A 173227-nucleotide genomic window follows, 5' to 3' on the forward strand; every position below is an offset into this window, starting at 1 on the left:
CAGGCCAGCTCACAGCGCGCATTGCGCAAGGCACTTACCGGCACCACACGGGCAAAGCGCCCATCCAGTACCAGTTCCGTGCGCTCACGGATCTCTGCTGCGGAGAACACTCGTCCTGCTCGAGACATCGAGAACGTCAGCGTCGCCTCGGCGATGAACACCACATCATACCCAAGATCAGACCCCACTCGAGCCGTCGTCTCGCAGCACTGCTCGGTACGGATGCCACTGATCCAGAGCGTCGTGATTCCCTTCCCACGAAGCCAGCGGTCCAGTCCGGTATCGGTGAACGCGTTGTGCGCGGTCTTGTAAAACGTGGCGTCCGCAGGATCCTCAAAGCCCGGCAAAGGTTTGACGAACCCCTGATCTGGATCGAAGGCTCCACCGCTCCCGGGTGCGAGATGGAAGATTCTTACGAGGGGTATGCCTGATGCCTTGGCCAGGTCGATCAATTCGCGCTGGGCGTCAGGCCAGCGCCCCAGTTCTTGCGGATTCCAGTAAGGACGCTGGGGAAAAGACGCTTGAACATCAATAAGCAGTAGTGCAGATGACATGGAAAGACTCCCGGTCCGCAGAATGGGAGAAAGCAATGGGTGTACAGCTACGATAAGTGGCCCCATCGACGGACCGAAGTGCCAAAGCGGTCACACCGGTGGCAAATTCGGACATGATCTTCAACGCCCACCACCACTACGGCCACCCGCCCCTACGCACCAACCTATAAAGCGCTAACCTATGCGGCACTCACCAACAAAAAAAGGCCCACCCAAAAAGGTGAGCCTTTGTCATCACGTCATGCCACCAACCGCTGGCACTGTGACGATGTTACATATTGGCTTCCTGGAAAGCCTCGACGGTCTCTTGCAGCAGTGCCTTCAGATCGGCAACTTCCTGCTCCAATGCGGCAATTTTTTGCTCCTGCTGCGTGGCTTCCGATTGCTGCTGAATCGCCTGCATGCGCTGCTGCAGCGTATCGGAATCCATCGCTTGCGCTGTACCCACTGCCATCATGGAGGCCAGGAGTGCAGCTGCCATCATTTTGATCTTCATGTCTTTCTCCTCGTCTTTGTCGAACGTCCTTCGACCTGGTTCCCTGTCCATTACCCATGAAGGCCGGTAGGCACTGCTGCAAGGCAATGGTAGGACATCGTCTTGATGATTAGCGGAGCAACGTGACCTGCAGGGCGTTTCACTAGAGCAAGACAGGAAGGGAATGCCAACCACCCCGTCACGTCCAAGACACGCACCCTCCACGAAGCCCAATGAAAAACAGTGTTCAAAAACTCGTTGAATCAATCTAATAGGGGGGTATTACCGTTAGCAACCTGTGTTTATTCGAAAGACTAAACAAGCACAATTTTTAAACTTTATAGGACATTTCCACGTCGACACCATCCCGTCCTACGTATGAAAAGACCTAATACCTATCTGACGCCTGGTGCGGGCCGGCGCCGGTAAACCCATGGCTTACCAGCGCCGTAGGCCGCAGCTTATCTCGTTCTGAAAAACTGCGGCGCTAACCATCATGCTGGATTACTGGGACTCATTGAGACTGTCTACGGTCATCTGAAGAAGGTCCTTCAGCTCTGCCACTTCTTGTTCGAGGGCTTCGACTTTCTGCTCGTCGGAGGCCGCCTCACTGCGCTGTTCAATTTCCTGCATGCGCTTCTGCAGGGTCGCTGAGTCCATGGCAAAGGCGCTACCCGCGGCCAGCACAGATACCATCATGACAGCAAAGATCATCTTGGTTTTCATGTCACTCTCCTCGACTTTCCTATTGTGGCCGACCGCAGAAGTCTGGCCTTTTGAGGGATCCACCTCTGTGGGGGATCCTATGCTTGCCTATCGTTGACTTGTCTTCCCCTGCAAATTCAGCAAAGAAGAGACAAGTTACTGGTGCAATATGCTGCTTCAGCGCATTTGAAAACTGGGTGTCTACATCCATCCGCGCCCACCTCAGTTCACTTGTCGCTCATATCCTTTCATCCCGATCCGCTTTCGCCCCGGTCCGCTTTCATCCAGGTCCACTTTCACCCCAGTCGGCGGATGCTCGATATACGTTCTTATGATTTTCCAGCGAACAAAGCGCGAATCTACGACTCAAGAAAACAAACAAAAACATCACGTTATGAGCAGGAAGACCAGAAAAACTGACCGCATCTAAACGTAACATTTTGTTAACTGGTAACAGAAAATCTAATTCGCATCTCACATATTGGCAATTGCAGATATGTTCATAAAATCATTTCGGCACAATTTTTCTGTAAGATATTGAACATAGCGGCGTAAAAACATCTCACATTACGTCGACAGCTATGGGCTTTCCTTTCACGCATGGTGGACCCGCATGAAAGTCACACGCCAGCAGCACTGCTCGTTGCTGCTGGCGCATCATTGGCCTTTATGCTGATTCGGCAATCAGGTGATCGTGTTTGGCGATCGCCTCTTCACTTACCGCTTTCCAGGCAGCCCCGGTGATGGCAAGGGAAGCCCCGAGAAGAACCAGGTCCTTCGCCAGGAATCCACCGAACAGCGATGGGAAGGCCAAGGTATCACCCGACAGACTGCTGACATGCAAGACACCAGGGGTGGTCAGCAAGAAGGTGCTGGTTGTCAGGAAGATGACGCTTGCAAGCGCTCCCCCCACCAGTCCCGCTTTCTTGGAGATGGGATATGCCGCAACAAGCAAGCCAACGACAATTTCTGCCGTACCAATAGCCGCCGACACCTGATTGACACTCGCAATGCTGTACAACCAGGACATCAACGGAGAGCTGGCAACGATGCCCTGGATAGCGGCCGCTTCATCTGGGTGATACTTGAAGAAACCGATCCATAGAAGGATCGCGACCACACCGTACAACGCAATATAGAAGCCAGCACGAGAAAGGGTATTGTGATTCATGTCTCACTCTCCATCTTTACTTTTTCCGTCATTTTTTATGAATAGATGGCAGACGCATCCTCATCTTTCCTCTATTCATCTTCCGATCTACTGCTACCACCTTCTTCCGAAACAGCCACCATCGCTTTCCATACACCGCATGATGTCCGGAGACACTCTCTGATTGAACGTCATCCTTTTGCTCAGCTTCTACTCAGCTATGGCTCCGGCACCTTGCTGTCTTTCCTCTCTGTGTACGATACATTCGATTTACTTACACTACTGTTGATAACTACGCTCATTCGATTTTTCTGATCTGCATGAAGACGTGGCTTGTCGCTACCGGCATCCATCACCTGACACAGCTTCTACGTACTCTCCGCACTCTCTATAGCCATATCATCACGCCTCATGGTGAGGTCGCTTCTGTCGACTACATCACCGTTTCCTTACGTCACTTCACCCAAAGAACTTTGCCAAAACGAGCATGCAACATGTCTTCACCGTCCTTTCCCATCGATGCTGAACCTCGAGCAGCCAACACAAACAACGAGGACGTGGCGACCTCAACCTCAACGTTGAGCTGACATGCTGTGGAAGCTGATGGTGGGGAGAAAGGCAATGACACGACAGGGAAGGAGGGAGGAAGCGAGGCAGGGAGGCACAGAGCCAGGGAAAAACGAAGAGAGGAAGCGCAGGTGCGCCTACGGGACGTAGACTGTCGCGCCCGGCTCACGTGAGCAGCCGGGGTAATCCGTGCTACCGAAACATGCCACCACACATCGATTCCGCTCGATGTCGGCAACGCATTCAGGCCGAACCCATACGGGTCGAACCCATGCAGGTCGACCCCAGCAACGGTGAGCGATGCAGGTCAAAAGGGGGGACGTTCAGGGGAACGGTCAGGGAACGTTCAGGGAGCTATGCAGATACAGGGAAGGTGCGGTTACCCGATAAACCGTATCGGGCCAGTGACTAGCCCAGTCGCTCTTCCCTGGGGGTCATACCGAAGTGGTTGCGATACGCCGTCGAGAAATGCGCCGCCGATGAGAAGCCGGTCTGAAGCGCGATTTCACCGGCAGGCTGATCACTCTCGCGCAGCATGCGGCGAGCCTTCTGCAGACGCAGGTCGAGGTAATAGCGACTCGGTACCGACTTCAGGTACTTCTTGAAGAGTCGCTCCAGCTGACGCCTGGAGATGCCCAGATGTTCGGCAAGTTCGTGAGTCGACAGCGGCTCTTCGATGTTAGCTTCCATCAGCTGCACGGCCTCGACCAGGCTGGCCGGCGCATGGGCGAGACGCGAGCGCAGGGGAATCTGCTGGGGTTCATCACCCATGCGGATCCGCTCCATCACGAAATATTCCGAAATTCGTGATGCTAGAGCGGCACCATGATGACTTTCGACCAGAGTGATCATCATGTCCATGGCCGCCGTGCCGCCACCACAGGTCATCCGGTCACGATCAATCTCGAACAGCTGTTGTGACAGCCGCACCCGGGGGTGAGCCGCCGCGAAGGCCTCGAACCGTTGCCACGGCAGCGTGGCCTGGTAGCCATCCAGAAGCCCCAGCCGCGCCAGCGCTTCGGTGCCCCCGCCGATGCCGCCGAGTAACACGCCAGAAGCCGCCAGGCGTTTGAGCCAGGCCGCCAGATCGTCGGGGATCCCCCCAGGCAGCTTGGCAGGCCCGCACACCAACACCATGTCGGGGTGAGTCTCCACCTCTGCTAGCGCTTCCCGGGGCAGCACGGTCTGCTGCGACGCACTCGTCACCGCATCGCCGCCACTGGAGTAACTGGTCAGTCGATAGAGGGTTCGGCCGTGAAGCAGGTTCGCCACATGCAGCGGCTCGGTGGCACAGGCATGCGCCAGCAGAGAAAATCCAGGCATCACCACGATCCCTACTTGGCGCAGCAATTCGGATGAGCGTGGTGGGTGGGAAGACGGCGGCATGAACCTTCTCGACGAGAATATGCGAGCCATAGTCTACGCCACTCACGCCATGGATTCAGCGCCCATGTCCGTTGTGCATGGGCCACGCCTGCAGCGAAGACGCATCAGTGACACGACGACAACGGGCCGCGACCTCTCGGTCACGGCCCGTTGGCAAAGGCGAGTCTGTCAGCCGCCGGCTCGCTCAGTGCTGGAGCGACGGGGCCGACATTCAGGGCCTTTTGGGCGGATTAGAGCTGAACGACGTCGAAGCTGACGTCCGGATTGACGTCGGCGTCGTAGTCCACATCGCTACGCTCGAAGCCGAACAGCTTGAGGAACTCGTGCTTGTAGCCAGCGTAGTCCGTGATATCGAACAGATTGTCACTGGTCACCTTCGGCCACAGATCCTTGCATGCCTGCTGGACGTCATCACGCAGTTCCCAGTCATCCAGACGCAGGCGGCCGACGTCATCCGTGGTGGCTTCACCCCCGTAGAGGCGCTCCCCGAACAGGCGGTTGAGCTGGTCGATGGTGCCTTCGTGGAGGCCCTGCTCCTTCATCACCCGATAGACCATCGCAATGTACAACGGCATGACCGGGATGGCGGCACTCGCCTGGGTCACTACCGACTTGAGCACAGCGACGTTGGCACCACCTCCAGACTGTTTCAACTCGCCATCGATGGCGGTGGCTGCACGATCCAGGTCTTCCTTGGCCTTGCCCAACGCACCATGCCAGTAGATCGGCCAGGTGATCTCGGTACCGATATAACTGAAGGCAACACTGCGGGCACCAGGAGCCAGTACATCGGCCTCACTCAATGCCTGCATCCACAGTTCCCAGTCCTGACCGCCCATGACATCGATGGTATCGGCGATTTCCTGCTCGCTGGCAGGCTCGACCTCGGCTTCGATGATGGTGTCCTTATTGGTGTCGATAGCGGTGGCGCGGTAGGTCTCGCCAATGGGCTTGAGGCTGGAACGCTTCAGCTCACCGGAGTCCGGCATCTTGCGCACGGGAGACGCCAGCGAGTAGACCACCAGGTCCACCTGCCCCATGTCCTGCTTGATCAATTCGATCGCCTTGGCGCGGGCTTCGTGGGAGAAGGCATCACCATTGATCGACTTGCTGTAGAGGCCTTCCTGCTTGGCGAACTTGTCGAAGGCCGCGGCATTGTACCAACCCGCCGTACCGGGCTTCTTCTCGGTGCCGGGCTTCTCGAAGAACACACCGAGGGTATCGGCGCCATAACCAAAGGCAGCAGTGACGCGTGCCGCCAGGCCGTAACCGCTGGAGGCACCGATCACCAGCACTTTCTTGGGCCCCTTGGATGACGCCAGGCCACGTGCGCGGGTTGCCTCGATCTGCTCGAGTACGTTTTTCTCGCAACCGACAGGATGGGTGGTGGTGCAGATGAATCCGCGTACCTTGGGCTTGATGATCACGACAGACCTCTTTATTGCTCGTGGCTCCCGTAGGAGAGCCATCCAATGTATAATGCGTGGTGGCGATATTCTAGCGGCACACGGCGATCCTGTCCGCCTTTGCAGACAAAGGGCCTCACGGGCGGGGCTACTGAGCGGGGCTACTGAGCGATACTTGCTCGACGGCGGCGGCTCGGGCAGGATGCAGTCCATCGCTTGAGGAGACCACCGATGGATGCCCAGACTCTGGTCGATGAACGCGGCGAGCTATGGCTCGCATTGGCCCCGATGTGGCTGGAACGGGAACCGCGAGAATCCGACTACGCGAGAATGGTAGAGGTGATAGAACGTGACGGCATCGCGCTCAAGGACCTGGAGTGGGTCTTTCGCCTTGAACTCGCCCCCGTACTTTCTCGACAGCAAATGTCGGTCGCTGGTGAGTGGCGCAAGTTCGACGACTACCAGTTGATGCGCCGCCTGGTCGCCCACAACCTCCGACTGACCGGCTGGCGCCGAAAGTTCTGGGCCCTGTTCTCAGGCTTGACCACCATGATGGTGCGTCACCGCTACAACGCCCTGGTGGAGCATCTGGTGGTCAGCCGAGGAGAAGCGCGCTAGGGCCAGCGGCCGATAGCAGGCGACAAAGCCCAACCCTCACGTCTCGTCGAGGGCTCGTTCCAGATCCGTCAGCATCGCCGCGGCACCATCCCGAGGCCCGAACCTCTTCAACACGCGCCCGTCTCGCGCCACCAGAAACTTGGTGAAATTCCATTTGATGGCGCGCGTTCCCAGCCAGCCCGGAGCTTCGGCTTTCAGGCGCTGAAACAGAGGATGGGCACCGCGTCCATTCACCTCCACCTTTTCCATCAGGGGAAAGGTGACACCAAACTGACGCTCACCAAAGGCACAGAATTGCTCGGCAGACTCTGGCGACTGCTTGGCAAACTGGTTGCAAGGAAACCCCAGCACCGTGAAGCCCCGTTCGCGATGCTCGCGATACAGCGCCTCCAGTTCGCCCAACTGAGAGGTAAAACCGCACTGGCTTGCCACATTGACGACAAGCAGCACCTGCCCCCTCAATGCACGCAGATTGAAAGGCTCACCTTGATGGGTATGACACTCGACGTCATGCAGGCTCATGGGCTGAACTCGCGCTCCTTGTCTTCACGATGACACGCCTTCACGGCTCTCGCCAGAGACGCAGGCCCACCGGCGAAGTCGCCTTCATCATTGCGCTTCCTGCTTCAACAGCAGGGCCAGCGCGAGGTGCGTGTCCGGTGTGGCCTCAGCCAGTTCGATGGCCTCTCCAGGCGGCATCCAGGTGACGCTGGCGACCTCTTCCGGCTGCAGCGCCAGAGGACCGTCCCAGGTCACGCAAAAGACACTGCCAAAGATGCGATACCCCTGGTCATCGTAGCGAAAGCTCAGGCAGGGCGTCAGCGGGGCATGACAGATACCAAGCTCCTCTGCCAGTTCACGACGGGCAGACACGTGGACCGCCTCACCGGCCGCCACCACGCCACCAGCAGCGAGGTCAAGACCACCGGGAAAGGCTTCCTTGGTCAGTGTCCGTCGCTGAACGCACAGCTCTCCCGCGCCGTTGCGCACCACAATGTAGGTCGCGCGATGCCAGAAGCGATAGCGGCGCATGTCGGATCGCCAGGCGCTTCCACAGGGGCGATCGCGGGCATCCACGATCTGCACTCTCTCGCGCGCGATGACCGGCGCCGGAACGTCGCCCGCCGGAGCCTTCAGCGATGACGCCACCGGCAGCGACAGCTCAGGTGAGGCAACCTCACTCATCACAGGACTCCGCCATTAAAGCGTCAAGCCTAACGATCCGCGCCCGCGACGTCACCCTTCGCCCAGTCTTCGATACCTGCCAAGGCGTTTGATATCTGGCTGTGCGCTTGATACCTGGCAGGGCCTTAGCCCAGCAGCACGCGAACCGCCAGTCCCAGCAAGAGCACGCCCGTCACCCGATTGATCCAGTGAGAGCGAGCCTGCAGCCAAGGCAGCACACTGGAGTGAGACAGGCCAAGCGCTACCAGCACGTACCAGCCGCCGTCGATCACCATGGCCGTCACGACCACGATGCTCCGCTCAAGCACGGACATGTCAGGACTGACGAACTGACTGAGCAAGGCAACAAAGAACAGGATCAGCTTGGGATTGCCCAGGGCCACCAGCAAACCTTCCCGGGCGGCGGTCAGGTGGCTGGCCGTGCTGGGCTGTGGTCGCAGTGCCCCCGCCTGGCCCGCGCGCAGCGCCTTGATGCCAAGCCAGGCCAGATATACGGCCCCCGCCAGCATCACCACGCGGAACCCCTGTGGATGTCGTTCGATGACTTCGCCCAGGCCCCAGACGGTCAGCAGTGCGTAGAGGCCTACACCCAGAGCGTGTGTGATCGCCGCCACGACACCGGCGGCCCTGCCACTGCCCAGGGTATGGCGGAGTACAAGTGCCAGGCTGGGGCCGGGGGACATGGCTCCCATGGCACAGATGGCTGCCAAAGAGAGCCAAAGCGATAACGGCATACTTTCTCCTCAATTACTTCGACGCATGGCTCACACAATCTATGCAGAATTACGCATTCAAATGCTTTTTCTTACAAAACCAAGCATACAATCACGAAAAACCTCACTCTAGGGATGGTGAAGTTCAGGATATATCGTTATTTACAAACGTATGAGCTTCGATAACGATACTCATGCACGTCCTACAAAAAAAATGATCATCATCCATCATTGCAAGGGAACAGGGAGGGGACGATGTCTGCCTCGCAACAAGCCTCAATCGTCAGATTGATCACGCACCCCAACGTGCAGTCCCAGCTATTTACCCACCACCTGAGTCAGGTGCTGGATTGCGAGGTCAGCACATTGGCACCCGAAGCGGTGCCCTCTCTGCAGGCCGAGCTCGCCCGCACACCTGATCAAGCACAACTCTGGCTGCTGGATGCTGACCAGCTATCGCTCAGCGATATGCACCACTGTCACGAACTAAAGGCACAGTACCCAGAGATCCTGCTGGCTGCGTTCAACCTGGCCGACCAGGAACAGGCCGCTGAACTGCTGGCGTCACTGCATTTGCAAGGTATCTTCTATCGCCGTGACGAACTCGACAACATCTGCAAAGGCATCATCCAACTACTGGATGGCGCGCTGTGGATGTCTCGCCCGCTGCTCCAGCAGATGTTCGAATACTTCCGTCGCCAACAGTTCAACACCTACCGCCCGGTCGCTGGCCTGACACAACGGGAGCTGGAAATCCTTGGCTTCATTGGCAATGGCGCGTCCAACCAGGATATCGCCAGCCAGCTGTTTCTCAGCGAACATACCGTCAAGTCACATCTTTACAATATCTTCAAGAAGATCAAGGTGCACCACAGAACCGAGGCCGCCCAGTGGGCACGCAAGCACCTCGGTATTCCACCGCCGATGAGCAAGGGCAGCCAACGCGATCGCCAGGCCCAGCCTTGATGCCATTCCCTAGCCCTTTCCTGTCACGCCTGGGCTAGCGGAAAAAGGGCGCCGGGAAAAGGGCAATCGGTGACAGATAGCGGGCAAAGGTGCAGCACTCCCCCACGGGGAAGCCGCGGCATCGGCATCATCGATGAAACTGACGCTCACGCTCTGGCTGCCACAGAATCTGCTCCAGTTGCCAGCGCTTGGTACGCCCCGTTAGTGGGGTAACCTGCCATTGCTCTCCCACTCGGCGGGTCAGCAGTTCAGCTCCCAGCGGCGCCATCACGGACAGTCCGTCGGTGGTTGCCGACAAGGCATGGGGATATACCAGGGTCCGCACCAGCTGACGGTCTTCATCGAGATCGCGCAGTACCACTTGGCTATTCATGCTGACGACATCATCGGGCATCTCGTCAGGGTCGAGAATCTCGGCGCGCTCCAGCAGCGCCTCAAGCAGATCGGCTACCGCACGATCCTTGTCATCTGCATCATCGATCAGACGCTGAAGTCGCTCTGCGTCAAGACGATTGGCTAGCCTCAACGACATCCTTGTCACCTCACTGGTCTCTTACAGGCCTTTAGGGGCGTCACCCCGTCGGGGTGACCGCCACGCAACAAAAAAGCCCTCCCCGATAGTGGGAAGGACTCGATCACCTGAAGCATACGACACTGGCAGTAAACAAGAAACTGCTTATATGAAAAAGACAGGCCGGTTGGACATCCCCCTTGCAGGGTCCGCATACTGCTGGCCTCGACGCCTTTTCTTCATTCCTACATCAGAGCCACGATGCCCTCCACGCCTGACGCCTTCGACACGCCTCCAGAAAACTTGAACCAACTGCTCGACCAACTCAGCCAAGCCAGTGCCGAACGCGATCAGCTGTCCCTCGCCGAAGTGATGGACGCCGTCGGTCGCCGCAGCTTTGCTCCCTTCCTGCTGGTCGCAGGCCTGGTCACCCTCACCCCGTTGATCGGCGATGTTCCCGGGGTGCCGACGCTGATGTCGCTGCTCGTGGTGCTGGCGGCGGTACAGCTGTTGGCAGGCAAGCAGAGCGTGTGGCTCCCAGCGTGGCTCGCCAGGCGCAAGGTCGCCACTACCAAGGTCGAGCGCACCATCACCCTGCTGCGCAAACCTGCTCGCTGGGTTGACCGGCTGATCAAGCCCAGACTGAGGCTGCTGACAGGCCGCGTGGCGCGCTATCCCATCGGTCTAGCCTGTCTGGCCATCGCCCTGGTGACGCCGCCGATGGAGCTGATTCCCTTCAGCGCGACCTTGGCTGGCGCTGCCCAAAGCATGTTCGGCCTGGCGCTGCTCGCCCGGGATGGGCTGATGGCGCTGGCAGGCTACGCCTTTACCCTATCCACCGCCTGGGTCATTGTGCTGGCCATCTAGCCCGCTGGACGTGCCGGTAGTGGGACGCCGACGGTGATCGAGCGGGTCCTGCGAGGCTTCCTACTTCGCGTTGCCGCCCTTCCTGTGCTGAGCTTCTTGTGCCGCCCTTCCTGTACTGAGCTTCCTGTGCTGCCCCTCCTGCGCTGACCGCGCTGCGGACAGGGCTGAGCTGACCAGGATCAACTCCGCCATCAGCAGGGTGCGATACGCTGGCGAAGCCGGCCAGGGACGTGCGGCATTGTGCTTAGCGATGGCAGGGATGCCATCCACCCATCTCTTGACGCTTCCTCCTCCTGCCCCTGGCTCATCTGCAAGCAGGTCTCTGCTTCATAGCTCTGCTGCAAGGTTCTGCTGCAAGGCTCTGGTGCATGTATCCACTGCACGGATGGCTACCGCGCTGCTGCTACGAGTTTCCAACAGGCGTGATCATCCTGCCCTGATTGCGTTCTTAGTAAAGCCTGCGTTCTGCCATTAGGCCGCGCTGCTGCCGTTATTGCGGCCCAGCAGCGGTCCCTGATTCACTGCGCACCAGAGCGCCGAGTCAGCACATGTGAGGATTGATATACTTGGCCATCATCACAAGGCGGCGCCATGGATATCCCACATCAGCGGCTGGTCTACTTTCAGGTCACGATCGAAGCAGGGTCGGTGCGACAGGCCGCTGCGCGCCTGGATATTGCCCCGTCGGCGGTCAGCCGCCAGCTGTCACTGATCGAGGATGCATTGGGCGCTCCGCTGCTGGAGCGCTCGCGACAAGGAGTGGTGCCGACAGCGGTCGGGGAAATGCTGCTGGATTACTGTCGCCGGCGCTCAGCTCTGGACGACACCTTCAGCGAACAGCTCGACGCCTATCAGCGTCTCGAGACCGGCCACCTGTCGTTGACCGTGGGCGAGGGGTTTGTCGGCGACCTGCTCGACACGCCCCTGCGAACTTTTACCGAGCGCTACCGTGGCGTGCGCCTGGACGTGAATACGGGTAGCACCAGCGAGATCATCGAGGCTGTGATTCAGGACGAGGCTCACCTTGGGCTGATGTATCACGAGCGCGTTCATCCACAGCTGCGCTTCTGGCACTCCAGCCAGCAGCCCCTGGTGGCGCTGGTGTCGCCGTCCCACCCGCTCGCTGGCGCTCGTGAGGCGCTGACCATTGCCACCCTCAGTGATCACCCCATGGCCCTGTGGCGTACCGGCCACGGGGTACGCCAACTGGTGGATGAAGGCTTCAGAGAAGCCGGGCTGCGGCCTCAGGTCAACATGCAGACCAACTCGCTTTCGGTGCTGCTGCACGCCGCACGCTCAGACCTGACGCTGACACTGCTCCCCGCCTTTGCCGCTGCGCGAGAGCTGGAGGACAGCAGGCTGGTGGCGCTGGAGGTGGATAGTGAACGCTTTCGCCAGGCCCGAGCCCATATCGTCACACGAGTAGGACGACGGATGCCTCGGGCCGGACTTCAGCTACTTCGCCATCTGGAGCGCTGGATGCGAGCCTTTTCCTCACGCGTCCCGTAGAGCTAGTAACAGCAGGGCCTCGGCATCAGCCAACCCCATTGCCATACCCCATGGCAACACTCGCGGCATCGGCCGTTTCCACCCAGACGCTTTGAGCGACCGTGTATTCCTTGAGACCTTCGACGCCGCTGGAACGCCCGAAGCCGCTGTCATCGAAACCGCCAAACGGCGACATGACATTGATCGCCTTGTAGCTATTGATCCAGACCGTACCCGCACGCAGGCGGCCCGCCACCCGATGAGCGCGGGCGGGGTCCTGGGTCCACACAGCTCCAGCCAGGCCGAAGCGAGTGGCATTGGCCAGACGCACCGCCTGCTCCTCGTCATCGAAGGGCATGACCACCACCACGGGGCCGAACACCTCCTCCTGGGCAATCGTCATGTCATCGCTGACATCGGCCAATACGGTAGGTGCCAGGAAATAGCCCTGAGCCTCCTCCGGAAGTCCCGCCGGTCGCGTGCCACCACACAGGACTCTGGCCCCCTGACGACAGGCATCGTCAATCATGCTGGTGACGTGACGGTATTGCCTGGCATTCTGGACCGGGCCCATCTGAGTCGACGGCTCAACCGGCAACCCGACCGTTATCTGCGCTGCGGCTCGCGCCAGCCGGGTGCAGACGGCATCGAACACCTCGCGCTGCACCAGCAGCCGCGATCCCGCCACGCAGCTCTGCCCCGCCGCGGCAAAGATGGCCGCCTGAGCGCCAGCCACCGCATCATCGAGCCTGGCATCGGCGAAGACGATATTGGCGGACTTGCCGCCCAGCTCCAGCACGCTGGGCACCAGGCGCTCGGCACCGGCCTGGGCGATCCGACGCCCGCTGTCAGGAGAGCCCACGAACACCAGCTTGCTGATGCCACGATGCCCGGTCAGTGCTGCTCCGGTCGTCGGGCCGATGCCATTGACGATATTGATCAGTCCCTTGGGCAGTCCGCTGCTCTCCAGCAGTTTGGCGATCACCACTGAGGTGAACGGCGTCATCTCGGACGGTTTCAAGACAACGCCATTACCCGCCGCGATGGCCGGCGCCACCTGCCAGGCGCAGGTGAACATGGGCGCATTCCAGGGCGTAATCTGGCCCACCACCCCGTACGGCACGTGCCGAACATAGTTGAGATGGGAGGTCGGCACGGGAATCACTTCTCCATGCTGCTTGTCACACCAGCCTGCGTAGTACTCGAACATCTCGCGGACCTTGACCACCTCTCCGCGACAGTCCCGGATGGGTTTGCCCGCCACCACGCTTTCGAGCTGTGCCAGCGTCTCGTCGTAGCCACGCAGCGCCCAGGCAGCCTCGGTCATTCTGCGGCCTCGCTCACTGGCACTCAGCGACATCCACTGCTGTTGGCCACGTGCTGCCGCTGTCACGGCCTGTGACACCAGCTCACTGCCGGCATCCCGGTAAGACAGCAGCGCTTGCCCCGTTACCGGGTCGATCAATTCGATGGCCTCGCCCTGCCCCGCCAGCAGCTCGCCGCCCACCCAGTTGCTCAGCGGCGTGTCGGCTTGCATGTCGAAGGCCTTGAGCAGGGAGTTCAGGCGCTCGATCGCCTCCATGGTCAAACGATTCATTGCGCGTCCTCCTGGGAGCCGTCAGCGTCCTGAGCCGAGGCAAGCCCCAGCACGCTCTCGGTAATGCGGTTGAAATCAGCGTGGTCGGGTAGCCCGTCCGGGTCGGCATGCCAGCGCGCGACAACCTGCTCCAGCAGGGTAAGCGGCAGCCCGAGATCAGCGGCCGCATCGCGGGCCAAGCGCAGGTCCTTGCGCATCAGCCCAGTGGTGAAGCCTGAATCGAAGGAATCGGACTGGATCCACTTAGGAAAATTGACCTCGCTGACGGCACTGCGTCCTGACCCGCTATTGAGCCCTGCCAGGCAGGCAGCCGGGTCGACACCCGCCTTGGCCGCCAGGGCAACCGCCTCGGCGGTGGTCAGCAGGTGCGCGGCACACAGATAGTTGTTGGCCAGTTTGACCACATGGCCGCTAGCTGCAGGGCCAACGTGGGTATAGCGGGCCGACATGGCATCCAGCATTGGCGTTAGCCGCTCGATGGTCGATGACTCTCCCCCCAGCAGCATGCCCAGACTGCCCGATGCCGCTCCCGCTGGCCCACCGCTGACCGGAGCATCAAGCCACTCCAGTCCCGCCTCTACCACCCGTGGTGCCAGCTCCCGCGTCACCGCCGGGTCGCTGGTAGAGGTGTCGACGATGACGCTGCCCTTGGGCGCCAGCGACAGCAGTCCCGGCGACGCCATGAGCACCTGACGCACGTGGTCTGACGTGGGCAGCGACAGCAAATAGACGTCTGCCGCCGGCAGGCTGTCTGGAGCGGCCACCGCCAGCCCGCGGGATGCCAGACGTGCCCGTGCGTCGTCGCTGACATCAGTACCCGTCACATGAAAGCCCGCGGCATGCAGGGTCATGGCCATATTGCCACCCATCTGGCCGAGGCCGATCACGATAATGTTCATGCGTTCTCCTTGTTATGTTGTCGAACAAAGCCCCTTGCGCCAGATCTCGGGCACGCCGGGGGTGGGCCATGCCGTATACGGCATGGCAACATCACGCTATTGCAGGGAGACGAGCGCAGTTATGTATCCAGTATTGCCTTAAGACTGGCCCAGCAGGGTGCGTACCAGCGCACACCAGTAGGCCACCCCCAAGGGGGACAGCTCGTCGTTGAAATCGTAGTGAGGGTTATGCAGTGCCGCGCTGTTCTCGCCATTGCCGAGCCAGATGTATGCCCCGGGGCGCTGCTGCAGCATGAAGGCGAAGTCTTCCGACGCCATCGAGGGCGGCAGGTCCCGATGCACCTGGCGAATGTCCGGCAAGGCAGTCAGCACGTCGGCACAGCGCTGCGCATGGTCGGGGCTGTTGAAGGTGGCGGGATAGCGCGACTGGTAGTCGATGTCTGCGCTGAGACCATGAAAGGTCGCGGTGGCCTCGATGGCCTGCTTGAAGCGGGCCTCGAGCCGCTGGCGCAGTTCAGGATCAAAGCAGCGCACGGTACCGCACAGTTCCACCGCCTCAGGCATGACGTTGTAGGCATCTCCCGCGTGGAACTGGGTCACGCTCATCACCGCCGTCTGATGCGCCGGCGTCTCGCGACTGACAATACCCTGCAGCTGGTTGACCAGCTGACAGGCAGCCAGCACGACATCCTTGCCCAGGTGCGGCATGGCGGCGTGACAGCCATGCCCTGTCAGGGTAAGACGAAACACATCGAAGGCGGCCATGACCGCCGTGTCGTGCACCGCGGCTTCGCCGACCGGCAATCCTGGCCAGTTGTGCACGCCGTAGACGGCCTGCATCGGGAAACGCTCGAACAGCCCTTCCTCTACCATGACGCGCCCACCGCCCTCATTCTCTTCCGCGGGCTGGAAGATAAAGTAGACCCGGCCTGCAAAGTCGGGAGACTGCGCCAGGCAACAGGCCGCCCCCAGCAGCATGGTGGTGTGGCCATCATGACCGCAGGCATGCATCTTGCCGGGAATACGTGAGGCATGGGGGGCATCACTGGCCTCGGTGACATCCAGAGCATCGATGTCAGCCCGCAGGCCAATCGCGCCATCACCGTCATGACGGCCGTCTACCCAGGCCACTACCCCGGTCCCGCCCCCCAGCCCCGTCACCATCTCGATACCTGCTTCTGACAGGATCTGGATGATGCGAGCGCTGGTGCGATGCTCCTCGAAGGCGGTTTCCGGTTGGCGATGGAAGGCATGACGCCATTCACGCAACAGGTCTGGGGTCACTGTGGTCATGCTGGGTCTCCTCGTTTGCGTTACAGAAGCGCCTGGGCCACCAGCGCAGAGCCGACAAAGGTGCCGGTAAAGACCAGCAGCGACACGATGATCAGCTTCCACCCCACCTGACGGAACATGGTGAATTCACGGGGGGACAGGGCCAGACCGGCATATGCCAGCACCGGCGTCACGATCGCCAGGAAGCTGACCGCGGAAAGCTGCTCGACGATCCAGCCGCTGCCGGGGAACCAGGGCAGCGTCATGGCAATACTGACTAGCGAAACCCAGGCCACACCGGGCAGGTAGAACGGCGCAAACCGCGTGATGAGCAGTCCCAGCATGGTCATGGCGTACAAGATCAGCATGCCCGGCAGCGCCTCGAGCAGTGGCGCACCATTGATGGTGTTGCTGATCCAGCCCACCGCGCAGACCACCGCCATGACGATCGCTGTCTGGCCCAGGCGGCGTTCGGGACGTTCATCGTCGCTGACGCTGGGTGCCGGCTCGGCTTCCACGGTGGCCCTTGCGCCAACCGAGGTCGCCGCCCGAGAGCCCGAGCACCACTTGAAGATGCGCTCGGCCATGGGCAGGGCGATGAACAGTGAGATATACAGGCCGGTGGCATAGGTCAGCAGATTGCTGGCGCCAGCGAAGGCCAGCAGTTCATCCTTGAGCTCAGGCAAGGCACCGGCAATCGCCCCGGAACAGGCGGCGACCATACTGCCACTGCCGACGCCGCAGGCCATGGCCAGTGCACGGGGGTCGAAAATGTCGAGAGTGGTCAGATAGCCGGCCATCAACGCAAACCACAGGGTGCCGAACATGGTGCCAACGACGTAGACCCCCATGACACCGATGCCCTCAGGGCCTTTCAGACCGTACTTGTCCGAGATGATGGCGATGTTGGGCTCGCGCGCGATGGAATAGGTCGCGCCAATGGCCTCGCGGCCCATCTTCAGCACCAGCACCGCAAACGGCATGGCGATCAGCATGGTCCCGAGGTTGCCAAGCTCTTGAAGGACCAAGGCTGGCCCTGCGCTGAGAATCTGCTCGATAGCCGGCCCGATGGTGGAACCAAAGCGCGCAATGAACGGCATGATCGAGAGCAGAATGATCGGCGCGGCGGCCTCGCTCAGCGTGACCGGCACCAGGCGGGACGTGGCAGAAAACAGATGAGGGTTCAGCAGCAGACCGATGATGAACGCGTAGAACAGAGGCAGCAGCAGCAGGGTACCGGGCCCAAGCGGGATCTTGATGATACCGACCGCTTCTGAAATCAGCGCGGCAACTGCCACGATGGCATGCAGACGCCAATCGACAAGGAGCGAAAGCTTCATGGAGATGTCCTGTTGTTGTAATTACCGTTGTCATTGCTGATGTCAGCGCTATCGCCACGCACAACGATCACGAGAGCACTGAACCGGGCCGGCAGCCGCCAACCCCAGTCAGTCCGAGTATTGAAGCAGGTCACGATCTAATAAAAGGAGATTTGTGTGCTGTTTTTTAGCTCACGTGAGAGCACCCCACTGTCACAACACTCGCACAGCACTCCCACGGCACTCGCACAGTACTCTCACAGCACCCTGCTGGCGCCACTAAATAGCTTTTAATGATCCAAAAGACAAAATAACTATATTTTCGCTATTCACTCGCAGCTCTTAGGGTAAATGCCATCGGATGGCAAACCGCGGCAGCTCACGTGGCTCCCTCGATACCTGACCGCAATGACTGACAAGGGCTCGAACGATGACAACAAGAACGAGTGACAATACCGACACCCTGGTAGTGGGTGGTGGACAAGCCGGTATCGCGATGAGCGAGCACCTCAGCCAACTTGGTGTACCGCACCTGGTGCTCGAGCGCTCGCGGATCGCCGAAGCCTGGCGCACCCGACGCTGGGACTCCCTGGTCGCCAATGGCCCTGCCTGGCATGACCGTTTTCCTGGCAAAGCCTTTGATGGCATCGAGCCAGATGACTTCGCCAGCAAGGACGACGTGGCCGCCTATTTTGAAGCCTACGCGCGCATGATCAACGCACCTCTGCGGACTGGCGTCGAGGTTCAGCGGGTCACTCGCCACCAGGGACGCCCCGGCTTCAGCGTCGAAACCTCCCAGGGCACCATCGACGCCAAGCGCGTTGTCGCCGCCACGGGCCCCTTCCAGTGCCCGGTCATTCCGTCCATTGCGCCGAATGACGAGGACCTTTATCAGATTCACTCTGCCGACTATCGACGTCCAGAGCAGTTGCCTGCCGGCGCTGTGCTGGTCGTGGGCGCCGGATCCTCCGGCGTCCAGATCGCAGAAGAGCTTCACCAGCAAGGAAGGAAGGTGTATCTCTCGGTGGGCCCCCATGATCGCCCTCCTCGGCGCTATCGCGGACGCGATTTCTGTTGGTGGCTGGGGGTACTGGGGGAGTGGGATGCCGAGGCCATGAAGCCAGGCACCGAACACGTCACCATCGCCGTGAGTGGCGCCGGCGGCGGCAAGACCATCGACTTTCGCTCGCTGGCCCACCAGGGCATCACCCTGGTGGGGCGAACGCGAGACATCACCCATGGGGTTGTCAGCTTCGAACAGGACCTGGCCGATAACCTGGCCCGCGGCGATGCCAATTACCTGGCCATGCTGGATGCTGCGGATGCCTATCTGACACGCAACGGCATGGACCTGCCGGAAGACCCGGACGCCAGACAGATACCGGCCACGCCAGCATGCGTCAGCACTCCGCTGGCATCGCTCGATCTGGGCGCTGAAGGGGTCACCTCGATCATCTGGGCGACAGGCTTTAGCGTCGACTATCGCTGGCTTGAGGTGGACACCTTCGATGCCCAGGGGCGCCCCCTGCATCAGCGCGGCGTCTCCCGCGAGCCCGGCGTCTATTTTGTGGGACTGCCGTGGCAATCTCGGCGCGGCTCAAGCTTTATCTGGGGCGTATGGCACGACGCCAGACACATCGCCGAGCATATCGCCACGCAACGCAAGTACCTGGCCTACGACGAAGACCGCCGTCAGCATGAACAGGCGTCGTCAGCGCTCCCGGCATCTCCCTGCGCCTCCCGTGACCTGAGGATCAGCTGATGCCGACACACACGCGTATTCGCATGTTCAATACCAAGGACACCTATCCCAACCAGACGCTGGACAACGATCTGTGTCAGGCAGTGAAGGCGGGAAACACGGTCTATGTGCGCGGACAGGTAGGCACCGATTTCGAGGGCCAGCTGGTGGGGCTCGGGGACCCCGGCGCCCAGGCACAGCAGGCCATGCGCAACGTCAAGCAGCTGCTGGAAGAAGCCGGCTCCAGTCTTGACCATATCGTCAAGACCACCACCTATATTACCGACCCTCGCTATCGCGAGCCGGTGTATCGCGAGGTGGGCCGCTGGTTGAAGGGGGTGTTTCCCATTTCCACGGGGCTGGTCGTGGCCGGTCTCGCCCAACCGGAATGGTTGATGGAAATCGACGTGATTGCGGTCATCCCTGACACGCAGGAGTCTCAGCCATGACGTTTTCCATTGCCGGCTACTGCAGCGACACCGGCCAGTTCGGCACCGCGATCAGCTCATCCAGTATCTGTGTCGCCAGCCGCTGCCCCTTTGTCGCGCCTGGCAAGGGCGCGGTGCTGTCGCAGAATGTCACCAATCCTGCCCTGGGCCAGCTCGGCGTGGCATTGCTGGAAGAGCGCCTGGACGCTCAGACTGTGCTGCAGCGACTGCTTGAACAGGAAGCGTTTCCCGAGTGGCGCCAGCTGCTGGTCCTTGATGCCAACGGCCATAGCGCCGTGCACAGCGGGGCCGAAACCCTGGGCATCCATGCCTCGCGGCAAGGACACCACTGCGTTGCCGGTGGCAATATGCTGGCAACTACTGAGGTCGTGAGCGCCATGGTGGAGGCCTTTGAAGCGCACCGCGGAGAGCTGGCCGAGCGTTTGCTGGCGGCGATGGAGGCGGGGCAGGCCTCTGGGGGAGAGATGGGGCCAGTACACTCTGCAGGACTGACCGTGACCGACAAGGCTAACTGGCCTAGCGTGGACCTTCGCGTGGATTGGCACATTGCCCCGCTCACCGAACTACGCATGATCTGGGAGAACTACCGACCACAGCGCGATGCCTATCTGCAGAGAGCGGCGGCACCACAGGAGTCACCCTCCTACGGCGTGCCCGGTGACCAACGCTGATAAAGCGGACCATGACAGCAAACCAAGACAGCAAACCATGACAGATCAGGGGGGGCACATCTGGCGCCCCCCTTTCTTCCACTCACCTGTCTTTTTATGAGCCGCCTTTTCGATCCATCAACCGCCTTTCTGGCAATGATCCCATCCTGCTGTTGGCGAACCTGCGAGGTCTAGCATGGCTCAAGATGCTGTTGTCGAGTTGCTCGCCGAGCTGGTGGCCATCGATACCACCAGCCACCTCTCCAACCTGCCCTTGATCGCCTTTGTCGAGGACTACCTCTCTCACCACGGGGTGGACTCAAGGCGGATCACCGATCACAGCGGTCACAAGGCCAACCTGTACGCCACCATCGGACCGCCTGGCCTGCCGGGATTGATGCTGTCCGGGCATACCGATACGGTCCCCGTCGCCGGTCAGGCATGGACCCTTGACCCCTTCGTGCTGACCGAGCAGGACGGGCGCCTGTACGGCCGCGGGACCACCGATATGAAGGGCTTTCTCGCCGCCGTATTGGCGGCGGTCCCTGCCATGGTCAATGCCGACCTGGCGATGCCCTTTCACCTGGCGTTTTCCCACGACGAAGAGGTCGGCTGCCTGGGGGTGCGAACCCTGCTCGCCGACCTCGCCCAGCAGCCGATACGGCCTGCCGCATGCCTGGTGGGCGAACCCACCTCCATGCGCCTGGCCACCGCGCACAAGGGCAAGCTGGCGCTGCGCGTGCACCTGCACGGCAAGGCATGCCACTCGGGGCTCGCTCCACAAGGGGTCAACGCCATCCACGCCGCCGCCCACCTGGTCACCTGGCTGGAGGCGAAGGCCGCCACCAAGGCCTCGGAGGGACCTTTCGACGCACGCTTTGCAATTCCCTATACCACCCTCCAGGTAGGCACCATACAAGGGGGAACGGCCCTGAACATCGTGCCCCAGGACTGCCAGCTGGATCTCGAATTTCGCAACGTACCGGCGGACTCCACGGAAACCTTGCTCGGGGAACTCATGGAGGTGGTCAGCTCGCTGGAAGCCAGAATGCAGCAGGGCCACCCCCAGGCCAGCATCCGCGTGGAGCCACTGAGTGACTATCCGGGCCTGTCCATGACCGATGACGACGCCCTGGTCGGCTTCATTCTCGATGTACTGGAAGACCGCCGCCTGGAGCCCATTGGCTACGGCACTGAGGGTGGCCTGTTTCAGCAGGAGCTGGGCATCCCGACCATCGTCTGCGGCCCAGGCAGCATGGCCCAGGGCCACCAACCCGATGAGTTTGTCACCCGTGAGCAGCTGGCTCACTGTGAAGCCTTCCTGGCGCGACTGATCCGCGCGATGCAAGACCCCCAGGTCCACGCCCGGCTGGCCACCTCCGGCTGAGCCGGCTCTTCTCTTCACACAGCCCCAGCACCCGCGCGAACGCAGGCGTCGATCCCGAGGCCGGCGCTGTGGGAAGATGGGGTTTTCTCAGCCATGACAACAGACCATGCGCCCCTTCACCCTCAAGCAATTGCGCTACTTCGTGGTGGCCGGCGAGCTATCGAGCGTCACCCAGGCGGCCAGGAAACTGCATGTATCCCAGCCGTCCATCTCCGCTGCCATCCATCAGATCGAAGAAGCCACCGGACTGCAGCTGTTTGTTCGGCACCACGCCCAGGGGCTGTCGTTGACCCCCACCGGCAGACAACTGCTGACTCGGGCGCGCCAACTCCTGCGTGACGCCGAGGGACTGGAAAAATTCGCCGCATCGCTAGGGGAAGAGGTCGGTGGCGAGCTTCGTCTGGTCGCATTCCCCACCTTTGCCCCGCTGTTCTTGCCACAGCTGCTGCGCCAGTTTGCGGACAGGCACCCTGCCGTCAGTCTCTATTGTGATGAGATGACTCAGGTCGACATCGTCAATGGTCTGCAGCAAGGCGACTATGAGTTGGCGTTCACCTACGACCTGGAGATTCCCGACGACATCGCCTTCATTCCCCTCTACCGCTTCCCTGCCTACGCGGTAGTGGCTGAGGATCACCCCTTGAGCGAGAAGGATCGTATCGGGCTGGCCGAACTGGCCACCTACCCGATGGTGCTGCTGGACTGGCCGCTGAGTCGCGAGTACTTCCTGTCGATATTTTCCCACCACCAGCTGCTGCCCCATGTCGCTCACCGTGCCAAATCCATGGACATGCTTCGTGGCCTGCTCGCCAATGGCTTCGGCTTTTCCCTGTTCAACACCCCCATGAGTGCCTTCAGCGCCGCCGACAACGCTCGCCTCAAGGCGTTGGCGCTGGAGGACGATGCCCAACCTCTGACCATGGGCCTGGCCTGTCTGCGTGGCCTGAGACTCTCTCCTGCGGCAGACGCCATGCGGCAACTGGCGCAGGAGATCGACACTATCACTGATGTGTTCGGAGCAAGCAGCGCTGTCACGTCGCGCACCTGAGGGCATTAAGGGCTAGCGCCTACGTCCGCTGCCTGCGTCCGCTTCCAGGCCCCTTTCTCTGACGCTCTTTTGGATAGGAAAAACTGAAGCTGTCGTTAATTTAATAGTATTTTAATTGATCAACAGCCTGGGGATATGGTGCTTGTACAGCCGGGTAGCGGAGTTGCACGGCCAAGATAACAACACTCCGACCGAGGTACCTTCCCCATGACGGAACATGATCTTTCCTATTGGCGTGACCTGAGCGCAAAGCTTGTCCTGCCCCACGATGCGTTCATCGACGGCGCGGCCACTGCTGCCAGTGATGGCGCGACGCTGGTCACCTCCAACCCTGCCACCGGCCAACCCCTGACGGCGGTTGCGGCCTGCAGCGTCGACGATGTGGATCGGGCGGTCGCAGCCGCTCGCACAAGTTTCGAGTCAGGGATCTGGTCACGCCTCGCCCCGGCACAGCGCAAGGCCACGCTGCAACGCCTGGCGGCGCTGATTCGGCAACACCGAGAGGAGTTGGCGCTGCTCGAAACGCTGGATACCGGCAAGCCCATCCGTGACGCCTATGAACTGGATATTCCAGGTGCGGCCGGGTGTTTCGAGTGGTACGCCGAAGCGACCGACAAGCTCTACGGTGAAGTCGCCCCGACCGACGGCGACAACCTGGCGACCATTACTCGAGAGCCCATCGGTGTGGTGGCGGCGGTAATTCCCTGGAATTTTCCCCTCGATATCACCGCCTGGAAGCTGGCCCCAGCGCTGGCGGCGGGGAATAGCGTGATTCTCAAGCCAGCGGAGCAGTCTCCGTTGACCGCACTGCGCCTGGCGCAACTGGCCAAGGAGGCAGGCTTTCCTGACGGCGTCATCAACGTGCTGCCCGGTCATGGTCATGTCACCGGACAGGCCCTTGGACTTCACCCTGACGTGGACTGCCTGACCTTTACCGGATCCACCGCTACCGGCAAACGCTTTCTCGACTACGCCTCCCGCTCCAACATGAAGCAGGTCTGGCTGGAGTGTGGCGGCAAGAGCCCCAACCTGATCTTTGCCGACAGCGATATCGGCGCTGCGGCGAGAGCCGCCGTGCAAGGCATCTACTTCAATCAAGGGGAAGTCTGCTCTGCCAACTCGAGGATTCTCGTCCAACGTGATATCAGGCCAGCCTTCGTCGACGCCTTCGTGGCCGCCGCCTCGCGGTTGGTGGTGGGGGATCCCCTGGACCCTGCGACAGATGTAGGAGCGCTGATCGACAGCGAGCACGCCGCCAAGGTCCGTGGCTACATTGCTCGCGGTATCGAAGAAGGTGCATACCTCGCCATGGGCACCGCGCCCAGCGGAGACGAACAAGGCGCCTTCGTCGCCCCTACGCTGTTCGTCGATGTGGCGCCCAAGATGACCATCGCCCATGAGGAGATCTTCGGGCCCGTGGCTGCGCTGATCGACTTCACTGACGAAGACGAGGCCGTGGCCATCGCCAACGATTCCATCTACGGTCTGGCCGCCTCCGTCTGGACGACCGATCTATCCCGCGCCCACCGCGTCTCGCGCCGCCTGCGAGCAGGCACCGTCTCGGTCAACACCGTGGATGCCATCGACTTCACCACCCCCTTCGGCGGCTACAAGCAATCAGGGTTCGGGCGAGACCTGTCGCTGCATGCCCTGGACAAGTTCACCCAGCTGAAAACGACCTGGATTCGCCTGTAGCGAGTGTCTTGAGCAAAGGTCTTAAGCAAAGGCCTTGAGCCAGGGTCTTCGCTCCTTCCCATCCACCGCGGGAGGGCCCTGCGGCTTGCTGGGTGCTCGTCTCGGGCGAGCGCCTGCCGAACCATCCACGCTGCGCTCGCCAGCACTCGAATATCTATTCCAAACAAAGGCTTGAAGAACCCTTCTGAAAAACAGCTCCGAATCACAATGTCGAACAACAACAAGAGGATGTAGTGATGCAAACACACTCCCCCACCTCCCACCAGGCAGCGCCGTCTGCCTCGGGCTCCTGCCGCAAGGCGCTGGGCCTGAAGTCGTTGATGGCCATCGCGGTGGGCCTGGTCGTCTCCCAGGGCGTCATGGTGATCATGCTCCAGGGCGTCGGCATCGCCGGGGCAGCGTTCCTGCTGCCCCTGGCCATCGCCTGGATACTGGCCATGTGCTACGCCGCCTCGTTCTCGGAACTGTCGCTGATGATTCCCCGAGCCGGTAGCCTCAGTACCTATACCGAGGTCGCGCTCGGTCACTTTCCCGCCATTCTCTCGGTGTTCTCGGGCTACGTGGTCGTCGCCATGTTCGCCCTATCTGCAGAGCTATTACTGGTCGACTACCTGCTCGGTGTGCTCTACCCCGCCCTGGACAGCACTCACTTCATTGCCTTCGGCATTCTTGGCGCCTTTACCCTGCTCAACCTGATGGGTATCGATGTCTTTGCCAAGCTGCAGAACGTGCTGGCCTTCGCCATGGTGGTGGCGCTCACGCTGCTGGGCCTCAGTGCGCTGTCCGGCGGCGTCGCACCCCATGCCTTCAATGCCAGCCACATCTTCGCCGATCTTGACCTGGGCAGCGGCGCCTTCAGCCTCATGGCACTGGCAATCTGGGGCTACGTGGGGGTCGAATTTGTCTGTCCGCTCGTGTCTGAAACGCGTGATCCGGTTCGTCATATTCCCCGCTCCATGTACCTGGGGTTGACGGTTATCTTTGCGGTCTTCTCCCTCTACTGTCTCGGCGTCCTGTTCTACTTGCCGCAGGAAGCCCTGCTGGCGGCCGAACTTCCCCACTTGGAATATGCACGCGCTGTCTTCGGTGACGCCGGGCATCTTGTGCTTGCCGTCGCTGCTGTCACCGCCACCTGCAGCACCGTCAACACGTCCTTGGCGTCCATACCCCGTATGCTGCAAGGCATGGCGGAACAGGGCCAGGCCTTTCCCGCCCTTGGCTGGCTGACGAACTCCACCAGGGTTCCCTGGGTCGCGGTCCTGTTCATTGCAGCCGTCACGGGGCTACCGCTGCTGGTCTGGGGAAATGACCCTGGCACCGTCGGGCTACTGCTGACGGCGGCGGCGATTGCCTGGCTGATCGCCTACATCATCGCCCACGTCAATGTCATCGCCCTGCGCCGCCGCCACCCCGATGCACAGCGCCCCTACCGCACGCCCTTCTACCCCTTGCCTCAGCTCGTCGGCATTGCGGGCATGGTCTACGCGATCGTCTATGCATCCCCTTCCCCCGACATGACCCAGCAGATCTTCACCAGCGCAGGGGTGGTACTCGGACTGGTCAGCCTTGTGGCTTTGGTCTGGATCAAGGTCGTGATGAAAAAAACCCTCTTCACGCCGGAACCGCTTGACCGAGTCATCAGCCGCTAGAAATAACACCAGAACAGGCCAGGAATGGGGCCAACACCCTGCCCGGATAGCATCATAAAGGAGAACGACAATGAACAGTTTTCAAGGCTCACCCTCCCTCGACAAGCAGGACATCTGGGAGAAGGATCGCGATCATTTCACCCACCCATGGACCGACTTTTCCACCTTCAAGGAAAACGGCTCCATGGTCTTTACCAAGGCCGATGGCGTCAGCATCGAAGATGCCGATGGGCGGCGCTATCTGGATGGCATTGGAGGACTCTGGTGCGTCAACATTGGCTACGGCCGGGATGAGATCGCCGACGCGGTGGCGGATCAGATCCGCGCCATTCCTTACTTCTCGACCTTTGGCCACCACACCACGGCACCCGCCGCTCAGCTGGCGGCCAAGCTTGCCGAGCTCGCCCCCGGGGACCTCAACCACGTCTTCTATGGCTGCGGCGGATCGGTGGCCAACGATACCGCGGTAAGGATGATCCACTTCTATTTCAATCAGCTTGGCAAGACCAGCAAGAAGCAGATCATCTCTCGAATCGATGGCTACCATGGCAGCACCTACATGGCGATGTCGATTACCGGCGTCAAGTTCGACCATATCGGCTTTGATATCGACGACACTCTGGTACATCACATCAGCTGTCCGAATCCTTACCGGCGCCCGGCGGGCCAAAGCCTGGAGGACTTTTGCGACGACAAGGTCGCGGAACTGGAACGCAAGATTCTCGAATTAGGGCCGGACAATGTCGCCGCCTTCTTCGCTGAGCCCATCATGGGCGCGGGCGGTGTCATTGTCCCCCCTGAGGGCTATCACCGCAGAACCCTGGAGGTGTGCCGCAAGTATGACGTCCTGTACGTCTCGGACGAAGTGGTCACCGCCTTCGGCCGTCTTGGCCACATGTTCGCCTCGGAGGACGAATTCGGTATCGTCCCGGACATCATTACCTGCGCCAAAGGACTGACCTCGGGCTACCTGCCGCTAGGGGCCACGATCTTCTCCGACCGCATCTATGAGGTGATCAGCAAGCCCCAGGCGGACGGCGCCCTGTTCACCCACGGTTTCACCTATTCAGGCCACCCGGTGAGCTGTGCGGCAGGCCTCAAGAACCTGGAGATCATGGAGCGCGAAGGGCTGTGCGAGCACGTACAGGACGTGGGGGCCTACTTTGAACGGCGTATCCGCGAATTGTCAGACCTCCAGATTGTTGGCGATATCAGAGGCCGCAAGTTCATGATGTGTCTGGAAAACGTCGCGGACAAACAGACCAAGGCACTGATCGACCCCGAGGCCAAGATCGGTAATCGCATCGCCGATGAATGTCAGCAGCGAGGCCTGATTGTTCGGCCCTTGGCGCATATGAACATCCTGTCACCGACGTTGATCCTGACCCGAGAGCACGTCGACTTTGTCGCCACCACCCTGCGCGACAGCATCGAAGCCGCCACCGAGTCCCTCAAGGCCGACGGCTACCTGCCCCGCTAGTCCCGGCACCGGCAGATAGGCCCAGCATCGCCCCTCTCCGACGTTGATAGCGGCGCCATCACAGGCAGCGCTATCGATAACCGAGAGGGGCGATGCTGGTCTAAACGAGTAGTGAGCCCGGTATAAGGACAGAGAAACGTGCCTTGTCCCTTTAACATCAGCTAATGAGCGCGACTTAGCTCACCGTTGAATCCAGCAATTGCTACAGGATGAAAGCTCATTCTCCGATCTCGACGAGAGGTGGCCTTTCTCGCATCTACGTACATCGCTAGCTCTATCAAGCTCATATAGCAGAGTAGAATTCGATACACTTAGCCATACTTCAGCAAATTGCGGACACCGCCTAGCTGCTTATACGCCGACAATACTAAGGGACTGACCTGTGCCGACATATGGAAACATTCTTCTTAGACAACATAGTGGCGAGGCATTTACGACGGCGACACGGGCCCCGCTAGGTTTTACCAATAGCCGTAATGAAGCATGGCTGCGCGACCTACTGGCTGCTCACCCGGACCTGTTACCGATTGAGGAAGTGGATCCTTCCTTCGGCCCACTGGTGTCGCTGTGCACCGAGCTCTCCACTGAAGCGGGCCCCGTGGATGCCGCATTTATTAGCCCTTCTGGCCGGCTGACACTAGTCGAGTGCAAGCTATGGCGCAATCCAGAAGCACGGCGCAAGGTGATCGCTCAGATCCTCGACTACGCCAGGGCCGTGTCCCAGTGGAGCTACGCGGACCTGCAACGCCAAGTTGCAGCCGCCACAGGCCTTAAAGGCAATGTACCTTTCGAGGCCGCCCGGCGGCTCAAGCCGGACCTGGACGAGGCCGCCTTCGTCGACGCCGCCGCCCGCGCTCTGCGTGAGGGACGCTTCCTGCTGCTGATCGCCGGCGATGGAATCCGTGAGGGAGTCACCAGCATGGCCGAGCTGATCACTCGCAATGCTACACTCGGCTTCAGCTTCGGCCTGGTGGAAGTTGCTCTTTACGAGTTCGGCGACCAGGGCCTGGCGGTGCAGCCTCGTGTCGTTGCAAAGACAGAGACCATCGAGCGAACATTCATTTATGTCCAGAAAAATGACAGCGGCGAGCTCCGTGATGCCATCGACGACAGCGAAACCGCTGCAAGCGGTAATTCAGTTACGGTAACTGAAGAGCGCGCTTGGTGGGACCCGCTAACACACACTCTCTTCGATGATCCCGAGCAGACGCCCCCTACCTACCGATACCCAAATCACGTCAAGGCGTCACTCCCCGTACAAGGCATCTGGCTCACCGCCTATCGCTCTATGGGAGACGGCATCTGCGGTGTGTTTTTGTCCGGCAAGAAAACGGAGCTTCCGCGGGTACTCGACCAACTAAACGAAGAACGCGAGCAGATCTTAGCTGAACTACCCGGTGGCACCATGGATCGCCTACAGGGGGATCCCGAACGGCTTGGTTTTGCCAGCTATGCTCAGCTTGAAGATTTCACCAATGATGACGAATGCCGTACCTGGCTAGCACAGCAGCTCAACCACTTCGCAAACACCTTCCGACCTCGACTGAAAGTCATACTTCGATAATCAGGAGCAGGGTTTAGCAACAGCAAGGCTCAAAATTGGGCGGCAGTTATCGCCACCCCAGTATCTGATAGCCGTTTCTTACCATGGAAAAAACGGCTCGAACTACACATGACAAGGCGACTTCGAGATGTAAGTTCGATCGAGCTCAGCCTGCCTAGATGCGCCATATTTTCCGCTAAGTAACCACTGAACGTCGGCAGACTACCTATACTGGGCTGGACGGGTCTGGGCAGGGCTAACCGAACTACTGGCAGCTAGCCCTAAACAACATTCAGCTTGATCGCGCCCGTTGATGCCAGACAGAAGGAGCGAAAATGACCGTATGGGCAGGATAGCGGCGGATGTTCGTGCCGGACTAGAGGACCTGTCGTTTGTGACGACCTATCATCTGCTACAGATAGTGTGGGGAAAAGCAAGGGTGGCGGTAAGGTGCCAGGATCTAAGCCTTCACGACCTACGCCACAGCTTTGCCGGCAGACTGGCCCAGCCCGGAGAGAGCATGACCACGGTGAGGGATCTGCTGGGGCATCCCAGCCTGATCATTACCAGCCGCTACTTGCACATGTTCGATGTAGGTCTAAACGATATTGGCGCGCGCCTGCCGAGCTTAAGCGGGGCCTTCTGCGAGCACACACTAGAAAAAAGGAGGGTAAAAACGCAAACAGCCGCTCGTAAGCGACTGTTTTCTAAATGGTGCCGGTGGTCGGACTCGAACCGACACACTGTTTCCAGCGGCGGATTTTGAATCCGCTGCGTCTACCAATTCCGCCACACCGGCAACGGGCGCTGATTATACGTGGGTGACAGCGAACGTCAATTGCTTCAGCTACCTATGCGCGATTCAAGCGCGCATTTGTTGCCCTCTGCGGGTGGTCCTGGTCCCTTGCAGCGCGTCCTGGCCTGTTTTTTTTCGCCCGTGCCGCCTGCTGGACAGCGAGTGCACCGGGCCGCGCGTCTGGGCGGTGGGTGGGCGCACGCATACAGGCCCAACGGCTTCACCCAGGGTGACCATCCACGTGAACGGCTGCAACGAAGCCGCCTTGCTATTGGACAAGCCCTGAGTGGACAAGCCCTAAGTGGACCAGCCCTGAGCTTGTCCAACAGCGACGTCTTGGCCAAAGATGGCTCGCCCCGGCGGCTTCGACCTTGGTAGACTGCCGCCGCCCTGCGTCAGGTTAACAATGCGTAAGTCTCCATCAACAACAGAACCGGCGCCGCTTGACCGCGCTGCTGATCCGTACCCCTGATCAGCCCCCTAGGCAGCGCTTCGCGAAGCATCTGTCGCGTCCTGCCGAGCGTATTTGAGGAGAAAGGAATCTGCCATGGCCGATACCCGCAACGATGCTGTTCCCCATCCGTCCGTCGCCAGCCGTATAGGCCTGGTGCTGGGCCCGCTGCTTCTGCTGCTCACGTTGATTCTGCCGCCTCCGGGCGATATGTCCCACGCTGCCTGGGGCTGTGTCGGCATGGCATTGCTCATGGCCAGCTGGTGGTCGACCGAGGCGATCCCCATTCCGGTGACATCACTGATTCCGCTGGTACTGGCACCGGCGCTGGGCATTGGTGGCATCAAGGATATCGCGGCTAGCTATGCCAATCCGATCATCTACCTCTTCTTGGGCGGCTTCCTGCTGGGCATCGCAATGCAGACCTGGAACCTGCACAAGCGCATCGCCCTGCATGTGCTCAAGGTGGTCGGCAGCGAGCCACGCCGCCAGATTGCCGGCTTCATGATCGCCACCGGCTTTCTCAGCATGTGGGTCTCCAATACCGCTACGGCCATCATGATGCTGCCGATCGGCATCTCGGTGCTCAGCCTGATGGAAGATTCCGACCCCAGGGAACTGCGGCGCTTTGCTACTGCGCTGCTGCTGGGCATCGCCTACTCCGCCAGCATCGGTGGCGTTGCAACGCTCATCGGAACGCCGCCCAACGCCCTGCTGGCCGGCTATCTGGCAGAAGACCGCGGCATCGACCTGGGCTTTGCACAGTGGATGCTGGTCGGCGTGCCGATCAGTGTGGTGATGATGGCTCTGGCCTGGTGGTGGCTGTCCCGCAAGGGCTTCGCGCTGAATATCGGCCAGGGAGACAGCGACAGTCTGATTCGTGATCAGCTCGCCGACATGGGCCCCATGAGCTCGGCCGAGCGCCGGGTGGGCCTGCTGTTTCTGGCCGCTGCTGCGCTGTGGATCGTTCGCCCGCTGCTCAATGACATGGGTGCGGACTGGCTGTCGGACACCACCATCGCCATAGTCGCCGGCATGGCCCTATTCCTGATCCCGTCCAAGCGCCAGCCCGGCGAAACGCTGATGGTATGGGAAGATGCGGTGAAGCTCCCCTGGGGCATTCTGCTGCTGTTCGGCGGCGGCCTGGCGCTGGCCGGTGCCATCAGCAAGTCAGGACTTGCGGAGTGGATCGCCAACCAGCTGGCCATCCTCGGCGCCCTGCCCACGCTGGCGATCATCGGTGGCGTCGTACTGGTCATCATCTTCCTGACCGAGGTCACCTCCAATACCGCCACCGCAGCGGCGTTCCTGCCGCTTCTAGGCGCATTGGCCATGTCGCTGGACATTCCCGTCATGCTGATCACCGTGCCGGCCGCCATCGCCGCCAGCTGTGCCTTCATGATGCCTGTGGCGACGCCTCCCAATGCCATCGTGTTCGGTACCGGCCACATGCAGATTCAGTCAATGATTCGCGCCGGTTTTGCACTGAACCTGATCAGCACCGTACTGGTGACGCTGATGGCCTACGGCTTGATCCTGCTGCTCTGGTAACACAGAGATGATCACCGTTTCCTGACGTGGCGGTCAGGAAACGGTATCCTTGTGCGCCTTTGGCATTCGATCTTCCTGCCTGACGACTTGCGAACCTCCATCTTGTGAATCCCCATGCAGCGCGCTGACTTTCACTTCGAGCTCCCCGAGGAGCTGATCGCCCGTTACCCCTCCGACATCCGCAGCGACTGTCGGCTGCTTTGCGTCGATGGCGCCAGTGGCCAGCTTGACCATCGTCGCTTCCCCGACCTTGAGCAGTTGCTCGAGCCAGGGGACCTGCTGGTGTTCAACGATACCCGCGTCATCCCCGCGCGGCTGCACGGCCACAAGGCCAGCGGCGGCAAGGTCGAGATGCTGCTCGAACGCCCGCTGGATGCCCATCGCGGGCTGGTGCACCTGCGCTCCAGCAAGTCGCCGAAGCCGGGCACGGAATTGATCTTCGAAGGTGACATCAAGGCCGTGGTAGAGGGACGCCACGACGCTCTGTTTGAGCTGCGCTTCCTCGGTGATACGCCGATGATCGCGCTGCTGGAGCAGCATGGACACATGCCGCTGCCACCCTACATCACTCGCGAGGATGAGCTGTCCGACCGGGAGCGCTATCAGACCGTCTACGCACGTCGCGACGGCGCTGTCGCGGCGCCGACCGCAGGCCTGCACTTCGACGAGCCACTGCTCGAGCGTCTCGCAAGCCGTGGCATCGAGTCGGCCTACGTGACCTTGCACGTCGGTGCCGGCACCTTCCAGCCGGTGCGCGTCGACAACATTCACGAACACCACATGCACAGCGAATGGATCGACGTCGGTGACGAGACCTGTGCCAAGGTGCGCGCAGCCAAGGCAAGAGGCAACAAGGTGGTGGCGGTGGGCACCACCAGCGTTCGTTGCCTGGAAACCGCCAGCGCCTCGGGCGAGATCGCGCCGCTGTCAGGCGACACGGATATCTTCATCTACCCGGGTTATCAATGGCGTTGCGTCGATGCCCTGATCACCAACTTCCACCTGCCTGAATCGACCCTGCTGATGCTGGTGTCTTCCTTCGCTGGCTACGATACCGTCATGGCGGCCTATCGAGAGGCGGTCAAGCAAGGCTACGCCTTTTTCAGCTACGGCGACGCCATGCTGCTGACGCCGACACCCGCGGCACTGAAAGCGCAAGACTGATACAGCACAACGGATACGGCAGAACCGCGTTACGCCCCACAGGGGCACGGAGAGACCCATGCGAGAGCAATGTTTCATGCACTTCGACCACCTGGCCAGCGATGGCCGGGCACGCCGAGGCCGCATCACCTTTCCCCGTGGCACCATCGAGACACCGGCCTTCATGCCGGTAGGCACGTATGGCACGGTCAAAGGCATGACCCCCTCTTCGGTGGAAGAGATCGGCGCCGAGATCATCCTTGGCAATACCTTTCACCTGTGGCTGCGCCCGGGTACCGAGGTCATCGAAGCCCACGGCGACCTGCATGACTTTGCCCAGTGGGACAAGCCGATCCTGACGGACTCCGGCGGCTTTCAGGTCTTCTCCCTGGGAGAAATGCGCAAGATCACCGAGCAAGGCGTGCACTTTCGCTCGCCGGTAGACGGTGCCAAGGTCTTCATGGGACCTGAGGAGTCGATGGCAGTGCAGCGCTCGCTAGGCTCTGACATCGTGATGATCTTCGATGAGTGCACGCCCTACCCGGCCACCCATGCCGAAGCCAAGGCCTCCATGGAGATGTCGCTGCGCTGGGCCCAGCGCTCCAAGGATGCTCACGGCGAGTCACCGTCGGCGCTGTTCGGCATCATCCAGGGCGGCATGTACCCGGACCTGCGCGAGGCGTCACTGAAAGGCCTCAACGACATTGGTTTCGACGGCTATGCCATCGGCGGCCTGTCAGTGGGTGAGCCCAAGGAAGAGATGATCGAGGTCCTCGATTATCTGCCCGACTGGATGCCGGCAGACAAGCCGCGCTATCTGATGGGCGTCGGCAAGCCCGAAGACCTTGTCGAAGGCGTTCGCCGCGGGGTCGACATGTTCGACTGCGTGATGCCAACCCGCAATGCGCGCAATGGTCACCTGTTCACCAGCGAAGGCACAGTGAAGATCCGCAACGCCAAGCATCGCCATGACACTCGTCCGCTGGAAGACGACTGCGACTGCTACACCTGCCAGAACTTCTCACGGGCCTACCTGCATCACCTGGACCGTTGTGGAGAGATGCTCGGTTCGATGCTCAACACCATCCATAATCTGCGTCACTATCAGCGCCTCATGGCTGGTTTGCGCGGTGCTATCGAAGCGGGTACATTGGCTGACTTCGTGGAAGGGTTCTACGCCAGGCGTGGCCTGCCGGTTCCCCCCGCCCCGAATTGATACATCGGTCGGCAGTTGCCGGCCGCTTGCTCCTGCTTTTCCCACGACTTACGGAGACCGTCGTACATGTTGGACTTCTTCATCTCCCCGGCCCAGGCCCAGGATGCCGGCGCCGCTGCCGGTGGCGGCATCGCCCAGATTGTGATGCTGGTCGGCTTCGTGCTGATCTTCTACTTCCTGCTGTGGCGTCCCCAGGCCAAGCGGGCAAAGCAGCACAAGCAGCTGATCGGCGGCCTCTCCAAGGGTGACGAGATCGTCATCGGCGGCGGCCTGATGGGCCGCATCACCCGGGTCAGCGAAGACAGCGAATTCCTGGCCATGGAAATCAGCGAAGGCACCGAGGTCAGCGTTCAGAAGAATGCCGTGGCCGCCGTGCTGCCCAAGGGCACGCTCAAGTCCATCTGATTGGTGCTCGTCCCCACCCCGGATCCCATCCGGTCGGTGGGGATGCCCCATGCTGACGCGGGGCGAGCCGATCGGTCGGCTGTCGCGCGTTGGCGAGGCAGCCGCACCCGTCGCCTCGGAACCTTGCAGTCCCATCTTGTTTGATCCTGCGATGTTCCCTCATTTGTCAGCAACCTGAGGGCAGAGCCCCGATGCTCAATCGTTACCCTTTGTGGAAGTACCTGCTGATTCTAGTGGTGCTTCTCGTCGGCCTGGTCTACTCCCTTCCCAATCTGTTTCCTGAAGATCCCGCGGTACAGATCAGCAGTGATCGCGGTGACCTGAGTCTTTCCGAGTCTCAGCAGCGAAGCCTGGAGCAGGCGCTTGCCGACGCCGATATCGAGATCAAGCAGGTCGAGCAGGAGCCCAACAGCCTGCTGATTCGCCTGCGTGATGCCGAAGACCAGATTCCCGCCCGCGACCTGATCAGCCAAGAGCTCGGCGAAGATTTTGTGGTCGCCCTGAACCTGGCAGAGTCCACCCCGGATTGGCTCGCCTCGCTGGCAGCCTCCCCGATGACCCTGGGCCTCGACCTGCGAGGCGGCGTGCACTTCCTGCTCGAAGTCGACATGGATGCCGCGGTCAGCCAGCGGCTGGAAGTGAATGCCAGCGCGATGCGCGAAACCCTGCGTGACGAGCGCATTCGCTATCGCAATACCGAGATCGACGGTCGCACCATTTCGCTGGACTTCATGAACGCCGAAGACCGCGATGCTGCCGAGACGCTGATTCGTCAGGAATTCCCCAACCTGCAGTATCAGGATGTCGATCGCGAGCGCGGCGCCGCCCTGGCCATGACCCTGACCGATGCCGCCGTCGATGAAATCCAGGACTATGCGATCAATCAGAACCTGACCACGCTACGCAACCGCGTCAATGAGCTGGGCGTGGCGGAGCCCCTGGTCCAGCGCCAGGGCCCGGATCGCATCGTGGTTGAGCTGCCCGGCGTCCAGGATACCGCCGCGGCCAAGCGCATCGTCGGCGCCACCGCCAACCTCGAGTTCCGTCTGGAGGCACGTACCGACACCCCCTCCAACGAAACCGAGGCACTGCCCTTCCGCAACGAACCGGCCCGCAGTGCAGACCTGATGCGTGACGTCATCATCACCGGCGACAGCGTCTCCAGCGCCAGCCGTGGTTTTGATGAAAACGGTCGCCCCCAGGTCAATATCAACCTGGACGGCACCGGCGGCACACTGATGAACCGCGCCACTCGCACCAATATCGGGCGCAACATGGCGGTGGTGTTCATCGAGCACAAGACCCGCGACCGCACGGTGATGGAAGACGGCGAGCGGGTCACCGTCCGCGACCCGTACACCGAGCGCGGCATCATCAGCCTGGCCACCATCCAGAGCGCCCTGGGCAACAGCTTCCGCATCACCGGGCTGGACAGCCCCACGGAAGCCGGGGAACTGGCCCTGCTGCTGCGCTCCGGCTCGCTGGCCGCGCCGATCTACTTCGCCCAGGAACGCACCATCGGGCCGAGCCTCGGCGCCGACAACATCGAACGCGGCATGCTGTCGGTCCAGATCGGCCTGTTGCTGGTCGTGCTGTTCATGCTGATTCGCTACAAGGTGTTCGGCATCATTGCCAACATCGCCCTGGCGCTCAACCTGACCATGCTGGTGGCCGCCATGTCGATGCTCGGCGCCACTCTGACGCTCCCGGGTATCGCCGGTATCGTGTTGACCCTGGGTATGGCCGTCGATGCCAACGTGCTGATCTTCGAACGTATTCGCGAGGAATTGCGTAACGGACTGTCGGTCCAGCAAGCCATCCACGCCGGCTACGAGCGCGCGTTCAGCTCCATCGTCGACGCCAACATCACGACGCTGCTGGTGGCACTGATCCTGTTCTCCATTGGCACCGGGCCGGTCAAGGGCTTTGCCGTGACCCTGTCACTCGGCATCCTGACCTCGATGTTCACCGCACTGCTGGTCACCCGCGCCATGGTCAACCTGATCTACGGCGGCAAGGCGGTGAAGAAGCTATGGATCTAAGCCCATGTCCACTCGCACACAACGGGGAGAGGGTATGAATCGCCTCACCAACCTCCAACTCGACTTCATGGGTCAGCGCAAGATCGCCTTCAGCCTGTCGGCGATCCTGATCCTGGTGTCACTGGTATCACTGGTGGTTCAGGGCCTTGCCCTGGGCCTCGACTTTACCGGCGGCACCCTGGTCGAAGTCCGCTATGTCAGCGCCCCGGCCCTGGACAGCGTGCGCGCAGCGCTGGAAGGCGCTGGTTTCAACGACGTCTCGGTGCAGACCTTCGGCGCCGCCAATGAAGTGCTGATCCGTCTGCAGCAGACCTTTGAAGCCAATGTGGGTGAGCAGGTCGTTGGCCTGCTCGCCCAGGGCGGTACCCAGGTGGATCTGGTGCGCGCGGAATTTGTCGGCGCCCAGGTGGGCGACCAGCTGCGTGACCAGAGCGGCCTTGGCATGCTCGTCGCTCTTGGCGTGGTCATGCTCTACGTGGCCTTTCGCTTCCAGTACAAGTTTGCGATCGGCGCGCTGCTGGCCCTGGTCCACGATGTCATCATCGTGATTGGCGCCTTCTCGCTGTTCCAGCTGGAATTTGACCTGACCGTGCTGGCCGCCGTGCTGGCCGTCATCGGCTACTCGCTGAACGACACCATCGTGGTCTACGACCGCATTCGCGAAAACATTCGCAAATCGCGGATCGACGACATGCCGGCGATCTTCAACGAAGCCATCAACCAGACCCTGGCGCGCACCCTGGCCACGTCCGGCACGACCCTGCTGGTGCTGATCGCCCTGGCCTGGCTGGGCGGCGACATGATCCACAACTTCTCCGTTGCCCTGCTGATCGGCATCGGTGTCGGTACCTTCTCATCGATCTACGTGGCAGCAGCACTGTTGCTCAAGCTGAAGCTCCAGCGTCGCGATCTGATCCCCGAGAAGAAAGAAGACGCCGAGGAAGAGCAGCTGCCCTGACTGTGGCTTCCTGGCAGCCTCTATCAGGCAACCCTGCCAGATAGCTCTTTCACGCAGTTCTTTCACGCAGTTCTGGCTGGCCCCGCCGTGTTTCACGGCGGGGCTTTTTCATGTCTGCGGTGTTTCCGCAACAGCTCCCCTACAGGGCTGCGATACGTCAGGAAACATGAAAATATGCGGTATCGCTTGCCCTGCAGACGACCACCTTTCATGCTTAGCCCCTACCCTTTCGCCTTGATGAGGCCGCATGTTCCTGCTGATCGCCTTTGCCGTACTCTCCATTGGTGCGTCTTTCCTGTGCTCCGTGCTGGAGGCAGCACTGCTGTCACTGACACCGAGCTACATTGCACGGGTGCAGGAAACCAATGAACGGCTGCACCTGAAGCTGAATGCCCTGAAGCGCGACATTGACCGCCCCTTGGCTGCCATCCTGACCCTCAACACCATCGCTCACACCGTCGGCGCTACCGGCGTCGGCGCTCAGGTGACCGTGGTCTTCGGTGAAGCCTGGCTGGGTATCGCTTCGGCCCTCATGACGCTGGCCATCCTGATCCTCTCGGAAATTATTCCAAAGACGATTGGCGCCAACTACTGGCGCCAGCTGTCCCCCTGGCTGCCTCCTATCCTCAACACCATGATCCTGGTGCTGAAGCCCTTCATCTGGCTATCCGAGCAGATTACCCAACGCATTGGCGGCAACGCTGCCGATACCGATATGCGCGGTGAAATCAAGGCGCTGGCCCGCATCGGCCTGGATGAAAAGGCCCTCGATCCGGATGAAGCCCGCACCATCACCAACATCCTTAACCTGCACGAAATTGCGGTCAGCAAGGTCATGACGCCACGCACCGTGTGCGTGACGGTTCGTCCAGGGCTTACTGTGGCGGAGTTCGAGGAAGAGCTGGTGCGCTCTCCGTTCACTCGCTTCCCGGTGATGGATGGCGGCGAACAGGCCATCGGCTATGTGCACAAGGCTGACGCCTACCGCGCAGACGAAGACCACAGCATGAAGGACATCATGCAGGATGCCCCTTCGGTACAGGCAGATGACAGTGTCGAAACCGTCTTCACGATGATGCTGAAAGACCGTCAGCACCTGGCGGTGGTCTACGATGACCATGGTACCTGGGTGGGACTGATCACCATGGAAGACGTGCTCGAGACAGTGCTTGGACAGGACATCGTCGATGAAACCGATGATGTCACCAATATGCGCAAGTACGCCAAGCAGCGCTGGACCCAACGACGTCAGGCGGACTCTGAGAGACACCGGCAGGTCGACCCCAACCCCTCCTGATGCCACCAGGGGTGTTCATCGTTGCGCAACATGCCGTGCCATCGATGCCACCCCACTTCGGTCACTATTTGCGATAACATCTCCATTGAAAATGATTATCAATGGAGATTTCATGTACAAGCCCCTCGCCATCGCCGCCCTGCTCAGCGTGACCGCCCAAGCCTGGGCGCACGACGCCCCGAAACGGGTCGCCGCGCTGGACTACGCTACTCTCGATATTCTCGACAACCTCGACCAGGACGAGCACATCGCCGGCGTCGCACAGTCGACCCTGCCTGAACACCTGTCTGCCTTTGCCAGTGAGGAATATGCCGACATCGGGACCCTCAAGGAGGCCGACATGGCAGCCCTTGGCGCCATTGAGCCGGACGAGATTCTGATCAGCGGCCGCCTGGAAGCACAGCGCGATGCCCTTGAGCAAATCGCTCCGGTCTACAGCTCGGCCAATGCCGGCGACACCACCTGGGACCAGCTGGAAACTCGCGTCGACCAGCTGGCGGAACGTTTTCATATCAGTGATGAGGGCGACCAGGCGCTGGAGGATCTGCGCCACTTCCTGGATCAGCGCCTGGCCACTATCGACGGCTCCCCCAGCGTGCTGGTAGTGACCCATAACGACGGCCACTTCTCAGCGCAGAACAATGCCATCGTGCACGACCTCATGGGACTTGCTGCCCCCAGCCTGCCAGACGATGTCATCCCGGTCACTCGCGGTGAGCGCACCTTTCTGCCCATGACACCGGCCCAGATACAGGCCACTGGCGCCGACCTGGTATGGATCGTGGATCGCAGCGCCGCCATTGGGGAAGCGGGTCTCGACCTCGCCACGCTGCAGCAGGACATCGGCGCTGACACGCGTCTGGCAGTGGGCTCACCGCGACTGTGGTACCTCGCCGGCCAAGGCCTGGCCAGTACTCGTCTGCAGGTTGAGGAAGTGATGACCGCCTTGGCGCGCTGATCCTCCGCGGCGGGTTCGTCACCCCCGGTGATCTTCGCCTTATTGGCTTCACGTCACTGACATATCGGCAACCCGCCCTATAACGACAATGCCCCCGCAGCATGGCTGCGGGGGCATTGCGTTACAGGCCCTGAGGCAGAGACGTCAAACGCCGTTGGCGCTGACTCTTACTGCCGTCCACACGACTCAGTCTTGATCTTCCAAGCTCGGCGCCGTCTGCACATGGGGGGCCAGCTGCTTGATCAGCGCCTTGAACAGGCGAGGATTGGCGGCCATCAGTGCGCCTTCCACCGCTACCGACGGCTTACCGTCAGGGGTTCCGATCAGCGCACCAGACTCCTTGAGCAACAGCGAGCCGATATCGAGATCCTGCTCTTCAACGCCAAGCACAAAGGCTGCGTCGGCGCGACCGGCCGCCAGCCGGGCCATGTCCAGAAGGCCACAGGCGCTGGACTGAAGCTGCTCAGCCTGCGGGCCAAGCTGCTGTACCAGAGTCAGGTAGGTCGGCAGGAAACGCGACCGCAGGTAGGTGTCCGGAAGACTCAGGGACAGACGTGCACCACCGGCTCCCTTGATCTTGGAGACACGCAGACGCTTGCCATTCAGCTGGGCGCCACGCCCACGGCTTGCCAGGTACTCATCATCGCTGAACGGACAGATCACCACCGCATGCTCCGCTCGGCCCTTGATCAGGCAGACCACGGACAGCGCAAACTCGGGAGAAGCGACGCTCAGGTTGGAATACCCGTGGAAAGGCTCGATGCGCCACAGTACATCAGCGCCTTCGCCCTCACCCGCGCGATGCGGAGTGTAGCGACCCACCACGCCGTGCTGCGGGTAGCCGCGGGTCAGCTGACGGGTGATCAGGGATTCGGCGTTGCGTGCCGTGTCCTCGAGCAAGCGATCGAGGTTGTGCTCTTCGTGGGCATTCTCGATACGTTCGCGAATGCGCAAAAACTGTTCGCCGGCGCTGCGGGCAGCGCGCAGGGCGTACTGGACCATCGGATGCATGATCAGGCCTTGGGAGTCGGTGGTGTTAAAGAACGGAGTCGACGAAGGGAACGGACTCGGCGCGAATCCTAGCAGAAGGCACGCATGAATGCCACGGACTTTGCCGTGTCTAGCATGCTAAACTGGTCGACCGGCTGGTCTCCAGCGGCACGTCGGCAGCGTCAACGTGCACCCTCGATGGCTTGCTCGACCAGTACACCGCACCCGCCCACTCTCGAACCCACTCGCCGCGTCGCAACAGGATCTTTCATGCTCGAGCGTATTCGCATCGTTCTCATCGGCACCAGCCATCCCGGCAATATTGGCGCTACCGCCCGCGCCATGCACAACATGGGGCTGGCCGATCTGGCCTTGGTAGCACCTCGCTGCGAGGTCATCACCGCCGACAGTGTGTCTCGGGCATCCGGCGCTGACCGTCTGATCCAACAGGCCCAGGTGGTCGATACCATCGAACAGGCGGTGGCAGATTGCAGCCTGGTGGTTGGCGCCAGCGCTCGTTCACGCACCTTGCCCTGGCCGATGATCACGCCTCGGGAGCTTGGCGAGCGCCTGCCGACAGAGCTCGCCAGCGGCGACGCCCGCGTGGCACTGGTGTTCGGCCGTGAGGACAGCGGCCTGTCCAATGCTGAGCTACAGCGTTGCCATGCCCACGTGCATATCCCGACCAATCCCGATTTCAGCTCGCTCAACCTTGCGGCGGCCGTTCAGGTACTGGCCTACGAGTGCCGGCTCAGCTGGCTGGCCCAGGACGCTACCCCTGCACAGCCCGACGAGGATCTTCAGCCCCTCGCCACCCACGACGAGCTGGAGCACTACTTCGCGCACCTCGAGCGCACCCTGATTGCCATCGGCTTCCACGATCCAGCCAAGCCAAGACAGCTGATGGCTCGACTGCGTCGCGTCACCCTGCGTTCGCGGCCAGAGCGTATGGAGCTCAATATACTGCGGGGCATTCTTAGTGCCACCGAGAAAGCCGCAGGAGCGCCGGCGCTAGGCGGTAGAATGACGATGAGTGAGGCTGACAGAACGACGACTGAAACGGCTGCACGTCATGCTGACATGATGACGGACGCCAGCACTGACCAGGACACCCAAGAGGCCGGACCAGAGGATCACCAGACGCCCTCCCGTTAACCCCGGGTACGCCTCTGCCACAGCCTGGCACCCAGCTGCGTCGCCTGGGCTTGAATGGCGTCACGTCTGTCCCCACTATGACCTTCTTAGCCGACCAAGGACCGCCGCATGTTTCAACGCCTACGCGAAGATATCAACAGCGTATTTGCCAGGGATCCGGCGGCGCGCAACTTTCTTGAGGTCCTGACCAACTACCCTGGACTTCACGCGCTGCTGCTCCACCGTATCTCCCACGCACTATGGAAGCGCAACCTGAAGTGGATCGCGCGTACGCTGTCGACGCTAGGACGCTGGTTCACAGGCATCGAGATTCATCCCGGTGCCACCATCGGTCGTCGCTTTTTCATCGACCATGGCATGGGCGTGGTGATCGGCGAAACCACGGTGGTGGGCGATGATGTCACGTTGTATCAGGGGGTCACCCTGGGTGGCACCAGCTGGAACAAGGGTAAGCGCCACCCGACGCTGGAGGATGGCGTCATCGTCGGGGCGGGGGCCAAGATTCTCGGACCCTTCACCGTCGGGGCCGGTGCCAAGGTGGGCTCCAACGCGGTCGTGACCAAGGCCGTCCCCGCAGGGGCCACGGTGGTCGGGATCCCCGGCAAGATCGTTCAGCGTGCCGACCCGGACAGTGACCCTGCGCTGGAGGTCGACCCCGCTCGGCGCGAGGCGATGTGCCAGAAGTTTGGCTTTGATGCCTACGGCATGAGCCAGGACATGCCGGACCCCGTGGCCAAGTCGATGCAAGCCATGCTCGACCACATGCACGCGGTGGATGAGCGTATCGGCAACATGTGCCAGACGCTACGTCGCCTCGACCATAGCTATCGTGCTGGGCAGATGCCTGGCATCAAGGACGAGGACTTCGCCGGGATTCTGGAGGACGTCGACAAGGCCTGCGAGCCGGTGGTCGGCAGCCGCCACACTGCCACTCCCCCGCGCGACACCGCAGCAGACGATTCCGGCAGCCCAGACTCCGATGAACACTCTGCTGACAGTCAGCTGTCGACGACCGCCCCCGATGACGCCAGCGCTCACCGTGAGAGCACCCGCCACCGGCAGGAAGGTTGATGTACCGCAACAGCCGAACGTTCGAGCGTTGGCACACTGGCCCGGACACGCAAGCGCAGCACGCGCCAAATAGTTGACCGTGATGGTCGGTCTTTCTCATAATGACGGATTGCCAGTGGCGTCCCCCTCAGTGGTGGCGCCATAACGTCAAGATTGCCGGCACCACTTGGCATCGAGGGTCCACCCCATGCGCCTGACCACCAAGGGACGCTACGCCGTCACCGCCATGCTCGACATGGCCGTCAATGCCGAACGAGGCCCCATTTGCCTCGCCGACATCGCCCAGCGTCAACAAATATCACTGTCCTACCTTGAGCAGCTCTTCGCGCGACTGCGGCGCGCCGGGCTGGTGGAGAGTGTGCGTGGCCCGGGGGGCGGTTACCTGCTGGCAGCGCCAGCTGAGGCGATTACGGTGGCCCGAGTGATCGACGCGGTCAAGGAGTCCGTGGACACCACTCGCTGTGGCGGCCTGTCGGATTGCCAGAAGGGCGATACGTGCCTGACCCATCACCTGTGGTTCGAACTGTCCGAGCAGATCCAGACGTTTCTCGACGGCGTGACGCTCGGGGAACTGGCCCAACGCCAGGAAGTGGCAGAAATCGCCGGTCGCCAACGCCGCCGCCAGCACAGCGACAGCATTGTGACGTCAGCCCCCTAAACTAGACTGTCGCCCTCGACGCTCGCCAACGATGACATTGCCCATGACTGCTCCCGTCTACCTTGATTACGCCGCCACCACCCCCGTCGACCCCCGTGTCGCCGAGGTCATGAGCCGGCACCTGACGCTCGAAGGCACCTACGCCAACCCCGCGTCGCGCAGCCACATGCCCGGCTGGCTGGCCGAGCAGGCCGTGGAGAACGCCCGCCGCCAGGTCGCTGACCTGATCAAGGCCGACCCTCGCGAGATCGTCTGGACCAGCGGCGCCACCGAGGCCGACAACCTGGCCATTACCGGCTATCTGCGGGCCAATCGCGACAAGGGCCGCCACCTGGTGACCTCAATCATCGAGCACAAGGCGGTCATCGACACCGCCAAGGCGGCGGAGCGTGAAGGCTTCGACGTGACCTGGCTGACGCCAACCCCCGATGGCCGCATCACCCCGGAACAACTGGCCGATGCCATGCGTCCCGATACCGTGCTGGTGTCACTGATGGCGGTCAACAACGAGCTGGGCAGCATCAATGACGTTGCGGCGCTCGCCGAGGTGGCCCACGCACACGGCGCCATGCTGCACGTCGATGCCGCCCAGGCCGTCGGGCGCATCGATCTGGACGTGACCGCCAGTACCGTGGACATGTTGTCTCTGTCTGCCCACAAGGCCTACGGCCCCAAGGGGATTGGCGCCCTCTTCGTGCGCCGCAGCCCAGATCTCAAGGTGGAAGCGCTGATTCACGGCGGCGGCCACGAAAGAGGCATGCGCTCAGGCACCCTGGCAACCCACCAGATTGCCGGCATGGGTGAAGCCTTCGCCCTGGCAGCAGCACAAGGTGACAGCGACCAAGCGCGTATCACCACGCTTCGTGATCGACTGTTGGCAGGAATCGACGACCTGGATGGGGTTCATCTGAACACCCAGCTGGAAACCGCAGTCCCCAATATTCTCAATCTCGGTTTCGACGGCGTCGATGGCGAGTCCCTGTTGATGGCGCTGCGTGACATCGCCTTGTCCACGGGCTCCGCCTGTAACTCGGCCAGCGTCGAGCCCTCCTATGTGCTGAAAGGGATCGGCGTGCCGAGACGTCTGGCGCTGTCTTCCCTGCGCCTGAGCATTGGACGCTTCACCAGTAACGACGACATCGACCGCGCTGGCCAGGCACTGCGCACTGCGCTGATTGCTCTGCGCCAGCGCGCCATGACCTGACCGCCGCCACGCGAGTTCGCGGCATGGTCATCAAGACCACGCAGGCTGCTGCCTCTTCAGGCGGCGCCCGACCCAGGAGTAAACAGATGGCACACCTGACGATCACCCCTGCTGCAGCCAACCAGATCCGGCGCGTTCTGGAGGAGCGAGGCCAAGGCCTCGGACTGCGGGTAGCGGTCAAGCCAAGTGGCTGTTCCGGCTACAGCTACGTGCTGGACTTCGCCGACGAAGCCCAGGCCGAGGACGCCCTGTTCGAGGAGCATGACGCACGGGTCTACGTCGCCCCCGACGCTCTCGAGATGCTGGACGGCAGCGAAGTCGACTACGTCAACGAAGGCTTGAACCGGTTCTTCCGCTTCAACAATCCGAACGTCAAGGACCAGTGTGGCTGCGGCGAAAGCTTTACTGTCTAGCCGCCGAGCCGATCCCTCCAAGGGCTCGCGTACCCGCTGACGAACACTGTGTTCAAGACGCCATGAGAACGCTATAATCGGCGCTCTTCGGCGCAAGGCGCCACATCGCTTCGTTTTCCGCGTCGCGGCGCCCCGGTCTCCGGGGCGGCGCGACGCCATCTACCTGGCACCATGCCCATGTCCTGGGCTCAACCACTGGAGAGTTTCATGGCTACAGAGCGCACTCTGTCTATCATCAAGCCCGACGCCGTCGCCAAGAATGTCATCGGCGAGATCATCACGCGTTTTGAAAAGGCTGACCTGAAGGTCGTTGCCGCCAAGATGATCCACCTGTCCCAGGAACAGGCGGAAGGCTTCTACGCCGAGCACAAGGAACGCCCCTTCTTCGGCGACCTGGTGTCCTTCATGACCTCTGGCCCGGTCGTGGTTCAAGTACTGGAAGGTGATAACGCCATCCTGAAGAACCGTGAACTGATGGGTGCCACCAACCCGAAGGAAGCAGACGCTGGCACCATCCGTGCCGACTTCGCTTCTTCCATCGACGCCAACGCCGTCCACGGCTCTGACTCTGCCGAGTCTGCCGAGCGCGAAGTGACCTACTTCTTCAGCGCTGACGAGATCTGCCCGCGCTAAGGGCGTCGGGGGCTGTCACTATCGACGCCCCACCGGCGAGCGGATGCCCCGGGCATCCGCTCCCTCATATTCTGCCCACCGACTCGCTGATCCGATCATGACCACCACCGCCTCCCCCGAACGCACCAATCTCCTTGGCATGGCCCGAGAGGACATGGAAGCCTTCTTTCTCTCCATTGGTGAGAAGAAGTTTCGTGCCGCCCAGGTAATGAAGTGGATCCACCACGAAGGTGTCAGCAACTTTGCCGACATGACCAACCTGTCCAAGTCGCTGCGCGCTCGCCTCGAGGAAACCGCAGAAATACGCGGACCCAAGGTCGTCTACGAAGGCACCTCCAATGACGGAACGCGTAAGTGGGTGGTCGAGGTCGAAGACGGCAGCTATGTCGAAACCGTCTTGATTCCTGCTGACAACGGCAAGCGTCGCACTCTGTGCGTCTCTTCCCAGGTCGGCTGCTCACTGGACTGCAGCTTTTGCTCCACCGGCAAGCAAGGCTTCCAGCGCAATCTGACCAGCGCCGAGATCATCGGTCAGGTCTGGGTAGCCGCCAACAGCGACGGCGCCCGCAAGGACAGCAGCCAACGCCCTGTCACCAATGTGGTGATGATGGGCATGGGCGAACCGCTACTGAATTACGATAACGTCGTGCCGGCGATGAAGCTGATGCTCGACGATCAAGGCTATGGTCTGTCGAAGCGCAGGGTCACCCTGTCCACCTCTGGCGTGGTGCCCATGCTCGATCGTCTCGGCGATGAGCTCGACGTCAGCCTGGCCATCTCGCTGCACGCCGCCAACGATGAGCTGCGCAACGAGCTGGTACCGCTTAACCGCAAGTACAACATCCGCACCCTGCTGGATGCCTGTCACCGCTATCTGGCCAAGTGCGACGATACGCGTCAGGTGACCATCGAATACACGGTCATCAAGGATATCAACGATCAGCAGGAGCACGCTCGGGAACTGGCCGAGCTGTTGAAGGAGCTGCCCTGCAAGATCAACCTGATCCCGTTCAATCCGTTCCCGCACTCTGGGTACGAGAAGCCCTCGCGCAATCAGGTCGTTCGTTTCCAGCGCTGGTTATATGAACTGGGCCACACCGCTCCGATTCGCTCGACCCGTGGCGATGACATTGACGCTGCCTGTGGTCAGCTGGTGGGCCGAGTCAAGGACCGTACACGCCGTCACGAACGTTATATCCAGTCGATCCAGATCGACGCCGACTGATCCCGTCATCTTGACTTCGTTGAGGCACGGCGCTTTGATATTCGGGCCTTTTCCAGCCCTCAAGAGGGTGTCGACGACACCCCTCTGGCGGGGCCATGCAGCGGGAGAACGATAACGCCATGATGAGCCATGCAGACCGCCTGCCCCACTGCCTGCGCATTGTCGTCATGAGCCTGGCCATCGTGCTACCCGCCGCCTCCCTGTCAGGATGTGCCGTACCAGTCACTGATACCGAACACACTCCCGCCACCGCCTATCGCGACCTGGGAGAGGCCTATCTGCGCCAGGACAACCTGCCTCGGGCCCTGGCGGCGCTGGACAAGGCCTATCAGCTCGACGCCGCGGATCCGGTGACCCTGCAGGCCCTTGCCCTGGCTCATCAACGCCAGGGGGAGACCCACCTCGCCGCACAGTTTTTCCAAGATGCCCTTGAAAAGGACCCCAACTTTACCCGGGCACGCAACAATTACGCTGCCTTCCTGTATGATCGGGGGCAAACACGTGAGGCTTGCGATCAACTCGACCAAGCCAGTCACGACATACACTACGCTCACCGGGCCCAGCTGTTTGCCAACCTGGGACGCTGCCGGTGGGATCTCGGCCAGATCGAGGAGGCAAGAGCAGCGCTACAGCGGTCACAGCAGATCGATGACCAGCTGGCTGCGAGCCACCTGATTCTGGCCGACCTGGAATACGCACAGGGCAACCTTATGCGCGCCCGTTCACAGCTGGATCGCTTCGTCAGTCTGGCGGGATGGAACTCCGCCGCCCGACGGCTTGCCGCGGACCTGGGGAACGCCGAGGGCTATCGTTCTCCGGCAGTCCAGGGCGAAGCCCTCCAGCCTTCACGCGCGCTTTGACCACTGTTTTCACGATGAAGGATGCTCAGCCATGAGCGACAGTCAGTACACCGACTCAGAGGTTTTCTCGTCTCAACCGTCTGCCGGAGATGACTCACCCGGCGCCCTGCTGTTGCGTGAGCGGGAGCGCCAGGGCCTGACCCGAGAGGAAGTCGGGGCAGCCCTGAACCTCCGACCCGCCGTCATCGAAGGGTTGGAGAACGACAATTACGACGAAGTCCCGGTCGTTACCTATCGACGCGGCTATCTGCGCAGCTATGCCCAGCTGCTGGGCGTCGACGTAGGCCGTGTGATGACGCTGTACAGCACGCGCATGGGCAACGAAGAAGTCGAACGCAAGGTGACCCCGGTCTACATCAACAAGCCCCCTTCGCGCCTTGGGGCCTGGCTGTTCCGCCTGATGACGCTGATCGTCATCGCCGGCTTGATCGGTCTGACCCTGATGTGGTGGCAGAGCCGTGGCGGCAGCCAACCGCCGGAAGTCAGCGACAATGGCCCGGTATCGGTGGATACCATCGACGGCAACGCTGCGGTCAGCGAAGACAGTGCCAGTAGTGACGAGAACCTGCCGCCGCTGCCTTCGGAAGACAGCGAGATGGGGCTGGTCGACGAGCAGGCGGAAGAAGCCAGCGCCGAAGTGGCCGAGAGCAGTGCCGACGCCACTCCGAGCACCGTGGCCGCCACCGAGGCAGCTGCCGCCAATGACGCAGCAAGCTCCGACAGTGACGACGCCGCACAGGACCTGGCCAGCGCGGATGAAGCCTCCGAGCAAGACGCCGAGACTGACAGTGCCAGCGCTGCCGACGAGCAGAGCGCCAGCGAGGCGACGACCAGTCGGCGTATCCTCAAGCTGACCTTCAACGAGCAGTCCTGGACGGAAATCTTCGACAGCACCAACACCCGTGTCTTCGTCGGCCTGCAGTCACCGGGCACCGAAGCCACCGTGGAGGGCGAGCCGCCCTTCCGCATGACTGTCGGCAACGCCACCGGTGTCGAGCTCACGTGGGGCGGCGAACCCGTCGACCTGCAGCAACGCGCCGGCAGAAACAATGTCGCCCGCTTTACCCTGGGAGAGTGATTGATCGCCATGCATTCGCACTCACCGATCATCAGACGCAAGTCACGCCAGATTCATGTCGGCTCCGTGCCGGTTGGGGGCGACGCCCCCATCTCGGTCCAGAGCATGACCAACACCGATACGCTGGACGTCGAGGCCACCCTCGCGCAGATTCGCGCGCTGGAGCAGGCCGGTGCCGATATCGTGCGCGTATCCGTGCCGACCATGGAGGCCGCCGAGGCCTTCGGTCGCATCAAGAAAGGCACCCAGGTACCCCTGGTCGCAGACATCCACTTCGACTATCGCATCGCGCTGAGGGTGGCTGAGCTTGGGGTCGATTGCCTGCGTATCAACCCAGGCAATATCGGCCGCGAGGATCGCGTCCAGGCGGTGGTATCGGCAGCTCGTGACAACGGCATCCCGATTCGCATCGGCGTCAACGCCGGCTCGCTGGAAAAGGATCTGCAGAAGAAGTACGGGGAACCGACACCGGCCGCTCTGGTCGAATCGGCGATGCGTCACATTGATCACCTGGACCGTCTCGACTTCCCTGACTTCAAGGTCAGCGTGAAGGCTTCAGACGTGTTCATGGCGGTGGCGGCCTATCGCGATCTGGCCGCTCGCATCGAGCAGCCGCTGCACCTGGGCATCACCGAAGCGGGCGGTTTGAGGTCTGGCACCGTCAAGTCGTCGATCGGCCTTGGCATGCTCCTGATGGACGGCATCGGCGATACGATCAGGGTCTCCCTGGCCGCCGACCCGGTCGAGGAAATCAAGGTCGGCTTCGACATGCTGAAGAGCCTGCGCCTGCGCGCCAAGGGCATCAACTTCATCGCCTGTCCCAGCTGCTCGCGGCAGAACTTCGACGTCATCAGCACCATGAACGCCCTCGAGGAACGCCTTGAAGACGTCATGACACCGCTGGATGTGGCGGTCATCGGGTGTGTGGTCAATGGCCCCGGCGAAGCCAAGGAAGTCGACCTGGGCCTGACTGGCGGCTCCCCCGCCAACCTGGTCTACATCGATGGCAAGCCTGCCAGCAAGCTGCGCAACGACCACCTGGTCGACGATCTCGAGGCGCTGATTCGCCAGAAGGTCGCCGAGAAGGAAGCTACCGAACAGAACGTCATCGCTCGCCAGCTGTGACCCCGTCCCGGCGAACAGGCGCCGGCTAAACGTCACAGTCAGCCTACGAGAAGCAAGAGCGGCGAGACCAAGGAGCAAGTTTTGAGCAAGAAGATCCAGGCCATCCGTGGCATGAACGACCTGCTGCCGGATGCATCGCCCGTGTGGCAGTACTTCGAGGCCCAGGTACAGGCGCTGATGAAGCGCTACGGCTACAACGAGATTCGTACCCCGATCGTCGAGCAGACCGCACTGTTTGCCCGCTCCATCGGCGAGGTCACCGACATCGTCGAGAAGGAGATGTACACCTTCGACGATCGCAATGGGGACAGCCTGACCTTGCGTCCAGAGGGCACCGCCAGCGCCGTTCGCGCGGCCATGGAGCACGGTCTGCTCTACAACCAGACGCAGCGCCTCTGGTACACCGGCCCGATGTTTCGCCACGAGCGCCCTCAGAAGGGCCGCTATCGCCAGTTCCATCAGGTCGGCGTCGAGACCTATGGGCTGGAAGGTCCTGATATCGACGCAGAAGTCATCCTGCTGTCGGCGCGGCTGTGGAAGCAGCTCGGACTGTTCGAGCACGTCACCCTGGAGCTCAACTCGCTTGGCTCCAATGAAGCCCGCGCCGCCTATCGTGACACGCTGGTGGCCTACTTCGACGCTCACCGAGAGGTGCTGGACGAGGACTCTGTCCGCCGCCTGACCAGCAACCCGCTGCGGATTCTCGATTCGAAGAATCCGGCCATGGCCGAGATGCTCAGCGGTGCGCCGCAGCTGATGGATCATCTCGACCAGGAATCTCGCGATCACTTCAACGCGCTCACCGCGCGTCTTGATGCCGCAGGTATCGACTACGTGATCAACCCGCGCCTGGTGCGTGGGCTCGACTACTACTGTCGCACCGTGTTCGAGTGGACGACCGATGCACTGGGCAGCCAGGGCACCGTGTGCGCTGGAGGCCGCTATGATGGCCTGGTCGAGCAGCTTGGTGGCAAGCCGACCCCGGCGGTCGGCTTCGCCATGGGAATCGAGCGCCTGATCCTGTTGCTGGAGACGCTGGATATTGTCCCTGAAGAGGCCCGCGCGCCGCTGGACGTCTACGTCCTTGGCATGGACAGCGCCACCGATGGCGATGCCATGGCGCTCGCTGAAACACTGCGCGACCAGCTGCCGGAGCTTGGCGTGCAGCTGCATTGTGGCGGCGGCAGCTTCAAGAGCCGGATCAAGAAAGCGGATCGCAGCGGCGCCAGACTGGCCCTGCTGATCGGCGAAAACGAACGTGACACGGGCCAGGTGGCCATCAAGTTCCTGCGCGACGACCGCGAGCAGCAGCTGGTCGAGCAGGCCTCGCTCGAGACGACGCTAGAGCGCCTGCTGTCCGAGTGATAGCCCCATTTCAGAAGGAGACCGCCCGTGGCGGAGCTGAGAACGGAAGAAGAGCAGCTTGAGGCGATCAAGCGCTGGTGGAAAGAAAACGGCACCTCGCTGATCGCGGGCGCCGTGCTGGCTGCCGCCGGCGTGTTCGGCTGGAATGCCTGGCAGGACTATCAGGAGGGCCAGTCCGTGGCCGCTTCCAGCAGCTATCAGCAGCTGCTGGACCTGGCCAGCCGTGATGAGCTGAGCGACAACGCTCTGACCCAGGCCGAGTCGCTGGTCGCATCGCTGCGGGAAGACCACGGTGACACGCTCTACAGCGAGCTTGCACTGCTGATGGAGGCGCGCCTGGAGGTCGACGGCGGCGATCTGGAAGCGGCCAGGGAAGCGCTCGAGTCGCTGATCGAAAGCAGTGACGACGGTTATCTGGTCGGTATCGCGCGTCTGCGCCTGGCTCGCCTGCAGAACGCCGAGGGCCAGCACGACACGGCGCTGGCTACGCTGGATGGCGATATTCCTGCTGCGCTTGCAGCACAGCGCGACAACATCCGCGGCGACATCTACCACGCGACAGGTCAACGCGACCAGGCCGCCAAGGCCTGGCAAAGCGCCCAGACCCTGGCCGACGAGAACGGCCAACCGCTCTACGGCATTTCGCTCAAGCTCGATGACCTTGGCGACCAGGAGGCCACACTATGAAGCAGCGCACCAACAAGACCCGGATCGCCATCGCCACCGCCGTGACCATGGCCGCTTTGCTGGCGGGTTGCGCGAGCAAGTCCGAGCCACAATATCCGCCGAAGGAACTCAAGGACTTCGCTGAATCGACCCAGGTGGACACGCGCTGGAGCGAAGGCGTTGGCGCCGGCCTGGGCGAGGCGACGTATCCCATCGAGCCCGCGCTGTCCGGGTCGACGCTGTTCGCCGCCGATGAGGAAGGCCTGGTCGAGGCGTTCAACACCGCCAATGGCGACACCCGCTGGGAAGTGGAGCTGGAATCTCCGATTTCCAGCGGCATCACCGCTGTAGACGGCGACGTCTTCCTGGCTACCCGCAATGGTGAAGTGGTGGCACTCGACCAGGACAATGGACGCGTCAAGTGGCGCACCAAGGTCCCCAGCGAAGTGCTGGCAGCACCGCAACCGACGTCGCAACTGCTGATCGTCCAGGCGGTGGATGGCACGGTGACGGCTCTGGACCGCCTGTCAGGTGACCGTCAGTGGGTCTTCACCGCCAATATGCCGTCCTTGACCCTGCGCAGTACCGGCACTCCGACCGCCATTGACCAGGTCACCTTTGCTGGCTTCGCCAATGGCCGCCTGTCGATCATCGACAATCGCTCCGGCCAGCAGATCTCAGAACGGACCATCGCCGTCGCGACCGGCATGAACGACATCGATCGCCTGGTGGACCTGGCCGGTCAACCGGTGCTGACGCCGGACGGTCGACTGTATGTCACCAGCTTCAACGGCCGCGTGGTAGCGCTCAACGCCCAGAGCGGTGAGACCCTGTGGTCAACGCCACTGTCCAGTTACCACACCCCGGTGCTGGTGGGCGACACCCTGTACGTCGTCGATGAAGCCAGCCGCCTGGTGGCCTTCGACGCCAACAACGGCAATGAGCTGTGGCGCCAGGAAGACCTCTACGGTCGCTCTGTCACTGCCCCGGCCTTCGCCGATGGCCGCATCGTGCTCGGTGATGCCGAGGGCTATGTGCACTTTATCGACGCCAGCAGTGGCCGCATGGTTGGCCGCACCCACATCGACGGCTCCGGCGTCAGCGTGCGCCCGCTCACCGATGGCAAGCGCGTCTACGCCCTGGCCAATGACGGAAGCCTGGAGGCTCTGGACATCCGCCCATGACCCCCGTTATCGCTCTAGTCGGCCGCCCCAACGTGGGCAAGTCGACCCTGTTCAATCGCCTCACCCGCTCGCGTGATGCGCTGGTCGCCGACTTCCCGGGACTGACCCGGGATCGCAAGTACGGCAACGGCATGCTCGGCAACAAGGCCTACACCGTCATCGACACCGGTGGTATCAGCGGTGACGAGGAAGGTATCGATGCCGCGATGGCCGAGCAGTCGCTGCAAGCCATCGACGAAGCCGATATCGTACTGTTCCTGGTGGACGCACGGGCCGGCCTCAACGTCGCTGACGAGGCCATTGCCAACCACCTGCGGGTCAACCAGAAGAAGACCTGGCTGGTGGTCAACAAGACCGACGGCCTGGAAGAGCATTCGGCCATGGCCGACTTCTGGCAGCTCGGTCTGGGCGATCCACGCCCGATCGCGGCTGCCCATGGTCGCAATGTCACGGCCCTGATCGACGAGGTGCTGTCGCCGTTCCCTGAGCGCGACATGGACATTCCCGCCGACACCGGCAGCAAGGGCATTCGTATCGGCGTGATCGGTCGTCCCAACGTCGGCAAGTCGACGCTGGTCAATCGCCTGCTCGGCGAGGATCGTGTCGTCGTCTTCGATGAAGCGGGCACCACCCGAGACGCGATCGAGATCCCCTTCGAGCGCCGGGGCAAGCCCTACGTGCTGGTCGACACCGCCGGTGTACGCCGGCGCAAGAACGTGACCGAAATCGCCGAGAAGTTCTCGATCATCAAGACCCTCGACGCGATCAAGGAATGTCACGTCGCGATCATGGTGCTGGATGCCCGTAGCGGCCTGGTGGAGCAGGACCTGCACCTTCTCGACTATGTGCTGACCTCGGGTCGCGCCCTGGTGCTGGCGGTCAACAAGTGGGATGGCCTGGAAAGTGAAGCCAAGGACAAGATGCGCGCCGAAATCAAGCGTCGCCTAGGCTTTGCCGATTATGCAGAGCTGCATTTCATTTCGGCGTTGCATGGCACCGCGGTGGGTGACCTCTATCCTTCGTTGGAGCGCGCCTTCGCTTCGGCCAATAGCCACTGGTCAACCAACCGCTTGACGACCCTGCTGCAGGACGCGGTGGAGCAGCACCAGCCGCCGATGATCCACGGCCGCCGCATCAAGCTGCGGATGGCCCACCAGGGTGGCAGCAATCCGCCCATCATCGTGGTGCACGGCAACCAGACCGACAAGTTGCCCGACGCCTACAAGCGCTACCTGACCAACACCTTCCGCAAGGTGCTCAAGGTCCGGGGCACCCCCATGCGTTTCGAGTTTCGCTCCGGCAAGAACCCGTACGACCGCATGGCCGACGCCTCGGATAAGGTCAAGGCCAAGCAGCGCGAGCTGGGACGTACCAAGGAAGCGCGCAAGAACCGCAGGTAATCCGGCTCAAGCCGCACGCCAACGCCCGGCCACCGTGAGGTGACCGGGCGTTTTGCTTCTATGGCTGTTCCGCCAGACGGTGTCGACCCACCCAGTCCACCGCAAACTGATAGGCACAGCGTCCACTGCGCCCGCCGCGAAGTGTCGCGAAGCGAACTGCTGCCGTGTCGGCCTCATCGGTCCAGTCGCCCGCCTGCCCTAGCCGCGAGACCCAGTGGCGGCAGGTCTCCAGGTAGGTGTCACGATTGAAGGGATGAAAGGCCAGCCACAGGCCGAAGCGGTCGGACAGCGAGATCTTTTCCTCCACCGCATCACCGTGATGCAGCTCCTCCCCGTCCGCGGTCAGCCGGCTCTCCAGATTGTCGCTCATATGCTCGGGCATCAGATGCCTGCGATTGGAGGTCGCATAAATCAGCACGTTGTCGGGAGGCCCTGTCAGGGTGCCATCCAGCACGCTCTTCAGCGCCTTGTAGGCGTCATCCGAACCTTCGAAGGACAGATCATCGCAGTACACCACAAAGCGCTCGGGCTGGTACCGTAGCTGCTCCACCAGTATCGGCAGCCCGGACAGATCGTGCCGGTCTACCTGGATCAAGCGCAGTCCCTCGTCGGACAAGGTATTCAGCAAGGCGCGGACCATGGAAGACTTGCCGCTGCCACGGGAACCCCACAGCAACGCGTGATTGGCCGGTAGCCCCTGCAGAAACGCTCGTGTGTTGGCCACCAGTTCGCCTTTCTGTCGCTCGACGCCCACCAGGTCATCGAGCCCGAGGGCGTCCCTGGGGGGCACTGGCACCAGCTGGCCGCCGAGGGCATGACGCTGCCATAGCGCCGCCACATCACGGCGCCAGTCGACAGGCGTAGGTGGCTCAGGCAGCCAGGGGTCGACACGCTCGATAAGGTTGAGCAAGCGCTGCGCTAGTTGGGTATCCATGGGGTGAGTGTCCTTGTCGCGTGTTAAAGCCGCCGGTCAGGGTCAGTGTCGCCTCGCGGAGACCCAGGTTGCACCACCTTTGCGGTTGACCCTTCCAGCAGTCCGGGTATCTTTGGCCAAACGCTTCTGATTCTACACGGGCAAGCGATGCCCGCTGTACCACGACAAGGAGACTCACCATGCGCTGGATGAAGGCTGTTGGCGCCTGCGCCATCATGGCGACCGTAGCTGCCTGTGCGACCTCACCGACGGGCCGCTCCCAGATGCTGTTGCTGGACGAGCAGCAGCTTAATCAGATGGGAGCTCAGGCCTTTGCCCAGTACCAGCAGCAGCTGCCTACCGTAGGCGGCAGCACCCTGGAGTACGTGCAGTGCGTGACGCGCAATGTGGTGCAGGCGCTGCCGGATGACCAGCGCAACCAGAACTGGCAGGTCAAGGTGTTCGAGTCGGAAGACGCCAATGCCTTCGCCTTGCCGGGCGGCTATGTAGGGGTCAACACCGGCCTGCTCGACGTCGCCACCAACCAGGACCAGCTGGCCACCGTGATCGGCCATGAAATTGGCCATGTGCTGGCTCATCATGCCAACGAGCGCGCCTCCACCGAGAGCGCGACGCAGCTGGGTCTATCCGTGGTCAGCTCGGCGCTGGGCACCCAGGGAGTCACCGGCAGCGATCAGCTGATGGCCGCCATGGGCATGGGCGCCCAGTACGGCATCCTGCTGCCGTTCTCGCGCAGCCACGAAAGTGAGGCCGATACCATTGGCCTCGAGCTGATGGCCCAGGCCGGGTTCGACCCACGCGCCAGCGTCCAGCTGTGGCAGAACATGAGCGCTGCAGGGGGTGGCCAGCCGCCGGAATGGATGTCGACTCACCCGGCACATGGCAACCGCATCGCGGGTCTGGAAGCCGCCATGGGTGATGCCATGGCCCGCTACGAGCAGGCCCAGGCGAATGGCCTCAGGCCTAACTGCAAAGCACCCTGAGCCGTTCATCAAGGAGCGCCGTCGTCATGACCCTCAATCGCCTCGGACTGCTGTTGCTGGTCCTGCCCATCCTGCTACTGCTGGGGTTCTACTTCGCGGAATGGGGCGATATTCGCCAATGTGAGATGATCGACCAAGAACATTGGAACTATCTGACGGGTCAATGCAGCGAGAGCCCATCACCCTTTGTACCGTGGATCGTCCGCAGCCCGTGGTTGGTCAACGGGGGTCTGTTGGTGTCGGTCATCGGCCTGGGATGCTGCATGGTGGGGCTCTATCGGCGACGCCGCTAAGGCGCCAGTGCTGGCCTCTCAATACCGGGGCTCTATATCGGACGCGAAAGCCGGGCTGTATATCGGACGCGAATGCCGGGCGCCATGCCAGCCCCGTTGCCGGACCCGCTGCCCTGACCCTTTCCCTGTCCCCCCCGTACACCGCCCCAGTCCAACACGCAGCAGGCGCCCTGGTGGCGCCTGCTGTGTGTTGTGGATAGCGGCCATGACCACGGTGGTCAGGCACCCGCCGATAACGCCTGTCGCAACGTCGACAGCACCGGCGCCGTCTCCGGAACGACGCCTCGCCAACGGGCGAAGGACGCGGCGGCCTGCTCGACCAGCATGCCCAATCCATCGACACTGCGTGCACCACGCTCTGCTGCCCACGCCATGAACACGGTTGGCTCGGCGCCATACATCATGTCGTAGGCCAGCGCGCCCTCGGCGAAGAGATCGTCCGGCAGGGGTGGCAGCTCTCCCGAGAGGCTTGCGCTGGTGCCATTGATGACCAGATCGAAGGGTCCCGCCACACTGTCGAAGCCGCCCCCCCGGATAGTGCCAAGATCGGCAAAATCCTGCGCCAGGGCGCTCGCCTTGGCCGCGGTGCGGTTGGCCACGGTCAAGCCAGCAGGGTCATGGGCCAGCAACGGCGCCAATACCCCACGTACCGCGCCTCCAGCCCCCAGGACCAGGATATTGGCGCCCTGCAAGCGTGCGCCCTGACGCTTCAGATCCGCGACCAGGCCCACACCGTCCGTGGTATCCCCTTCCAGATTGCCGTCAGGCAGCAGACGAAGGGTGTTGACGGCTCCTGCGCGCCGGGCCTGCTCGGTCAGCTGAGTGCACAGTCGATACGCTTCCTCCTTGAAGGGGACAGTGACATTGGCCCCCTGTCCCCCGGATGCCACGAACGCCTGCCAAGCGCCGGCAAAGTCATCCCGCGGCGCCTCGATGGCCACGTATTCGATGTTCTCACCTGTCTGGGCTGCAAAGGCCGCATGAATGGCCGGTGATTTGGAGTGACCGATGGGGTGGCCGAACACACAATAGCGAGTCATTTCTGCTCCTGAGCAAACACTGCATCAATATCGCGACGGGGGGGGCACCGTCCTGCCCACGGCGGGCGCCGGAAGCCGCTCACGGGGAAGCGCTGGTGGCCTGCTCTTGCTCTTCGGCCAGCCAGTCACGAGGGCGCAGGTAATCCTGCAAGGCCGCCTCGGCGCTTCCCTCTGCGGGTCGATAGTCGTATTCCCAGCGCGCCAGCGGCGGCATCGACATCAGAATCGACTCGGTGCGACCTCCGCTTTGCAAGCCAAACAGCGTGCCCCGATCCCATACCAGATTGAACTCCACATAGCGTCCGCGCCGATACAGCTGAAAGTCTCGCTGTTGCTGGCCCCAGGGCGTGTCGCGACGGCGTTCGACGATCGGCAGATAGGCCTCGAGAAAGCCATCTCCCACGGCTTGTTGAAACGCAAAACAGCGATCAAAGCCACCTTCATTGAGGTCATCGAAAAACAGACCGCCCACCCCTCGCGTTTCATCCCGATGCTTGAGGAAGAAGTAGTCGTCACACCAGCGCTTGTAGCGCGGATAGACATCCTCACCGAAAGGCTCGCAAAGGTCTCTGGCAACCCGGTGCCAATGGCAGGCGTCTTCGTGTTGGGGGTAGAACGGGGTCAGATCGAAGCCACCACCGAACCACCACACCGGCGCTTCGCCCTCGGCGGTGGCAATGAAGAAGCGCACGTTACCGTGGCTGGTCGGCACATGGGGGTTATGCGGGTGCAACACCCAGGATACGCCGATGGCCTGAAAGCCCCTACCCGCAAGTTCCGGCCTGGCGGCGGTGGCTGAGGGAGGCAGGGTTGTGCCGTGCACATGGGAAAAGTTGACGCCGCCCTTCTCGAATAGCGCACCGTCTTCGATGACCCTCGAGCGACCGCCGCCGCCTGCCTCGCGAACCCAGTCGTCCTCACGAAAGTGCGCTTGCCCATCGGCATGCTCCAGCGCCTCGCACAGGCGATCCTGAAGCTCCAGCAGATAGCGTTTGACCACGTCGAGATTTGGCTGTGTCACATCGACTCCGTCGTTGCTTGTCGAATGGGCGTTGTCGCGTCACGCCCCACCCCGGTCTTGTGCAAATACAAGGCTGCCGCGCCATCATCAGTGGCGCAGCACCTCACCACTGACCAGGTCGCGAATGATACTGGGGCGCGGATTTCCCCCCAGGTCACCGGGCACCACTGCGTCGAGTTCATCGCCGAAGATCCGATGGATATCGGCTTCGCTCATGGCCGGAGGCTCTCCAGCGCGATTGGCAGAGGTCGATACCAGCGGCCCCCCGAAGGCGCGACACAGTGCCTGAACCCCAGGATGATCGCTGACCCGTAGCGCCACCTTGTCATGGCTTCCGCGCACCAGCGCCGGGGTGCGCCCGTTGTCGGGCACGAGCCAGGTGTTGGGCCCAGGCCAGGTGCCCAGTAACAGGGCTCGCTGTTCTGCGGATACGGCGGTCAGCCAGGCATCGAACTGAGCAATATCTGCCGCTACCAGGATGACCCCCTTGGCGGGGTCCCGCTGCTTGAGCGCGAGCAAACGCTTCAGCGCCTCGTCGTTGTCAGGATCGCATCCCAGCCCCCACACGGCCTCGGTGGGGTAGGCAATCACACCACCACGGCGAAGCACGGCGGTGGCTGAGGTCAGAATGGAATCAGGGTCACTCATGGCATCGAAGTCCGAATCGGCACATCGTGATAAACGGGTTGGAGCCGCATACTAGCATGAGGCACCGGACGCGTCGCACTGCGCCCTGCTTCGCGAGCGGGCGAGACTTGGCCTTAACTACCTCCGCCCAGCCTGACCCACCCACCGGCCACCAAGCCGGCGTGTCCCTCTATCTCGAGCAAGGTCAACTCGCGCTGACAGGTGGCGACATCACATCCCGCCAGCCCCATCAGCACGTCCACCGGCAATGGCCTGGCACTCAGCAGATCGAGCAGCGAGCGGGCAGCGGCGCCGGATGGCGCCTCACTCCCAGTCGAGGACACTGCCCCCTGACGCGGCCCCCAACTGGCCAGCTCCTCGAACAGGTCATCGGGGTGACGTATCAGGGCGGCTCCCTCACGAATCAGTCGCAGGCAGCCTCTTGCCTGTGGGGAGTGGATAGAGCCAGGTACCGCCAGCACTTCCCGCCCCTGCTCCCCGGCCAGGCGGGCACTGACCAGAGAGCCACTGTGCTCTGCGGCCTCGACCACCAGCACGCCACAGGACACCCCCGTCACAATCCGATTGCGCCGGGGAAAATCCCCGGAATGAGGCCTGCGTCCAGGGGCAGACTCGGCCAGCAACAGGCCACCGTCATCACGCAGGCGCCGGTACAGTGAGCCATGTTGGCCGGGATAGACGACATCGACACCACCGGCCAGCACGGCAACGCTGCGCCCACCCACATCCAGAGCCGCGGCCTGAGCCGCGCCATCAATTCCCAGCGCCATACCACTGACCAGGCACCATCCCGCTTCCGCCAGGCTGATGGCGAAACTGCGTGCATTGACCAGGCCTTCCCGGGTAGGACGCCGCGACCCCACCAGGGCCAGCCGCGGTGGGGTCAGCGCATCCAGATCCCCCAGCGCCCAGAGCACCACAGGGGGATCGGCAATCTGATCGAGCAAGGCCGGCCAGCGTGGATGCCCCGGATGCAGTAAATGACGCTGTTGCCCATGTGCCGCCCCCTGGGCCTGCCATTCCAGGGCCTCTTCGACAGGCGCCGTCAGCGGGCTGCGGCGTGGGTGCTCCAGCCACAGTCGCAGTGCCGCAGCAGCCATGGGCGGCAAGCCGGGCAACCAGCCCTCGGGCCAGGCAGGATTCAGGGAGCGTAACCGCGCCAGACGCTTCGGTCCTACCTGAGGAAGCGCTTGCAATACCATCCAACGCTCGAAGTCGGAGTCCATGTCTACCCTCCCTGGGAAACATCGACGCATAGTCAGTGACGCTGTCGCGCCGGTTATTGTTATCGCTGTCGTTCTTGTTGATGTGCTTGCTGATGTTCTTGCTTTGCCGTTGTCGCCCACGCCGCCACTTCCGTCATGGCCGAAGGTGTGGCTGTCAGCGTGGACGTCGCTGGCGCTAACGGCGCTACTTTCGTCATTGCTTATGTTTGGCCAGTGTAGAAGGCCCGCCACGCCGCAAAACGATGGGCTTCGCCGCAACGCCACGCGGTATCAGGCGATGACGTTTTGAGCATGGTATAGTGGTCGCCTATCAAGCCCATAGACGACAGCGGCTACTGCAACTTGCAGCGCCCCCCTAAAATGGGCATCACGAACTGTACGAACAACGGTGGAACCACAGCATGGCCAGACTCCCCATTCTCGAGTTTCCAGACGAGCGGCTGCGCACCAAGGCGGTTGTCGTGGAGCACGTCGATGACGAAGTCCGCCAGCTGGTCGATGACATGCTGGAAACCATGTACGCAGCCCCTGGCATTGGTCTTGCCGCCACGCAGGTGGATGTGCACCGCAGGGTCATCGTGATCGATGTCAGCGAAGACCAGTCAACGCCGGTCGTGCTGATCAATCCCGAGGTCACGCCGCTGGGCGACGAGCGCGAGCCGATGCAGGAAGGTTGCCTGTCCATCCCTGAGTACTACGCTGAAGTCCCGCGCGCCCTGCGCGTGCACCTGAAGGCGCTGGACCGTGATGGCAATCCCTACGAGCTCGAAGCCGACGGACTGCTGGCCCACTGCATCCAGCACGAACTCGACCATCTCGAGGGCGTACTCTTCGTTGATTACCTGTCGCCGCTCAAGCGCGACCGCGTGATGAAGAAGATGCAGAAGCGCCACCGTCAAATGCAAGGCGCCTGACCCCTACCTCTCCATCGCCATCAAGATGCAAGGCCGATAGCACTCCAAGTGCTATCGGCCTTCGTCGTTGCTCGCGTCTCCGTTACTATTGACTCCGCATTCTTCGGCCAAGGCCCTGAACATGACCCAAGCGCTGCGCGTGATCTTCGCTGGCACGCCTGACTTCGCTGCCGAGAGCCTCTCGGCGGTACTCGACAGTCACCATCAGGTGATTGCCGTCTACACTCAACCAGATCGACCTGCAGGACGCGGTCGCAAACTGACACCTAGCCCGGTGAAGTCACTGGCGTTGTCTCATGACATACCGGTATACCAGCCGAAGCGGCTCAAGGATGCTGAGGAGCAGCAAGCGCTGGCAGCCTTGGAGGCAGATGTCATGGTGGTGGTGGCCTACGGCTTGATCCTGCCGCTTCCCGTGCTCGAAGCCCCCCGCCTTGGGTGCCTCAACGTGCATGCCTCACTACTGCCACGTTGGCGCGGCGCTGCACCGATCCAGCGAGCCATTGAAGCCGGCGACAGCGAAAGCGGTGTGACCATCATGCAGATGGACGAAGGCCTGGATACCGGCGACATGCTGATGATCCGCCGCACCGAGATCAGCAAAACCACGACGGGTGGCGAGCTTCACGACCGTCTGGCCAGCCTGGGGGGCAAAGCCATTGTCGATGCCCTTGATCAGCTTGCCGCAGGCGAGCTGACGCCGACGCCCCAGCCGGATAGCGGCGTGACCTACGCCGCCAAGCTGAGCAAGGCCGAGGCGGAACTGGACTTTCGCCAGGATGCACAAACGCTCGCCGCGCGAGTGCGGGCATTCAATCCGTGGCCTGTCACCTGGTGCGCCCTGGGCGATGACCGCCTGCGCATTCATCTGGCAGACGCCGTGGACAGCGCTGACGCGGCTACACCAGGCACCATCGTCAAGGCGGAAGGAGAGCTGCTGGTCGCCTGTGGTCAAGATGGCCGCGAGCGCCTGCGCATCACCCATGCCCAGCTGCCCGGTGGCAAGGCGCTGCCGATCAATGAGCTGCTACGTGCCCGAGCCGAGCGTTTCGCCGTAGGCGCCTGCCTGGGCCAGCCGCAAACGGAGGCCAGCGAATGAGCGATTCACGCCCACGCCAGCACGGCCAGCGCAACGCTCGCCAGCGCAAGCCCGATCAGCAAAGCCGTGCCCACACCAATGCACGCAGAGACATGGGTGACTGTGTTCGAGCTGCAGCAGCGAAGGCGCTGGTTCCGGTCATTACCGGCAAGGGCTCGCTGTCTTCTCTGGATGATCATCAGGTCGTGGCTCGCGACAGGGCGTTGTTCAAGGCGATGTGCTTTGGTGTCTGCCGGACGCTGCCCAGACTGGAAGCGCTGGCGGACCAGTTACTGGAAAAGCCCTTCAAGACTCGCGACGCCGACATTCAGGCGCTGCTGCTGCTCGGCATCTTCCAACTGCTGTACCTGCGCATTCCCGCCCATGCGGCGGTAGGCGAGACCGCTGGGGCCGCTCGCCTGCAGGGCAAGGCCTGGGCAACCCGCGTTCTTAACGGCTGCCTGCGCCGTCTGCAGCGCGAATCCTCAACACTGGAAGCAGAAGTCGACCGTGACCCTGCAGTGGCCTTGCTGCATCCGCGCTGGTGGCTCAAGGCGCTGCGCCAGGCGTGGCCTGACGACTGGCGCGATATCTGTGAGGCCAATAACCAGCCAGGCCCAATGACTCTGCGCGTCAACCGTCGCCACAACGACCGAGAGCAGTATCTGGACATCCTCGACGGTGCCGGGATCAGCGCACGTCTGTGTTCACACGCGCCTGACGGCTTGATCCTGGATGCCCCTCGCGATGTGGACAGCCTGCCAGGCTTCGCCGAGGGCCATGTCAGCGTTCAGGATGAAGCCGCCCAGTTGGCCGCTGTGCTGCTGGGCCCTGTCATCGCCCCTCGCCCCGGCGCGAGAGTCCTGGATGCCTGCTGTGCACCTGGCGGCAAGACCGCTCACCTGCTTGAGCTGTTCGACATCGATCTGCATGCCATCGACTCCGACGCTGCACGTCTTGCCCGTGTGGAAGACACCCTGACTCGCCTCGGACTCTCGGCCACCCTGGCCCAGGGCGATGGTACCCAGCGGGACTGGTGGGATGGCACGCTGTTCGATGCCATCTTGCTTGACGCTCCCTGCTCGGGCAGCGGAGTCATCCGCCGTCATCCCGACATCAAGCGCTTGCGCCGTGCCAGCGACATCCGCCAGTTGGCCGAGTTGCAGCAGGCCTTGCTCGATAACCTGTGGCCGCTGCTCAAGCCCGGCGGCACCTTGTTGTACGCCACCTGCTCGGTCCTGCCGGAAGAGAATCGCGACCAGATTCGCGCCTTTCTTGAGCGCACTGAGGATGCCAGCGCCAACATGCCTGCCGACATTGCCTGGGGCCAGACATCAGGAGCCGGACGCCAACTGTTACCGAAGATCGACAGTCACGACGGTTTCTTCTATGCCAGACTGGTCAAGGCAACCCACTGAGCCACACGGCAGCAGGGTTGCTTGCCCGCCACCAGGCCGTAGTTGCCTGGGCGGGCGGTCCCACGACGTCTACCGCTACAGGGAGTATGTATGAGCCAACACGTGTACAAGCAGATCGAGTTGACCGGTTCGTCCGAGACAAGCATCGAAGACGCGGTCCAGCGCGCCATCACCAAGGCGTCTGAGACGGTGCATGACCTGCGCTGGTTCGAGGTGACCGAAACACGCGGGCACATCGAAAACGGCCGGGTCGCCCACTGGCAGGTGACGTTGAAGGTCGGCTTTACCCTGGACTGATCCAGCGATCAGCTCTCCCCGGAGATACCTAGGCTTGCATACTGACAGGCCTTCGGTGTTTCCTTTCGGCACAGGGCGGGAGACATCCCGCCCTGTTGGTCTGTTCAGGGCTCAGGTATGCTGGCCCTATGTTGCAGCGCACCATGCGCTCTCGACCTCTCTTCGGACACGACGATGAAGATCATCATTCTCGGCGCCGGCCAGGTTGGCGGCACCCTGGCGGAGCATCTGGCCCGCGAGGAGAACGACATCACGGTGGTAGACACCGACGGTGAGCGTCTGCGCGAGCTGCATACGCGGCTGGATATTCGCACGGTTTCCGGGGCGGCCTCCTACCCCATGGTGCTGCGTCAGGCAGGCTGTGAAGATGCCGACATGCTGATCGCCGTGACCAACTCCGATGAAGTCAACATGATCGCCTGTCAGGTGGCCCATACCCTGTTTCGCACACCGACCAAGATCGCCCGTGTGCGCGCCACGGCCTACCTCGCCCGCAAGGGCCTGTTTGCCCATGAGGCCGTCCCTATCGACGTGCTGATCAGTCCCGAGCAAGTCGTCACCGATCACATCCGGCGCCTGATCGAGCATCCTGGTGCCTTGCAGGTGCTGGAATTCGCCGGGGGCCTGGTCCAGCTGGTGGCGGTCAAGGCCTTCTACGGTGGCCCGCTGGTCGGCCAGGAGCTTGGCTTCCTGCGACGTCACATGCCCAGCGTCGACACACGCGTTGCCGCCATCTATCGCCGCAATCGCCCGATCATTCCCCGCGGCGACACGGTCATCGAAGCCGACGACGAGGTCTTCTTCATCGCCGCACGCCGCGATATCCGTGCCGTGATGAGTGAGTTGCGACGGCTCGACCGGGATTTCCGCCGCGTCGTGATCGCCGGTGGCGGCAACATCGGCGAGCGCCTGGCCGAACATCTCGAGCACAGCCACCAGGTCAAGATGATTGAACACAGCCTGGACCGCTGCACCCAGCTGTCAGAACGCCTTGACCGCACCGTGGTGCTGCATGGCAGTGCCACCAGCAAGCGGCTGCTGGAAGAAGAGAACATCGAAGACTGCGATATCTTCTGTGCGCTGACCAACGACGACGAGGTCAACATCATGTCGTCGATGCTGGCCAAGCGGATGGGGGCCAAGAAGGTTCTCACCCTGATCAACAACGCGGCCTACGTCGACCTGGTCCAGGGTGGCGAAATCGATATCGCCATCTCGCCTCAGCAGGCCACGATTGGCAGCCTCCTCACCCACGTTCGCCGCGGCGACATCGTCAACGTGCACTCGCTGCGCCGGGGTGCCGCGGAGGCCATCGAGGCGATTGCCCATGGCGACAGCCAGTCATCGCGAGTGGTGGGACGCGCCATCGGCGACATCGATCTCCCCGGGGGCTCGACCATCGGCGCCATCGTGCGCGGCAAGGAGGTCTTGATCGCCCATGACGACGTGGTAGTGGAAAGCGGCGACCATGTCATCCTGTTCGTGGTCGATAAACGCAAGATTCGTGACGTCGAGCGCCTGTTCCAGGTCGGGCTGACGTTCTTCTGATGCGCATGGCGTTACCTCGAGAGACGACCATCGAGTTACCACAAGGAGAGCCGCCGCATGAGTCCGTTCCCGACCGGGCTTGAGACGACGACCCGTTCACTGACATCTTCCCCTTGCGCTACTTTGCACAGGAGCCGGATGGCATGAGCCTGAGAATGATTCTGCGTATTCTCGGGCTGCTGCTGATGATGTTCAGCCTGACCATGGTGCCGCCCATCGCCATTTCGCTGCTGTTCGGCGATGGCACCTGGGACGCCTTTCTGATCGCCATTGCCATCACCGTGTTCACCGGTGCTGCGATGTTTCTGCCGAATCGACATGCTCGGCGGGAGCTGCGGACCCGTGACGGCTTCCTGATCGCCGCCATGTTCTGGACGGTACTGGGGCTGTTCGGTTCCCTGCCACTGATGCTGACGGGAAGCACGGCGCTGTCTTTTACCGATGCCGTTTTCGAATCCTTCTCTGGGCTGACGACCACGGGTGCGACGGTCATTACCGGCATCGACTTCCTGCCGGAGGCCATCCTCTACTATCGTCAGCAGCTGCAGTGGCTAGGCGGCATGGGCATCGTGGTCCTGGCGGTCGCCATTCTGCCGACCCTCGGCGTCGGCGGCATGGCGCTGTATCGCACGGAGATTCCGGGACCGCTCAAGGACTCCAAGCTGACCCCTCGGATCACCGAGACCGCCAAGGCACTGTGGTACATCTATGCCACCCTGACGCTAGCCTGCATGCTCGCCTACATGGCGGCGGGCATGGATTGGTTCGATGCACTGGGCCATAGTTTTTCCACGGTCGCCATCGGTGGCTTCTCGACCCATGACGCCAGCATTGGCTACTTCGACAGCGCCTTGATCGAAGCGATCTGTGTGGTATTCATGCTGATCTCGGCGCTCAGCTTCAGCCTGCACTTCCTGGCCTGGCGCGAGCGCCGCATCAGCCACTACTGGGAAGACTCCGAGGCACGGTTTTTGCTGCTGTACCTGACCGGCCTGGCGGCTATCACCGTCATCGTGCTGTGGCTGACCGGCACCGAGGAGACCACGGTCGGCCTGCGCCACGGCATCTTTGAGGTGGTCTCGGTCGCGACCACGGCCGGATTCTCGGTGGCCGACTTTTCTGCCTGGCCAGGCGCCTTGCCGCTACTCCTGTTCATCGCCGCCTTTGTCGGCGCAAGCTCAGGCTCTACCGGTGGCGGCATGAAGGTCATTCGCATCATCCTGATCATCAAGCAGGGAATGCGCGAGATCATGCGCTTGATTCACCCCAACGCCGTGATCGCCGTCAAGATTGGCAAGGTCAGCGTGCCTGACGGCATCGCACAGGCGGTCTGGGGTTTCTTCTCGGCCTACGTCCTGCTGTTCTTCCTGATGCTGGTCGGGGTCATGGCCACCGGCGTTGACCAGGTAACGGCCTGGTCCACCGTAGGCTCCGCGCTCAACAACCTGGGCCCGGCGCTGGGTGAAGCCAGCCTGCACTACGGCGATATGCCGGCGATGGCCAAATGGATCCTGGTCATGGCCATGCTGATGGGACGCCTGGAGATCTTTACCGTACTGGTACTGTTCACACCCGCTTTCTGGCGCAAATAGTGCGGACTCCTGGGCCGCGTCGACGCTCAAGCGTGTCCGCCTGCCGCCGACCTGCCCGCTTCAGCGTCGGCAGCCGTCCCCATCACCAGCAGGGCACGCTCGGCTCTGGACGATAGCGGCCATTCAGCCCGATGTATCAGGTAGAGGGTATCCGCCACCTCGGGCTGCCCCGTCACCACCCGAAGGGAGCCCTGCTGCTCAAACGCCTGACGGGCGAAGCGTGGCAGCACGGTAAAGCCCAGCCCCTCCGCTACCGGTGCCAGAATCAAGCCGATCTGATTGGTAAAGCCGCTGATTGGCCAGTGGGCATAGCCGGGGGACCCCGGAAAGCGTCGGCTCAACAGGCGAGACGCCAGCGCCTTGCCATCCGGATGGTCGATGAACCCCAGCGACATCAGGTCATCCCAGCGCTCTACCTTTGCGGCGGCAGGCACGATCAGCTCCAGCGGTTCTGTCGCAAACTCGCTGACGGTCAGCCTCGGGTCATCGGGACACTCGATGACCAGTCCCATTTCTACCCGCGCCGCCAGCACCGCGTCGATGATGTCCTGGGTCGGCCCGAAGCGATGTCGAATGCACAGGCCAGGCGAGCGCTTCTGCAGCTCCAGCAGCCGGGGATACAGCGCCAGGCCGATGCTGCCCGGCGTCATCAGACTTATCTCGCCATGATCATCGCGATCCCCGGCCAGACGCAGCTTAAGCCGCTGATCCACCTCCGCACGCTCCCCCAGATAGTCGACCAGGGCGTGCCCCGCCGGGGTCAGTTCGAGCTGCCGCGGCCGTCGGATGAACAGCGCCCCTAGCTCGGCTTCAAGTTTCTGAACATGCTGACTGACCGCCGCCTGGGTGAGCTCCAGTTGATCGGCAGCCCTGGTGAAGCTTCCCTGTTCGACCAGGGCATGAAAAGAACGTAGCCAGAGCGGATTAAGCATAAGCATCTATTATCACTACCATAAGCGGCACACTATTTTCATTATAGTCATCACCGCCCAGACTGTGTGCATTCACTCCACAGCAAGAGGCAACGAGACATGAGCTCATCCCATCAGGACCGCCCCAACTATCCACGCAGCTTCTCCCATATCGGCATCTCGGTACCGGACGTCGAGGCGGCCGTGGCGTTCTACACCGAGGTCCTGGGCTGGTACCAGATCATGGCCCCCACCACCATCGAGGAAGACGACTCTGCCATTGGCGAGATGTGCACCGATGTCTTCGGGCCTGGCTGGGGCAGCTTCCGCATCGCGCACCTATCCACGGGGGATCGCGTCGGTGTCGAACTCTTCGAGTTTGCCAACCATGAAGATCCCGAGAACAATTTCGAATACTGGAAAACCGGCGTCTTCCATTTCTGCGTGCAAGATCCGGACGTGGAAGGGCTGGCGGAACGCATCGTCGCCGCCGGCGGCAAGAAGCGCATGCCCAAGGTCCGTGAATACTATCCCGGGGAAAAGCCCTACCGGATGATCTACATGGAAGACCCCTTCGGCAACATCCTCGAGATCTACTCCCACAGCTATGAATTGACCTACTCGGCTGGCGCCTATCAGGACGAGAGCAACGCGTGACATGGTGATCGACAGGCCTGGGATGGGCACCCTCAAGCCCCTCCTTGCGTCACGAATCATGACAATAGCGTGATTTGCCGACGGACAGGGCAGGCCATGTTTGGCCTGCCCTGCTGGTTCATGGATAATCGATCCTTCACATTCTTCAGGCCTCGAGGCCCATGAGCGAGATCGACGACACCGTACTGGCCGAGCGGCCGGAGACCCAAGGCGGCCCACGCCGCGATATCACCGTTGGCGAGACCACCTTCACCTTGCTCGGTACCGCCCACGTCAGCGCCGAAAGCGCCGACGAGGTTCGCTCGCTGATCGATTCAGGCGACTTCGATGCCGTGGCTATCGAACTCTGCGATGCCAGACACAGCAACCTGGCCAACCCTGACGCCCTGGCGGAACAGGATCTGTTCCAGATCTTTCGCCAGGGCAAGGCCGGCATGGTAGCGGCGAACCTGGCGCTCGGGGCATTCCAGCAACGTATCGCAGAACAGTCAGGCATCGAGCCGGGGGCCGAGATGCGTGCCGCCCTGGAGGCCAGCCAGCGCCACCAGCTCCCGCTGTTGCTGATCGATCGCGACGTGGGCCTGACCCTGAAAAGGATCTACCAGAATGTTCCCTGGTGGCAGCGTTTTAGCTTGATGTCCGGGCTACTGGGCAGCGTGCTGTCCCGCCAGGAAGTGTCGGCGGAGGAAGTGGAGCGCCTCAAACAGGGTGACGTGCTGGAGTCGACCTTCAGTGAGTTTGCCGCTGAATCCGAAACCCTGTTCACCCCGCTGATCAGCGAGCGTGATCGTTACATGGTCATGCGCCTGGCCCAGCAATGCCCGCCAGGCAAGTTCCGGCGAGTTCTGGTGGTGATAGGCGCGGGCCACCTCAAGGGCATGGCGGAGCACCTCGAGGGCCCTCCCTCTCAGGCTCCGGACGAGGAAATCGCCGCGCTGGAGGCCACGCGTCCCACCTCCAAAGTGTGGAAGATGGTGCCCTGGATCATCACCGCACTGGTCCTCACGGGCTTCGCCATCGGCTTCTCGCGCAACACCGAGCTTGGCTGGCAGCTGGTGGCAGAGTGGTTCATCATCAACGGTGCGCTGTCGGGCATCGCCACCCTGTTCGCCCTGGCGCATCCCGTCACGGTCGTCGCCACCGTCTTTGCCGCGCCGCTGACCTCGCTTAACCCGACCATCGGCGCAGGCTTCGTCGCTGCAGGCGTGGAGCTGGCCATGCGCAAGCCCAAGGTGCGTGATTTCTCCACGCTGCGCCACGATGTGACCGAGGTGAAGGGCTGGTGGAGGAACCGTGTGTCCCGCACGCTACTGGTCTTCCTGACCGCCACGCTCGGGTCCGCTGCGGGCACCTGGATCGCCGGTTTCCGGATCGCCGGCAGCCTGTTCGGCTAAGCGGACCATCGATCGCATCCACCTCGCCGTCGCTGACGCGGCGGGGTGGAAGGCGCCTGTCACCCGCTAAGCGTTCCTCTGAACCATCCTGCGTTCCCGCCCCCTCCACTGCCCCACCGCGGCAAACGTCAGCTCTGCTGCCGCCCGCTCACTCGTAATCTCATGTTTTCCTCCAGCGCCGATGTCTCGGTGCGGCTGCAGATCCAGTCATGCACCAAACGACCTCGATGGTAGGTTTCCTGCACCGCGCCACTCATGCCTTCTTCAGGAGCCGAGATCGCCTGGCGATAGGCTCTGACGACGCCTGCAGGCAAGCCAGCCGCCCATGCACCAAGTACTGGCGACGACGCCTCCTGGCGATCCAGCAACTGATGAAACTCCTGCACAGGCAGACGCAATGCCGGCAGGGCAGCGTCCAGCAGGCCGCATATCGTCCGAAAGCCATCTAGCTCCTGGCGCTCCCTGTCGGGGTCAAGGTATTCCAGCCGAGTCGCCAGATCCTCGAGAGACTCCATCAAGATGCGACACCCGGGGTCCACGGCCAGCAAATTGACCCGGGGCGCCCCCTCTCTGACCTCCGCCAACCGCTGCAAGAACGCATCGGCGCCGTGGTTGACCAGGATCCTGCCCAGGGCCAGGCGCAGGTAGTGGAAGAACTGGCCCGGCCCCTCAGAGCGGTCCCGCTGATAGCGCGCCAGAGCCCAGTCCAGCATGCCGCCAAGACTCCAGCGTCGCACTACCCCGTGGCGGCAGAAGCAGCGCTCGTTGAGCGCAGTGGGTCGCTGGCCTTGGCGCCGCTGAAAGGTATCTTTCAGTTGGGTCATCAAACCTGCGGGATCTATCAGTCCTCGTTCCACGATGGCCTCGAGCCGGGCCAGGGTCTGCGCGATGGCATCGGCGGCATCGACCAGGTAGGCGGCCGGGTGACGGCTTCGATGGGTCAGTCCCAGCGCCCCACGCATGGCCGTTTCGATAGCGGCCTCACTACGGTAGCTGTTGCCCGTAAAAGGCCCAGACAGGGCCTGCTCGGGCCATGGTTCATGCCGTCCTAGCAATGTTGCGCTCTGCGCATGGGTCAGGCTGATACCTTCCAGGGTCACAATGCTGCGCAAGGCCTGGGCACGTGCATCAAAGCGGCATAGCTCCGCCAGCACCGCGTGCCCCTCCTTCTTGTCGACGGACAGCCCCCCTGCCGTCATTCCTCCAAACTCCGGCAGGTGGCTGTCGAACCAGCCACACACGGCAAGCTCTCCCGCCTGACCGAAGGGAGGACGACCGACATCGCAAAGCAGGCAGCCAACGTCGACCAGACAGCCGAGCGCAGTGTCGAGTCCTGTCAGTTCGTGCCTGGCGGGCTCCTGCTCAGTCAGCTCTTTTTCTGCCAGTTCGTGCCTGGCCAGTTCGTGCTTAGCCAGGTTGCCGTGGAGCTTGCGATAAATCAGGTGGACGATACGGCGACCCACTTGCTGACGTTCAAGCGCCAGCGACAGCAACCGTCGATCGCTGTCCTGGGCCAGGATTCCCCCCTGCTGCGGGAGCAACTGCAGTCGACGAACGCTGGCGCTATGAATGACCCGAGAACGATCCTTGTCGAGACGACGCTCGAGCAAAGGAAGCGACAGGTCGACCTCCTGTGCATCATACGGCCAGCCACCTAGCCGTTGATCCTCGGGCTGTGGCCGGCAGGAAAGGAAACGCTGGTGTAGGTGCATGGGGCTCCCCGCGCGTCATCGCGCTCATTATCGTAGTTGTGTCAAAAAGAGAGCCTGTCGCAGAAAAAGTGCAGGCGAACTAAGACATTTACGACAATGAGTGCCCGATTTGCGGGAATAATGATGTAGCTGATCAGCGATTCATCTGCCTAAAACTTCGCATCAGCACATAACGACCGAGTGCTAGCGCCCCTCAGTTGATGAGGATGGTGCCTGCTGAGCTCTCCTCAGCGCTGCCAGCCTTGTCATCGAGGGGGTGGGCGTCTCGATCTTGGTGTAGTGGCGACTGGCCGCATAGCTTTCATTGAACACATCAAAGTAGTCGTCGAGCACCTGAGCCGCCGCCACTTCACCGCTTTGCCGCAGCAACTCGGCTGCCACTTCTGCCGTGCACAGGTGTGCCTGGGAGGCCGGCTTGCGCAGCTGATAGCGGGTCAGGCGATCGGTGCGAAGGGGTAACACGGGAAGGTGTTCCAGGTAGGGGCTCTTGCGAAAGATCCGACGTGCCTGGCGCCAGGTGCCGTCCAGTAGAATCAGTACGGGAATGCGTGCGTCTTCCACCTGGGTGACGGCCTCTACCTCTACCACGCGATCCGCGTAGTCAGGCTGGTCGTCAGGAAAGACCACGAAGGGCGCGTAGCGCGGATCAGCGAGCAGGGCCAGCAGGGTGTCATCTGGCGCCGTGCGATACCAGGTAAAGACGCGAGTCGTGGCCAGCACGTCTGCGATCAGCCGTCCGGTGTTGGTGGGCTTGTGATGTTCCAGCGGATGCGTCATCAACCACACCTGCACCCGGCTGTCGGCCTTGGCTTGATAGGGACAGAGGCAGTTGAGTTCCGGCAGATTGCAGCCTTCACAGCGGGTCACGAAGCTGCCGCGCGCCTTGAATTCCCGACGCGGTGGGCGGGGGTGGCCAGTGGCAGGATCGACCGCGGCAGACTCGGCGCCATCGCTCATGGGCGCAGCATCACGTTCGGCGTCGAGCGAGGCGGCAGGGAAAGCATCACAACGGGAATCACACATGGCAAGGAGGGTGCTGAGGCAAAGGGCGCCCAATCTACCACGCCAGACGGAACACGTCAGTCACGCTGCCAGCACCGCGTACCCGCCACGACCGTCGACGTCGCTGTCAGGCGTTACCTGACGGCGGCACGAACAGGCGCCCCTCACGCTGCCAGTGGCGAGTAAGCGCCGGCACCCCTTCCCCGGCAGGCATCACCCAGCGGGTCACCCCGGCGGGCACCTGCAGTCCAGGGTCTGGGTCCACCAGCACGCACTGTGCGTCCAGCGGCAGCTCATGGATCAGGGCAGCGGCAGGCATCACCGCCAACGAGGTCCCTACCACCAGCAGCAGATCCGCGTCGGCCACTAGCTCGCAAGCCTCCTGATAGGCGGGAACCGCCTCACCAAACCAGACCACATCCGGTCGCAGCTGGCTGCCTCGATCGCAGACGTCCCCCATGGCGATGTTGCGCCGTCCAAGGGGGTAGCGCATGCGCTCATCGACGGAGGAACGTGCGACCATGATCTCACCGTGCAAGTGCAGCACCTGGCGCGAACCGGCCCGCTCATGCAGATCATCGATGTTCTGGGTCACGATGCTGACATCGAATCCCAGGGCCTCAAGATTGGCCAACGCACGATGGGCCGCGTTGGGGCGTGCATCCCGCACCTGCTCACGCCGAGCATCGTAGAAGCTGAGCACCCGCTGAGGATTTTTCGCCCATCCTTCAGGCGTCGCCACGTCCTCGATCGGATGATTGGCCCACAGGCCATCTGCTGCCCGAAAGGTCTCGATGCCGCTCTCGGCACTGATGCCAGCGCCGGTCAGCACTACCAGGTGAGGAGATTTGGCCATGCAGGCGCTCCGTGACAGATTGCAGTGATCTTCGCGCCGCCGTTCGCGATCAGTAGGTCAAGCCCCCGGGGTCCGAGGCGAAGCGCTGCTTGTTGCGATAGGGATAGACATCGATCACGTGTCCATCGGTGATCGCACGCTGCAGGCTTTTCCAATAATCGGCGTCGAACAACTCCGGGTGCAGCTCGTAGAACAGCTTGCGCAAGTGAACGTTGGCGAACAGGAAGGGCCCGAATTCCTCGGGGAAAATATCATTGGGGCCAACCGAGTACCAGGGTTCATCAGCCAGCTCCTGCTCAGGGTACAAGGGCTCCGGAATATGCCGGAAGTTGCACTCGGTGAGGTAGCTCACCTCATCGTAGTCATAGAAGATGACCCGACCATGCCGGGTGACGCCGAAGTTCTTGAGCAGCATATCGCCTGGAAAGATGTTGGCCGCCGCCATCTGCTTGATGGCATTGCCGTAATCTTTCAGTACCGCGCGGGTTTCCGCCTCATCACACTGCTCCAGATAGAGATTGAGCGGGGTCATCATGCGCTCGGTGTAACAGTGCTTGATGATGACCTTGTCATCCTTGAGATACACCGTGGAGGGTGCCACTTCCAGCAGGTGTTCCAGGCACTCCGGGTCAAAGTGATCCTTGCGCGACACCAGATAGGAAAATTCCTGGGTATCGGCCATGCGCCCTACCCGATCATGGCGTTTGACCAGCCCATACTTGTCGCGCACGTTGTCCCGACTCATCGCCTTGGACGGGTCGAAGCGGTCCTTGATGATCTTGAACACGGTGCGATGGGAAGGCAGCACGAACACCGCCATGACCATGCCACGCACCCCTGGCGCGATGATGAACTTGTCCTCGCGGCGGGCAATCTGCTGATTCAGCGCGCGGAAGAACTCCGTCTTGCCATGCTTGAAGAAGCCAATCGCAGCGTACAGTTCACTGATGGGCTTGTCCGGCATCAGCATGTGCAAATAAGCGACGAACTCTCTGGGTACCGTCGCATCGACCTGAAAATAGACGCGGGTGAAGGAAAAGATGATCGAGACCTCGTCCGGCTCGATCAACACCGTGTCCAGATGCAGCCCCTTGCCCTCTTCATGCAACACGGGCAACACCAGCGGCACCTGCTGATCTCCGCGATGCAGGCGTCCAACCAGATACGCCCCCTTGTTGCGGTAGAACACGCTCTTGAGCAGTTCGATCTCGACTCCGTGGCCGTCACGCAACCCCTCGGGCAGGTGATCGACCAGGAAATCCCGGGCCAGATGCCCGCAATGATCGAGGTCGATAAACGGAAGTCCCAACTGCGCGCCCTCCAACGCCTGGTGGATGGCCTGCGCCCAGTTGCCGTCGACGGCGATGCGTCGACACAGATCGATGCCTGAGTGATGACTGGCGGCGTCCCGGGAGGAATTCACGAACATCCAGTCGTCGCGAATATGACGATGATGGAAGATCGAGCAGAACTGGGAATTGAAGTAGGTTTCCGCCAGCTCGTAGTCGAGGCGCTGGCTGATCAGCTCGATGTAGTGCCCCTTGGCTTCTCGCCAGCACTCGCAGTGGCTCAGGGTATCTTCATCAAAGGTCCGCCTCAGACGCTCCAGGGTCTCGTCGACCTTGGCCTGATACAGGTTGATCCGCTCGGCGGAGGCTTGCTGCGCCTCGCGCCAGGCAGCGTCGCAAAAGCGCCGATTGGCGTCCAGGGTGATCTGCTTGAAGCGCGAACGGTACTCATCGAAGCCATGCAGGATGGTGGCAGCGATGCGATAGGCAGGGGACAGTTTCATCTCGGCACTCCCGGCGGACGTCGACTCAGAATGACGGTCCCCGCCGGTCTCGGCGAGACGACCAATGTCGACTGTCATGTTGCCCCGCAACATGACCAGCGCCAACCCCACTGTCCTAACCAGCACATTGATGACGTCAACGCTTGGCGCGGGCGTCCCACATCGCCTATTTGCGCCAGAACATCGGAGTCAACAACACCAGCACCGTCAGAATTTCCAGGCGCCCCATCAGCATGCCCACACATAACAGCCACTTGGCCGCATCGGGCAAAGTCGAGAAATTTCCGGCAGGGCCAATGATGTCGCCAAGCCCCGGCCCCACATTGGTGACAGCCGTGGCTGCCCCGGTCAGCGCCGTCACCAGGTCCAGCCCCAAAAGGCCCAGCGCCAGTGCCAGACCGGCAATGGTCAGGAAGAAGAAGAACGAGAAGGCGACGACGCCTCGACTGATCTCGTCCGATAGCGGGACGCCGTTATAGCGCGATACGAACACGCCATGGGTATGGATCAGAAAACGCAGCTGGCTCAGCAACATCTTGATAGCCACCTGAAAGCGGAAGATCTTCATGCCACCGCTGGTAGACCCACTGCAGCCGCCCACGAAGGTCAGATAGAAGAACGCCATCGCCGCAAAGGGGCCCCACTGACTGTAATCATCGCTGGCATAGCCCGTGGTGGTCACCACTGACACCACATTGAAAGCAGTGTGCGTCAGCGCCATGAATCCCGGCTCGCCACGCCATACCCGGTAGAGGGTGAGCGCCACAATGACGACCACTAACAGCCACAGCAGACCGCGTACCTGCTCGTCACGCCACAGCGCCAACGGTGCGCCTCTCAGGCAGCGGATATACAGCACAAACGGCAAGGCGCCGAGCAACATGAACAGCGTAGCCAGCCACAATAGATGAGGCTGATCGGCATAGGCCCCGAAAGAAGCATCCGAGTTGGCAAAACCGCCGGTCGACGCTGAGGTCATGGCATGGACCACCGCGTCCAGTGGGGTCATGCCACCGAGGGCATAGGCCAGCGTTGCCGCCAGGGTACCGAACACGTAGATGCCAAGGGTGGCCTTGGCGATTCCGCCGGTACGCGGCATCACCTTGTCCGACCAGTCAGACGACTCCGTCTGGAACAGGCGCATCCCCCCGACCTTGAGGAATGGAAGGATGGCGATACCCATGACGATGATGCCGATGCCCCCGAGCCACTGCATCAGGCCACGCCATAGCTTGAGGCCATCGGATAGCCCATCGATATCCGTGAGGATGGTCGAGCCGGTGGTCGTGATCGCGGACACCGACTCGAACACCGCATTGGTCAGCGTCAGGTGGGGCGCCCCCAGCACCAGAGGAAGACTGGCGAAGCCACTGATACTGAGCCAGCTCAGGGTGGTCAGCACGAACATCTGCCGGGTCTTGAGCTCCACCGGGATGCGCCAGGTCAACCACCAGCACACCAGCACCGTTGCCAGTACCGTCAACAGCGAGCGGGCGAAGGCAGGAGCATCACTGTCGCCCTCCCATAGCAGTACCCCCCATGGCAGCAGCATGAACAGCGCCAATACCAGCCACAGCACCGACAGCACCTTGAGCACAGGAGCCCAATCCAGCCACCAGCGCAGCATCCCAGTCCCTCGGGCCATAGTGGTTCTCTCACTGATTGTCGGCGCTCATCATAGACCAACGGCGCACCCGGAAAAGCCCCTTCTGCTCACACCCTGATGTGATCACGGATGACAGAACGGCACGACATGGCGACAATAGCGCGCCTTGAGTTCGCATTCACGCCATAGGTACCCCCACGATGTCTCTGCCCCTGCCCATTCTTTACCAGGACAACGACCTTGTGGCGGTGCACAAGCCTTCAGGGCTGCTGGTTCATCGAAGCCCCCTGGCCCGAGGAGAAACCGAGTTCCTGCTGCAACGGCTGCGCGATCAGCTGGGGCAACGGGTCTACCCGGTGCATCGACTCGACAGACCGACCTCAGGGGTGATGGTGTTTGCCCTGTCACCTGAGATGGCCGCGCCGTTGAGCCAAGCCTTCAGCGAGCGCCACGTCGACAAGCGTTATCTGGCAGTGGTGAGGGGCATCGGGCCCGATCATGAGCGCATTGATCGAGCGCTGCGGGAAGAAGATGGAACACGCCCAAAGGCCGACATGCCAGCCATGCCCGCCATCACCGAGGTGCGACGGCTCGACAGCGTGGAGCTGCCGGTGCGTATCGATCGCTACCCCCAGGCCCGCTATTCATTGATGGAAGCCACACCAATGAGCGGCCGACGCCACCAGATCCGCCGACACCTCTCTGGCATCGGTTACCCCATCATTGGCGACGCCAAGCACGGCAAGGGCAACCATAACCGCTTCTTTCGTGACCAACTGGACTGCGATCGCCTGCTGCTGGCCGCCGTGAACCTGGCATTCGAGCACCCCCGTGAACGCCACCGGCTTCAGCTCTGCTGCCCACTGGATGACACCATGACTCGTCTATTCGATCGCTTTGGCTGGCGCGCTCACCTTCCTCGGCCCGGCGCTGACCTGACGCCGCCAACGACCCACCGAGATCGCCCATGAGTAACGATATATCCCACCAGGACAACGACTACGACTTGCGCTTCGGGGGCATTCGCCGCCTATATGGAGCGACCGCCGCCCAACGCCTCGCCCGCGCCCACGTGGTGGTGGTCGGAGTGGGTGGCGTCGGCAGCTGGGCGGTGGAGGCGCTGGCGCGAAGTGGTATCGGCAAGTTGACCTTGATCGACCTCGATGACGTCTGCGTGTCCAACATCAATCGTCAACTGCACGCACTGGACGGCACCATCGGTCGTCCCAAGGTGGAGGTACTGGCCGAGCGCTGCCGAGCCATTCACCCCTGTATCGAGGTAGTGACCGATGTGGCCTTCGCCACGCCCACCAATCTCGCCGAGCGCATTCCTGCCGATGCCGATCACCTGATCGACGCCATCGACAGCGTGGTGGCCAAGGCCGCGTTGATCGCATGGTGCAAGCGCCGCAAGCTGCCCCTGACGGTGACCGGCGCCGCCGGTGGCCAGACCGACCCTACGCGAATCAAGGTCGCCGACCTGACCCGCACGGAACACGACCCGCTGCTGGCCAAGGTTCGCTCACGCTTGCGCCGAGACCATGGCTTCTCGCGCAACCCCAAGCGACGCTTCAGCGTCGAGTGCGTCTACTCCGACGAACAGCTGGTCTATCCCGGACAGGATGGCGAGGTCTGTCACACCAAACCTGGTGCCGGTGAGGCCACTCGATTGGATTGTGAAGGCGGTTTCGGCGCCGCCACCTTTGTCACCGGCAGCTTCGGCTTTGTCGCCGCTTCCCGTGCGCTGGCCAGACTCACCCGGGTCAACTGAGCAAGCGCCTTGCCACACCGCCAGACACCTTACGGGCCAGCCACGCCACGGGCCTCACGAAAAAGCCCAGCCCGAAGGAAGTCCGGCGTCCATCATGTCAGGAGACGAGCATGACACCCCTTTCCCATCCTCCGGTACCCGGCATCTATCGCCACTACAAGGGCGCGCTTTACGAGGTCTGCGGCGTCGCCCAGCACAGCGAGAACGAGGAGGCGCTGGTGGTCTACCGCGCGCTGTATGGCGACTACGGCCTGTGGGTACGTCCGCTGGCAATGTTCTGCGAAACCGTTCAGGTCGACGGGGAGAACCGACCGCGCTTTGCCCTCGAGAAGGCATTTTGAACGACAACAAGGCGATTTTTAACGCCGTATCACCAAGCGCAGGCACTTTTCGTGCAAGCCCTAGGCAGTAAAGCCGCCATCGACGGTATATTGTGATCCCGTCACAAAGGCGGCCTCATCGGAAAGCAGGAACGCCACGACATTGGCCACTTCCTCCGACGTTCCGATACGCCCGATGGGATGCAGCGCAGCAAGCGATTGATATTCTTCACGGCTCAACGCATCAAGCAGCGGCGTGTCGATGTAGCCGGGATGCACGGAGTTGATGCGAACGCCCTGGGCGGAATACTGAAGTGCTGCACTTTTGGTCAACCCCGATACCGCGTGCTTTGCCGCGGCATACGGCACATAGTTAGGCGTACCCAAGAGGCCCAGGACGGACGCTGTATTCACGATGGCCCCACCGCCACCCGCAACAATGGCGGGAATCTGGAATTTCAGGCCATAGAAAACCGCATCAAGGTTGATATCGATGAGCTGCTTGTACGCCTCGATATCGACGTCGTGCAATGGCCCTTGCGGGCCGATGATGCCGGCATTGTTGAACGCTAGCTGCAAAGCCCCGAATTCTTCGACGGCAAACGCCACCGCGGCCTCATTCACGGCGGGTAACGTGAAGTCTCCGCCGAATGCGACCGCCTTGCCACCCGCTGCAGCGATCTCGTCCACTACCGCCAAGGCAGCCTGTTCGTGCAGGTCTGCGACGATCACCGCCGCGCCTTCGGCGGCTAACTTGACGGCTGTCGCCTTCCCGATCCCGGAGGCCGCGCCAGTGAGCAGTGCTGTCTTTCCCTCGAACCGAATCGACATGAGTCTTCTCCCTTCTGCAGGGGACATGCGTGCGTACGCAGCAGGCGTACATCGCACAGCGTCGTAGCCTCTCAGTGCTCAGGTTGCTGCGCATCAAGCAGATTAGCAGACGGCCAGCCGCGCGCTGGCCTCAAGGTATCGCTCCGGCAGGCCGATAGCCGGCTTGATCATGGCCAAACGCGGGACGCGGCTCACCGCATGGGCCCTCGCGAAGTGGCATCGCGCTTCACCGCCACCTTGACGGCCTCCCGATAGAGCACAGTTATCTCCATCAGGCGCACGTGTGCGGCAGTGCCTTCGAAGAGTAGGACTGCGAGTTCCCGCGTCCACTGGCTCACCAGAAAAGGCCGACCCCAGTGCGCGCCAAGCGCGATCTAGGTGCTACGCCCAGGACTCACCGCTGTGTGGGTGGCCTGTCCTACTCGTGATCAGGGATCTTCTGATCAGCCTGATCGAGGGGGAGCAATTGCTCCCATTTCCGGGTCGGCGTCACAAGCAAAAGGGGAGGCCAATGGCCTCCCCTTTTTTGACATTCTGGATTTAGACATTCTGCGCTTAAACATCCAATGCCTCATCCAACGCCTGGACATCCAGCACCGCATCAGGCGCTGGATAATGTCACAGGTTACTCTTCGCCGCCGGCTTCCTGCATTTGCTTGTGCAAATAGTTCTGCAGGCCGACCTTGTCGATCAGGCCAAGCTCGGTCTCGATGATGTCGATGTGCTCTTCCTCGTCGTCGAGGATCTTCTGGAACAGATCACGGCTGACGTAGTCCCTCACCTGCTCGCAGTAGGTGATGGCTTCGATCAGATCATTGCGACCCGTGTGCTCTGCCGCCAGGTCAGCCTCGAGCATTTCGCGAGTGTCTTCGCCAATGTGCAGCTTGCCCAGGTCCTGCAGGTTGGGAATCCCTTCGAGGAACAGAATGCGCTCGATCAGGGTATCAGCGTGGCGCATTTCCTCGATGGACTCGTCGTACTCCCACTTCGCCAGGCGCGCCAGGCCCCAGTCCTTGTACATCTTGGCATGGAGAAAGTACTGGTTGATGGCCACCAGCTCGTTGCCCAGCACGGTGTTCAAATGCTGAATGACCTTGGGATCGCCTTTCATGGGAAGCTCCTCATTGCTTGTCGGTGGTGACCGACCATGCGTTGCCAGTCGACTTGCTATCAATGAACGAGGCTCTGCTACCGCCCCGTTTGCGTATCGTTATTGGACTGCCATCCGCCGGGGGCATTGCCTCCCGCCTCAAGCATGACCAACACACTGGCACGACAAAAGTAGCCCTACCAGCTCCTGTTAAGAAGCAGTATAGGCTACGAATGAGAAAATTCAATCAAATCAATAACTTGATAAAAAGAACTACAACGATATTGATTGCCAATTCAGGCGAGAGAGACCCTCGACAAGACTGCTGGCGGCTGCCATAACCGTCTCAGGATCAACCGCTTACACCGCCACTTACACCGCATAGGCGAGCGATTCCAGCTCGACGCTCGTGGCTTCCTGGATGGCATCACGGGTGATTTGTTTGCCTACACAGGCACACTTGCCGCACTGAGTGCCACAACCAGTCTCGCGTTGCACCTGGCGCCAGCTGCGCGCACCGTCGTCGACGCTCTGACGAATCTGGCGGTCACTGACCCCTTTGCACAGGCATACGTACATTGCCATCTCTCCTGAATCACTATAGGCAATGTAAATGATTCCCATAGAGGTACGCAACCTTTTCGAGAGTTATTCGTATTCGCTTTCGCTAAAGATATGAATTTCCATGATTCCGCTCAACTTCTGACGCCGCCGTTCAGGCAAGACGTCAGCGTGCGAGGCCCATAACGGACGTAAAAAGAAGAAAGGCCAGACAGGAGAAAGCAGGTGAAGGACTCACCAGGAAGAGGATGGGCCGTGCACAAGGCAGGCCTGGACCACGAACGCTGCGACGCCCGCGCGAGCCATCACGCGTCCATCAAGACCGTTTAGGCAGCACCACGACTTGGGTACCGGAGGCCAGGTCCGCCCAGCTGCGTCGCTCGCCGTCAAATACTACCCAGATGTGCCCAAGCCCCAAAGGCAGAAAGGACACCGCCCCTACCGCAAACCGCACCATGGTCTGACGCAAGCTGATAGGCGCCCCGTCACTCGTCTGCACCCGCAAGCGCCACGCCTGCATGCCCAGAGTCATGCCGCCGCGGCGCCAGAAGAAAGCGAAGAAGGCAAACGCCGCGGCTACCAGCAGCAGCCTGAGACTGAACACTTGCCACACACCAGCGCCTACCTCTGCCGGTGCCAGCCCCAGTACCTTGCGCACCACCAGCACGTGCAGCGTGGTAATGGCGATCCAGATGGCGAGCAGCAGAAAACCGTCGTAAAGCATGGCACCGAGGCGGCGCCCGAGCCCCGCCGGCCAGACATCATCAAGATCGGTAAAGCGTCGATTCATGGCAATTGCTCGACCACATCAGCGCACGCCGGCAGAGTGCCCGCGCGCATAGCCTAACCACAGACACCGGCCCAGCCGGTATCCTCCACGCATCAACCGGATCGTCTCAGCAGGTGCAGGCCCAGCAGGGCGCACACCAATGTAGGTGCAAGCACCGCCCAGGCAGGAGAGAAACCGAACACGGTAGACGCAGGCGCCAGCAGGTCCTGCAGGTACTTGAACACCAGTCCGGTAATCACGCCGTAGAACACCCGTGTGCCAGCGGCTACTGTCCGCAATGGACCAAACACAAAGGACGCTGCCACCAGGACCAGTGACGCCATGGTCAAGGGCATCAGCATCTTCTGCCAGAAGTACAAAAGCGGCTGGGTAGCATCCAGGCCCTGGTCATCCAGGTAACTGGCATACGCCCACAGCTCACTGGGCGCCTGGGTTTCCACATCCCGCAGCAGCCGCGAAAGCTGGGTCGGCGACAGACTGGTTTCCCAGCGCTGGTCCGGCACCTTGATGACCTCGGTGCGATCATCAGTGAAGCGAGTGACTTCTACCTGTTGCAGCTGCCAGTGCTGCCCCTGCCAGACCGCTCGATGGGCCGTCGTCACCGACTCCAGGCGATGGCCATCAAACTCATAGCGAGTCAGATCCAGCACGGTATCGTCGGCGCGTATGGCACCAAATCGATAGAAATCGTCGCCTTCGCGCTGCCAGCCGCCACGCTCGGTGACCACGGCGCCCTCGCCTTGCATCTGCTGTACCTTCCAGGCGTGGGCAAACTGCTCCGTGCGTGGGCTGACGAACTCGGCCACCGTCAATACGATCACCACCACCAGAATGATGGGCTTCATGACGCCCCAGACGATCCGCGCCAACGAACGGCCCGCTGCGCGCATGACGGTCAGCTCGTTGTTGGAGGCCATGCTGCCAAGTCCGATCAACGCACCGATCAGTACGCCTACCGGCGCATATTGGTAGAAGCGCCAGGGCAGCCTCAAACACAGAAACAGGAACACCTCGAAGGCGCCATAGCCTCCCTCGATGTCTCCCAGATCGTCGATGTAGGTGATGATGAGGTCGAGACCCAGCAACACCACCTGTACCACCAGAATGGCACCCAGCACATTGCGGGCGATGTAGCCGTCCAGCCGATCGAGAATCATCCGCTCATTCCCTTGCGTTGGGCGTTGAATGCCAGGCCCAGGCCAAGCAACAGAAAGCCTGCGTGAATAGGCCACATGCCGATGATGGCCGGCAGCGTCCCACCACCGATGGCATCCATGGCGGCCAGCAGCATGCTGAGATAGGCCACATAGAGAAAGATCGCCGGCAACAGCTTGGCGAAGCGCCCCTGACGTGGATTGACCCGCGACAGGGGTTGGGCAAGTAACGTCAGCACAAACACCATCAACGGCGCCCCCAGGCGCCACTGCAGCTGCGCCTTGGCTTCCGGGGTGGGGTCCGCGAGCAGCGCTGGGGTAGTGGCAAACTCGGCCGAGTCCGTTTCTACGGCCTCGACTGCCCGGGCCAGGCGGACGGCATAGGTGCCGAACTCCAGCCGCTCGGCATCGGCACGCCCTGCTTCCGCGCTGTAGCGCTCACCATCTTCCAGCACCAGATAGCGGCTACCGGTATCCGGGTCCACCGTCTGGTATCCCTGGGTCGCCCGGGTCACCACGCTTTCGGGAGACCCGTCGCTGCGTTTCTGGCGCTCGCTGATAAACACCTCCTGCATGCGCTCGCCGTCTGCCGAGACGTCGCTGGCATAGGCAATGCGGCCACTGCCGAACTCCTGGAAGCGTCCGGGCGCCAGCGCCGAGAAATCAAGCTTGCTGCGCTGCTCTTCCAGTACCAGCTCGTTGTGCAGCGCACCGGCCGGCGTCAACCACAGACTGAACATCCCCACCAGCACCGCCACCAGAGTGGCCGGGACCAGGCTGACCGTCAGCAGCCGATTGGGACTGGTGCCGCAGGCCACCAGTACCGTGATTTCGCTGTTCAAGTAGAGCTGGCCATAGGCCAACAGGATGCCCAGGAAAAATGCCAGTGGAAGAATCAGCTCAAGAAAGCCGGGCATGTGGTAGAGCATCAGAGAGCCAAGAATGCTCGCGGGTATCTCGCCCTCAGCCGCATTGGCAAAGTAACGGATGAAACGGCTACCCATGATGACCAGCAACAGCACGCCAGCCACTGCCGACATGGTCAGCAGGATTTCACGGGTAAGATAACGAAAAATGATCAATGCACACTCCTGGCCATGGGCATTCCCAGCTGTCTTCCTTGCTCCAGTGTAACCCCGGGGCGAGTCGCCTTGCCTGAGGCGTTGCCTGATCCCGCCAACGCTAACGGCGGCCATGCAATCCACAGGGTGCTTGGGTACACTGGGTGGACTCGGCATCGTGCCGGCATTATCCAGAATCCCCCTACGCTTGTCTTGTGGAGTCAGCATGGAATTCCCTGTAAAGACGGCCAATCCGGTCAAGATCGAGACTGCCTGCCTGGTTATCCCGGTGTTCAAGGACGGCCAGCTCACCCCTGCCGCAGCCAAGCTCGATGACGCCAGCGAGCGCCTGATTGGACAGCTGATCGAGCGCGGCGACTTCAACGCCAAGCTGGGCAACGTTCAGCTGGTGCCCTTCGCACCGGGTCTGTCTGCCGACCGCCTGCTGCTGGTCGGCTTCGGCGATCGCGCAAAATGTCAGGAAGGTGCCTTCTGCAAGGCCGTCGATGCCGCCTTCGCGGCGCTGTCCCAGCTCACCATCGATGAAGTCTCGGTCGCTCTCACCGATGTGCCGGTCGATGACCGCGACGTCGACTGGAAGGCCCACAAGATTGCCGAAAGCGCACTCCGCGCCAGCTACCGCTTCACCGACTTCAAGAAGGACGCCGGTCCTGCCCCGAGCCTCAAGAGCGTGTCGATTCTGCTCAGCGAGGGCGATGACCGCGCCTCTGCCGAAGAAGGCGCTCGTCAAGGCGCCGCTGTCGGCACCGGCATCAACCTGGCGCGTCAACTCGGCAATCTGCCCGGCAATGTGTGCACGCCGCGTTATCTGGCCAGCGAGGCCGAGCGCCTGGCGGCAGAGTCCGCGGGTGCCCTGACCACCGAGATCCTCGATGAAGAGGCATTGGAAGCGCTTGGCGCTCACTCGCTGTTGTCGGTTGGCCATGGCAGCGATGAACCCTCGCGGTTGATCGTAATGCGCTACCAGGGGGCTGACGACGAGAACGAAGCCCCCCACGTCCTGGTCGGCAAGGGCATCACTTTCGACACTGGTGGTATCTCGTTGAAGCCTGGCGCGGGCATGGACGAGATGAAGTTCGACATGTGCGGTGCCGCCAGCGTGTTCGGCACCGTGGCCTCCGTGCTGGCCATCAAGCCGAAGATCAATCTGGTGGCCATCGTCGCAGCGGCAGAAAACATGCCCAGCGGTCGTGCAACCAAGCCTGGCGACATCATCAAGACGCTGAAGGGGCTGTCGGTGGAGGTGCTCAACACCGACGCCGAAGGCCGCCTGGTCCTGTGCGACGCCCTGACCTATGCCGAGCGCTTTGAACCCGCCAGTGTCGTCGATATCGCCACCCTGACAGGCGCCGCCATCATCGCCCTGGGTCATCACGCCACCGGCCTGATGTCCAACGATGACGATCTGGCCCTGGACCTGCTCGATGCCGGCGAGACCGCCTGGGATCGCGCCTGGCACCTGCCGCTGTGGGACGAGTACCAGGAGCAGCTGGACTCCAACTTCGCCGACCTCGCCAACATTGGCGGGCGTCCGGCGGGGACCATCACCGCCGGCTGCTTCCTGTCACGCTTTGCCACCGACTTCCCCTGGGCACACCTGGATATCGCCGGCACCGCCTGGAACAGCGGCGCCGCCAAGGGTGCCACCGGTCGGCCGGTAGGCCTGTTGACCCGCTACCTGCTCGACCGCGAGTCAGAGGTCGTCGCCAGCGACGACTGAAACAGCGTCTGTCAGGCCAGGCGGTCTGCACTGACAACCCAGGCAGCGCCAGCCCCACGACAGTGATGCTGCCTTGTGACCATGACCAGGCTTCCCCGACAGGGGGAGCCTGTGTCATTCTGGCTCTATCGGCAGGAGCGCATTCTGCCCGCCCCATCCTGGTCGAGCCCCTGACTCGACCCCGATCCGCTGTCGCCGCTTGCCATTGCGGCGCGATACGATTCTGGAGAACGACCCGTGTCCATCCAAGGCTTCTCGCTCGAGCCCAACGCCAACGCTACCGATGCGAGCATCCGCAACACTATTCTCGAGAACCCGGGCTTCGGTCGTCACTTTACCGACCACATGGCTCACATCCGTTGGACCGAAGACGCCGGCTTCCACGGTCATCAGGTACGCCCTTACGGCCCGCTATCGCTGGACCCGGCGGCATCCGTGCTGCATTACGCCCAGGAAATCTTCGAGGGCATGAAGGCCTACCGCCATGCCGATGGCAGCGTCTGGACCTTCCGCCCCGAGAAAAATGCCGCACGCTTCCGTGCCAGCGCTCGTCGCCTGGCCTTGCCGGAACTCTCCGACGAGGACTTTATCGGAGCCATCAAGGCGCTGGTTGCCCAGGACGTCGAGTGGGTACCGACGCCGGCAAGCGAGGCTGAAGAGTCCAGCCTTTATCTGCGTCCCTTCATGATTGCCTCCGAGGCCTTCCTGGGTGTGCGTCCCTCCAAGGAAGTGGATTTCTACGTTATCGCTGCACCGGCCTCGGCGTACTTCAAGGGCGGCATCAAGCCGGTGTCCATCTGGCTGTCCTCCAACTACAACCGTGCGGCCCCCGGCGGCACCGGTTCTGCCAAGTGCGGCGGCAACTACGCGGCGTCACTGCTGGCTCAAAAAGAAGCCTTCGACCACGGCTGCGACCAGGTTGCTTTCCTCGACGCTGTCGAGAACACCTGGGTCGAGGAACTCGGTGGCATGAACCTGTTCTTTGTCACCCGTGACGGGCGCCTGGTCACGCCCCGCCTGACGGGCACCATTCTCGAGGGCGTCACCCGAGACTCCATGCTGCAGCTGGCCCGTGACGAAGGCCTGACCCCGGAAGAGCGTCCCATCAGCATTGATGAATGGCGCGACGGCGTCGCGTCCGGCGAGATCACCGAGGTGTTCGCCTGCGGTACCGCGGCGGTGATCACGTCCATTGGTCGACTGGTCAGTGAAGACGGCGTCATCGAGCACTCAGGCAGCAATGAAGTGGCCAGTCGTCTGCGCAAACGCCTGCTGGACATCCAGTATGGTCGCGTCGAGGACACCCACGGCTGGTTGACGCGACTGGTCTAGCACCCGCCGTTCCCCCAACCGCCTCAAGCCACTTCAGACAACAGGCCGCCTGCGGGCGGCCTTTGCCGAGTTTTCAGGTCAGATTGCATGACCAAGATCGACTTCTACATCCTTCCCGACACCACGCTGGAGGCGCGTATCGCCTTCGCCTGCCGGCTGACCGAAACCATCGCACGCAAGGGCTACCGTCTTTACCTTTACGCCGAGGACGAAGCCATGGCCCGCGAGCTGGATGAACGCCTGTGGGACTTCCGCCCAGACGCCTTCGTCCCCCACGTCCTTGAAGGCAGCGACGACGCCAGCATCGAAGCGGCCAAGCGTGTGGCTGTGACCATCGGCTGGGAAGGCCCGCCGGCAAGCCTGGACCCGCCTCCCCAGGCCATGCTCAACCTGTCGCCGGAGATTCCCGAGTGGTTCTCCCGCTTCGAGCGGGTGGCAGAAATCATCAACCAGCATCAGGACGTGCTGACGGCCAAGCGCGAGTGCTGGAAGACCTACAAGCAGCGCGGCTATCCCGTCACCCCGCACCAGCTAAAGGGTCAGGGGTAAGTACCGTCTTATTCGCCAGCCGATACCCTGACGCCCTGCTTCAGTTCAGGGTATAATCGACGCCATTTTTCGCAGGCCTCGCTCTCGCCAGCGCTCCGTCGGGACGCGTCACGCACGCTCTTGTCAGGCGCGCTGACTCGAGCAGAAGGCCAGCCATCGAACGTCCCGCCCACCCTCGCCATGGCAAGGCCATGATGTCGTCAGGGCGCCGCCAGCAAGAGCATTCCATGGAAAAGACCTACCAACCCGAAAGCATCGAAACCCGCTGGTACCAACGCTGGGAAGAAGACGGCCGCTTTACCCCGTCGGGCGAGGGTGACCCCTTCGCCATCATGATTCCGCCGCCCAACGTGACCGGTAGCCTGCACATGGGCCACGCTTTCCAGGACACCATCATGGATACCCTGATCCGCTGGCGGCGGATGCAGGGCCGCAACACCCTGTGGCAGGTGGGTACCGACCATGCAGGCATCGCCACGCAGATGCTGGTAGAGCGCAAGATCGCCGCAGAGGAAGGCAAGACCCGCCACGATCTGGGCCGCGACGCCTTCATCGACAAGGTATGGGAGTGGAAACACGAATCCGGCGGGCATATCACTCGTCAGCTCCGCCGCATGGGCGCCAGCCTCGACTGGAGCCGCGAGCGCTTCACCATGGACGACGGCTTCTACAAGGCCGTACAGGAAGTCTTCGTGCGCCTCTACGAAGAGGACCTGGTCTACCGTGGCAAGCGCCTGGTCAACTGGGACCCGACCCTGAACACCGCGATCTCGGACCTTGAGGTAGAGAACCGCGACCAGCAGGGCCAGTTCTGGCACTTCCGTTACCCTCTGGCCGATGGCGTCACCACCGATGCGGGCCTCGACCACTTGGTGGTCGCCACCACTCGTCCCGAGACGCTGCTCGGCGATAGCGCCGTCGCCGTCAATCCCAAGGATGAGCGCTACGCCTCGCTGGTCGGCAAGTTTGTCGAACTGCCGCTGGTCGGTCGCCGCATTCCCATCGTCGCCGATGAACATGCCGACATGGACAAGGGCTCTGGCTGCGTCAAGATCACCCCGGCCCACGACTTCAATGACTATGAGGTCGGCAAGCGTGCTGGCCTGCCGCTGATCAACGTCTTCTCCAAGACCGCCCATATTCTCGAGTCTGCAGAAGCCTTTGATATTCAGGGCCGCCCCCTTGGCGATATCGACACCGCGCTGCCCGCGGCCTACGCCGGACTCGACCGCTTCGCCGCACGCAAGGCGGTGGTGGCCGACATGGATGCCCAGGGCCTGCTGGAGAAGACCGAAACCGTCAACAATACCCTGCCCTACGGCGATCGTTCCGGTGACGTGATCGAACCGCTGTTGACCGATCAATGGTTCGTGGCGGTGGAGACCCTGGCCAAGCCCGCCATCGAGGCGGTCGAGAACGGCGACATCCAGTTCGTGCCCAAGAACTACGAGAACATGTACTTCTCGTGGATGCGCGACCTGCAGGACTGGTGCATCTCACGCCAGCTGTGGTGGGGCCACCGCATTCCCGCCTGGTACGACGACGAAGGCAACGTCTATGTAGCGCGCACCGAGGCCGAGGCCCGCGACAAGCATGGCATCGCAAGCGACGTCGCCCTGACCCAAGACGAGGACGTGCTCGACACCTGGTTCAGCTCCGGCTTGTGGACCTTCGGCACCCTGGGCTGGCCCGAACAGACCGACGAGCTCAAGACCTTCCATCCCAGCAGCGTGCTGGTGACCGGTTTCGATATCATCTTCTTCTGGGTCGCGCGGATGATCATGCTGACCCTCAAGTTCACTGACGAAGTGCCGTTCAAGACGGTCTATGTCCATGGTCTGGTGCGTGATGGCCAGGGCCAGAAGATGTCCAAGTCCAAGGGTAACGTGCTGGACCCGATCGACCTGATCGACGGCATCGACCTGGAAGCGCTGGTGGAAAAGCGCACCGGCAACATGATGCAACCGCAGAAGGCCAAGGCCATCGCCAAGGCGACGCGCTCGGAATTCCCCGATGGCATTGAAGCCCATGGCACCGATGCCTTGCGCTACACCTTCCTGTCCCAGGCCACTACCGGTCGTGATATCAAGTTCGACATGGGCCGGCTGGACGGTTATCGCAACTTCTGCAACAAGTTGTGGAACGCCTCACGCTACGTGTTGATGAATACCGAAGGCGAAGACTGTGGCCGCCATGGGGAAGACGTCGAACTGTCCCTGGCCGACCGCTGGATCGAGGCCCGCCTGACCCAGACCATCACCCAGGTGACCCGGGCGATGGAAGAGTTTCGCTTTGACCATGCGTCGCAGGCGCTCTACGACTTCGTCTGGAACGAGTACTGCGACTGGTACGTCGAGCTCTCCAAGCCGGTGCTGTGGGACGAAAGTGCCAGCGAAGCCGCCAAGCGCGGCACTCGCCGCACCCTGGTGCGGGTGCTGGAGTCCATCCTGCGTCTGGCGCATCCCATGATGCCGTACATCTCCGAGGAGATCTGGCAGCGCGTGGCGCCGTTGGCCGGCACTCTCGAGGGCGACAACGACTCGCTGATGGCCAAGGCCTGGCCGCTGGCCGACGACGCCCTGATCGACCAGGACGCCATTCGCGATATCGAATGGCTGAAGGGCGTGATCGTGGCGGTACGTAACATTCGCGCCGAGATGAACATCGCCCCAGGCAAACCGCTTGATGCGGTACTGACCAAGGGCAGCGAGGCCGATCGTACACGCTTGTCCGACAACCGTCTGTTCCTGTCGAAGCTGGCCAAGCTCGCGTCCATCGAATGGCTGGAGGACGCAAGCCAAGCCCCGCTGTCCGCCACTCAGCTGGTGGGTGAGATGGAAGTGCTGGTGCCGATGGCCGACCTGATCGACAAGGACGCCGAACTGGCACGTCTGGGCAAGGAGATCGACAAACAGGACAAGCTGATCATGGGCGTCGAGAAGAAACTCGCCAACGAAGGCTTCGTGGCCAAGGCGCCGGCGGCGGTCATCGACAAGGAGCGCGGCAAGCTCGAGGAGTATCAGGCCGCTCGTCGTGTGCTGGTCGAGCAGCGCGAGAAAATCGCCGCGCTGTAGCCTTCATCAGCGCCCGCCCCCGCGCCATCATCAGCGCCCGCCCAAGCGCCGTAAGCAACACCCGCCCATCGGCCTGACATCGACCCCGCCCCTCGCACTGGCGGGGTCGATGCCTTGGGGCCGGCGCTCAGCCGGCAGCCTGGCTGGCCAGCGAGCGTCGTGCCAACTCCACGGCCGACGCCACCGCCGTCCTGGCCTGGGGGCTGTTCTTCCAACAGGTACTGCCAAGCATCGACGCCACCTGTTCAACGATGTCTGGCATCTCGTACTCGGCCAACGCCTCGAAAGAGTCGATGCCGATCTCCTCGAAGCGCTGCACGACGCTCGGTCCTACCCCGCGCAGCTCAAGCAGCGCCGCCCGTTCCTGGTCAGTGAATGCCATGCTGTCTCTCCGTGTGTTGTCGGCTTCCCCGTCGACACCATCAGCATAGGCATTGCGCGCTAGTGGCCCGCTGCCACATACCACTGACGCACAGGCGCGGCGTCTTGCCCCCTCATGCATCAGCTGGCGTCGCGGAACCCACCCAGCACCAGCGAGTTGGGGCCAAAGAACACCAGGCGGTCATGGTCGATCAGATAGCGGTAGGCGTTGTCGAGCATATCGCGAACCTGCTGGGCCCCCTGGGGGTTGGCACAGGCCATGCGGGTAGCCGTCAGCTCGCTGAAGTCGATCCGCTGACTGTCGCCAAAGCGCACGCTACCGGTAAATCGATTGCAGCCGTCACTGCCACTGACGCTGCCGTCACGGGCGACTTCAAAATAGGGCTTGTTGGGCATGCTGAGCCGATCACTGGTACCGACCAGCAGCAGGTTCCAGCGCTTGCCGACCACCGGGCTGGATACGCTACCTGGTGCTGCGGTGCCGCCGCCGTCGACAGTGGACGAAGGCTGACTGGAACAGGCTCCCAGGGCCAGGGCGCAAACGCTGAGAGCGGTGATACGACGAAGTCGTGGCAGAACCATTCGTAGCAGAACCATGCTATCTTCCTTGCAGCTTTATCATCAGGATGCCGCCTAATATGCCAGAAAACCGCGCCATCTCGCCCGGTTTTGTCCAAATCTCTTGGGCACTGCGCTATCGGCACGGTGTTCTGTCATGGCCACTCAAGCCCATCGTGAAAAGGACCTCACCATGCTCAAAGCCCTCGACAACGACGACCTGGGAAAGCTGATCCTGCGCCTGGCGCTGGGCATCATGATCCTGCTCCACGGCATCAACAAACTGATCAATCCAGGCAGCCTTTCCTGGATCGGCGACACTCTGGCCTCCCATGGATTACCGACGGTGCTGGCCTACGGCGTTCTGCTGGGCGAGGTCGTCGCTCCGTTGATGGCGATTCTGGGCTGGAACACCCGCATCGCGGGCCTTTTGATCGCAGGCAACATGGTCGTGGCCATCTACCTGGCTCATATGAGCGAATTGTTCAGTCTGGCCAGCAGCGGCGGCTGGGCCCTGGAGCTGCAGGGCATGTTCCTGTTTGGCGCCTTGGCCATGATGTTCCTCGGTAGCGGCCGCACCGCGCTCAAGCCCGACTGAGCGCTACAGCGCCTTCTCGCTTTCAAGCAACGCCACATCCTCGCCATCCCGCGTTCCCCGACACCGCCCACCTCCCAGGCGGTGTCCTGTTGCCGTCGCCCGTCCAGCACCAGCACGTCCGGGCCGAGTTCAACTAACGTCGAACGTCTCCTTGATGAGTGTCATCTAGCCCTTGGCTTAACTGTGCGTAAATAAGCAGGACACGTTCAGGTTTGCTCTCTCGCGAGAGAAGACGTTTTGCCCTAGCCGACACACGGAGCCCATCATGCTCGCGTTCAAGCCCATCCCCGCCCTGGTCGCCATTGCCCTGGGCCTGGCGATCTGGTTTGCCGTCCCTATTCCAGACGGCGTCACCCCCGAAGCCTGGCACCTGCTGGCGATCTTTGTCGCCACCATCGCTGCCATCATTGGCAAGACCATGCGCATCGGCGCCCTGGCCATCATCGCCATCACCCTGGTGGCTCTGACCGGCGTCACCAATCCGGACAACTCCAAGGCCGCGGTAGCGGATGCCCTGTCGGGGTTTTCCAACCCGCTGATCTGGCTGATCGGCCTGGCCATCATGATCTCGCGGGGGCTGGCCAAGACAGGGCTTGGCAACCGCATTGGCTACGCCTTTATCGCCGCCTTCGGCAAGCGCACACTGGGCATCGGCTACGCTCTTTCCCTGGCCGAGCTGACCATCGCGCCGATTACCCCCAGCAACACGGCAAGGGGCGGGGGCATCATGCACCCGATCATGCGTTCCATTGCTGACAGCTTCGGCTCGTCACCTGACGCCGGTACCAGCAAGAAGATCGGTGAGTATCTGGCGCTGGTGAACTATCACGCCAACCCGATCACCTCGGCCATGTTCATCACCGCCACTGCCCCCAACCCCTTGATCGTCGACCTGATCGCCAAGGCCACAGGCTCCGCCATCTCGATCACCTGGACCCAATGGGCACTGGCGGCACTCCTTCCTGGCCTGGTCGCTATCGCCCTGATGCCAGCGGTGCTCTACGTACTGTATCCCCCGGAGCTCAAGCGTACTCCCGACGCTACCTCCTTCGCCCGCAAGCAGCTGGATGACATGGGCGCCCTGACTCGCGCCGAGAAAATCATGATTGGTGTGTTCGGTCTGCTGCTGACGCTTTGGGCAGGCATCCCGGCCATGCTGTTTGGCCCCGAGTTCAAGGTCAACTCGACCACCGTGGCGCTGCTCGGTCTGTCTATCCTGCTGGTAACGGACGTGCTGACCTGGGATGACATCCTTGGCGAAAAATCCGCCTGGGACACCATCGTGTGGTTCGCCGCCCTGGTCATGATGGCAAGTTTCCTGGGCAAGCTGGGACTGATTGGATGGTTCTCTGGCGTCATCGAAGAAGGCATCGGTAGCCTCCAGATGGGCTGGTTCGGCATGGCGCTGGCGCTGACCGCTGTGTACTTCTATGCCCACTACTTCTTTGCCAGTACCACCGCCCATATCACCGCCATGTACGCCGCCTTCCTGGCTGCCGGCATGGCGCTCGGCATCCCTACCCTTTACATCGCCCTGCTGCTGGCCGGCGCATCATCCTTGATGATGTCGCTGACCCACTACGCCACCGGCACCGCGCCGATCATCTTCGGCTCAGGCTATGTGGAACTCGGCACCTGGTGGAAGGCCGGCTTCATCATGAGTATCGTCAACCTCACCATCTGGATCGGGGTCGGCAGCCTGTGGTGGAAGGTGCTCGGCTACTGGTAAGCCCACCTTGCGATCCGTGATCCGACCTCGAGACGCCACCGCCTTGCGGTGGCGTCGCCGTCTGGCCTGTCGGGTGGCTTGCCTGGCGTCTCTTCCCGGCGCAGAATCGACAGCGACAGGATGTCGTTTCTGTATCGTCTGGAGGTTGGCCATGGATTTCCTCTCCCCCGCGCTATGGTGGCTGCTCGCAGGGCTCGCGGCCCTGATCCTCGAGCTGCTCAGTGGCTCCTACGTATTGCTTGCCTTGGCGGCGGCATTGATCGCGGGATCCCTGGTCGCCTGGTCGGGTGGCGACATCATCATGCAGCTGATCGCCTTTGCGGTGGCCTGCGGTGTGCTCGTTCCCCTGGCTATCTGGCGCCTGCGCAAGCGTCGCTACGGCCCCCACCCAACGTTTGGCGTGGCCGGTGGCGGCACCCGCCAGGGTGAGCGCTTCGTGCTGGTCAGCCGGGATTTTGACGACGCTCCTTGCATCAAGCTGGACGGAGACCTGTTTCGTGCCTGTTTGGCACAAACCGATGCCGAGGCCCCTGCCCTGCGTCCGGGTGACGAGGTCATCCTGTTACGGTTTGAAGGAACTCAGGCCATCGTGCGCCCAGCCGGAGAAGGCTCCTGAGAGATCCGCTTGCCGTTACTCCTGTTCACGCATCCGGTCAGCGCTGTCGTCTCCTTCTATCGCATTCCCTAGCGCCAGCTCTAGCGCTTACCTATACGCTTCCCTATCCGCTTCCCTATCCGTTTCCCTATCCGTTTCCCTATCCGCTTCCCTATCCCGTGCAACCAACGAGCACGGATTCCCACGGCGGCACATCGCCGCTCCCGACGGGCAGCCAGGCCGGCTTGACGGATGATGCCCTTGCTACCAAGGAGGTGTTTGCATGTTGTTGAATGTCGTTAGCCCCGGCCTGTTGCTGGCCATCGTGGTGGTCGTCATTGCTCTGATCATGCTGATCAAGGGACTGGTGATCGTGCAGGAGTCCGAAGTGATCGTTATCGAGCGCCTCGGGGCTTACAACCGCACGTTGCAGAAAGGGGTGAATTTCATCATTCCCTTCTTCGACAAGCCCAGGCCCATGAAGATGGTGCGCTACATTCGTCAGGGCCAGGAATTCACCCCGGTACTGAGTCAGGAAACCCGCATCGATCTGCGCGAATCGGTCATGGACTTTCCGTCCCAGCCGGTGGTGACAACCGATAACGTGACGGTGCGTATCGATGGCGCCATCTATTTCCAGATCATCGATCCCGCCAATGCGGTCTACAAGATCGAGAACATGAGTCAGGCGGTCGAGGTGCTGGCCAAGACCACCTTGCGTTCCGTGGTGGGCCAAATGGAGCTGGACAAGATCTTCGAGTCCCGTGCCGAGGTCAACGCCAAGATCAAGGAACAGATGGAAGAACCGGCCTCCAAGTGGGGGGTGGCGATCAACCGTATAGAGGTGCAGGACATCGAGATGCCAGCAGAAGTGAAGGAGGCCATGCATCTGCAGATGTCAGCCGAGCGTCGCCGTAGGGCCACCGTAACCGAGGCCGAAGGCGACAAGGCAGCGGCGATTGCCAAGGCTCAGGGCCAGAAGGAATCCGCCATCCTCAATGCCCAGGGCGACAAGGAGTCCGCCATTCTTCGCGCCCAGGGAGAAAGTCGCTCGATCGAGCTGGTACTGAATGCCATGGGCGAGGGCGAAAAAAGCTCCAAGGCCGTCATCGGCTATCTGCTGGGTCAGTCTTACATCGCCATGCTGCCAGAGATGGCCAAGCAGGGTGAGCGGGTCTTCGTTCCCTACGAAAGCTCGGCCCTGCTAGGCGCCATGGGGGCCTTCCGTGATCTCAACGCCACCGACGAGGCACTGGGCGACATCGCACGCCGGGCAGCATCTGCCGGCGGACTGACCGGCGCGGCCAGCGCCCACGGCTGATGCCTTTCCCTCGCCGACAGCCCTTGCCGACAGCAACCGCTGAACAACGCCAACCCTACCGCCACGCGGCAGGGTTGGCGGCAAGGATGAGCGCTGCGCAGTTGGCACGCCCTGCCGCCACGCTTTGCCCCTACCAGCTCCCCGTGTTCTCCATGGATGCCCACGGCTCCTGGGGCGCAAGGGCATCGCCTTTTTGCAGCAGTTCCACCGAAATACCATCGGGGCTTCGCACAAAGGCCATATGACCGTCACGGGGAGGACGGTTGATGGTCACACCGTTGTCCTGGAGCTTCTGGCAAAGCCCATAGATATCATCGACACGGTAGGCCAGGTGGCCAAAATTCCGTCCGCCCTGATACTCCTCCGGATCCCAGTTCCAGGTCAGCTCAAGCTCAGGTGCCTGCAGCTCGCTGGAGCGCGACTCATCTTCTGGCGCCGCCAGAAAGACCAGGGTAAAGCGCCCCTTGTCGTTCTCCTTGCGCCGGACCTCCTTGAGGCCCAGCAGGTCGCAGTAGAAATGCAGCGACGCGTCGAGGTCGCTGACACGCACCATGGTGTGTAGAAATTGCATGGCCTGTATCTCCAAGTCAGGGGCTCTTCCTCACCGGCAGCGCAGACACCACTGCCGTTACGGATAGCGGGCCACTACCTTGGCGCGATCCTCCCCCGCTGTAAAGCTCAGCACGGCATAGTCATCCACGCGTCCGGTTTCCATGCCTGGGGAACCATGGGGCATACCGGGAACCGCCAACCCATCGATGTCTGGCGACGCTTGCTGGAGCCAGGTGAGCTGTTCGGCAGGTACGTGCCCTTCGATCAGGTACCGTTTGCCGGCGTCCGTGGTCAGCACAGCGGTATGACAGGATGCTAGAGCCATGGGAACGCCAAGTTCGCGTTTCACGGCCCCCATGTCGGCTTCTTCGAGCACCGACACCTCAAACCCCGCCGCTCTGACATGGTCGGCCCAGGCGCTACAGCAGCCGCAGTGGGGATCCTTGTGCATATCGATTCCAGCCGCCATGACCAGCGGACTGACAACGCCGAGCAACGCCGCGCCCAAGGCGCGCAAAGAGTGAGCCATCGCGTATGATCTCCTGAACAACGTAACGTCTGTGAGTCGACACAGCATCGCAGAAGGTCGTCAGAAGGGAAATGCCAGAACTCAACCATGAGGCACAGGCCCACCACACCTCCATCAAGACAATGCCGGCCAGAACGACAGTAGAAGATGGCATATACCGAGCCCCTTTACATCGCCTCCTTTAAGACGAACTCTCTGACGGTGGCCGCTTACCGAGGAATCCAGCGAATGAGTGAGTACTGCAACGTGGCACCGGGGCACCCCCTGCATGGGCCCTACCACGATACGGAATACGGGTTCCCCATCACCAGCGAGGCCGACTTGTTCGAACGACTGGTGCTGGAGATCAACCAGGCTGGGCTCTCCTGGCTGACGGTACTGAAGAAACGCGACGCCTTCCGCCATGCCTTCGACCACTTCGAGGTTGACCGGGTGGCCGCCTATGGCGATGAGGAGCGGGCGCGACTGCTCAATGATGCGGGCATCATCCGACATCGGCAGAAGATCGACGCGGTGATTCACAACGCCCAGGTGATCCAGCAACTACGCGTGTCTCACGGCGGTTTCGAGGCCTGGCTGAATGCCCATCACCCTCTTCCCCACGCACAGTGGGTCAAACTCTTCAGGCGACACTTCCGCTTCACCGGCCCCGAGATCGTCAAGGAATTTCTGATGAGTACCGGCTATCTCCCTGGGGCCCATCATGATCAGTGCCCGGTGCAGCAGCAGGTCTTGGCCGCCTCCCCGGCATGGACGCAAACCGCCTCCGACACCAACCCGCCCGGCTAAGCGGCGCCAGGAAGAGATAGTGGATTCACTGACACAAGCGACACTGGGCGCAGCCCTCGGCGGCGCGACACTAGGACGTCAACTCGGGCGAAAATCGCTGTTGGCCGGTGCCGTGGTCGGCAGCCTGCCGGACCTGGATGTGCTGATCGACTATGGCGACGCGGTCGCCAACGTCACCTACCATCGCGGCTTCAGCCACTCGCTGTTTGTGCTTACCGCTGTGTCACTGGCGCTCGCTTTTGCCGCCACGCGGCTTGGCAAGCGATGGGCGGTCACCGCGACGATACCCGCGTTGCGCTGGTGGCTGTTCTTCTGGCTATGTCTCATCACCCACCCCTTGCTGGATTCGCTGACCACCTACGGCACCCAGCTATGGTGGCCGCTTGAGGTGGTGGCACCCAGCGCCACGCCGCTGGTGTTCATCATTGATCCCGTGTACACCCTGGTACTGCTGGGTGCGCTAGGCGTGACCCTGTGGCCAGGCACCACGCGCTCTGCACTCCAGCGTGCCGCCAGCGCGGGGCTGATCATCTCGAGCCTGTATCTGCTGGCTGCGATGGGCGCCAAGAGCTGGGTAGAGCTGCGGGCACAAGCCGCGCTGGAGCGAATCGACATGGCCTCGGCGCAGGTGCTGGTCCAGCCGGCACCGTTCTCGACCCTGCTATGGCGAGTAACGGCCATCAAAGGTGATCGTCATGCCGAGATGCTGATCGGCCTGCTGGATGGTGACACCCAGCCTCAGGTAGAACTGTTCCAGCGCGGTGCAGCCCTGGAGAAAGCCGCCAAATCACTGGCCAGCGGCCAACGCCTGGAATGGTTTGCCGGGCCCTTTCTCCGCTACGAGACGCTGACCACCGAGGATGACACCCTGCTGATCGCCACTGACTTGCGTCTAGGCTTTCCCGGATTTCACCCTTTTCGCTTTGCGCTCGCCCGATGGCAGGGGGATCGCTGGGTCGCCCTGTCGCCCAGCCGGCAGTTGCCGATGTCTGCTCAGCAGCGTCCTCTCGGGCGTTTACTGGCACGCATCATCTCGCCACAGCCCAGACTTTGCATGGGTGACTACGTGGCACCACGTTGGCACCTGGCGACCGATACGGGTGTCTGTGCTGTCCATCACTCAGGGCAATGACGCAACAATGCCGCGACGAAAGCATCCGTCGCGGCATTGCCTCTAGCCTGGGGGAATGGCTGGAGGGGTATAGCTAAAGGGATGTTGCCAGGGGGACATTGCCAGGCAACCTGGCGGGTTATTGCCAGCCGGCCTGGCATCGGCCGGCGTTACAGCGCCTCGACAAGCGCCGCGATCTCTGCGTGGGCCTGGGTGAGCGCGGCTTCCTTGATCTCATCGCCCATGTTCAGGCCCTCGGCATAGACCGCCTCGAACTCGCTGATGCCGATCAGCCCCAACAGGTGACGAATATGCGGCGTCTGGGTGTCCAGCTCGCTACCTGCATACTGCCCGCCACGGGCTCCCAGCAATATCGCACGCTTGCCTTCGATCAAGCCCACCGGACCATTTTCCGTGTACTTGAAGCTCTTGCCGGCGCGCAAGATGCGGTCAAACCAGGCCTTCAGCTGGGACGGCATGCCCAGGTTGTACATTGGCACCGCGAGCACCACCACGTCATGGGCCAGCAGTTCGTCGAGCCGCTCGTCGGAGCGCAATGCCAGCTCACGCTGCTGCTCGCTGCGCTCCTCTGGTGCCACCTGCCAACTGGACAGCTCTGGCAGGGTCAAGTGCGGCAGATCGTCGGCAACGACATCGCGGTGTGTCAGCTGAATGTCGCTGCGCTGACGCACCTGGCGCTCAAACTGTCGGGCCAGGTCGTTGGACTGACCATGCTCACCCAGAATCGAAGACGTCACTAGCAATACGCGGGTCATGGCAAACTCCCTAAGAAGAGGTATCTGCCGATCAGTTTACCGCCTAAAAAGTTGACGAAAAGCGAAAAAAATACGGGCCTATCTTTCTATAAAAGCGAAAGAACACGCCTGCTACATCACGACAGGAGCGCCCTGTCGGGCGCTCCTGACATCGTCCTCGACGCCGGGAAACGGCTGGCTCAGGGCGCGATGCCCTGGCCACATCCCTGCAACTGCTGGCCATTGACCGTCAGCGTCACCTGAGCAGGCCAGGGCGTGCCGGCCATATCATCGAAACAGGCACCGGATTCGATACGCAGCTCAAAGGGGGCGTCCGCACGCCCACTCTGCAAGATTACTCGGCCCGCCTCATTATCCAGCGTGGTGACCCGATACGGCAGGCTCGCCTCGCGCTCGCCGTAGTCCAGCGACATGTCGATGCGCGGCACGTCGTTGGCCAAGGAAAGATGCCACCCGGGCTCATTGCCACGGGCATAGAACATGACACCCGGTTTATCCGTGCGCCGAAGCGAATCGCGCCGGGCAGTCGCCTCACACTGCAGCCGTCCACGGCCGCTCTTGATCACCGCACGATCACCGATCACGTGGGCACTGAGCTCGCCCTGCTGATAGCGCTCGCCCTGGTCCACTACCGCCTGGGGCAGCTGCTCGGCGCCATGGGTCGTCCAAAGCCGCAGGGAGTCTCCCTGAGTGGCGGTGACCACATCCTGGCGTGGTGTGCAGTGCCAGCCCACAAAGGTGGTGCCGTCGCCAACGAAGTACGCCGATGGCAATAGCGGTGCCTGCTGCTCGACAGGAGCGTCAGTGAAGGATCCGCGCCTCTCCACCGCGGGAGCCTGATCCGATCCGGCGTCCTGACCTGACTGGGAGGCACATCCCGCCAGGCCAGCCAGCGCGGCGGCAAAAAGAGTCGAAGCGATAACGGATCGGCGCATGGAAAGCTCCTTCGATAACAGCGGCAAAACGGTCCTTTGACGCCACACGATACCACCGCCAGGCCCATCGTGACCCGTTTTCCCCGGACAATCCCTCCCGATTCAGCACGCTATGTAAGCATAGGTGTTGCCACCCAAGCCCTCGCCACGGTCTGTGATCGACGCAGGTAGAGAGCTATCCACGTTCCACCGCCAAGCGTCAGTCCTGAATGCCCCTTTCAAGACCCCGAACCGCGCCTTTTATCACGCCATCAGAATGAACCAGACTCATGCTCTATCTTACGGAACATGAGCGATTCCACAGATTTGGACTAGCCCCGCAAGGGTGAGTCAAACTAAACTTCTTAATCTTTATTATGAACAAAGCTCACGATAATGCTTGAACTCCGTCATCTGCGTACATTGATCGCCCTGCGCGACGCTGGTTCTCTGGTGGAAGCCGCCGAGCGAGTGCACCTGACACAATCGGCCCTTTCTCATCAGCTCAAGGACCTGGAGGAGCGACTGGGGAGTCCGCTGTTCCTGCGCAAGACGCGACCGGTCGAGTTCACCCGCGCGGGGCTTCGTCTGCTCGGGCTGGCTGAGCAGATTCTGCCCCAGGTGCGCATGGCGGAGCGGGACCTGGCGAGACTGGCCGGCAACGAGCACGGCCGCCTGCACATGGCCATCGAGTGCCACAGCTGCTTCCAGTGGCTGATGCCCACCGTGGACCATTTCCGCGACCATTGGCCCGAGGTCGAGATCGACATCCCCGGGGGACATCATTTCGATCCCTTGCCCGCGCTGGCCCGGGAACAGCTCGACCTGGTCATCACCGCCGACCCCCAACCTCTCCCGGGGGTGCACTACGAGCCACTGTTCCGCTACGAAGGCCTGCTGGCCGTCGCTCGTCAGCATGCCCTGGCAGGCAACAGCCACGTCACCCCGGCAGATCTCGCCGACCAGGTGCTGATCACCTATCCGGTAGAGCGCTCGCGCCTGGATATCTTCACGCAGTTCCTTGACCCAGCGGGAGTCACGCCGCGTGAGGTACGCACTGCCGAGCTGACCATCATGATGATGCAGCTGGTCGCCAGCGGCCGTGGGGTCTGCTCACTGCCTAACTGGGCCATGACAGAGTACCTGGAGCGGGACTATGTGAAGGCCGTGACGCTGGGCGAGACCGGCGTCTGGAGCACGCTCTTTGCGGCAATTCGTGAAGACACCAGGGAGGCCCCCTGGATGGTGGACTTTCTGCGCACGGCTCGTGAAACCTCGTTCGCGGTGCTCGAAGGTATCAAGCCCGCCTGACGCAGCGCGACGTTCAAGGGTCAGAAACGCCGGGGAATGATCAGGGTAAAGCGGGCGCCCTGCAGGGTCGGGCTTTCATCGACGGTGACACTGCCCCCGTGCCAGGCCATGACCTTCTGCACGATGGACAGACCCAGGCCATATCCCCCCGAACGGCGGGTGCGGCTATCGTCGAGACGCGCAAAGGGCTTGAAGATATCCTGGCGGGCCTCGGGGGGAACCCCCTCGCCGTCATCTTCCACGTCGACACGCACCAGACGGCTTTCATCGTACAGGCTGACCTTGACGCGGGAGCGGGCATGGCGACAGGCGTTGGCCACCAGGTTCTGGATGGCACGCTGCAGATAGCGCAAATCCGCGTGTATCTCCACTTCCGGTCCCGCCGCCAGCTGCACGTCGAGATTGCCGTGCAACGGCATCAAGGCATCGATCACTCGCTCGCAGGTATCGCGCAGCTCCACCGGTTCCGGTGTGGCATCCACCCCGTGGATGGTCTCGCTGTCCAGGCGAGCGTAGGTCAGAATCTCGTCGATCAGATCATCAAGCTCATCGATATCACTATCGACCCCCTGCAGCTGACGCCGAACCAGGGCGTCCTCGGACATGTCCTCGACCATCTGCACCGCAAAACGTATCCGCGCCACCGGCGTCCTGAGCTCATGCGACACCGCACGAATCATGTCCTGCTGGGCGCGTAACAGCGATTGCACCTGGGACGCCATACCGTTGAAGGCCATGCCGACACGTCCAAGGAAGTCGCCACTCTCGACCTTAACTCGGGTATCTAGACGACCACTGGCGAGTCGTGTCGCAGCCATTTCCAGACGCGCCATGCGCGCCTCGATGCCGCGTACGATCAAGTAGATGACGATGGCCAGAGCGCCCATCAGCAAGACCAGCATGGAAGCCAGCAACGCAGGCGGCAGCGCCTCGTAACTTGCCATGGGGCCGACGGTCAGCCAGAACGGCGCCTCTCCCGGTGGCGAGACCTGCATGAACAGCACCACCGACCAGTGCTCGGGCAGCAGCTGCATCATCACTTCGCCCCCGGCCAGACGCGACAGGTGACGCTCATCCAGCATGGTCGGCGGCGACTGACTGATCGACACCGCCAGATCCCCTGAACTCAAACCATCGAGGCTGGACTGACGATCCTTGGCCGGGAGACTCGCCAGCCACTCACCGCTGAGCTGGGTCAGGCCCCGCAGCTGGCGTTCCGACAGCCCTGACAGCGCCACCTGCAGCACCGCCCCGCCTCCCGGCATCAACCGCCAGAAGCGCCAGTCATGGGGACTGTCGCGATCCACCAATACGCCGCCGCGCTGTAACCGCAGGCGAGTAAAGTAGCTCGGCGACAAGGACGAAAGGGACACGATCGACATCGATATATCGAGCGCCTCGGAGCGCTCTTCCATCCACTGGCGACGCTCCGATCGAGGCAAACGATCGATCATCGTCGCCATCAGATTCATCGGAGCCTCGGCCAGCGTCTCGCGATAGTGCTCGATACGGATCTTGTCGATCAACGTCATGCCCGACATCGCCACGCCAAGCGCCAGCACCAGAGTCGCCGCCAGCATGACGTAGACCCGCAGGAAGGTACTGTCGGCAAGGGCGCGACGCATGCGCTCAGCTATCCTTCACAAACAGATAGCCCTTGCTTCTGACGGTCTTGATGCGATGCGGATGGTGGGGGTCATCACCGATCTTGGGGCGGATCCGCGATACCCGCACATCGATAGACCGATCCTGTCCGTCGTAACGAATACCGCGAAGCTGAGAAAAGATCTCTTCCCGGGTCAACACGCGTCCGGCATGGCTTGCCAACAGCCACAGCAGATCGAATTCTGCACTGGTCAGGTCGATACGCTCACCCTTCAACCAGGCTTCCCGGGTCGCATTGTCGATGTCCAGATCCTGGAACGACAGCCGGCTTTCGCCCCCGGCCTCTGCGCCGTCGAGTCGGCGCAGCAACGCGCGCATGCGTGCCAGCAGCACACGCGGCTGCACCGGCTTGGGCACGTAGTCGTCGGCGCCCATCTCGAGTCCCAGCACCTGATCCATGTCATCCGTGCGGGCGGTGAGCATCAGGATCGGACCTGAATAGTCGCTGCGCACACGGCGACAGATGGACAGGCCATCTTCCCCCGGCAGCATCAGGTCAAGGATCACCAGATCCGGCTGCAGCGACAGGATGCGATCGACTCCCTTACCGCCGTCCTCTTCCAGGCTCACGCGAAAGCCGTTGGCTTCCAGGTAGTCCCGTGTCAGACCAGCGAGACGCTCATCATCCTCGATGATGAGTACGTGATCCTGTTCTCGTTGCTCTGAGCGATCTTCCATAGGGTTTCTCATTCCTTGTGGCGAGTACCGGGCATGAAGCATGCCGGACAGACGACTGATACTAAGCAATGTCACACGCGATAACACAAGGATACCCGAAATTTTCGCCGTCGCCTGCCCTCTCTTCGGTCCCGTCCTGACGCTGCCTTACGCCTGCCAGCGGCACCAACACTGGCCTTGCTGGACTGCCCGGGAAGCCCCTCTCCCAAGCGCTGCGACCGGCGTGACATTACCCACTTGATGAAGGCAAAAATGCACACTATCTTGTGTTCGGGGCCAGGATAGGCACTACATAGTGTGCCTTTACCAAGCCCACAGAAGGCTGTCAATCAGCACGGAACGACGCCTTCTCACGCCCATTTCCACGACTCTTCTAGCCTTACAGGGAGCCTCGGCGCCATGGAAACCATCGCAAGCCCGGATCGACCGTCTGTCTCTGTCACTGCGCCCAACACATTGCGCGTGATCAAGCGCACCGGTGATGTGGTGCCCTTCGATGCCGGCAAGATCGCGGTGGCCATCAGCAAGGCCTTCATCGCCGTCGAGGGAGACAACGCCGCCACCTCGAGTCGGGTACGCGACTTCGTCAAGCACTCCGCAGAGGCCATCGAACACACCTTTGCCCGGCGCCTGGCGGATGGAGGCACCGTACATATCGAGGATATTCAGGATCAGGTCGAGCTAGTGCTGATGCGCAGTGGCGAGCAAAAGGTCGCCCGCGCTTACGTGCTCTATCGTGAAGAGCATGCCCGAGCCCGCCAGGACAGCGGCATCGCCAAGCCTCACCCCACGCTCAACGTTACCGCCGCCGACGGCAGCCGCCGCCCCCTCGACCTGGGACGCATAGAAACCCTGGTCTTCGACGCCTGCGAAGGGCTCGAGAACGTCGACCCGAACAAGATTGTTCAAGACTCGCTGAAGAACCTTTACGACGGCGTGACCATCGACGGCGTGTCGCAAGCGCTGATGATGACCGCCCGCACCCTGGTCGAGAAAGACCCCAACTACACCTACGTCACTGCTCGCCTGCTGCAGGACAACCTGCGGCGCGAGGCACTGTCGTTCCTCGAGGTGGCAGAAGACGCCACCTACGGTGACATGGCCAGGCTCTACACGCCGGCCTTCGTGCGCTATGTCGAGCGCGGGATCGAGTTCGAACAGCTCGACCCGGAGCTTGCCAACTTCGATCTGGAGCGTCTCGGCGAAGCCCTGGATCACCGCCGCGACAATCAGTTCACCTACCTCGGCCTGCAGACCCTCTACGATCGCTACTTCCTGCATCGTGACAACGTGCGCTACGAGCTGCCCCAGGTGATGTTCATGCGTGTCGCCATGGGCCTGGCATTGAAGGAAACTGAGCGTGAGGCCCGCGCGATTGAGTTCTACGAGCTGCTGTCGAGCTTTGACTACATGGCGTCGACGCCCACCCTGTTCAATGCAGGCACCGTGCGCAGCCAACTCTCCAGCTGCTACCTCACTACCGTGTCCGACGACCTCGAGAGCATCTACGGCGCTATCCGTGACAACGCCATGCTGTCCAAGTGGGCCGGTGGTCTCGGCAATGACTGGACTCCTGTGCGCGCCCTGGGCTCCTACATCAAGGGCACCAACGGCAAGTCCCAGGGAGTAGTGCCGTTTCTCAAGGTCGTCAACGACACCGCCGTGGCGGTCAATCAGGGCGGCAAGCGCAAGGGCGCGGTCTGCGCCTACCTGGAGACCTGGCATCTGGATGTCGAGGAGTTTCTCGAACTGCGCAAGAACACCGGCGACGACCGGCGCCGCACCCACGACATGAATACCGCCAACTGGGTGCCGGACCTGTTCATGAAGCGGGTGTTCGACGACGAGCAGTGGACCCTGTTCTCGCCGTCCAGCTGCCCGGACCTGCATGACCTGTACGGCGTTGCCTTCGAGAAGCGCTACACCGAGTACGAGGAAATGACCCGCAACGGTCAGATCACCCTGTACAAGCGGGTCAAGGCCAAGGACCTGTGGCGCAAGATGCTGTCGATGCTGTTCGAGACCGGCCATCCCTGGATCACCTTCAAGGATGCCTGCAATCTCCGCAGCCCGCAGAGCCATGCTGGCGTTGTGCACAGCTCCAACCTGTGTACCGAGATCACCCTCAATACCTCCGCTGACGAAATTGCGGTGTGCAATCTGGGGTCGATAAACCTGGCCAATCACATCGTCGACGGCCAGCTGGAGGCCAGCAAGCTGAGAAAGACCGTGCGTACCGCCGTGCGCATGCTCGACAACGTTATCGACATCAACTACTACGCGGTGCCCCAGGCGCGACAGTCAAACCTCAAGCACCGTCCCGTGGGTCTTGGCCTGATGGGCTTCCAGGATGCGCTGTATGCCCAGGGCATCGCCTACGCCAGCGAGCAGGCAATCACCTTTGCTGATCGCTCCATGGAGCTGATCAGCTATCACGCCATCGAAGCGTCCAGTGACCTGGCTGCCGAGCGCGGGCGCTATGCCAGCTTCGAGGGGTCGCTGTGGAGTCAGGGGATTCTGCCGATCGACTCGATCGACAGGCTCAAGGCCGAGCGAGGCGAGCGCTTCATTGAGGTCGACACCAGCCAGACCCAGGACTGGGAACGCCTGCGCAGCAAGGTGCAGCAGCAGGGCATGCGCAACTCCAACGTCATGGCCATCGCCCCCACCGCCACCATCTCGAACATCTGCGGCGTCACCCAGTCCATCGAGCCGACTTACCAGAACCTGTTCGTCAAATCGAACCTGTCCGGCGAATTCACCGTGGTCAACGCCTACATGGTCAGCGACCTCAAGCAGCGCGGCCTGTGGGACGAGGTGATGATCAACGACCTCAAGTACTACGACGGCAGCGTCCAGCCTATCGATCGTATCCCGGACGACCTCAAGGCCAAGTACGCCACTGCCTTCGAAGTCGAGCCAAAGTGGCTGGTCGAGGCGGCCGCGCGACGTCAGAAATGGATCGATCAGGCCCAGTCGCTGAACCTCTACATCCAAGGGGTATCCGGCAAGAAACTGGACGTGACCTATCGCATGGCCTGGTTTCGAGGACTCAAGACCACCTACTACCTGCGGGCGCTGGGCGCCACCTCGGTGGAGAAATCCACGGTCAACCGCGGCAAGTTGAATGCCGTCGCCAACGGCGCTTCCACTGGCGCGCCCACCGCAGCTCCCTCGCCCAGTGTCGACACCGCGGTCGAAGGAGAGCCCCGGGGCATCGATGATTTCCTCAAGGGCAAGGGCGGCCAACGTCCTCCCTCCGCCGGCGATATCGATGAACTAGGCTGCGAGGCCTGCCAGTAATCCGGACCACCACGCTCGGTCCTGTGGGCAAGCCCCCGCAGGCCAGGCCGAGGCGACCAGACACCCCTGCCGACGCCCTGCGCGTCGGCCGATCAGACGATCGGGAGAGAGCCACAATGCTGAACTGGGACGAGTTTCACGAGGACGACACCGCCACCGCCGAAGTTCCGGAACCGCAAAAGGTACCGGAACCGCAAAAGGCACCACAGCCGGCAACGGCCCCGGTCACCGAACCAGCGGTCGAGGCGAAGGAGGCGGTGCGCGAAAGCACTGGCCACTATGGCGTCGCCGATCAGAATCGCCTGGCCCGCGCACGCCAGGCCCTTGAGGAGCTCGACGTGGCGGCAGGTCTCGAAGAGCTCGAGATGGGCGCGGCGCGTATCCAGGTCGATGACAAGCAGATGATCAACGCCCGCGCCGACCTCAATCAGCTGGTGCCGTTCAAGTACGAGTGGGCCTGGCAGAAGTACCTGGACGGCAGCGCCAACCACTGGATGCCCCAGGAAGTGAACATGAACGCGGACATCGCGCTATGGAAGAGCAACGACGGCTTGACCGCCGACGAGCGCCGTATTGTCGAACGTTCGCTGGGCTACTTCTCCACCGCCGACTCCCTGGTCGCCAACAATCTGGTGCTGGCCCTGTATCGCCTGATCACCAACCCGGAATGCCGCCAGTACCTGCTGCGCCAGGCTTTTGAGGAAGCGATCCACACCCACGCCTACCAGTACTGCGTGGAGTCGCTTGGCATGGACGAAGGCGAAGTCTTCAACATGTATCGCGAAGTGCCTTCCGTGGCCGCCAAGTCCGCCTGGAGCCTGAAACATACCCAGTCCCTGGCGCGCCCGGACTTCCACACCGGCACCGTAGAGACCGATCAGGAACTGCTGCGCAACCTGATCGCCTTCTACTGCGTCACCGAAGGGATCTTCTTCTACTGCGGCTTCAGCCAGATCCTGTCCATGGGTCGTCGCAACAAGATGACCGGCGTGGCCGAGCAGTTTCAGTACATCCTGCGTGACGAGTCGATGCACCTGAACTTCGGCGTCGACATGATCAACCAGATCAAGATCGAAAACCCGCATCTGTGGACGCCCGAGTTTCAGGATGAGGTCACGCAGATGATCCTCGAGGGCACCGAGCTCGAGATCAGCTACGCGCGTGACACCATGCCTCGAGGGGTGCTGGGCATGAACGCAGCCATCATGGAAGAGTACCTGCACTTCATCTGCAACCGCCGCCTGGCCCAGATCGGCCTGAAAGAGCAGTTCCCGGGCGCCCAGAACCCCTTCCCGTGGATGAGCGAGATCATCGACCTGCGCAAGGAAAAGAACTTCTTCGAGACCCGCGTCACCGAGTATCAGGTCGGCGGCGCACTGAGCTGGGATTGACACCGTGGGACGCCCAGGCCGCATGCCACGGGCGTCTTCATCTTGAGCTGTGAACGGCATCCGCTTGCGAGCGGGTGATGGCGAGACCCCAAGATCTAGCCACCTAGTGAGAGGGCAATACCATGACAGTGTCCAACGCAACACCACAGCAGCACCAGCACGACACTCGCGCCTGGCAGACCGCACTGGACCAGGCCCTGGCTGCCCATGGCGGCGAGCGCGCCCTGGCTCGCTACGACCACCTGGCCCATGCCTTCCCCGCCCCTGAGTATGACCCCCACGATGATCACCACCCCCACCTGAACCTGGACGCCTTGAAGCGCTGGGCGCTGTATCGTGGCTGGCGCGCTCAGCCGGACACCGATCGCGTGGGGCTGGCCAGCACGCCACCGATTCGCTTTACCCGGCTGTCGCGACATCGCATTACCAGCCATTAAGGCCTCGAGAGACGTGACAGCGCTCACTGACGGTCATCACCGCGAGGGAGCGCTGTCGCATGGCGTTTCATCCAGCCTGTGACACGCCAACCTCAGCGGCTGCGCCGACGCCCGATCCAGCCGCTACCGACCAGCATGCCCAGGGTAATCAGCCCCGCGGCACCGGCCAGCCACAGACTGGGGGCGGCATAGCCAGTGACCACCAGCACCAGCGTCGACAGCAGCGGCGTAAAGTAGGCGAGGAAGCCCAGCAGGCGTAGATCGCCCTGCTTGACCCCGATATCCCAGGTAAAGAACGCGCTGCCTACCGGGCCCAGACCCAGGGCAATGACACCGAGCCAAGCGCTGCCCTCGGGCCAACGAGTCGTCTCGAAGGCCAGGTGACAGATCGCTGCCAGTATCGCCGTGGCCAGACAGAAGCCGCCCACGGCGGCGGTCGGCACCTTGCTGGTGGCCCGGGACAGTACCGAGTAACCGCTCCACACAAAGGCACTGGCAAAGGCGGCAACGTAGCCAAGCAGGCTGCCACCGGCATTGACATCACCGCCGATCAACAACACCGCACCACAGAAGCCCAGCACACTGCCGATGACGTGATAGCCGCGCAGGCGCTCGCCGGGTAACAGCGCTACCATCAGCACGATCAGCAGCGGCCACAGGTAGCTGATCAAGCCAGCGTTGGCAGGCGGCGCATTCTGCTGAGCAACGAAATACAGGGCGTGATAGCCAAACAGCCCACCGACACCCAGTGCCCAGATCAGCGCTGGCTGGCGCATGGGCGCGATGACGGCCTCTCCCCGCAGGCGCTGATAGACCACGAAGCAGACGAAGGCCACCGCAAACGCCAAGGCGGTCAATAGAAATGGCGGCACCGGACCGGCCAGTTGGGTAAACAGCGACAGCATGGCCCAATTGAGCACGGTGGTAGCGCCAATCAAGGTGGCCCGGCGCCGCAGATCAGGTCGCGCTGCGATGTCACCGCTGGATGAGGATGAAGAAACAGACATGAGGACCTCCACACAGACGAGGACTCGAGTGTGTGCGGCCCACGACATCATGTCTTGTACGATTCTGACCTTTGCAAGACCTGCTGGGCGGTCTGTTGTCGCCAGCGCCCCGGCGGCATCCCGTGGGCCTCACCAAAGACCCGGGTAAAATGTGCTGCATCGTGAAAACCACAGGCCAGGGCAATCTCGCTGAGGGAGACGGGCATGGCCCCCCCTTGGGCGCCAGTGCCCATCAGCAGCTGACGGGCCAGGATCAGACGCTCGCGGCGTAGCCAGGCCGCCGGTGCCATGCCCATCAGGACGCGAAATTGACGCGCAAAGACGGCCTCCGACAGGTGACAGAGGCTGGCCATGTCGCTGACCCGCCATGGCTGCTCCAGACGACGACGGACCTCTGGCAACAGTCTGAGCAGACTTAGCCGCTGGGACGGCAACGGCTTGCCTCCACCTGAGTCAAGCGCTGTCGCCAAGGTCAGCAGCCACTGAGCCAGCCGAGGTACATCCGCAGGGCCCGTAGGCGCGGCGGTCGCCAGTGCTGTGGGGACCTTGACCCCCGACAGGCGGCGGCTCGCCCCTCGACCGGATTCAAACAAGGATTCGATACCCAGGGCATGGCACCACTCCACCGGGAGATCGAGCACCAGGACATCGTTGTCCGCGGGGGCGAGATAATGATGCAGGTCACCGCTGGGGACCGGTGCCAGCACGCCTTCGCTTACCCGCAGACACCGACCGGCCACCTCCAGCTCGACCATGCCACCTTGCCCCAGCAGCAGTTGCTGGTAGTCATGCCGGTCACTGAGCACCCTATCCGGGTAGCTACGCCGTTCGATTACTGGAGCGTCAAGCATCATTGCAAGGTCATGTCCCAAAGCCAGACCTTCAGTCTAGCCCTCGCGCCGTCGCCCTGGAAACCTGGGCGCCAGCTGATCCAGGTCAAACGCACTTCCTTGGCAGAAGCGATACCCTCTCATTTACAACCCCGCCAGGCTCTGATAGAGATGTCTGTCGGAGGTCCTCTCCATGGAACATGCAGGAGGTCCGTCATGGCGACATCCAAGAGTGTCATCAAGCGCGTTTACGTTCCCACCCACGTCAAGACCCTGCCCAACGGTGAACGGGTAAAGGTCCCGGGCCACTACAAGAAGGTCCCGACGGCACACTAGTTCGCGTTTGCCACGCCCTGGAGCCGTCGATCGCTGACCGATGTCACGCGTTGCTGATTCTGTCACTCAAGATCCAGCCACCCTCGACCCCGTCACACTGATCCAGTCACCCAGACTCCGTCATCCAAGGATCAGGCGGAAGACGGCTCCCGACACACCCGCCACCAGCCAAGTCCTGCCGGCACGCCGAAGAGTAGCGCATGCACCAGCAGCTCCTCCCCCAGGGCATAGCCGTGTGACAACCCGACGCTTAAGTTCCAGGCACAGACTCCCAGCCATGCCAGGCTAAAGACCCACATCGCGGTATGCTGACGAGGCTTTGGACAGGTCCAGAGCAACAGCAAGACCAGTGCCACGCCAATGATGATCATGATCAGCAGACGCATCTCCCCCTCCTCCTGCCAGTCGAGCGAAGCGCACCGACGGCGCTTTGCCATGGATGTTGACGCCGCCAGTCATCGCCATGACCACGCGAGACACGGCGACTCGCTACTCAGGCATCGCATCCGGCGCCATCACGATCAGCCGTGACGCCTCTTGCCGATGCTTCAGCGCCACGACGAGATACGACGTCCCGGGCGCTTCGGTGAACGTCCACAGCCCCTCTACGGCACCGCCAGCAAGGGACTGTGTGCCCAAGGCTTGGCCAGTGTCGGGCTGCAGGAAAAACAGCCTCGAGGCACTGCTGGCACCGACGACAACGGTGTTGTCGATCGTGACAGGCGCGGTCAAGCCAGTCGCCCCCGTCAAACGTCGCGGTGAGAACCGCGACGGCTTCAGGTGGTGAACGTCCAGGCCCGCCACCGTGGACACCCACTCCCCCGTTGTCGAAGGCCCGAGGCTGACACGCGCCACCGCCCCCCAAGGGGGCGTTTGGCACCATGGCCACGCAAGCCTGCCCCCGTCGCGGCTGACCAGGCCAGTGCTGGCAAGCAGGTAGGCGCCTTCGTCCGGCGAGCCGAAGATCGTTTGTCGTGACCAGGGCGGTGCCATGGGCGGATGCACGAGCAGGTCCGCGAGCAGGTCTGTCAGCGGAGCCGGCAGCGCACTGGGAAGGCCGTGATCCCGAGTGCGCTGGCGCAGTCGACACCAGAGTTGATCAACGGGGGTGAGCCCCCAGGCATCTCGCTCAGCCGCGCCAGCCGTTGTCAGCGATGTGTTGCGCCAGGGCTCCTCGGCCAAGGGCGGTGAAGCGGCCAACACCTCGTGGGACAGTATCTCCCCGGTCAACCGGTCGAATAGCGTCAACCCGGCGGCGGTGTCAGCCACCATCACCAGCGCTGTCGCGTCAGGCTGTTCCTCTCTGCCGCCGGCATCTTCCCCAGCGTCGGCGAGATCTGCCTCTTCTGCCGTCAGTGTCCTCAAGGCAGCCGTGCCAGACGCGGTGATACCGCCCAGCATCTCGGTCTGCCACAGGACGGTGCCATCGCTGATATCCACTGCCTGTATCAGGCTTCCTGTGTCGCCGGTGGGCACCCTGGCGGCGGACGACACGATCAGGCGATTCAGTGCCTGATCGACCGCCAGCAGTCTGTCGCCACCTGCCGCGTCTCCCCAGCTCCACAGGCTCTCTCCCGAGCCGCTGTCGAGCAGTTGGAGGGCGGGGCCATCCTCCATGGCAGATGCCACTATCGCGCCATCGGTCACCTGCAACGCCGCCAGCGACGTCGCTTCGACGGTGGTCATCCCGGCCGCGGCAAAGCTCTCGCAGAGCCTGCCGGTGTCGGCGTCCAGCGCCAGCAAAGTGCCGGATGAGGAGGCGACAAACAGCCGCTGCGGACACATCAAGTCGGTCTCGCTGATACCGCTCTCACCGGCGCCTTCATGGGTGGATGCCAATTCCAGGGGATCCCCTTCTTGCTCTCCTGGGATGGGTACAAATACCCCCGCCGCGCCCTCGACGGGGCCTTGCCAGGCATCATGAAAGGCCAGATACGCGCAGCGTTCCCCGGCAACATCGCCTTGCCACTGGTAGGCCCATAGCGGCTCTCCCGTGGTGGCTCGGCGTGCCATCACTCCCTGCTGGGTGCAGACAAACAGCTGCTGCTGATCATCCGACAGTGCCAGGGACGACACCCCTGCCGTCAGCTCGGTGTGCCAGACGTCGGTCAGTGCGAACGGCGCAAGAGCACGATCACCTTGCTGCCACACCTCGACGATTTGCGGTGCCGCCGCCAGCAGCGGTAGCGCCAGACCAACGACCGACGTCAGCCCGATTCCCTGGCGACCGAGGCCAGTGGCGCCGCGAGACCACCATGGCAGGAGCAACACCAGTCCCAGCAAGGCCGGGGCCCAGAGCCGAGGTATCAAGCGCCAGGCATCTAGCCCCACCTCCCACAGCGCCCAACCAAGCGTGCCGGCGAGCAACGCCGCATACACCGTCAAGGTGCCGCGCCAGCGCCCCATCAACCCTGCGGCCACGGCCATCAGCCCCGCGGCAGATACCACGTAATAGGCACTGCCGCCCTGCGCCAGCAGCAGCGCTCCCGCCAGTAGCTGCACCAATGCCACTACAGCCAGCACCAGTCCCAGCATGATGGAAGGCCCCTTGGCAGCCCGACGGTTATCCATTGAGTGCATCTCCTTTCGTCCCTGACGGCCACGAGGCAAGTCGTCGCCCCAGCTCTCGCGACGTGCAGCTTCAGAATAGAAGCTGCCGGTGATCACTGCGACCCATGTGGCGTACCGTGCAGCGCCACGCCAAATGCCTGGCGTGAGGCGACGAACATGGCATGATGTGCCATCCATCCGTTGCTCCAGAGGAACACGCCGATGAATCTGTACGGCGATACCCGTTCGGGAAACTGCTACAAGATCAAGCTGCTGGCCTCGCTGCTCGACATCCGAATGGTGTGGATCGGCATCGATATCCTGGCCGGTGACACCCGTGAAGAGGATTTTCTCGGGCGTAATCCCAACGGCAAGATTCCCCTTCTTGAGCTGGATGACGGACGCTTCCTGGCAGAGTCCAACGCGATTCTCCACTACCTGGCCGGCGGCAGTGATTGGCTACCGCAGGACCGCTTTGAACATGCCAAGGTGCTGCAGTGGCAATACTTCGAACAGTACAGCCATGAACCCTATATCGCCGTTGCCCGCTTCATCTCGCTGTATCTTGGCCTGCCTGATGAACGCAAGGCCGAGTACGAAGCCAAGAAAGAGGGCGGCTACAAGGCGCTGAAGGTCATGGAGCGTCAGCTGGAAGCGACGCCTTATCTGGTCGGCGACCGCCCGACCATTGCGGATATTTCGCTGTATGCCTATACCCACGTTGCCCATGAAGGCGGCTTCTCGCTGTCGACGTTTCCCGGCATACGGGCCTGGCTCGAGCGCATTCAAGCGCTGCCAGGCTATGTCTCCCTCGGTGACGAGGCGCTCCCTGCCTGAGCCGTTGAGGTGGCCATGATCAATGACCGACCGGCCCGGTCGGTCACCTCTCATTGGCGGATATCAGGTATGCTGGTGGCTTCTTGCAACGCCGTAACGGAGTCACGACTTGGCCACCGCCCTCCTTTTTAACGTCTTGATTTTTCTTGCTGCAGCCGTGGTGGTGGTACCCGTCATCAAGCGCCTGGGGCTGGGAGAGGTGCTGGGCTACCTGATCGCCGGGGTACTGATTGGCCCGTCTGCCCTCGGCCTGGTGCCTGACGCGGAAGGCGTGCTGCAGTTTTCCCAGGTCGGCATCGTCTTCCTGCTGTTTGTCATCGGCCTGGAACTCAAGCCGGCGCGTCTCAAGCTGATGCGTAAACCGGTCTTCGGCTTCGGTTCGCTGCAGGTCGCCATCACCACCCTCGTGCTCGGCGTCACGGCTCTCGCGCTAGGCCTGTCTCCGGTCGCGGCGGCCGTCGTCGGCTTCAGCCTCGGACTCTGCTCCACCCCGCTGGTCCTGCATCTGCTCGGGGAGCGCCAGGAGCTCAACAGTCGCCACGGGCGCAATGCGTTCTCCCTGTTGCTGTTTCAGGACATGGCCGCCATCCCAGTGCTGGCCGTGATCCCGATCCTCGGTGCGGATAGCCTGGCCGCCGGGGGAGTGATGTCAGCGCTCAAGGAGGTGGCGATTGCGGTCGCCGCCTTCGCCGGCCTTATCTTCGGGGGACGCAAGCTGTTGCCGCCGCTGTTTCGCAGGGCGGCCGCCACCGAAAGCCGCGAGGTGTTTGCCGGCATGTCGCTGCTGGTCTTGATTGGTGCCGCCTTGCTGATGGAGCTGGCAGGCCTGTCGATGGCCCTGGGGGCCTTTATTGCCGGCATTCTGCTGGCCGACTCTGAATACCGCCACAGTATCGAGGCAGATATCGAGCCCTTCAGAGGCCTCTTGCTGGGTCTGTTTTTCATGGCCGTGGGCATGACCGCCCAGATCGGGCTGCTGGCCGAGACCCCGGGGCTGGTCCTGGGGCTGACCGCACTGCTGCTGGTGGCCAAGGGCGCCAGTCTGATGCTGGCGGCACGCGCCTATGGCTGTGGCTGGCGCGAGACCACCACCCTGGGGGTGCTGCTATCTCAAGGTGGCGAGTTTGCTTTCGTGGTCCTGACCGCGGCCGGCAGCGCAGCGCTGCTGGAGACCAGTCTCGTCAGCCTGCTGGTGCTGGTCGTGTCGCTGTCCATGGCCACCACGCCGGTACTGTTTCTCGGCTATGAGCGGTGGATCCGTCCGCTGTTCAAGAAACCTCGTCCGAAGCGCCAGTTCGACGCCATGGACGACGACTCCCCCAGGATCATCCTGGCGGGATTCGGTCGCTTTGGTCAGGTGATGGGACGCGCGCTCCAGGGACTCGAGATTCCCTACACGATTCTCGATATCAACGCAGACCACGTGGATTTCGTGCGACGCTACGGCAACAAGGTCTACTTTGGCGACGCCACCCGTCTCGACCTGCTGGAGGCCGCAGGGGCTCGCCAGGCCCAGGTACTGGTGGTGGCGGTAGGTGATCCCGAGATTTCCATGCGTATCATCCAGCGTGCCAGCAAGCGCTTTCCCCACCTCAAGATCTACGCTCGCGCGCGGGATCGTCAGCATGCCCAGCGGCTGATGCGAGCCAAGGTGGATTACGTGCTGCGCGAGCTGCTGCCAGCCAGTCTCGAGATGACCCGAGAAGTGCTGGTCGGGCTGGGCATTCCGCGGGACAAGGCCCAACAGACCATCGATACCTTCCGCCCCCATGATGAAGATACCCTGCGGCGACAGCTCGAAGTCTTCGGCAATGAGAAGAAGCAGATGCAGACCATCCGACAGGCGGCCAAGGAACTCGAGACGTTGTACGAAGCGGACGAAGACATCCTGCGCAGGGTCGATGAAATTCCTTCGAGGGCCAGCACCGAGCCCCCCGCCTCCCATCCCCCTGAACGCTAAGGGTCGGGCGAACTCACCTGACGCGGCTGCCACCAGGACGGCAGCCTTTCGCGCACCTCCGGCCAGGCGAAGCGGTCATCCAGCAACACCAGCGTGCCGCTGTCCTCTGGCCCGCGGATCACACGTCCGGCGGCCTGAATCACCTTGATCAGCCCAGGAATTCGATAGGCGTAGTTGTCCCCCTGGCCAAAGCGCGCCTCGAGGCGTGACTTCAAGGCCTCCTGGCGAGCGTCGCTGGGAGGCAAGCCCAGGGTCGCCACGAAGGCACCGATCAGCCGATCTCCCGGCAGGTCCACGCCCTCCGAGAAGACACTGCCCAACACCGCAAACGCAATACCAAAGCCTCCCGGTGCAAAGTCGGCCAGAAACGCTTCACGCTCGGCTTCGTCCATACCGCGACGCTGCACCCGCCGGGGAATCTCCGGGTAGGCATCGGCCATGGCGGCGACCACTCTATCCAGATAGGCAAAGCTCGAGAAAAACGCCAGGTAGTGGCCGGGTCGCCGCTGATACTGGGCTGCCATCATCTCGATGATCCCCGGCAGCGACTGTTCCCGGTGGCGGTAGCGGGTCGACAGATGGGTGCAGATCCTGACGTCGAGCTGCTCGGCAGTGAAGGGAGATTCGACCTCGGCCCACACGCTGTGGGCCGGTAGTCCCAACAAGTCTTGCTGGTAGCGTGGCGGAGCCAGCGTCGCCGAGAACAACACGCTGGCATGGGCGGCTGCAAAGCGCGGAGCGAGAAAGTCGCCTGGCACCTGATTGACGATGGCAAGTCGGGCGCGACCTCGCCCCCGGCGGGTCAACTCGCACATGGAGTGGTCGCCGAATCGCTCGGCCAGGCGAGAGAATGCCAACGCCTCGAACAACGCATCGGTCAGGGCGGGCCGGGTATCTTCAGGATGCTCTCCCAGGTGATCACCGATGGCACCGCTCAACCCTTGCAGGGCCTGCAGAAACTCTGCCGGAATCGTCCCCAGGGTCATCCAGCGCGGTGCATCCCGAGAGCCGGGCTGGTCGCCGCCATGTTCCCGCACCACCGCCTGCCACTGCCGCACAACCCGCGCCAGAGGCTGTTTCAGCGCGGCGGGCGCCTCCTTGCTCAGGCGTGCCAGACGGCGCTGATCGATACTGGCCGAATACATGCCCCGCGCTCTATCGATCAGATTGTGCGCCTCGTCCACCAGCAGCGCCAGGCGCCATTGGCGCGCCTGAGCCAAGCCATGCAGCAGAGCGCTAGAGTCGAAGTAGTGATTGACGTCCCCCACCACCAGGTCGCACCAGCGTGCCATTTCCTGGCCCAGATAGTAGGGGCACAGACGATGCGCCAGCGCCACCTCTCGCAGCCCGGCGCGATCCAGCCTGGCGTGGGCTACGGCGGCCTGGCGCGCTTGGGGCAGTCGATCATAGAAGCCCTGCGCCAACGGACAGCTATCACCGTGACAGGCCAGATCAGGATGTTCGCAGGCCTTGTCTCGCGCGACCAGCTCCAGCACACGAAGCCGCCGCTCGGGGCCTGGATCCAGCTGATTGACGGCTGACAGCGCCAGCTGCCGCCCGGTGGTCTTCATGGTCAGGAAAGCCACGCGATCGAGGCCATGCCGTGGCATCGCCTTCAACACCGGAAACAGGCTGCCCAGGGTCTTGCCGATCCCGGTCGGCGCCTCGACCAGCAAGGCCTTGCCGGTGGCCACCGCCTTGTAGGTGGCTTCCGCCATCTGGCGTTGCCCGGGACGAAAGTCGAGATACGGAAAGCGCAGGCCCTGCAGGGCACTGTCGCGGCGGCGTCGATGGCGCGCCTCGCTCTTGGCCCAGTGCAGATAGTCGTGACAGGCCGCAGCGAGCTCCTGCCACAGCTCCGAGGCGGATGCCTCACAGCTAAGAAGAGTTTCACGACCTGTCACCAGATCGAGGTAGACCAAGGCCAGGGTGATGCGCTCACGCCGCTGCTGGCGACACCACAGCGCGCCGTAGGCGCGCACCTGCGCCCAGTGCAGCGCCCGCTGGTTGTCGGCCATGCGATCCAGGCGCCCGCGGTGGGTCTTGATTTCCTCGAGCCGTGAACCGTCGTCGGCCACACCATCGATGCGACCTCTCAGGTGTAGCCCTGCCAGCGTTCCTTCGACGGCCACTTCACTGCGGTAGCCCTCACCGCGGCGGGCCACCACCTGGGCATGACCGTCGATGCCCTCGCGGGAGCTGGGGGCTGGCGTAAAGCGATGATCAAGGCCTCCTCGACGTGCCGTGAAGTCGCACAGCTCACGCACCGCCACCGACATCACCAGGCTATCGTCAGCGACACTGCCGGATAGCCCTTCTCGTTCTACCTCAGGCAAAGCGTCTGGGTCGTCCGAGCAGCACGAGTCGTCACTCATCATGCCACCGCACATGACACACCGACACCGCAATCCCGTGGCGATGAAAATGCTCAAGCCAGCGTTTCTGGTTGTCCTGCAGACGGTCTCCTGGGGCCTTGATCTCGATCAGGCGATAGCGGGGCTCGCCCTCAGCTGCCGCTGGAAAGAACTGAATCAGGTCTGGCCAGCCGGCCCGATTGGCCTTTACATCCTCCAGCATGCGGGTGAAAAAGACCCGAAGATCTGCGCCATCGATGCACTCGAGCGCCACATCCAGCAGCGTGGCATCCAGCACCTCCCAGTGTACAAACGGATTGGCGATGCCCCGCTTCTGTTCCCAGCGCCGACGTATCTGGGGGACGTGGGCCTGGTCGTCCAGCGCAGACAGGCAGGCATCGAACCGCTCTCGGCGACGGCTCACGAAGTCCGCGCGATAAAGGTCTGCAGGCCCACGATGAAACGGATGAAAGAAGGCCCCCGGCAAGGGGGTGAAAATGACATCCCAGCACAACAGGCCAAACAGTCCGGCGATCAAGTGATTCTCGACGTAGAACACCGGCGCGCCATCCTCGCTGAGATGGTCTCGCACAGCGCGCTCGACGCAACCGCTGTCATTCAGCGCACGGGACGGCAGCGATAGCTGCCACAGCGTGATATCCGCGAGCGCTGCGCGCTCCTGCCGAGGCAGCCCGAGCCGGCGTCTCAGCCGCGGCATGAGGCGCTCCAGCGCCTGGTGCTCTGCCTCATCCTGCGGCGACTCGAGCGCCTGTTCCGCCAGTTCCATGGCCTGCTGGTCATGACCAAGACGCTCCAGCAGGCGCAGCCGCTTGACCCTGGCCTCACCGGGACCCGCCAGGGCATACGCCTCCAAGGCCAGGGCGTCGTGGCCAGCACGCTGGGCCTGCTGCCCCAGTCTCAGCAGCAGGCGTGCCCGTCGCGATCTCAGCCACGTATTGTCATCAGGCAGCTCAGGCACATCGGCCCATACCGACGCCACGTCCTCGCCTTGCTCGAGGCGCTCGCGCAGATGGTGCAGCTGCAGATAGGTGTCGACCTCCTGTCGCTGTTGAAAGCCGCGAGAAGCGGGATCGAGTGCCACCTGTTCGTAGCGCATGTGCCCGAGCTCCGCCATGACGAAGTCCGACCAGCTTTGCCGCAGGTTGCCGAAGAACATCAGGCGCAGACGATCGCAGACCTCCATCACGGTCAGTCTCCACAGGCCATCGTCGCTGTTCGGCCACCACTGACTCCAGCGCTGGGGACCCAGCAAGGACGTCTCCTCATCCGCCGACCTATCCGAGGCATCCGCCGACCTATCCAAGGCATCCGCCGACCTATCCAAGGCATCCGCAGACCTATCCTGGGCATCCGCCGATTGATCCTGGGCATCCGCCAGCGCCTGAGCCAAGCGGGTCTTCGATACCGAGGCCGGGAGCTGATGATCCGGCAAACGTGGCACCAGGACCCGTCGCGCCTCAGCAAGACGCAGTTGCGTCATCAGCTCGACATGGCTCACTACCGGATCCGCCGCGATCAGTTCGGCGGCGGCCAGTTCTTCCAGGGCGAGGCCAAGATTCCCCACTTCCACGTAATCGAGCCGGGACGTACGAAACAGCTCTCCCTTGCGCGACACCATGCGCACCAACAGGGCTTGAGCAGGTTCGGGGAGACCACCGAACTGCGCGATGAAATCACGTTCAGGAGCGGCCAGCAGATCGCCGTGTCGGCTACTCACCCACGCCAGCACATACTGGAAATGGCGCAGGTAATAGAAGGGGTCGTCGCGCAGGTCTGAAGGTAGCTGCGGCAGGTCAGGAGTCATGGCGGCATCTTATCAAGGATGCCCTATCACGCCCAAGCGCCCTCCAACGGGCAATGTCCTTGCCGCCTAGCTTACCACCTGGAGAGGGGGCGGGCGACGACCACTACCGCCATGGACATTTCCTTTTGCTGCTAAGCATTGATGAGCAAATGCTACAGAAAGCCATTTCAGCAAAAGCCGAGTCTGTAATGCCAGTCTATGCTGGTGACACTGAAAACGGCGGAACATGCGGCAGGTAGCGCAAGCGGCTTAGATAGCGGCAGGTAGCGCAAGCGACTTAGATAGATAGTAGATAGATACCCAAGCGCCGATACCCCGTACTGATGAAACACATCGACAACCACGTACTGATCGAGAGACAGAGGAAGCGACTCATGCCCCAACAGAAGACCGCCATCATCACCGGATCGACCAGCGGTATCGGACTTGGCATCGCCGAGGGGTTCGCCAAGGCAGGCATCAACCTGGTCATCAACGGTATCGAAGCGGCGTCAGACGTGGAGGCCACCCGGTTGGAGCTTGAGAAACACGGCGTCAAGGTGGTCTATGACAACGCCAACATGATGGAGCCGAGCGAGATCAGCGCCATGCACAAGCGCGCCGAAGCCACGTTCGGCGCCGTCGACATCATCGTCAACAACGCTGGCATACAGCATGTGGCACCGGTGGACGAATTTCCTGAAGACAAGTGGAACGCCATCATCGCCATCAATATGAATTCGGCCTTTCACCTCACCAAGGCCGCTCTGCCGGGCATGAAGGCCCGCGGCTGGGGGCGAGTGATCAACATTGCCTCGGCTCATGCACTCGTTGCCTCTCCCTACAAGTCGGCCTACGTGGCCGCCAAGCATGGGGTATTGGGTCTGACCAAGACGGTGGCGCTGGAAGTTGCCGAACAGGGCATTACCGTCAACGCCATCTGTCCTGGCTATGTGCTAACGCCGCTGGTCGAGAAGCAGATCCCGGATACCGCCAAGGCACGCGGCATCTCCGAGGATTCGGTCATTCGTGACGTGCTGCTGGCCAACCAGCCCACCCGTGAATTCGTCACCACAGAGCAATTGGCGGCCACCGCCCTGTTCCTGTGTTCTGACGGCGCCGCCTCCATGACCGGCATCGCCTTGCCGGTGGATGGCGGTTGGACAGCACATTGACCCTCCCTGTGCTGGGCTGATGATGCGTAGACAGCACATCGACCGTCACGGCAGCGCTAAGCGGTCAGCTGAAAGGGCCTTACGAAAGTCCTTATAGGAAGGTCTTACAAGAAGGTCTGATAAGAAGGTCTGATAAGAAGGTCTCAAGGACGGTCTTGTGCAAGACCGCTGCACCACAGGAGAAGGTGATGGCCAAGCCACCCAAGAAGATCAATCTGGCATTACAAGGCGGAGGCGCCCATGGCGCCTTCACCTGGGGGGTTCTGGACGCCCTGCTCGACGACCCCTGCATCGAGATCGAAGCCATTTCAGGCACCTCCGCTGGTGCCATGAACGCCGTTGTTCTAGCCGATGGCCTGGTTCAGGGCGGGCGCGAAGCCGCCAGGGAAAAGCTGGAAACCTTCTGGAGAGCGGTCTCCAAGGCAGCACGATTCAGCATTCTGCAGCGCACCCCTTGGGACCGACTCAGTGGCAACTGGAGTCTCGACTACTCACCGGGCCACGTCTACTTCGACCTGATGACGCGCTTTTTCTCGCCGAGTCAGTTCAACCCGATGAAGTACAACCCCCTTCGGGACATCATCATCGAGCAGGTGGACTTCGATAACGTCTGCGGCTGTGACCAGATGAAGGTCTTCGTCGCCGCCACCAATGCCGAAACAGGACGGGTCAAGATCTTCAACCGCCAGGAACTGACACCGGACATGGTGATGGCGTCTGCCTGTTTGCCGTTTCTGTTCGAGGCCGTAGAGGTTGATGGCGTGCCTTACTGGGATGGCGGGTATTCAGGTAACCCTCCGCTGTTCCCGTTCTACCAGACAACAGAGTCTCGCGACATTCTGATCGTGCAGATCAATCCGGTAGAGCGCGAAGGATCACCCATTAGCGCGCAGGAGATCCTCAATCGCACCAACGAGATCACCTTCAATGCCAGCCTGCTGAAAGAGCTGCGAGCCCTGGCCTTCGTCAAGCGCTTGATCCACGAAGGCCATCTTGATCCGGACACCTATCGCGACATGCTGGTCCACATCATCGACAGCCAGGACCTGCTGAAGCCGCTGGGCGCTTCATCCAAGCTCAATGCGGAGTGGGAGTTCCTGTGTCTGCTTCGTGACAGAGGTCGCCAACGTGCCCAGGCCTGGATCGAGCAACACTACGACGATATCGGCAAGCGAGATAGCGTCGACCTGAGAGAGATGTTTGACGGTATCCACTGATCCAAGGCAACGGGAACGACACGCCTGTTGGCGCGGGGCGAGCGAGCAGAGCGCGCCCTCTCTCGGAAAAGCGAAAGAGCATAGCAGCGCCAGTAAGGCATGGCCTCTGGCGCTGACAAAGCCGGGCCATTGTGGAGCGCTGCCTCAACCAGCCAATGGCCATCGAGAGTCCTGATATCACGCTTGCCGAGGTGGACCCAAGACAAGAAGAGTGCGGCGCAAAACAGCAAAGAAAGACACGAAGATTAATTGAAGTGTGCCGGATGAAAGATAGGCCATCACTGGCACGACAGATGCAACGACATAAAACGGTCGTATGTTTTAAACAAACCTCAACTACCGATAGATGTGGATGCGCGTCATCCCATGCACACATGCACAACGAGGACGCAGGAATCATGAGCTCACACCCAACATCACCCAATATGGAAAAAGGCCTCGCCTTCTTCAGGCAACACAATCCTGCCGCCGCCCAGGCGCTGGAAGAAAAGCTCGGTGACTTTGCGCCGGACCTGATGCGCCTGGTGGCCGAGTTTCCGTTTGGCGAAATGTACGGTCGTGACGGGCTGGAGCCCAAGGTGCGCCAAGCCGCCACGCTATCGGCCCTGGCCTGCGGCGGCCATGACACCCAGTTGCGCATTCATATCGGTATTGCGCGTTCCCTGGGATTCAGCCGTGACGAATTGGTCGAGCTCTTCATGCAGCTGGCGCCTTACGCCGGTTTCCCCGTGACGATCAATGCCGTATTGGCCGTCAAAGACATCTATCCCGAGTCATGACATCACCCCGGTGATACACGACCCACCCCAACGTAGCGTAAAAAGGAGTCACGCCATGTTTGACCATCAGCAAAATCCGCCCATGGAACCGGTTGACGAAACCGATACTACCCTGGCATTCATCGACCTGGCCGACGTCAAGCTGCCCGCTGGCGCCGCACCGCTGGAGCAGCGTCATCTGCGCTTCCGTCGTGTCGACGTTGGACCCGGCGGCATCGTGCCCTACCACTCTCACGAAAACCGCCCGGCCATTCTGTTCGTGTTCCAGGGTGAAATCGTCGAGTACAACTCAAAGCACGAGGAGCCGCGTGTGCACAAGGCTCCGTCCATCATCGCCGAGTTCAACGAGATCTGGCACTGGTGGAAGAACGAGTCCGATGGCGACGTCATCATCTATGCCGCCGACCTGGCCGAAACCGAGAAGTGCGCCGAAGGCGAGTGTTAAGACTCGCGGGTGGTGCTAGCTGACACAGCCCCCATCCACAAAGCCGCAGCGATGTGCTGCGGCTTTGTCGTATTCCCACTATCGGTCGTTGGCGCTCGCCTGTTGGGATTCACCTATTCCCCCTCGCCACGGCGACAGACGTCCAGGCGTCACTGACCTGGCCGAGTCGGAAAGCCCAGCTCAGTCTGCCAGGCCTCCGGCCAACCACTCTAGCTGTTCCGCGACAGGAATCTCACGGCAGTGCTGACGATTTTCTCCTGCCCAGAGCGGTGAGAAATCGCCGCTGCAGCGGGATTCATGGGCCGCGCGCAGTTCGCAGAGTGCGCTGGCCGCCAGGGGGAAGTCCGGTACCTCTCGGGAAATGGGGCCCAGCTCTCGCATGGCCCGGTTGACGATTCCCCGGGCCGGTCGGCCAGAAAAGACGTTGGTGATCTCGGTCGTTGAAGCAGGATCCAGCAGCGCCTTGCGATGAACGGCACGCACAGCGGCCTCCGGACAGCACAGTAGCGCTGTGCCAATCTGTACGGCGGCAGCCCCCTGATCAAGCGCCCATCGAACCCCCTGAGGGTCGGCGATTCCCCCTGCCGCCACCACCGGCACCGCCACCGCTTCCACGATACTCGGCAACAGCTTGGCCAAGGGTTGCTGCAGGCTGAGATCATCGCTCAGGAAATGCCCTCGATGGCCGCCGGCCTCGGTGCCCTGCGCAATAATGACGTCGGCGCCATTGGCCTCGAGCCAGCGGGCCTCGTCCAGGGTGGTGGCACTGGACATGACCAGGGCACCACAGCGCTTGACCCGCTCGACGAGCTCGGCGCTCGGCAAGCCGAAGTGAAAGCTGACCACTGCGGGCTTGTGCTTTTCGACAATGGCACAGGAGGCCTCATCGAAAGGACGTCGGGTCGGGCTGTCGCTAGGAGGGGGAGGAGCAATACCGAGCTCCTGATGATAGGGTTCCAGACGTTCTCGCCAACGCTCCAGGCGCTCTGGTTGCGCCTCGGGAGTGGTGTGGCAGAAGAAGTTGACGTTGACGGGGCCATGCCCCTCGATCGCCGCCAGCGCGTGCTCCAGCGCCTCCGGTGACAGCATGCCTGCGGGCAGTCCGCCCAGGCCACCTGCAGCCGTCACCGCGATCGCCAGCGTCTCGTCCTGAGCCCCTGCCATGGGCGCCTGAAAAATGGGGCGCTTCAAGCGAAGTCGCGCAAGGCTGGTCATGGTTGAATCTCCTTATGTGGAGCGGCGGCCTCGTTGTTCAACGACGCCTCACGGGGTCGCAGCTCCAGAATATCGCCACGAATGGCCAAATCGAAACGGCCAAGAAAGCTCATGCCCAGCAATACCGTCTCACCCTCCATGCCAGGACTGATGGAACCATCGACGCGAGACGCGGACAAGCCCCCCAACGTCACAGATTCCAGCGTGGTCAGGGTGCCGCGGGCACGCCCGTTGGCGGTGTGAAACCAAGCGCTGCCATGATCCGGCAACGACAGTTGTCGAGCAAGACTCCCGGGAAGAGCGACCCGCGTCGCACCAGTATCCACCAGGAACGTCACAGGTATGCCATTGATGCTGCCCGGCGCTACAAAGTGTCCACCAGGGCCTCTTTTGAGCTGCAGCGGCTGTCCTTCTGCCACCGCTTCAAGCTGGGCATTGGGGTGCATTTTCTGCGTCAGCCAGACAGACATCCACCAGCCACCCAGTGCCATGAACACCACCCAGAATAACAGCATCATGGCGAGACCTGGGCCACGGGTCCCATGTCGACGGGTCATGCCATTCTCCTTGCTGACGAACACACCACGTCGCCAGAAGCGACGAAGGCAGCATGGCGCAGCCGAGCGGCGACCGCTGTACTGATGCCAGTCGCTACGCGACAAGCGGCAGATCACGGCACAAGTGCCAGGCGTAGCCTCTTATACGGCAGGCGCATCCCATCGGAATGACACCAAGGAGGGTTCATGATGACAGCTTCTACTGACGTACTCCACGACCGCCCCTCTCAACACTTTCATCACTCTCATCCCTTCCGGCAGGTTCTGGGCACTACCCTGGCCGTGCTGCTCACGGCGATGTTCAGCCCAGGTAGCAGCGCAGACGCTAGCCTTCCGCCCACGACCTCCATGGATGCGGTCGACAAGCATGTCTTCGAGATGTCCCACTACACCACGCAGGGAGGCGACACTATCGCGCCGGTCAGAGTGGGTTGGGAAGCCTATGGCGAGCTCAATGACGCCGCTGACAATGCCATCTTGATCACGCACTTCTTCTCGGGCACTAGCCATGCCGCAGGTCGCTATTCCGGAGAAGACGTTGCCGGCTATTGGGACGCCATCATTGGTCCGGGGAAGCCACTCGATACCAACCGTTACTTCGTGGTGTCCTCGGACACCCTGGTCAACCTCAATGCTGGCGACCCCAGGGTCACCACCACCGGCCCCGCCAGCCTCAACCCCGCCACCGGCGAGCCCTGGGGTACGACATTCCCCCTGGTCGGTATTGGTGACTTCGTGAACGTACAGAAGGCGCTGATGGATGAGTTGGGCATCCAACGACTGCACGCCGTGATGGGGGCCTCGATGGGGGCTTTGCAAGCGTATGAGTGGGCCAGCGCGTACCCTGATCGGGTCGACCGTCTCATCGCCGTGATTGGCGCTGGCGTTGCCGATCCCTGGCTGATCGCCAGCCTCGACGCCTGGGCCGCTCCGATTCGCCTCGATCCCAACTGGCGCGACGGTGACTACTACGATGATGACCGCCCGCCCATCGACGGCCTGAGAGAATCGCTCAAGCTGATCACCCTGCAGGCTAACCACTGGCGTTGGGCTGATGCCACCTTCGATCGCGACTGGGCGGACCCACTGGCGTCGCCTGAAGACGATCTCGCTGCCGACTTTGAGGTGGTGGCCACACTCGATGAGATTGCCGCCGCCCGCGCCAGCAAGGCAGACGCCAACCACCTGCTGTATCTGGTTCGGGCCAACCAGAACTTCGTGACCGGAACCGAGGGTGACGCCGAGTCTGGCCTGGCCGCCATAGAGGCCCCCACCCTGCTGCTCTACAGCGAAGATGACCTGGTGTTTCCAGCAGAGAACGTGCTCGACACGGCCCGCATGATTCAGGCTGACGGCACCCCGGTTACCTTGCACACGCTGAAGGGAGATCGTGGGCACCTTGATGGTGTGGTCAGTATCGAGCAAGCCGCCGATCAACTGCGCGGTTTTCTCGAAGCGCCAGTGCGCTGATGGTCGCGCCGACGGCTGCAGCGCCATCGACGCCCCACCCCGTCAGCGTCAGCCCAGGCACCCTCGCGAATGGCCATGGCATCAGCGGGCAAGGTGTCCATCACTGGACCTCAGCAGACAGCCATGCTGGGATGGTCGGGTGTCTGAGGTTACTGACCCTGGGAGCACCGTTTCAGGGTGCTCCCAGGCTTATCGACAAGGAGTTCACCGTGAGTCATGACGCTACTCTCCAGGTTGCCGACCTGGATGCAGGTCTGATCTATCGTCTGTTTTCCGGCGCTATCGCACCGCGCCCGATTGCGTGGGTATCAACGCTGAGCAGCGAAGGGCATGCCAACCTGGCGCCTTTCTCGTTTTTCAATGTGGCCAGTGTTGCCCCTCCCATACTGGCGTTCTCACCGCTGCTCAATGGCGAGGGCGGCACCAAGGACACCGTTGCCAATTTGCGAGAGGTGGGCGAATGCATCGTGCACATCGGCGGGGAAGCCCTGGCGGAGGCGCTCAATACCACCAGCGCCAGCCTGCCGCGGAACGGCGATGAGTTCGAACACGCGGGGCTCACCAAGGCGCCCCTTGGCGATCTTCGGGTTCCCCGGATCAGCGAAGCGCCGATCGCCTTCGGCTGTCGTCTCCACGACATCCTTACCTTTGGCGACCAGCCGCTTTCAGGCAACCTGGTGCTGGCGGAAGTGACCGTGATTCACGCCGATCCCAAGGTGTGGGACGGACGCCACGTAGGCCGCGAGGCGCTTGCCCCCATCGGCCGCATGGCCGGCAGTGACTATATTCGCTGCACGGATCTGTTCGCGCTGGAACGTCCCAAGTAACCAGCATTCGGCGCCGGCTCGATTGTCCAGGGGGAACCCGGCAGTGCATCAGCCCCCAAGCAGGGAGCGAATCACCAGGTATCCGCCCATGGCCAGCAATCCCATCAGGAACACCTGACGAAAACGTGCCTCGGAGAGTCGTCGCCGGAGCTCGGCACCCAGCCACATCCCAAGCCCTGCCGGCAGCAAGGCCAGGCAGGAGGCCTGCAACTGATCAACGGACAAGAGCTCTCGCTCCCCCAGCGCCAGCGCCAGACTGAGCGTGGACAGGCTGAACAGCAAGCCCATGGCCTGCACCAGAGCGTCTCTAGGCAGGCCGATGGACTGCAGGAAAGGGACGCCAGGAAAGACACTGGAGCCGGTCAGCCCGGTCAACAGACCGTTACACGCACCCAGCCACCCCGCCTGGGTATGACTGCCGCGAAAGCGCAGCTGCCGGCCGCTCAAGTTCAGCGCGGCGTAAAGGATCAGCAGACCGCCCAGCAGCAGCGATAGCCAGCGCGCATCGACACGGGAAAGGACCCATACCCCGGGCCAGACGCCAACGCAGGCCATCAGCAGGAACCCCCACAGGCGACGACACAGCGACAGCAGCTGCCCTCCTACCAATGCCTGCCACACATTGGTGATCACTGTTGGCACCAGCATCAGCGCCATGGCGTCAGGCAGCCCCAGCGTTACCGTCAGCAGCGCCAGCAACACCGTCGGCATGCCCATGCCGAGCACTCCCTTCACCAGCCCTGCCAGCACAAAGATCAGCGCCAGCAGGGCCAGCGACATGACGCCGCTGCTCAGCATGAGGGCGTCATGCTTCAGCTTCCCGCTTGGCTTCCCACTCACCGGCCACTTGCTGCCCACGGCGCTGGTTGACCCCGGCACACAGTATGATCGCGATGATAAAGAAGGCGGCACACAGCAGGATCGAGGCCTTGAGACCGACTGCAGCTTGCAGCAAGCCCAGGCCAACGATACCGACGATGCCCGCCAACTTGTTGGCCAGGCCCCAGAAACCGAAGAACTCCGCCGCCTTCTGACGTGGCGAGAACAATCCCACCATCACACGACTGGCCGACTGGCTTGAGCCCAGGCTGAGCCCGGCCAGGCAGCCGACGAACAGAAACAGCTGCTCCGCCTGCCAGTCGAGCCCCCAGGTGGCGTTCAGCCAGGCGGTCACCTCCGGGGTCGCCCAGATGGCCAGAATGGCCAGGACCCACAGCACCAGCGTCAGCAGGTACGTCACCAAGGTGCCGATGCGGTCTTGGATGAAGCCAAACCCCAGCGCTCCGGCGGCAGCCGTGATCTGCACAATGATGAACATCAGATTACGCGTGCTTTCCTGCCAACCGATCACCTGGGCGCCATAGATGAAGGCAAAGGCAATGATGATGTAGACCCCGGCCATGGAAAACAGTACCGATATCAGGAACAGTCCCAGGTCGCGAAAACTCTTGAGCTCATGAAAGGTCAGTGAGATGCGCTGCCAGGCAATCTGGCTGAACCGCTGACGCAGCGGTTGCGGCTCGGCCCGCTCCTTTAGCCACAGGAAAGTGGGAATGGCTGCCACCAGGAAGAACCCGGCGGCAAACGGGCCCACCCAGCGAATCCGCTCGAAGTTGTCCGCCGTCGCCTCGCCCAGTACCGCCAGGGTAAAGCCGGCCGCTACCAGTCCGCCGACATAGCCCAGTGCCCAGCCAAACCCTGAAATCGCCCCTAGCTTGTCCGGCGGTCCAAGCCCGGGCAAGAACGCGGCGATAAAGGACTCCCCCATGGAATAGGCATAGTTGGACAGGATGATCAGCACGAAGCCCATCACCACATAGCCCGGTTCGACAAAGTAGAGCATCGCCGTCGTCGCTATGGTGGCCACGTAGCTGGCAAACAGAAAACGCTTTTTCTCGGCCCGGTAGTCCATCACCGCGCCACATAACGGCCCGGTCACGACGACCAGCACAAAGCTGAGCGCCAGTGCCAGGCTCCACAGCAGGTTGGCCAGTCGATAGCCATCCCCCCGATCACCGACGATCACCGTGGTAAAAAGCTCGCCGAAGACCACCGTGATGATCAGCAGGGTGTAAGCCTGGTTGGCGAAATCGAACATCGCCCAGCCGAAGATCTCTCGCCGACGCACTCGGTCAGTGGCGGCAGGAATAATGCTGCTCACGCTCATCGCGCCTTCCTGTTGGCAAAGGGGTTCAAGATAGCAGTCGGACACTGCCCGGTGCCACGGCGTTCATGCGCCTTGGGCAGCATGGCCTTCCACGGGAGCAAGCACCTGGCGCGACGCCGGTCAGCCCTCGGCCTGTCAACGATCACTGAGCAGAGGGTTGACAACGACCGAGGGTGACAGAGCCTGAGAATGGTAGAGTATGGCGCACGACGTTGACACTCATGTGAGCTGAATGACTTCCATCGATCATCTGGCCAGTGCCGCCGCCCAGGGCTGGCATCAGCGGCTGGCTGGCCTGATTCAAGGCGCCGATCGCAGCGACCTGCCCCAGCAGCTGGATGCCACTCTGACCGAACTGGTGGCCATGGACGCACTCATTCTGCATGCCTACCAGGGACGTGGCAGGCCACAGGTAATTCACGACAACTACCCGCCAGAGCGGCGCGAGCGGGACATCGAGCCCTACTTGAGCCGCATCTATCTGCTAGACCCGATGTTTCAGGCGATCGAGGCTGGCGTGGAAAGTGGCGCTCATCGACTGCGCGACCTGGCACCGGATCGTTTCGAAAGCAGCGAGTACTACCATCACTACTATCGCGGCCTGGGGCTGAGGGATGAAGTTGGCCTGTTTGCCCGGGTCAGTGACGACACCGTCATGGTACTGTCGCTCGGTTTTCGCCTTCAGGCCCCGACACTGACACGCCGCATGCTCCAGGCACTGCGCCACCTCACCCCGGTCATTGAAGCGCTGCTGCGCCACTACTGGACCTGGCAGCGCTCCGCCGTCGAATCGACCGCACCGGACGACGAGCCGGTCGACCTGGCGTTCTCGAGCTTTGGTCAGGGCGTACTCACCAGGCGCGAGCAGGATATCGTGCGACTGCTGCTGGCGGGACACTCGGCCAAGTCTGCTGCGCGTCAACTCGGCATCAGTGACGGTACCGTCAAGGTCCACCGCAAGCACATCTATCAGCGACTGTCGGTAACCAGCCAGGCAGAGCTGTTCCGCGCCTTTCTCGATCACGTTGCCCTGATCTCCCGACGCCAGCGGGAATGAGGAGGATTCCTCAGCATCGGCAGCCCCAAGCCAGCGGCCGCTTTCGCGACCGCACCATGGAAAGGAGCCATGATCGTCACGCCCTCTGTTCATCCCATCTACCCTCATGGGGATATGTCACCGACAGGGCGAGACTGGAGAGACTGATGGCCTGAACAAGGAGGCCACCAATGACAACAGCCCACTCCCCCCTTTCCGCGCCAACGACTGCCCCTCTGGATGCAGCAACACTATGGCAACAGGACAAGGATCACTTCATCCATCCGTTCACCGACTTCAGCGTCTTCCACGAGAAGGGCTGTGAGCTGATCACGGACGCCGAGGGTATCTACGTCCAGGATGTCCATGGCAATCGTTTCATCGACGGCATCGCCGGACTGTGGTGCGTCAACGTTGGCCATGGACGTGCCGAGATCGGCCAGGCGATGGCGGACCAGGCCACCCGCATGGCCTATTTTTCGACCTTCAACAATCTGTCCAACGCGCCGGCTGCGCAACTGGCGGCGAAGCTGGCCGACCTGGCCCCCGACCATCTCAACCATGTGTTCTATACCTGCGGTGGGTCTACCGCCAATGACGCGACCATTCGCTTGGTTCACTACTATTTCAACCGTCTGGGCAAACCCACCAAGAAGCGCATTCTTTCGCGGCGCAATGCCTACCATGGCACCACCTACCTGGCCGCAAGCCTGACCGGCATCGAGAGCAACAACTGGGAGTTCGACACCCTCGATCAGCTTGTCACCCACCTCAGCGAAGCCAACATGTATCGCCGTCCCGAAGGGATGGGTGAAGAAGCCTACTGCGATCACCTGGTGAACGAGCTGACCGCCACCATCGATGAGATCGGTGCCGACCAGATTGCCGCCTTCATCGCCGAGCCGATCATGGGGGCAGGCGGCGTGCTGGTCGCTCCTCGCGGCTACCACGCGCGAATGCAGCAGGTCTGTCGCGACCATGACATCCTCTACATCGCCGATGAGGTAGTGACGGGGTTTGGACGCCTCGGCCACGTCTTCGCCTCCGGCGAGGTCTTCGCTACCCAGCCCGATATCATCAACCTGGCCAAGGGACTGTCGTCGGGCTACGCGCCACTCGGCGCCACCTTGATCTCCGACCGCCTCTACGAAGTGCTCGGCACTCCTCAGGGCAAGGGCGGCGTCCTGAGCACAGGTTTCACCTATTCCGGTCACCCGGTGAGCTGTGCCGCAGCACTGAAGAACATCGAGATTCTCGAGCGCGAAGATCTCTGCGCCAACGTGCGTGAAGTCGGCCCCTACCTGGAACAGGCCCTGGCCTCGCTGGCCCACCACGATACCGTCGGCGATGTACGCGGCAGTCACTTCATGATGTGCATCGAAAACGTCGCCGACAAAGCCACCAAGGCCCTGTTCCCCGTCGAGGCGCGAGTGGGCGATCGCGTGGCCCACGAGGCCCAGAAGCGTGGCCTGATCATTCGCCCCGTGGGCCATCTGAACGTCATCTCCCCCCCCTTGATCTGGACCCGCGACACCGTCGACACCGCCGTGGAGATACTCGATCAAGCGCTGGCAGCCACCAGCGCATCGCTCAGGCAAGACGGCTACCTGTAGCCGAGGTGTTCCCTGCCAATGACTGGCAGGGAACAGCACATCACCTGAGTAGGCCGCCTCAGCGACGCACCCTGTCGAGAACTCCCTTTGGTGGCGGCCACCGCTCCCTTCAATAACAACGCTCGCCTAAAGCGAAACAAGGAGCTTGCATGGACACCTACGGCGCATGGAGCCTGGTTCCGACCCTGGTGGTGCTGGTGACCGCCATCATCACCCGACGTACCATCGAATCCCTGCTGACTGGCTGCCTCGTCGGCCTGTTGATGATCGCCCCCAGCGAAGTCATTACGCGGGGCTCCGATATTCTGCTCGACGTGCTCGGTAACGACACCGTCACCTGGATCATTCTGGTCTGCGGGCTGTTTGGCAGCTTGATCGCCCTGCTGGTCAAGACCGGCGGCGTGCTCAGCTTCGGCGACGCCATGACCCGCCGCCTGCATAGCCGCCGGCAAAGTCTCCTCACCACCTGGGTGCTGGGCCTGGTGATCTTCGTCGACGACTACCTCAACGCACTGACCATCAGCGCCTCGATGAAGAAGATCACCGATCGCTTCGGCGTATCCCGTGAGAAGCTGGCCTACATCGTCGACTCCACCGCGGCGCCGGTGTGCATCCTGGTGCCTTTCTCGACCTGGGCGGTGTTCTTCGCGGGACTGCTGGAGGACAACGACGTGGCCAGCAACGGCATGTCGCTGTACATCTCTTCCATTCCGTACATGGCCTATGCCTGGGTCGCCGCCGCTATCGTGCCGCTGGTAGCACTTGGCTGGCTGCCCGATATTGGTCCCATGAAGAAGGCCGAAGCGCGTGCCCGGGGCGGACAGCCCGTCCCCGATGGCGGGGAAGAGCATGCTCTGCAGATCGACACCAAGTACGATGGCAAGAGCCCTCACCTGCTTAACTTCCTGCTGCCGATCGCCAGCCTGATCGTCGCCACCTGGTACTTCGATATCGACATCCTGCGCGGCGTCATCGTGGCCCTGGCGGTCACCCTGGTGCTGATCGCCGTGCAGCGACTGCTGAGCTTCAACGACACCTTCGATACGGCGCTGGAGGGTTTCAAGGCGATGATCATGCCGCTGGGCACCCTGGTGGCAGGCTTTGCCTTGAAGGAAGTCAACGATGTGCTCGGCCTGACCGAGGTTGTCATCGCTGCCGTCGAACCGCTGATGACCGCCGGTCTGCTGCCTGCCGTGGTGTTCGTCACCATGGCCTTCCTGGCCTTTGCCACCGGCTCGTTCTGGGGACTGTTTGCAGTCGCGATGCCCATCGTCCTGCCGCTCGCCATGAGCATGGACGCCAACATGCCGCTGGTGGTGGGCGCACTGATCTCGGCCAGCGCCTTCGGCAGCCACGCCTGCTTCTATGGCGATTCCACCGTCCTCTCGGCCCAGGGTAGCGGCTGCAGCCCGATGGCCCACGCCCTGACCCAAATTCCCTATGTCCTGATCGCGGCGGCACTCGCCACCGGCGTCTTTCTGATCCTTGGTCTGCTGTGAGTCCTGCCATGCACCCTACACACTGCCCTTCATCTGTCGCACCGTCCGCCGCTACGCCCGCCGCACAGGGCTATGTCATGCCGGCGGAATTCGCCCCCCACGATGCGTGCTGGATGCTCTGGCCCCAGCGTCCCGACACCTGGCGCCTCGGCGCGAAACCCGCCCAGCAAGCCTTCGTCGCTGTCGCCAGTGCCATTGCCGAAAGCGAGACCGTCTACGTCGGGGTCAACGACGATCAGTATGAAAATGCCAGGCACCAGTTGCCGGCCCAGGTCCGTGTTGTCGAACTTTCCAGCAACGACGCCTGGATGCGAGACGTCGGTCCGACCTTCCTGGTGCATCCGGACAAGGGCCTAGCTCTGGTCGACTGGGAATTCAACGCCTGGGGCGGCCTCAAGGATGGGCTCTACTTCCCCTGGGACAAGGACCGCAGGATTCGGCCCAAGATCGCGGAGATGCTGGGCATTCCCTGCTTTGATGTGGAGGTGGTGCTGGAAGGCGGCGCCATTCATGTCGACGGCGAAGGCACCCTGATCACCACCGAAGAGTGCCTGCTGAACCCCAATCGCAACCCCGGCATGGATCGCGCCACCATGGAGCGCCGGCTCCAGGATAGCCTGGGTATCCAGAAGGTCATCTGGCTGCCCAGGGGCTGCTATCTCGATGAAACCGATGGCCACGTCGACAACCTGTGCTGCTTTGTTGGCCCGGCCGAAGTTGCCTTGACCTGGTGTGACGACGACACCGATCCCGAGTACGCCATCTGCCGGGAAGCCCGAGCGGTGCTCGAGGCCAGTACCGATGCCAAGGGCAGAACCATCACGGTGCATCCCTTGCCACAGCCTGGCCCGCTGACCATCGCAGAGGATGAGGCCAGCGGTATTGATCGACTGGCCAGCTCCCACCCACGTCGCCCCGGCGACAGGATGGCGGCGTCCTACGTCAACTTCTACATTGGCAACCGTGTCGTGGTCATGCCCCAGCTCGACCCGCGCCATGACGCCACCGTCATGGACATCCTGGCGCGCCTGTTCCCGGACCGCCGTGTGGTTGGCGTGCCCGCTCGCGAGATATTGCTGGGCGGTGGGAACATTCACTGCATCACCCAGCAACAGCCACGGCCCTGAGTGTCTCGCTCACCACGGAAAGCGTCTCCTTTAAGAGACAGCCAGCGCTGAATCAAGGGCTTGTGCTCCAACGCCAAGATCCATAGGCTCGAAAAGGCACATAACAGCAAAGGAGAAACATCATGAGGAAGGGTTCCATCAAGACACTCTCCAGCCTGCTGCTGGCTGCTTTCATGACCCTGGGCCTGGCCGCCTGCGGCACCGGCACTGGCGAGCGTGCCGCTAGCGGTGCCGGTGTTGGCGCTGCCGTGGGCGCTGGCGCTGCCGCCGCCACCGGCGGAGACGTGGCCGAGGGCGCTGTCATTGGCGGCGGCGTTGGCGCTGCTGCGGGTGCTGCCACCGACGAGGACGATATCGACCTCGACAACTGATCCCGATGGATCAGACAGCGTCCGAGCCATTGTCGGACGCCAGCACCAAGACGCCGTCGCGCTTAACCGCCGACGGCGTCTTGCTGTGCCTGGCATGTGGATCCGTCGTGTCGCCGGGGCATATCAACCTGACCCGTTAGACACGACGCTCCCGTCTCGCCGATCACTTTGGCGCAATTTGGAGACATTTCGTTCAAATTTGTTCCACTTGCGCACAGTTAACCCACCGGCCTAAGGTATGAGCAACTCCGATACCAATGAGGAACTCGGCATGAAACGACTGACACTGAGCTGTCTGATGGCTGCCACACTGGCGCTGGGTCTAGCGGCGTGCGGAACCGGCACGGGTGAGCGAGCCCTGAGCGGCGCTGGCGTTGGCGCCGCGGTCGGCGCAGGTGCTGCCGCCATCACCGGTGGCGATGTCGGCAAGGGCGCGGTTATCGGGGGCGGCGTTGGCGCTGCTACCGGAGCGGCGACCGACTCGAACGACATCGACCTGAGCCGCTAATCAGACCGCCGCCGCAACACCGGCGGATGCTCTGAAACGCCACTAGCGACACACCCTGCCGCCCACGCCGAGATGAAAATGATCGGCGTGGGCGGCATTGTAATCGGGCCCCAGAACGGTACCGAACACTGAGCAAGCGTGATCCCCCGCGTCCTTGAGGAATCGCCCCGGCGCCCCCTCACCCCAGTCATTGAGCAGACTGATCCTGCGACCATCCGTGGTGATGAAGGCTCCGACATCCAACGCCTCTGCGGTAGCGTGCTGGCTACGCCGGCCGGTCGCCCGTCCGTAGATATTGCGGCAGGCGAAGCTGCCCATATGCTCGATGCGGGCGATGCCGGTGCCCAACTGGCGGCTCGCTGCCTCGCTTAGCCCACGTTCATACATCGCCCACGCAACCGCCAGCGGGCAACGGGTCATGACCGGCGGCTGAACGGCGACTTCACCGCCTTGCATGCGCACCAGGTTGGTAAGCGAACAGTCGCCGACGGTGGCATCTTCCATCGCAGAGAAGCGCTGAGCGGGGTCACTGGCCAACACGCTGCGACACGCCTCGGGATCATCGCCCAGGCGGGACAGCTTGTAGCGAAACCAGGGGCCAGGAGAAGCGTCCAAGGAAATGGGAGCCCAGGGATTGTAGCGGTCAGGGATGACGATAATGCCCTTGTCCAGCGCAATGCCAAGCACCAGCAGCATCACCAGCAGCCATTGGATCATTCCCCCTCCCTGGCGCTTGAGCTCATTGGCGGCGGTCTGAAGTGCCGCCTACGGCTCCACCAACAACGACATTGCCAACGCCACGAGTCCCACAGCCACTGCCGTCAGCACCGCTACGGTGACGACACGATCCAGCCAGCGATCAAAACTGGTCCAGGTGAACGACAGGCGTCTGCGACGAGACGATGCCCTGCGGCGGGTGGCACCGCGGGCAGGTGGAGAATTCATGGCCGAGATCCTTCCGACGATACCTTGAGCTTACGTGCTGGCGGCCTCCCTGACCACCAAAGCATCCAGAATACCGCAATTGCCTAATAAAAGGAGGCGGCTGGCGCTAGGCGCCGCCGCCATGGCGCCGTCGGATGATGGCCTGTGGACAGTCGGGGGCGCATCAAAGTGGCCCCCGCTGCCGGCGGGTCTAGGCTAGTGATTGATGCGCCGGTTGACGACGTTGGGGGCCCGGCGCAAGCGCTCCTCTTCCGCCATGTTGCCGGCTTCGAAGGGATCGGCGCCGACGGGTGTCTCGCCATGCTGGCGATAGAGTTGGGACAGCATATTGCGACGATCCGTCTGCAATTCCTTGACCAGCACGAACATCATGCCGAAGAGAATGAACGAAAACGGCAGCGCCGCCAGTACCGAGGCGGACTGCAGCCCTTTGAGGCCCCCCGCCACAATCAGGGTAAGGCATATGGCAGCGATCAGCAGCCCCCAGCACACTCGCTTGTAGAGCGGAGGGGCGATGGAACCGTTATCGGTCATCTGAGCCACGATGAATGACGCAGAATCTGCAGAGGTGACGAGAAAGATAAAGATCAGCAGCATCGCCACCACCGACAGCAGCGTCGAGAAGGGCATCAGGTCGAACATCTCGAACAGGGCCACGGTGATATTGCTCTGTGTCGCCGCTGCCAGTCCGGCATCTCCCCCCAGCTCCATATGCAGGGCGGCGCCACCGAAGACGCCGATCCACAGACAGGCCAGCAACGGCGGAACGACGAGCACGCCAAGCACATACTCGCGAATGGTTCGTCCGCGCGAGACACGAGCGACAAAGGTGCCGACAAAGGGCGACCAGGCAATGACCCAGGCCCAGTAGAAGATGGTCCACTGCGACGCCCAGGGATCGTCATTGTAGGGCGACATGGTCAGGCTCATGCCAATGAAGTTCTGAAGATAGTCGCCCAGCCCAAGCGTAATGGTCTCGAGAATCTTCACCGTCGGGCCGGTGAAGAGCACGTACAGCATCATGGCGATGCACAAGGCCATGTTGAGATTGGACAAGCGCTTGATGCCCTTGTCGAGGCCGGACCAGGTCGATGCCATGTACGCCAGGAACATGACCGACAAAATGATCGCCTGCCACCAACCGTTCTCCGGCAGACCGAACACAGCGTTGAGACCGCCATTCATCTGCAGCACGCCCAGGCCCAGCGACGTCGCGACCCCCATCACGGTGGCCACGACCGCAAAGATATCCAGCCAGTCGGTGTAGGGGCGGATGGCAGGTCGCTTGGCCGTCATCGAGGACAGCACCGACGACACCAGTCCGGCCTGATCCTTGCGGAACTGGAAGTAGGCGATGATCAAGCCCACCAGCGAAAAGGCCGCCCACTGGTGAACTCCCCAGTTGAAGTAGCTCATCTGGATGGCATAGCGCGCGGCCTCCACGCTTTCCGCCTCGACCGCACCATAGGGGGGTACGGCAAAGTGGGTCATGGGCTCGGCCATGCCATAGAACACCAGCCCGACACCAAAGCCCGCCGCCAGCAGCATGCTGATCCACGAGAAGGTGTCATAGGTCGGCGTACTGTCCTGAGGACCCAGGCGTACCTTGCCGTACTTGCTCACCGCCAGGCCGATCAGAAAGATCACAAAGGCGAACACTGCCAGCAGATAGAACCAGCCAAAGTAGTGGGTCACCTTGCCAAGCGCGGCACTGGCGGCGTCGCCAAAGGCCTCGGGGAAGCTGGCGCCAACGGCCACCAGGGCGATGATGATGAGGGCAGACAGACGGAAGACGCGATCCTTGCCAGCGAGCGGTAGACGCTCCTGTATCGTTCGACCGTTCATGGACACTCCTTGCCAAACGGCGGTCATGAGAATCAGGGCGTAGCACCCTAACAAAAGTCGGACTGTCCATCACGGTAGGTGAATATTCGTTTGAGCACAAAAAAGCCGGTGCTCCAAGGCACCGGCATGGCTATCGATAGCGGCATCAATAGCGAACGTCACCGCGGCTACCCGCTCGCAGGCATAATGCCTTCACGGTTGAGGCTTCGGCGCCACCAGCGTTGCGGTGTCGTTCTCGGCCGTTTCATCATCTTCCTTGAGGGCCTCCTCGGGAGGCGGCATGCCATCACTCTTGGCCTGGTCACGTGCCTCGAAGGCATCTGCCCCCACCGGCATCTCACGGTAGTGCTGCCGCAGGCCCTCGAGCATCAGCTTACGATCCTTGCGCAACTCGCGGACCATGACGACCACCATCATGTACAGAATAAAGGTGAAGGGCAGCGCCGCCAGCACCGAGGCTGATTGCAGCCCCTTGAGGCCGCCGGCGGCAATCAGCGTCAGACAGATGGCGGCGATCAGCACCCCCCACAACACCCGCTTGTACAGCGGCGGATCGATGGAGCCGTTGTCCGTCATCTGGGCCACGATATACGAGGCCGAATCTGCCGAAGTGACCAGGAAGATAAAGATCAACAGCATGGCCATGACGGACAGCAGTCCCGAGAACGGCATCAGGTCGAACATTTTGAACAGCGCCACGGTGATGTTCTGCTGTGTCGCCTGGGCCAGCCCCAGCCCTTCCGTCGCCAATTCCATATGGATGGCGGTGCCGCCAAACACGCCCAGCCACAGGCATGCCAGCAGCGGTGGCACGAACAGCACCCCAAAGACATATTCCTTGATGGTACGCCCCCGCGAAATCCGCGCGACGAAAGTGCCGACAAAGGGTGCCCAGGCGATGACCCAGGCCCAGTAGAAGATGGTCCAGTTCTGCGCCCAGGGATCATTGTTGTAAGGCGACATGCGCAGACTCATGACGAAAAAGTTCTGCACGTAGTCGCCAAGGCCCAGGGTGATGGTTTCCAGGATCTTGATGGTCGGCCCGGTGAACAGCACATACAGCATCATGGCGATGCACATGATCATGTTGAGATTCGACAGGCGCTTGATGCCCTTGTCCAGTCCGGACCAGGTCGAGGCCATGTACGCCAGAAACATGCAGAACAGGATAAGGAACTGCCACAGCCCGCTCTCAGGCACCCCGAACACCGCGTGCAATCCACCATTGGTCTGCAGTACCCCCAGTCCCAACGAGGTCGCCACCCCCATCACCGTGGCCACGACCGCAAACACATCCAGCGCGCCATTGAAACGGCGCAACCCCGGACGCTTGGCCGTCAGTGGTCGCAGCACCACCGAGACGAGTCCGGCCTGATCCTTGCGAAACTGGTAGTACGCAATGATCAACCCCACCAGCGCGAAGGACGCCCACTGATGGATGCCCCAGTTGAAGAAGCTGTACTGAATGGCATAGCGGGCTGACGCCGCGGATTCCGGTGCGACGTCACCATAAGGCGGTGCGATGTAATGCGTCATGGGTTCCGCCATGCCGTAAAACACCAACCCGACGCCGAAACCGGCGGCCAGCAGCATGCTGATCCAGGAGAAGAAGCCATACTCCGGCTTGCTGTCCTGGGGCCCTAGCCGAATCTTGCCGTACCGCCCCATGGCCAGCGCCAGCAGAAACACCACAATGCCGGTCACCGACAGCAGATAGAACCAGCCAAAATAGTGGGACACCCCGCCGAGGGCACGACTGGCGACTTCTCCAAAGCCCTCGGGGAACAGCGCTCCCAGCGCCACCAGTATCAGTATGATGACGGCGGAGGCATAAAAGACCCGCTGTCCTTCATCACGTTGCATATCGCCTTCCTTTTGTTCGACTGCTTGTTGGAAGGCCTGTGCAGCGCCGCTCCGGCGAGAACTTCGCGCGGACGCTCACGAGAGAACGTTTCTGCCCGGAGACTCACCGAGCAGCCTTTGCAGACCTATGCTTTGATAACAGTTAGTTTGTTATCTATCATCCCCACCTAGCCATCGCCGTCTCGAAGGTGCTGACGTCATGGCAAGGCGTTTGCTCACACCGCGCCGTGGATGCCACGGTGAAGGACGACAAGGCGCGCTTCACGCACCCCAGTGTCATCATAATGAACTGGGTGCGATTGCCAGCATCTTCTCCTAGACATAAGCCGAGACGGCAAAAAATCAGCCGGTATCGACATTCAGAATGTCTCTTTATCCTGACGAAACATGCCGGATCGCGGAGGAACGCTTCATGACTCGCCTCAGCACTACCCCTCTTTCTGTTCTCGACCTGGCCCCCATCCGTGACGGCGGCACCATCGCCGATAGCTTCAGCGATAGCGTGGCGCTGGCCCGCTTGACCGAGTCGCTGGGTTTCACTCGCTACTGGCTGGCGGAGCACCACAGCCTGGAAGGCATTGCCAGTGCCGCCACCTCGGTACTGATGGGCCACATTGCCGGGAAAACGTCGCGCATTCGTATCGGCAGCGGCGGCATCATGCTGCCCAATCACCCTCCTCTGGTGATTGCCGAGCAGTTCGGGACACTGGAGACGCTATATCCTGGGCGAATTGATCTCGGCCTGGGCCGCGCCCCCGGCTCGGATGCTGCCACCATGGCAGCCATGCGTCGCGACCCCCACGCGGGGGTGGACGACTTTCCGCAGCGTCTGGAAGAACTGGAAGGTTATCTGGATGAGGCGCGTCCGGGACAGCGAGTTCAGGCCGTGCCGGGCCAGGGAACCCGGGTACCGATCTGGCTGCTGGGCTCAAGCCTCTACAGCGCCCAGCTTGCCGCTCACAAGGGTCTGCCGTTTGCCTTTGCCGCTCAATTCGCCCCGGCGCAGCTGGATGATGCCCTGGCGGTCTATCGGCGCAACTTCCAGCCCTCTGCCGTGCTGAAGGCGCCTTACGCCATGGTCGGACTGCCGGTACTGGCGGCGGACAGCGACGAACATGCGCACTTTCTCTCCACCACCGCACAGCAGAAGTTTCTTGGCCTGATTCGCGGCCAGCGGGGACGCGCCAAGCCACCGGTCCGCTCGCTCGACTGGAACCCCATGGAGCGCGCCCAGGTCGAGAGCTTTCTCGGCGCGGCGGTCATCGGCAGCCCAAGCACGGTGCGCGACGGCCTGGAGCGCATGCTCGAGCGCACCCAGGCCGACGAGTTGATGCTCAACACGGATACCTATGCCCTGGAGGATCGCCTCAACAGCTACCAGCTGGTGAGTGACGTATGGCGGCAGGCATGAGAATCCCTCGCTGAGCCCCCTGTCTCAGTTAGCCAGGTGACGCCAGTCGGGCTCACGCGTCAGCCAGTCGGGCCCGGCCTGTTCAAAGGCATGGGCCCAACGCAGCAGCGCCAGATCCTGGCGATGCGGGGCGATCACCTGGATGCCCATGGCTCGTCCTCGAGCATCAAAACCTGCAGGCAGGTTGATCACCGGACAACCCGACAGTGACCCAGCGATGACCACTTCCATCCAGCGGTGATAGGTGTCCATGGTGCGTCCTGCGATTTGGGGTGGCCATGGGGTCTCCACATCAAACGCAAAGACCTGAGCGCTTGGCAGGACCAGGGCGTCATACTGCTGGAAGAGTTCAAGCAGACGAGCGTGCCAGGCGCTTCGCGCCACATTGGCACGATGAACATCCAGCGCCGACCGCTGCATACCCTGTTCGATTTCCCACTGCGCCTCTGGCTTCAATGCGTCTCGGCGCGACACGTCCTGCCACACTTCGGAAAGGCTTCCAGCGATGGCCCATTGGCGCAATACCAGCCAGCTTTGCCACAGTCGCGCAGGGTCGAAACCCGGGTCCAGGGCCTCGACCCGGGCACCCAGATCCTCGAATACCGCCAATGCCCCCTGGCACACCTCCAGCACCCCCTGTTCCATCGCCAGATGTCCCTGCCAGTCGCCCAGCCAGCCGATTCTCAGGCCCTTGATCGCATCTTCTTGGGCGAGTGGGCCTGCCAGTGACGCCGGATCATCTTGCAATGACAAAGGCGCGCTGGGGTGTGCTCCCGCCTGGGTCGCCAGCAAGCGGGCCACATCCTCGACAGTTCTCCCCATCGGGCCCTCGGTCGCCAACTGGTGGCCGAATATCTCTGGACCCGGTCCATGGGGCACCCGCCCAAAGGAAGGGCGCAAGCCAAACAGGTTGTGATAGGCCGCAGGGTTGCGCAGCGAACCCATCATGTCGCTGCCATCCGCCACCGGCAGCATTCGCATGGCCAGCGCCGCCGCGGCACCGCCACTGGATCCCCCCGCACACAAGCGAGGATCATAGGCGTTTCGCGTGGCGCCAAAGACCTGGTTGTAGGTGTGGGAGCCAAGGCCGAATTCCGGCGTATTGGTCTTGCCGATAAAGATGGCCCCGGCTCGACGCATGCGCTCGACCATGATGCCGTCCTGTTCGGGCACCTGACCGGCAAACAAGGGGGACCCCATCGAGGTCGGCATATCCCGGGTGGCCGAGAGGTCCTTGATCGCCTGGGGGATGCCATGCAACCAACCGCGAGAACGCCCTGCCGCCAGCTCACGATCGCACTCGCCGGCTTCGTCCATCAGCAGGTCATGATCGCGCCGGGACACGATGGCATTGACCACCGGATTGGCGGCATCTATGTGCGCCAGATATGCGGTCATGACGTCTTTACAGCTCAGCTCCTTGGCGTGCAGTTGCCTCGAAAGCTCGCTGGCGGACAGTGACAGCAGTGCATCCTGGTGCATGGACCCTTGATCGCTTGGCATGCCTTCATCCTTGTCTTGTTGGACCTTGTGCAGGACCTTGTATTGGACGTCTGGTGGAAAGCCATGGGACTGTGACATGGCTTTCCGAGCCTACCCGAACCGGCCCTACACCAGCCATAGCAAACACGCCGCGTTGATGATGAAGACCACGAACATCAGCAGAATGGTATAGCCCATCACCTGACCGGCCTTGAGCCCTGTCACCCCCAGAATGGGCAGCAGCCAGAAGGGCTGTGCAAGATTGGTCAGCTGATCCCCCATCATCACCGACATGACGGCGAGATGAGCCGGCAGGCCAAGTTGCAGCGCCGCCGCTGTGGCGATCGGTCCCTGAACGGCCCACTGCCCGCCACCGGAGGGCACGGCAAAGTTGACCAGTGCAGCGCTGATCATGCTGTACAGCGGAAAGGTGTCTGGCGTCGAGATGCTGACAAACCAGTCTGCAATCATGCTGAACAGGCCACTACCGGCCATCAGCCCCAGGATGCCGGCGTAGAAGGGGAACTGCAGGATGATGCCACCTGCGGCAGACGACGCCCGCATGATGGCTCGGGAGTAGTTGCCCAGCGAGCCGTGCATCAGCAGGCCCAGCATCAGAAAGCCAAAGTTCAGCACATTGAGATCCAGCCCCAGCAGGCCTTCCGCCAGGATGTAGCGCACCACGAAGAACAGACCGGCCAAGGCGATGGCCCAGCACAGTACGCGGCTGCGGTTTACCCGGTTGGCGGGCAGGCGCCGCTCCTCGTCGGAGAGCGGCTCTTCCACGCTGTCTTCATCGTCCTGGCCCGCGTAGACCACGGTCGTGGTGGGCGATGGATGCAGCAGTGCCAGCAGCAGCGGCGTGACCACCACCGTCAGCAGCACAAAGATCAGGTTGTAGGGCTGGAAGATCGTCTCGGAGAGGGGGATCAGGCCGATGCTGGATTCCAGAAAGTGCCCTGGGGTATTGACCAGCAGGGCGCCCGAACTTGTCAGCCCAGTCTGGGAAATGACCCCACCTCCGTAGGCCGCTGCTGCCAGCAGAGGAAAGTGCACCGCCAGGCCATTGTCGCGGGCGTAGCGCGCCACCTCTCTGGCAAGAAAGGCACTGACGATCAGACCGACCCCCCAGTGCAGGAAAGACAGGATGCTGCCCGCCAGGGCGGTCACCACAATTGCGCCCGTGCGAGAGCGGGGCAGCGAGGCCACCCAGCGTAGCGCTCGCTGCATTGACGGTGCGGTGGCCAGGCCAAAGCCGGTGACCACGATCAAGACCATTTGCATGGCAAAGGTCAGCAGGCGCCAGAAACCGCCGTACCACTGGTCGATCAGCTCCACAGGACCATGCGGAGTGAACGCCAGCGCAGCGCCGAACACCATCAGCGTGAGGATTACCGCCAGGGCGAAGGGATCGGGAATCCAGCGGATACCGAAGGAAGCAGCGCCATCACCCAGGCGCTGCATGAATGACGAGAAGGATCGGCCAGAGCCAGAGGGTTTTGCCACGGACCGCTGTGGAGTCGACATGTTGGTAGCCTCTTGAATGCCACACTTGTTGTTGTGACGGCGACCAGCATGGCCCGGAGCCCGGGCCCGACCTACCAGGCCAGGAAACGTGATGACACACAGGGCCATGCCGACGCCGAGGAAAGATCCGTCAGCGCCTTCCGACCCGTGAAATACCAGAAGCCCCTGCGTTATATACATCAGTAGGGCAGCGCGTGATTCCAGGTCAACGTGTCATGACCGATAGCGCAGATAACGTAAGCCTTAGATTAGAATTCTCCCATACAACGCCAGACACGGCACAGCCCCTGCGCCTCAGTGTCCTCCGTGCAGGGTGGCTAGCGCCTGTCGCCAATTGGGGTACACGTCACGATAGCGCCTCACACCCTCCGGGTCCGGCACGCAGCGCGTGGTCTCATCCAACTGAATCAGCGACTGGCAGAGGCTGTCGAGTTCGCCCTCGCCGTTGCACCAGGCCGCCTGTATGGCACCACCCAGCGCCGCGGCGTCAGTGACGCTTGGACACACCACTTCTGCCTGGGTGACATCCGCTACCATCTGACGCCAGGCGGGGCTGTGGGCGCCGCCCCCGATCAGGCGAATCTGACTGGCCTGATCGGCCAACGGGCCCAGCAGGTCAAGCCCGTAGCGCAAACAGAAGGTCGCGCCCTCGACCACCGCACGACATAGGTGTGCAGGCGAAGTATTGCGGCTGTTCAACCCCAGAAAGGAAGCGCTCGCCTCTGGCAGCGCGGGTACCCGCTCGCCGTTGAAGAACGGCAACACCGTCACACCGTCGGCGCCTATCGGTGCCGACTGGATCGCCTGATTGAAGCCGGCGAGGTCGAGGCCGAACAGCTCCCGCACACGATTGGTCGCCGAGGTGGTATTCATGGTGCACACCAGCGGCAGCCAACCATCGTGGCTGGCGCAGAAGTTGGCGACCATGGCGGATTCGGCCTTTACCGGCTGCGCAGAATGGGCACATACCGTGCCCGAGGTGCCGAGACTCATGGTGACCATGCCGGGCGCAATGTTGCCGGTACCGATGGCCCCCAGCATGTTGTCCCCGCCACCGCTGGCAACGATGACGCCTTCGCGTAAGCCCAGCTCTCGCGCCAGGGCGGGCCGCACCTGCCCGGCGACCTCGCGGGAGTCGATCAACCGCGGCAGCACCCGCTCAGGATCGAGCTCCGGTGCGATCAGCGACCATACATCGGGGCGCCAGTGTCGCGCGCGAGTATCGAAGTAGCCGGTGCCCGAGGCGTCCCCTGCCTCGGCCACCCGCTCTCCGGTCAGCCAATAGTTGAGATAGTCGTGGGGCAACAGCACGCTGGCGACCCGAGCATACACCTCGGGATGCTGGCGGCGCAGCCAGGCGACCTTGGAGGCGGTATAACCGGTCTGCAGCACCAGTCCCAGACGCTCGAGACAGCCTTGTTCCCCCCCCAGGGCATGGATCAGCGCGTCATTTTCCCTGTGGGTTTCGGTATCACACCAGAGCTTGGCGGGATACAGCACCTGGCCCCTTTCATCCAGCGCCACCATGCCATGCTGCTGACCGGAAATCCCGATCGCCTGCACCGAGGCAGCCGTCACGCCAGCGCGATCAAGCGCCTGGTGAAACGCCCCTCGAAACGCTTCCGTCCAATCTTCTGGCCACTGCTCACGCCGCCCATTGGCCCCTTCGTCGAGTCGGTGAGGTCGGCTGGCTTCACCAAGGCATGCTCCCCTTTCCAGGTCCACCACCACCACTTTGGTGCTCTGCGTGCCGCAATCCACACCGAGATACATGGGCTGTCTCCTTATCTCGTCGCTTATCTCGTCGCTTGTCTCATACCTGGCTCCGGGTCTCGTCAGCGACCAATGCCTCAAGGGTGGCGCGTGCCCCCTGCTGCTGCAAGCGCTTGAGCGCTTCGACATAGGCGTCGACGAAGCGTGGGGCCTCCGCCAGACTGCCAAACAGCTCTCTGTTCTCGATAAAGGCCGTGGGCCGCGCGTGTTGAGAGACGGCAATCGGTGTCAGCTGGTCCTTGAGACGATCGACAACGGCGATAGGCTGTCCCTGCTCATCCACACCCTCGGCATAGCGCGCCCAGCTTGCCACCACCGTGGCCGAGCGCTTCAGCGCGCCACCCTGTTCCAACTGGCGGCGTATCACCGGCACCAGCCACTTGGGAATGCGGTCAGAGCTTTCGGCACACAGCCGTGCCAAGGTGTCCTTGATCTCGGGATTGGCAAAGCGCTCGATCAAGGTATGTCGGTACTGGTCCAGGTCGACGCCGGGCACTTCCGGCAGCGTCGGGCTGCCTTCGTCTTTCATATAGCCCAGCAGGAACTCGACGAACAGCGGGTCCTGGCACACCTCGTGGGCATACCGATAACCCGCCAGGTAGCCCAGATAGCACATGGCCTGATGACTGGCGTTGAGCAGCCGTAGTTTCATCAGCTCATAAGGCTCCACATCCTCGACCACCTGCACCCCCACGTCATCCAGGGCCGGGCGCCCCATCGCGAAATGATCTTCCAGCACCCACTGGGTGAACGGCTCGCAGATGACGGGCCAGGCATCCTCGAGATCAAAGCGCTGATGCAGTTCCTCTATATCCGCCGGGGTGGTCACAGGCGTAATCCGGTCCACCATCGAGTTGGGAAACGGTACCTGCGCTTCAAGGTACTGTCCCAGCTGCGGATCCCGCGCGTGGGCGAAGGCGCCGAACATCCGCCTGGCCACATCGCCATTGCCGGGAATATTGTCACAGGACATCACCGTAAAGGGGGCAAGGCCGCGATCCCGGCGACGCTCGATCGCTGCGACCACCAGGCCAAAGCTGCTGCGAGGCGCCATCGGATGTTCCAGGTCATGGAGCACATCGGCCGTTTCCAGATCAAACTCTCCGGTGATCGGATGAACGTTGTAGCCTCCCTCTGTGACCGTCAGCGACACAATGCGGATAGCAGGGTCTGCCAGCATCTCGATAACGCCTTCCGGGTCATCCGGCGCGTATCGGTAGTCGATGATCGAGCCAATGACACGCGGTTCGAGCATCCCGTTCGGGTGCTTTACCACCAGGGTGTACAGGTAGTCCTGGCTGGCCAGCGCCTCCTGCATGCGACGGTCACCCGGCATCACGCCAATGCCGACAATGCCCCAGTCGTGGGCCTGCCCTGCTTCCATCAAGCGATCCAGATACATGGCCTGGTGGGCGCGATGAAAGCCCCCTACCCCGATGTGCGCCATCCCGGGAGTCAGCGCCGTGCGCCGGTACGATGGCACCGACACGTGCGGATCGAGTTGAGCCAGTGTCGCATTGGCAAGTCGTGTCATGATGGCTCTCCGCCAGTGTTGCAGTAAGAAAACGTTGCGCCACGCCAATCTGATCAGACGTGCAGGCGATGGATGCAGATATGCCCCGGGAAAGCGGCCACGCCGCCGTCGACGACGGGGGTCAGTGCCAGTAAAGATCGGCGCGCCGCGATCGGGTCTTGATCAAACGCGCGTTGAGCATGTCCTTGTCTCGCGCCTTGGCAATGGCGCCGGAGGGATCCTGGCCCATGCCGATCCAGCGTTCGATCAGGCGCCTCTCCAGCTCGCTGTCATCGACTTCAAGAAACAGGCTGAAGTCGAAGAAGTCCTGCAACGCCTGCCATGGACCATGATCCAGCAGCAGATAGTTGCCTTCGACAATCAGTAGACGGTGATGGGGCGTGATGACCCTTGCGCCGGCTCGCGCCAGATCGAGAGGACGATCGAACACGGGCACCGCCACCGGGCGGTCGGCTCGCTTCAGCCGCGTCAGGTCATGACGCAATCCCTCCACGTCAAAGGTCTCTGGTGCTCCCTTCAACGCCAGCAACCCCATGGGCTCGAGCACGGCGTTGTCGTAGTGGTAGCCATCCATGGGCACCACCTCGGCGATGCCCGGCAGACGCTCATTGAGCTGTCGGGCGAGCCAAGCGGATCGAAACGACTTGCCCGCGCCGGGAGGGCCTGCCAACGCCACGATGAAACGGTCCTTGCCGTCACTGCGCGCCAGCAGCTCGTCCGCGATGGACGCTATGGTAGGGGTCATCGTTTACCTCCCGAGAGCCAGCGGCTCAACTCATCCAATTGCCGCCGTCGACATTGAGTGTCTGGGCGACGATGTAGTCACTCTCACGACTGGCGAGGAACACCGCCGCGCCCACGTGATCCTCCGGGCGTCCCATCCTGCCGTAGGGTACCGACTCCCCCACCAGTCGCTTCTTCTCTCCTTGAGGCCGTCCTTCGTAGCGCGCAAACAGCGCGTCTACCTCATCCCACATGGGGGTATCCACCACTCCCGGCGCGATGCCATTGACGCGAATCCCGTGACGGATCAGGTCGAGCGCGCAGGACTGGGTCAGACTGATGACGGCTGCCTTGGTCGCGCAATAGGTGCTCACCAGCGGCTCACCGCGACGGCCCGCCTGGGACGCCATATTGATGATGGCACCTCGGCGTTCGTCCTCCACCATCGCTCGCGCCACCGCCTGCAGGGTGAAGAAGAGCCCTTTCACGTTGACGGCAAATTGACGGTCAAAGTCAGCCTCGGTGACATCCAACACCGGCGCCATGCCAAACACCGCCGCGTTATTGACCAGCACATCAATGCCGCCGAAGCGCTGCCGCACACCCTGCACCATGGCGTCGATCGAAGCCCGGTCACGCACATCCAGCACCACCCCCATTCCCCGCTCGGGGGCAACGCCTTCCAGCGCCTGGTCGATCGCCCGCTGGTCGATATCGGCAATGACCACTGTGGCGCCTTCCTCAGCGTAGCGCTGTGCGATCGCCAGACCGATGCCACGTGCACCGCCGGTGATGACCGCTACCTTGTCCTTGAGCTGGCCGTTCATCATGCTCGTTGCTCCTGCTGTTGGCGCCAGATGCCCCACAAGCCAGGCAGCTGGTCCATGTGGGTCATCACCTTCCAGACTCCCAGGTGCTGCAGGCGCTCGGCATGGCCGGGCGCGAGGTGGCTGGCGCCGACGAAACCAATGACCGTCATCCCCGCCGCGCGTGCGGCGGTCGCCCCCGCCAGGGAGTCCTCGACCACCAGGCAGGCCTCAGGGGCCACGCCCAGGGTCGCCGCGGCGAGCTGATAAACGGCAGGATCTGGCTTGGGCCGTGCGACCTGTTCCGCACAGAAGATCGGGGCCTGAGCCAACAGCTGATCCAGCCCGGTGTGGGCCAGCGAGGCTTCCACCCGCTGGCGCCGACTGTTGGAGACCACGGCCTTGGCCTGTGGGATGACCGCCAGGGCCTGGGCTACGCCATCCACCGCCTGAAGCTGCTCGGCCAGCCGCGCTTCGATCTCATCATCCAGCCGCTCGAGCGCCCTTGAGGGCAATTGGTGAGTGCTGAGTGACTCCAGGGACGCCAATATCGCCTCGGTGGTCTGCCCCAAGGCCGCGTTCAGGGCGGCCTCGATATCCAGATCCGGCAGCCAGCTGCTCAGCCGCTCGGCCAGGGTCGCCTCGGCGATGACTTCGCTATCCACCAGCACTCCATCACAATCGAATATCAGCATCATGCAGCGGCTCCTCACGCGTCAGCGGTACTGGCAGCGCGGTTATCCTGACGGGTCAGCGAGGCCAGCGGGTGGCGTTCCAGGCCGGCAAGCGCCAGCCCCTGCTCATCGAACAGGTGGGCTCGGGACGGTGCGAAACCGAAGCGAATCCGATCACCCACGCGGTGGCCGACATCGCCGTCCACCATCAGCGTCAGCAGTTCGCCATCCATCTCCACGTAAAGCGACGTCTGCCCCCCCAGGCGTTCGATGACGCTGACCCTGGCCGCCAGCGGACCCTGGTCATCCAGCATCAGGTGCTCAGGGCGGATGCCCAGCTCGAGTGCCTGCCCCGCGGTGATGGCGTCGCCTTCCACGGGTACCTTGACGCTCTCGCCCCCCGGTACTGTGACCGTCACTCCCTGGGCGTCCGAGGAGCGAGCCTCGACCTTGAGGAAGTTCATCTTGGGCGAACCGATGAAACCCGCCACAAAGCGATTGCGCGGATGGTGATACAGCTCCATCGGGGATCCCACTTGTTCGACCTCGCCGCCTTGCAGGACCACAATCTTGTCGGCCATGGTCATGGCCTCGATCTGGTCATGGGTCACGTAGATCATGGTCGCCTTGAGCTCTTCGTGAAGGCGCGCCAGCTCAATGCGCATCTGCACACGCAGCGCCGCATCCAGATTGGACAGCGGCTCGTCGAACAGAAAGATGCTGGGATTGCGGACGATGGCGCGGCCGATGGCGACCCGCTGGCGCTGGCCACCGGACAGTGCCTTGGGCTTGCGCTCCAGTAGCGGCTCAAGCTGCAGAATCTTTGCCGCCTCAAGGACTTTCTGGCGACGCTCCTGCTGAGAAACGCCAGCCAGCTTGAGGCTGAAGCCCATATTGTCTTCCACCGTCATATGGGGGTAGAGCGCATAACTCTGGAACACCATGGCCAGCCCACGCTCTGCCGGGCCAAGCTCGTTGACTCGCTGGTCATCGATCACGATGTCGCCGCCACTGGTGCTCTCGAGTCCCGCGATCATGCGCAACAGCGTCGACTTGCCACAGCCCGAAGGGCCGACAAAAACCACAAATTCCTGATCCTTGACCACCAGGTCGACGCCCTTGATGACGTGGGTATCGCCGAAGCTCTTGGTGACCTGATGGAGGTTGAGTGTCGCCATCTTGTTATCCTCGTTGTTCCGTTCAGGGCGTCACGACGCCACCGCAAAAAACTGATATCGCATCGAGTCGTTGCCACCGCGACTACTTGACCGCACCAAAGGTGAGGCCGCGCACCATCTGCTTTTGCGTCAACCACCCAAAGATCAGAATCGGCGCGATGGCCATGGTCGAGGCCGCCGACAGCTTGGCCCAGAACAGGCCCTCGGGACTGGAGAACGACGCGATGTAGGCGGTCAGCGGCGCCGCCTGGGAGGTGGTGAGATTGAGGCTCCAGAACGCTTCATTCCAGCTCAGGATGACCGACAGCAGGCCGGTGGAAGCGATTCCCGGCAGCGTCAGCGGCAGCAGCAGATACCAGACCTCCTGAAGGGTGCCTGCGCCGTCCATGCGGCCTGCCTCGAGAATGTCCTTGGGCAGATCCTTGAAGAAGGTGTAAAGCATCCACACCACGATCGGCAGATTCATCAAGGTGTAGACGATGGTCAGGCCAAGGCGGGTATCCAGCAGGCCGATATCACGAAACAGCAGGTAGATAGGCACCAGCACACCGACCGACGGCAGCATCTTGGTCGACAGCATCCAGAGCAGCGTGCCCTTGGTTCGCTTGGTCGGCAGAAACGCCATGGCGTAGGCAGAAGGAATCGCGATCAGCAGTGCCAGCAAGGTCGAACCGAACGACACCACCACGCTGTTCCAGGCAAACTTGATGTAGTCGGCACGCTCCTGAACCTCGACGTAGCTGTCCAGGGTCGGCGTGAAGATCAGACTGGGGTCGGCAATTGCCTCGGCCTCGGTCTTGAAGCCGGTAAGGATCATCCAGAAGATCGGAAAGAAGATCGTCAGGGCCACACCCCAGCCCAGCAGGGTAATACCCAGCTTGCGCCAGCGCTGGGCGCGTTGCGCGGCGGCGCCCCGCTCGGCAGCGGCCGGGGCCGAGCGAATGGCCGAGGCAGTGGAGGGAGACGTGGTCATGGCAGGCACCTCATGAACGTAGGGTGGTCGGACAGGCGCAGAAGGCGCTACTGTTCGAGATTCTTGGCGACCATTCGCACCAGAAAGATGGCAACGATATTGGCCAGAATGATGGCGATAACCCCACCGGCTGACGCGGTCCCCACATCGAAGTCGAGCAGCGCCCGGATATAGATGAGATACGCCAGGTTGGTGGTCGCCAGCCCCGGTCCCCCGGACGTGGTCACAAAGATCTCGGCGAAGATGGTCAGCAGGAAGATCATCTCGATCATCACGACCACGCTGATCGCGCGCTTCAGGTGAGGCAGGGTGATGTAGAAGAAGATGGCCAGGGGCCCCGCGCCGTCCATGCGCGCCGCCTCGACCTGATCGTCATCCAGTGATTGCATGGCGGTCAGCAGTATCAGCAGGGCGAAGGGCAGCCACTGCCACGACACAATGATGATGATGGAGGTCAGCGGCAGGCTGGAAAACCAGTCCAGGGCCGGCAGTCCCAGGCTTTCCGCCAACCAGGCCAGCACGCCGTTGGCGGGGTGCATCATCATGTTCTTCCACACCAGCGCGCTGACCGTCGGCATGACGAAGAACGGCGAGATGGCCAGCACCCGGGCAATGCCTCGTCCTAAAAACTCCTGCTGGAACAGCACTGCCAGCAAGGTGCCGCCGACCACGGTGATGACCAGCACCCATCCCACCAGCAGCAGCGTCGTTCCCATCGCCGACCACAGCGCCGGATCTGTCAGCAGGTATTCGTAGTTTTCGACGCCGGCAAAGCCGGTCATGCCGGGCATCAGCAGGTTATAGCGCTGAAACGAGAACCAGATGGTCATCGCCAGCGGCACTATCATCCATAGCAACAGCAGAGTGACAGCCGGGGCCTGCAGCGACAGGGTTCTCAAGCCCCCGACGGTACGTCCGGAAGTTCGATTCTTGTTCATAAGGGTCATGCCTGCTCGAGCCCCGGGACGGCGTCCCGGGTGGAAAGGCCAAGGGCCAGCCGAACGGCCGGCCCGCGTGCATGTATCAGTCGGTGTAACCCGCTCGTGCCATGGTGCGCTCCGTTGCACGCTGCGCTGCCGCCAGCGCCTGTTCGACGCTGGTATCGCCGGTCAACGCAGAGGCCACCATCTGGCCGACCTGCGTGCCAATGGCCTGGAACTCAGGGATGCCGACAAACTGGACCCCGACATAGGGATTGGGCTCGAGGCTCGAGTCCAGGGGGTCGGCATTGCGGATCGCGTCGACCACGAAGCTGGCGAAAGGCGCGGCCTCGACATAGCTGGGATGGTCGTAGGTAGACTGGCGGGTACCAGGAGGCACGCTGGTCCAGCCTTCACGCTCGCCAACCAGTGCCACGTACTCCTGGGAGGTCGCCCAGGTCACGAAGGTGCGTGCCGCTTCCTTGGCATCGGAGGAGGTAGGAATCGCCAGCGCCCAGGACCACAGCCAGTGGGATCCCTTGGGCGTTTCGGCCACTGGCGCCGGGGCGAAGCCGAGCTCACCGGCCACCTCGGACTCCTCAGGGTTGAACAGCTTGCCCGCGGCCGACGTGGCATCGACCCACATGGCGCAGTTGCCGCGCGAAAACAGGGCCAGATTCTCGTTGAATCCATTCGAGCTGGCACCAGCAGGGCCGTAGTTGTCGAGCAGATCCACGTAGAACGACACGGCCTCCTGCCAGGCCGGGCTATCGATCTGTGCCTGCCAGTCCATATCGAACCAGCGACCGCCAAAGGTATTGATCATGGTCGAGACGAACGCCATGTTCTCACCCCAGCCAGGCTTGCCACGCAGGCAGATGCCCGCGACATCGTTGTCTGGGTCGTGGAGCTGCTCGGCCCAGTCCCGCACTTGCGTCCAGGTGGGCTGCTCGACCATGTCGATGCCTGCCTCGGCAAACAGATCCTTGCGGAAGTACAGCATCGAGCTCTCTGCATAGAACGGCACCGCGTACAGCGTGCCGTCATGGCTCAGGCCATCACGCACCGGTCCCAGCAGGTCATCGACCTGGTAGTCGGCGGGCAGGTCGTTCAGTGGCTCGAGCCAGCCACGCTCGGCCCATATCGGGGCTTCATAACTGCCAATGGTCATGACATCGAACTGACCACCCTGGGTCGCAATATCCGTTGTCATGCGCTGGCGTAGCACGTTCTCTTCCAGCACCACCCAATCGAGGGTGATATCAGGATGTGCCTTTTCAAATTCTTCGGTCAGGCTCTGCATGATCACCATGTCGTTATTGTTGACGGTGGCAACGGTGATGGTATCGGCCTGGGCGGCACCGGCGCTGACGGCGAGGACGCTGCCCGACAGGCATGCCAGCGCGGACAGATAGCGGATGGGAGAGTGAAGGGGATAACGGATGGGATAGCGGCTAGCGTAGGGCTGAGAATGACGCTGCTTCATGACGTACTCCTGTTATTGGCCCCTGCGGGGCTTGTTGTTGTGTGACCAGAGCCACCAGGGGTTAGCGGCGGAAGCGCGGCAGCCATTGGGTCAGTACCGCAGGTAACGCGCATCGGGTTCGCTGTTGCGCCGCACGTGCCCGTTCTGATGAAACACATCCACTTCTGACCAACTCACCTGCTTCCGATCAACCAATAGGCTTGTGATCAACCCTTCAGCGTGTGGTCCATGGAACCCGCGTGGAATCCTTACGCTGAATTCTGATCAATCAAATCAAGCAATGATCAAATGATCGAACAGGACACCAGAAAACGCAAAGCGCAGACCCTTAGACTTTAGCGGTAGGCCTGATCGCTTTGCGCTGTTTGCCGGGCAAACCCCGTGGCAGCGTCCACAGAATAATGCGCCCTACTCAAAGGTTTACGGTGCAACGGCGGGAAGCCCCATCAGGGCGATGACAGCGGGGACATGACTGGGGTGACCAAGAGAGGGTCAGGAGGCTAACCGATCCACGATATAGCGAGCGGCCTGGTCGTCGGTAATCAGACTCGACAACCAGCCTCCTCGCAGAGCCGCCAGGATGGCCGCCCCCTTGTCGCGTCCGCCAGCCACCGCCACCAGTGACTGATGCTGCAATGTCTGCAGGGGCAGGCTGGTGACCCGCCTGCTGGTGGAGCAGTCGATCAGGACACCATTGGCGTCCATCGGCCAGCCAACCAGCTCACCCACCGCATCGAGCGCCAACAGCTCCTCGAGCTCGATTTCGCTGATGAAGTGGTCCTGAAACAGCGTGGCCTGGCGGTCAATGCGCCCTACCCCGACAAACGCCACACAGGCTTGGCTTGCCACCTCACCGATGGCGCGAAACAGCGGCTGAGCGGCCAGAGCACGCTTTTCTTCGACGCTGCTGGCCACCACCGGGGTCGGTAGCAGAAAACGTTCGCCGCCGGTCTTGTCCGCCGCCACCATCACGCCGTCATAGCGGTTGGAGGAACCATCGCGAGCCACGTTGCCGACCAGCGAGACAAAGCGATGCTGAGGACGCTCGATGCGGCTCAATGCTTCCACCATGGCGCGAATCGAGCGCCCTGAGCCTAGTGACAGCGTCTGCGGCTCGCTTCGCTCGATAATGCGGGACAGACGCTCGGCGCCGGCCACCGCGAGATAGGGGGCACTGTCAGTCGTGCCTGCGGCCACCGGCACGACGTCACAGTAGGCGAGCGCAAAGCGCTCGCGGATCGCCTGGGACAGGGCTGTGCAGTGGGCGACCGGATGATCGATGTGGACCTTGACCAGGCCTTCCTGCCGGGCCAACGCCAGCAGACGCTGAACCCCAGGACGAGATACGCCAAGCTGCGCCGCAATTTCATCTTGGGTCTGACCACCGACATACGACAACCAGGCGGCCCTGGCAGCCTGATCCAGCTTGACCTCGAACTTGTCCACACGCCATCTCTCTCACTGATCCACTAGCGCATCATCGCAAGCCAACCGCACTGGCACAATGGACGCGCCTAGCGCTGCGACGACGAAGCGCCAGCCGGCAGCTTGACCGTCACGCGCAAGCCCCCCAGCGGCGCGGCTTCAAGCGCGAGTTCACCGCCATACAGTTCTACCAGCTCTTCCACGATGGCCAGTCCCAACCCATTGCCAGGCCGCTGCTCGTCCAGGCGCACGCCGCGACGCAGGACCGCGGCGCGCTCATCCTCGCTCATGCCAGGACCGTCATCATCGAGGCACAAGCATAGCGCTCGCGACTCACGCTGAATGCTGAGCGTCACTCGCGATGCTGCCCAGTCGATCGCGTTCTCCAGCAAGTTGCCGACCAGCTCCTGCAGGTCGTTGGGATCGATACGCAGTGCCAGCTCGTCGGCCAGCAAGATACTGACCCGAACGCCCCGCCGATCCGCCAGGCGGGTCAGTCCCTCCAGCACGGGCGCCAGCACCTGACCAACGTGTACCTCGGCGGCGAGCGCGCTGCTGCCCGCAGCACTGGCCCGCGCCAGGTGATGGCGAACCGCGGCATTGATGCGCTCAAGCTCTTGTCGCATCTTGTCCCGCTCTGCCGCAGGCAGCTTCTCGACACGCGTCATCAGCACGCTGACCGGGGTTTTCAAGGCATGCGCCAGATTGCCGGCGGTTGCCCTTCCTCGCTCGATCAAGCGACGATCATGATCGAGCACGTCATTCATGGTGGCCGCAAGTTCGGCAAGTTCCGTTGGCAGTTGGGTGTCCAGGCGCTCACGCTGCCCCGCCTTGACCGCGGCCAGGTCCGCGTACAGTGAGCGAAGTGGCGCCAGCCCCCAACGAATCTGTGCTGCCAGGCCAGCCAGCAGCAGCGTTCCCAGCGCCAGCAAGGACAACCACAGCAGCCACTCGAAGCGAGCGACCTCGGTATCCAGTTCCTGTCGGCTGACCGCCAGGCTGATCACCACCGGATGGGGGTGGTGGGACAGCGTGAGGGTACGCTCCACCAGCCGCAGCGGCTGGCCTCGCGGGCCTTCGATGTTGCGCCAGTGGGTACCCGCACGGCCGTCCGTCGGCAGGCGCTGATCCCAGAGGGAACGAGAGCCCCGGGACAGGCCCTGGCCATCGCTGATCTGCCAGTACCAGCCGGAAAACACCTGACCAAAGCGCGAGTCGCCGAGGCTGTCAGTGACGATCAATTCACCACTGACCGGATCCCGCTCCAGGGCGGCCAGCAGCACTCGGTGCATGGATGACAGCCGTTCGTCGAAGGACGCCGAGGCCGATTCACGGAAGCTGTAGGAGAGTCCTGCTCCCACCAGCGGCACGATCACCAGCACCAGCACCAACGAGGCGACAATCAGGCGCCGCGCCAGCGAGCCTGTGGTGGCCTTCACGACGTAGACTCGTTATCTGGCGTGACCAGCCGATAACCCTCACCGCGACGGGTCACGATGCGCTCACTTCCCAGCTTTCGCCGCAACCGACTGATCTGCACGTCGATAACGTTGGAGTCAGGCTCGTGATCGCGATCGTAGACGTGCTCAGCCAGCTCCGTGCGACTGACCACACGGTCCCTGGCGTGCATCAGGTAAGACAGCAGGCGCGATTCGTGGGCCGTCAAGGATACCGGCCGTCCGGCCACGGACACGGCTCCGGTGTGGGTATCCAGACTCAAGGCACCGGCATTCAGTACCGGATGAGAGTGACCGTGGCTACGCCGTACCAAGGCGCGCAATCGGAACAGCACCTCGGCGGTCTCGAAGGGTTTGGTGACGTAATCGTCTGCCCCGGCTGAAAAGCCTGCCGCCTTGTCCGACCAGCGTTCGCGGGCGGTCAACACCAGGACGGGCAAGTCGATGCTATCGTCGCGCCACTGCGCCAGCCAGCGGGTGCCGTCTCCGTCCGGCAGTCCCAGGTCCAGGATCACCGCGTCATAGCGTTCGGTTCGCAGCAGGAAGTCCGCATCACTGCCATTGGTTGCCGCTTCCACCAATAGCCCACCCTCGCCGAGAGACTCCGCAAGCGCCTCACTCAACGCCTGGTCGTCCTCGACCAGTAGAATTTTCATGACTACGTCTCCTGACATCCGTTTCGCTAGGGGCTTGTTAGAAAGGGGCTCACTTGAGAGGGGATTGCTCGACAGGGTCTCACTAGAAAAGTGATTGCTCGATAAAGGCGAGCGCTAAGGTGCCGAAGGCTGACGTCTCATAGCGTCGATGCCCACCCCTTCAATCGCCTTCAGCTCACCGTTGCGACCGTCGAATTCAAACTCGACCACCTGTCCCTGGGCGCCGACCATCTCGATCTCGTAGATCGCTACGCCATCTTCCCGCTCCAGCTCGACTTCCAGCACCTGTCCGTCGTAGCGCTCATCCAGCCAGTCCAGCAGTGTGGGCAGTGCGACCAGACGTCCCTCACGAACTTCCTGGTGCAGGTTACGCCAGTCGTCATCAGCCATGGCGTCGCCCACGCCGAGCGACTGGCGTGCAAGATGCTGGAGGCCGTCGACCTGGGCCAGGTAAGGCAGCTGCAGGGCGCTGGCCACTAGCAGCGCGACGACTAAAGAGTGTTTTACATATTTCATGACAGACAGTCTGAAGTAGCTGAGATGAACGAAACATGAACGACAACGTCAGGCTGGTGACAGGTTGCCCGTGACAGGATGGCCTCACTCACCGGACAGCAGCATGTGGTGAGCATACCTTCAACAGCGCAAGGAGTCCGCACATGAACAGAACAGTTACCCTCAGCCTGGCCGCCCTGACCCTCACCGGCGCTTTCGCCACCTCGGCGCTGGCCGATGACGGAGGCATCAGCCGCGAAGAGCTCGATCGGCTGCTGACCAGTACCGGCGAATACGGCTTCGCCAGCTACGACGAACTCGGCGTCGACGATGGCCATCGCTTTGAGGCAGAAGGCTGGCGTGACGACGGCTGGCGGCTTGATGTCGATATGTCGCTGGACGACGCCAGCATCCTGCGAGAGCAGCAGCGAGAGGGTCAGCTCCCAGAGTGGAGCCTGAGTGGCGACGAGGTCTCCCAAGCCCTGGACGCCGCACAGCAGGCGGGCCTGGAACTGTTCGGCTCCTTGGATGTCGACCGTATGGGCGATATCGAGATCGAAGGCTACGACGCCCAACATCAGGAGATCGAGATTCGTCTTGATCGAGATACCTTCGATGTCACTGGAGTTCAGCATGACGACTGATCAATCGCGCTTTACCCACGAATACCAGCAGAACGCCGCCTGGAGGGCGGCGTCCCAATGGCAGCAGCGCGCTCGCCAAGCCCGAACCGCGCAGCGCCCCAGCGGCCTGCGACTCGTAATGGTCAGTCTGATCGGCATGGTCACACTGGTCTTCGCGACGCTGATGGCTCTGACCTTGAGTCTCGTCGGTCTGGCGCTGATGCCCTTCGTCCGCCACCGCATGAAAAAACGCATGGAAACCTACCGCGCAGACCATGCAGATGACATCACCCCCGGAATGACCAGCCGTGCCACGCATCACGACTCAGCGCGAGTCTGGGAGGGGCAATGCGAGGTCAAGTCATCCTGATAGACGGCGCCCCTGGATGGACCGTCAGCGACTGACGTCATCCCGGGGCGTATCGCGCTGGTCGTCTCGTTGTGCCAGCTCTTGGCGCAACGCCACGACTTCCGTCTTAAGTTCGCGTACTTCTCGAGCGAGCTCTCGCAACATGTCCCGCTGCGCCCGATGCAATCGGCTGGTTTCGTCTTCCTGGTCGCCGATGAACAGAGAACCGACATACGCCGCGAAACTACCGAACAGACTGACCCCCGCGACCATCAACAGGGCAGCCACCACACGGCCCAGGGTCGTAACCGGATAGAAGTCGCCGTACCCTACCGTGGTCACCGTCACGAACGCCCACCACAGTGCTTCTTCAGCGGTATTGATCTGGCTATCGGGATTTGGTCCCTCGACGACCAGGATGACTACCGAGCCGAAGATCAGCAGCAGCACCGTCGCGGATGCCACCGAGGCAAAGATCCCCTTGGCCTTGTTGCGGAACAGCAAATTCCAGATCAGGCTAAGCGACTTGATCGCACGCAGCATCCGGATCACCTGCACCACCCGCACCAGTCGCCCTGCCATAAAGAAGCTGGCGGGTATGCTGGCGAGCAGGTCAATCCATCCCCAGCGCATGAAACGCCATTTGCTGTCTGCCTGGCTGAAACGGATCACAAAGTCCGCGAGAAAGAAGCCACAGACAACAAAGTCCAGCTTGGAAATCAGATCATCGACTTCCGGCGGCAGGTCATGCAGCTCCTGCACAGCCATGGCGCCAATAACATAAAAGGACAGGATCAGGATCAGGATCTGAAACGGAGATAGACGCTCTTGATTCATGGTGTTCGGGTCGATGGACGGGTCATCCTTGACCTTACGCGAAGCATGTCGGGCTGCCTAGCAGCAAGGCCGCCGGCAACACCTCGGCGTCAACGACAACTCACTCCAGCGCTTCGTAGGGCAACCCCACATAGTTTTCAGCCAGCGTGGTCAAGCCTGCCCGTGACCCTGTCAGGTAATCGAGTTCGGCCAGCTGCATGCGCTCCTCGAAAGTCTCTTCATCACTAAAGCGGTGCAGCATCGACGTCATCCACCAGGAAAAACGCTCGGCTTTCCAGATACGCCTGAGGCAAACCTCCGAGTAGCGCTCCAGCAGGTCTGTGCGGCCATCCTCGAACACCTTGACCATCAGGCGGTACAGGGTACTGACATCACTCGCCGCCAGATTAAGCCCCTTGGCTCCGGTAGGAGGAACGATGTGCGCCGCATCTCCCACCAGGAAAAGGCGGCCAAATTGCATCGGTTCCACCACAAAGCTGCGAAGTGGTGCAATGCTCTTCTCGATCGAGGGCCCCGTGACCAGCTGTCGAGCGACATCACTCGGCAAGCGTTGCTTCAACTCCTGCCAGAAGCGCTCATCGGGCCAGTCATCGACCGTGTCATCCAGTGATACCTGGAGATAGTAGCGGCTGCGCTGGACCGAGCGCATGCTGCACAGCGCAAAGCCCCGCTCATGGCGTGCATAGATCAACTCATGAGTCACCGGCGGAGTATCGGACAGCAGCCCGAGCCAGCCAAAGGGGTAGACCCGCTCGAAGGTCTTCAATCGCTCGTCAGGAATCGAGCGACGTGACACCCCATGGTATCCATCGCAGCCAGCCACATACTGGGCGTGCAGATGGTAGCGCTTACCCTGGTGGATGAAGGTCACGCTAGGAGCGCCGCTCTCCAGGTCGTGCAGCGCCACCTCGTCTGCCTCGTAGAAGGTCGTAGCGCCCGACGCCTGACGCGCCGCCATCAAGTCTCGCGTCACCTCCGTCTGGCCATACACCATGACCCGCTGTCCCCCAGTCAACGCCGCCAGGTCCACCCGCGCACGGCGATTGTCGAAGGCCAGCTCAAAGCCCTCATGGGGCAGCCCTTCGGCCTCCATCCGCTCACTGACACCCGCCTCACGCAACAGGTCAACCATACCCTGCTCCAGCACACCGGCACGGATGCGTCCCAATACATAGTCGCCGCTCTTGCGCTCGAGAATGACGGTAGCGATGCCAGCACGCTCCAGCAATTGCCCGAGAAGCAAGCCCGAAGGACCCGCTCCGATGATCGCCACCTGGGTCGTCATCGTCTCGTCGATATCTTCGTGGGCGGATGCAGTCATCGAGTCAAGCATGGCAGTGGCCTCGTCAGCGGGGTTGGAAGACGTTATGGTTGTGATGATATTTTTCGCTCCAAAGCACCGCCAAATAAGGCATGAAAAGCCCTTTTACTTGGACTTATCGAAGATGCTCATCTGACTTTTGTCGTACAGGTGCGCACTTCAGACCACTCTGGTCGATGGGCGCTGTCCCCGTCGCGAGGTGATCCATGCAGACGCCGTCAACCACCTCTGAGCTCCCCCTGCCGATTCCGACGTTTAGCCTTTATGGAGAGCATCAAGGCTGGCCAACACCTGACTTGATTCACTGCGAATCCATCGCTGAACGCAGCCGCCTGCATGATTGGCGCATCCATCCCCATCGCCACAGTGACCTGAGCCATCTGCTGCTGCTGACCTCAGGGGAGGTGGAGCTTGAACTCGAGGGCAAGCGCCTGTCCTGCCAGGCGCCGCTGATGATTCTGGTACCAGCCCTTAGCGTCCACGGTTTTACGTTTTCGCCAGGGATTCAGGGGCACATCCTGACGCTGGCCGCGCCCTTGCTGGCCCACCTGCGCCGCGAACTCCCCGAGGCCAGCCGCGTGTGGACCCGGGCAGGAGCAACGCCCCTCGGCACAGGGGGGAAGCGTCTGGTGGGGTTGATGGATCATATCGATGCGGAGTACCGCCGGCCGGCACGGGACCGCAGTGTCCTGCTCGATGCACTGACCAAGGCACTGACGGTGGAAGCAGCACGCGCTGCCACCCCACCTTCTCAGCGCATCTCAGGGGTAAAACCAGACCCGGGCCACGTTCATCTACAGCGCTACCAGGCGCTGGTCGAGCAGCGCTTTCGCCAGCAACCCAGGGTCTCCGAGCTGGCCACGGACATCACCGTGAGTGCCGCCCATCTCAATGCCTTGTGTCGGCGCCTTACCGGTCGCGGAGCACAGGCGCTGATGCATGAGCGGGTACTACTGGAGGCCAAGCGGGAACTCACCTACACCAACCTGACCATTGCCCAGGTCGCTGATGGGCTGGGATTTTCAGAGCCGGCGTATTTCTCACGTTTTTTCAAACGCTTGACGGGCTGCTCGCCCAAGGATTTTCGTCAGCGACAGCAGCGGGCAGCGCCGCCGCCAGAAGTATGAGCGGGCCTCGTGACGGACAAGGCCCGCCTGCAGGCGGCCCTTGTCCGTCATGGGAAGGCAGCGGCTACATCAGAAAGAACGTCGTCAGCACGGGAAACAGCAACAGCAGGGCCAGGCGCACCAGATCAGACACGATAAAGGGCGACACGCCACGGAAGATCTCGCCCAACCCGACATGCGGCGCCATGGCCTTGATCACGAAGACGTTCATGCCCACCGGAGGGGTGATCAAACCAAGCTCTACCGTCAGCACGGTGATGATGCCAAACCATACCGGGTCGATACCCAGTACCTGAATGATCGGGAACACCACAGGCACCGTGATGACCAGCATGGCGATGGAGTCCATGAACATGCCCAGCACGAAGTACATCAACAAGATGCACAGGACCACCCAGATGGGCGACAGCTCCAGAGCAAACAGCGCATCACTGATCGAAAACGAGATGCGTGACAGAGAAATGAAGTAACCCAGCGCCTCCGCCCCGACCAGCATGAAGAACACCACGGCGGACAGCGCCAGCGTTTCCTGAACCGCTGCCCACAGCTGGGCGCCACGCAGGCCCTTGACCAGTGCATACAGCAAGGTGGCAAATGCGCCAACGCTCGCGCCTTCTGTCGGCGTAAAGACGCCCAGGTAGATGCCGAGGATCATCACCAGAAAGACGCCAAAGAAAGGGACCAGCCCTCCCAACGATGCCAGCTTGTCGGCCCAGCCAGTCGGCTCTCCCGCCACCGCCAGGCCAGGCTTCACGCGCATGACGACGCTGACGGTGAGCGCGTAGAGGACCAGGCCTAGTAGCCCTGGAATCAGGCCGGCCATGAACATGTCGCCCACCGACTGTTCCGTCAGAATGGCGTAGATCAGCAGGGCAATGCTGGGAGGGATCATGATACCCAAGGTGCCCCCAGCCGCTAGCGCGCCAGTGGCCAGTCCTCGGTGGTAGCCGTAGCGCTCCATCTCTGGCAAGGCCACACGGGTCATGGTACTGGCCGTTGCCAGGGATGAGCCGGAGATGGCCGAAAACACTCCGCAGGACCCCACTGCGGCGATGGCCAGGCCACCTTTCCAGCCGCCACAGATGACCCGCGTCGACTGGAACAACTTGCCGGCCATACCAGAGTGCGCCGCCAATACGCCCATCAGGATGAACATGGGGACCGCACTGAAGCTGTAGTTGGACAGCACCTCCACCGGCACTGACTTGAGCATGGAGACAGCGGCGCCTGCATCGATGATGACCGCGAAACCACCGACTCCCACCACCAGCATGGCCAGGGCCACCGGCACCCGCAGGATCATCAGCCCCAGCAGTACCACCAAGCCCATCGCTCCGATCCATTCAGTCGCCATGGGAAACCTCACCTCCACGGCCAGTGATCATGGCCAGCATTCCCTCCAGCAGGCTGCGCAGGCCCATCACGGCACTCAAGACGGCCGCTGTCAGATAGATCGGCCCCAGCGGTAGGCGCAGGTCCTGAGTGACTTCGCCATACTCTGTCGCACTGTGGGCTGCGCCTACCAGCCCGCTGGCCAATACGGCGCCTAACAGTGCAAAGCCGAGCAGGTAGCCGCCATGCAGTCGCGCGGTAATTGACGCAGGCAGACGATGAGAAAATGCCTCCACCACCACCTGGCTTTTCTCGACGGCGGCCGCCATGGTCGCCAGCAGGGCAAACAACATCAGGTAGCTGACCATCTCGACACTGCCGAAGACCTGGAGTGACAGGGCTCCGTCCGACAGGCGCTGTGCATAGCGTGTGACCACATCCGCCACGGTGATGGCCAGCATCAGTACCAGACAAAGACCGCCAAGCCCACGGCACAGCAGCGCCAGCCAGTGGCTGGTACCAAGCATCAAACGCTGCATGATGTCACTCCACCGAGCCACAGCTGTCTCGTGCGGCAAGCGCCGCCTGATACACGTCCTGGGCCTGTGAGATGCCTCGCTCTTCCAACCCACTCAGATAGTCGTCGATGCCCTGCTCGAGGGGCGGCGCCCAAGCCGCATCCTCAAGAGGCGCGTCGATCACACGGATGGTGTGCCCCGCATCCACTGCCTCCTGATGGCCAACTTCATCAATGGCATGGAAGACCTGACCCGCATTCGTCGCCCACTTCATGCCGGAGTTGTCATCGATGACCGCCTGCTGTTCCGGCGTCAGTCGCTCATAGGCGCGCTGACTCATCGTGGCAACAAAAATCAGGGAATAGAACGGTACCTGGGTGTGGTACTCCACCAGCTCATTGATACGAAACCCCTTCATGCCCTCCCAGGGAAAGCTGAGGCCGTCCAGCACGCCGCGCTGCATCGAGCTGTAGATGTCCGGGGCTGGCATCGCTACCGGGCTGGCCCCCATGTTTTCCAGGATATCCCCCGCCACCGCGGTGGGACGACGAATGCGCAGCCCAGCGAGGTCCTGGGGCGCTTGCACGTCGGTGTCGACAGTGTGGATGTACCCCGGCCCCGTGGTGAACATGAACAGTACGTGAGTGTCGTCGTACTCGCTCGCAATCTGGCCGTCGTCATAGAGCGTCTGCAAGATGCACGACCCTTGTACCGCAGTGTCGGAGACACCGGGAAGCTCCACTACCTGAGACAGAGGAAAGCGCCCAGCCGTGTACCCTTGGGCCGTCGCGCCGATATCGGCGATACCGTTGACCGTCGCCTCATAGATATCATCGGCCTTGGCGAGCGTGCCGGAAGGGAACAGCTGCACCTTCAGGTCTCCGCCAGAATCCTCCTCGACCGCCTTTGCCCACTGTTCGAAAATCTGCGTATTGATACCGGATGCCCCGGGCCAGAAGTGCGCCATGCGCAGTGTCGTCGCAGCCTGGGCCTGAGCACATGCCAAAGCTGTCAGCGACGCTGCCATCAAGCAGGCGAGCGGTGTCTTCATCGGGGTTCCTCCAGTCGTTGTCGTTATTGGCACTGCCTGACGTCAACAGGTGGCTCCCTGCACTGGCGTCAATGACGGCAATGTTCGCATAGAGAACATGCGTTCGTTATTTGAGTTGAAGAAGGTAAACCACCCGCAATGCGAACGAAAAGCGACTTTGGTATAGGACCCAGCGACTCCACGCTTCTCTCGACCTTTTCGACACTCGGTATCGCGGGCAGGAGGTATCCCATGCTGTCTCTCTCGGCAGCGATAGACGTCGATACATACATCAACACCGGCCGCCTACCCGGCGCCCAGGGCTTGGAATAAAAGCTCCGGAATAGAAGCCCTGGAACACAAGCACTAAAGCAAAATTCCTGAAGTAAAAGCCCTGGAGCCAACACCCCTGAGAAAAAGCCCCTGAGCAAAAGTCCTTGGGCGAAAGTGGTACTTAGGTGATGGCTTCACTAAAATTGTGTGCTGAAACGATACAGCCCTCCCCTCAAGGACGATCATGACTCCCCCTCGCCCGGGTATTTCCCTCCCCCTGATGCTGCTGCTGGCCTCACCCGCCGTGGCTGACACCGCTGTTCAGAGCACTGATCAAACCACGTCACAGAGCACTGCACCGCAGGCTGATCACACTAACGGATCCACGATGACCGTGACGGCCTCGCGTTTGTCACGCGAGCTGCTGACGACCCCCATGGCCATGTCAGTGGTCGATGAAGAGGAGATCCAGCGTGGACAGCAGCGCGTACGGATCGATGAGTCTCTGGTGCGGGTGCCCGGCGTGTTCATCCAGAACCGCGACAACTTTGCACAGGGCGCAAGGGTCTCCATCCGCGGTTTCGGCGCGCGCGCACCTTTTGGCGTGCGCGGCGTCACCGTCCTGGTGGATGGCATCCCCTACACCCTGCCCGATGGTCAGGCGCAGCTGGATGCCATTGATCTGGATAGCGCAGAACGCATCGAAGTCATTCGTGGCCCTTCTGCCGTACAGTACGGTAATGCGTCGGGGGGTGTCATTGCGGTGACCACCCGCGATGGCAAATCCGATGACCGTACCCGCATCCGCGTCGGAGTTGGCAGCGACGGCTACAACAAGCAGTCCGTGTCGACGGGCGGCACGCATGACGAGTGGGCCTATCACATCAATGCGTCGCGTCTTGAGCTGGCGGGCTACCGGGACCATAGCCGCGCTGAAAAGACCCTTCTCAACACCAAGGTTTCGCTGGAGCTGGACGATCAACGAAGGCTGACAGCGATCGTCAACCTGCTGGACAATCCGCGCGCCGAAGATCCCGGAGCCCTGACCGCGGAACAGGTGGATGCCGATCGCCGACAAGCGGGTCGCTTCACCGAGGAATATGACACCGGACAAGACGTGGATCAGCAGGTCCTCGGGCTGCTCTACCAAGACCTGGGGTTCGGTCCCGGTGAGCTGTATATAAAAGGGTTCAGCACCTGGCGCGACTTCGAGCAACAGCTGCCCTATCCCGGTGACAGCTTGATTGACTACCGTCGGCAGTACTTCGGCGGTAGCGCGGAGTACCATCAGCGCTTTCATGTTGGCGGCATGGCCCTGGACGGCATGGTCGGCGTTGATGCCGCGCGTCAGGAAGATGATCGACACCGGCAGGAGGTAGCCTTCAGCGGTGAGATTACCGGTGAGGTGGCGGATGAGACGCAGACTGCCGAAAGCCTGGGAATCTTTGCTCAGGGTGATCTTGCGCTCGACGAGCAATGGACCCTGTCGGCCGGTATTCGCCATGACCGCGTCGAGCTGGACATCGAGGACGATTTCACCAGCGATGGCGACCAGAGCGGTCAACGGACCTTTGAGGATACCAATGGCAGCCTCGGCATCAGCTATCGCTATCACCCGAATCACCAGCTGTATGCCAATACTTCGACGGCCTTCGAGACGCCTACCTTCTCTGAGTTTGCCAATCCAGCAGGTGGAGGCTTCAATCCAGACGTGGAGCCACAGCAGAGCTGGAGTCGCGAAGTGGGGGCGCGAGGCACCCTGACCAGTGGCCTGGACTACGACATCACCTTGTTCTCCATCGAGGTGAAAGATGAACTGGTGCCTTACGAGATCGAGGGAAGCGACCGCACCTTCTACAGCAATCTCGGCGATACCCGTCGCGAAGGCCTCGAGCTCGCCCTTGGCTGGGCGCCATCTGCTCACCTCGAGTGGTATACCGCGCTGACCCTCGCCCGCTACGAATTTGATAGCGCGGGAGGGGCCGGTCTGAAGGGCAACCGACTTCCAGGCCTGCCCGAGACCACCTGGGTCAACCAGCTGACCTGGTATGGCTCCAGCGACCGTGACACCAGCCCCTTCGCGACCCTGGAAACCCAGTATGTAGGAGACATGGTGGCGGACAACGCCAATACCGTCGACGTCGACAGCTACTGGCTAGCCAATCTAAGGGCTGGCAAGGGATGGCGTCTGGGCAGTGAGCAGACACTGTCGACGTATCTCGGCATCCGCAATCTGTTTGATGAAGATCACTATGCCAACGTCCGCATCAATGCCAGCAACGACCGCTACTTCGAGCCAGCACCTGACCGTGCTGTCTATGCCGGTGTAGAACTGGCGTTCTAACCCTCCCGCGCATCTTCTGAAATCATGCCGATCCGCTCGTTTCCCCTTGGGAAGCGAGCGAATCCTCATGCTCTATTGAGCCAGATCAAGTACATCAACATAGGCCACTGAGACGATGAGGTGATACGTCGTCACAAGAGGTCCAGCTTGCGCTGGTTCCACCGCCCATGCTGATCCGACGCTCCACAGAAGTGACCATGCGGCTATGGTCTGGCGGCACAACAAGAGAACTGCTCATTGCTCCCGAGGGCAGTGACTACGCACGACGCGACTTTCACATACGCCTGAGCACGGCGACGGTCGAAAGTGAAGAAAGCATGTTCACCCCCTTGATTGGCTACGAGCGCCACCTGATGGTATTGGAAGGGCAAGCACACCTGGTACACCAAGGGCAGCGTAGCGACCGACTGAGCCGCTTCCAGACAAGCACGTTTGACGGCGCATGGCAGACCCAGAGCTTCGGCCTCTATCGGGATTTCAATCTGATCCTTCGCTACGGCAATCGCGGGTACATCAGCCATCAACATCTATCACTACGGGAAACGCTTCACCTATCTCGCGAGGAAGCCTTGGTTCGCGCTATCTATCTGGAACGGGGGCGTCTCGAGCTGGTCAACGGTGACATCATCAACTGCCAGGACATGCTGATGGTAGAGCCAGGTGATCGATTATTCTTGCGCGCCCTGGAAAGCTCCGACCTGATCCTTGCGACCTTCACCGCATAGACCTTGCATAGAACCTTGCATAGAACCTTGTATAGAACCTTGTATAGACCTTCCCTGGATAGACCTTCCCGACATAGTCCTTCCTTCTCCGAGAAAACCTCAACATCGGGATTTCTCCTATCCTCCGAGCCCCGTCATCGACGTGTACTTGATGGAAAGGGTTTAGGCCGGACCACGCCGAGGGGGTATTCGGCGTGGCCCCACAAATAAAGAGCGGCTGAACGTATCAAGAGCCCATGCATGCGGCTTTTTAAATTAAGAAACCCCGACCATCTCTCGATAATCGGGGTTTTTCTGAATAAATGCCTGACGATAACGCCGTGGCTACAGCAACTCTTGCATGGGGGTGAGCCACCCTGGCGCTCTTTACAATGGCTCCAGCGAAGCTGCAAGGGGTGGCGAACGCCACGAGCCCACCCTTGAAAAGGGCCAGGCCGGACCACGCCGAGGGGGTATTCGGCGTGGCCCCACAAATAAAGAGCGGCTGAACGTATCAAGAGCCCATGCATGCGGCTTTTTAAAAAGAAACCCCGACCATCTCTCGATAATCGGGGTTCTTCGGAATAAATGCCTGACGATGACGCTTAGATATCAATGTCTCTCGCATGGGGGTGAGCCACCCTGGCTTTTGCAGCGAAGCTGCAAGGGGTGGCGAACGCCACGAGCCTGCGAGTGGCCGGACCGCACGCAGTGCGGCCCCACACATAAAAAGCGGGGTCGACCCATGCATGCGAAAAACCCCGACCATCTCTCGATAATCGGGGTTCTTCTGAATAAATGCCTGACGATGACCTACTCTCGCATGGGGAGACCCCACACTACCATCGGCGCTGAGCGGTTTCACTTCTGAGTTCGGCAAGGGATCAGGTGGTTCCCACTCGCTATGGTCGTCA

The 173227-nt window shown here is 62.0% G+C and carries 155 protein-coding genes, 1 tRNA gene, 1 rRNA gene and 2 pseudogenes (1 of these 159 cut by a window edge); 83 read left to right on the top strand and 76 right to left on the bottom strand.

What is annotated here, in order from left to right:
* The 6 genes from KUV72_RS05605 to fabV all read right to left on the bottom strand — a co-directional run.
* Positions 1 to 554, bottom strand: the 5' portion of a protein-coding gene (locus KUV72_RS05605) for an isochorismatase family protein (protein WP_222237706.1). Its footprint begins 1 nt before the window's first position; the window shows 554 of its 555 coding nt (coding positions 1-554); the start codon lies at positions 552 to 554; only part of the stop codon is in view: it crosses the left edge, with 2 bases visible at positions 1 to 2.
* Between the two features lie 271 nt (positions 555 to 825).
* Positions 826 to 1050, bottom strand: a complete 225-nt coding sequence (locus tag KUV72_RS05610) for a hypothetical protein (RefSeq protein ID WP_222237707.1) — start codon at positions 1048 to 1050, stop codon at positions 826 to 828.
* Between the two features lie 483 nt (positions 1051 to 1533).
* Positions 1534 to 1755, bottom strand: coding sequence for a hypothetical protein (locus tag KUV72_RS05615; RefSeq protein WP_206941503.1), 222 nt, complete (start codon positions 1753 to 1755; stop codon positions 1534 to 1536).
* Positions 1756 to 2401: 646 nt separating this feature from the next.
* Positions 2402 to 2905 (bottom strand): DUF417 family protein, encoded by a 504-nt coding sequence (locus tag KUV72_RS05620; protein WP_222237708.1) that lies wholly within the window; start codon positions 2903 to 2905, stop codon positions 2402 to 2404.
* Positions 2906 to 3859: 954 nt separating this feature from the next.
* Positions 3860 to 4774 carry a GlxA family transcriptional regulator gene (locus KUV72_RS05625; RefSeq protein ID WP_224908507.1) on the bottom strand — a complete coding sequence of 305 codons (915 nt, stop codon included), beginning with the start codon at positions 4772 to 4774 and terminating at the stop codon, positions 3860 to 3862.
* 293 nt (positions 4775 to 5067) lie between these two features.
* Entirely contained in the window at positions 5068 to 6264 is a 1197-nt protein-coding gene (gene fabV, locus KUV72_RS05630; RefSeq protein ID WP_222237710.1) for an enoyl-ACP reductase FabV, read from the bottom strand.
* Between the two features lie 210 nt (positions 6265 to 6474).
* On the opposite strand from fabV, the gene KUV72_RS05635 reads away from it, so the two are divergent.
* Entirely contained in the window at positions 6475 to 6861 is a 387-nt protein-coding gene (locus KUV72_RS05635; protein WP_206941511.1) for a hypothetical protein, read from the top strand.
* 36 nt (positions 6862 to 6897) lie between these two features.
* On the opposite strand, the gene KUV72_RS05640 is transcribed toward KUV72_RS05635, so the two are convergent.
* From KUV72_RS05640 to KUV72_RS05650, 3 genes are all read right to left on the bottom strand, one after another.
* Positions 6898 to 7383 carry a glutathione peroxidase gene (locus tag KUV72_RS05640; protein WP_206941513.1) on the bottom strand — a complete coding sequence of 162 codons (486 nt, stop codon included), beginning with the start codon at positions 7381 to 7383 and terminating at the stop codon, positions 6898 to 6900.
* 87 nt (positions 7384 to 7470) lie between these two features.
* Positions 7471 to 8046, bottom strand: coding sequence for an NUDIX hydrolase YfcD (gene yfcD / locus KUV72_RS05645; protein ID WP_222237711.1), 576 nt, complete (start codon positions 8044 to 8046; stop codon positions 7471 to 7473).
* Between the two features lie 125 nt (positions 8047 to 8171).
* Entirely contained in the window at positions 8172 to 8780 is a 609-nt protein-coding gene (locus KUV72_RS05650; RefSeq protein WP_222162635.1) for a LysE family translocator, read from the bottom strand.
* A gap of 234 nt (positions 8781 to 9014) precedes the next feature.
* Here KUV72_RS05650 and KUV72_RS05655 point away from each other — a divergent pair, with 234 nt between their 5' ends.
* Complete coding sequence (locus KUV72_RS05655) at positions 9015 to 9725, top strand: response regulator transcription factor (protein WP_222237712.1); 711 nt, start codon at positions 9015 to 9017, stop codon at positions 9723 to 9725.
* Positions 9726 to 9852: 127 nt separating this feature from the next.
* Here KUV72_RS05655 and KUV72_RS05660 read toward each other — a convergent pair whose 3' ends face one another.
* Positions 9853 to 10257: a GreA/GreB family elongation factor gene (locus KUV72_RS05660; RefSeq protein WP_222237713.1), complete on the bottom strand. Its 405-nt coding sequence runs from the start codon at positions 10255 to 10257 to the stop codon at positions 9853 to 9855.
* Between the two features lie 240 nt (positions 10258 to 10497).
* On the opposite strand from KUV72_RS05660, the gene KUV72_RS05665 reads away from it, so the two are divergent.
* Both KUV72_RS05665 and KUV72_RS05670 read left to right on the top strand, forming a co-directional pair.
* Positions 10498 to 11103, top strand: a complete 606-nt coding sequence (locus tag KUV72_RS05665) for an exopolysaccharide biosynthesis protein (protein WP_222237714.1) — start codon at positions 10498 to 10500, stop codon at positions 11101 to 11103.
* Positions 11104 to 11694: 591 nt separating this feature from the next.
* Positions 11695 to 12612: a LysR family transcriptional regulator gene (locus KUV72_RS05670; protein WP_222237715.1), complete on the top strand. Its 918-nt coding sequence runs from the start codon at positions 11695 to 11697 to the stop codon at positions 12610 to 12612.
* A gap of 25 nt (positions 12613 to 12637) precedes the next feature.
* On the opposite strand, the gene KUV72_RS05675 is transcribed toward KUV72_RS05670, so the two are convergent.
* The 4 genes from KUV72_RS05675 to KUV72_RS05690 form a co-directional block, all read right to left on the bottom strand.
* Entirely contained in the window at positions 12638 to 14188 is a 1551-nt protein-coding gene (locus KUV72_RS05675; RefSeq protein WP_222237716.1) for an aldehyde dehydrogenase family protein, read from the bottom strand.
* The gene (locus tag KUV72_RS05680; protein WP_222237717.1) at positions 14185 to 15087 is read right to left on the bottom strand and encodes an NAD(P)-dependent oxidoreductase; all 903 of its coding nucleotides are present in this window, start codon (positions 15085 to 15087) and stop codon (positions 14185 to 14187) included. The genes KUV72_RS05675 and KUV72_RS05680 overlap by 4 nt, the downstream gene beginning before the upstream one ends.
* Positions 15088 to 15225: 138 nt before the next feature.
* On the bottom strand, positions 15226 to 16380 hold the full coding sequence (locus KUV72_RS05685; RefSeq protein WP_222237718.1) for a M20 aminoacylase family protein: 1155 nt from the start codon (positions 16378 to 16380) through the stop codon (positions 15226 to 15228).
* 20 nt (positions 16381 to 16400) lie between these two features.
* Positions 16401 to 17699, bottom strand: coding sequence for a DUF3100 domain-containing protein (locus KUV72_RS05690; protein WP_222237719.1), 1299 nt, complete (start codon positions 17697 to 17699; stop codon positions 16401 to 16403).
* A gap of 409 nt (positions 17700 to 18108) precedes the next feature.
* On the opposite strand from KUV72_RS05690, the gene KUV72_RS05695 reads away from it, so the two are divergent.
* The 10 genes and pseudogenes from KUV72_RS05695 to KUV72_RS20040 all read left to right on the top strand — a co-directional run.
* Complete coding sequence (locus KUV72_RS05695) at positions 18109 to 19440, top strand: flavin-containing monooxygenase (protein WP_222237720.1); 1332 nt, start codon at positions 18109 to 18111, stop codon at positions 19438 to 19440.
* The gene (locus KUV72_RS05700; protein ID WP_206941530.1) at positions 19440 to 19868 is read left to right on the top strand and encodes a RidA family protein; all 429 of its coding nucleotides are present in this window, start codon (positions 19440 to 19442) and stop codon (positions 19866 to 19868) included. Before KUV72_RS05695 ends, KUV72_RS05700 begins: the two co-directional genes overlap by 1 nt.
* Entirely contained in the window at positions 19865 to 20539 is a 675-nt protein-coding gene (locus tag KUV72_RS05705; RefSeq protein WP_222237721.1) for a DUF1028 domain-containing protein, read from the top strand. Before KUV72_RS05700 ends, KUV72_RS05705 begins: the two co-directional genes overlap by 4 nt.
* Positions 20540 to 20714: 175 nt before the next feature.
* Entirely contained in the window at positions 20715 to 21905 is a 1191-nt protein-coding gene (argE, locus tag KUV72_RS05710) for an acetylornithine deacetylase (protein ID WP_222237722.1), read from the top strand.
* A 106-nt stretch (positions 21906 to 22011) separates the two neighbouring features.
* On the top strand, positions 22012 to 22953 hold the full coding sequence (locus KUV72_RS05715; RefSeq protein ID WP_222237723.1) for a LysR family transcriptional regulator: 942 nt from the start codon (positions 22012 to 22014) through the stop codon (positions 22951 to 22953).
* Positions 22954 to 23160: 207 nt separating this feature from the next.
* The gene (locus KUV72_RS05720; RefSeq protein WP_222237724.1) at positions 23161 to 24648 is read left to right on the top strand and encodes an aldehyde dehydrogenase; all 1488 of its coding nucleotides are present in this window, start codon (positions 23161 to 23163) and stop codon (positions 24646 to 24648) included.
* A gap of 236 nt (positions 24649 to 24884) precedes the next feature.
* Positions 24885 to 26297 (top strand): APC family permease, encoded by a 1413-nt coding sequence (locus KUV72_RS05725; RefSeq protein WP_222237725.1) that lies wholly within the window; start codon positions 24885 to 24887, stop codon positions 26295 to 26297.
* A 70-nt stretch (positions 26298 to 26367) separates the two neighbouring features.
* Entirely contained in the window at positions 26368 to 27777 is a 1410-nt protein-coding gene (locus KUV72_RS05730; protein ID WP_222237726.1) for an aminotransferase, read from the top strand.
* Between the two features lie 382 nt (positions 27778 to 28159).
* A complete protein-coding gene (locus KUV72_RS05735) occupies positions 28160 to 29341 on the top strand; it encodes a hypothetical protein (RefSeq protein ID WP_222237727.1) in 1182 nt (393 codons plus the stop codon).
* Between the two features lie 322 nt (positions 29342 to 29663).
* Positions 29664 to 29897: pseudogene (locus tag KUV72_RS20040) on the top strand (tyrosine-type recombinase/integrase); the annotation flags it as partial.
* A 135-nt stretch (positions 29898 to 30032) separates the two neighbouring features.
* On the opposite strand, the gene KUV72_RS05745 reads toward KUV72_RS20040, so the two are convergent.
* A tRNA-Leu gene (locus tag KUV72_RS05745) sits at positions 30033 to 30119 on the bottom strand.
* Positions 30120 to 30663: 544 nt separating this feature from the next.
* Between KUV72_RS05745 and KUV72_RS05750 the strand changes: the two genes are divergently transcribed.
* The 8 genes from KUV72_RS05750 (at position 30664) to KUV72_RS05785 (ending at position 40137) form a co-directional block, all read left to right on the top strand.
* Positions 30664 to 32118 carry an SLC13 family permease gene (locus KUV72_RS05750; RefSeq protein ID WP_222237728.1) on the top strand — a complete coding sequence of 485 codons (1455 nt, stop codon included), beginning with the start codon at positions 30664 to 30666 and terminating at the stop codon, positions 32116 to 32118.
* 114 nt (positions 32119 to 32232) lie between these two features.
* Positions 32233 to 33282, top strand: a complete 1050-nt coding sequence (queA, locus tag KUV72_RS05755) for a tRNA preQ1(34) S-adenosylmethionine ribosyltransferase-isomerase QueA (protein WP_222237729.1) — start codon at positions 32233 to 32235, stop codon at positions 33280 to 33282.
* Positions 33283 to 33340: 58 nt separating this feature from the next.
* Positions 33341 to 34477 (top strand): tRNA guanosine(34) transglycosylase Tgt, encoded by a 1137-nt coding sequence (tgt, locus tag KUV72_RS05760; RefSeq protein ID WP_374107023.1) that lies wholly within the window; start codon positions 33341 to 33343, stop codon positions 34475 to 34477.
* Between the two features lie 66 nt (positions 34478 to 34543).
* Positions 34544 to 34882 carry a preprotein translocase subunit YajC gene (gene yajC / locus KUV72_RS05765; RefSeq protein ID WP_206941545.1) on the top strand — a complete coding sequence of 113 codons (339 nt, stop codon included), beginning with the start codon at positions 34544 to 34546 and terminating at the stop codon, positions 34880 to 34882.
* Between the two features lie 191 nt (positions 34883 to 35073).
* A complete protein-coding gene (secD, locus tag KUV72_RS05770; protein ID WP_222162598.1) occupies positions 35074 to 36924 on the top strand; it encodes a protein translocase subunit SecD in 1851 nt (616 codons plus the stop codon).
* 34 nt (positions 36925 to 36958) lie between these two features.
* Positions 36959 to 37882 (top strand): protein translocase subunit SecF, encoded by a 924-nt coding sequence (secF, locus tag KUV72_RS05775; protein ID WP_222237730.1) that lies wholly within the window; start codon positions 36959 to 36961, stop codon positions 37880 to 37882.
* A gap of 247 nt (positions 37883 to 38129) precedes the next feature.
* On the top strand, positions 38130 to 39179 hold the full coding sequence (locus KUV72_RS05780) for a CNNM domain-containing protein (RefSeq protein ID WP_222162597.1): 1050 nt from the start codon (positions 38130 to 38132) through the stop codon (positions 39177 to 39179).
* A 112-nt stretch (positions 39180 to 39291) separates the two neighbouring features.
* Entirely contained in the window at positions 39292 to 40137 is an 846-nt protein-coding gene (locus KUV72_RS05785; protein WP_222237731.1) for an ABC transporter substrate-binding protein, read from the top strand.
* A gap of 186 nt (positions 40138 to 40323) precedes the next feature.
* Here the strand turns inward: KUV72_RS05785 and KUV72_RS05790 are convergent, their stop codons facing one another.
* Complete coding sequence (locus KUV72_RS05790) at positions 40324 to 41148, bottom strand: inositol monophosphatase family protein (RefSeq protein WP_206941561.1); 825 nt, start codon at positions 41146 to 41148, stop codon at positions 40324 to 40326.
* 249 nt (positions 41149 to 41397) lie between these two features.
* On the opposite strand from KUV72_RS05790, the pseudogene trmJ reads away from it, so the two are divergent.
* The 14 genes and pseudogenes from trmJ to der all read left to right on the top strand — a co-directional run.
* A pseudogene (gene trmJ, locus KUV72_RS05795) lies at positions 41398 to 42126 on the top strand (tRNA (cytosine(32)/uridine(32)-2'-O)-methyltransferase TrmJ); the annotation flags it as partial.
* A 264-nt stretch (positions 42127 to 42390) separates the two neighbouring features.
* On the top strand, positions 42391 to 43353 hold the full coding sequence (gene cysE, locus KUV72_RS05800) for a serine O-acetyltransferase (RefSeq protein ID WP_222237733.1): 963 nt from the start codon (positions 42391 to 42393) through the stop codon (positions 43351 to 43353).
* A 187-nt stretch (positions 43354 to 43540) separates the two neighbouring features.
* A complete protein-coding gene (locus KUV72_RS05805; protein WP_206941566.1) occupies positions 43541 to 44011 on the top strand; it encodes a Fe-S cluster assembly transcription factor in 471 nt (156 codons plus the stop codon).
* A gap of 43 nt (positions 44012 to 44054) precedes the next feature.
* Positions 44055 to 45215 carry an aminotransferase class V-fold PLP-dependent enzyme gene (locus tag KUV72_RS05810; RefSeq protein ID WP_222237734.1) on the top strand — a complete coding sequence of 387 codons (1161 nt, stop codon included), beginning with the start codon at positions 44055 to 44057 and terminating at the stop codon, positions 45213 to 45215.
* Between the two features lie 86 nt (positions 45216 to 45301).
* Positions 45302 to 45628, top strand: coding sequence for a HesB/IscA family protein (locus KUV72_RS05815; RefSeq protein WP_206941571.1), 327 nt, complete (start codon positions 45302 to 45304; stop codon positions 45626 to 45628).
* A 207-nt stretch (positions 45629 to 45835) separates the two neighbouring features.
* Entirely contained in the window at positions 45836 to 46261 is a 426-nt protein-coding gene (ndk, locus tag KUV72_RS05820) for a nucleoside-diphosphate kinase (RefSeq protein WP_206941573.1), read from the top strand.
* Positions 46262 to 46358: 97 nt separating this feature from the next.
* On the top strand, positions 46359 to 47486 hold the full coding sequence (rlmN, locus tag KUV72_RS05825) for a 23S rRNA (adenine(2503)-C(2))-methyltransferase RlmN (RefSeq protein WP_206941575.1): 1128 nt from the start codon (positions 46359 to 46361) through the stop codon (positions 47484 to 47486).
* 119 nt (positions 47487 to 47605) lie between these two features.
* Entirely contained in the window at positions 47606 to 48346 is a 741-nt protein-coding gene (locus tag KUV72_RS05830; protein WP_224908534.1) for a tetratricopeptide repeat protein, read from the top strand.
* Between the two features lie 31 nt (positions 48347 to 48377).
* Positions 48378 to 49424, top strand: a complete 1047-nt coding sequence (locus tag KUV72_RS05835; protein ID WP_222162593.1) for a RodZ domain-containing protein — start codon at positions 48378 to 48380, stop codon at positions 49422 to 49424.
* A gap of 9 nt (positions 49425 to 49433) precedes the next feature.
* Complete coding sequence (ispG, locus tag KUV72_RS05840; protein WP_206941579.1) at positions 49434 to 50549, top strand: flavodoxin-dependent (E)-4-hydroxy-3-methylbut-2-enyl-diphosphate synthase; 1116 nt, start codon at positions 49434 to 49436, stop codon at positions 50547 to 50549.
* 81 nt (positions 50550 to 50630) lie between these two features.
* Positions 50631 to 51914, top strand: coding sequence for a histidine--tRNA ligase (gene hisS, locus KUV72_RS05845; protein ID WP_261315890.1), 1284 nt, complete (start codon positions 50631 to 50633; stop codon positions 51912 to 51914).
* 27 nt (positions 51915 to 51941) lie between these two features.
* Positions 51942 to 52601, top strand: coding sequence for a YfgM family protein (locus KUV72_RS05850; RefSeq protein ID WP_222237735.1), 660 nt, complete (start codon positions 51942 to 51944; stop codon positions 52599 to 52601).
* A complete protein-coding gene (bamB, locus tag KUV72_RS05855) occupies positions 52598 to 53764 on the top strand; it encodes an outer membrane protein assembly factor BamB (protein ID WP_206941585.1) in 1167 nt (388 codons plus the stop codon). The genes KUV72_RS05850 and bamB overlap by 4 nt, the downstream gene beginning before the upstream one ends.
* Positions 53761 to 55164 carry a ribosome biogenesis GTPase Der gene (gene der, locus KUV72_RS05860; protein ID WP_206941587.1) on the top strand — a complete coding sequence of 468 codons (1404 nt, stop codon included), beginning with the start codon at positions 53761 to 53763 and terminating at the stop codon, positions 55162 to 55164. Before bamB ends, der begins: the two co-directional genes overlap by 4 nt.
* 58 nt (positions 55165 to 55222) lie before the next feature.
* On the opposite strand, the gene KUV72_RS05865 is transcribed toward der, so the two are convergent.
* A complete protein-coding gene (locus tag KUV72_RS05865) occupies positions 55223 to 56098 on the bottom strand; it encodes an ATP-binding protein (protein WP_222237736.1) in 876 nt (291 codons plus the stop codon).
* Positions 56099 to 56277: 179 nt separating this feature from the next.
* On the opposite strand from KUV72_RS05865, the gene KUV72_RS05870 reads away from it, so the two are divergent.
* On the top strand, positions 56278 to 57081 hold the full coding sequence (locus tag KUV72_RS05870; RefSeq protein ID WP_222237737.1) for a M48 family metallopeptidase: 804 nt from the start codon (positions 56278 to 56280) through the stop codon (positions 57079 to 57081).
* A 26-nt stretch (positions 57082 to 57107) separates the two neighbouring features.
* Positions 57108 to 57374 carry a hypothetical protein gene (locus tag KUV72_RS05875; protein WP_222237738.1) on the top strand — a complete coding sequence of 89 codons (267 nt, stop codon included), beginning with the start codon at positions 57108 to 57110 and terminating at the stop codon, positions 57372 to 57374.
* A 218-nt stretch (positions 57375 to 57592) separates the two neighbouring features.
* On the opposite strand, the gene aroE is transcribed toward KUV72_RS05875, so the two are convergent.
* From aroE to dprA, 4 genes are all read right to left on the bottom strand, one after another.
* On the bottom strand, positions 57593 to 58414 hold the full coding sequence (gene aroE / locus KUV72_RS05880; protein ID WP_222237739.1) for a shikimate dehydrogenase: 822 nt from the start codon (positions 58412 to 58414) through the stop codon (positions 57593 to 57595).
* A gap of 79 nt (positions 58415 to 58493) precedes the next feature.
* The gene (gene hemF, locus KUV72_RS05885; RefSeq protein ID WP_206941596.1) at positions 58494 to 59435 is read right to left on the bottom strand and encodes an oxygen-dependent coproporphyrinogen oxidase; all 942 of its coding nucleotides are present in this window, start codon (positions 59433 to 59435) and stop codon (positions 58494 to 58496) included.
* Between the two features lie 87 nt (positions 59436 to 59522).
* Entirely contained in the window at positions 59523 to 60083 is a 561-nt protein-coding gene (locus KUV72_RS05890) for an L-threonylcarbamoyladenylate synthase (protein ID WP_206941601.1), read from the bottom strand.
* A gap of 113 nt (positions 60084 to 60196) precedes the next feature.
* Positions 60197 to 61309, bottom strand: coding sequence for a DNA-processing protein DprA (dprA, locus tag KUV72_RS05895; RefSeq protein ID WP_206941609.1), 1113 nt, complete (start codon positions 61307 to 61309; stop codon positions 60197 to 60199).
* 401 nt (positions 61310 to 61710) lie between these two features.
* Between dprA and def the strand changes: the two genes are divergently transcribed.
* The 6 genes from def to KUV72_RS05925 all read left to right on the top strand — a co-directional run bounded on the left by def (position 61711) and on the right by KUV72_RS05925 (position 68156).
* Complete coding sequence (def, locus tag KUV72_RS05900) at positions 61711 to 62223, top strand: peptide deformylase (protein WP_206941611.1); 513 nt, start codon at positions 61711 to 61713, stop codon at positions 62221 to 62223.
* Positions 62224 to 62344: 121 nt separating this feature from the next.
* A complete protein-coding gene (gene fmt, locus KUV72_RS05905; RefSeq protein ID WP_222237740.1) occupies positions 62345 to 63322 on the top strand; it encodes a methionyl-tRNA formyltransferase in 978 nt (325 codons plus the stop codon).
* Positions 63323 to 63414: 92 nt separating this feature from the next.
* Positions 63415 to 64719 (top strand): 16S rRNA (cytosine(967)-C(5))-methyltransferase RsmB, encoded by a 1305-nt coding sequence (gene rsmB, locus KUV72_RS05910; RefSeq protein ID WP_222237803.1) that lies wholly within the window; start codon positions 63415 to 63417, stop codon positions 64717 to 64719.
* Positions 64720 to 64809: 90 nt separating this feature from the next.
* Positions 64810 to 65016, top strand: coding sequence for a dodecin (locus tag KUV72_RS05915; RefSeq protein WP_206941615.1), 207 nt, complete (start codon positions 64810 to 64812; stop codon positions 65014 to 65016).
* Between the two features lie 174 nt (positions 65017 to 65190).
* The gene (gene trkA / locus KUV72_RS05920; protein ID WP_206941617.1) at positions 65191 to 66564 is read left to right on the top strand and encodes a Trk system potassium transporter TrkA; all 1374 of its coding nucleotides are present in this window, start codon (positions 65191 to 65193) and stop codon (positions 66562 to 66564) included.
* Between the two features lie 143 nt (positions 66565 to 66707).
* Positions 66708 to 68156 (top strand): TrkH family potassium uptake protein, encoded by a 1449-nt coding sequence (locus KUV72_RS05925; RefSeq protein WP_206941618.1) that lies wholly within the window; start codon positions 66708 to 66710, stop codon positions 68154 to 68156.
* Between the two features lie 26 nt (positions 68157 to 68182).
* On the opposite strand, the gene KUV72_RS05930 is transcribed toward KUV72_RS05925, so the two are convergent.
* Positions 68183 to 69088, bottom strand: a complete 906-nt coding sequence (locus KUV72_RS05930; protein ID WP_222237741.1) for a LysR family transcriptional regulator — start codon at positions 69086 to 69088, stop codon at positions 68183 to 68185.
* Positions 69089 to 69187: 99 nt separating this feature from the next.
* Between KUV72_RS05930 and KUV72_RS05935 the strand changes: the two genes are divergently transcribed.
* Entirely contained in the window at positions 69188 to 69724 is a 537-nt protein-coding gene (locus KUV72_RS05935) for a lactoylglutathione lyase family protein (RefSeq protein WP_206941620.1), read from the top strand.
* A 161-nt stretch (positions 69725 to 69885) separates the two neighbouring features.
* A complete protein-coding gene (locus tag KUV72_RS05940) occupies positions 69886 to 71118 on the top strand; it encodes a TraB/GumN family protein (RefSeq protein ID WP_222237742.1) in 1233 nt (410 codons plus the stop codon).
* A gap of 128 nt (positions 71119 to 71246) precedes the next feature.
* On the opposite strand, the gene KUV72_RS05945 is transcribed toward KUV72_RS05940, so the two are convergent.
* The 5 genes from KUV72_RS05945 to KUV72_RS05965 all read right to left on the bottom strand — a co-directional run bounded on the left by KUV72_RS05945 (position 71247) and on the right by KUV72_RS05965 (position 78125).
* The gene (locus tag KUV72_RS05945; RefSeq protein WP_222237743.1) at positions 71247 to 72830 is read right to left on the bottom strand and encodes a hypothetical protein; all 1584 of its coding nucleotides are present in this window, start codon (positions 72828 to 72830) and stop codon (positions 71247 to 71249) included.
* 183 nt (positions 72831 to 73013) lie between these two features.
* Positions 73014 to 73787: a tRNA-uridine aminocarboxypropyltransferase gene (locus tag KUV72_RS05950; RefSeq protein ID WP_222237804.1), complete on the bottom strand. Its 774-nt coding sequence runs from the start codon at positions 73785 to 73787 to the stop codon at positions 73014 to 73016.
* Positions 73788 to 73959: 172 nt separating this feature from the next.
* The gene (locus tag KUV72_RS05955) at positions 73960 to 74688 is read right to left on the bottom strand and encodes an SIR2 family NAD-dependent protein deacylase (protein ID WP_206941625.1); all 729 of its coding nucleotides are present in this window, start codon (positions 74686 to 74688) and stop codon (positions 73960 to 73962) included.
* 49 nt (positions 74689 to 74737) lie between these two features.
* A complete protein-coding gene (gene aceK, locus KUV72_RS05960) occupies positions 74738 to 76480 on the bottom strand; it encodes a bifunctional isocitrate dehydrogenase kinase/phosphatase (RefSeq protein WP_206941627.1) in 1743 nt (580 codons plus the stop codon).
* Positions 76481 to 76646: 166 nt separating this feature from the next.
* Positions 76647 to 78125, bottom strand: coding sequence for a TrkH family potassium uptake protein (locus tag KUV72_RS05965; protein ID WP_222237744.1), 1479 nt, complete (start codon positions 78123 to 78125; stop codon positions 76647 to 76649).
* Positions 78126 to 78286: 161 nt separating this feature from the next.
* On the opposite strand from KUV72_RS05965, the gene KUV72_RS05970 reads away from it, so the two are divergent.
* The 3 genes from KUV72_RS05970 (at position 78287) to KUV72_RS05980 (ending at position 80198) form a co-directional block, all read left to right on the top strand.
* Positions 78287 to 79057 carry a pseudouridine synthase gene (locus tag KUV72_RS05970; protein ID WP_222237745.1) on the top strand — a complete coding sequence of 257 codons (771 nt, stop codon included), beginning with the start codon at positions 78287 to 78289 and terminating at the stop codon, positions 79055 to 79057.
* Positions 79054 to 79857 carry a tRNA cyclic N6-threonylcarbamoyladenosine(37) synthase TcdA gene (gene tcdA / locus KUV72_RS05975; protein ID WP_222237746.1) on the top strand — a complete coding sequence of 268 codons (804 nt, stop codon included), beginning with the start codon at positions 79054 to 79056 and terminating at the stop codon, positions 79855 to 79857. The genes KUV72_RS05970 and tcdA overlap by 4 nt, the downstream gene beginning before the upstream one ends.
* A 110-nt stretch (positions 79858 to 79967) precedes the next feature.
* A complete protein-coding gene (locus KUV72_RS05980; RefSeq protein ID WP_222237747.1) occupies positions 79968 to 80198 on the top strand; it encodes a DUF1653 domain-containing protein in 231 nt (76 codons plus the stop codon).
* 60 nt (positions 80199 to 80258) lie between these two features.
* Here KUV72_RS05980 and KUV72_RS05985 read toward each other — a convergent pair whose 3' ends face one another.
* The 6 genes from KUV72_RS05985 to lptF form a co-directional block, all read right to left on the bottom strand.
* Complete coding sequence (locus KUV72_RS05985) at positions 80259 to 81008, bottom strand: SDR family NAD(P)-dependent oxidoreductase (protein ID WP_222237748.1); 750 nt, start codon at positions 81006 to 81008, stop codon at positions 80259 to 80261.
* 625 nt (positions 81009 to 81633) lie between these two features.
* Positions 81634 to 82119, bottom strand: a complete 486-nt coding sequence (bfr, locus tag KUV72_RS05990) for a bacterioferritin (RefSeq protein WP_206941638.1) — start codon at positions 82117 to 82119, stop codon at positions 81634 to 81636.
* A gap of 351 nt (positions 82120 to 82470) precedes the next feature.
* The gene (locus KUV72_RS05995; RefSeq protein ID WP_206941640.1) at positions 82471 to 82677 is read right to left on the bottom strand and encodes a bacterioferritin-associated ferredoxin; all 207 of its coding nucleotides are present in this window, start codon (positions 82675 to 82677) and stop codon (positions 82471 to 82473) included.
* Between the two features lie 298 nt (positions 82678 to 82975).
* Entirely contained in the window at positions 82976 to 83449 is a 474-nt protein-coding gene (locus tag KUV72_RS06000; protein ID WP_222237749.1) for an RDD family protein, read from the bottom strand.
* A 92-nt stretch (positions 83450 to 83541) separates the two neighbouring features.
* Positions 83542 to 84606, bottom strand: coding sequence for an LPS export ABC transporter permease LptG (gene lptG, locus KUV72_RS06005; RefSeq protein WP_222162576.1), 1065 nt, complete (start codon positions 84604 to 84606; stop codon positions 83542 to 83544).
* Positions 84603 to 85685, bottom strand: a complete 1083-nt coding sequence (gene lptF, locus KUV72_RS06010) for an LPS export ABC transporter permease LptF (RefSeq protein WP_206941647.1) — start codon at positions 85683 to 85685, stop codon at positions 84603 to 84605. Before lptF ends, lptG begins: the two co-directional genes overlap by 4 nt.
* Positions 85686 to 85890: 205 nt before the next feature.
* Here lptF and KUV72_RS06015 point away from each other — a divergent pair, with 205 nt between their 5' ends.
* From KUV72_RS06015 to KUV72_RS06030, 4 genes are all read left to right on the top strand, one after another.
* Positions 85891 to 87405, top strand: coding sequence for a leucyl aminopeptidase (locus KUV72_RS06015; protein ID WP_222237750.1), 1515 nt, complete (start codon positions 85891 to 85893; stop codon positions 87403 to 87405).
* A 237-nt stretch (positions 87406 to 87642) separates the two neighbouring features.
* On the top strand, positions 87643 to 88737 hold the full coding sequence (locus KUV72_RS06020; RefSeq protein WP_206941651.1) for a branched-chain amino acid aminotransferase: 1095 nt from the start codon (positions 87643 to 87645) through the stop codon (positions 88735 to 88737).
* 87 nt (positions 88738 to 88824) lie between these two features.
* The gene (locus KUV72_RS06025) at positions 88825 to 89286 is read left to right on the top strand and encodes a DNA polymerase III subunit chi (protein WP_206941653.1); all 462 of its coding nucleotides are present in this window, start codon (positions 88825 to 88827) and stop codon (positions 89284 to 89286) included.
* Between the two features lie 227 nt (positions 89287 to 89513).
* Complete coding sequence (locus KUV72_RS06030; protein WP_206941662.1) at positions 89514 to 92360, top strand: valine--tRNA ligase; 2847 nt, start codon at positions 89514 to 89516, stop codon at positions 92358 to 92360.
* Positions 92361 to 92487: 127 nt separating this feature from the next.
* On the opposite strand, the gene KUV72_RS06035 is transcribed toward KUV72_RS06030, so the two are convergent.
* Both KUV72_RS06035 and KUV72_RS06040 read right to left on the bottom strand, forming a co-directional pair.
* Positions 92488 to 92742, bottom strand: a complete 255-nt coding sequence (locus KUV72_RS06035; protein ID WP_206941664.1) for a helix-hairpin-helix domain-containing protein — start codon at positions 92740 to 92742, stop codon at positions 92488 to 92490.
* 119 nt (positions 92743 to 92861) lie between these two features.
* Positions 92862 to 93338 (bottom strand): META domain-containing protein, encoded by a 477-nt coding sequence (locus KUV72_RS06040; RefSeq protein ID WP_224851964.1) that lies wholly within the window; start codon positions 93336 to 93338, stop codon positions 92862 to 92864.
* Positions 93339 to 93492: 154 nt separating this feature from the next.
* Between KUV72_RS06040 and KUV72_RS06045 the strand changes: the two genes are divergently transcribed.
* The 4 genes from KUV72_RS06045 to KUV72_RS06060 all read left to right on the top strand — a co-directional run bounded on the left by KUV72_RS06045 (position 93493) and on the right by KUV72_RS06060 (position 97542).
* A complete protein-coding gene (locus KUV72_RS06045; protein WP_222237751.1) occupies positions 93493 to 93897 on the top strand; it encodes a DoxX family protein in 405 nt (134 codons plus the stop codon).
* Positions 93898 to 94162: 265 nt separating this feature from the next.
* Positions 94163 to 95626: a DASS family sodium-coupled anion symporter gene (locus KUV72_RS06050; RefSeq protein ID WP_222237752.1), complete on the top strand. Its 1464-nt coding sequence runs from the start codon at positions 94163 to 94165 to the stop codon at positions 95624 to 95626.
* 151 nt (positions 95627 to 95777) lie between these two features.
* Positions 95778 to 96242: an NfeD family protein gene (locus tag KUV72_RS06055; RefSeq protein ID WP_222237753.1), complete on the top strand. Its 465-nt coding sequence runs from the start codon at positions 95778 to 95780 to the stop codon at positions 96240 to 96242.
* Positions 96243 to 96504: 262 nt separating this feature from the next.
* On the top strand, positions 96505 to 97542 hold the full coding sequence (locus tag KUV72_RS06060; RefSeq protein WP_374107022.1) for an SPFH domain-containing protein: 1038 nt from the start codon (positions 96505 to 96507) through the stop codon (positions 97540 to 97542).
* Positions 97543 to 97672: 130 nt separating this feature from the next.
* On the opposite strand, the gene KUV72_RS06065 is transcribed toward KUV72_RS06060, so the two are convergent.
* Together KUV72_RS06065 and KUV72_RS06070 are read right to left on the bottom strand one after the other, a co-directional pair.
* Positions 97673 to 98113, bottom strand: a complete 441-nt coding sequence (locus tag KUV72_RS06065) for a VOC family protein (RefSeq protein ID WP_206941671.1) — start codon at positions 98111 to 98113, stop codon at positions 97673 to 97675.
* Between the two features lie 57 nt (positions 98114 to 98170).
* The gene (locus tag KUV72_RS06070) at positions 98171 to 98623 is read right to left on the bottom strand and encodes a DUF411 domain-containing protein (RefSeq protein ID WP_222237754.1); all 453 of its coding nucleotides are present in this window, start codon (positions 98621 to 98623) and stop codon (positions 98171 to 98173) included.
* A gap of 228 nt (positions 98624 to 98851) precedes the next feature.
* On the opposite strand from KUV72_RS06070, the gene KUV72_RS06075 reads away from it, so the two are divergent.
* Positions 98852 to 99412, top strand: coding sequence for a DNA-3-methyladenine glycosylase I (locus tag KUV72_RS06075; protein ID WP_222162569.1), 561 nt, complete (start codon positions 98852 to 98854; stop codon positions 99410 to 99412).
* 19 nt (positions 99413 to 99431) lie between these two features.
* Complete coding sequence (locus KUV72_RS06080; protein WP_222237755.1) at positions 99432 to 100544, top strand: metal-dependent hydrolase; 1113 nt, start codon at positions 99432 to 99434, stop codon at positions 100542 to 100544.
* A 149-nt stretch (positions 100545 to 100693) separates the two neighbouring features.
* On the opposite strand, the gene KUV72_RS06085 is transcribed toward KUV72_RS06080, so the two are convergent.
* Positions 100694 to 101299 (bottom strand): FMN-dependent NADH-azoreductase, encoded by a 606-nt coding sequence (locus tag KUV72_RS06085; protein ID WP_222162567.1) that lies wholly within the window; start codon positions 101297 to 101299, stop codon positions 100694 to 100696.
* Positions 101300 to 101478: 179 nt separating this feature from the next.
* Positions 101479 to 102234 (bottom strand): C-type lysozyme, inhibitor, encoded by a 756-nt coding sequence (locus tag KUV72_RS06090; RefSeq protein ID WP_222237756.1) that lies wholly within the window; start codon positions 102232 to 102234, stop codon positions 101479 to 101481.
* A 375-nt stretch (positions 102235 to 102609) separates the two neighbouring features.
* Here KUV72_RS06090 and KUV72_RS06095 point away from each other — a divergent pair, with 375 nt between their 5' ends.
* Positions 102610 to 103524 (top strand): LysR family transcriptional regulator, encoded by a 915-nt coding sequence (locus KUV72_RS06095; protein WP_206941678.1) that lies wholly within the window; start codon positions 102610 to 102612, stop codon positions 103522 to 103524.
* Positions 103525 to 103544: 20 nt separating this feature from the next.
* On the opposite strand, the gene KUV72_RS06100 is transcribed toward KUV72_RS06095, so the two are convergent.
* Positions 103545 to 105149 carry an ATP-binding protein gene (locus tag KUV72_RS06100; RefSeq protein ID WP_206941679.1) on the bottom strand — a complete coding sequence of 535 codons (1605 nt, stop codon included), beginning with the start codon at positions 105147 to 105149 and terminating at the stop codon, positions 103545 to 103547.
* A 4-nt stretch (positions 105150 to 105153) separates the two neighbouring features.
* Positions 105154 to 105867: a winged helix-turn-helix domain-containing protein gene (locus KUV72_RS06105; protein WP_206941680.1), complete on the bottom strand. Its 714-nt coding sequence runs from the start codon at positions 105865 to 105867 to the stop codon at positions 105154 to 105156.
* 399 nt (positions 105868 to 106266) lie between these two features.
* Between KUV72_RS06105 and KUV72_RS06110 the strand changes: the two genes are divergently transcribed.
* From KUV72_RS06110 to KUV72_RS06120, 3 genes are all read left to right on the top strand, one after another.
* Complete coding sequence (locus KUV72_RS06110; protein ID WP_222237757.1) at positions 106267 to 109170, top strand: ribonucleoside-diphosphate reductase subunit alpha; 2904 nt, start codon at positions 106267 to 106269, stop codon at positions 109168 to 109170.
* Between the two features lie 116 nt (positions 109171 to 109286).
* Positions 109287 to 110561: a ribonucleotide-diphosphate reductase subunit beta gene (locus KUV72_RS06115; RefSeq protein WP_222237758.1), complete on the top strand. Its 1275-nt coding sequence runs from the start codon at positions 109287 to 109289 to the stop codon at positions 110559 to 110561.
* 122 nt (positions 110562 to 110683) lie between these two features.
* The gene (locus KUV72_RS06120; RefSeq protein WP_222162563.1) at positions 110684 to 110998 is read left to right on the top strand and encodes a hypothetical protein; all 315 of its coding nucleotides are present in this window, start codon (positions 110684 to 110686) and stop codon (positions 110996 to 110998) included.
* Positions 110999 to 111090: 92 nt separating this feature from the next.
* On the opposite strand, the gene KUV72_RS06125 is transcribed toward KUV72_RS06120, so the two are convergent.
* The 4 genes from KUV72_RS06125 to KUV72_RS06140 all read right to left on the bottom strand — a co-directional run bounded on the left by KUV72_RS06125 (position 111091) and on the right by KUV72_RS06140 (position 115742).
* A complete protein-coding gene (locus tag KUV72_RS06125; RefSeq protein WP_222237759.1) occupies positions 111091 to 112005 on the bottom strand; it encodes a DMT family transporter in 915 nt (304 codons plus the stop codon).
* Between the two features lie 47 nt (positions 112006 to 112052).
* On the bottom strand, positions 112053 to 112859 hold the full coding sequence (locus tag KUV72_RS06130; protein WP_261317358.1) for a helix-turn-helix transcriptional regulator: 807 nt from the start codon (positions 112857 to 112859) through the stop codon (positions 112053 to 112055).
* Between the two features lie 443 nt (positions 112860 to 113302).
* Positions 113303 to 113557 (bottom strand): hypothetical protein, encoded by a 255-nt coding sequence (locus tag KUV72_RS06135; protein ID WP_222162561.1) that lies wholly within the window; start codon positions 113555 to 113557, stop codon positions 113303 to 113305.
* A 103-nt stretch (positions 113558 to 113660) separates the two neighbouring features.
* Positions 113661 to 115742 (bottom strand): PQQ-binding-like beta-propeller repeat protein, encoded by a 2082-nt coding sequence (locus tag KUV72_RS06140; protein WP_222237760.1) that lies wholly within the window; start codon positions 115740 to 115742, stop codon positions 113661 to 113663.
* A 201-nt stretch (positions 115743 to 115943) separates the two neighbouring features.
* Here KUV72_RS06140 and KUV72_RS06145 point away from each other — a divergent pair, with 201 nt between their 5' ends.
* Both KUV72_RS06145 and KUV72_RS06150 read left to right on the top strand, forming a co-directional pair.
* Positions 115944 to 116558, top strand: a complete 615-nt coding sequence (locus KUV72_RS06145) for a glutathione S-transferase family protein (protein ID WP_206941687.1) — start codon at positions 115944 to 115946, stop codon at positions 116556 to 116558.
* 109 nt (positions 116559 to 116667) lie between these two features.
* Positions 116668 to 118518 carry a monovalent cation:proton antiporter-2 (CPA2) family protein gene (locus KUV72_RS06150; RefSeq protein WP_222237761.1) on the top strand — a complete coding sequence of 617 codons (1851 nt, stop codon included), beginning with the start codon at positions 116668 to 116670 and terminating at the stop codon, positions 118516 to 118518.
* On the opposite strand, the gene KUV72_RS06155 is transcribed toward KUV72_RS06150, so the two are convergent.
* Positions 118515 to 120797, bottom strand: coding sequence for an ATP-dependent DNA helicase (locus KUV72_RS06155; protein WP_222237806.1), 2283 nt, complete (start codon positions 120795 to 120797; stop codon positions 118515 to 118517). The two genes, KUV72_RS06150 and KUV72_RS06155, sit on opposite strands and share 4 nt — an antisense overlap.
* Positions 120798 to 120885: 88 nt before the next feature.
* The gene (locus KUV72_RS06160; RefSeq protein WP_222237762.1) at positions 120886 to 122697 is read right to left on the bottom strand and encodes a VRR-NUC domain-containing protein; all 1812 of its coding nucleotides are present in this window, start codon (positions 122695 to 122697) and stop codon (positions 120886 to 120888) included.
* A 374-nt stretch (positions 122698 to 123071) separates the two neighbouring features.
* On the opposite strand from KUV72_RS06160, the gene KUV72_RS06165 reads away from it, so the two are divergent.
* The 4 genes from KUV72_RS06165 (at position 123072) to KUV72_RS06180 (ending at position 126292) form a co-directional block, all read left to right on the top strand.
* Complete coding sequence (locus KUV72_RS06165) at positions 123072 to 123851, top strand: 3-hydroxybutyrate dehydrogenase (RefSeq protein WP_224908555.1); 780 nt, start codon at positions 123072 to 123074, stop codon at positions 123849 to 123851.
* Between the two features lie 188 nt (positions 123852 to 124039).
* A complete protein-coding gene (locus KUV72_RS06170; protein WP_206941695.1) occupies positions 124040 to 125068 on the top strand; it encodes a patatin-like phospholipase family protein in 1029 nt (342 codons plus the stop codon).
* Between the two features lie 398 nt (positions 125069 to 125466).
* Positions 125467 to 125847, top strand: a complete 381-nt coding sequence (locus KUV72_RS06175) for a carboxymuconolactone decarboxylase family protein (RefSeq protein WP_222162556.1) — start codon at positions 125467 to 125469, stop codon at positions 125845 to 125847.
* A gap of 55 nt (positions 125848 to 125902) precedes the next feature.
* Positions 125903 to 126292: a cupin domain-containing protein gene (locus KUV72_RS06180; protein ID WP_222237764.1), complete on the top strand. Its 390-nt coding sequence runs from the start codon at positions 125903 to 125905 to the stop codon at positions 126290 to 126292.
* A gap of 180 nt (positions 126293 to 126472) precedes the next feature.
* On the opposite strand, the gene KUV72_RS06185 is transcribed toward KUV72_RS06180, so the two are convergent.
* Together KUV72_RS06185 and KUV72_RS06190 are read right to left on the bottom strand one after the other, a co-directional pair.
* The gene (locus KUV72_RS06185; protein ID WP_206941702.1) at positions 126473 to 127507 is read right to left on the bottom strand and encodes an NAD(P)H-dependent flavin oxidoreductase; all 1035 of its coding nucleotides are present in this window, start codon (positions 127505 to 127507) and stop codon (positions 126473 to 126475) included.
* The gene (locus KUV72_RS06190; protein ID WP_224851962.1) at positions 127504 to 128064 is read right to left on the bottom strand and encodes a TIGR02281 family clan AA aspartic protease; all 561 of its coding nucleotides are present in this window, start codon (positions 128062 to 128064) and stop codon (positions 127504 to 127506) included. Before KUV72_RS06190 ends, KUV72_RS06185 begins: the two co-directional genes overlap by 4 nt.
* 186 nt (positions 128065 to 128250) lie before the next feature.
* Here KUV72_RS06190 and KUV72_RS06195 point away from each other — a divergent pair, with 186 nt between their 5' ends.
* The gene (locus KUV72_RS06195) at positions 128251 to 129534 is read left to right on the top strand and encodes a homoserine O-acetyltransferase (protein WP_261317359.1); all 1284 of its coding nucleotides are present in this window, start codon (positions 128251 to 128253) and stop codon (positions 129532 to 129534) included.
* A 209-nt stretch (positions 129535 to 129743) separates the two neighbouring features.
* On the top strand, positions 129744 to 130361 hold the full coding sequence (locus tag KUV72_RS06200) for a flavin reductase family protein (RefSeq protein WP_315857857.1): 618 nt from the start codon (positions 129744 to 129746) through the stop codon (positions 130359 to 130361).
* A gap of 48 nt (positions 130362 to 130409) precedes the next feature.
* Here KUV72_RS06200 and KUV72_RS06205 read toward each other — a convergent pair whose 3' ends face one another.
* Together KUV72_RS06205 and KUV72_RS06210 are read right to left on the bottom strand one after the other, a co-directional pair.
* Entirely contained in the window at positions 130410 to 131159 is a 750-nt protein-coding gene (locus tag KUV72_RS06205) for a sulfite exporter TauE/SafE family protein (RefSeq protein WP_261317360.1), read from the bottom strand.
* Between the two features lie 7 nt (positions 131160 to 131166).
* On the bottom strand, positions 131167 to 132528 hold the full coding sequence (locus KUV72_RS06210) for an MFS transporter (protein ID WP_261317361.1): 1362 nt from the start codon (positions 132526 to 132528) through the stop codon (positions 131167 to 131169).
* Positions 132529 to 132760: 232 nt separating this feature from the next.
* On the opposite strand from KUV72_RS06210, the gene KUV72_RS06215 reads away from it, so the two are divergent.
* From KUV72_RS06215 to KUV72_RS06240, 6 genes are all read left to right on the top strand, one after another.
* A complete protein-coding gene (locus KUV72_RS06215) occupies positions 132761 to 133585 on the top strand; it encodes a helix-turn-helix transcriptional regulator (protein ID WP_206941708.1) in 825 nt (274 codons plus the stop codon).
* 170 nt (positions 133586 to 133755) lie between these two features.
* Positions 133756 to 135177, top strand: a complete 1422-nt coding sequence (locus KUV72_RS06220; RefSeq protein ID WP_222237765.1) for an aminotransferase — start codon at positions 133756 to 133758, stop codon at positions 135175 to 135177.
* Positions 135178 to 135326: 149 nt separating this feature from the next.
* Entirely contained in the window at positions 135327 to 136676 is a 1350-nt protein-coding gene (locus tag KUV72_RS06225) for a Na+/H+ antiporter NhaC family protein (RefSeq protein WP_206941716.1), read from the top strand.
* Between the two features lie 8 nt (positions 136677 to 136684).
* On the top strand, positions 136685 to 137803 hold the full coding sequence (aguA, locus tag KUV72_RS06230) for an agmatine deiminase (RefSeq protein ID WP_222237766.1): 1119 nt from the start codon (positions 136685 to 136687) through the stop codon (positions 137801 to 137803).
* Between the two features lie 122 nt (positions 137804 to 137925).
* A complete protein-coding gene (locus KUV72_RS06235) occupies positions 137926 to 138174 on the top strand; it encodes a hypothetical protein (RefSeq protein WP_206941721.1) in 249 nt (82 codons plus the stop codon).
* A 271-nt stretch (positions 138175 to 138445) separates the two neighbouring features.
* On the top strand, positions 138446 to 138682 hold the full coding sequence (locus KUV72_RS06240; RefSeq protein WP_206941722.1) for a hypothetical protein: 237 nt from the start codon (positions 138446 to 138448) through the stop codon (positions 138680 to 138682).
* A gap of 42 nt (positions 138683 to 138724) precedes the next feature.
* On the opposite strand, the gene KUV72_RS06245 is transcribed toward KUV72_RS06240, so the two are convergent.
* The 4 genes from KUV72_RS06245 to KUV72_RS06260 all read right to left on the bottom strand — a co-directional run bounded on the left by KUV72_RS06245 (position 138725) and on the right by KUV72_RS06260 (position 143335).
* On the bottom strand, positions 138725 to 139399 hold the full coding sequence (locus KUV72_RS06245) for an extensin family protein (RefSeq protein WP_222237767.1): 675 nt from the start codon (positions 139397 to 139399) through the stop codon (positions 138725 to 138727).
* A 48-nt stretch (positions 139400 to 139447) separates the two neighbouring features.
* A complete protein-coding gene (locus tag KUV72_RS06250; protein ID WP_206941839.1) occupies positions 139448 to 139627 on the bottom strand; it encodes a hypothetical protein in 180 nt (59 codons plus the stop codon).
* 195 nt (positions 139628 to 139822) lie between these two features.
* Positions 139823 to 141472, bottom strand: coding sequence for a BCCT family transporter (locus KUV72_RS06255; RefSeq protein ID WP_222162550.1), 1650 nt, complete (start codon positions 141470 to 141472; stop codon positions 139823 to 139825).
* Between the two features lie 192 nt (positions 141473 to 141664).
* Positions 141665 to 143335 (bottom strand): BCCT family transporter, encoded by a 1671-nt coding sequence (locus KUV72_RS06260; protein ID WP_222237768.1) that lies wholly within the window; start codon positions 143333 to 143335, stop codon positions 141665 to 141667.
* A gap of 412 nt (positions 143336 to 143747) precedes the next feature.
* On the opposite strand from KUV72_RS06260, the gene KUV72_RS06265 reads away from it, so the two are divergent.
* Entirely contained in the window at positions 143748 to 144746 is a 999-nt protein-coding gene (locus tag KUV72_RS06265; RefSeq protein ID WP_222237769.1) for an LLM class flavin-dependent oxidoreductase, read from the top strand.
* Between the two features lie 24 nt (positions 144747 to 144770).
* Here KUV72_RS06265 and KUV72_RS06270 read toward each other — a convergent pair whose 3' ends face one another.
* The 15 genes from KUV72_RS06270 to KUV72_RS06340 form a co-directional block, all read right to left on the bottom strand.
* Complete coding sequence (locus tag KUV72_RS06270; RefSeq protein ID WP_222237770.1) at positions 144771 to 146249, bottom strand: amidase; 1479 nt, start codon at positions 146247 to 146249, stop codon at positions 144771 to 144773.
* Between the two features lie 105 nt (positions 146250 to 146354).
* Entirely contained in the window at positions 146355 to 147755 is a 1401-nt protein-coding gene (locus tag KUV72_RS06275; protein ID WP_222237771.1) for a short-chain fatty acid transporter, read from the bottom strand.
* Between the two features lie 294 nt (positions 147756 to 148049).
* Positions 148050 to 149528, bottom strand: a complete 1479-nt coding sequence (gene xylB / locus KUV72_RS06280; protein ID WP_222237772.1) for a xylulokinase — start codon at positions 149526 to 149528, stop codon at positions 148050 to 148052.
* 40 nt (positions 149529 to 149568) lie between these two features.
* Positions 149569 to 151062, bottom strand: a complete 1494-nt coding sequence (locus KUV72_RS06285; protein ID WP_222237773.1) for a mannitol dehydrogenase family protein — start codon at positions 151060 to 151062, stop codon at positions 149569 to 149571.
* A gap of 121 nt (positions 151063 to 151183) precedes the next feature.
* Positions 151184 to 151807, bottom strand: coding sequence for a nucleoside triphosphate hydrolase (locus KUV72_RS06290; RefSeq protein WP_222162544.1), 624 nt, complete (start codon positions 151805 to 151807; stop codon positions 151184 to 151186).
* Positions 151808 to 151832: 25 nt separating this feature from the next.
* Positions 151833 to 152615, bottom strand: a complete 783-nt coding sequence (locus KUV72_RS06295) for an L-iditol 2-dehydrogenase (RefSeq protein WP_308126700.1) — start codon at positions 152613 to 152615, stop codon at positions 151833 to 151835.
* Positions 152612 to 153289: an HAD family hydrolase gene (locus KUV72_RS06300; RefSeq protein WP_222237774.1), complete on the bottom strand. Its 678-nt coding sequence runs from the start codon at positions 153287 to 153289 to the stop codon at positions 152612 to 152614. The genes KUV72_RS06295 and KUV72_RS06300 overlap by 4 nt, the downstream gene beginning before the upstream one ends.
* An 11-nt stretch (positions 153290 to 153300) precedes the next feature.
* Entirely contained in the window at positions 153301 to 154443 is a 1143-nt protein-coding gene (locus KUV72_RS06305) for an ABC transporter ATP-binding protein (protein WP_222162542.1), read from the bottom strand.
* Positions 154444 to 154525: 82 nt separating this feature from the next.
* Complete coding sequence (locus KUV72_RS06310; RefSeq protein WP_206941745.1) at positions 154526 to 155416, bottom strand: carbohydrate ABC transporter permease; 891 nt, start codon at positions 155414 to 155416, stop codon at positions 154526 to 154528.
* A 47-nt stretch (positions 155417 to 155463) separates the two neighbouring features.
* Positions 155464 to 156354, bottom strand: coding sequence for a carbohydrate ABC transporter permease (locus KUV72_RS06315; RefSeq protein ID WP_206941746.1), 891 nt, complete (start codon positions 156352 to 156354; stop codon positions 155464 to 155466).
* Between the two features lie 85 nt (positions 156355 to 156439).
* Positions 156440 to 157780: a sugar ABC transporter substrate-binding protein gene (locus KUV72_RS06320; RefSeq protein ID WP_315857859.1), complete on the bottom strand. Its 1341-nt coding sequence runs from the start codon at positions 157778 to 157780 to the stop codon at positions 156440 to 156442.
* 534 nt (positions 157781 to 158314) lie between these two features.
* Positions 158315 to 159268: a sugar-binding transcriptional regulator gene (locus tag KUV72_RS06325; protein ID WP_222237776.1), complete on the bottom strand. Its 954-nt coding sequence runs from the start codon at positions 159266 to 159268 to the stop codon at positions 158315 to 158317.
* Between the two features lie 68 nt (positions 159269 to 159336).
* Positions 159337 to 160686: a sensor histidine kinase gene (locus KUV72_RS06330; protein ID WP_222237777.1), complete on the bottom strand. Its 1350-nt coding sequence runs from the start codon at positions 160684 to 160686 to the stop codon at positions 159337 to 159339.
* Entirely contained in the window at positions 160683 to 161360 is a 678-nt protein-coding gene (locus KUV72_RS06335; RefSeq protein ID WP_206941750.1) for a response regulator transcription factor, read from the bottom strand. The genes KUV72_RS06330 and KUV72_RS06335 overlap by 4 nt, the downstream gene beginning before the upstream one ends.
* Positions 161361 to 161474: 114 nt before the next feature.
* Positions 161475 to 161876, bottom strand: a complete 402-nt coding sequence (locus tag KUV72_RS06340) for a PepSY domain-containing protein (protein WP_242520766.1) — start codon at positions 161874 to 161876, stop codon at positions 161475 to 161477.
* 143 nt (positions 161877 to 162019) lie between these two features.
* On the opposite strand from KUV72_RS06340, the gene KUV72_RS06345 reads away from it, so the two are divergent.
* Positions 162020 to 162499: a hypothetical protein gene (locus tag KUV72_RS06345; RefSeq protein ID WP_206941751.1), complete on the top strand. Its 480-nt coding sequence runs from the start codon at positions 162020 to 162022 to the stop codon at positions 162497 to 162499.
* Entirely contained in the window at positions 162489 to 162848 is a 360-nt protein-coding gene (locus KUV72_RS06350; RefSeq protein WP_222237778.1) for a hypothetical protein, read from the top strand. The genes KUV72_RS06345 and KUV72_RS06350 overlap by 11 nt, the downstream gene beginning before the upstream one ends.
* Positions 162849 to 162872: 24 nt before the next feature.
* Here KUV72_RS06350 and KUV72_RS06355 read toward each other — a convergent pair whose 3' ends face one another.
* Positions 162873 to 163664 (bottom strand): ion transporter, encoded by a 792-nt coding sequence (locus tag KUV72_RS06355; RefSeq protein WP_206941755.1) that lies wholly within the window; start codon positions 163662 to 163664, stop codon positions 162873 to 162875.
* A 100-nt stretch (positions 163665 to 163764) separates the two neighbouring features.
* Positions 163765 to 164949, bottom strand: coding sequence for a 4-hydroxybenzoate 3-monooxygenase (gene pobA / locus KUV72_RS06360; RefSeq protein WP_222237811.1), 1185 nt, complete (start codon positions 164947 to 164949; stop codon positions 163765 to 163767).
* Between the two features lie 242 nt (positions 164950 to 165191).
* Here pobA and KUV72_RS06365 point away from each other — a divergent pair, with 242 nt between their 5' ends.
* A complete protein-coding gene (locus tag KUV72_RS06365; RefSeq protein WP_222237779.1) occupies positions 165192 to 166112 on the top strand; it encodes a helix-turn-helix domain-containing protein in 921 nt (306 codons plus the stop codon).
* A gap of 64 nt (positions 166113 to 166176) precedes the next feature.
* Here the strand turns inward: KUV72_RS06365 and KUV72_RS06370 are convergent, their stop codons facing one another.
* The 3 genes from KUV72_RS06370 to KUV72_RS06380 are packed head-to-tail and all read right to left on the bottom strand — an operon-like array spanning position 166177 to position 169013.
* Positions 166177 to 167466, bottom strand: a complete 1290-nt coding sequence (locus KUV72_RS06370; protein ID WP_222237780.1) for a TRAP transporter large permease — start codon at positions 167464 to 167466, stop codon at positions 166177 to 166179.
* A complete protein-coding gene (locus KUV72_RS06375) occupies positions 167456 to 167983 on the bottom strand; it encodes a TRAP transporter small permease (protein ID WP_222237781.1) in 528 nt (175 codons plus the stop codon). The genes KUV72_RS06370 and KUV72_RS06375 overlap by 11 nt, the downstream gene beginning before the upstream one ends.
* A 4-nt stretch (positions 167984 to 167987) precedes the next feature.
* The gene (locus KUV72_RS06380; RefSeq protein WP_206941763.1) at positions 167988 to 169013 is read right to left on the bottom strand and encodes a TRAP transporter substrate-binding protein; all 1026 of its coding nucleotides are present in this window, start codon (positions 169011 to 169013) and stop codon (positions 167988 to 167990) included.
* A gap of 496 nt (positions 169014 to 169509) precedes the next feature.
* On the opposite strand from KUV72_RS06380, the gene KUV72_RS06385 reads away from it, so the two are divergent.
* Both KUV72_RS06385 and KUV72_RS06390 read left to right on the top strand, forming a co-directional pair.
* Positions 169510 to 171609, top strand: a complete 2100-nt coding sequence (locus tag KUV72_RS06385) for a TonB-dependent receptor family protein (protein WP_409995881.1) — start codon at positions 169510 to 169512, stop codon at positions 171607 to 171609.
* 167 nt (positions 171610 to 171776) lie between these two features.
* Positions 171777 to 172334 carry a HutD family protein gene (locus tag KUV72_RS06390; protein ID WP_222237782.1) on the top strand — a complete coding sequence of 186 codons (558 nt, stop codon included), beginning with the start codon at positions 171777 to 171779 and terminating at the stop codon, positions 172332 to 172334.
* A 779-nt stretch (positions 172335 to 173113) separates the two neighbouring features.
* Here the strand turns inward: KUV72_RS06390 and rrf are convergent.
* Positions 173114 to 173227 (bottom strand): 5S ribosomal RNA (rrf, locus tag KUV72_RS06395); the annotation flags it as partial.

Source organism: Halomonas sp. DP4Y7-1, from assembly GCF_019800705.1.
Taxonomy (GTDB): Bacteria; Pseudomonadota; Gammaproteobacteria; order Pseudomonadales; family Halomonadaceae; genus Halomonas; species Halomonas litopenaei_A.

Excerpts from the sequence above, each read along its gene's own strand:
- KUV72_RS05790 (WP_206941561.1), bottom strand. The coding sequence starts at position 41,148 with ATGCATCCGATGGTCCAGTACGCCCTGCGCGCTGCCCGCAGCGCCGGC.
- KUV72_RS06105 (WP_206941680.1), bottom strand. The coding sequence starts at position 105,867 with ATGGAAGATCGCTCAGAGCAACGAGAACAGGATCACGTACTCATCATC.
- KUV72_RS06060 (WP_374107022.1), top strand. The coding sequence starts at position 96,505 with ATGTTGTTGAATGTCGTTAGCCCCGGCCTGTTGCTGGCCATCGTGGTG.
- KUV72_RS05940 (WP_222237742.1), top strand. The coding sequence starts at position 69,886 with ATGAGCGAGATCGACGACACCGTACTGGCCGAGCGGCCGGAGACCCAA.
- KUV72_RS06390 (WP_222237782.1), top strand. The coding sequence starts at position 171,777 with ATGCTGATCCGACGCTCCACAGAAGTGACCATGCGGCTATGGTCTGGC.
- KUV72_RS05805 (WP_206941566.1), top strand. The coding sequence starts at position 43,541 with ATGCGCCTGACCACCAAGGGACGCTACGCCGTCACCGCCATGCTCGAC.
- KUV72_RS05830 (WP_224908534.1), top strand. The coding sequence starts at position 47,606 with ATGATGAGCCATGCAGACCGCCTGCCCCACTGCCTGCGCATTGTCGTC.
- KUV72_RS05930 (WP_222237741.1), bottom strand. The coding sequence starts at position 69,088 with ATGCTTAATCCGCTCTGGCTACGTTCTTTTCATGCCCTGGTCGAACAG.
- KUV72_RS05835 (WP_222162593.1), top strand. The coding sequence starts at position 48,378 with ATGAGCGACAGTCAGTACACCGACTCAGAGGTTTTCTCGTCTCAACCG.
- KUV72_RS06100 (WP_206941679.1), bottom strand. The coding sequence starts at position 105,149 with ATGCGTCGCGCCCTTGCCGACAGTACCTTCCTGCGGGTCTACGTCATG.
- KUV72_RS06215 (WP_206941708.1), top strand. The coding sequence starts at position 132,761 with ATGACTTCCATCGATCATCTGGCCAGTGCCGCCGCCCAGGGCTGGCAT.
- bamB (WP_206941585.1), top strand. The coding sequence starts at position 52,598 with ATGAAGCAGCGCACCAACAAGACCCGGATCGCCATCGCCACCGCCGTG.
- KUV72_RS06050 (WP_222237752.1), top strand. The coding sequence starts at position 94,163 with ATGCTCGCGTTCAAGCCCATCCCCGCCCTGGTCGCCATTGCCCTGGGC.
- KUV72_RS05725 (WP_222237725.1), top strand. The coding sequence starts at position 24,885 with ATGCAAACACACTCCCCCACCTCCCACCAGGCAGCGCCGTCTGCCTCG.
- KUV72_RS05620 (WP_222237708.1), bottom strand. The coding sequence starts at position 2,905 with ATGAATCACAATACCCTTTCTCGTGCTGGCTTCTATATTGCGTTGTAC.
- KUV72_RS06220 (WP_222237765.1), top strand. The coding sequence starts at position 133,756 with ATGACAACAGCCCACTCCCCCCTTTCCGCGCCAACGACTGCCCCTCTG.
- KUV72_RS05685 (WP_222237718.1), bottom strand. The coding sequence starts at position 16,380 with ATGACCACAGTGACCCCAGACCTGTTGCGTGAATGGCGTCATGCCTTC.
- KUV72_RS05720 (WP_222237724.1), top strand. The coding sequence starts at position 23,161 with ATGACGGAACATGATCTTTCCTATTGGCGTGACCTGAGCGCAAAGCTT.
- KUV72_RS05670 (WP_222237715.1), top strand. The coding sequence starts at position 11,695 with ATGGATATCCCACATCAGCGGCTGGTCTACTTTCAGGTCACGATCGAA.
- KUV72_RS06185 (WP_206941702.1), bottom strand. The coding sequence starts at position 127,507 with ATGACCAGCCTTGCGCGACTTCGCTTGAAGCGCCCCATTTTTCAGGCG.
- KUV72_RS06240 (WP_206941722.1), top strand. The coding sequence starts at position 138,446 with ATGAAACGACTGACACTGAGCTGTCTGATGGCTGCCACACTGGCGCTG.
- KUV72_RS06015 (WP_222237750.1), top strand. The coding sequence starts at position 85,891 with ATGGAATTCCCTGTAAAGACGGCCAATCCGGTCAAGATCGAGACTGCC.
- KUV72_RS05730 (WP_222237726.1), top strand. The coding sequence starts at position 26,368 with ATGAACAGTTTTCAAGGCTCACCCTCCCTCGACAAGCAGGACATCTGG.
- KUV72_RS06255 (WP_222162550.1), bottom strand. The coding sequence starts at position 141,472 with ATGAACGGTCGAACGATACAGGAGCGTCTACCGCTCGCTGGCAAGGAT.
- KUV72_RS05875 (WP_222237738.1), top strand. The coding sequence starts at position 57,108 with ATGACCCTCAATCGCCTCGGACTGCTGTTGCTGGTCCTGCCCATCCTG.
- KUV72_RS06385 (WP_409995881.1), top strand. The coding sequence starts at position 169,510 with ATGACTCCCCCTCGCCCGGGTATTTCCCTCCCCCTGATGCTGCTGCTG.
- KUV72_RS06350 (WP_222237778.1), top strand. The coding sequence starts at position 162,489 with ATGACGACTGATCAATCGCGCTTTACCCACGAATACCAGCAGAACGCC.
- KUV72_RS06250 (WP_206941839.1), bottom strand. The coding sequence starts at position 139,627 with ATGAATTCTCCACCTGCCCGCGGTGCCACCCGCCGCAGGGCATCGTCT.
- cysE (WP_222237733.1), top strand. The coding sequence starts at position 42,391 with ATGTTTCAACGCCTACGCGAAGATATCAACAGCGTATTTGCCAGGGAT.
- KUV72_RS06365 (WP_222237779.1), top strand. The coding sequence starts at position 165,192 with ATGCAGACGCCGTCAACCACCTCTGAGCTCCCCCTGCCGATTCCGACG.
- KUV72_RS06120 (WP_222162563.1), top strand. The coding sequence starts at position 110,684 with ATGACAGTGTCCAACGCAACACCACAGCAGCACCAGCACGACACTCGC.
- KUV72_RS06045 (WP_222237751.1), top strand. The coding sequence starts at position 93,493 with ATGCTCAAAGCCCTCGACAACGACGACCTGGGAAAGCTGATCCTGCGC.
- KUV72_RS06165 (WP_224908555.1), top strand. The coding sequence starts at position 123,072 with ATGCCCCAACAGAAGACCGCCATCATCACCGGATCGACCAGCGGTATC.
- KUV72_RS05995 (WP_206941640.1), bottom strand. The coding sequence starts at position 82,677 with ATGTACGTATGCCTGTGCAAAGGGGTCAGTGACCGCCAGATTCGTCAG.
- KUV72_RS05635 (WP_206941511.1), top strand. The coding sequence starts at position 6,475 with ATGGATGCCCAGACTCTGGTCGATGAACGCGGCGAGCTATGGCTCGCA.
- KUV72_RS06375 (WP_222237781.1), bottom strand. The coding sequence starts at position 167,983 with ATGCAGCGTTTGATGCTTGGTACCAGCCACTGGCTGGCGCTGCTGTGC.
- KUV72_RS06370 (WP_222237780.1), bottom strand. The coding sequence starts at position 167,466 with ATGGCGACTGAATGGATCGGAGCGATGGGCTTGGTGGTACTGCTGGGG.
- KUV72_RS05815 (WP_206941571.1), top strand. The coding sequence starts at position 45,302 with ATGGCACACCTGACGATCACCCCTGCTGCAGCCAACCAGATCCGGCGC.
- KUV72_RS05655 (WP_222237712.1), top strand. The coding sequence starts at position 9,015 with ATGTCTGCCTCGCAACAAGCCTCAATCGTCAGATTGATCACGCACCCC.
- bfr (WP_206941638.1), bottom strand. The coding sequence starts at position 82,119 with ATGAAAGGCGATCCCAAGGTCATTCAGCATTTGAACACCGTGCTGGGC.
- KUV72_RS06145 (WP_206941687.1), top strand. The coding sequence starts at position 115,944 with ATGAATCTGTACGGCGATACCCGTTCGGGAAACTGCTACAAGATCAAG.
- KUV72_RS05925 (WP_206941618.1), top strand. The coding sequence starts at position 66,708 with ATGAGCCTGAGAATGATTCTGCGTATTCTCGGGCTGCTGCTGATGATG.
- KUV72_RS05955 (WP_206941625.1), bottom strand. The coding sequence starts at position 74,688 with ATGGCCAAATCTCCTCACCTGGTAGTGCTGACCGGCGCTGGCATCAGT.
- KUV72_RS05640 (WP_206941513.1), bottom strand. The coding sequence starts at position 7,383 with ATGAGCCTGCATGACGTCGAGTGTCATACCCATCAAGGTGAGCCTTTC.
- KUV72_RS06175 (WP_222162556.1), top strand. The coding sequence starts at position 125,467 with ATGAGCTCACACCCAACATCACCCAATATGGAAAAAGGCCTCGCCTTC.
- KUV72_RS05690 (WP_222237719.1), bottom strand. The coding sequence starts at position 17,699 with ATGAAGCTTTCGCTCCTTGTCGATTGGCGTCTGCATGCCATCGTGGCA.
- aceK (WP_206941627.1), bottom strand. The coding sequence starts at position 76,480 with ATGAAACTGTCCCCTGCCTATCGCATCGCTGCCACCATCCTGCATGGC.
- aguA (WP_222237766.1), top strand. The coding sequence starts at position 136,685 with ATGCACCCTACACACTGCCCTTCATCTGTCGCACCGTCCGCCGCTACG.
- KUV72_RS05985 (WP_222237748.1), bottom strand. The coding sequence starts at position 81,008 with ATGTCGATTCGGTTCGAGGGAAAGACAGCACTGCTCACTGGCGCGGCC.
- KUV72_RS06260 (WP_222237768.1), bottom strand. The coding sequence starts at position 143,335 with ATGCAACGTGATGAAGGACAGCGGGTCTTTTATGCCTCCGCCGTCATC.
- ndk (WP_206941573.1), top strand. The coding sequence starts at position 45,836 with ATGGCTACAGAGCGCACTCTGTCTATCATCAAGCCCGACGCCGTCGCC.
- KUV72_RS06290 (WP_222162544.1), bottom strand. The coding sequence starts at position 151,807 with ATGACCCCTACCATAGCGTCCATCGCGGACGAGCTGCTGGCGCGCAGT.
- tgt (WP_374107023.1), top strand. The coding sequence starts at position 33,341 with ATGCGAGAGCAATGTTTCATGCACTTCGACCACCTGGCCAGCGATGGC.
- argE (WP_222237722.1), top strand. The coding sequence starts at position 20,715 with ATGGCTCAAGATGCTGTTGTCGAGTTGCTCGCCGAGCTGGTGGCCATC.
- KUV72_RS06000 (WP_222237749.1), bottom strand. The coding sequence starts at position 83,449 with ATGAATCGACGCTTTACCGATCTTGATGATGTCTGGCCGGCGGGGCTC.
- KUV72_RS05660 (WP_222237713.1), bottom strand. The coding sequence starts at position 10,257 with ATGTCGTTGAGGCTAGCCAATCGTCTTGACGCAGAGCGACTTCAGCGT.
- KUV72_RS05970 (WP_222237745.1), top strand. The coding sequence starts at position 78,287 with ATGTCTCTGCCCCTGCCCATTCTTTACCAGGACAACGACCTTGTGGCG.
- KUV72_RS05750 (WP_222237728.1), top strand. The coding sequence starts at position 30,664 with ATGGCCGATACCCGCAACGATGCTGTTCCCCATCCGTCCGTCGCCAGC.
- KUV72_RS06155 (WP_222237806.1), bottom strand. The coding sequence starts at position 120,797 with ATGTCGGTGGCGGTGCGTGAGCTGTGCGACTTCACGGCACGTCGAGGA.
- KUV72_RS05935 (WP_206941620.1), top strand. The coding sequence starts at position 69,188 with ATGAGCTCATCCCATCAGGACCGCCCCAACTATCCACGCAGCTTCTCC.
- KUV72_RS06345 (WP_206941751.1), top strand. The coding sequence starts at position 162,020 with ATGAACAGAACAGTTACCCTCAGCCTGGCCGCCCTGACCCTCACCGGC.
- KUV72_RS05615 (WP_206941503.1), bottom strand. The coding sequence starts at position 1,755 with ATGAAAACCAAGATGATCTTTGCTGTCATGATGGTATCTGTGCTGGCC.
- KUV72_RS06030 (WP_206941662.1), top strand. The coding sequence starts at position 89,514 with ATGGAAAAGACCTACCAACCCGAAAGCATCGAAACCCGCTGGTACCAA.
- KUV72_RS05780 (WP_222162597.1), top strand. The coding sequence starts at position 38,130 with ATGTTCCTGCTGATCGCCTTTGCCGTACTCTCCATTGGTGCGTCTTTC.
- yajC (WP_206941545.1), top strand. The coding sequence starts at position 34,544 with ATGTTGGACTTCTTCATCTCCCCGGCCCAGGCCCAGGATGCCGGCGCC.
- KUV72_RS05810 (WP_222237734.1), top strand. The coding sequence starts at position 44,055 with ATGACTGCTCCCGTCTACCTTGATTACGCCGCCACCACCCCCGTCGAC.
- KUV72_RS06135 (WP_222162561.1), bottom strand. The coding sequence starts at position 113,557 with ATGCGTCTGCTGATCATGATCATCATTGGCGTGGCACTGGTCTTGCTG.
- tcdA (WP_222237746.1), top strand. The coding sequence starts at position 79,054 with ATGAGTAACGATATATCCCACCAGGACAACGACTACGACTTGCGCTTC.
- KUV72_RS06035 (WP_206941664.1), bottom strand. The coding sequence starts at position 92,742 with ATGGCATTCACTGACCAGGAACGGGCGGCGCTGCTTGAGCTGCGCGGG.
- KUV72_RS05680 (WP_222237717.1), bottom strand. The coding sequence starts at position 15,087 with ATGAACATTATCGTGATCGGCCTCGGCCAGATGGGTGGCAATATGGCC.
- ispG (WP_206941579.1), top strand. The coding sequence starts at position 49,434 with ATGCATTCGCACTCACCGATCATCAGACGCAAGTCACGCCAGATTCAT.
- KUV72_RS06235 (WP_206941721.1), top strand. The coding sequence starts at position 137,926 with ATGAGGAAGGGTTCCATCAAGACACTCTCCAGCCTGCTGCTGGCTGCT.
- KUV72_RS05950 (WP_222237804.1), bottom strand. The coding sequence starts at position 73,787 with ATGAGCGATGGCGCCGAGTCTGCCGCGGTCGATCCTGCCACTGGCCAC.
- KUV72_RS06340 (WP_242520766.1), bottom strand. The coding sequence starts at position 161,876 with ATGAAATATGTAAAACACTCTTTAGTCGTCGCGCTGCTAGTGGCCAGC.
- queA (WP_222237729.1), top strand. The coding sequence starts at position 32,233 with ATGCAGCGCGCTGACTTTCACTTCGAGCTCCCCGAGGAGCTGATCGCC.
- secD (WP_222162598.1), top strand. The coding sequence starts at position 35,074 with ATGCTCAATCGTTACCCTTTGTGGAAGTACCTGCTGATTCTAGTGGTG.
- KUV72_RS06190 (WP_224851962.1), bottom strand. The coding sequence starts at position 128,064 with ATGACCCGTCGACATGGGACCCGTGGCCCAGGTCTCGCCATGATGCTG.
- KUV72_RS05700 (WP_206941530.1), top strand. The coding sequence starts at position 19,440 with ATGCCGACACACACGCGTATTCGCATGTTCAATACCAAGGACACCTAT.
- KUV72_RS06115 (WP_222237758.1), top strand. The coding sequence starts at position 109,287 with ATGCTGAACTGGGACGAGTTTCACGAGGACGACACCGCCACCGCCGAA.
- KUV72_RS06275 (WP_222237771.1), bottom strand. The coding sequence starts at position 147,755 with ATGTCGACTCCACAGCGGTCCGTGGCAAAACCCTCTGGCTCTGGCCGA.
- KUV72_RS06270 (WP_222237770.1), bottom strand. The coding sequence starts at position 146,249 with ATGCCAAGCGATCAAGGGTCCATGCACCAGGATGCACTGCTGTCACTG.
- KUV72_RS06305 (WP_222162542.1), bottom strand. The coding sequence starts at position 154,443 with ATGGCGACACTCAACCTCCATCAGGTCACCAAGAGCTTCGGCGATACC.
- KUV72_RS06095 (WP_206941678.1), top strand. The coding sequence starts at position 102,610 with ATGCTTGAACTCCGTCATCTGCGTACATTGATCGCCCTGCGCGACGCT.
- KUV72_RS05610 (WP_222237707.1), bottom strand. The coding sequence starts at position 1,050 with ATGAAGATCAAAATGATGGCAGCTGCACTCCTGGCCTCCATGATGGCA.
- KUV72_RS06025 (WP_206941653.1), top strand. The coding sequence starts at position 88,825 with ATGACCAAGATCGACTTCTACATCCTTCCCGACACCACGCTGGAGGCG.
- KUV72_RS06295 (WP_308126700.1), bottom strand. The coding sequence starts at position 152,615 with ATGATGAACGGCCAGCTCAAGGACAAGGTAGCGGTCATCACCGGCGGT.
- KUV72_RS06110 (WP_222237757.1), top strand. The coding sequence starts at position 106,267 with ATGGAAACCATCGCAAGCCCGGATCGACCGTCTGTCTCTGTCACTGCG.
- KUV72_RS06225 (WP_206941716.1), top strand. The coding sequence starts at position 135,327 with ATGGACACCTACGGCGCATGGAGCCTGGTTCCGACCCTGGTGGTGCTG.
- KUV72_RS06380 (WP_206941763.1), bottom strand. The coding sequence starts at position 169,013 with ATGAAGACACCGCTCGCCTGCTTGATGGCAGCGTCGCTGACAGCTTTG.
- KUV72_RS06355 (WP_206941755.1), bottom strand. The coding sequence starts at position 163,664 with ATGAATCAAGAGCGTCTATCTCCGTTTCAGATCCTGATCCTGATCCTG.
- KUV72_RS06315 (WP_206941746.1), bottom strand. The coding sequence starts at position 156,354 with ATGAACAAGAATCGAACTTCCGGACGTACCGTCGGGGGCTTGAGAACC.
- KUV72_RS06310 (WP_206941745.1), bottom strand. The coding sequence starts at position 155,416 with ATGACCACGTCTCCCTCCACTGCCTCGGCCATTCGCTCGGCCCCGGCC.
- KUV72_RS06140 (WP_222237760.1), bottom strand. The coding sequence starts at position 115,742 with ATGGATAACCGTCGGGCTGCCAAGGGGCCTTCCATCATGCTGGGACTG.
- KUV72_RS06075 (WP_222162569.1), top strand. The coding sequence starts at position 98,852 with ATGAGTGAGTACTGCAACGTGGCACCGGGGCACCCCCTGCATGGGCCC.
- aroE (WP_222237739.1), bottom strand. The coding sequence starts at position 58,414 with ATGACTCGCTATTGTGTGTTCGGCCACCCCATCGGTCACTCCAAATCA.
- KUV72_RS05715 (WP_222237723.1), top strand. The coding sequence starts at position 22,012 with ATGCGCCCCTTCACCCTCAAGCAATTGCGCTACTTCGTGGTGGCCGGC.
- xylB (WP_222237772.1), bottom strand. The coding sequence starts at position 149,528 with ATGTATCTCGGTGTGGATTGCGGCACGCAGAGCACCAAAGTGGTGGTG.
- KUV72_RS05695 (WP_222237720.1), top strand. The coding sequence starts at position 18,109 with ATGACAACAAGAACGAGTGACAATACCGACACCCTGGTAGTGGGTGGT.
- KUV72_RS06195 (WP_261317359.1), top strand. The coding sequence starts at position 128,251 with ATGATGACAGCTTCTACTGACGTACTCCACGACCGCCCCTCTCAACAC.
- KUV72_RS06245 (WP_222237767.1), bottom strand. The coding sequence starts at position 139,399 with ATGATCCAATGGCTGCTGGTGATGCTGCTGGTGCTTGGCATTGCGCTG.
- KUV72_RS06285 (WP_222237773.1), bottom strand. The coding sequence starts at position 151,062 with ATGACACGACTTGCCAATGCGACACTGGCTCAACTCGATCCGCACGTG.
- lptG (WP_222162576.1), bottom strand. The coding sequence starts at position 84,606 with ATGATTCTCGATCGGCTGGACGGCTACATCGCCCGCAATGTGCTGGGT.
- KUV72_RS06070 (WP_222237754.1), bottom strand. The coding sequence starts at position 98,623 with ATGGCTCACTCTTTGCGCGCCTTGGGCGCGGCGTTGCTCGGCGTTGTC.
- KUV72_RS05705 (WP_222237721.1), top strand. The coding sequence starts at position 19,865 with ATGACGTTTTCCATTGCCGGCTACTGCAGCGACACCGGCCAGTTCGGC.
- KUV72_RS06265 (WP_222237769.1), top strand. The coding sequence starts at position 143,748 with ATGACTCGCCTCAGCACTACCCCTCTTTCTGTTCTCGACCTGGCCCCC.
- rlmN (WP_206941575.1), top strand. The coding sequence starts at position 46,359 with ATGACCACCACCGCCTCCCCCGAACGCACCAATCTCCTTGGCATGGCC.
- KUV72_RS05675 (WP_222237716.1), bottom strand. The coding sequence starts at position 14,188 with ATGAATCGTTTGACCATGGAGGCGATCGAGCGCCTGAACTCCCTGCTC.
- KUV72_RS05890 (WP_206941601.1), bottom strand. The coding sequence starts at position 60,083 with ATGAGTGACCCTGATTCCATTCTGACCTCAGCCACCGCCGTGCTTCGC.
- KUV72_RS06065 (WP_206941671.1), bottom strand. The coding sequence starts at position 98,113 with ATGCAATTTCTACACACCATGGTGCGTGTCAGCGACCTCGACGCGTCG.
- KUV72_RS06180 (WP_222237764.1), top strand. The coding sequence starts at position 125,903 with ATGTTTGACCATCAGCAAAATCCGCCCATGGAACCGGTTGACGAAACC.
- def (WP_206941611.1), top strand. The coding sequence starts at position 61,711 with ATGGCCAGACTCCCCATTCTCGAGTTTCCAGACGAGCGGCTGCGCACC.
- KUV72_RS06170 (WP_206941695.1), top strand. The coding sequence starts at position 124,040 with ATGGCCAAGCCACCCAAGAAGATCAATCTGGCATTACAAGGCGGAGGC.
- yfcD (WP_222237711.1), bottom strand. The coding sequence starts at position 8,046 with ATGAGTGAGGTTGCCTCACCTGAGCTGTCGCTGCCGGTGGCGTCATCG.
- fmt (WP_222237740.1), top strand. The coding sequence starts at position 62,345 with ATGACCCAAGCGCTGCGCGTGATCTTCGCTGGCACGCCTGACTTCGCT.
- KUV72_RS05865 (WP_222237736.1), bottom strand. The coding sequence starts at position 56,098 with ATGGATACCCAACTAGCGCAGCGCTTGCTCAACCTTATCGAGCGTGTC.
- KUV72_RS06335 (WP_206941750.1), bottom strand. The coding sequence starts at position 161,360 with ATGAAAATTCTACTGGTCGAGGACGACCAGGCGTTGAGTGAGGCGCTT.
- secF (WP_222237730.1), top strand. The coding sequence starts at position 36,959 with ATGAATCGCCTCACCAACCTCCAACTCGACTTCATGGGTCAGCGCAAG.
- KUV72_RS05945 (WP_222237743.1), bottom strand. The coding sequence starts at position 72,830 with ATGCACCTACACCAGCGTTTCCTTTCCTGCCGGCCACAGCCCGAGGAT.
- KUV72_RS05980 (WP_222237747.1), top strand. The coding sequence starts at position 79,968 with ATGACACCCCTTTCCCATCCTCCGGTACCCGGCATCTATCGCCACTAC.
- pobA (WP_222237811.1), bottom strand. The coding sequence starts at position 164,949 with ATGACGACCCAGGTGGCGATCATCGGAGCGGGTCCTTCGGGCTTGCTT.
- KUV72_RS06090 (WP_222237756.1), bottom strand. The coding sequence starts at position 102,234 with ATGCGCCGATCCGTTATCGCTTCGACTCTTTTTGCCGCCGCGCTGGCT.
- KUV72_RS06055 (WP_222237753.1), top strand. The coding sequence starts at position 95,778 with ATGGATTTCCTCTCCCCCGCGCTATGGTGGCTGCTCGCAGGGCTCGCG.
- KUV72_RS06160 (WP_222237762.1), bottom strand. The coding sequence starts at position 122,697 with ATGACTCCTGACCTGCCGCAGCTACCTTCAGACCTGCGCGACGACCCC.
- KUV72_RS05665 (WP_222237714.1), top strand. The coding sequence starts at position 10,498 with ATGCCCTCCACGCCTGACGCCTTCGACACGCCTCCAGAAAACTTGAAC.
- KUV72_RS05915 (WP_206941615.1), top strand. The coding sequence starts at position 64,810 with ATGAGCCAACACGTGTACAAGCAGATCGAGTTGACCGGTTCGTCCGAG.
- KUV72_RS06205 (WP_261317360.1), bottom strand. The coding sequence starts at position 131,159 with ATGCTGAGCAGCGGCGTCATGTCGCTGGCCCTGCTGGCGCTGATCTTT.
- KUV72_RS05625 (WP_224908507.1), bottom strand. The coding sequence starts at position 4,774 with ATGCCTGGATTTTCTCTGCTGGCGCATGCCTGTGCCACCGAGCCGCTG.
- der (WP_206941587.1), top strand. The coding sequence starts at position 53,761 with ATGACCCCCGTTATCGCTCTAGTCGGCCGCCCCAACGTGGGCAAGTCG.
- KUV72_RS06085 (WP_222162567.1), bottom strand. The coding sequence starts at position 101,299 with ATGACCCGCGTATTGCTAGTGACGTCTTCGATTCTGGGTGAGCATGGT.
- trkA (WP_206941617.1), top strand. The coding sequence starts at position 65,191 with ATGAAGATCATCATTCTCGGCGCCGGCCAGGTTGGCGGCACCCTGGCG.
- KUV72_RS06040 (WP_224851964.1), bottom strand. The coding sequence starts at position 93,338 with ATGGTTCTGCTACGAATGGTTCTGCCACGACTTCGTCGTATCACCGCT.
- rsmB (WP_222237803.1), top strand. The coding sequence starts at position 63,415 with ATGGGTGACTGTGTTCGAGCTGCAGCAGCGAAGGCGCTGGTTCCGGTC.
- KUV72_RS06300 (WP_222237774.1), bottom strand. The coding sequence starts at position 153,289 with ATGATGCTGATATTCGATTGTGATGGAGTGCTGGTGGATAGCGAAGTC.
- KUV72_RS06125 (WP_222237759.1), bottom strand. The coding sequence starts at position 112,005 with ATGTCTGTTTCTTCATCCTCATCCAGCGGTGACATCGCAGCGCGACCT.
- KUV72_RS05870 (WP_222237737.1), top strand. The coding sequence starts at position 56,278 with ATGCGCTGGATGAAGGCTGTTGGCGCCTGCGCCATCATGGCGACCGTA.
- KUV72_RS06210 (WP_261317361.1), bottom strand. The coding sequence starts at position 132,528 with ATGAGCGTGAGCAGCATTATTCCTGCCGCCACTGACCGAGTGCGTCGG.
- KUV72_RS05965 (WP_222237744.1), bottom strand. The coding sequence starts at position 78,125 with ATGGCCCGAGGGACTGGGATGCTGCGCTGGTGGCTGGATTGGGCTCCT.
- dprA (WP_206941609.1), bottom strand. The coding sequence starts at position 61,309 with ATGGACTCCGACTTCGAGCGTTGGATGGTATTGCAAGCGCTTCCTCAG.
- KUV72_RS06130 (WP_261317358.1), bottom strand. The coding sequence starts at position 112,859 with ATGATGCTTGACGCTCCAGTAATCGAACGGCGTAGCTACCCGGATAGG.
- KUV72_RS05650 (WP_222162635.1), bottom strand. The coding sequence starts at position 8,780 with ATGCCGTTATCGCTTTGGCTCTCTTTGGCAGCCATCTGTGCCATGGGA.
- KUV72_RS05785 (WP_222237731.1), top strand. The coding sequence starts at position 39,292 with ATGTACAAGCCCCTCGCCATCGCCGCCCTGCTCAGCGTGACCGCCCAA.